At 72.6% G+C, this 227128-nt stretch carries 198 protein-coding genes, 6 pseudogenes and 2 riboswitches (2 of these 206 cut by a window edge); of the genes and pseudogenes, 110 read left to right on the forward strand and 94 right to left on the reverse strand.

Features of this window, described 5'->3' with window-relative positions; translation table 11 throughout:
• Positions 1-239 carry the 5' end (the start) of a hypothetical protein gene (locus FBY22_RS46045; protein ID WP_399211820.1) on the reverse strand. It extends 1150 nt beyond the left edge of the window, so 239 of the gene's 1389 nt are visible here — the first part of the coding sequence; its start codon is at positions 237-239; the stop codon falls past the left edge of the window.
• 177 nt (positions 240-416) lie between these two features.
• A complete protein-coding gene (locus tag FBY22_RS25665) occupies positions 417-1679 on the reverse strand; it encodes a PHB depolymerase family esterase (RefSeq protein ID WP_260845321.1) in 1263 nt (420 codons plus the stop codon).
• Positions 1680-2116: 437 nt separating this feature from the next.
• On the opposite strand from FBY22_RS25665, the gene FBY22_RS25670 reads away from it, so the two are divergent.
• Together FBY22_RS25670 and FBY22_RS25675 are read left to right on the forward strand one after the other, a co-directional pair.
• Positions 2117-3094, forward strand: coding sequence for a polysaccharide lyase family 1 protein (locus FBY22_RS25670; RefSeq protein WP_142149741.1), 978 nt, complete (start codon positions 2117-2119; stop codon positions 3092-3094).
• A 32-nt stretch (positions 3095-3126) separates the two neighbouring features.
• A complete protein-coding gene (locus tag FBY22_RS25675; RefSeq protein ID WP_142149743.1) occupies positions 3127-3930 on the forward strand; it encodes a pectate lyase in 804 nt (267 codons plus the stop codon).
• 66 nt (positions 3931-3996) lie between these two features.
• On the opposite strand, the gene FBY22_RS25680 is transcribed toward FBY22_RS25675, so the two are convergent.
• Positions 3997-4743, reverse strand: a complete 747-nt coding sequence (locus FBY22_RS25680; protein ID WP_142149745.1) for a PaaX family transcriptional regulator C-terminal domain-containing protein — start codon at positions 4741-4743, stop codon at positions 3997-3999.
• 71 nt (positions 4744-4814) lie between these two features.
• On the opposite strand from FBY22_RS25680, the gene FBY22_RS25685 reads away from it, so the two are divergent.
• Both FBY22_RS25685 and FBY22_RS25690 read left to right on the forward strand, forming a co-directional pair.
• Entirely contained in the window at positions 4815-6494 is a 1680-nt protein-coding gene (locus FBY22_RS25685; protein ID WP_142149747.1) for a DNA alkylation response protein, read from the forward strand.
• A 97-nt stretch (positions 6495-6591) separates the two neighbouring features.
• Positions 6592-8604, forward strand: coding sequence for a HEAT repeat domain-containing protein (locus FBY22_RS25690; protein WP_142149749.1), 2013 nt, complete (start codon positions 6592-6594; stop codon positions 8602-8604).
• 73 nt (positions 8605-8677) lie between these two features.
• Here FBY22_RS25690 and FBY22_RS25695 read toward each other — a convergent pair whose 3' ends face one another.
• A complete protein-coding gene (locus tag FBY22_RS25695; RefSeq protein ID WP_142149751.1) occupies positions 8678-9262 on the reverse strand; it encodes a hypothetical protein in 585 nt (194 codons plus the stop codon).
• 270 nt (positions 9263-9532) lie between these two features.
• Between FBY22_RS25695 and FBY22_RS25700 the strand changes: the two genes are divergently transcribed.
• The 4 genes from FBY22_RS25700 to FBY22_RS25715 all read left to right on the forward strand — a co-directional run bounded on the left by FBY22_RS25700 (position 9533) and on the right by FBY22_RS25715 (position 13467).
• Positions 9533-10615 carry a sialidase family protein gene (locus FBY22_RS25700; protein WP_174267267.1) on the forward strand — a complete coding sequence of 361 codons (1083 nt, stop codon included), beginning with the start codon at positions 9533-9535 and terminating at the stop codon, positions 10613-10615.
• Positions 10616-10691: 76 nt separating this feature from the next.
• Positions 10692-11369, forward strand: a complete 678-nt coding sequence (locus FBY22_RS25705) for a uracil-DNA glycosylase (protein WP_142149755.1) — start codon at positions 10692-10694, stop codon at positions 11367-11369.
• Positions 11366-12382: an N-acetylglucosamine kinase gene (locus FBY22_RS25710; RefSeq protein WP_142149757.1), complete on the forward strand. Its 1017-nt coding sequence runs from the start codon at positions 11366-11368 to the stop codon at positions 12380-12382. Before FBY22_RS25705 ends, FBY22_RS25710 begins: the two co-directional genes overlap by 4 nt.
• Before the next feature lie 161 nt (positions 12383-12543).
• On the forward strand, positions 12544-13467 hold the full coding sequence (locus tag FBY22_RS25715) for a sirohydrochlorin chelatase (protein ID WP_142149759.1): 924 nt from the start codon (positions 12544-12546) through the stop codon (positions 13465-13467).
• Positions 13468-13555: 88 nt separating this feature from the next.
• On the opposite strand, the gene FBY22_RS25720 is transcribed toward FBY22_RS25715, so the two are convergent.
• The gene (locus tag FBY22_RS25720) at positions 13556-14587 is read right to left on the reverse strand and encodes a lactonase family protein (RefSeq protein WP_142149761.1); all 1032 of its coding nucleotides are present in this window, start codon (positions 14585-14587) and stop codon (positions 13556-13558) included.
• 88 nt (positions 14588-14675) lie between these two features.
• The gene (locus FBY22_RS25725) at positions 14676-16172 is read right to left on the reverse strand and encodes an FUSC family protein (RefSeq protein ID WP_142149763.1); all 1497 of its coding nucleotides are present in this window, start codon (positions 16170-16172) and stop codon (positions 14676-14678) included.
• 193 nt (positions 16173-16365) lie between these two features.
• Between FBY22_RS25725 and FBY22_RS25730 the strand changes: the two genes are divergently transcribed.
• From FBY22_RS25730 to FBY22_RS25735, 3 genes are all read left to right on the forward strand, one after another.
• Positions 16366-16842 (forward strand): Lrp/AsnC family transcriptional regulator, encoded by a 477-nt coding sequence (locus tag FBY22_RS25730; protein ID WP_142149765.1) that lies wholly within the window; start codon positions 16366-16368, stop codon positions 16840-16842.
• A gap of 83 nt (positions 16843-16925) precedes the next feature.
• Complete coding sequence (locus FBY22_RS45375) at positions 16926-17351, forward strand: biotin carboxylase N-terminal domain-containing protein (RefSeq protein ID WP_260845130.1); 426 nt, start codon at positions 16926-16928, stop codon at positions 17349-17351.
• Entirely contained in the window at positions 17330-20026 is a 2697-nt protein-coding gene (locus tag FBY22_RS25735) for a carboxyl transferase domain-containing protein (RefSeq protein ID WP_260845131.1), read from the forward strand. Before FBY22_RS45375 ends, FBY22_RS25735 begins: the two co-directional genes overlap by 22 nt.
• 73 nt (positions 20027-20099) lie before the next feature.
• Here FBY22_RS25735 and FBY22_RS25740 read toward each other — a convergent pair whose 3' ends face one another.
• The 3 genes from FBY22_RS25740 to FBY22_RS25750 form a co-directional block, all read right to left on the reverse strand.
• Positions 20100-21488, reverse strand: a complete 1389-nt coding sequence (locus tag FBY22_RS25740) for an FAD-binding oxidoreductase (protein ID WP_142149767.1) — start codon at positions 21486-21488, stop codon at positions 20100-20102.
• Between the two features lie 106 nt (positions 21489-21594).
• Entirely contained in the window at positions 21595-24195 is a 2601-nt protein-coding gene (locus FBY22_RS25745; protein ID WP_142149769.1) for an AAA family ATPase, read from the reverse strand.
• A gap of 355 nt (positions 24196-24550) precedes the next feature.
• The gene (locus FBY22_RS25750) at positions 24551-25297 is read right to left on the reverse strand and encodes a LysR family substrate-binding domain-containing protein (protein ID WP_142149771.1); all 747 of its coding nucleotides are present in this window, start codon (positions 25295-25297) and stop codon (positions 24551-24553) included.
• 58 nt (positions 25298-25355) lie between these two features.
• Between FBY22_RS25750 and FBY22_RS25755 the strand changes: the two genes are divergently transcribed.
• The 3 genes from FBY22_RS25755 (at position 25356) to FBY22_RS25770 (ending at position 28672) form a co-directional block, all read left to right on the forward strand.
• Positions 25356-25763 carry a DUF5997 family protein gene (locus FBY22_RS25755; protein ID WP_142149773.1) on the forward strand — a complete coding sequence of 136 codons (408 nt, stop codon included), beginning with the start codon at positions 25356-25358 and terminating at the stop codon, positions 25761-25763.
• Between the two features lie 204 nt (positions 25764-25967).
• Positions 25968-26142, forward strand: a riboswitch (cyclic di-AMP (ydaO/yuaA leader).
• Between the two features lie 8 nt (positions 26143-26150).
• The gene (locus tag FBY22_RS45380) at positions 26151-28049 is read left to right on the forward strand and encodes a C40 family peptidase (RefSeq protein WP_260845133.1); all 1899 of its coding nucleotides are present in this window, start codon (positions 26151-26153) and stop codon (positions 28047-28049) included.
• 197 nt (positions 28050-28246) lie between these two features.
• Positions 28247-28672 (forward strand): VOC family protein, encoded by a 426-nt coding sequence (locus FBY22_RS25770; protein ID WP_142149775.1) that lies wholly within the window; start codon positions 28247-28249, stop codon positions 28670-28672.
• A 7-nt stretch (positions 28673-28679) separates the two neighbouring features.
• On the opposite strand, the gene FBY22_RS25775 is transcribed toward FBY22_RS25770, so the two are convergent.
• The 6 genes from FBY22_RS25775 to FBY22_RS25800 all read right to left on the reverse strand — a co-directional run bounded on the left by FBY22_RS25775 (position 28680) and on the right by FBY22_RS25800 (position 34686).
• Positions 28680-29615, reverse strand: coding sequence for an RNA polymerase sigma-70 factor (locus FBY22_RS25775; RefSeq protein ID WP_142149777.1), 936 nt, complete (start codon positions 29613-29615; stop codon positions 28680-28682).
• Complete coding sequence (locus tag FBY22_RS25780; RefSeq protein ID WP_222127837.1) at positions 29612-30553, reverse strand: NAD(P)-dependent oxidoreductase; 942 nt, start codon at positions 30551-30553, stop codon at positions 29612-29614. Before FBY22_RS25780 ends, FBY22_RS25775 begins: the two co-directional genes overlap by 4 nt.
• A gap of 97 nt (positions 30554-30650) precedes the next feature.
• Positions 30651-31391 (reverse strand): VOC family protein, encoded by a 741-nt coding sequence (locus FBY22_RS25785; RefSeq protein ID WP_142149779.1) that lies wholly within the window; start codon positions 31389-31391, stop codon positions 30651-30653.
• Between the two features lie 31 nt (positions 31392-31422).
• On the reverse strand, positions 31423-32976 hold the full coding sequence (locus FBY22_RS25790) for an MFS transporter (protein ID WP_260845134.1): 1554 nt from the start codon (positions 32974-32976) through the stop codon (positions 31423-31425).
• Between the two features lie 88 nt (positions 32977-33064).
• The gene (locus FBY22_RS25795; protein ID WP_142149781.1) at positions 33065-34003 is read right to left on the reverse strand and encodes a carbohydrate kinase family protein; all 939 of its coding nucleotides are present in this window, start codon (positions 34001-34003) and stop codon (positions 33065-33067) included.
• Entirely contained in the window at positions 34000-34686 is a 687-nt protein-coding gene (locus FBY22_RS25800) for a class II aldolase/adducin family protein (RefSeq protein WP_142149783.1), read from the reverse strand. The genes FBY22_RS25795 and FBY22_RS25800 overlap by 4 nt, the downstream gene beginning before the upstream one ends.
• A 58-nt stretch (positions 34687-34744) precedes the next feature.
• Between FBY22_RS25800 and FBY22_RS25805 the strand changes: the two genes are divergently transcribed.
• The 4 genes and pseudogenes from FBY22_RS25805 (at position 34745) to FBY22_RS46055 (ending at position 36736) form a co-directional block, all read left to right on the forward strand.
• Positions 34745-35392, forward strand: a complete 648-nt coding sequence (locus FBY22_RS25805; protein WP_142149785.1) for a TetR family transcriptional regulator — start codon at positions 34745-34747, stop codon at positions 35390-35392.
• A 75-nt stretch (positions 35393-35467) separates the two neighbouring features.
• Positions 35468-36001 (forward strand): annotated as a pseudogene (locus FBY22_RS25810) (alpha/beta hydrolase); the annotation flags it as partial.
• A gap of 17 nt (positions 36002-36018) precedes the next feature.
• A pseudogene (locus tag FBY22_RS46050) lies at positions 36019-36315 on the forward strand (alpha/beta fold hydrolase); the annotation flags it as partial.
• 172 nt (positions 36316-36487) lie between these two features.
• Complete coding sequence (locus FBY22_RS46055) at positions 36488-36736, forward strand: alpha/beta fold hydrolase (RefSeq protein WP_399212548.1); 249 nt, start codon at positions 36488-36490, stop codon at positions 36734-36736.
• Between the two features lie 55 nt (positions 36737-36791).
• Here FBY22_RS46055 and FBY22_RS25820 read toward each other — a convergent pair whose 3' ends face one another.
• Complete coding sequence (locus tag FBY22_RS25820; protein WP_142149787.1) at positions 36792-37649, reverse strand: LysR family transcriptional regulator; 858 nt, start codon at positions 37647-37649, stop codon at positions 36792-36794.
• Between the two features lie 68 nt (positions 37650-37717).
• Between FBY22_RS25820 and FBY22_RS25825 the strand changes: the two genes are divergently transcribed.
• Positions 37718-38653 (forward strand): EamA family transporter, encoded by a 936-nt coding sequence (locus FBY22_RS25825; RefSeq protein ID WP_142149789.1) that lies wholly within the window; start codon positions 37718-37720, stop codon positions 38651-38653.
• Here the strand turns inward: FBY22_RS25825 and helR are convergent.
• Both helR and FBY22_RS25835 read right to left on the reverse strand, forming a co-directional pair.
• The gene (gene helR, locus FBY22_RS25830; protein WP_142149791.1) at positions 38640-40814 is read right to left on the reverse strand and encodes an RNA polymerase recycling motor ATPase HelR; all 2175 of its coding nucleotides are present in this window, start codon (positions 40812-40814) and stop codon (positions 38640-38642) included. The two genes, FBY22_RS25825 and helR, sit on opposite strands and share 14 nt — an antisense overlap.
• Before the next feature lie 738 nt (positions 40815-41552).
• A complete protein-coding gene (locus FBY22_RS25835; protein WP_142149793.1) occupies positions 41553-42521 on the reverse strand; it encodes a helix-turn-helix domain-containing protein in 969 nt (322 codons plus the stop codon).
• A 137-nt stretch (positions 42522-42658) separates the two neighbouring features.
• Between FBY22_RS25835 and FBY22_RS25840 the strand changes: the two genes are divergently transcribed.
• The 3 genes from FBY22_RS25840 (at position 42659) to FBY22_RS25850 (ending at position 46603) form a co-directional block, all read left to right on the forward strand.
• Positions 42659-44014 (forward strand): hypothetical protein, encoded by a 1356-nt coding sequence (locus FBY22_RS25840; RefSeq protein WP_142149795.1) that lies wholly within the window; start codon positions 42659-42661, stop codon positions 44012-44014.
• Positions 44015-44129: 115 nt separating this feature from the next.
• Entirely contained in the window at positions 44130-45365 is a 1236-nt protein-coding gene (locus FBY22_RS25845; RefSeq protein ID WP_142149797.1) for an AAA family ATPase, read from the forward strand.
• Entirely contained in the window at positions 45362-46603 is a 1242-nt protein-coding gene (locus FBY22_RS25850) for a DUF2201 family putative metallopeptidase (protein ID WP_142149799.1), read from the forward strand. Before FBY22_RS25845 ends, FBY22_RS25850 begins: the two co-directional genes overlap by 4 nt.
• A 308-nt stretch (positions 46604-46911) precedes the next feature.
• Here FBY22_RS25850 and FBY22_RS25855 read toward each other — a convergent pair whose 3' ends face one another.
• Positions 46912-50103 carry an amidohydrolase family protein gene (locus tag FBY22_RS25855; RefSeq protein WP_142149801.1) on the reverse strand — a complete coding sequence of 1064 codons (3192 nt, stop codon included), beginning with the start codon at positions 50101-50103 and terminating at the stop codon, positions 46912-46914.
• 155 nt (positions 50104-50258) lie between these two features.
• Between FBY22_RS25855 and FBY22_RS25860 the strand changes: the two genes are divergently transcribed.
• Entirely contained in the window at positions 50259-50867 is a 609-nt protein-coding gene (locus FBY22_RS25860; protein WP_142149804.1) for a nucleoside deaminase, read from the forward strand.
• Positions 50868-50874: 7 nt separating this feature from the next.
• Here the strand turns inward: FBY22_RS25860 and FBY22_RS25865 are convergent, their stop codons facing one another.
• The 3 genes from FBY22_RS25865 to FBY22_RS25875 form a co-directional block, all read right to left on the reverse strand.
• Positions 50875-52098, reverse strand: coding sequence for a cysteine desulfurase-like protein (locus FBY22_RS25865; RefSeq protein ID WP_142149806.1), 1224 nt, complete (start codon positions 52096-52098; stop codon positions 50875-50877).
• Between the two features lie 72 nt (positions 52099-52170).
• Positions 52171-53373: a cytochrome P450 gene (locus FBY22_RS25870; RefSeq protein WP_142149808.1), complete on the reverse strand. Its 1203-nt coding sequence runs from the start codon at positions 53371-53373 to the stop codon at positions 52171-52173.
• A 26-nt stretch (positions 53374-53399) separates the two neighbouring features.
• A complete protein-coding gene (locus FBY22_RS25875) occupies positions 53400-54662 on the reverse strand; it encodes an MFS transporter (RefSeq protein WP_142149810.1) in 1263 nt (420 codons plus the stop codon).
• Between the two features lie 418 nt (positions 54663-55080).
• Between FBY22_RS25875 and FBY22_RS25880 the strand changes: the two genes are divergently transcribed.
• Entirely contained in the window at positions 55081-55869 is a 789-nt protein-coding gene (locus tag FBY22_RS25880; protein WP_260845137.1) for an IclR family transcriptional regulator, read from the forward strand.
• A gap of 601 nt (positions 55870-56470) precedes the next feature.
• Positions 56471-58984, forward strand: a complete 2514-nt coding sequence (locus FBY22_RS25890) for a SpoIIE family protein phosphatase (RefSeq protein WP_260845140.1) — start codon at positions 56471-56473, stop codon at positions 58982-58984.
• Between the two features lie 19 nt (positions 58985-59003).
• Here FBY22_RS25890 and FBY22_RS25895 read toward each other — a convergent pair whose 3' ends face one another.
• From FBY22_RS25895 to FBY22_RS25920, 6 genes are all read right to left on the reverse strand, one after another.
• Positions 59004-60164 (reverse strand): substrate-binding domain-containing protein, encoded by a 1161-nt coding sequence (locus tag FBY22_RS25895; RefSeq protein ID WP_142149814.1) that lies wholly within the window; start codon positions 60162-60164, stop codon positions 59004-59006.
• A gap of 56 nt (positions 60165-60220) precedes the next feature.
• Positions 60221-61327: an ABC transporter permease gene (locus tag FBY22_RS25900; RefSeq protein WP_142149816.1), complete on the reverse strand. Its 1107-nt coding sequence runs from the start codon at positions 61325-61327 to the stop codon at positions 60221-60223.
• The gene (locus FBY22_RS25905) at positions 61324-62871 is read right to left on the reverse strand and encodes a sugar ABC transporter ATP-binding protein (RefSeq protein WP_142152522.1); all 1548 of its coding nucleotides are present in this window, start codon (positions 62869-62871) and stop codon (positions 61324-61326) included. Before FBY22_RS25905 ends, FBY22_RS25900 begins: the two co-directional genes overlap by 4 nt.
• A 136-nt stretch (positions 62872-63007) precedes the next feature.
• The gene (locus FBY22_RS25910; protein WP_142149818.1) at positions 63008-65884 is read right to left on the reverse strand and encodes a SpoIIE family protein phosphatase; all 2877 of its coding nucleotides are present in this window, start codon (positions 65882-65884) and stop codon (positions 63008-63010) included.
• A gap of 130 nt (positions 65885-66014) precedes the next feature.
• Positions 66015-66977, reverse strand: a complete 963-nt coding sequence (locus tag FBY22_RS25915) for a cyclase family protein (RefSeq protein WP_142149820.1) — start codon at positions 66975-66977, stop codon at positions 66015-66017.
• Positions 66978-67149: 172 nt separating this feature from the next.
• Positions 67150-67578, reverse strand: a complete 429-nt coding sequence (locus tag FBY22_RS25920) for a YjbQ family protein (RefSeq protein ID WP_142149822.1) — start codon at positions 67576-67578, stop codon at positions 67150-67152.
• An 85-nt stretch (positions 67579-67663) separates the two neighbouring features.
• Here FBY22_RS25920 and FBY22_RS25925 point away from each other — a divergent pair, with 85 nt between their 5' ends.
• A complete protein-coding gene (locus FBY22_RS25925; RefSeq protein WP_142149824.1) occupies positions 67664-68740 on the forward strand; it encodes an NAD(P)-binding domain-containing protein in 1077 nt (358 codons plus the stop codon).
• Between the two features lie 13 nt (positions 68741-68753).
• Here FBY22_RS25925 and mltG read toward each other — a convergent pair whose 3' ends face one another.
• Both mltG and FBY22_RS25935 read right to left on the reverse strand, forming a co-directional pair.
• Entirely contained in the window at positions 68754-69605 is an 852-nt protein-coding gene (gene mltG / locus FBY22_RS25930) for an endolytic transglycosylase MltG (protein WP_142149826.1), read from the reverse strand.
• Positions 69606-69648: 43 nt separating this feature from the next.
• Positions 69649-71451 (reverse strand): ABC transporter ATP-binding protein, encoded by a 1803-nt coding sequence (locus FBY22_RS25935; protein ID WP_142149828.1) that lies wholly within the window; start codon positions 71449-71451, stop codon positions 69649-69651.
• A 104-nt stretch (positions 71452-71555) separates the two neighbouring features.
• Here FBY22_RS25935 and FBY22_RS25940 point away from each other — a divergent pair, with 104 nt between their 5' ends.
• Positions 71556-72014, forward strand: coding sequence for a MarR family winged helix-turn-helix transcriptional regulator (locus tag FBY22_RS25940; protein ID WP_142149830.1), 459 nt, complete (start codon positions 71556-71558; stop codon positions 72012-72014).
• A gap of 147 nt (positions 72015-72161) precedes the next feature.
• Here FBY22_RS25940 and FBY22_RS25945 read toward each other — a convergent pair whose 3' ends face one another.
• Together FBY22_RS25945 and FBY22_RS25950 are read right to left on the reverse strand one after the other, a co-directional pair.
• Positions 72162-73754: a peptide-N4-asparagine amidase gene (locus tag FBY22_RS25945; protein WP_142149832.1), complete on the reverse strand. Its 1593-nt coding sequence runs from the start codon at positions 73752-73754 to the stop codon at positions 72162-72164.
• Between the two features lie 57 nt (positions 73755-73811).
• Positions 73812-74549, reverse strand: a complete 738-nt coding sequence (locus tag FBY22_RS25950; RefSeq protein ID WP_142149834.1) for a L,D-transpeptidase family protein — start codon at positions 74547-74549, stop codon at positions 73812-73814.
• Between the two features lie 132 nt (positions 74550-74681).
• Between FBY22_RS25950 and FBY22_RS25955 the strand changes: the two genes are divergently transcribed.
• The 4 genes from FBY22_RS25955 to FBY22_RS25970 all read left to right on the forward strand — a co-directional run bounded on the left by FBY22_RS25955 (position 74682) and on the right by FBY22_RS25970 (position 79883).
• Complete coding sequence (locus FBY22_RS25955) at positions 74682-76478, forward strand: ABC transporter ATP-binding protein (protein ID WP_142149836.1); 1797 nt, start codon at positions 74682-74684, stop codon at positions 76476-76478.
• On the forward strand, positions 76475-78256 hold the full coding sequence (locus FBY22_RS25960; protein ID WP_142149838.1) for an ABC transporter ATP-binding protein: 1782 nt from the start codon (positions 76475-76477) through the stop codon (positions 78254-78256). Before FBY22_RS25955 ends, FBY22_RS25960 begins: the two co-directional genes overlap by 4 nt.
• 847 nt (positions 78257-79103) lie before the next feature.
• The gene (locus FBY22_RS25965) at positions 79104-79574 is read left to right on the forward strand and encodes a DUF5709 domain-containing protein (protein WP_142149840.1); all 471 of its coding nucleotides are present in this window, start codon (positions 79104-79106) and stop codon (positions 79572-79574) included.
• Positions 79575-79610: 36 nt separating this feature from the next.
• A complete protein-coding gene (locus FBY22_RS25970; protein ID WP_142149843.1) occupies positions 79611-79883 on the forward strand; it encodes a type B 50S ribosomal protein L31 in 273 nt (90 codons plus the stop codon).
• Positions 79884-79936: 53 nt separating this feature from the next.
• On the opposite strand, the gene FBY22_RS25975 is transcribed toward FBY22_RS25970, so the two are convergent.
• Positions 79937-80731 carry a metal-dependent hydrolase gene (locus tag FBY22_RS25975; RefSeq protein WP_142149845.1) on the reverse strand — a complete coding sequence of 265 codons (795 nt, stop codon included), beginning with the start codon at positions 80729-80731 and terminating at the stop codon, positions 79937-79939.
• 145 nt (positions 80732-80876) lie between these two features.
• Between FBY22_RS25975 and FBY22_RS25980 the strand changes: the two genes are divergently transcribed.
• Both FBY22_RS25980 and FBY22_RS25985 read left to right on the forward strand, forming a co-directional pair.
• Complete coding sequence (locus tag FBY22_RS25980) at positions 80877-83390, forward strand: RNA helicase (protein ID WP_142149847.1); 2514 nt, start codon at positions 80877-80879, stop codon at positions 83388-83390.
• A 19-nt stretch (positions 83391-83409) separates the two neighbouring features.
• Complete coding sequence (locus FBY22_RS25985; RefSeq protein ID WP_142149850.1) at positions 83410-84276, forward strand: acyl-CoA thioesterase II; 867 nt, start codon at positions 83410-83412, stop codon at positions 84274-84276.
• Position 84277: 1 nt separating this feature from the next.
• Here the strand turns inward: FBY22_RS25985 and FBY22_RS25990 are convergent, their stop codons facing one another.
• A complete protein-coding gene (locus tag FBY22_RS25990; RefSeq protein WP_142149852.1) occupies positions 84278-85192 on the reverse strand; it encodes a DUF6397 family protein in 915 nt (304 codons plus the stop codon).
• A gap of 125 nt (positions 85193-85317) precedes the next feature.
• The gene (locus FBY22_RS25995; RefSeq protein WP_142149854.1) at positions 85318-85731 is read right to left on the reverse strand and encodes a roadblock/LC7 domain-containing protein; all 414 of its coding nucleotides are present in this window, start codon (positions 85729-85731) and stop codon (positions 85318-85320) included.
• Positions 85732-85825: 94 nt separating this feature from the next.
• Between FBY22_RS25995 and FBY22_RS26000 the strand changes: the two genes are divergently transcribed.
• Complete coding sequence (locus tag FBY22_RS26000) at positions 85826-86254, forward strand: PPOX class F420-dependent oxidoreductase (RefSeq protein ID WP_142149856.1); 429 nt, start codon at positions 85826-85828, stop codon at positions 86252-86254.
• Between the two features lie 25 nt (positions 86255-86279).
• On the opposite strand, the gene FBY22_RS26005 is transcribed toward FBY22_RS26000, so the two are convergent.
• From FBY22_RS26005 to FBY22_RS26025, 5 genes are read right to left on the reverse strand one after another with little or no spacing between them, the layout of a single operon-like run.
• Positions 86280-86903, reverse strand: a complete 624-nt coding sequence (locus FBY22_RS26005) for an ATP/GTP-binding protein (protein ID WP_142149858.1) — start codon at positions 86901-86903, stop codon at positions 86280-86282.
• Between the two features lie 50 nt (positions 86904-86953).
• The gene (locus FBY22_RS26010; RefSeq protein ID WP_142149860.1) at positions 86954-87367 is read right to left on the reverse strand and encodes a DUF742 domain-containing protein; all 414 of its coding nucleotides are present in this window, start codon (positions 87365-87367) and stop codon (positions 86954-86956) included.
• A 22-nt stretch (positions 87368-87389) separates the two neighbouring features.
• Positions 87390-87827: a roadblock/LC7 domain-containing protein gene (locus FBY22_RS26015; protein ID WP_142149862.1), complete on the reverse strand. Its 438-nt coding sequence runs from the start codon at positions 87825-87827 to the stop codon at positions 87390-87392.
• The gene (locus FBY22_RS26020; protein WP_142149864.1) at positions 87824-90346 is read right to left on the reverse strand and encodes a nitrate- and nitrite sensing domain-containing protein; all 2523 of its coding nucleotides are present in this window, start codon (positions 90344-90346) and stop codon (positions 87824-87826) included. Before FBY22_RS26020 ends, FBY22_RS26015 begins: the two co-directional genes overlap by 4 nt.
• A gap of 49 nt (positions 90347-90395) precedes the next feature.
• Positions 90396-91169, reverse strand: a complete 774-nt coding sequence (locus FBY22_RS26025; RefSeq protein WP_142149866.1) for an MHYT domain-containing protein — start codon at positions 91167-91169, stop codon at positions 90396-90398.
• Positions 91170-91321: 152 nt separating this feature from the next.
• On the opposite strand from FBY22_RS26025, the gene FBY22_RS26030 reads away from it, so the two are divergent.
• Positions 91322-91921 (forward strand): class I SAM-dependent methyltransferase, encoded by a 600-nt coding sequence (locus tag FBY22_RS26030; protein ID WP_142149868.1) that lies wholly within the window; start codon positions 91322-91324, stop codon positions 91919-91921.
• Positions 91922-91927: 6 nt separating this feature from the next.
• Here the strand turns inward: FBY22_RS26030 and FBY22_RS26035 are convergent, their stop codons facing one another.
• Positions 91928-92824 (reverse strand): oxygenase MpaB family protein, encoded by an 897-nt coding sequence (locus FBY22_RS26035; RefSeq protein ID WP_174267268.1) that lies wholly within the window; start codon positions 92822-92824, stop codon positions 91928-91930.
• Positions 92825-92923: 99 nt separating this feature from the next.
• Between FBY22_RS26035 and FBY22_RS26040 the strand changes: the two genes are divergently transcribed.
• The 3 genes from FBY22_RS26040 (at position 92924) to FBY22_RS26050 (ending at position 95830) form a co-directional block, all read left to right on the forward strand.
• Entirely contained in the window at positions 92924-93220 is a 297-nt protein-coding gene (locus FBY22_RS26040; RefSeq protein ID WP_142152524.1) for a hypothetical protein, read from the forward strand.
• A 135-nt stretch (positions 93221-93355) separates the two neighbouring features.
• Entirely contained in the window at positions 93356-94276 is a 921-nt protein-coding gene (locus tag FBY22_RS26045; protein ID WP_142149870.1) for a hypothetical protein, read from the forward strand.
• 162 nt (positions 94277-94438) lie between these two features.
• A complete protein-coding gene (locus FBY22_RS26050) occupies positions 94439-95830 on the forward strand; it encodes a tannase/feruloyl esterase family alpha/beta hydrolase (protein WP_142149872.1) in 1392 nt (463 codons plus the stop codon).
• A gap of 4 nt (positions 95831-95834) precedes the next feature.
• Here FBY22_RS26050 and FBY22_RS26055 read toward each other — a convergent pair whose 3' ends face one another.
• Positions 95835-96017 (reverse strand): hypothetical protein, encoded by a 183-nt coding sequence (locus tag FBY22_RS26055; RefSeq protein WP_142149874.1) that lies wholly within the window; start codon positions 96015-96017, stop codon positions 95835-95837.
• A gap of 126 nt (positions 96018-96143) precedes the next feature.
• Positions 96144-97205 (reverse strand): acyl-CoA desaturase, encoded by a 1062-nt coding sequence (locus FBY22_RS26060; protein WP_142149876.1) that lies wholly within the window; start codon positions 97203-97205, stop codon positions 96144-96146.
• A 277-nt stretch (positions 97206-97482) separates the two neighbouring features.
• On the opposite strand from FBY22_RS26060, the pseudogene FBY22_RS26065 reads away from it, so the two are divergent.
• Together FBY22_RS26065 and FBY22_RS26070 are read left to right on the forward strand one after the other, a co-directional pair.
• A pseudogene (locus FBY22_RS26065) lies at positions 97483-100313 on the forward strand (DEAD/DEAH box helicase).
• A complete protein-coding gene (locus FBY22_RS26070) occupies positions 100310-101611 on the forward strand; it encodes an SWF or SNF family helicase (RefSeq protein ID WP_142149878.1) in 1302 nt (433 codons plus the stop codon). The pseudogene FBY22_RS26065 and the gene FBY22_RS26070 overlap by 4 nt, the downstream one beginning before the upstream one ends.
• Positions 101612-101655: 44 nt before the next feature.
• Here the strand turns inward: FBY22_RS26070 and FBY22_RS44290 are convergent, their stop codons facing one another.
• Complete coding sequence (locus tag FBY22_RS44290) at positions 101656-101913, reverse strand: hypothetical protein (RefSeq protein ID WP_260845157.1); 258 nt, start codon at positions 101911-101913, stop codon at positions 101656-101658.
• Between the two features lie 361 nt (positions 101914-102274).
• Positions 102275-103441, reverse strand: a complete 1167-nt coding sequence (gene xylA, locus FBY22_RS26080) for a xylose isomerase (protein ID WP_142149882.1) — start codon at positions 103439-103441, stop codon at positions 102275-102277.
• Between the two features lie 153 nt (positions 103442-103594).
• Between xylA and xylB the strand changes: the two genes are divergently transcribed.
• From xylB to FBY22_RS26110, 7 genes and pseudogenes are all read left to right on the forward strand, one after another.
• On the forward strand, positions 103595-105037 hold the full coding sequence (gene xylB, locus FBY22_RS26085) for a xylulokinase (RefSeq protein WP_142149884.1): 1443 nt from the start codon (positions 103595-103597) through the stop codon (positions 105035-105037).
• Positions 105038-105047: 10 nt separating this feature from the next.
• The gene (locus FBY22_RS26090; RefSeq protein ID WP_142149886.1) at positions 105048-106256 is read left to right on the forward strand and encodes an ROK family transcriptional regulator; all 1209 of its coding nucleotides are present in this window, start codon (positions 105048-105050) and stop codon (positions 106254-106256) included.
• A 282-nt stretch (positions 106257-106538) separates the two neighbouring features.
• Positions 106539-106706, forward strand: a complete 168-nt coding sequence (locus FBY22_RS44015; protein WP_160159936.1) for a hypothetical protein — start codon at positions 106539-106541, stop codon at positions 106704-106706.
• Positions 106703-107715, forward strand: a pseudogene (locus FBY22_RS26095) (acetamidase/formamidase family protein). Before FBY22_RS44015 ends, FBY22_RS26095 begins: the two are co-directional and overlap by 4 nt.
• 39 nt (positions 107716-107754) lie before the next feature.
• Positions 107755-108354: an N-acetylmuramoyl-L-alanine amidase gene (locus FBY22_RS26100; RefSeq protein ID WP_142149888.1), complete on the forward strand. Its 600-nt coding sequence runs from the start codon at positions 107755-107757 to the stop codon at positions 108352-108354.
• Between the two features lie 168 nt (positions 108355-108522).
• Positions 108523-109843 (forward strand): annotated as a pseudogene (locus FBY22_RS26105) (GAF domain-containing protein).
• A 160-nt stretch (positions 109844-110003) separates the two neighbouring features.
• Positions 110004-111527: an aldehyde dehydrogenase family protein gene (locus FBY22_RS26110; protein ID WP_142149890.1), complete on the forward strand. Its 1524-nt coding sequence runs from the start codon at positions 110004-110006 to the stop codon at positions 111525-111527.
• Positions 111528-111638: 111 nt separating this feature from the next.
• Here FBY22_RS26110 and FBY22_RS26115 read toward each other — a convergent pair whose 3' ends face one another.
• Positions 111639-112325 (reverse strand): TetR/AcrR family transcriptional regulator, encoded by a 687-nt coding sequence (locus tag FBY22_RS26115; RefSeq protein WP_142149892.1) that lies wholly within the window; start codon positions 112323-112325, stop codon positions 111639-111641.
• 57 nt (positions 112326-112382) lie between these two features.
• On the opposite strand from FBY22_RS26115, the gene FBY22_RS26120 reads away from it, so the two are divergent.
• Complete coding sequence (locus FBY22_RS26120; protein ID WP_142149894.1) at positions 112383-113501, forward strand: NAD(P)/FAD-dependent oxidoreductase; 1119 nt, start codon at positions 112383-112385, stop codon at positions 113499-113501.
• Between the two features lie 36 nt (positions 113502-113537).
• Here FBY22_RS26120 and FBY22_RS26125 read toward each other — a convergent pair whose 3' ends face one another.
• The 4 genes from FBY22_RS26125 to FBY22_RS26140 form a co-directional block, all read right to left on the reverse strand.
• Positions 113538-114026 carry a DUF1360 domain-containing protein gene (locus FBY22_RS26125; RefSeq protein WP_142149896.1) on the reverse strand — a complete coding sequence of 163 codons (489 nt, stop codon included), beginning with the start codon at positions 114024-114026 and terminating at the stop codon, positions 113538-113540.
• A 121-nt stretch (positions 114027-114147) separates the two neighbouring features.
• Positions 114148-117522, reverse strand: coding sequence for a pyruvate carboxylase (locus tag FBY22_RS26130; RefSeq protein WP_142152525.1), 3375 nt, complete (start codon positions 117520-117522; stop codon positions 114148-114150).
• Positions 117523-117601: 79 nt separating this feature from the next.
• On the reverse strand, positions 117602-118063 hold the full coding sequence (locus FBY22_RS26135) for a (2Fe-2S)-binding protein (RefSeq protein WP_142149898.1): 462 nt from the start codon (positions 118061-118063) through the stop codon (positions 117602-117604).
• Positions 118064-118101: 38 nt separating this feature from the next.
• On the reverse strand, positions 118102-120177 hold the full coding sequence (locus tag FBY22_RS26140) for a xanthine dehydrogenase family protein molybdopterin-binding subunit (protein WP_142152526.1): 2076 nt from the start codon (positions 120175-120177) through the stop codon (positions 118102-118104).
• Between the two features lie 181 nt (positions 120178-120358).
• On the opposite strand from FBY22_RS26140, the gene FBY22_RS26145 reads away from it, so the two are divergent.
• The 3 genes from FBY22_RS26145 (at position 120359) to FBY22_RS26155 (ending at position 122601) form a co-directional block, all read left to right on the forward strand.
• Positions 120359-120874 carry a GNAT family N-acetyltransferase gene (locus FBY22_RS26145; protein WP_142149900.1) on the forward strand — a complete coding sequence of 172 codons (516 nt, stop codon included), beginning with the start codon at positions 120359-120361 and terminating at the stop codon, positions 120872-120874.
• 53 nt (positions 120875-120927) lie between these two features.
• Entirely contained in the window at positions 120928-121287 is a 360-nt protein-coding gene (locus tag FBY22_RS26150) for a DUF779 domain-containing protein (protein ID WP_142149902.1), read from the forward strand.
• 75 nt (positions 121288-121362) lie between these two features.
• The gene (locus FBY22_RS26155) at positions 121363-122601 is read left to right on the forward strand and encodes a phosphodiester glycosidase family protein (protein ID WP_260845163.1); all 1239 of its coding nucleotides are present in this window, start codon (positions 121363-121365) and stop codon (positions 122599-122601) included.
• A gap of 16 nt (positions 122602-122617) precedes the next feature.
• Here FBY22_RS26155 and FBY22_RS26160 read toward each other — a convergent pair whose 3' ends face one another.
• The 6 genes from FBY22_RS26160 to FBY22_RS26185 all read right to left on the reverse strand — a co-directional run bounded on the left by FBY22_RS26160 (position 122618) and on the right by FBY22_RS26185 (position 128038).
• On the reverse strand, positions 122618-122812 hold the full coding sequence (locus FBY22_RS26160; RefSeq protein ID WP_142149904.1) for a hypothetical protein: 195 nt from the start codon (positions 122810-122812) through the stop codon (positions 122618-122620).
• Between the two features lie 102 nt (positions 122813-122914).
• On the reverse strand, positions 122915-123778 hold the full coding sequence (locus FBY22_RS26165) for a phosphatidylinositol-specific phospholipase C/glycerophosphodiester phosphodiesterase family protein (protein ID WP_142149906.1): 864 nt from the start codon (positions 123776-123778) through the stop codon (positions 122915-122917).
• Between the two features lie 170 nt (positions 123779-123948).
• Positions 123949-125022: an acyl-CoA dehydrogenase family protein gene (locus tag FBY22_RS26170; RefSeq protein WP_142149908.1), complete on the reverse strand. Its 1074-nt coding sequence runs from the start codon at positions 125020-125022 to the stop codon at positions 123949-123951.
• Positions 125019-126203 (reverse strand): acyl-CoA dehydrogenase family protein, encoded by a 1185-nt coding sequence (locus FBY22_RS26175; RefSeq protein WP_142149910.1) that lies wholly within the window; start codon positions 126201-126203, stop codon positions 125019-125021. The genes FBY22_RS26170 and FBY22_RS26175 overlap by 4 nt, the downstream gene beginning before the upstream one ends.
• Positions 126200-127177: an NADPH:quinone oxidoreductase family protein gene (locus FBY22_RS26180; RefSeq protein WP_142149911.1), complete on the reverse strand. Its 978-nt coding sequence runs from the start codon at positions 127175-127177 to the stop codon at positions 126200-126202. Before FBY22_RS26180 ends, FBY22_RS26175 begins: the two co-directional genes overlap by 4 nt.
• A gap of 114 nt (positions 127178-127291) precedes the next feature.
• Positions 127292-128038 (reverse strand): ANTAR domain-containing protein, encoded by a 747-nt coding sequence (locus tag FBY22_RS26185; protein ID WP_142149913.1) that lies wholly within the window; start codon positions 128036-128038, stop codon positions 127292-127294.
• Between the two features lie 132 nt (positions 128039-128170).
• On the opposite strand from FBY22_RS26185, the gene FBY22_RS26190 reads away from it, so the two are divergent.
• Positions 128171-128512 carry a helix-turn-helix domain-containing protein gene (locus FBY22_RS26190; protein WP_142149914.1) on the forward strand — a complete coding sequence of 114 codons (342 nt, stop codon included), beginning with the start codon at positions 128171-128173 and terminating at the stop codon, positions 128510-128512.
• A gap of 31 nt (positions 128513-128543) precedes the next feature.
• Here FBY22_RS26190 and FBY22_RS26195 read toward each other — a convergent pair whose 3' ends face one another.
• Entirely contained in the window at positions 128544-129131 is a 588-nt protein-coding gene (locus FBY22_RS26195; RefSeq protein WP_142149916.1) for a helix-turn-helix domain-containing protein, read from the reverse strand.
• Positions 129132-129209: 78 nt separating this feature from the next.
• Here FBY22_RS26195 and FBY22_RS26200 point away from each other — a divergent pair, with 78 nt between their 5' ends.
• The 5 genes from FBY22_RS26200 to FBY22_RS26220 all read left to right on the forward strand — a co-directional run bounded on the left by FBY22_RS26200 (position 129210) and on the right by FBY22_RS26220 (position 133987).
• Complete coding sequence (locus FBY22_RS26200) at positions 129210-130142, forward strand: NAD(P)/FAD-dependent oxidoreductase (protein ID WP_142149918.1); 933 nt, start codon at positions 129210-129212, stop codon at positions 130140-130142.
• Between the two features lie 103 nt (positions 130143-130245).
• Positions 130246-131784: an ATP-dependent DNA ligase gene (locus FBY22_RS26205; protein ID WP_142149920.1), complete on the forward strand. Its 1539-nt coding sequence runs from the start codon at positions 130246-130248 to the stop codon at positions 131782-131784.
• A complete protein-coding gene (locus FBY22_RS26210) occupies positions 131781-132266 on the forward strand; it encodes an NUDIX domain-containing protein (protein WP_142149922.1) in 486 nt (161 codons plus the stop codon). Before FBY22_RS26205 ends, FBY22_RS26210 begins: the two co-directional genes overlap by 4 nt.
• Before the next feature lie 73 nt (positions 132267-132339).
• Positions 132340-133725 (forward strand): NADP-dependent succinic semialdehyde dehydrogenase, encoded by a 1386-nt coding sequence (locus FBY22_RS26215; RefSeq protein WP_142149924.1) that lies wholly within the window; start codon positions 132340-132342, stop codon positions 133723-133725.
• Positions 133726-133750: 25 nt separating this feature from the next.
• Complete coding sequence (locus FBY22_RS26220; RefSeq protein ID WP_067428106.1) at positions 133751-133987, forward strand: DUF6213 family protein; 237 nt, start codon at positions 133751-133753, stop codon at positions 133985-133987.
• A gap of 69 nt (positions 133988-134056) precedes the next feature.
• On the opposite strand, the gene FBY22_RS26225 is transcribed toward FBY22_RS26220, so the two are convergent.
• From FBY22_RS26225 to FBY22_RS26235, 3 genes are all read right to left on the reverse strand, one after another.
• Positions 134057-134728, reverse strand: coding sequence for a transcriptional regulator (locus FBY22_RS26225; RefSeq protein WP_142149926.1), 672 nt, complete (start codon positions 134726-134728; stop codon positions 134057-134059).
• 131 nt (positions 134729-134859) lie between these two features.
• The gene (locus FBY22_RS26230) at positions 134860-137424 is read right to left on the reverse strand and encodes an FtsX-like permease family protein (protein WP_142149928.1); all 2565 of its coding nucleotides are present in this window, start codon (positions 137422-137424) and stop codon (positions 134860-134862) included.
• A complete protein-coding gene (locus FBY22_RS26235; RefSeq protein ID WP_142149930.1) occupies positions 137424-138164 on the reverse strand; it encodes an ABC transporter ATP-binding protein in 741 nt (246 codons plus the stop codon). The genes FBY22_RS26230 and FBY22_RS26235 overlap by 1 nt, the downstream gene beginning before the upstream one ends.
• A 217-nt stretch (positions 138165-138381) precedes the next feature.
• On the opposite strand from FBY22_RS26235, the gene FBY22_RS26240 reads away from it, so the two are divergent.
• The gene (locus FBY22_RS26240) at positions 138382-139650 is read left to right on the forward strand and encodes a sensor histidine kinase (protein ID WP_142149932.1); all 1269 of its coding nucleotides are present in this window, start codon (positions 138382-138384) and stop codon (positions 139648-139650) included.
• On the forward strand, positions 139647-140318 hold the full coding sequence (locus FBY22_RS26245) for a response regulator transcription factor (protein WP_142149934.1): 672 nt from the start codon (positions 139647-139649) through the stop codon (positions 140316-140318). Before FBY22_RS26240 ends, FBY22_RS26245 begins: the two co-directional genes overlap by 4 nt.
• A gap of 132 nt (positions 140319-140450) precedes the next feature.
• Here FBY22_RS26245 and FBY22_RS26250 read toward each other — a convergent pair whose 3' ends face one another.
• A complete protein-coding gene (locus FBY22_RS26250) occupies positions 140451-141677 on the reverse strand; it encodes an acyl-CoA dehydrogenase family protein (RefSeq protein WP_142149936.1) in 1227 nt (408 codons plus the stop codon).
• Positions 141678-141848: 171 nt separating this feature from the next.
• Between FBY22_RS26250 and FBY22_RS26255 the strand changes: the two genes are divergently transcribed.
• Positions 141849-142493, forward strand: a complete 645-nt coding sequence (locus FBY22_RS26255; protein WP_058926763.1) for a TetR family transcriptional regulator — start codon at positions 141849-141851, stop codon at positions 142491-142493.
• Here the strand turns inward: FBY22_RS26255 and def are convergent.
• Positions 142490-143062: a peptide deformylase gene (gene def / locus FBY22_RS26260; protein ID WP_142149938.1), complete on the reverse strand. Its 573-nt coding sequence runs from the start codon at positions 143060-143062 to the stop codon at positions 142490-142492. The two genes, FBY22_RS26255 and def, sit on opposite strands and share 4 nt — an antisense overlap.
• Before the next feature lie 137 nt (positions 143063-143199).
• Between def and FBY22_RS26265 the strand changes: the two genes are divergently transcribed.
• The 8 genes from FBY22_RS26265 to FBY22_RS26300 all read left to right on the forward strand — a co-directional run bounded on the left by FBY22_RS26265 (position 143200) and on the right by FBY22_RS26300 (position 151657).
• Positions 143200-144438: a MurT ligase domain-containing protein gene (locus FBY22_RS26265; RefSeq protein ID WP_142149940.1), complete on the forward strand. Its 1239-nt coding sequence runs from the start codon at positions 143200-143202 to the stop codon at positions 144436-144438.
• A gap of 17 nt (positions 144439-144455) precedes the next feature.
• Positions 144456-145184 (forward strand): type 1 glutamine amidotransferase, encoded by a 729-nt coding sequence (locus tag FBY22_RS26270; RefSeq protein WP_142149942.1) that lies wholly within the window; start codon positions 144456-144458, stop codon positions 145182-145184.
• A 179-nt stretch (positions 145185-145363) separates the two neighbouring features.
• Positions 145364-146389, forward strand: a complete 1026-nt coding sequence (locus FBY22_RS26275; RefSeq protein ID WP_142149943.1) for a 6-phosphofructokinase — start codon at positions 145364-145366, stop codon at positions 146387-146389.
• A gap of 2 nt (positions 146390-146391) precedes the next feature.
• Positions 146392-147171 (forward strand): inositol monophosphatase family protein, encoded by a 780-nt coding sequence (locus tag FBY22_RS26280; protein ID WP_142149945.1) that lies wholly within the window; start codon positions 146392-146394, stop codon positions 147169-147171.
• A 90-nt stretch (positions 147172-147261) separates the two neighbouring features.
• Positions 147262-148212, forward strand: a complete 951-nt coding sequence (locus FBY22_RS26285) for a cytochrome c oxidase assembly protein (protein ID WP_142149947.1) — start codon at positions 147262-147264, stop codon at positions 148210-148212.
• 86 nt (positions 148213-148298) lie between these two features.
• Entirely contained in the window at positions 148299-149600 is a 1302-nt protein-coding gene (locus tag FBY22_RS26290) for a PASTA domain-containing protein (protein ID WP_260845324.1), read from the forward strand.
• A gap of 28 nt (positions 149601-149628) precedes the next feature.
• Positions 149629-151470: a serine/threonine-protein kinase gene (locus tag FBY22_RS26295; protein WP_142149951.1), complete on the forward strand. Its 1842-nt coding sequence runs from the start codon at positions 149629-149631 to the stop codon at positions 151468-151470.
• A 13-nt stretch (positions 151471-151483) separates the two neighbouring features.
• A complete protein-coding gene (locus tag FBY22_RS26300) occupies positions 151484-151657 on the forward strand; it encodes a hypothetical protein (protein WP_142149953.1) in 174 nt (57 codons plus the stop codon).
• A gap of 3 nt (positions 151658-151660) precedes the next feature.
• Here the strand turns inward: FBY22_RS26300 and FBY22_RS26305 are convergent, their stop codons facing one another.
• From FBY22_RS26305 to FBY22_RS26320, 4 genes are read right to left on the reverse strand one after another with little or no spacing between them, the layout of a single operon-like run.
• The gene (locus FBY22_RS26305; protein WP_142149955.1) at positions 151661-152911 is read right to left on the reverse strand and encodes a sensor histidine kinase; all 1251 of its coding nucleotides are present in this window, start codon (positions 152909-152911) and stop codon (positions 151661-151663) included.
• On the reverse strand, positions 152908-154620 hold the full coding sequence (locus FBY22_RS26310) for a cation acetate symporter (RefSeq protein ID WP_142149957.1): 1713 nt from the start codon (positions 154618-154620) through the stop codon (positions 152908-152910). The genes FBY22_RS26305 and FBY22_RS26310 overlap by 4 nt, the downstream gene beginning before the upstream one ends.
• Positions 154617-154976: a hypothetical protein gene (locus FBY22_RS26315; protein WP_142149959.1), complete on the reverse strand. Its 360-nt coding sequence runs from the start codon at positions 154974-154976 to the stop codon at positions 154617-154619. The genes FBY22_RS26310 and FBY22_RS26315 overlap by 4 nt, the downstream gene beginning before the upstream one ends.
• 3 nt (positions 154977-154979) lie before the next feature.
• The gene (locus tag FBY22_RS26320) at positions 154980-155729 is read right to left on the reverse strand and encodes a LytTR family DNA-binding domain-containing protein (RefSeq protein ID WP_142149961.1); all 750 of its coding nucleotides are present in this window, start codon (positions 155727-155729) and stop codon (positions 154980-154982) included.
• Positions 155730-155807: 78 nt separating this feature from the next.
• Here FBY22_RS26320 and FBY22_RS26325 point away from each other — a divergent pair, with 78 nt between their 5' ends.
• The 5 genes from FBY22_RS26325 (at position 155808) to FBY22_RS26345 (ending at position 162390) form a co-directional block, all read left to right on the forward strand.
• Positions 155808-156293, forward strand: a complete 486-nt coding sequence (locus FBY22_RS26325; RefSeq protein WP_142149963.1) for an Lrp/AsnC family transcriptional regulator — start codon at positions 155808-155810, stop codon at positions 156291-156293.
• 154 nt (positions 156294-156447) lie between these two features.
• Complete coding sequence (gene ddaH, locus FBY22_RS26330) at positions 156448-157260, forward strand: dimethylargininase (RefSeq protein ID WP_142149965.1); 813 nt, start codon at positions 156448-156450, stop codon at positions 157258-157260.
• Positions 157257-158483, forward strand: a complete 1227-nt coding sequence (gene rocD / locus FBY22_RS26335; RefSeq protein ID WP_142149967.1) for an ornithine--oxo-acid transaminase — start codon at positions 157257-157259, stop codon at positions 158481-158483. The genes ddaH and rocD overlap by 4 nt, the downstream gene beginning before the upstream one ends.
• Before the next feature lie 142 nt (positions 158484-158625).
• Positions 158626-161091 (forward strand): SpoIIE family protein phosphatase, encoded by a 2466-nt coding sequence (locus tag FBY22_RS26340; RefSeq protein ID WP_142149969.1) that lies wholly within the window; start codon positions 158626-158628, stop codon positions 161089-161091.
• Positions 161092-161160: 69 nt separating this feature from the next.
• On the forward strand, positions 161161-162390 hold the full coding sequence (locus tag FBY22_RS26345) for a PP2C family protein-serine/threonine phosphatase (RefSeq protein ID WP_142149971.1): 1230 nt from the start codon (positions 161161-161163) through the stop codon (positions 162388-162390).
• A 10-nt stretch (positions 162391-162400) separates the two neighbouring features.
• Here FBY22_RS26345 and FBY22_RS26350 read toward each other — a convergent pair whose 3' ends face one another.
• Positions 162401-163141 (reverse strand): class I SAM-dependent methyltransferase, encoded by a 741-nt coding sequence (locus FBY22_RS26350; RefSeq protein WP_142149973.1) that lies wholly within the window; start codon positions 163139-163141, stop codon positions 162401-162403.
• Positions 163142-163402: 261 nt separating this feature from the next.
• Between FBY22_RS26350 and FBY22_RS26355 the strand changes: the two genes are divergently transcribed.
• On the forward strand, positions 163403-164128 hold the full coding sequence (locus FBY22_RS26355) for a 1-acyl-sn-glycerol-3-phosphate acyltransferase (RefSeq protein WP_142149975.1): 726 nt from the start codon (positions 163403-163405) through the stop codon (positions 164126-164128).
• A gap of 67 nt (positions 164129-164195) precedes the next feature.
• Here the strand turns inward: FBY22_RS26355 and FBY22_RS26360 are convergent, their stop codons facing one another.
• The 8 genes from FBY22_RS26360 to FBY22_RS26395 form a co-directional block, all read right to left on the reverse strand.
• Positions 164196-165794: an alpha/beta hydrolase gene (locus FBY22_RS26360; RefSeq protein ID WP_142149977.1), complete on the reverse strand. Its 1599-nt coding sequence runs from the start codon at positions 165792-165794 to the stop codon at positions 164196-164198.
• Between the two features lie 130 nt (positions 165795-165924).
• Positions 165925-166680 (reverse strand): urease accessory protein UreD, encoded by a 756-nt coding sequence (locus tag FBY22_RS26365; protein ID WP_174267377.1) that lies wholly within the window; start codon positions 166678-166680, stop codon positions 165925-165927.
• Between the two features lie 2 nt (positions 166681-166682).
• Entirely contained in the window at positions 166683-167360 is a 678-nt protein-coding gene (ureG, locus tag FBY22_RS26370; protein WP_142149981.1) for an urease accessory protein UreG, read from the reverse strand.
• A gap of 34 nt (positions 167361-167394) precedes the next feature.
• The gene (locus tag FBY22_RS26375) at positions 167395-168069 is read right to left on the reverse strand and encodes an urease accessory protein UreF (RefSeq protein ID WP_142149983.1); all 675 of its coding nucleotides are present in this window, start codon (positions 168067-168069) and stop codon (positions 167395-167397) included.
• Positions 168069-169790, reverse strand: a complete 1722-nt coding sequence (locus FBY22_RS26380) for an urease subunit alpha (RefSeq protein WP_142149984.1) — start codon at positions 169788-169790, stop codon at positions 168069-168071. The genes FBY22_RS26375 and FBY22_RS26380 overlap by 1 nt, the downstream gene beginning before the upstream one ends.
• Positions 169783-170094 (reverse strand): urease subunit beta, encoded by a 312-nt coding sequence (locus FBY22_RS26385; RefSeq protein ID WP_142149986.1) that lies wholly within the window; start codon positions 170092-170094, stop codon positions 169783-169785. The genes FBY22_RS26380 and FBY22_RS26385 overlap by 8 nt, the downstream gene beginning before the upstream one ends.
• 13 nt (positions 170095-170107) lie before the next feature.
• The gene (locus FBY22_RS26390) at positions 170108-170410 is read right to left on the reverse strand and encodes an urease subunit gamma (RefSeq protein ID WP_142149988.1); all 303 of its coding nucleotides are present in this window, start codon (positions 170408-170410) and stop codon (positions 170108-170110) included.
• A gap of 156 nt (positions 170411-170566) precedes the next feature.
• Positions 170567-170845 (reverse strand): type II toxin-antitoxin system Phd/YefM family antitoxin, encoded by a 279-nt coding sequence (locus tag FBY22_RS26395; protein ID WP_142149990.1) that lies wholly within the window; start codon positions 170843-170845, stop codon positions 170567-170569.
• An 88-nt stretch (positions 170846-170933) separates the two neighbouring features.
• Here FBY22_RS26395 and FBY22_RS26400 point away from each other — a divergent pair, with 88 nt between their 5' ends.
• The 3 genes from FBY22_RS26400 (at position 170934) to FBY22_RS26410 (ending at position 172875) form a co-directional block, all read left to right on the forward strand.
• The gene (locus FBY22_RS26400; RefSeq protein ID WP_142149992.1) at positions 170934-171569 is read left to right on the forward strand and encodes an ATP-dependent Clp protease proteolytic subunit; all 636 of its coding nucleotides are present in this window, start codon (positions 170934-170936) and stop codon (positions 171567-171569) included.
• A 7-nt stretch (positions 171570-171576) separates the two neighbouring features.
• A complete protein-coding gene (locus tag FBY22_RS26405; RefSeq protein ID WP_142149994.1) occupies positions 171577-171885 on the forward strand; it encodes a hypothetical protein in 309 nt (102 codons plus the stop codon).
• A 301-nt stretch (positions 171886-172186) separates the two neighbouring features.
• Positions 172187-172398, forward strand: a riboswitch (cyclic di-AMP (ydaO/yuaA leader).
• Positions 172399-172401: 3 nt separating this feature from the next.
• Positions 172402-172875 (forward strand): C40 family peptidase, encoded by a 474-nt coding sequence (locus FBY22_RS26410; protein WP_142149997.1) that lies wholly within the window; start codon positions 172402-172404, stop codon positions 172873-172875.
• 97 nt (positions 172876-172972) lie between these two features.
• On the opposite strand, the gene FBY22_RS26415 is transcribed toward FBY22_RS26410, so the two are convergent.
• Positions 172973-173428, reverse strand: coding sequence for an ATP-binding protein (locus FBY22_RS26415; protein ID WP_142149999.1), 456 nt, complete (start codon positions 173426-173428; stop codon positions 172973-172975).
• Positions 173429-173641: 213 nt separating this feature from the next.
• On the opposite strand from FBY22_RS26415, the gene FBY22_RS26420 reads away from it, so the two are divergent.
• Positions 173642-174493 (forward strand): helix-turn-helix transcriptional regulator, encoded by an 852-nt coding sequence (locus tag FBY22_RS26420; RefSeq protein ID WP_142150001.1) that lies wholly within the window; start codon positions 173642-173644, stop codon positions 174491-174493.
• A gap of 19 nt (positions 174494-174512) precedes the next feature.
• A complete protein-coding gene (locus tag FBY22_RS26425) occupies positions 174513-174740 on the forward strand; it encodes a DUF397 domain-containing protein (protein ID WP_142150003.1) in 228 nt (75 codons plus the stop codon).
• 41 nt (positions 174741-174781) lie between these two features.
• On the opposite strand, the gene FBY22_RS26430 is transcribed toward FBY22_RS26425, so the two are convergent.
• Positions 174782-175909, reverse strand: coding sequence for an 8-amino-7-oxononanoate synthase (locus FBY22_RS26430; RefSeq protein WP_142150005.1), 1128 nt, complete (start codon positions 175907-175909; stop codon positions 174782-174784).
• A 207-nt stretch (positions 175910-176116) separates the two neighbouring features.
• Here FBY22_RS26430 and bioB point away from each other — a divergent pair, with 207 nt between their 5' ends.
• The 3 genes from bioB to bioD are packed head-to-tail and all read left to right on the forward strand — an operon-like array spanning position 176117 to position 179316.
• Positions 176117-177313 (forward strand): biotin synthase BioB, encoded by a 1197-nt coding sequence (bioB, locus tag FBY22_RS26435; RefSeq protein ID WP_142150007.1) that lies wholly within the window; start codon positions 176117-176119, stop codon positions 177311-177313.
• Positions 177306-178586, forward strand: a complete 1281-nt coding sequence (locus FBY22_RS26440; protein ID WP_142150008.1) for an adenosylmethionine--8-amino-7-oxononanoate transaminase — start codon at positions 177306-177308, stop codon at positions 178584-178586. The genes bioB and FBY22_RS26440 overlap by 8 nt, the downstream gene beginning before the upstream one ends.
• A 1-nt stretch (position 178587) precedes the next feature.
• A complete protein-coding gene (gene bioD / locus FBY22_RS26445) occupies positions 178588-179316 on the forward strand; it encodes a dethiobiotin synthase (RefSeq protein ID WP_142150010.1) in 729 nt (242 codons plus the stop codon).
• On the opposite strand, the gene FBY22_RS26450 is transcribed toward bioD, so the two are convergent.
• On the reverse strand, positions 179313-181622 hold the full coding sequence (locus FBY22_RS26450; RefSeq protein WP_260845325.1) for a LuxR family transcriptional regulator: 2310 nt from the start codon (positions 181620-181622) through the stop codon (positions 179313-179315). The two genes, bioD and FBY22_RS26450, sit on opposite strands and share 4 nt — an antisense overlap.
• 117 nt (positions 181623-181739) lie before the next feature.
• On the opposite strand from FBY22_RS26450, the gene FBY22_RS26455 reads away from it, so the two are divergent.
• The gene (locus tag FBY22_RS26455) at positions 181740-182426 is read left to right on the forward strand and encodes a triacylglycerol lipase (RefSeq protein ID WP_142150014.1); all 687 of its coding nucleotides are present in this window, start codon (positions 181740-181742) and stop codon (positions 182424-182426) included.
• Between the two features lie 90 nt (positions 182427-182516).
• Positions 182517-183212 (forward strand): class I SAM-dependent methyltransferase, encoded by a 696-nt coding sequence (locus FBY22_RS26460; protein ID WP_142152528.1) that lies wholly within the window; start codon positions 182517-182519, stop codon positions 183210-183212.
• 1 nt (position 183213) lies between these two features.
• Here the strand turns inward: FBY22_RS26460 and FBY22_RS26465 are convergent, their stop codons facing one another.
• Positions 183214-183588, reverse strand: coding sequence for a fic family toxin-antitoxin system, toxin component (locus tag FBY22_RS26465; protein WP_142150016.1), 375 nt, complete (start codon positions 183586-183588; stop codon positions 183214-183216).
• 4 nt (positions 183589-183592) lie between these two features.
• On the reverse strand, positions 183593-183832 hold the full coding sequence (locus tag FBY22_RS26470; protein ID WP_142150018.1) for a toxin-antitoxin system HicB family antitoxin: 240 nt from the start codon (positions 183830-183832) through the stop codon (positions 183593-183595).
• Between the two features lie 195 nt (positions 183833-184027).
• Here FBY22_RS26470 and FBY22_RS26475 point away from each other — a divergent pair, with 195 nt between their 5' ends.
• The 9 genes from FBY22_RS26475 to mug all read left to right on the forward strand — a co-directional run bounded on the left by FBY22_RS26475 (position 184028) and on the right by mug (position 193725).
• Positions 184028-184834, forward strand: coding sequence for an ABC transporter ATP-binding protein (locus FBY22_RS26475; protein WP_142150020.1), 807 nt, complete (start codon positions 184028-184030; stop codon positions 184832-184834).
• 4 nt (positions 184835-184838) lie between these two features.
• Complete coding sequence (locus FBY22_RS26480) at positions 184839-187406, forward strand: FtsX-like permease family protein (protein WP_142150022.1); 2568 nt, start codon at positions 184839-184841, stop codon at positions 187404-187406.
• Positions 187407-187500: 94 nt separating this feature from the next.
• Positions 187501-187926, forward strand: coding sequence for a GNAT family N-acetyltransferase (locus FBY22_RS26485; protein WP_142150024.1), 426 nt, complete (start codon positions 187501-187503; stop codon positions 187924-187926).
• 186 nt (positions 187927-188112) lie between these two features.
• Complete coding sequence (locus FBY22_RS26490) at positions 188113-189459, forward strand: hemolysin family protein (RefSeq protein WP_142150026.1); 1347 nt, start codon at positions 188113-188115, stop codon at positions 189457-189459.
• Positions 189456-190469, forward strand: a complete 1014-nt coding sequence (locus FBY22_RS26495; RefSeq protein WP_142150028.1) for a hemolysin family protein — start codon at positions 189456-189458, stop codon at positions 190467-190469. The genes FBY22_RS26490 and FBY22_RS26495 overlap by 4 nt, the downstream gene beginning before the upstream one ends.
• Positions 190470-190536: 67 nt before the next feature.
• Positions 190537-191310: an SGNH/GDSL hydrolase family protein gene (locus tag FBY22_RS26500; protein ID WP_142150030.1), complete on the forward strand. Its 774-nt coding sequence runs from the start codon at positions 190537-190539 to the stop codon at positions 191308-191310.
• Between the two features lie 6 nt (positions 191311-191316).
• Complete coding sequence (locus tag FBY22_RS26505) at positions 191317-191661, forward strand: DUF4326 domain-containing protein (protein ID WP_142150032.1); 345 nt, start codon at positions 191317-191319, stop codon at positions 191659-191661.
• 73 nt (positions 191662-191734) lie between these two features.
• Positions 191735-193177 carry an adenylosuccinate lyase gene (gene purB, locus FBY22_RS26510; RefSeq protein WP_142150034.1) on the forward strand — a complete coding sequence of 481 codons (1443 nt, stop codon included), beginning with the start codon at positions 191735-191737 and terminating at the stop codon, positions 193175-193177.
• 53 nt (positions 193178-193230) lie between these two features.
• The gene (gene mug, locus FBY22_RS26515) at positions 193231-193725 is read left to right on the forward strand and encodes a G/U mismatch-specific DNA glycosylase (RefSeq protein ID WP_260845170.1); all 495 of its coding nucleotides are present in this window, start codon (positions 193231-193233) and stop codon (positions 193723-193725) included.
• 99 nt (positions 193726-193824) lie between these two features.
• Here mug and FBY22_RS26520 read toward each other — a convergent pair whose 3' ends face one another.
• Genes FBY22_RS26520 through FBY22_RS26530 form a run of 3 tightly spaced genes read right to left on the reverse strand, consistent with a single transcriptional unit; the run spans position 193825 to position 195919 of the window.
• Positions 193825-194235, reverse strand: a complete 411-nt coding sequence (locus FBY22_RS26520) for a hypothetical protein (RefSeq protein WP_142150038.1) — start codon at positions 194233-194235, stop codon at positions 193825-193827.
• 41 nt (positions 194236-194276) lie between these two features.
• On the reverse strand, positions 194277-194996 hold the full coding sequence (locus FBY22_RS26525; RefSeq protein ID WP_142150040.1) for an ABC transporter permease subunit: 720 nt from the start codon (positions 194994-194996) through the stop codon (positions 194277-194279).
• 2 nt (positions 194997-194998) lie between these two features.
• A complete protein-coding gene (locus tag FBY22_RS26530; protein ID WP_142150042.1) occupies positions 194999-195919 on the reverse strand; it encodes an ABC transporter ATP-binding protein in 921 nt (306 codons plus the stop codon).
• Positions 195920-196027: 108 nt separating this feature from the next.
• Between FBY22_RS26530 and FBY22_RS26535 the strand changes: the two genes are divergently transcribed.
• From FBY22_RS26535 to FBY22_RS26545, 3 genes are all read left to right on the forward strand, one after another.
• Positions 196028-197182, forward strand: coding sequence for a sensor histidine kinase (locus FBY22_RS26535; RefSeq protein WP_142150044.1), 1155 nt, complete (start codon positions 196028-196030; stop codon positions 197180-197182).
• A gap of 14 nt (positions 197183-197196) precedes the next feature.
• Positions 197197-197859: a response regulator transcription factor gene (locus tag FBY22_RS26540; protein WP_142150046.1), complete on the forward strand. Its 663-nt coding sequence runs from the start codon at positions 197197-197199 to the stop codon at positions 197857-197859.
• 88 nt (positions 197860-197947) lie between these two features.
• Positions 197948-199105 (forward strand): ROK family transcriptional regulator, encoded by a 1158-nt coding sequence (locus FBY22_RS26545; RefSeq protein ID WP_142150048.1) that lies wholly within the window; start codon positions 197948-197950, stop codon positions 199103-199105.
• 75 nt (positions 199106-199180) lie between these two features.
• Here FBY22_RS26545 and FBY22_RS26550 read toward each other — a convergent pair whose 3' ends face one another.
• Both FBY22_RS26550 and FBY22_RS26555 read right to left on the reverse strand, forming a co-directional pair.
• Positions 199181-199942, reverse strand: a complete 762-nt coding sequence (locus FBY22_RS26550) for a GntR family transcriptional regulator (RefSeq protein ID WP_142150050.1) — start codon at positions 199940-199942, stop codon at positions 199181-199183.
• 168 nt (positions 199943-200110) lie between these two features.
• Positions 200111-200995 (reverse strand): RNA polymerase sigma-70 factor, encoded by an 885-nt coding sequence (locus tag FBY22_RS26555; protein ID WP_142150052.1) that lies wholly within the window; start codon positions 200993-200995, stop codon positions 200111-200113.
• A 113-nt stretch (positions 200996-201108) separates the two neighbouring features.
• Between FBY22_RS26555 and FBY22_RS26560 the strand changes: the two genes are divergently transcribed.
• Both FBY22_RS26560 and FBY22_RS26565 read left to right on the forward strand, forming a co-directional pair.
• A complete protein-coding gene (locus FBY22_RS26560; RefSeq protein ID WP_142150054.1) occupies positions 201109-201762 on the forward strand; it encodes an NADPH-dependent F420 reductase in 654 nt (217 codons plus the stop codon).
• Positions 201763-201883: 121 nt separating this feature from the next.
• Positions 201884-202714: an alpha/beta fold hydrolase gene (locus tag FBY22_RS26565; RefSeq protein ID WP_142150056.1), complete on the forward strand. Its 831-nt coding sequence runs from the start codon at positions 201884-201886 to the stop codon at positions 202712-202714.
• A gap of 93 nt (positions 202715-202807) precedes the next feature.
• Here FBY22_RS26565 and FBY22_RS26570 read toward each other — a convergent pair.
• Positions 202808-203653: pseudogene (locus tag FBY22_RS26570) on the reverse strand (DMT family transporter); the annotation flags it as partial.
• On the opposite strand from FBY22_RS26570, the gene FBY22_RS26575 reads away from it, so the two are divergent.
• From FBY22_RS26575 to FBY22_RS26595, 5 genes are all read left to right on the forward strand, one after another.
• Complete coding sequence (locus FBY22_RS26575; RefSeq protein WP_142150058.1) at positions 203644-205119, forward strand: PLP-dependent aminotransferase family protein; 1476 nt, start codon at positions 203644-203646, stop codon at positions 205117-205119. The pseudogene FBY22_RS26570 and the gene FBY22_RS26575 overlap by 10 nt on opposite strands.
• A gap of 296 nt (positions 205120-205415) precedes the next feature.
• On the forward strand, positions 205416-206999 hold the full coding sequence (locus tag FBY22_RS26580) for an alkaline phosphatase (RefSeq protein ID WP_142150060.1): 1584 nt from the start codon (positions 205416-205418) through the stop codon (positions 206997-206999).
• Between the two features lie 141 nt (positions 207000-207140).
• Positions 207141-208544: an SWIM zinc finger family protein gene (locus tag FBY22_RS26585; protein ID WP_142150062.1), complete on the forward strand. Its 1404-nt coding sequence runs from the start codon at positions 207141-207143 to the stop codon at positions 208542-208544.
• Positions 208541-211195 (forward strand): DUF6493 family protein, encoded by a 2655-nt coding sequence (locus FBY22_RS26590; RefSeq protein WP_142150064.1) that lies wholly within the window; start codon positions 208541-208543, stop codon positions 211193-211195. The genes FBY22_RS26585 and FBY22_RS26590 overlap by 4 nt, the downstream gene beginning before the upstream one ends.
• A gap of 128 nt (positions 211196-211323) precedes the next feature.
• Positions 211324-212586, forward strand: a complete 1263-nt coding sequence (locus FBY22_RS26595) for a GNAT family N-acetyltransferase (RefSeq protein WP_399211866.1) — start codon at positions 211324-211326, stop codon at positions 212584-212586.
• On the opposite strand, the gene FBY22_RS26600 is transcribed toward FBY22_RS26595, so the two are convergent.
• Positions 212564-213781, reverse strand: a complete 1218-nt coding sequence (locus FBY22_RS26600) for a PLP-dependent aspartate aminotransferase family protein (RefSeq protein ID WP_142150067.1) — start codon at positions 213779-213781, stop codon at positions 212564-212566. The two genes, FBY22_RS26595 and FBY22_RS26600, sit on opposite strands and share 23 nt — an antisense overlap.
• A 59-nt stretch (positions 213782-213840) precedes the next feature.
• Between FBY22_RS26600 and FBY22_RS26605 the strand changes: the two genes are divergently transcribed.
• Both FBY22_RS26605 and FBY22_RS26610 read left to right on the forward strand, forming a co-directional pair.
• Positions 213841-214332, forward strand: a complete 492-nt coding sequence (locus FBY22_RS26605; RefSeq protein WP_142150069.1) for an Lrp/AsnC family transcriptional regulator — start codon at positions 213841-213843, stop codon at positions 214330-214332.
• Positions 214333-214364: 32 nt separating this feature from the next.
• Positions 214365-216056, forward strand: coding sequence for a DUF885 domain-containing protein (locus FBY22_RS26610; RefSeq protein WP_142150071.1), 1692 nt, complete (start codon positions 214365-214367; stop codon positions 216054-216056).
• Between the two features lie 134 nt (positions 216057-216190).
• Here FBY22_RS26610 and FBY22_RS26615 read toward each other — a convergent pair whose 3' ends face one another.
• Positions 216191-216703: an immunity 21 family protein gene (locus FBY22_RS26615; protein ID WP_142150073.1), complete on the reverse strand. Its 513-nt coding sequence runs from the start codon at positions 216701-216703 to the stop codon at positions 216191-216193.
• 97 nt (positions 216704-216800) lie between these two features.
• Entirely contained in the window at positions 216801-217283 is a 483-nt protein-coding gene (locus tag FBY22_RS26620) for a rhodanese-like domain-containing protein (RefSeq protein ID WP_142150075.1), read from the reverse strand.
• Between FBY22_RS26620 and FBY22_RS46060 the strand changes: the two genes are divergently transcribed.
• Positions 217209-217454, forward strand: coding sequence for a pentapeptide repeat-containing protein (locus tag FBY22_RS46060; RefSeq protein ID WP_160159937.1), 246 nt, complete (start codon positions 217209-217211; stop codon positions 217452-217454). The two genes, FBY22_RS26620 and FBY22_RS46060, sit on opposite strands and share 75 nt — an antisense overlap.
• Before the next feature lie 59 nt (positions 217455-217513).
• Complete coding sequence (locus tag FBY22_RS26630) at positions 217514-217960, forward strand: Lrp/AsnC family transcriptional regulator (RefSeq protein WP_142150079.1); 447 nt, start codon at positions 217514-217516, stop codon at positions 217958-217960.
• Here the strand turns inward: FBY22_RS26630 and FBY22_RS26635 are convergent.
• The 5 genes from FBY22_RS26635 to FBY22_RS26655 form a co-directional block, all read right to left on the reverse strand.
• The gene (locus FBY22_RS26635; RefSeq protein WP_142150081.1) at positions 217954-221007 is read right to left on the reverse strand and encodes an AAA family ATPase; all 3054 of its coding nucleotides are present in this window, start codon (positions 221005-221007) and stop codon (positions 217954-217956) included. The two genes, FBY22_RS26630 and FBY22_RS26635, sit on opposite strands and share 7 nt — an antisense overlap.
• Positions 221004-222167 carry an exonuclease SbcCD subunit D gene (locus FBY22_RS26640; protein ID WP_142150083.1) on the reverse strand — a complete coding sequence of 388 codons (1164 nt, stop codon included), beginning with the start codon at positions 222165-222167 and terminating at the stop codon, positions 221004-221006. The genes FBY22_RS26635 and FBY22_RS26640 overlap by 4 nt, the downstream gene beginning before the upstream one ends.
• A gap of 151 nt (positions 222168-222318) precedes the next feature.
• Complete coding sequence (locus FBY22_RS26645; RefSeq protein ID WP_142150085.1) at positions 222319-222945, reverse strand: YigZ family protein; 627 nt, start codon at positions 222943-222945, stop codon at positions 222319-222321.
• A gap of 211 nt (positions 222946-223156) precedes the next feature.
• Positions 223157-223717, reverse strand: coding sequence for a histidine phosphatase family protein (locus FBY22_RS26650; RefSeq protein WP_142150087.1), 561 nt, complete (start codon positions 223715-223717; stop codon positions 223157-223159).
• Positions 223714-224427 carry a hypothetical protein gene (locus tag FBY22_RS26655; protein ID WP_142150089.1) on the reverse strand — a complete coding sequence of 238 codons (714 nt, stop codon included), beginning with the start codon at positions 224425-224427 and terminating at the stop codon, positions 223714-223716. Before FBY22_RS26655 ends, FBY22_RS26650 begins: the two co-directional genes overlap by 4 nt.
• A 411-nt stretch (positions 224428-224838) precedes the next feature.
• On the opposite strand from FBY22_RS26655, the gene FBY22_RS26660 reads away from it, so the two are divergent.
• The 3 genes from FBY22_RS26660 to FBY22_RS26670 all read left to right on the forward strand — a co-directional run.
• Positions 224839-226179, forward strand: coding sequence for a jacalin-like lectin (locus tag FBY22_RS26660; protein WP_142150091.1), 1341 nt, complete (start codon positions 224839-224841; stop codon positions 226177-226179).
• 124 nt (positions 226180-226303) lie between these two features.
• Positions 226304-226711, forward strand: coding sequence for a CoA-binding protein (locus FBY22_RS26665; protein ID WP_142150093.1), 408 nt, complete (start codon positions 226304-226306; stop codon positions 226709-226711).
• A 56-nt stretch (positions 226712-226767) separates the two neighbouring features.
• Positions 226768-227128, forward strand: the 5' portion of a protein-coding gene (locus tag FBY22_RS26670) for a 4-hydroxybenzoate 3-monooxygenase (RefSeq protein WP_142150095.1). Its footprint extends 860 nt past the window's final position; only the first 361 of its 1221 coding nucleotides appear in the window; the start codon lies at positions 226768-226770; the stop codon falls past the right edge of the window.

A 227128-nucleotide genomic window follows, 5' to 3' on the forward strand; every position in this document is an offset into this window, starting at 1 on the left:
ACCGCCGCGCCCGTGAGGGCGACGGGCCACTCCACGACACCCGCGACACCGAGCACCCCGGCCCCCGTGTACACCGCCAGGCGCCGCCCCCGCGGTGACACGGCCCCGACCTTGTCCAGCGCTCCCCCGGCCACCCTGCTCACCATCCCGGCGCCGGGCACGTGCCGCAGCGCCGAGGCCGCGGTCCGCAGCGGCTCCGGAAGGGTCGTCGACGACGACCGTTGCTCCTGCCGAGCCATGACTCTCCTCGATCCGTATGAGTTCGCTTTGCCGGATTGGCCGGGTTCCCGCTCTGCGCCACGTCATCCGGACACGAAGGAGAGAGAGCGCCGCGAGGAAGCGGCGCCCGGAAGCGGTTGCGAACGCCGCGATGGCCGGAGATCGCCGCCTCCGGCCACCGCGACACTCGGGACGAGTCAACTCGACGAACAGGCGGTCCCGTTGAGCGTGAAGGCGGCGGGCGCCGCACTGTTGCCGCTGTGGTTGGCCTGATAGCCGATGCTCACGCTCGCGTTCGGGGCGATCGTCCCGTCGTACGACGCGTTGGTGGCCGTCACCGCACCGCTGCTCGGCGCGTACGTGGCGCCCCAGCCGTTGGTGATGGTCTGCCCGGCGGGCAGGGTGAAGCCGAGCTGCCAGCCGTTGATCGTCGTGGTGCCGGTGTTGGTGACGGTCATCGAGCCGGTCAGGCCCGTGCTCCAGGCGCTGGTGGTGGCGGTCACCCTGCAGGCGCCGGGCTGCGGCTGGGGTGCGGGACCCGAGGTGCCGAGGCCGAAGAAGGTCAGCGCCCTTGATGCCATGCCGTAGGTGTAGAGGTTGTGGCCGACGCCCTGGAGACTGATCGCCTCGACGGGCGCCTGGTCACCGGTGGAGCCGTAGCGGGTGCGGGTCCAGCCGGAGGCGGGCGTGTCGGTGGCGGCCGGGGTCTGGCCGACGCCGAGGACGTCGGTCCACTGCTTGATCTCCTCCCCGAAGTTGGGGTAGCGCAGCGTCGCGTCGTCGGTGCCGTGCCACAGCTGCATGCGCGGTCGGCGCCCGGTGTAGCCGGGGTATGCGCCGCGCACCAGGTCGCCCCACTCCCGCGGGGTGTGGGTGACGGTGCCGTTCGCGCAGGCGCTGTTCCACTCGGAGCCGTCGGTGGTGGCGAAGCAGCCGAAGGGCACGCCGGAGAAGGCCGCGCCGGCCGCGAACACGTCCGGGTAGTCGCCGAGCAGGACGTTCGTCATCATCGCTCCGGAGGAGATGCCGGTGGCGAAGATCTTGCCGGGGTCCGCGCTGTAGGTCCGGGTGACCCAGTCGATCATGGACTTGATGCCGACGGGGTCGCTGCCGCCGCCGCGCTTGAGGGCCTGGGGCGAGGAGACGTCGAAGCACTTGCTGGCCCGGGTGACCGAGGGGTAGATCACGACGAAGCCGTAGGTGTCGGCGAGTTGCGCCCACTCGGTGCCGTTGTACATGGCCGGCCCGGAGCCGGTGCAGTAGTGCACGGCCACGACGACCGCGGGGTGCGCGGTGACGCCGGCGGGCACGTAGAGGTACATCCGCAGGTTGCTGGGGTTGGTCCCGAAGTTCGTGACCTCGGTGAGGGTGGCGGTGGGGACGGCGGCGCGCGTGGCGGCGGCGGCCGGCGGCGCGGTGAGGGTCACCGCGGCGAGTAACGGCAGCAGTACGGCGACCAGCGCCGACAGGATCGTCCGCAACGGTCTGCTCACGGTCGCGCGGGGGCGGGTGCGGGTGGACACGTCCTTGTGCTCCCTTCTGGGCGTTCCGGAAATACGGGCCACCCCTTCCGGAAGACACTCGGGAACTCCCGGGAATCTCCCGGAAAAGAGGAGGCGTGCGTCCCGCATGGTGACATGGACACAACCGTCATGGAAGCGCTCCCACGCGACTTCCGCACCCAGATCCGGACAAGCCCTTGCACCGCACCGACCGGACCGAATTCTTTTGCGCAAAGCGTTGACCAGAAAGCGCTTTCCCCCTACGGTCCGTTCAGCGATGTGACTTGCAGGCGCCCTCCGGGGGTCAAAGGGTCACAATGCCCCCGCGTCACGCTCAACATGGCGAACATCGTTCACATATACGATCACGCACGCTGTCGAAGGGACGCACCCGCATGCGTACTCGCCCCCCACGTACACACGCGCAAAGATCCACAGCGGTGACGGCCACGGCGGCCGCCCTCGCCGCCGTCACCGTCCTCGCTCTCCCCCAGTCCGCCTCGGCGGCGGAGTCCTCGCCGGTCGGGTTCGGTGCCGGCACCACCGGCGGCGCCGGCGCCACGACGACGACCGTCTCTACGCTGTCGGCGTTCAAGTCGGCCGTCACCGGAAGCACCGCGAAGGTCGTCAGGGTCAGTGGCCTGATCCCACTGAGCGGCCAGGTGGACGTCGGCTCCAACACCACGGTGCTCGGCGTCGGTTCGTCGTCCGGGTTCACCGGCGGCGGACTGCGGCTGAAGAACGCCACCAACGTGATCATCCGCAACCTGAACATCAGCAGGGCGGTCGGCACGGACGCCATCACGGTCCAGAAGTCGACCAAGGTCTGGATCGACCACAACTCCCTGTCGTCCGACCGTACCCACGGCAAGGATTACTACGACGGCCTGGTCGACATCACCCACGCGTCCGACTACGTGACCGTCTCCTGGAACACCTTCAAGGACCACTACAAGGGTTCCCTTGTCGGCCACAGCGACAACAACGCGAGCGAGGACACCGGGCACCTGCGGGTGACGTACCACCACAACTGGTTCGACAACGTGAACTCCCGCATCCCCAGCCTGCGTTTCGGCACCGGGCACTTCTACGACAACTATGTGGTCGGCGCCGAGACGGCCGTGCACTCCCGCATGGGCGCGCAGATGCTCGTCGAGAACAACGTGTTCCGCTCCACCCAGGTCGCCGTCACCACCAACCGCGACAGCGACGTGGACGGCTACGCCAACCTCAAGGGCAACGACCTGGGCGGCGCCACGACCGAGATCTCACAGGTCGGGACCTTCACCAGCCCGCCCTACGGCTACACGGCCGAGCCGGCCTCCTCCGTCGTCGCCTCGGTGACCGGCGGCGCGGGCACCGGAAAGCTCTGACCCCACCCCCCTCAAAAAGAAGGCATCGGGACATGACTTCATCAACTTCCTTACGCGCCCGCAGGCGCGCACTGGCCGGCGCCCTGGCCGCGCTCGGCCTCACGTCTGTCATGATCATGACGGAAGGAGCCGCTCCGGCGAGTGCCGCCACCTGGCCCACCGCCAACGGCAGCCAGGCCGTCACCGCCACCATCTCGATCTCCGGTACCAAGGACTACGGGATGAAGCGCCTCTACGGCAGCGGCGACCTCGGCACCGGCGGGCAGAACGAGGACCAGGACCCGATCCTGGATCTGGCGGCCGGCGCCGTCCTGAAGAACGTCATCATCGGCGCGCCCGCCGCGGACGGCATCCACTGCGAGGGCAGCTGCACGCTGCAGAACGTGTGGTGGGAGGACGTCGGCGAGGACGCGGCGACGTTCCGGGGCTCCTCGTCCTCCAACGTGTACACCGTCTCCGGCGGTGGTGCGAAGGAGGCCAGCGACAAGGTGTTCCAGTTCAACGGCGCCGGCACGCTCAACGTCTCGAACTTCGCCGTGCAGAACTTCGGCAAGCTGGTGCGCAGCTGCGGCAACTGCAAGACGCAGTACAAGCGGACGATCAACCTCAACACCATCGAGGCGACCTACAAGGGCACCGCGCTCGTCGGCATCAACACCAACTACGGCGACAGCGCGACCCTGAAGAAGATCACCATCATCGGTGACAGCAGCAAGAAGATCGTGCCCTGCCAGAAGTACATCGGCAACAACACGGGCGCGGAGCCGCCGAAGAACGGTTCGGGTCCGGACGGGACGTACTGCAAGTACGCGAGTTCGGACATCACCTACAAGTAGCCCTCCCCCCACGGTGGATCAGGCCGTACGAAGCACACCCGCACGGTGCTTCGTACGGCCGCCGTGTCAGGTGCCCATGTCCCTGGTGATCTGCTGCTGGTAGTCCGCGTACGCGGCGCGCAGGGCCGGACCCGGCCAGTCGGCGGGGAGGAGCCCGGCGGGCAGCACGGGGTCCGTCAGCAGATGGCGTACGACCGCGGCGAAGGCGGCGAAGACTTCCGCGGGCCGGTCGGCCCGAGCGATGTGGGCCAGCAGGGCGCGGGCGGTGGCGGCCCACGCGTCCAACGGCCACAGCCCTTCGGCCAGTTCGCGCGCCGGGCGGTCGGGGCGGGCGGTGCAGGTCTCGGCCACCGCCGACAGGTCGCCCGGCAGGGGGCGGCTGAGGTTGGCGGGACGCAGCCACACCCCCTCACGCAGTTCGGCCAGTCGCAGGGCGGTGAGACGGGCGCGCAGCTCGGCGCGTTCGGCGGGGCCGCGGCCGGTCGCCGTGACCACCACCATCTCCCAGTCACCGCTCCACGCGCGCGTGCGTGCCTCGACCGCCTCGTCCTGTCGGCGCTGGCGCGCCAGCAGACGGTCGCTGAGCCGGTAGACGGAGTCGTCCGAGCGCCGCAGGTCCCCGGCGGTGACCATCCGGCTGAGCGCGGCACGCAGCGTGGAGCCGCCGACGCCGAAGGGCTCCACCGCCCGGACGAGATCCTTCACGGCGAGTTCCGGCGGGTGCGTGCCCAGCAGCAGGCTCAGCACGACCGACCTCGCGGACAGCGGCCGCAGGTCGACCTGGCCGGACCGCTCCGAGACGTTCATGCGCATGGGCACGTACTCTACGGGCGCCTCCTTGTTGCATCATTGCTGCGAGCGCAGAAAAGATGCAACATGTCGGCATGGTCTCGACACCCGTTCCCGCGCGGCCGCAGCCGCAGTACGCCACGCACGACGTCACCAACCAACCGCCTCCCCTGACCCCGTACGACGCCTCCGAGGACACCGCTCTGCTGGAAGGTCTGCGGCGCGAGGGCGCCGGATGGGCCGAGGAGGGCGTCCGCCGGCTGGGGCTGCGGGCCGGCAGCGCCGAGGCGCAGGAGTGGGCGGAACTCGCCAATGTCCACGAGCCGGTGCTGCGCACGCACGACCGGTACGGCAACCGGATCGACGAGGTCGACTTCCACCCCGCCTGGCACCACCTGATGCGGGCCGCGGTCGCCGAGGGACTGGCCGGGGCGCCGTGGGCGGACGCCCGGCCCGGCGCCCACGTCGCCAGGACCGCCGGCGGGCTGGTGTGGGGGCACACCGACGCGGGGCACGGCTGCCCGACGTCGATGACGTACGCGGCGGTCCCCGCGCTGCGCGCGCAGCCGGACCTGGCCAAGGTCTACGAACCCCTGCTGACCGGCCGCGAGTACGACCCCACGCTGAGGGTGCCGACCGAGAAGCCCGGGCTGCTCGCGGGCATGGGGATGACCGAGAAGCAGGGCGGCTCCGACGTCCGTACGAACACGACCACGGCGTGGCCGACCGCCGAGCCCGGCGTGTACCGGCTGCGCGGGCACAAGTGGTTCACGTCGGCGCCGATGTGCGACGTGTTCCTGGTCCTGGCACAGGCCCCGGAGGGGCTCTCCTGCTTCCTGGTGCCGCGGATCCTGCCCGACGGGACCCGCAACACCTTCCGCATCCAGCGACTGAAGGACAAGCTGGGCAACCGCTCCAACGCCTCCTCCGAGCCGGAGTTCGACGGGACGGTGGCCTGGCTGGTCGGGCCCGAGGGCCGGGGCGTGAAGACGATCATCGAGATGGTCAACTGCACGCGTCTGGACTGCGTGATGATGTCGGCCACGCTGATGCGCAAGACGCTCGTCGAGGCGGGCCACCACGCGCGCCACCGCAGCGCGTTCGGGGCGCGGCTGGTCGACCAGCCGCTGATGCGCAACGTTCCGGCCGATCTCGCGCTGGAGTCGGAGGCCGCCACCACACTCACCCTACGGCTGGCCGGCGCGGCCGACCGGGCGGTCCGCGGGGACGCCGGTGAGACGGCCTTCCGGCGGATCGCCACGGCCGTGGGCAAGTACTGGGTGACCAAGCGGGGCCCGGCCTTCACCGCCGAGGCCCTGGAGTGCCTGGGCGGCAACGGCTACGTCGAGGAGTCGGGCATGCCCCGCCACTACCGCGAGGCCCCGCTGCTGTCGATCTGGGAGGGCTCGGGCAACGTCAACGCCCTGGACGTGCTGCGGGCGCTGCGCCGGGAGCCCGGCACCGCGCAGGCCCTCTTCGACGAACTGGCCCTGGCGCGGGGCGCGGACGCCCGGCTGGATGCCGCCGTGGTCCGCCTGGAAGGGCTGCTCACCACCGGTTCCGAGGCCGGCGCGCGCCGCCTGGTGGAGTCGATGGCGCTGGCCCTGCAGGCGTCCCTCCTGGTCCGGCACGCCCCGCCCGCAGTGGCCGACGCCTTCTGCGCGACCCGGCTGGGCGGCGACTGGGGACACGCCTTCGGCACGCTGCCCGACGGCGCCGACCTGGACGCGATCCTGGAGCGGTCCCTGCCGGACGGCGGGTCGCCCTTGCCATAGGCGAGATCTGCGCACAGTGACCTCCCGATCCCGCTGCGTTGTCAGTGGCGTGGTGCAGACTCACGGACAGTTGGCGCTTCGCCTGGGGGAGGACAACGTGTTCACGGGGATCGACGAGGTCGACTGGGCCTCGCTGAGGCACGCGTACGGAAGCGCGGAGGACGTGCCCGGACTGCTGAGGGGCCTGGCCTCCGCGGACCCGGCCGAGCGGGAGACCGCGCTGGACGGCATGTACGGAGCGGTGCATCACCAGGGAGACGTGTACGACTCGACGCTTGCGTGTCTGCCGTTCCTGCTCGCCCTGGTGGCGAACGAAGCGGTGCCCGAGCGGGGCGGCATCGTCGAACTGCTGGTCAGCATCGGGCAGGACGGCGAGGAGCGGGTCGGCGACGACACCCGCGCCATGGCCCGCGCGGCGGTCCGGGCGGGCGCCGAGGTCTTCGTACGGCTGAACCAGGACCCCGACCCCGAGGTACGGCGGGCGGCGGCGGGCGCGCTGGTGAGGTTCCTCGACGCACCCGCGCGCGTGCTGGGTCTGGTGCGGGAGCGGCTCACCGTGGAGCGGGACGACCGGGTCCTGCTCGCCCTCGCCGAGGCCCTCGGGGTGTTCGCGCGCCGGCACCCCGGGCCGGCGGCCGAGGCGGTGGAGCTGCTGGCGGCCCAGAGCGCGCCGCCGTTCGGGCCCGGACTGCGGCTGGCGGCGCTCGGACAGCTCGCGGGCTGCGCCCCCGACTGGCTTCCCGAGGAACTGGTGCCCACCGTGGTAAGGCTGCTCAGGGAGCGCTCGACGCTGCGGCCGTGCCGCCCCGGGGAGCCGGACCGGCCGGAGACGGACACGCTCATCGGCCGGCTGCGGCGGCTGCGCCCCTCGGACGAGGAGGGCTCACAGCTGCTGCGGACCCTGCACAGCGCGCTCGACGACCGGGTGGAGGAGCGGATCGCTCTGCTGGTCGGGCAGTTGAGCAGCCCGGACGCGACCGACAGGTGCAACGCGGTGTGGATGTCCATGGGGCTGTTCCGCGAGTGGCGTGCCGACTACGGCGAACCGGTCGCGCTGATCGGCGCCCAACTGGGCGCCGAGGAGGACCGGTTGCGCGACGCGGCGCTGGCCGTCCTGGAAGGCCTCCTCGACCTGGCCGCCCCGGCCGCGGACCACCTCCACACGCTGGTCGCCTCCCGTCCGGAGCTGTGGGTACGGCACTGGGAACACGGGTCGCCGAGCCTGGGCACCGGACTCAAGGCCCTGGCCCTGTGCGGAGATCCGCGGGCGACGCCCCTGCTGGCCGAGGTGCTGGCCGGACCCGTCGTGCCGAATGAGCTCGGGCGCGTGGTGGTCCATCTGGGGCCCGCGGCGCGCCCCTTGGCACCGGCCCTGCGACAAAGGCTCGGCGAGGTCCCGCTCGACTCCCCCGACACCTACGACCGGGCGGCACCGCTGCTGTGGGCACTGGGGGCCCTCGGGGACGTCGAGTCGGTACCTCAGGTGCTGCGCCTGCTGCTGGGCATGCCGGACGGGCTGCGGTCCCGGGACACGGTGGTGGAGTCGGCGGCCCGCGCCCTGGGGGCTTTCGGGCCGGCGGCCGGTGAGGCGGCACCCGTGCTGCGGGGCCTGCTGGACTCCGGGGCGGCGGTCGCCGCCGCAGCGGCGCTGTGGGCGGTGGAGGAGGACACGGCGGCGGTACTGCCGGTGCTGCTGCGGGAGTTGAGGGGCGAGCGGCGCGGACGGACGGCGGCGGCCGACGCGCTGGCGCGGCTGGGTCCCGCGGGCCGTCCCGCACTGGCCGACCTGCGGCGCATGGCCGCGGCCGACGACCTGTGGCAACGGACGTCGGCGGCGTGCGCCCTGTGGCGGATCGGCGGGGCCGGGCACACGGACGTCGCCGCTCCCGTCCTGCGGGCGGCCTGGGCGGCGAACCCGCACACCCGTCCCCCGGTCGCCGAGTGCGTCACCGCACTGGGCCCCGTCGCCGAGCCCCTCCACGATCTGCTGCGCGCCGAACTCGCCTCCCCACGGCGCCACCAGGCGTCCCTGGGCGGCTACGGCAGCCACGACATCGCCGACGACCTGCGACTGCTACGGGTGTGCCGGGAAGGGATGAGCGCCGCCTAGGGAACTCTCGCACCGGGTGGCCGGGCACAGCCGGTGCGACGGCAGGGCGTGCCGCCGCCCCAGCCAGCCGCTGTCACCTCGTCTTGCGTCCCCACAGGGGGCCGAAGCGGGCCCACTCGGTGTCCCACATGTCCAGGCGTCGGCGCTCCAGGCGGCCGCACAGCATCCGGCCGCCGACGAAGGGGACCGCCGCGGCGCTGATGCCGACCAGGACACCGATGAGGGCGGCCCGGACATGGGCCTGGGCGACGCCGGCGGGCCGGGTGACCAGGTGGCCCTGCCGGTCGGACCAGATCGGGACCGTGCTGCCGGCCGGGCTGCCGGGACCCACCCGGACCTGGCCGGTGTGCCGGCTGCCGTCCGGCGCGGTCCAGCTCACGTTGCCCCACACCTGGTCGCCGCTCGCCGTCCGGGAGTTGGCGGTGGCCTTTCCCGGGGCCTTCGCGGTCAGCCGCGCGTCGACGCGGTGCCATTCGGCCCGCTCGCGGGCCAACCCGTTCTCCACGGACTGGGTGGCCGCCAGAGCGGCCAGCACCCCGGCGATCACGGTGACCACCCAGGCGCCGAGCACGACCCAGGCCTCCACCGCGTCGGTGCGGCGTTTCAACGGGTTGCGTCGCCAGCGCCACAGCCACACCCTCGGACCACGGAACGCCATAGAAGGCAGCCTCCTCATGAGCACATGACCATCCCCGATCTCCCTCCCTTACGGGCCGAGATCCCCGGATGCTCAGGCGGGTACCCCGACTCGACGGTCGCACGGCTTCCCGAATCGCGCGGGCCACTTCGCGAAAGAGTCCGAAAGATCGCGGTCCGGGGCTGCCAGGGCCGCGCTGAGCTGCGGCGATGCCGTACCCAGAGGTGACTGTCAGTGGCTGGGTGCAGACTGGCCGATGTCTGGGATAAAGACGTCGCGGAGGTGATCGGCATGACCGAGGTACTGCTGGCCGTGGGCACGCGCAAAGGCCTCTTCATCGGGCGGAGGCGGGGTGGCACCTGGGAGTTCGACGAGAGTCCGTACTTCAACGCGCAGGCCGTGTACTCGGTCGCGATCGACACCCGGGGCGGGCGTCCCCGGCTGCTGGCCGGCGGCGACAGCGCCCACTGGGGCCCGTCCGTGTTCCACTCCGACGACCTCGGCCGCAGCTGGACCGAACCGGCCCGGCCGGCCGTCAAGTTCCCCAAGGACACGGGGGCGTCGCTGGAGCGGGTGTGGCAGCTGCACCCGGCGGCCGCGGAGGACGACGTGGTGTACGCGGGCACCGAGCCGGCCGCGCTGTACCGCTCGGAGGACCGAGGGGAGACCTTCGAACTGGTCCGCCCGCTGTGGGAGCACCCGACCCGGTCCAAGTGGGTTCCGGGCGGCGGCGGCGAGGGGCTGCACACCGTGCTCACCGACAAACGCGACCCACGGGCCGTGACGGTCGCCGTGTCGACGGCGGGAGTGTTCCGGACCACGGACGGCGGCGCTAGCTGGACGCCCTCCAACTCCGGTGTCTCCGCTGTGTTCCTGCCCGACCCCAACCCGGAGTTCGGTCAGTGCGTGCACAAGGTCGCCCGGGACGCGGCCGACCCGGACCGGCTGTACCTGCAGAACCACTGGGGTGTGTACCGGAGCGACGACGCGGGCGCGCACTGGACCGACATCGGCGAAGGCCTTCCGTCCACCTTCGGCTTCGCGGCAGCGGCCCACCCCCACCGCGGCGACACGGCGTACGTGTTTCCGATCAACGCCGACGCCGACCGCGTGCCGGCCGACCACCGCTGCCGGGTGTTCCGCACGGCGGACGCGGGCAAGAGCTGGGAGCCGCTGTCGGCGGGCCTGCCCGCGGAGGACCACTACGGCACGGTGCTGCGGGACGCCCTGTGCACGGACGACGCCGACCCGGCGGGCGTGTACTTCGGCAACCGCAACGGCGAGGTGTTCGCGTCGGCCGACGACGGCGACAGCTGGCGGCAGTTGGCGTCGCATCTGCCGGACGTGCTGTGCGTGCGGGCCGCGGTGGTCTGATGAGTCGAGTGGGGGGATCGCACGGCCTTGGCCACCGGTTGATCTCCGCTGCCCGTACGGCAGTAGGGTGACGCCCGTGGCACCACGACCGTTGCATGAAATCGTCGAAGCGGGCTGGGCGAAGGCCCTGGAACCCGTCGCCGGACGGATCGCCGAGATGGGGGACTTCCTGCGCGGGGAGATCGCCGCGGGGCGCACCTACCTCCCCGCCGGAGCGAACGTCCTGCGGGCCTTCCAGCAGCCCTTCGACGAGGTACGCGTCCTGATCGTCGGGCAGGATCCGTACCCGACCCCCGGACACGCGGTGGGACTGTCCTTCTCGGTGGCACCGGAGGTGCGGCCGCTGCCGGGCAGTCTCATCAACATCTTCCGGGAGCTCAACACCGATCTGGGGCTCCCCCAGCCGTCCAACGGCGATCTGACGCCGTGGACCCGGCAGGGGGTGCTGTTGCTCAACAGGGCGCTGACCACCTCCCCGCGCAAGCCCGGCGCGCACCGGGGCAAGGGCTGGGAGGAGGTCACCGAGCAGGCGATACGGGCCCTGACCGCCCGTGGAAAACCGCTGGTGTCCATCCTGTGGGGCCGCGACGCGCGCAATCTGCGGCCGCTTCTCGGCCGCCTGCCGTCCGTCGAGTCCGCCCATCCCTCCCCCATGTCGGCCGACCGCGGCTTCTTCGGGTCCCGTCCCTTCAGCCGCGCCAACGACCTGCTGATCGGACAGGGCGGACAGCCGGTGGACTGGCGCCTGCCGTGACCGACGGCGACCCGGACACACGGGACACGGACTCCGCCGGGCGGGGCGGGGGTTCCGTCGGCGTCCTCGCCGTCGACTCCGGGGGCTCCGGGCTGCGTGCCGCCGTCGCGAGCCTGCGGCGGGCCACCCTCGCGGAGGCGTCGTCGTCGCTGCCGGTGCGCACGGGGCCGCGGGGCATCGACCCCGGGCATCTGATGGAGCAACTGGTGCCCATGGTGCGGGCGTTGCTGAGCGAGAGCGGTGTGACCCGGCTGCGGGCGGCGGTCGTCGGGGCCGCCGGGCTCGCCACTCTGGGGGACGGGCTGAGGGCCGAGCTTCCGGGCGCGCTGCGCCGGGAGTTCGGGGTGCGGCGAGTGGCCCTGGCGGCCGACGCGGTCACCGCGTACGTCGGCGCGCTCGGTCCGCGCGCCGGTGCCGTCGTCGCGGCCGGCACGGGGCTGATCGCCATCGGCACCGACCTGACCGGCTGGCGTCGTGCGGACGGCTGGGGCCATCTGCTCGGTGACTGCGGCGGCGGCGCCTGGATCGGACGGGCCGGGCTGGAGGCCGCGCTGCGCGCGTACGACGGACGGGCCGGTGGGTCCGCGGCCCTGCGGGCGCGCGCCGAGGGGCTGTTCGGGCCCCTGCCGGGCCTGCCGGGGCGGCTCTACCCCCGCCCGGACCGCCCCGCCGTCCTCGCCTCCTTCGCACCGGAGGTCGCCGCCTGCGCCGAGAGCGATCCGGTGGCGGCGGGCATCCTGCGCGCGGCCGCGCGGCACATGGCCGAGTCCGCCGCGGCGGTGTGCCCGGCCGGGGGCGAGCCCGTGGTCGCCTTCACGGGTGGTCTGTTCAAGATGGGCGAGCCCCTCCTCGTACCGCTGGAGGAGGAACTGGCCGAAAAGCTGTCCTGGGCGCGGCGGGAGACGGCCGCCGGTGACCCGCTCACCGGCGCCGCGCGCATCGCCGCCGATCTGGCGGCCGACGGTCTCACTCTGCCGGGTGACGCGGCGCTGTTGTCCGTGGTGACCACATAAGCGACCATCCCCGGGCTTCTCCCCATGCTTGGCGATGCGCCCGGTTCGTACTCCGATCACTTCTGATCCGTACGTTACTCATCAGACAAAACCGGACGGATACCGCTCACCTGCACCCTCCCCGAACAGGGAAGCCCAGGAAGCCAGTAACATGCGTCGCCATGAGCTCCCCCACTGGACCCGCGTCCGGCCTGCCAGTACGAATGCCGCGACCTCGCCAGCCCGGGCGGCACCGCCGACCCGAGCCGCTGGCGGCTCCCGAGGGCGCGCCCGCGCTCGTCCTCGCGGTGCCGGGCACTCCCGCCGCTCCCACGCGCAGTCTCGCCGAGGAGGTCGTGAGCATCGCCCGCTCCGAGCTCCCCGGCCTCGACGCGCGGATCGGCTACCTGGACGGGGACGACGCGGAGTTCCCCACGCTCCAGTCCGTGCTCGCGCACGCCGCCGAGGAGCGCTCGGCCCGCTATGAGCAGGCCAAGGCCGCCGGTCACGACGTCAAGGAGCCGGACGGCCCCGTGGCCGTCGTCGTGCCGCTGCTGGCCGGCCCGGACAGCGCGCTGCTGCGTGTCATCCGCCAGGCCGTCATGGACAGTCGGGTCGCGGCGGACCTGACCGATGTGCTGGGCCCGCACCCGCTGCTCGCCGAGGCGCTGCACGTGCGGCTGTCGGAGGCCGGTCTGGCCCGCGCCGACCGGGCCCGCCTGTTCACGGTGGCGACCGCGGCGGACGGCATCATCCTGGCCTCGGTCGGCGGTGACGAGGCGGTGCAGGCGGCGGGGATCACCGGCATGCTGCTCGCCGCGCGCCTGGCCGTGCCGGTGATGGCGGCGGCGCTGGACCAGGAGGGCGCGATCGCATCCGTGGCCGAGCAGCTGCGTTCCTCGGGCTCGCAGCAGCTGGCGCTGGCGCCGTACCTGATAGGGCCGGAGATCGACCCGGGTCTCATCGAGGAGGCGGCCAGGGAGGCGGGCTGCTCCGCCGCCGAGGCGCTCGGCCCGTACCCGGCGATCGGCAAGCTCGCGCTGGCCAAGTACACGACGGCGCTGGGCATCGCCCCGCAGCAGCCGCAGGGTGCGCCGGTCCGCTGACGCACCGCGCACGGCATCGCCGCAGGCAAGCCGCAGGGCCCGCTCCGGACTTCGGGAGCGGGCTCTGCGGCTTTGTGTCGCTCCGGGCTCAGGCGAAGACCACGCACGAGGCGGCGGGCACCTCGACCGAGCCCTCGTAGCGGGGCAGTCCCGTGGCCGGGTCGACGGCGAACCAGGTCACCTCGCCGGAGCGCTCGTTCGCGGCGTACAGGAAGCCGTGGGACTCGGTGAGGGCCCGGGGCCAGTCGCCGCCGCACGGGACGGTGCCGGCCAGACGCAGCCCGTCGCCCTCCACGACGAAGGTGGACAGGACGTCCTCACCCCGGGTGGCCGTCCACACGAAACGGCCGTCGGGCGAGACCACGATCCCCGAGGGATAGGCGTCGCCCGCCGGGGCGGCGGGCAGCACCTGCACCTCGGTGAGCGGCTTGAGGGTGCCCGCGTCGGCGTCCCAGTGGCAGACGGTGACGGTCGGGGTGAGCTCGTTGACCACGTACGCGCGCGTGCCGTCCGGGTGGAAGGCGAGGTGACGCGGGCCCGAGCCGGGGCGCAGGGGACACTCCCGGTGCAGGTCCAGGGCGCCGCCGTCGAGGGCGCACACGCGGACCGAGTCCGTGCCGAGGTCCACGCTGACGGCCCAGCGGCCGCTGGGGTCGGGCTGCACCTGGTGGGCGTGCGGGCCCTGCTGGCGACGGGCGTGGGGGCCGGATCCGGTGTGCTGGAGGATGCCGGAGACGGTGTCGCCGAGGGTGCCGTCCGGGCGGACGGGGACGGCGGAGACGCTGCCGGAGCCGTAGTTGGCGGTCAGGACGTGTCCGTCGAGGACGCTCAGGTGTGTCGGCTCCTGACCGCCGACCGGCACGGGAGCGCCGGCCCGTTCCAGCCGGTCCCCCCGTACCCGGTACGCGGCCACCGCGCCCTCGGCCGTCTCGCTGACCGCGTAGAGGGTGCCCGCGTCGGGCGCCAGGGCCAGGTAGGACGGGTCGGGCGTGCCGTCGACGCTGCCGAGCAGGTTCAGGCCGCCGTCTCCCGTCACGGCCGCCGTCACGATGCCGGGGCCTCCGGCCGCCGTGAACGATCCGATGAAGGCCCGCCGTAGCCGCCTGCCGCCGTCTGTCACCGCAGTCCCCTCTCGGTCTGTGCCGTCGGAGGCGACCGTAGCAGTCGATCAACCGAGGTCTAGACCAAAGGGGTGGAAAGTTCGGGGGTCACGCTCCCACCAGGCGGGAGCCCGAGGGCGTCCGCAGCGGTGTCGCGAGTTCCGCGAGGGCCCGTTCCAGGCCGTGCAGGTGGGTGAGGGCGGGTTCGGCCACGGGCGGCTCGCCGACGAGGGCGGCGGGCTGCCGTCGTCCGTCGCCGGTCAGCGCCTCGACGGCGGCCTCGACGCGCCAGCAGGCGGCGGCGAGCCGGGCGTCGTGGGAGGCCTCCGGGTCGGCGGCGACCGTGACCAGGCCGCGGATCTCGCGGGCGCAGTCGTCGAGCAGGTCCAGCACCCGGCGGGCGCGCCGCTTGCGGCCCAGCATCGGGTTGAGCGGGTGAACGAGGGGCGCCACGGACAGCCGTACGCGGCCCAGCAGCTGTTCCAGTTCGGCCACCTTGGGTGCCGGGTCGGCTTCGGGGACGCCCGCCAGCCGTGCGGCGGCCTCCGCGGTGCAGGCGTGCACGCAGCGCAGGGCGCGCTGGATCCAGGCGTCGGTGGTGGTGTGGGTGGTGACCGGGAGGACGAGGAGCACGGCCAGCGCGGCGCCCAGCGCGCCGACGGCGGTCTCGGCCAGGCGCAGCACCAGCAGGCCGGGGGTGAGCACGCCCAGCAGCCCGTAGAGAAGCTCGGCGAGGAGGGTCACGCAGAGCATCATCCAGGTGTACGAGACCGCGGCCGAGTAGAAGATCCCGAAGACACAGGCGGCGAGGAGTACGGCGGTGGGGAGGGCCGCTCCGTCCACCGGGACGGCGATCAGGACGCCCAGGCCGATGCCGATCACGGTGCCCAGGACCCGGCGGAAGCCGCGGACCAGGGTCTCTCCGCGCGAGGTGGTGTTGACGAAGACCCACCAGGTGGCGCCGACGGCCCAGTACCAGCGCTGTCCGGACACCAGGTGGCCCACGAGGAGCGCGAAGCCCGCCCCGGCGGTGGCCTGGACGGCCTGGCGGGTGGTCACTCGGGCCAGGCCGGTACCCGGCGGCGGGGCGGGAGCGGGCGCCGGGGGCAGGTGAGCCTCGTAGCACCACAGGCCGAAGCGCACGGCCGCGGCGGTGAGCACGGACAGGACGACGGCGACGTACAGCTCGGGCAGCTGCCCGGTCGTCGCGTGCAGGAACTGCGCCATGAAGAACGTCATGAACGCGAACACGCCGAGGCTGTGTCCGCGCGGGCCGAAGCGGCGGGCGTACACGCCGGCGCCGACGACGGCGAGGAAGACGAGGTCGCGGGCGACCGGGTGGGCGTGCAGCTCGGCCGCGGCGGCGAGCACCGGCAGGCCGACGGCGGGCAGCAGCGCGGTGGTGACCGCCTGTCCGCGGACGGTGGCGTCGGAGACGGTGAACAGCGCCAGCAGCGCGGCCAGGCCGCCGGTGACCGTACCGGGGAGGGAGAGTCCGGCCAGAGCGCACAGGACCACGGCCGCTCCGATCCCGGCGACGGCGCGGGCGGCGAACCGCAGCCGCAGCCGCCCCGGGTCCGGAGCCACGAACACCCTCTTCAGCACGCTTACCCGCCCCCTTGGACACCGGCATGAAAAAGGCGCCGCGGGGTCCGCAGCGCCATCGACGTCCTCATTGCAGCATCCGACGTCCTGCTGGCTCAAGCGGCGCCGATTATGCTGGGCCGTTGGCACAGCGACACCGGTCCGGGGGCGGCCACGGGCGGGCCAACGGACCATGCACGAGGGGAATCCGCACATGGCGGTCGACGAACTCGACACCCGCATCCTGCGGCTGCTGCTGGAGCAGCCCCGTACGAGCGTGCGCGAGTACGCCCGCATCCTGGGGGTCGCCCGCGGCACCCTGCAGGCCCGTCTGGACCGGCTGGAACGGGACGGCGTGATCACGGGCACGGGCCCCACGCTCTCCCCCGCCGCGCTCGGTCACCCCGTCCTCGCGTTCGTGCACATCGAGGTCACCCAGGGACACCTCGACGACGCGGGGGACGCGCTGGCGGCCGTGCCGGAGATCGTGGAGGCCTTCTCCATCACGGGCGGCGGCGATCTGCTGACGCGGGTCGTGGCGCGCGACAACGCCCACCTCGAGGACGTCATCCAGAAGTTGATCAGCATGCCCGGCGTGGTCCGCACCCGCACCGAGGTGGCCCTGCGCGAACGGGTCCCGCAGCGGCTGCTGCCGTTGGTCGAGTCGATCGGCCGGGCGGCACGGAAGTGACCTCGCACCCGAGGGCAGCTCGGCCGGTGCGCCTGAGATCATGACCGGGCCGGTCGATGTGGTCCGTGTCCAGGAGGGCTCCCATGGGTGCTGCCGCCGTGCTCGTCGCCAACCGCGGGGAGATCGCCGTACGCGTCCTGCGCGCCGCGGCGGAGGCCGGGCTGCGTACGGTCGCGGTGTACGAAGAGGGCGACACCGCGCACACGCGATCGGCCGACGAGGCGGTGCCGCTGAGCGGCTACCTGGACGGTGCCGCGCTGCTCGCCGCCGCCCGCGCCACCGGATGCGGCTTCCTGCACCCCGGCTACGGCTTCCTGAGCGAGGACGCCGGGTTCGCGCGCCGGTGCGGGGAGGCCGGGATCGTCTTCGTCGGGCCCTCCCCCGAGGTTCTGGACGTCTTCGGGGACAAGCGACGGGCCCGGGAGCTCGCCGCCGGGCTCGGCGTTCCCTGCTCGCCGGGGCCGTCGGGCCCGACGGGGCGAGGGAGTTGCTGGCGGACGGGCCCGTGATGGTGAAGGCGGCCGGCGGGGGCGGCGGTCGCGGGATGCGGGTCGTGCGCCGGGCGGAGGAGCTTGAGGAGGCGTGGGAGCGGTGCCGTTCGGAGGCGCAACAGGGCTTCGGGCGGGGCGAGTTGTACGCGGAGCGGCTGCTGGAGGGCGCTCGGCACATCGAGGTGCAGATCGTCGGTGACGCGACCGGCGCCGTCACGCACCTGTGGGACCGGGACTGCAGCGCCCAGCGACGCCACCAGAAGCTGGTCGAGATCGCGCCCGCTCCCGAACTCGGCGACGGCGTACGGGAGAAGATCCTCGGCGCGGCCCTGCGGCTGGCCCGTGCCACCCGCTGCTCCAGCCTGGTCACCTTCGAGTTCCTGGTGCGCGGCGAGGAGTTCTCCTTCATCGAGGCCAATCCCCGTCTCCAGGTGGAGCACACGGTCACCGAAGAGGTGACCGGCCTCGACCTGGTCGCCCTGCAACTGCGGATCGCCGCCGGGGCGACACTCGAGGAGCTGGGGCTCCCGGGGCCGCCCGCCGCGCCGCGCGGGTTCGCCGTGCAGGCGCGGGTCACCGCCGAGGAGGCCGGACGGATCACGCGTTTCGACCTGCCGACCGGGCCGGGCATCCGGGTGGAAACGGCCGTCCGGGCGGGGGCCGAGGTCGGCATGCGGTACGACCCCCTGCTGGCGAAGGTGGTCGCGCACGTTCCGTCCGGCGGCGTGGAGGCGGCCTGTGCGCGGGCGCGGCGGGCGCTGGGCGAGTTCGGGGTGGAGGGGGTGCGAACCGGGATTCCGCTGCTGCGGGAGGTGCTCGCCGAGCCGCGCTTCTGGGCGCACACGGGCGTGGTGGCCGAGCTCGCGGACGCCTTCGCCGAACCCGGGGCGCCGGCCGAGGAAGGCGCGGTCCTCGCGCCCCTCGGCGGAACCGTCGTCTCCGTCGACGTCGCCCCCGGTGAACGGGTGCGTTCCGGACAGCAGTTGCTGGTGCTGGAGGCCATGAAGATGGAGCACGTGGTACGGGCCCCCGGCTCCGGAGCGGTACGGCTGCTGCACGCGCGCGTGGGCGAAACGGTCGGCGCGGGAACCTTGTTGGCCACCCTCGACGAGATCACCGGCGGTCAGGAGGGCACGGGTACCGCCGAACGGGCGGACCCCGACGCGATCCGCCCGGATCTCGCCGAGGTCGTCCACCGGCACTCCTTCGGCCTGGACGAGAACCGTCCCGAGGCGGTGGCCAAGCGGCACTCCCTCGGGCGGCGCACCGCCCGCGAGAACATCGCCGACCTGTGCGACCCGGGCACCTTCACCGAGTTCGGCGCCCTGGCGATCGCCGCCCAGCGCCGGCGCCGTTCCCTGGACGACCTGATCCGCTCGACGCCGGCCGACGGCATGGTGACCGGCACGGGGAGCGTCGACGGCCGACCGTGCGTCGTGATGTCGTACGACTACACGGTCCTGGCCGGCACCCAGGGGCTGCAGAACCACCGCAAGACCGACCGGATGCTGGAGCTCGCCGAGCAACGGCGGCTGCCCGTGGTGCTGTTCGCGGAGGGCGGCGGCGGCAGGCCCGGGGACACGGACACCACCGCCGTCGCGGGACTGGACGTGACGACCTTCGGGCGGATGGGGCGGCTGAGCGGCACGGTTCCGCTGGTCGGTGTCGTCTCGGGCCGGTGCTTCGCGGGCAACGCCGCCCTGCTGGGCTGCTGCGACGTCGTGATCGCCACGCCCGACGCGACCATCGGGATGGGCGGGCCCGCGATGATCGAGGGCGGCGGGCTCGGCGTGTACCGGCCGGAGGAGGTGGGCCCGCTGTCGGTGCAGGTGCCCAACGGCGTCGTGGACGTCGCGGTCGCCGACGAGGCGGAGGCCGTGCGGGTGGCCCGCCGCTACCTGTCGTACTTCCAAGGTGCGCGGGCGAGTTGGGAGGCGCCGGACCAGCGGCTCCTGCGCCACGTCGTGCCGGAGAACCGGCGGCGGGCGTACGACATGCGGACGGCGGTCGCGGGCCTCGCGGACACCGACTCGGTGCTGGAGCTGCGGGCTGGGTTCGGGGTCGGGGTGCTGACCTGTCTGGTGCGGATCGAGGGGCGGCCGTTGGGGCTGATCGCCAGCAATCCGGCGCATCTGGGCGGAGCGATCGACCGGGACGCGGCCGACAAGGCGGCGCGCTTCCTGCAGTTGTGCGACGCGTTCGGGCTGCCGGTGGTCTCGCTGTGCGACACCCCGGGGTTCATGGTCGGCCCGGACGCCGAATGCACCGCGACCGTACGGCACTTCGCGCGGCTGTTCGTGACGGGCGCCAACCTGCGGGTTCCGCTGGTGAGTCTGGTGCTGCGCAAGGCGTACGGGCTCGGGGCGATGGCCATGATGGGCGGCTCCACCCGGGCTCCGGTGGCCACGGCCGCCTGGCCGAGCGGGGAGTTCGGCGGGATGGGCCTGGAAGGCGCGGTCCGCCTCGGCTACCGCAAGGAGCTGGCGGCGATCGCCGACCCGGCCGAGCGAACCCGCGCCTTCGAGGAGCGCGTCGCCGAGCTGTACGAACGCGGGAAGGCGGTCAACGCGGCGGCCGCGCTGGAGATCGACGCGGTCATCGACCCGGCCGGGTCGCGGGAGTGGGTCCTGGCGGCGCTGGATGGTCACCCCGTTCCGGAGCCGGGTCACCGGCCTTTCGTGGACACGTGGTGAGCGGGGGCAATCCCCGCGTGACCGGACGGTGCCCCGTCCCCCGCCCGGGGCACCGTCCGGTCCTCGGATGCGGTCAGGCGGGCCGGATGTTCTGGTTGAGGCGGAAGACGTTGTCCGGGTCGAGGTCGGCCTTGACGCGGGCCAGCCGTTCGTAGTTGCCGCCGTAACTGGCGCGGATCCGCTCCTGGCCCTCGTCCATCATCATGTTCACGTAGGCGCCGCCCGCCGAGTACGGGTGCAGGGCGTCGGAGTAGTCGACGGCCCAGCGCTTGATCAGCTCGGCGTTGGCGGGGTCGGGGTCGACGCCCGCGTAGACGGTGGACCACCGGGCGCTCCGGTAGCCCCACGGTGTCTCGTCGGGGCCGACGTCATGGGCGGCGCCGTCGATCGGGTAGAGGTGCATCGTCGACTGCACGGTGGGCACCTCGGCACCGAACTTGGCGTGCAGTTCCACGGCCTCGTCCGGGATCTCCTCGACGAAGTCTGCGCGCCAGTACCACTGGTGGCCGGGCGGGTAGAGCCCGTCGAACATGGCCTGCAGGTCGGGGTGGGGCATCGGTCCGACGGCGTGCAGCATCGGCTCCGGCAGGGCGTCGAGGAGCGGCGCCATCTCGCGCGCGGCGGCCTCGGGGTCGCCGCCGGTGTGGCACCAGACGACGCCGGCGGTCTTGCGGAGCCGGATCTCCTCGGGGAACGGCGGCGCCGGTGGCACGGTGCCGTACAGGAAGAAGGCGTTGACGTCGCGGGGCGCGTTCGGGAGGAAGTCCCGGTAGGCGGCGAGGACGTCGGCGCTGATCTCGACGGGCCAGAAGGTCGGGCCGGCCACCACCGTGTCGATCTCGTGCAGCCGGAGCCGGAAGGAGGTGACGACGCCGAAGTTGCCGCCGCCTCCGCGCAGCGCCCAGAACAGGTCGCTGTTCTCGTCGGCGCTCGCGCGCACCTGGCGACCGTCGGCCAGGACGACGTCGGCGGCGAGGATGTTGTCGATGGTGAGGCCGCACCTGCGGGTGAGGTGGCCCAGGCCGCCGCCGGTGGCGAGGCCGCCCACGCCGGTGGTGGAGACGATGCCGCTGGGGGTGGCGAGGCCGTGGACGTGGGTGGCGCGGTCCACCTCGCCCCAGACGCATCCGCCGCCGACGGTGACCGTACGGGCCCCGGGGTCGACGTGGATGTCCTTCATGAGGGACAGGTCGGCGACCACTCCCCCGTCGACGGTGCCCATCCCGGCACCGTGGTGGCCGCCGCCGCGGACCGCGAGGGGCAGGTCGTGGGCGCGGGCGAAGCCGATCGCCCGGGCGACGGCGTCCGCGTCGGCGCAGCGTGCGACGAGGGCGGGACGCCGGTCGATCATCGCGTTGTAGACGGTGCGGGCCTGCTCGTAGCCGGAGTCCTCGGGGCCGATCAGCTCTCCCGTGAAGTCCGCGAGTTCCCGTCGTGCCGCCTGGGCCGGAGTGGTGGTCATGCGATATCCCCCGTTTCCTCGTGAGTCGGGTTGATACGCACGTTCTACTCGGGTTGCGCGGGTGCGGGCATCGGTGGGCATCACCTACCTCGGCCGCCCGCGATACCTACGTTTCGCGCTCGGGCAGCAGTCCCAGCTCCGTGGCGCGGCCGGCGACGTGCCGGCGGGTGGGCGCGTCCAGTTTGCCGAGGACGGCGCGGACGTGGTTGTCGACGGTACGGACGGACACGACGAGGCGCTCGGCGATCTCCGCGTTGGTCAGGCCCTGGGCGAGCAGACGCACGACCTGGAGCTGGCGTTCGGTGAGCCGGCCGGGGTTGCCCCGGGTGGCGGCGAGCGGGCCGCGCGGGATGTGCCGCACGCCGAGCCGGCGCAGTTCGGCGCGGACGAGGCCGGCCAGCGGTTCGGCGCCCAGGGCGTCGAGTTCCGCGAGGGCTTCGAGCTTGTCGGCGGGGTGCGGGCTCTCCGCGAAGGCGGCGGCGTGCTCGTAGGGGCAGCCGGCGGCCTTCCAGACGGCCGCGGCCTCCCGCCAGTGGCCGCGCGCCTGGAGGGCGTAGGGGTGGTCGGAGTCGTGGGCCGGTACCGGATGACCGGCCTTGGTGAGCCAGTAGCCGAGTTCGGCGCCGTAGGGGATGCCGGGCAGGTGACGGGCCTGGGCGTGGACCGGGGCCGCGGCCGCCACCACGGCGTCCGTGTCGCCGCGCAGCCAGGCCGCCTCCGCCTGGGCGGCCGCCACCGGGCCGGTGCGCTGGAGCTCCCTGGTCCGTACGGCGATGTCCCGGGCCTCGGCGAGGAGCTCGCCGGCTCCGGGCCTGCCGGACCGGACGCGTACCCGCGCCAGTACGGTCAGGGCGGGGCAGCGGGCCGGCGGGAAGTCGTGGATGCCGAACTCGGCGTGCCGTTCGGCGTCCTCCCAGTCGGCGGCGGCCAGGCGGCGCAGGGCCAGTTCGACGTGGAGGTAGGTGAGGAAGCCGAGGTGCTCGGCGCGGTCGGCCAGGTCCAGGGCCGGCGGCAGGAAGCGGTCGGCGTCCGCGTACTGCAGGTTGTCCAGGAGGGTCCAGATCAGGTTGGCGTAGGCGCGGCAGGCGTGCTCGACCTCGCCGGCACCGAGGGCGACCTCCAGGCTCTCCTCGAGCTGCTTGCGCCCTTCGGGGTCGCCGCCCCGCCAGCGGGCCGTGCCGAGGTTGTTGAGGGCGTGCGAGAGGATCGCCGAGTCGTCGGCCTTGCGGGCCAGGACGATGGCGCGTTCGGCGTGTTCGACGGCCTCGGGGTAGCGGTCGGACAGCATGCGCAGCTGGGCGATGTTGCTGACGGCCAGGGCGAGCAGCCGGTCGTCGCCCGCGTGTTCCAGGACGGTGACGGCCTCACGGGCGGCGGCCTGGGCCTGGTCGGCGTCGCCGGCCCACCAGTGGATGCGGGAGAGCCAGCGCAGGTCGGAGCCGAGGGCGAGGATGTCGCCGAGTGAGCGGCGCAGGGCGACCGCCTCGCGCTCGGCGGTGACGGCGGCGGCCGTGTCGGCGACGGTGTAGCTCTCCACGGCGTGGCGTTCGAGCAGGTCGGCGAGTTCGGCCGGGCCGTAGCGGTGGCGCTGGCGCAGGACGAGCCCGAGCTGGGCCGCGGCCTCGCGGTGGGCGCCGGCGTCGGCGGCGTCCCGGGCGGCGTCGGGGCCGTGGCGGGCGATGGCGTCCAGGTCGCCGGCCCGCGCCGCGTGGTGGACGATGCGGGCGGCGTCGGCGCCGGGCCGGGCGACGAGCGCGGCGAGGACGTGGCGGTCGAGCTCGATGCGCCGGGCGGCGGGCACGGAGTCGGCGACGGCCCGCCGGATCAGCTCGTGCCGGAAGGCGATCCGTTCCGGGGTGACGGTGAGCAGCCCGCGCTGCTCGGCCTCGGCGAGGACCGCCATGCCGTCGGCGACCAGCGCGTCGACCAGTCGGCGTTCGACGGCCGAGGGGACGACGGCGAGCTGTTCCAGGGCGTCCACGGTGGCCGGCGGCAGCCCGCGCAGCCGCGCGAGCACGGCGTCGACGACCGTGGGCGGCACTCCCCCGGTGCCGCCGGCCGCCAGGACCTCGGTGACGAAGAAGGGGTTGCCGGAGGTCACCTGGTACACCTGCTCCGGGTCGAGCCGGCCGGCCGCGCTGAGCTCGGTCACGGCGCCCAGGGAGAGCCGGGCCAGGGGCAGGCGGTGCACGCGGGGGGCGCGGGAGACCTGGCCGAGGAGGTGACGCAGGGGGTGGCCGCTGTGCAGTTCGTCGTCGCGGTAGGTCAGGACGAGCAGGGCGGGCAGCCGGTCCATGCGCCGGACGAGGAAGCGCAGGGCGTCCAGGGAGGCCTCGTCGGCCCAGTGCACGTCCTCGACGACGAGTACCGCAGGATGCGGAGTCACGGCGAGCTCGGCGTGCAGGGACTCGTAGACGCGGTGCCGATCGGCGCCGTCCGTGACGGCTCGGGCGAGCTCGGCGCCGACGCTGCCGACCAGGTCGCGGAAGGGCCCGAGCGGGCGCCGGGTGGTGAGGTCGTCGCACTGGCCGACCAGTACCCGCGCCTGCCCGGACAACCGCTCGGGCAGGGCTCCGACCAGGCTCGACTTGCCGATTCCCGCCTCGCCGAAGACAAGCGCCACCGAACCGGCGCCGTCCGCCGCCTGTCGTGCGGCCGAGGCCAGCAGCTCCAGCTCGGGCTCACGCTCGAGGATCCCCCGGTCCACTCACCGATTGTGCCACCGGGGAGGGTGCCAGGTCTTGGCGAGCGGTCGGGCGGTCCTGCCCGGGCCGGGCGACGGACGGCAGCTCGTGAACACGGTCGAGGGGGCGCACTTCGCCGCCCGAGCGGGGGAGGCACCCGGCCGAGCCGTCCGGCGGTGTGCCGGTCTTCCGGGCCGCTCCCGTCCGCGGGCGCCGGGCCGCGGCTCGGGCGCGGGCGCCGGGCCGCGGCTCGGGCGCGGGCGCCGGGCCGCGGCTCGGGCGCGGGGCCGGAGCGGCGTGCCGCGCGGGCGGCGACGCCGCGGCCGTGGTCCGAGCCGCGGCTCAGCCACCGCTCATGCCGGCCGCGTGCCGCGCGGCCTAGGAGCGGCGGCGGGGCTTTCCCCGCTTGGGGGTCTTCGACGTGCCCGCCCTCGGGCTGCGGGTCTGCGTCTTCGCCGCCGCGGGCTTGCGGCGGGGCGCCGGCTTGTCCACGGGCTTCTGCTCCGGCTGCGGCTTGCGGCCGCGGGAGCTGTTGACCGTACGGCCGCGGACGATGCCGATGAAGTCCTCCACCAGCTCGGTGGTGGCGTCCTCCGGCCAGGACAGGGCCACACTCGACTGCGGCGCGTCGGTCACCGGACGGTAGGTGAGGTCCTTGCGGTGGTGGAGACGGGCCAGGGACTGGGGCACCACCAGCAGGCCGACCCCCGCCGCGACCAGCTCCACGGCGTCCTCGGTCGTCGCCGGGCGCTCGAAGGCGGGCTCGCCGGGCGGGGCGTCCCAGTCGAGGACGTCGTCGAGGGGGTGGAAGACCACCTCGTCGGCCAGGTCGGCGAGGGTGATCTCCTCCGCGGCCGTGATCACGTGGTCCTTGGGCACGACGGCCACGGTCGTCTCGGTGTAGAGGGGGATGGCGCTGAAGTGCGTCCGGTCCACCGGGAGCCGCACCAGCCCCGCGTCGGCCTCGCCGGCCCGCAGCACGTCCGGGGCCTCGGCGGCCGCCACGGGCCGGAGGGCCAGCGGGATGCCGGGCAGGCGCTCGTTCCAGATCCGCACCCACTTGGCGGGCGTCGTCCCCGGGACGTACGCGAGCCGGAACGTCTGGGATGCCTCCGTGCCTGTCACCCCGCCAGGTTACCGGCCGTGGTCGGAGGCGTCGTACGCGCTCGATACCCTGGACCTCATGAGTTCGCACCAGACCGCCCAGACGATGAAGCCCGCCACCGCTGCGAAGAAGCTGGGTGTGTACCTCGAGGCCACCCCCGCAGAGTTCCGTGAGGGTGTCGTCTCGCGCGCCCAGCTCGACGAGCTCCAGGCGAATCCGCCCGAGTGGCTGCGCGAGCTGCGGGCCAACGGCCCGCACCCCCGTCCGGTGGTCGCGGCGAAGCTGGGCGTCTCCATCTCGGGTCTCGCGCGCGGCGGGGTCACCGAGGCCCTCACCACCGAGGAGATCGAGGCCCTGAAGCAGGAGCAGCCCGAGTGGCTGGTCAAGGAGCGCGCGACGCAGTCGGAGGTCCGCAAGGAGGGCGCGCGGATCAAGAAGCGCGACGCCGAGCGGGCGGCGGGCGAGGATCAGGCTCCGCGTTCCTGACGCCCTGCGGACGGAGGAGCGTTCGGTGACTTTCCGTCACCGGATGCGCGCCCTCCGTCCATCGTCGAGGTATCTGACGGTGTGTCACGACGAAGGTCACAAAAGCGTATCGGACATTCCGGCCGTCAACCTTCACACGAGCCGCACAAGTTGGCTAGCTTGGCCTCAGGCCGCTCGTGTCACTCCGGCGAACCCCGCCGGGAAGAGCGGCCTCCGCCGAATCCGGTGCGCCCTCGTGGCGGCCGGAACCGGGGACCCAACCGATTCATGGGGTGAATCGGCCCAACTGCGCTTCGGGGCAAGGGCCGTAGGGCATGCCTTCCGGAATTGACCGCCCGAACCCGACAGCTAACTCGGTAGGCGGAGTACGGAAGGAGTACGGCCCCCATGGCGCCGGAACGATCGTCGCGTGCCGGAGGCTTCGGCCTCCCCGGTGTGCGCAACTCCGCCCTCGCGACGGCCGCCCTCACCTCGGTGGCCCTGTTCTCGCAGACGGCCGACGCCTCGCCCCAGCCGGGCGACGAAGCACCCAGCCGGGAAGACGTCCAGCAGCGCGTGAGCAGCCTGTACGACCGTGCCGAGGACGACACCGGGCAGATCAACCTGACCCGCGTGCAGAACGCGCGCGGCACCGGCGAGCGTGGCGGTCAGCCGCGCAGGGGCTCGGACCCCGACCTGGACAACGTCACCCGGCAGTGGTTCGACATGGCACGGGCGTCCATCGGGCCGACCGTCCCGGCGATCCTCCCGTCCGACCGCACCCCGGCCAGGCGGCCCGCCGCCGGCCGGCCCGCGCGTCCGGTGGAGGCTCGTGCGCCTCGTGAGCTGCAGGCCCCCGCCCGGGCCGTACCCGAGCTGCCCGCCGCCGGGCCGCGGCGCCCGGTGGCCGAACTGCCCGCCGGCCCGACGGCGGCGCTCCCCGCGGTGCCCCAGCCCCGCCAGGAAGCGGCCGCCCCGGCTCCGGCGGAGTCGAGGCAGACCTCGCTGCGCAGGTCAAAGCAGGAGAGCCAGCGCAAGGTCGCTGCGGCCAGCGACCTGCTGTACCGGCACGTGGCCCGACAGACCTCCGCCCCGCGTCCCGCCGTCGCCCCGCAGCCGGACCGGAGCACCTGGCAGGCGGCCCCGCAGGGCGCCGCCCCCGCGGTGATCGAGGCCACGCCCGCGCAGCCCAGCTGGGCGGCCCAGGTCCAGCAGGCGGACACGGCACGCACGATGAACGACTCCGCACCGGCCCAGCCCGACTGGACGCCCCAACCCCAGCAGCCCGCCACCACAGGCACGAGCACCGCGGCCGCTCCGGCACAGCCGGGTTGGGACACGGGCGCACAGCAACTCGTCGCCCAGACGATGACCCCGTCCGCCCCCGCGCAACCCGGCTGGGACACCGGCGCACAGCAACTCATCGCGCAGACCATGACCCCGTCCGCCCCCGCGCAACCCGGCTGGGACACCGGCGCACAGCAACTCATCGCCCAGACGATGACCCCGTCCGCCCCCGCGCAACCCGGCTGGGACACCGGCGCACAGCAACTCATCGCCCAGACGATGTCCCCCTCCGCGCCGGCCCAGCCGAGCTGGGCGATGCCCGCCCAGCAGACGGCCACCGCGGGCACGAGCGCTGCAGCAGCCCCGGCACAGCCGGGCTGGGACACGGGCGCACAGCAACTCGTCGCCCAGACGATGACGCCGGCCGCTCCGGCACAGCCCGGCTGGGACACCGGCGCACAGCAGATCATCGCTGCGGCGGCGCCGCAGGCGGACTGGCGGGATCCGGTTGCGCAGGAGCAGGCTCGGCGGAGGGCCGACGAGGCTCGGCGGCTGCGGGAGCCGTCGGTTCTGGACACCGGCGTGCCGGTGGTCGAGGACTGGCGGGCACCGCAACCGACCGTCCTGGAGACGGGCGTACCGGCCGTCGAGACGTCCACCGGCACGAAGGCCGACCGCGCCGTGGAGTTCGCCCGCGCGCAGATCGGCAGGCCGTGCCTGTGGGGTGCCGTCGGCCCGGAGTCGTACGACAACGCGGGGCTCACCCAGGCCGCCTGGAAGGCCGCCGGTGTCGCGCTGCCTCGCAGCACGCACGAGCAGTCGAGCGCCGGCACGGTGATCCCCCTCGCCGAGAGCCGCCCCGGTGACCTGATCTTCTTCCACGACAACTTCAGCCATGTGGGTCTCTACACGGGCAACGGTCTGATGATCCACGCCCCCGGTCCGGGCTCCGTCATCCGCGAGGAGTCGATCCACAACGCCGGGGAGGCGGCGATCCGTATCGCGGTGCGACCGGCCTGACGCGACGACACCGGTGAGCCGGGGGCGGGCCGCCGGCTCGCGTCCCTGACGTACGGTCCGCAAGCGCATCGAGAAGACCTACCGCAAACTGGGCACACGCGACCGAGTCAGCACGGTCCTGCGTGCCCGGCGTCTCGGCCCGGTGCCCGCACCGTCCGCACGGCGGTAGGGGTGCCGTCAGACCTCCGGAGCCCGTCATGAAGCCGAACCGTTCCATCCCCGCCGCGACGGTCATCCCCGTCCTGATCTACCCGGACGTGCGCGCGGCGGTCGACTGGCTGGGCGCGGCCTTCGGCTTCGTCGAGCGGGTACGCATCGGCGAGGACCACCGTGCCCAACTCGCCTACGGCGACGGGGCGGTGATCGTCGGCGACGTCCGCAAGGACCGTCGGCCGCCCCGCCCCGGCGAGGTCACCCACTCGGTCACCGTCCGTGTGGCCGACGCCCGGGGCCACTGCGAGCGGGCCCGGGAGCACGGCGCGCGCATCCTCATGGAGCCGACCGACTTCGAGTACGGCGAGCGCCAGTACACGGCCGAGGATCCCGCCGGTCACCAGTGGACGTTCTCGCAGACGCTCGCGGACGTCGCTCCGGAGGAGTGGGGCGGGACGTCGGTCGGCTGACCCGCGCTCAGCCGGCCCGGCCGGTCGCGAGCCGGCGCGCCCGCTCCGCCTCCCGCCTGAGCGCCCACGCGTCCGCGACCGTTCCCAGGTGCCCCAGCTTGTCGGGGTTGATCACCGAGCGGATCGTCCGGACCCGTCCGTCGAGGACGTCGAGCGCCATGACGCTGACCACCCTGCCGTCCCGGTCCCGGAAGAGCGCGCCCGGCCGGCCGTTGACCTGCCGCCGCTCCAGTACCACACCGACGCTGCCGATCTGCGGCGCGAACTCGGCGAGGACGCGGGCCACGTGCTCGGCGCCGATGACCGCGTTGGCCAGCTGCGGCGCCTTGCCGCCGCCGTCGCCCGCCATGTGCACGTCGGCGGCGAGGAGTTCGCGCAGCGCGTCGACGTCGCCCTCGCGGAAGGCGTCGAAGAACCGCCCGGCGAGCTCCTCGCGCTCCTTGCGGCCGGCCTCGAACCGGGGCAGTCCGGCGTCCATGTGCCGACGGGCCCGTACGGCGAGCTGGCGGCACGCCGCCTGGGAGCGGCCCACGGCCGAGGCGATGTCCGGGAAGCCGAACCCGAAGACCTCCCGCAGCACGAAGACGGCCCGCTCCAGCGGCGTCAGCCGTTCCAGCAGCAACAGGGCGGCCATGGACAGCGAGTCGGACAGTTCGGCGGAGCGCTCCGGGTCCTCGTAGGGGTCGGCGAGCAGCGGCTCGGGGAACCAGGCGCCGGCGTACTCCTCCCGCCGTACCCGGGCCGAACGCAGGACGTCGACGCAGATCCGGGTGACCACGGCCGAGAGGTAGGCCTTGATGGAGGTGGGCCGGGTCGGGGCGGCCTGCCAGCGCAGCCAGGCCTCCTGGAGCGCGTCCTCCGCCTCGCTCACGCTGCCGAGCATGCGGTAGGCGATCGAGAACAGCAGCGGCCGCAGCTCCTCGAACTCCTCGGTGCGGGTCACACCAGCTCCTCCTTGAAGCCCTGGCGCCAGGACGGGTGGCGCAGCTGCCAGCCCAGCTCCCGTTTGGCCTTGGAGTTGGAGAAGCCGCGCCCCTGCGTCATCATGATCACCGCCTGGTCGCCGGCCAGCAGCCGGGCCAGCCACACGGGCACCCGGCGCGGCGGCTTGGCTCCGGCGCACTCGGCGAGGTGGGGCAGCCAGTCGTTCGCCGGGGCCGGCTCGTCGTCGACGATGTTGAACACGCCGGCCGCCTTCTGCTCCACGGCCAGCACCGTGGCGCTCGCGGCGTCGTCGAGGTGGATCCAGGAGCTGTGTCCCGCGGCATCGCCGACCAGCGGATACTGCCGCTTGCGCACCAGCACGACCTGGTCGTCGATGGCACCGGGCCCGTAGAAGGCGCCGTAGCGCAGCACCGCGCCGCCGTACGCGAGGACCGCCTCCTCGGCGTGCCGCATCGCCTCCATGCCGGTCTGGGCGGCGGTGCCCTCCAGCAGGTCCAGCGGGTCCTCCTCGGTCTTCACCCAGCCGTCACGCCGGATGCCGTTCCAGCTCGCGTAGCCCTGCGCGACGACGTGCGGGACGCCGGTCGCCTGGGCCGCGGCCAGCAGGTGGTCCGTGCCCTCGGTGCGCAGCCGGTTGGTCTTGGCGAACCAGCGGTCGGGGTGCTTCAGATCCGGCTTGCCCGCGTGCGCCACGGAGATCGCGGTCATCTGGTGCACGATCACGTCCGGCCGCGCCTGGGCGACCGCCTCGCCGACCGAGGCCGCGTCGAGCCCGTCCATCACGACACCCTGCGCGCCCAGCCGCTGCAGCAGCCCCAGCTTGGCCGCGCCGGTCGTCGTGGCCGTCACCTGATGTCCCCTGGCCACGAGCTGCGGCACCAGCCGCCGCCCGAGCACCCCGGATCCGCCTGCCACGAACACCCGCACGATGATCACCTTCCCGGTCCCCGAATCAGTTCTCACCGTCAGGACGAGACAGACACCCGCGTCTGTGACATGGGAGGGAGATCGGCGCGAGTACGGGTGGCGTGCGTCAGGACGGGGCCAGCACGCAGAACTCGTGGTCCTCCGGATCGGCCAGGCAGGTCCAGGGGACGTCGCCCTGGCCGAGGTCGAGGTCGGTGGCTCCGAGGGCCCGCAGCCGGCCCACCTCGGCCTCCTTGTCGTCACCGGGGCGGGGCAGCAGGTCGAGATGGACGCGGTCCGGCACGGTCTTCGCGTCCGGGGTGCGCAGGAATTCGAGATACGGGCCGGTGCCCTCGGCGGAGCGCCAGACCGCGCGGTCGTCGGCCACCTCGTGCAGGGTCCAGTCCAGCGCCTCGCCCCAGAACCGGGCCATGGCCCGGGGGTCGGCGCAGTCGACCACGATCGCGGCGATCGGGCCGGTGTCCCGGTAGACGTCCCGGGGCTCCAGCACACAGAACTCGTTGCCCTCGACGTCCGCGAGGACCGTCCACGGCACCCTGCCCTGGCCCACGTCGACGGGCGTCGCCCCCAGGGCCTTCACGCGCTCGACCAGCTCCGCCCGGTGGGCCTCGGAGGTGGTGGCGAGATCGAGGTGCACACGGTTCTTCGCCGTCGTCCCGGGGTAGGGGACGGGAACCGCGTCGATGCCCACGTAGACGGGGTCGGGCCAGATCAGCCCTCCGGCGGGGCCGACGTAGGTGGTCACACCGGGGTGGTACGCGCTCCAGCCGAGCGCCTGCGCCCAGAACCGGCCCACGGCCACGGGGTCGAGAGCCTTGATGTTCACCTGAACGGGTTGCACTGCCATGCCGGTGATCCTATGCACCGGCCACGTGGGCTCAGACCGCTCCGGGGCCCATGCCGCCCTTGAGGCGTTCCAGGTCGGACGGGCGGACCTGGATGGCGAGGACGGCGACCAGGGCGGCGACGACGGTGAAGATCGCCGCCGTGACGAAGGCGGCGGAGATGCCGGCCGTGAGGACCTCGTCGGACCAGGGGGGCGGGAGTTTGCCGGTGTTCCGGAAACGGAGGCGCTCGGCGGGGGTGGCCTGCGCCAGGAAGCCGGCGACCTGCTTGTGGGCCTCGTTGGTGCTGGCCGTGCCGAACATGGTGACCAGGATGGACAGGCCGAGCGAACCGCCCACCTGCTGGGTGGCGTTGAGGAGCCCTGAGGCCGCACCGGTCTCCCGGACGGAGACGTCGGAGAGCGCCATGAGGGTGAGCGAGACGAACTCCATGCCCATGCCCAGACCGAAGACACAGATCGGGCCGAGGATGCTGCCGGCGTACGTCGAGTCGACGTCGGTCAGGGTCAGCCAGGCCAGCCCCGCTGCCGCGAGCACGGCCCCCACCACCATGAACGGCTTGGGGCCGAACCTCGGCAGGAACCGGGAGGCGAGCGCCGCGCCGACCGCGATCACCGCGCTGACCGGCAGGAAGGCGAGCCCGGCCTGCAACGGGCTGAAGCCCAGCACGTCCTGGACGAAGAGCGTCAGGAAGAAGAACATGCCGAAGATCGCGGCCGCGAGGCTCAGCATGATGCCGTAGGTGCCGGCGCGGTTGCGGTCGGCGAACATGTGCAGCGGGGTGATCGGCTGGTCGGAGCGCCGCTCGATCAGGACGAACGCCGCCAGGACGACGACGGCGGCACCGAACGAGGCCAGCGTGAACGCGTCCCGCCAGCCCTCCTGCGCGGCCCTGATGAAGCCGTACACCAGCAGCACCATGCCGAGCGTGGAGGTCAGCGCGCCGGCGATGTCGAAGTGGCCGGGGTGGCGTTCGGACTCCCTGATCCAGCGGGGTGCGGCGAGGGCTATCAGCACTCCGATGGGCACGTTGACGAAGAGCACCCACCGCCAGTTGAGCCACTCGACGATCATCCCGCCCGCCAGCAGTCCGATCGCGCCGCCGCCGGAGGAGACCGCCGCGAAGACGCCGAAGGCACGGTTGCGTTCGGGGCCCTCGCGGAAGGTCGTGCTGATCAGGGCGAGCGAGGTCGGGGAGGCGATGGCCCCGCCGACGCCCTGCAGGGCGCGTGCGGCGAGGAGTTCACCGGAGTTCTGGGCGAGTCCGCCGAGCAGGGAGGCGAGCGCGAACAGCAGCACCCCGAAGATGAACATGCGGCGCCTGCCGAGGATGTCGCCGGTGCGCCCGCCGAGCAGCAACAGCCCGCCGAAGGTGAGCGTGTAGGCGTTGACCACCCAGGACAGGCTGGTGGTGGAGAAGTCCAGGGCGCTCTGGATGTGCGGCAGCGCGATGTTCACGATGGTGATGTCGAGCACCACCATGAGCTGGCAGGACGCGATGACCAGCAGCGCCATGCCGTTTCCGCCGCCGCCCGATTCCCGGGTGGTGGCCTGTGCTGCGGAGGTCGGCTGGGGGCTGCTGCTCATGGTGCGCTTGCTCTCGGTGAACGACGGCGTTCAATGTCCGACCGTACGCCCCCGCCGTACGCCTCACCACTCGGTCACGTGCCGGCCGTCAGTCCCGGGTTTTGCCGGTCATGGCGAACTCGTCGGCCTCGGGGAGGTCGAAGTCCCCGTGGTCGCTGCCGAGCCCCTGGGCGACCAGTGCCGCCGCGGCGCTGCCGAGAACAGCGGCCTCTCGGGGGGTGCGGCCCAGGCCGACTCCGCGCAGGAAGCCGGCCGAGAACGCGTCGCCGCAGCCGGTGGTGTCCACGACGTCCACCTCGAAGGCCGGGACCGGTTCGGTGCCGTCGGCGGTCACCAGGAGCGCGCCGTCGCCGCCGCGGGTGACGGCGACGAGCCCGGCCCCGGCGGCCAGGAACTTCTTCGCGCCGGTCACCAGGTCCTCCTCCTCGCTGAAGCCGAGGACCTGGTCGTCGTTGGGGAGCAGGTAGTCGACGTACTTGAGGAGCGGCTCGATCTGGTCGTAGGTGCCCAGTGCGCCGGGGGCCAGGAGGTCGACGGAGGTGACCACGTCGTGTTCCCGGGCGAAGTGCAGGATGCGCGCCGCGACGTCGGCACCGATCAGTTCGGGGCCGCCCAGGTGCAGATGGGTGGCTTCGGCGACGGCGTCCCAGGGGACGTCGTCGAGGCCGTAGGTGACGTTGGCGCCGAGCAGGTGGAGGGAGGGCCGGTCGCCGTTGGGGCGGATCGGCAGGACGGTGGCGGAGGTGGAGGTGTCGATACGGCGGACCAGCAACTCCGTGTCGATTCCCGCCCCGTTCAGCAGCTGGACGAGCATGTCGCCGGTCGGATCGGTGCCGATCGCCCCGGTGGTGCGGACTCCGGCGCCGAGTTTGGCGAGGGTGAGCGCGGTGCCGGCGGCCGTACCGGCGGCGGTCATCCGGATGTCGTCGACGAGGGTGGCGCCCTGGCCCTCGGGTATCTCCTCCACCGGACGTACCAGCACGTCCAGCACGTGCACACCCATCGTCACGACCTGCTGTGCCTTCATCGGGTTCCCTCCTGCGCGGGTGGTACGGGGTGGGTGGTGCCGTAGTCGCGGGCGATCGCTGCCTCGATGACCGCGAGTTGCCGCTGTTCGTCGAGGACGCGCGGGGTGCCGAGCGCGGCGGCGCGCTGGTAGACGCCGCACGCCCACTCCAGCAGCAGGGCGTGCTCGACGGCCTTGTCGAGGGTGGGCGCGTGGGTGAGTGCGCCGTGGTTGGCCATGAGGGCGGCGCTGCGGCCCTCCAGCGCGGCGAGGACCGACTCGGCGAGTTCCGGGGTGCCGAAGGTGGCGTACGGTGCGACCCGTACGGTGCCGCCGAGGCTGAGCAACTGATAGTGCACGCAGGGCAGTTCGTCGAGGACGAGGGAGAGTGCGGTGGCCATGGGCGCGTGGGTGTGGACGACCGCGCCGGTGCCGTAGCGCCGGTAGACGCCGAGGTGCAGGTCCAGTTCGGAGGTCGGCCGGAGGGTACCGGCCACGACCTTGCCGTCGAGGTCGACCACGGTGACCTGGTCCGGGGTGAGTTCGGCGAGCACGGCTCCGGTCGCGGTGACGGCGACCCGGTCCCCCACGCGCACGCTGACGTTCCCGGCGGTGCCGATGAGCAGCCCCTCGGCGCCCAGGCGGCGGCAGGCGTCCGCGACGGCGCTCCGCTCCGGCTGAAGTGCCGAGCTTGAGTCGGTCATGGGCGCGACCGTAACCTAAACATGAAACAAAGTCACGTTCAGGTTCGGAGGTTGTTCCGTGGGTGAGCCGACCACGCGTCCGGGTGGGGCCGCTCCCCTGCGGCGCACCCCTCAACAGGCGCGCAGCAGGGCCCGGTTGGCGCGGGTGCTGGAGACGGCGGAGCAGATCCTGATCAGGGACGGGGTGGAGGCCCTGACGACGACCCGGGTGGCCGCGGCGGCGCGGGTCTCGGTCGGCTCGCTGTACCAGTACCTGCCCGATCGTGACGCGATCATCGACGCGCTCGCGGCCGGTTACTTCGCCAAGCTGGAGGCCGCCATGGACGGTCTCGTCGATGCCGCGGCGGCCGAGCGCTGGGAGGATCCGGTCGGCATGCTCGTCGACGCCTTCGCCGGGATCTACCGCAGCGAACACGGTTTCAGGGCGCTGTGGTTCGGCAGCGGTCTGACCGAGCGGACCCGGACCGCCGACCGCGACCACAAGCGCCGGATGGCCGACGGGATCCGCCGTGTCCTGCTGGCCCTCGGTCTCGCCCGGGACGACGAGGCCCTGGCTCGCGCCTGCCACTGCGCGGTCCTGGCGGCCGACGCCCTCGCCCAGGAGGCCTTCCGCCGCGAGCCGCTCGGGGACGCGGAGCTACTGGAGGAGGCCAAGGTGATGCTGCGCGGCTACCTCGCCGCGGTCACGGCCCGCTATCGCGGCTAGGGCTGTCGCTTGGGATCAGGTCGGCTGCGGGGGACGGTGCCTTGCGGCCGAGCCGAGCGGGGAGGCCGGCCAAGGAAGGGCGCCGACAAGAACCTGGACGCCGCACGGCTGGCCGTGGCGGGCGACTCCGTCGGCGGCAACATGAGCGCCGCGCTGACCCTGATGGCCAAGCAGCGCGGGGACGTCCCGCTGGTGCAGCAGGTGCTGTTCTACCCGGTCACCGACGCGAGCTTCGACACCGCCTCCTACCACCAGTTCGCCACCGGCTACTTCCTGCGCCGGGACGCCATGCAGTGGTTCTGGGACCAGTACACCACCGACGCGGCGGAACGGGCACAGATCACCGCCTCCCCGCTGCGCGCCTCCACCGAGCAACTGGCCGGACTGCCCCCGGCGCTGGTCATCACCGGCGAGGCCGACGTACTGCGCGACGAGGGCGAGGCCTACGCGAACAAGCTGCGCCAGGCCGGCGTCCCCGTCACCGCCGTGCGCTACCAGGGCATCATCCACGACTTCGTGATGCTCAACGCCCTGCGCGAGACACACGCCGCCGAAGCCGCCATCAACCAGGCCGTCGCCACCCTGCGCACGGCCCTGCACACCAACTGAACCGGGAGACAGCGGACATGACCACCACCCCCACCGCCCTTCTCGTGCACGGCGCCTTCGCCGACGCCGGCAGCTGGGCCGGTGTCGTCGCGGAGCTGCAGAACCACGGCATCCCCGTGATCCCCCCGCCGAACCCGCTGCGCGGGCTGGCCTCCGACGCCGCGTACATCGCCTCGCTCGCCGCACAGATCGACGGTCCCGTCGTCCTCGTCGGGCACTCCTACGGCGGCGCGGTCATCACGGTGGCCGGTGCCGCCGAGAACGTCGTCGGCCTGGTCTACATCGCGGGCCTACGTTCCCGAACAGGGCGAGAGCCTCGGCGAGTCGCAGGGGCGCTTCCCGCTCTCGCCGCTGGTGAGCAACCTCAAGGAGTGGACGTACCCGGTCGAGGGCGGGCGGACGGCCGTCGAGGTCACCATCCAGGCCGAGGCGTTCCCCGGCATCTTCGCCGCCGACGTGCCCGCTCCGGTGACCAAGACCCTGGCGGTGTCCCAACGGCCCCTAGCCACCTCGGTGTTCGACGAGCCGGCGGCGGCCGCCGCATGGCAGACCAAGCCGTCGTGGGCGCTCGTCGCGGGGGCGGACGAGGCGATCAACCCGGAGGTGGAGCGCTTCGGCGCGAAGCGGGCGGGCGCGACGACTCGCGAGCTGGAGGGCGCCTCACACGCCGTCGCCGTCTCCCGGCCCAAGGAGGTCGCCGACCTGATCCGCGACGCGGTACGCGCGACGAGCTGACGCGGCCCGGCGTTGAGCCCCCGCGGCGGATCCGAAGCGGCCCGGGCCCGGGCCGTCAGGGCTCGCGGTACAGCGTGGTGAGGAGTTCGATCGCCGCGGGGGTGGCCGGGTGCGGGTCGTCGCGCCACCAGGCGAGGCGTACGGCGACGGGCTCGGCGTCGCGGACGGGGCGGTAGACCACGCCGGGCCGTGGGTACTGGTGGGCGGTCGACTCCGCCGTCATGCCGACCCGGCGGCCGCCGGCGATGACGTTGAGCCAGTCGTCGACGTCGTGGGTCTCCTCGGTGGCCGGGCGGGCGTCGGGCGGCCACAGGTCGGGGGTCGTGGTACCGGTCCGCCGGTCGACGAGAAGGGTGCGGTCGGCGAGGTCCGCGAGGCGCACCGAGCGGCGCCTGGCCAGCGGGTCGTCGGAGGACAGGGCGCACAGCCGGCGTTCCAGGCCGACGATGGCACTGTCGAAGCGCCGGTCCTCCCCCAGCGGCCTGCGCACCACCGCGAGGTCGCAGACGCCCTCCGCGAGACCGGCGGTGGCGGAGTTGACGCGGATCAGCTGCAGGCCGGTCTCCGGGTGGGCCCGGGCCCACTGCCGCTGGAAGACGGGGGTGTGCCGGCCGAGTGCCGACCAGGCGTAGCCGACCCGCAGTTCGGCACGGTCCGAGGTCGCCGCGTGGACCATGTCCGACACCTCCGCGAGGACCCGACGGGCGTGCCGGAGCACGCGCTGCCCGGCCACGGTCGGCGTGACCGTTCGGGAGGTCCGCCGCAACAGCCTTACGCCCAGCACCCGTTCGAGCGAGGCCAGGGTCCGGGACACGGCCGCCTGGGAGACGCCGAGGGCGATGGCCGCGTCGGTGAAGGTGCCCTCGTCGACGATGGCCACGAGGCAGCGCAGCTGTCGTATCTCCACATCCATGACTCAAGCGTATAGATCGACGGCCAGACGCATTTTGCGCATGGGCGGCAGGGTCCGACGATCGGGGCATGCGTCTGGTCCGTACGCCCGCTCCCGCGCCCGTGCCCCCGGTAGCCGCGCCCGTTGCCCCGGCCGCGCGATCCGCCGGGCCGAGTCCGGCAGGCGTGGTCGCGATGGTCGGCAGTGGCCTGTCCAACCAGACCGGCGCCGCGATCGGTTCCCTCGCCTTTCCCGTGCTCGGGCCCGTCGGGGTCGTGGCGGTACGCCAGTACGTCGCCGCGATCGTGCTGCTGGCGGTGGGCCGGCCCCGGCTGCGGACGTTCACCTGGCGGCAGTGGCGGCCCGTGCTGGCGCTGGCCGTGGTCTTCGGCACGATGAATCTCTCCCTGTACAGCGCCGTCGGCCGAATCGGCCTCGGCCTCGCGGTGACCCTGGAGTTCCTCGGCCCCCTCACCATCGCCCTGGCCGCCGCCCGGCGCCGGGCGGACGCCTGCTGCGCGGCGATCGCCGCCGCGGGTGTCGTCACGCTGATGCGGCCGCGGCCCTCCACGGACTACGTCGGCATGGGCCTGGGTCTGCTGGCGGCCGCCTGCTGGGCCTCGTACATCCTCCTCAACCGCACCGTCGGCCGGCGGCTGCCCGGCGCCCAGGGCTCGGCCGCCGCGGCCGGTGTCTCGGCCCTGCTGTTCCTGCCGGTCGGCGTGGCCGTCGTGCTCCGGCATCCGCCGGCCGCCACTGCGCTGGCCTGCGCCGTGGCGGCCGGTGTGCTCTCCTCGGCGGTGCCCTTTCTGGCCGACCTGTTCACCCTGCGCCGGGTCCCCGCACCCGCGTTCGGCCTGTTCATGAGCGTCAATCCGGTCCTCGCGGCGGCCGTGGGCCGGGTGGGGCTCGGCCAGCGCCTGGGCTGGGCCGAGTGGGCGGGCATCGGCGCGGTCGTCGTCGCCAACGCCCTGAGCATCCTCGGCGCGGGGCGTTCCGGAAGCGGTGGCGTCAGGCGCCGGTGAGGACGACGAGTTGCCGGGTGGCCCGGGTCATCGCGACGTAGTGGTCGACCGCTCCTTCGATGCCGTCGCCGAAGTCCTGCGGGTCGACGAGGACGACCAGGTCGAATTCCAGGCCCTTCGACAGCTCCGGTGTCAGGGACCGGACACGGGCCGTCGCCCGGAACCCGGGGTGGCCGATGACGCAGGCGATGCCTTCGGCGTGCGCGGCGAGCCAGCCGTCGAGGACCGGGTCGAGGTCTGCGAGGGAGCCGTGGACGACCGGGATGCCGGCGCTGCGGATGGAGGTCGGCACGTTGGCGTCCGGGAGCACTGCCCGGATGACCGGCTCGGCCTCGGCCATCACCTCCCCGGGAGTGCGGTAGTTGATGTTCAGCGACGCCAGTTCGATCCGGTCGAGCCCGATCCTCTCCAGCCGTTCCCGCCACGACTCGGCGAAGCCGTGCCGGGCCTGGGCGCGGTCCCCGACGATGGTGAAGCTGCGCGAGGGACAGCGCAGCAGCAGCATCTGCCACTCCGCGTCGGTCAACTCCTGGGCCTCGTCCACGACGATGTGCGCGAACGGACCGGCGATGAGATCCGGTTCGGCGGTGGGCAGTTCGGCCTCGTCGACCAGGCTGACCCGGGCGTCCTCGCCGCGCAGCATCCGCACCAGGCCCTCACCGTCGTCGCCGTCGGAACCGGAGTCCGCCGCGGCCTGGATCAGGTTGTCGACGACCTGCTCCATGCGCTCGCGCTGGGCGGCCAGGATCGCCTCGCCGCGGTGCTCGCGGCGTGCCGACTCCGGGTCGCCGAGGCGCTGCCGCGCCGCGTCCAGGAAGGGCAGGTCGGACACCGTCCAGGCCTGCGGGGACTCCTTCCGCTGCAGCCTGCGGACCTCCTCGGGGCCGAGCCAGGGGGCGCACCGGCGCAGGTAGGCGGGGACCGACCAGAGGTCCGCGACGAGGTCCGCCGCCTCGACCAGCGGCCAGGCTCGGTCGAACGCTGCACGCAGTTCCCGGTTCTGCCGCAACGACCGGTGCAGCAGGTCGGGCGGGACATCCTCGCCGTCATGCTTGTCCGCCAGGATCGTCAGCAGTTCGCGCCAGACCTGCTCGCGGGCCTCGTTGTGCGGGGTGCCGGGCTCCGCCGCCTCGAACGCCTCCGCCCAGTCGTCGGGGCTCAGCCGGACGTCGGACCAGTGGGTCTCGACGGTCATTCCCCGGGTCGGGAGCTCCTCGTAGAAGCGGACGGCCGCCTCGACCGCGCCCACCAGTTCCGCGGACGCCTTGAGGCGGGCCACCTCGGGGTCGTTCTCCACGGCCGCCGTCGCGCCCTCGGCGACGAGGTCCCGCAGGACACAGGTCCGCACGCCCTCCTCGCCGAGGCTGGGCAGGACGTCGGAGACGTAGGCCAGGTAGGGCCGGTGCGGGCCGACGAACAGGACGCCGCCCCTGCGGTGGGAAAGGCGGGGGTCGGAGTACAGCAGGTAGGCGGAGCGGTGCAGGGCGACCACGGTCTTCCCGGTGCCGGGCCCGCCGTCCACGACGAGGGCGCCGCGGGAGCCCGCCCGGATGATGGCGTCCTGGTCGGCCTGGATGGAGCCGAGGACGTCCCGCATCCGGTCCGATCGGTTGGTGCCGAGGCTGGCGATGAAGGCGGACTGGTCGTCGAGCGCGGCGTGCCCGGCGAACGCGTCGGGGGTGAACACCTCGTCCCAGTAGTCGCTGATCCGGCCGCCGGTCCAGCGATACCTGCGGCGGCTGGCCAGCCCCATCGGCCGGGCGTGGGTGGCGCCGAAGAACGGTTCGGCGGCGGGCGAGCGCCAGTCCACCAGCAGCCGGCGCCCGGTGCTGTCCGTGAGGCCGAGCCGTCCGACGTAGACGGGCTCGGTGTCGTCCGCGCCGACCATGCGGCCGAGGCACAGGTCGAGGCCGAAGCGGCGCAGGGCGCGCAGCCGGGCGGTCAGCCGGTGGATCTCGGCGTCCCGGTCCATCGCCTGCCGGCCCAGGCCGCCGGGCGCCCTGCGTTCGGCGTCGAGGCGGTCGGACAGTTCGGCGATGGTCTCGTCGAGGCACGCGGCGATCGCCGCGAAGTGCTGCTCGTCATCGGCGATCAGCGCTGGGTCGGCTTTCGCGACCAGACGGTCGGACAGGGCGAACGCACTGGCGGTCGCGGGGTTCACGGCAAGGGCTCCGATCTGGAGGGTTACGGCGATGGACGCGCGGGATGGGACCGGGAGCGCCGCGTGAGGTGGCCCCCCGGGGGCGTCACCGGCCTGGTCGCCGGGGTGTGCGGTTGTCGAGTGCCGGGCTCCGGACCGGCCGTCGCCTGGTGTGCCAGGCCCCAGTCCGGCGATCACGCGAGGTGCCGTTCCGCTCAGCCGAACGAGTCGGCCAGCAGCTTTGTGGCGGTGGCCGCTCCCTCGGTGCGGACAGTGCCGGCCACGGTGGCCGCTCGTTCGCGGCCTCCGGGGTCAAGGCCGTCTTGAGGACGGCCGAGAGGCGCGTGCCTACGGGCCGAACGGCACCGCCGCCATCGGCTGGGCGACCCCGCGCGATCCATACGTCGACCACACCACACGCACTACGCGACTCCCCCTTTCCGCAGGTCCTGGCCTCAGGCCGACGATTGTGCGGCATGACGGGGGCCTTGCCGCAAGCCCCCCGGTGCGCTATAAGTTGAGAGTGGCAAGGAGTGGACGAACTCCTTGCCTTCGTCGTTTCCGCGGGTCCTTCGGGGTCCGCGTCGAGGGCGGCACCTCAGCCCGTCGCGCGTCGTTCCAGCCCCTCGCCCGCAATGAGGCGGGGCCAGGACTCCCCACGCGGTCCTGGCTCCGGCCCTCGTCCGCCCCGTACGTCCGGCGCGCTGATCACAGGATGCGCGGACGCCCACCGGTCTGTCGTTGGCACACGGTCCACACCTACTTGGCGCACGGTCCACGGCGCAGTTCGCTCGGCGGGACGCCGTACGCCGTGCGGAAGGTCCGGGTGAACTCCGCGGCCCGGGGAAAGCCCCAGCGGGCGGCGACGGCGTGGATCGGCAGGGCCCGCAGCGCCGGATCGCTGAGGTCCCGGCGGGCGTTCGCCAGCCGCTGGTCGCGGATGTACGCGGCGACGGTGGTGCCCTCGGCCTGGAAGAGCCGGTACAGGTAGCTGCGCGAGATGTGGTGGGCCGCAGCGACGCGGGCGGGGGTCAGTTCGTGGTCGGCGAGGTGGCGGCGGATGAACGCCTTGATGCGCAGGGTCAGCGTCCGCGCGTGCGTCTCGGGCGGCACCCGGCGCTCGGCGTCGAGGGCGTGGGCGAAGACGGCGGTGATGAGGTCGGCGACGACGGTGCCGAGCCGCGGCGCGTCGGACGGCCCGTAGGAGGCGGTGTCCGAGACCAACTGGACGAGGAACTGCGCCAGTAGTGCTCCGATGCCCTCGCGGCTGGAGATGCGGCTGCCGATGATCCGGTCCGCCCGGTCCCCGGGCAGCGCCACGAGGGCCCGCGGTATCTCGACGCCGATCATGCTGACCGGTTCGCTCCCGGTGTGGATCTCGTACGACCGTGAGGAGCTGTTGGCGTGGATGTCGTCGCTGCGGTAGGCGAGCTGCTCCCGGCCCCAACTGGCCGCTCCCTCGCCCCGTCTGAGGAGGGAGAGGTGGAAGACCTCGGGGTCGGAGCACCGTATGAGCTTCGGTGTGCGGCGGAACACGAGGTGGTCGAAGGTCGCCGGCCACACGGTCACGTCGCCCAGGCTGATCACGCGCTGCGTTCCGCGGTAGTCCGCCGCACGGTCGCTGGCCAGATCCATGGGCGCGTGGGTGCGGCCGAGACGCTCGGTCCAGGCCTCGAAACGGTCGGCCGCCGGAAGGTCCAGAGTCCGCAGAACCGATTCGTCCAACACGGCCGTAGTCAACCACAGGCGCACCGGCCCGGAAAAAATGCGGCTGACAGTCCGGGGCGGATGACGCTACGCTCGCCCGCGATGACGACTTCCTCCGTTCACAGATTGGGGGCCCCGTCCGCGCAAGGTGAGTGCTGATGGCCACTCACATCGCGAACGGCGATTCCCGCCTCTCCCTCTGGCTGCGCGTGCGCGAGTACGCCGTGCCGCCCTCCATGATCGAGACCGCGACCGCCCGGCGCCTCGCCGGGGACTGGGCGGGCGCCTGCGCCGCCGCACGGGTCGACGTCGACCTCGATCCGCGTTCCGTGACGCGTGGCCACGGCCGTGAGCTGGCGGCCCGAGTACGGGACGACCTACGGCATCTGGCCCCAGATCTGCTGCGCTGGCACATGCCGCGGATCGCCCCCGACGGACTGCTGAGGCCCGGGCTGACCGTCGGTCTGGCCCGGTACACCGCCGAGGGCCGTGACGGCCCCTACCCGGTGCACCTGGTCGCCCGGACCCCGCCCGCCTGGGCCGATGCCGGCCAGCGGATCGCTCTGGCGGTGTGGGACGGGTCGCGGTCCGCGACGGTCGCCTGCCCGCATCCACACCCCCATCCGCGCTTCCGAATGGACCTGCACCGGCACCTGTGGGACGCGCGCAGGGCGGGTGAGCTGCGGGTCCGTTCGGGGGCCGACCGGCCGGCGGGCACAGCTGACTGTGCGCTGCCGCGGTCGGCGCCGAACGGGCACCGGTGTGCCATGGACCGTTGGGCGGCCGAGGCGCGGCTCGTGCTGCGGGCCGACGAGCGGGCCACCGCACCCGGTGTCGTGGTGCGGCTGGGCCGACGCTACCGGCTGCTCGTCGACCCGCTCGGCGGCACTCCGGTACAACTCCGCACGGATGGAGACGGGTTGCCGGTCCTGCCCGACGCCGCGACCTGGGTTCCGCCCGACCTGGAACTGCTGCGCGCCGGTGCGATCGACGCCGGCCGGCTGCACCCGCTGGTCGCGGCCGCGCTGGCACCCGCTCGCGCCTCGGCCGGGCCCCCTCGGGCCCCCGAGCGGGCGGACCGGCCCCACCTCGTCGACTGCCGGGGAGAGGTCCACCGGATCGGCCAGGTCGACGGGGTGCTCACCGCACTCGACCACCGAGCGGACGAGATCCGGCGCGAGGAACTGCTGGCCGCCCTGACCGGCACCCCGCTGCCCTGTCTGCAGGCCATCGACCGGGCGCACCGTCGGCCCGACTGCCTCACCGGGGTCCGCGAACGCCTTGACCACGGCGACACCGCCGGCGCGCTGGCCGTCGTGGAAGGGCTGCTGGGGCCGGGAGCGGTGCTGCGGGACGGGCCGTTGCGGGAGGAATTGGAGGCGGCCGCCCAACGGCGCATCGCCTACGGCCTGTTCCGGAACGGACTGGCCGGCCCGGCCCCGGGCCGAGTCCTGCCGGGCACACCCCGACCACCCTCCTGGCGCGGACGCCCCCGCCACGGCGCCGTCCGCTGACCCGACGCCCAGCCACCGGCACGTCCGCCGAACCCACGCCACGGCAGCACCGTCCGCCGAACCCCCACCCCGCCACCGCCCCTTTCCACCCACACAACCCCCAAGGTGATCACCCATGCCCATGCGCTCCTCGTCCGTCCTGCCCCGCATGTCCGCCGACGACCCCCAACTCGACGTCGCCGACGCGCTGTTGACGCTTCTGCGTGACGCCTCCACCGAACCCCGCCCCGACATCCAGCTGGAGGCGCTCACCCTTGCCGTGGCCGCGGATCTGCCCGTGCTGCTGTGGGGCGAGCCGGGTATCGGGAAGACCGCCGCGCTGACTCAGCTGGCCGCGGCCCTCGACCTTCCGCTGACCACGGTGATCGCCAGCGTGCACGAGCCGTCGGACTTCTCCGGGCTGCCCATCGTCGGCGACGACCCGGCCGAGCAGGGCGTCCCGATGGCCCCGCCGGACTGGGCGGTGCGCCTGGTGCGGGCCGGCCGCGGGCTGCTGTTCCTGGACGAGCTGTCCACCGCGCCGCCGGCCGTCCAGGCCGCCCTGCTCCGGCTGGTGCTGGAGCGGCGTATCGGGGCCCTGCGGCTGCCGCCCGGCGTGCGGATCGTGGCCGCAGCCAACCCGCGCTCCTCGGCGGCCGACGGCTGGGAGTTGAGCCCGCCGCTGGCCAACCGGTTCGTGCACCTGCAGTGGACCCACGACCACGAGGTCGTCGTACGCGGCCTGGGCGGGACCTGGCCCCGGGCCACCCTGCCGCGGCTCGACCCGCACGGGCTGCCGGAGGCCGTGGACTTCGCGCGTCGGGCGGTCTGCGGGCTGCTGACCGCCCGTCCGGCCCTGGTGCACCGGCTGCCCAGCAGTGAGACCCGCCGGGGCGGCCCCTGGCCCTCACCACGGAGCTGGGAGATGACGCTGCGTCTGATCGCCTTCGCGACCGCGGCCGGCTCCTCCCGAGACGTGCTGTCGCTGCTGGTCAGAGGGACGGTGGGAGACGGTCCGGGGCTGGAACTGCTGGCGAGCGTGGACCGGATGGACCTCCCGGACCCCGAGGACCTGCTCGCCGATCCGGCCGCCGCCGTCCTGCCCGAGCGGGGGGATCTGCGCCAGGCCGCCCTGGACGGTGTGGTGGCCGCGGTCCGCGCCCGCCCGGACAAGTCCCGCTGGGACGCGGCCTGGGAGCTGCTCGTGCGGGCGGTGCGGACCGGTGCCCCTGACCTGGTGGTCGTACCCGCGAGCACGCTGGCCTCGCTGCGTCGGGAGGACTGGGACGTACCGGCGTCCATCGAGGAACTCGCCGGAGTGGTGTCCCTGTCCCGGCGCGCGGACGAGGCGGCCGCCAGGGTGGCCCGATGAGCGGGGAAGCGCCGGGGGCCCTGGACGAGGCCAAGCTCTTCACCGCCCGCCTGCAGGCCGCCCGCGCCCGCCCCTATCTGGCCACGGCCCTGTTCGCCCTGCACACCGTCGCGTCCCGGACGGTGCCGACGATGGCCGTCGACCGGCACTGGCGCTGCTACGTCTCACCCGGGTTCGTGGACCGCACGCCGGTCGAGGAGTTGGCCGGAGTGTGGGTGCACGAGGTGTCCCACCTGCTGCGCGAGCACCACCGGCGCAGCGACCGGGTCGCGAGGGAGCGCGGGCTCACCGGTCCGGCCGAACGGCTGCGGATGAACATCGCCGCGGACTTCGAGATCAACGACGACGTGTACGGCGACGGGCTGCCCCGGCCCGAGGGCGCCGTCCATCCCGGGATCCTCCAACTGCCCACGGGGCAGCTGATGGAGGACTATCTGCGTCAGTTCCGGCTCGGCCCGCACACCGACGGCCTGGCCTGGCTGGACTGCGGCAGCGGCGTCGACGGGCGGGAGCGGGAGTGGGACCTGGGCCCGGAAGGCGCGCACGGACTGAGCGAGCAGGAGCGGGACGCCGTCCGCTTCCGGGTGGCGCAGGGCATCAAGGGCCGCCCCGGCCACGCCCCAGAGCAGTGGCGGCGGTGGGCGGAGGAGGCGTTCCACCCGCCGCAGCCGTGGCGGGAGTTGCTGGGGGCGGCGGTGCGCTCGGCGGCGACCGCACCGGGTGCGGGCGAGGACTACTCCTACGGTCGTCCGGCGCGGCGCTCGGCGGGACTGTCCGGCGTGGTGCTGCCCGCTCTGCGGCGCCGGCCGCCCCGCGTGTGCGTGGTCATCGACACCTCCGGCTCGGTCAGCGACGCCGAACTGGGCAGCGCGCTGCTGGAGGTCGCCGCGATCTCCCGTGCCGTGGGCGGCCGTCGGGACCTGGTCACCGTCGTGCCGTGCGATGCGGCGGCGCGGGTCGCGCACCCCCTGTGCCGCGCGGAGGGCATCCCGCTGCTCGGCGGCGGTGGTACGGATCTGCGCACCGGCTTCGCCAAGGCGCTGCGGACGCGTCCGGGCCCCGATGTAGTCGTGGTCCTGACCGACGGGCAGACCCCCTGGCCCGAGGAGCGGCCGGCCTGCCGGACGGTGGTGGGCCTGTTCCCCCGTCCGGACGACTCCTGGGACGAGGACGATCCGGAGTACGTGCCGGACACCCCGCCGACGTGGGCCCGCGTGGTCCACATCGGTCCCGGGTGAGGCCGCCGCGGCGCCGCACGGACCTCAGGCCGGCGACCGTGCGATACGCACAGATGCCCTGTGCGGATCTCACGGTCGGCCGGTGACAGACGATCGATGACCGCGACCGGGGGCTCTGCCATCGTGAGGGGTGAGAGGCGCCGAGAGGGCCGAAGCGTACGCCGCCGGCCCGTCAGGAGGCTGCCGTGGACAAGCGGTACGAGGTGTACTGCCTCACCGACCCGCACTTCTGCGACGCGCCGCACCACGGCCGCTCCGGGCGGCCGCTTTCGACGGGCCGACCGCCCTCTCCGTCGGACGCCGCCCGGTCAGTCGTCGTACGGCCCGTGGCCGTCGCAGCAGCCGTCTCTTCGCATCAGCCGTCCCAGTCCGAGCCAGTCGTCCTCGGCGGCCGCCGTCCGCCGGGCCGTGGGTTCGAACGCGGCGACCAACTCCTCGGTGGTGCAGGGCACCCCGCCGCGGAGCACGGCGACGGTGCGCACGAGGGTGGCGAAGTCCGTGAACGGGTCGCCGTCGACGACGGTGAGGTCGGCGAGCCTGCCCTCCTCGACGGTGCCGAGCTCGTCGTCCAGGCCGAAGAGACGGGCGGGCAGGACGGTGGCCGTGCGCAGGGTCTGGGCCGGGGACAGCCCGCCCCGGTGCAGGGCGCGCAGGCCGAGGTGCAGGGCGAGGCCGACGGGGACGAGCGGCTGGTCGGTGCCGAGGGCGACGAGTCCGCCGGCGGCGAGGATGCGCCGGTAGATGTCCGTCTCGGTGCGCACGGTGGCCAGCTGGGCCGCGGTGGGCGGGACGCCGGCCGACTGCTTGACGGCCGCGGTGTCCCACGGGGGCATCACCACGGTGACCCGAGGGTCGTCGGCGAGGCCGGGGTCGGCGCCGAGGAGGGGAGCGGCGCTGAAGGGGGTGGCGATCAACGAGAAGTCCACGCCCCGCTGGGTGTAGATCTCCACGACGTCCTGATAGGCGCGCCCGGAGGCGGTGACGGCGTGCCCGAACTCAGCTCGCTGTGTGGCCTGCAGATGGGTCGTCAGGTCCTGTCCGAGCTGGACGCCGGGCGAGAGCAGATGCCCTCCGGTGCGCACGCCGAGCTGTTCGTGGGCGAAGCGGGCCGCCTCCCGCATCACCCAACCCGGAGCGCGGACGTACGTCTTGACGAAGTCCCAGTCCAGCGCGGCACCTCGCGCCAGCGAGCGGCGCAGTCCCGCGCGGGTGCGGTGGGCGCGGCCCATGCTGTAGGCGACGCGGGCTCCGTCGAGGAGTTCGCCGGTGGCCAGCAGGCGGGGCCCGGCGAGCTGTCCCGCGGCCACCGCCTCGCGGATGCGGGCCTGTTCGTAGGCGAATCCGCCGAGGGAGACGGCGGTGGTGATGCCGTAGGTGAGCTGGCCGACGGTCTGGCGGCCGCCGTAGGTGCTCTGCCAGGGGTGGGTGTGGGTGTCCCAGAGGCCGGGCAGGACGGTGCGGTCGGAGGCGTCGACGCGGCGGAGGGCGGCCCGGCGTCCGGAGCGGTGCGGCTCGACCGCCGTGATCCGTCCGCCGCTGACCACGATGTCGACGTCGTCGCGGGTCGTCTCGCCGGTGCCGTCCCACAGCCGTCCGGCGTGCACGACCAGGTCCGGCGGAGTGGGTCTGTGGGCGTCGAGGGGCACGCGGACGGTGTGCGCCGGCCCGCCGTCGACGCCGATGAGGCGCAGCCGGTCACCGGAGAGGTAGAGCAGGGTGGCGGAGTCGGCGGACCAGGAGGGGTGGTCGGCGGGTTCGTCGGTAAGCGTGCGCAAGTCGCCGCGTGGGGTGCCGTCGGGGTCGACGGGCAGCAGGCACAGCGCGGACTCGACGATCACCGCCAGCATGCGGCCGTCGGGCGACCAGACGGGCCCGGAGTCGTACCGGTCGGCGATCGAGGTGTGGGGTGCCACGGCGTGCAGGCGGGCGGCGCCGGTGGTGGTGTCGACGATCCGGACCAGGTTGTAGCCCTCCCGGAAGCGGGCGTTGAGCCGGTTGCGGTCGCACAGGGCGAGGTGGCGGCCGTCCGGCGACCAGCTGGGGCGGCCGGGCAGCCCGCCGCCGCCGAGCGGCGCGGCCAGGGCGCGCTCCTCGCCGGACGCCAGGTCGCGGACGAGCAGCTTGCCGGTCATGTCGAGGCAGGCGAGCCGCCGTCCGTCGGGCGACAGCGCCGGATGCACCCGCCCGCCGGTGGCCAGCGCGGTCTCCTCGCCGGTGGCGAGGTCGTGGCGGTAGACGCCGAGGAGTCCGTCCCGGTCGTCGGCGTAGACGAGCGAGTGCCCGTCGGGGGCCCAGGAGGGACCGAGCAGATAGCGGGTGACGTCCGCCTTGTGCAGTCGCCGGGGCGGACGACCGCCCGAACTGTCGGCCAGCCACAGCGAGTTGAGGGCGGCGAAGGCGATCCGGCGGCCGTCGGGAGAGAGGGCGGGCAGGTGGATGCCGCGCACCGGCCGGGTGCGGGCCTGCCCGAGGTCGTACTTCTTGACCCGGTAGCGCGGCCGGCGCACGGGCAGCACGCCCTCGAACGGCACGGTCCGCGGTTGTCCGGGGCTGTCCGGTCGTACGAGGGTGAAGGCGCCGTCGAGGGTCATGAGCAGTTCGCCCTCGCTCGTCCAGCGCGGGGGCACCGGGGCGATGTCACCGGTGACGGGGACCGCGCGGCCCTCGACGACGAGGGTGCAGGAGCCGTTCGGGGCGGCGGTGGTCCGCAGGTGGGCCAGGCGGCCGTCGGCGGCGACGGCCGGCGTCATGACCTGGACGGCCTCCGTCTCGGTGTACCGGACGGTGACGGCGCCGGTGCCGTCGGCGGGCACGGCGGCGATGGTGCGGGCCTCCACGGTCAGGCCGAGGGAGGTGGTGACGGTCCTCGCGCGGACGAACAGGATGTGGGCGCCGTCCGGTGTCCAGGTGGGGTCGAAGTCCTCCCACGGGGTGTCCTGCAGCGGGCCCTGCTGTCCGGGCAGGCCCGTGACGCGTGTGATGCGGCCGGTGCGCAGGTCGAGGACGTGGATGCGGTACGGGCCGCCGTCGACGGGGTCGCCGCCGCGTTCGGAGGCGAAGACGAGGCGGGTGCCGTCGGGCGACCAGGCGGGGCCGCGGTCGTCCCAGGGCCCGTCGGTGCGCCGGCGCAGCTCGGAGCCGTCGGGGCGTACGGTCCACAGGTGGAAGCCGCCGTCCCGGTAGGCGCACAGGGCGATGGTCCGGCCGTCCGGGGAGTGGGTCGGCCGGCCCGGTTCCAGGTCGGGCGGCGTCAGGGGGCGGGCGGTGCCGCCGGCGCGGGGCATTGACCACAGGGTGCCCTGCACCTCGGCGACCAGGTGGTCGCCGGCGGGGGCGAGGGTGGCCGCGCCGTTGGTGGCACGGGTGAAGGTCAGGGAGGCGACGTCGGTGCGCTGTCGTGCCGCGACCGCCGGGGCCGCCCCCATGAGGGGCAACGTGCCTGCGGCGGCGAGGAGTTGACGGCGGGTCGGACGGAAGGTGGGGCTCCAGTCACGGTCCATGGGACCCCACACTGGTGCATCGCCCGCCCCGGATTCAATCGACGGCACACGTCAGGACACCGAAAGTGAAGGATCGATCTTGCTACAAAGGAGGTTGCGGTGACCTGTTCCGACCGGAATCCGCCGTACGACAGCCACCGCGCGGAAGGCCGAACATGATCGACATCGCCAAGGAGTACCGCGTCGGGCTGCCGGCGTGGATCGACGAGGAGCTGGCCGACGTACCGGCCGTCGTCCCGGGCCGTGAGGAGCGTATGCGGCTGGTGCACCGGCTTGCCGACCGCAACTGGCGTGCGGGCGACGGCGGTCCGTTCGCGGCGCTCGTCGCCGAGCGGGACACCGGCCGGATCGTCTCGGTCGGCGTCAACGTCGTCCTCGCCTCCGGTGTCTCAAGCGCGCACGCCGAGGTCCTCGCGCTCGGTCTGGCCCAGCGGGCGACGGGCAGCTGGGACCTCGGCGGCGAAGGGCTCCCGGCGCACGAACTGGTCGTCAACTGGCGCCCCTGCGTGCAGTGTTACGGAGCCGCCCTGTGGTCCGGCGTGCGGGGTCTGGTGATCGCCGGCGCCGGACCGGAGCTGGAGGAGCTCACCACGTTCGACGAGGGACCGCTGCGCACGGACTGGGCCGAGCAGTTCGAGGAGCGGGGTATCGAGGTCGTGGGTGACGTGCTGCGCGAGGAGGCCCTGACGGTGTTCCGCGCCTACCGGGAGGCCGTCGACGCCGGGGACATCGTCGTCTACAACGCGCGCGGGGGCTCCAAGTAGGCGTGGGTCAGCGGGCGTCGGTGGCGGGGAGGGCCAGGAACTCGGACAGTCCGGTCAGCAGCCGGTCGACGTCCTCGGTGTCGTTGTAGGGCGCGAGTCCGACGCGCAGCCCGCCGGTGTCGCCGAGGCCGAGCCGACGGGAGGCCTCGATCGCGTAGAAGGAGCCCGAAGGGGCGTGGACCGCGCGTTCGGCGAGGAAGCGGTAGGCGTCGGCGGTGCTGTGGTGCGCGAAGGTCAGCAGCAGGGTGGGGGTGCGGTCGGTGGCCCGGGAGTGAACGGTGACGCCCTCCAGCGCCGACAGGCCCTTGTCGAGCCGCTCGCGCAGGACTCGCTCGTGCTCTTCGAGCGCCGCGAAGGAGGTGGCCAGGCGTTCGCGGCGGCTTCCCGTGGCACTGCTGTCGAGTTCGGCGAGGAAGTCGACGGCCGCGCGGGTTCCGGCGAGGAACTCGTAGGGCAGGGTGCCCAGTTCGAAGCGCTCCGGGACGGTGTCGGTGGACGGCAGCAGCTTGTCCGGGTGCAGGGTCTCGAGCAACTCCGGCCGGGCGGCGAGCACTCCGAGGTGCGGGCCGAGGAACTTGTACGGCGAGCAGACGTAGAAGTCGGCACCGAGCCGCTCCAGGTCGACGCGCGCGTGGGCGGTGTGGTGGACGCCGTCGACGTAGGTCAGTGCGCCCGTCTCGCGCGCCAGCCGGGCGATGTCGGCCACGGCGGGGCGCGTTCCGATGAGGTTGGAGGCGGCGGTGACGGCGACCAGCCGGGTGCGCTCGGACAGTACGGCCCGGACGTGGTCCACGGTCAGCTCCCCGGTCGCGGGGTCGAAGTCGGCCCAGCGCACGGTGGCCCCGGCCCGGGCGGCGGCCTGCGCCCAGGGGCGGATGTTGGCGTCGTGGTCGAGCCGGGTGACGACCACCTCGTCGCCGGGCTGCCAGGTGCTGGCGAGGGTGCGGGAGAAGTCGTACGTGAGCTGGGTGGCGCTGCGCCCGAAGACGATCCCGGACTCGTGTGCGCCGAGCAGGTCGGCCATGGCCTGCCGGGCCCCGGTGACGATGGCGTCGGCGTTGCGCTCCCCCACCGTCACCTGTCCCCGGTTCGACAGGGGATTCGCCAGGGCGTCCGCGATGGCCCGGATGACGGGTTCGGGCGTCTGGGTGCCGCCGGGGCCGTCGAAGTGGGCGGTTCCCGCGGCCAGGGCCGGGAACCGGGAGCGCAGTGCGCTGATGTCGTAGGTCACGTGGTGCTCCTGTGGGTGCCGAGGGCCGTCTGTCCGACACCTCAGCCTGTCATGGGCACCCGCGCGTGATCACTACGGCGTCGTGGGTCGGCTCCGACAGTCCGCCGGGCCGGACGGGACGTCCCATCGCAGGTGCAGGGTGTCCGGCTTGCGGAAGACCAGGCCGTACGGCGAGGCGGGCCGCCCGGGGTCGAGGCGCAGGCCGGGGAGTCGTTCGAGCAGGCGCTGAAGGGCGATGCGGGTCTCCAGGCGGGCGAGGTGGGCGGCGAGGCAGTGGTGCGGACCGTGGGCGAAGGCCAGTTGCAGGCGGGCGTTGTCGCGGCGGACGTCGAAACGGTCCGGGTCGGGGAAGACGGCCGGGTCGCGGTTGGCGCCTGCCAGGGAGACGGTGACGAGGTCGCCGCGGCGGACGGTGGCCGGTCCGAGCCGTGTGTCGCGGGTGGCGTAGCGGTCGACGACGGCCGCGCCCGGTTCGAGGCGCAGGGACTCCTCGATCGCGCCGTCCAACAGCGCGGGGTCGGTCCGCACGAGGGCGAGCTGGTCGGGGTGGCTCAGCAGGTGCAGCAGCGCGTTGGTGATCATCGCCTCGGTGGTCTCGATGCCGCCGAACATCAGCACCGCCGCGTTGGACGCCACCTCGGCCGGTGCCAGCCGGTCGGCGGCGGAGACGAGCAGCGAGGACGCCCGCCGGTCCGCGACGGTGGCCTCCACGGCGTCCTTCAGCCGCGCGTACGCGGTGGCGCCGGCGGGTCCGGCCGCCGCACCGGCGGTGAGGTCCGAGACCGCTCGCACGATGGCCTCGTACCACGAGAGCACGGTGTCCGTGGTGGTGCCGGCCAGGCCGAGGGCCTCGGTGACGACGGCGACGGCGAGGGGGCCCGCGAAGGCGCGGCGCAGTTCGGCGGCGCCGGTCGTCTCGATTTCGGTGATCAGTCGGTCGGTCTCCCGCTCGATGAAGGAGCCGAACCCCTCCCGGACCGCCCGGGGCCGGAAGGGGGCGGCGAAGGGCTCGCGGTGGCGGGTGTGCTCGGCGCCGTCCAGGGACAGCATGCTCGGCCCGACCACCTGCGCGGTGGTGAACCGGGGGTCGTCGACGGTGAAGGCGGCCGCGTCCCGCATCACGTCGAGCGCCAGATCACGGCGGGTCACCAACCAGCCGTTCAGCTCGGGCAGCCACGACACCGGCTCGTGCGCGCGCAGGAGTGCCAGCCGCGGGTGCGGATCGCGGGCGAGTTCGGCGAGCGTGGTCGAGGCGCCGAGGGGGAATCCGATCACACCCAAGGCTAAACGCGGGTCGGTGGCTACACGCTGTCGGTCGCCGCGGTGGTCGGCGCCCGGGTGCCGGTGCTGCCGAACCGGATGCCCTTGGCCTCCTTGCCGACGGCGCTGAGCACGATCACCGCGGTCAGGGCCGGCACCACGGTCCAGGTCATCGCCGCGGGATAGCCGTGCCGTTCGGCGACAGCCTCCTGGATGGGCAGGTTGAGGGCGGCGATCAGGTTGCCGAGCTGGTAGGTGACACCCGGATAGAAGCCGCGGATTGCGTCTGGGCTCATCTCGGTCAGATGCGCGGGGATGACGCCCCAGGCCCCCTGCACGCACACCTGCATCAGGAAGGAGGAGAGCATCAGCCGGCCCGCGGTGGTGGACAGCACGAAGAAGGGCACCACGACCAGGCCCGCGGCGGCCGCGACCATGATCGTGCGGCGGCGGCCCAGCCGCTCGGAGTAGGCCCCGAGCAGGGATCCGCCGATCATCGCGCCGACGTTGTAGACCACGGCGATGGCGATCGCGGTGTCCGGCGACAGGCCCAGGCCCTTCTTGACGAAGGTCGGGTAGACGTCCTGGGTGCCGTGCGACATCCAGTTGAAGGCGGTCATCAACGCCACCAGGTACACGAAGCGCCGCAGCACCGCCGGGTTCCTGAACACCTGGTGGGCGGGGGTGCGGTTGACGGCCACGCTCTTCTCCCACACCTCGCTCTCCTCGACCCGCGTCCGCACCCACAGGGCGACGAGGGCGGGCACCAGGCTGAAGGCGAACAACCCGCGCCAGCCGAAGGCGGGTTCGATGCCGAGGAACGCGACGGCGGCGAGCAGGTAACCCAGCGAGTAGCCGCTCTGCAGCAGCCCCGACCAGAAACCGCGCCGCTCGGCGGGGATCTTCTCCATGGCCAGTGCCGCGCCGAGGCCCCACTCGCCGCCCATCCCGATGCCGTACAGCAGCCGCAGCACCAGCAGCACGGTGTAGTTGGGCGCGAAGGCGCAGGCGAAGCCGACGAGCGAGTAGAAGACGACATCGGCCATGAGCGGCACGCGCCGGCCCTTGCGGTCCGCCCACATGCCGAAGATCAGGGCACCGACCGGCCGCATCACGAGGGTGACGGTGGTGAGGAAGGCCATGTCGGTGAGCGAGACACCGAAGTCGTCGGCGATCTCGCTGTAGACGAGTACGACGAGGAAGTAGTCGAAGGCGTCCATCGCCCACCCCAAGTAGGCGGCGACGAAGGCGTTGCGCTGGTCCTTGGTGAGTCCCGATGCCTGTTCCCGAACGGTCTTCAGCATGCCAGCCCTCCCGTGGTTCCGCGGGTGAGGCTAGGTGGGACCGGCGGAGGGGACAACGCGCTACGCGGCAAAGATCACACAAAGGGGTGACGGTGTGTTCACGGCGGTCACTTCCGCGACCGTCACCCGCACCTGGCCCACAGCCCCGCCGCAGAGCGCGGCGAGGGCGGTCAGGCCGGCGTCGGGTCCGGGGTGCGGCACGGGCCTGCCGGCGTCCACCGCCAACGCGGCGGGAGGGGAACGGCGTTGGGGCGGCCCCAGATGCGCAGGGCGACAAGCTTTCGGCAAACTCTCGACCCATCCCCTAACCCCACCCTCGTTCGAGCGACGCCGCTCCGGACGACGGCGCGGCGCACGCGCGACCACGCACCACACCGTCATCACACGGGGCTCACACGTGAACACGGGGGTAAGACACGTGCATCGATCGACTACGGCGACCGCGACCGCCGCGGCGCCCCCACGGACCGGACCGCTCGCCCCGGCGCGCTCGCCCGGCCTGGCCGGACCGCTGTCCGCGACATCCGGACGCGGCGTGCTGGAAGGCGCCTTCGCCCTGCTCGACGCCCTGCGTCACCGGGAGGACGCCGGAGTGACCATGCTGGCCGCTGCGTGCGGTCTGCCCAAGACGACCGCGTACCGGCTGCTCGACCAACTCGTGGAGCTGGGGGCCGTCGAACGCAGTGCCGGCCGCTATCGCATCGGACCCGGCATGTTCCGTCTGGGCCAGGGCTGGCAGCCGCACCCGGGTCTGCGCGCGGCCGCGCAGCGGCCACTGCGGCGGCTGGCGGCCGCCACCGGCACGACCGCCACCCTCGCCGTGCTGTACGAGGGGCAGACGCTGATCCTCGACCGGACCGCCACCGACCTCTCCCGGCCGGTCCCCGACGACCGGCGGATCTGGCCCTGGTACACGGCGACCGGCAAGATCCTGGCCGCCTGGGCGGGACCCGACCTGGCGCTCGGACCGCTGCCCCGGTCCTGGCCGGACGAGGCCGCCCTCATCCGGGAGTCCGGCGTCGCCTACGACCGCGAGGAGGTGCTGGAGGGCGTCTGCTGCGCCGCCGTACCGGTGTTCGTCGCCGGTGGGGTACCGGTGCCGGCGCTGGGTGTCCTGACCGGGCCGGACCACCGCCTGCAACGCCTCGCCGGGACGGCCCGCCGGGCGGCGTCGGCCATCACGGCGGCCCTCGGACGGCAACGCTGACCGGCCCGGTGCAACCCTGGCCGCCGGGGCGGCTCACGGACGCCACGCCCCGCCCGTTCCGCTCAGCGGCACAGCGGGCGAAGTTCGACCCGGACCGTTTCCTCCCCGGCGCCCCGCACGGACCGGCGGACCGCACGAGTTACGTGCCGTTCGGCTGGGCGCCGAAGAAGTGCGTCGGCGCCAACATCGGGACGTTCCAGCTGATGGCCCTGTCACCTGCTGTGCACGCGCTACCGTCTGACGGCGCGGAGGCCGCACGAGATCACGATGGCGCTGCGGTTCGCACCGGTGCCGGAGAACTTCCGCGGCCGGCTGACCCGCCGCTGACGGCGCGGCCGGCCCGCGACCGGCGCGGTCGGCCCCTCAGGAACCCGCCAGGAAGGTGAGGCGCACCCTCCGGCCGGTGCTGTCCTTGCTGGTGTCCGCCAAACTCCGTCAGGGCAACCCGACCCCCGAGGCGCCGGAACCGTCCCAACGGCGCGAGCACGCCTACATCCGTGGTGAGAGGAGCGGCTCACCCATACCGGCCCGACAATCATCCACGGGGAGGTGCGAATGACCCTAAAATGGGAAAAGCACTCCATGGATGATCGAGGGCAGCGTGTCGGCCAACGGTATGGCGTCGAGTTCATACCCGCTCAGCGCCGCGGGTGTCGGCGCAGCGCCCGAGCGCGACGACGCGTTGGTGAGGGCCGTGGTCCATGCCGTGGAGGTCACCGGAGCACATACCGGAAGCGTGTTCCTGCTCTCCGGTGACCGTCGCTCGCTCGTCGTGGCCGCGTCCTGCGGGACACCGCCCTCCCTGCTCAGCGGGTGGCGTCGGATCCCGGTCAGCAGCCGTATGCCGGTGGCGGAGGCGTGCCGCTCCGGGCGCATGGTCCACCTGGCCGGCGCGGAGGAGACGATGCGGCGCTTCCCCCAGCTCTCCATCGCCCTGCCCTACCCGTTCGGCTCTGCATCGGTCCCCGTACGGGCGGGCGAGCGGACCTTCGGCGCCATCGCCGTGGTGTGGACGGCAAGGCCTGACGGGACAGGACTGTCGAGGGCGCAGCGCGGGCAGCTGCGCTCCGCCGCCGACCGGCTGGGCACCGCCCTCGCCGGACTGCGGGCCCGCGGCACGCTCGGTGAGTACGACGAGCGGACGGCTCCGGTACTGGTCCCGCTGCCGTCCTCTCCGATGATCCGCGTGGGCCTGTTCGACTGGAACCTCGACACCGGAGCCCTCACCGCCGACGACGAGCTGTGCGCGATCTTCGGGATTCCGCCCCGGGAGTTCGACGGACAGGCGGCCACGCTGGCGGCCTGCATCGAGCCCGCGGATCTGCCCGGGTTCCGGTCCGCCGCACGTGCCGCGGTCGAGGAGGGGCACGTACTGGCGCACGGCCTGCGCATCCTGGACGGCCGAGGCGGGCACCGCCTCGTGGAGCTGTGGGGCCGGGTGCCGGAGAGCCCCGACGACTCGGGGGCCTCGTGCCACCTGGTCGGCGCCGTGCTCGACTCGGGGAGCGGCATGGCGGCCGTGGCGGCCATCGAACGGCTCGCGGACGGTTTCTTCGCGCTCTCTCCCGACGGACGGCTCACCTACGCCAACCACAGCCTGGAGGATCTGCTGCGGGTCCGCCAGGACGAACTACTCGGCCGGCGCCCCTGGGACGTCCTGCCGTGGCTGGCCGATCCGGTGTACGAGGACCGCTACCGGGCCGCCCTCATCTCCCAGCAACCGGTCTCCTTCCTGGTCCGCCGCCCACCGGACGAGTGGCTGGTCTTCTCCCTCCACCCGGGCGCGCAGGGCATGACGGGCTGGGCCTCACGCGTGCGACAGCCCGTACCGGCCGGCACCGGACCCGGTACACAGGTCGCCGAGGAGGCACGGCCCATCTCCTTGGCGCCGCCGCCCGCCGTCCCCCGCGTGGGTTCCCTCTACCGGGTGCTCTCGCTGGGCAGTGCCCTCACCGAGGCGGTCACCGCGCACGAGGTGTTCGACGCCGTCGCCGATCAGTTGCTGCCCGCTTTCGGCGGCCAGAAACTGGCGATCGCCGTGGTGGAGGAGCGGCGCCTGCACCTGCTCGCGCAGCGCGGCTACTCGAAGCGCTTTCTCGCCCGGTTCGAAGGCACCCCGCTGCACGCCCGGCTGCCCGTGACGGACGCGCTGACCTCCGGGGCCCCGCTCTTCGTCGAGTCCCGGAAGCAGCTGCGTGAGAGCTATCCCGGGCTCATGGTGGGTCACACCAACTCCTGGGCGTTCCTGCCGTTGATCGCCTCGAACCACCCGGTCGGCGCCTGCATGCTCGGCTTCGACGACATCCACCGGTTCCCGGACGAGGAGCGCGGGGTGCTCACCGCGCTGGGCGGCCTGATCGGCCAGGCCCTGGAGCGCGCCAGACTCTACGACGCCGAATTCGCCCTCGCCCGCGGCCTGCAGAACGCGCTGCTGCCGCACCGGCTGCCCACTCTGCCGGGGCTGAACATCACCGGACGTTATCTTCCGGGCACCCGGGGGATGGACATCGGCGGCGACTGGTACGACGTCATCCCCACCGGCGACGAAGTCGCACTGATCGTCGGGGACGTCGAGGGGCACAACGTCCCCGCCGCGGCCGCCATGGGCCAGCTGCGCAGCGCCATGCGGGCCTTCGTCGCCGCCGGCCAACGACCGAGCGACGTCGTCGCCGGCACCAACCGGCTGCACATGGACCTCGACCCGGTGCTCCTCGCCAGCTGCTGCTACGCCCAGTTCCATCCCCGCTCGGGGATCGTGCGCATCGTCCGGGCGGGCCATCTCCCGCCCCTGTTGCGCCTGCCCGACGGGAACACCAAGATCCTGGATGTGCCCGGCGGCCCCCTGCTCGGCATCGACGCGACGGCACACTTTCCGGAGTCGGAGCTGCGTCTCGCTCCCGGAGCGGTCCTGGCCCTCTATACGGACGGGTTGATCGAGAGGCGCGACTCGGACATCGGCTCCGACGTCGAGCGACTCCGGGGGTCGCTGGCCCGGCTTGGCGGGGGTGGCCTGGACGATCTGGCCGACGGGCTGCTGCGGGATGCCTGCCACGCCTCCCCCGACAGGGCGGACGACATCGCGCTCCTGCTCACCGAGTACGCCCCACCACGTTGACCAGTCCCCGCCGCCACCGTCACGTGCCCCAGATCTTCCGGTACGCCTCCCGGTATCCCACCGGATCCCAGGTCGTGGCGCCGTGACTGTTGTCGGCCGTGCTGATGTGGACGGGGGCCACATACCCGCTGGCCGGCCGGCCGGAGAAGGCCCGGTTGAACTCGTCGACGATCTGCCAGCCCTGCAGGGACAGCGGCTCCGGCACGGTGGCCGCCTGGTACTGCCTGCTGTTGATCCGCTGGAAGGCGGAGGGGTCGCCGTCGCCGGCGCCGATGTTGAAGGGCGGGCCGGAACCCTTCTTGCCGGCCGCGCGGAACGCCGGGGCGGCATCGGCGAAGTACAGGTCGTTGATGGCGACGGAGTGGGTCCATCTCCCCTGGAAGCGGGAGAGCAGTGAGGAGATCTCCCGGGGCGTGCGGCTGCTGGCATCCGGGATCGGGATGTTCTCGTACGCGAGCAGCTTCACCCCCGCGCAGGTGGCCAGCTCCTTCCTGATCAGGTCGGACTTGTACTTGGCGAAGGGGATCGAGGCATCGGTGAAGACCACGGCCCCGGCCGTGCCGCCGGAGCTCGAGATGACCCACTGCGCACTGGCTCTGGCCACGTCCTCGACCTTGGTGGTGACATTGGTGAAGAGCCTGGGGCGCCGGCTGGGGCCGGGGGAGGCGACCGCGTGCCAGCCGATGAGCGGGATGCCCGCCGCGTTCGCACGCGCCACCTGCTGCGAGGTCGAGCCCGGGTCGAAGCCCCCGATGACGATCCCCGAGGGTCTGACGTCCACGGCCTCGCTCATCGCCGCCTGGATGCCGGCGGGCGTGCCGCCACCGTCGATCACCCGCACGTCCCAGCCGATGACGCCCGCGGCTTTCCGCACGCTGTCCGCGGCGCCCGCGACTCCGGGATTGGTCATGGTCTGGGCGACGTAGACGATGGTCTTGCCGGCCACCGCGGTGGGACCGCTTGTCGGCCCGTTCCAGGGGACGTCGGTCCGCTCCGCCCGGCTGACGGCGGCCTGGGCCCTGGTCTGGGCCGCGGGGCAGCCGCTCGGACCCGAGGTGGAGTGCGCCGGACCGCTCGACGAGCCGCGTTCACAGCCGGCCAGCACGACGACCGCGACCACCAGGGCGGTGGCAGTGGATCGCGCGTCGCGGACGGTGGGGGTGTTGCGGTTGCGGTGCACGGAAGCTCCTTGCGGAGGATGCCGCCCGGGCACTCTGGCGGTGCCCGCGGCGTAGGTCATGGAGGGCTGGCCCGCGTGCCGTCGTCCTGTGTCGCGGTGGGCGAACCGCGGGCGACGACCGCACCGGTGCGCAGTCGGCGACGAGCGGAGTAGCCGGCCAGTCCGACGGCGATGAGCAGGGTGCCGCCGTAGAACAACGGCACCGTCCAGAAGTCGCCGCCCATCTGGGCGATGCCGGTGAGGCCGACGGCCAGGACGGCGACGGCGACGAGGGTGCCCAGGGCGTTGGGGCGCCCGGGTTTGATGGCGGTGGAGCCGAGGAGGGCCCCGACGAATGCGGGCAGCAGGTAGTCGAGGCCGACGCTGGGATTGCCGATCTGCTGCTGGGCCGCGAGCAGCACTCCGTCGAAGCCGACGATCAGTCCCGACGCGGCGAAGGCGTAGACGGTGTACTTGCGGGTCGGGATGCCGACCAGGTCGGCGGCGCGTGGGTTCGAGCCGATGACGTACAGGTACCTGCCGAGCGGCAGCCGCTCCAGCACCACCCAGAGGGCGACCGCGAGCGCGAGCACGTAAAAGGCGGGAACCGGCAGGCCGAGGAACGTCGAGTCGTAGATGTCGGTGAAGGCGGCCGGGAGGCCTTGCGGGCCGGCGACGATCCGGCCGCCGCCGGTGACCCATCCGGTCACCGCGTACATCATGCTGCCGGTCCCGAGCGTGGCGATGAACGAATCGATCCGTCCGAATTCGACGACGACACCGTTGAGGACGCCCACGACACCCCCTCCGGCGATCACCGTGAGGCAGGCGAGCGGCCAAGGCCAGCCGGCGCCCACGACGAGCTGCATCACCATGACGTGCGCCAGGCCGAGACCGTAGCCGATGGAGAGGTCGAACGCGCCGGTCACGATGGGGACCATCGCGGCGAGTGCCAGGATGGCCGGGATCGACTGGTTGGACAGGATCGAGTCGACGGTGTCCCGGGTGGGAAAGGTACGCGGCAGGGTGAGGGAGAAGATCAGGAAGAGCAGGGCGGTGAGGGTCAGGAGGCCGTAGGCGCCGATGAGTTGCCCGCTGCGGCCGTGCAGTCGGGCGAGTCGCCTCGGTGGTCCCGAGCGACGCGGCCGTGGTGGGGGCGCAGCCGGAGAGGGGGAGCCGGTCACGGATTCGCCGCGGTTCCGGAGGAGGGCAGGGCCGAAGCCGCCCGCGTGAGCTCGGTGACCGTGAGGGCCGGGCCGGTCAGCTCGGTCGTCACGGATCCGCGGACGAAGACCAGGGCGCGCCGACACACGGCCACGACCTCCTCGAAGTCGCTGGAGATGAGGAGGACCGCGAGGCCGGCGGCAAGGGCCTCGTCGAGCAGGCGGTGGATCGCGGCTTTGGCACCGATGTCCACGCTCGCCGTCGGTTCCTCGAGGATCAGCAGGCGCAGGGCCAGCCGCAGCCACCGGCCGATCATGACCTTCTGCTGGTTGCCCCCGGACAGGGTGGCGATGGCAGCCTCGCCGTCGTCGGGACGCACCGAGAACCGTTCGATCAGGGTGCCGGCCTCGGCGCGTTCGCGGCGGGGGCTGATCCAGCGCAGCGCCGACATGCCTCCCGCCCGGGGGTTGGCCAGGAGGTTCTCCCGTACGGTCAGCTCGGCGAGGCAACCTTCCCGCTGTCTGTCACCGGGGACGAGGGCGATACCCCGTCCGACGGCGTCCACGACCGTACGGGGGTGGTACGGGCGACCGCCGAGAAATGCCCGTCCGCCGAGGAGGGGCCGGGCGCCCGCGAGGGCTCGGGCGAGGTCCATGTGTCCGGCGCCCGTGAGGCCGACCAGGCCGAGGACTTCCCCCCGCCTGAGCTCCAGACTGACCGGTCCCGCGTCGGGGGTGCGCACCCCCTCCAGGGTCAGGATGGCCGGGCCGCCGGGCGGGGTGGTGGCGGGGCGGTGATCGGTCGGCCCCTCACCGGTGATGGCGCGCACCAGGCGGGCAGGAGTGTGGCTCGCCGGCGAGCCGTGGCTGACCAGGCGTCCGTCGCGCAGCACGGCGAAGGTGTCGGCGACCTCGTACACCTCGTCCAGGCGATGGCTGACGTAGAGGATGCCGTGCCCCCGGTCGCGCAGGGTGTGCAGCACCCGGAACAGCCGGGTGCAGTCCGCGGCGGGCAGGCGGGCGGTCGGCTCGTCGAGGACGATGAGTCTCGCCCGTGCCGCCAGGGCTCGTGCGACGGCGACAAGCGAACGCTCGGCCGGGGCGAGGCGGGAGATCGGCGTGTCGGGGTCGAGATGTCCGGCGACGACCCGCAGGGCCTCGGTGCAGTGTTCTCGGGTGAGCCGCCAGGAGATCAGTCCGGCGCGGCGCGGATACCCGGTGCTCAGAGCGATGTTCTCGGCTACCGTCATCCACTCCACCAGGCCGAGGTCCTGATGGATGAAGGACATGTGCCGGGAAGCGGCGGGACTCCCGAGCGGGTGCCCGGCCACGGTGACCTGCCCCGAGTCGGCGTGGTGGACGCCGGCGAGCACCTTGATGAGCGTGGACTTCCCCGCTCCGTTGGGACCGAGGAGGGCGAGGACGCTGCCGGCGTGGACATCGAGGTCGATCCCGGCGAGCGCGAGGGTTCCCCCGAAGCGCTTGGCAAGTCCGCGGACACGGACCAGAGGTTCCGCCCCGAAGGGCGGGACCGGATGCGCAGAGGTGTCGTGGGCCTCGTGCACGGACCTCTCCGGGGTTGGACCTGTCATGTTCTTCCCGATGCGCATCAGTGACATTAGCGGCACGTGCCACACATTTTGGGACATCTGGCCGCTCTCTGTGACCCCAACGGAGCAGAGAATCGCCGGGGCCGGCGCCTCAGGCCCCCTCGAGCCCGCATTCGGCCCAGATGACCTTGCCCTGCTGGGTGTAGCGCGTGCCCCAGCTCTGCGTCAGCTGCGCGACGAGGAACAGGCCGCGGCCGCCTTCGTCGGTGCCGGCCGCTCGGCGCAGATGCGGGGCGGTGTTGCTGGTGTCGGAGACCTCGCAGATCAGGACGCGGTCGTAAAGCAGCCGTACCCGGATGGGCCCTGCGCCGTGGCGGATGGCGTTCGTGACCAGCTCGCTGAGCACCAGTTCGACGGCGAACGCGGCCTCGTCGATTCCCCAGTCGGTCAGTTGCCGGGTGGCGGAGGCGCGCACCTCGCTGACCAGGGCCGGGTCCGCGGGCAGGTCCCAGGTGGCGATCCGCTCGGGGTCCAGGGCGTGGGTGCGGGCGACGAGCAGGGCTATGTCGTCGCAGGGGTGAGCGGGGGCCACCGTGTCGAATACCGCCTCGCAGGTCTCGTCGGGCGTGCCGTGGGCTTGGGTCAGCGTGGCGCTCAGCTGATCGAGGACCACGTCGACGTCGCGGTGACGGTCCTCGATGAGCCCGTCGGTGTAGAGGACCAGCTGGCTGTTCTCAGGGAGGTCGAGCTCGGCGGCTTCGAACGGCAGACCGCCGAGGCCGAGCGGCGGTCCGGCGGGCAGGTCGGGGAACCACACGGTGCCGTCGGGGCGGACCAGGGCGGGCGGGGGATGGCCGGCGCGGGCCATGGTGCACTGCTGCGTGGTCGGGTCGTAGATGGCGTAGAGACAGGTCGCGCCGACGATGCCCGCGTCCACGGCGCCGGGGTCCTCCCGGTCCAGGCGTCCCACGAGTTTGTCGAGGTGGGTGAGGACCTCGTCCGGGGGGAAGTCGAGTTCGGCGAAACTGCGGGCGGCCGTGCGCAGCCGCCCCATGGTGGCGGCGGAGAGCATGCCGTGGCCGACGACGTCGCCGACGAAGAGCCCGATGCGGCTGCCGGACAGGGGTATGACGTCGTACCAGTCCCCGCCCACCTCGGATTCGGCGGGCAGGTAGCGATGGGCGACCTCGACGGCGTCCTGGTCCGGCACACCGTGCGGGAGCAGGCTGCGCTGCAGGGCCAGGACCATGGCGCGTTCGCGCGTGTAGCGCCGGGCGTTGTCGATGGACAGTGCGGCACGGGCGGCCAGTTCCTGGGCCAGCGACCGGTCGTCGTCCCCGAACGGTGGCGAGCCCTGCGCGCGGTAGAAGCCGGCCACGCCCAGGACCGCGCCGCGGGCGACCAGGGGCACCGCGATGAGGGAGTGGACGTGGCTGAGCAGCTGTGCGGAGTGCTCAGGGTCCTGCGCGAACCAGCCCGCGGCAGTCTTCAGGTCCGGTTCCAGCACTGCCTGGCCACTCGTCAGACACCGCGACTGCGGCATCGTCGGACCGTAGTCGATCTGCTTGCCGACCGGATGGAAGGGACAGTCGTCATGGATGCCGTGGACCACCGTACGGCGTAGGTCACTGCGGGGATCGGCGGACTCCTCGCCGCGGAGCACGGCTTCCGGCAGGTCGATGGTGACGAAGTCGGCCAGTTGCGGCACCGCCGACTCGGCGAGCTCCCGGGCGGTAGTGCGCACATCAAGGGTGGTGCCTATGCGGACGCCGGCCTCCGACAACAATTCCAGGCGGCGGCGCGCGGCCAGGGCGTAGGTCCCCACGTGGGGCTCCCCCACCATCATGAGCCCTCGCGCCGGGGGCGGGGAGTCGGAAGTCTCGTCCGTCGCGCCGTCGCCGGCCGTGACGTGCTGGACGCCCACGGCGACGGGGCCGTGCTCCGTGCCGGGAAGATGCTCCGACGGCGGGGTGACGTGGAGCTGCCGGGGCGCCACGTCGGGGACAGCCCCGGAGAACGTGAGGGAGGTGGCGACGGCGAGCTCGGGAGGGAGGCCCAGCGGCTCGTGGAGCTGACGCGGGAAGGCGAGGGGCTCGCGCGGTGAGGGACCGGGGACAACGGCCTCGATGGCGAAGCCCTGCACTCCGGAGGCACTCGTCATTGGCCGGCTCACGAGCGCGACCCGACGGCCGTCGGACAGGGGCACGTCGACACGGGCCCGCTGCGCGCAGGCGATCAGCTCGGCGGCCTTCTCCATGAGGATCGCCCGGTCGCGGGGGCTCATCTCCACGGCCAGTTCCCGCACCCCCATGCGGTGCCGCGAACTCGCGGCGGCCTCGGCTCCGCTGTCCAGGTACGCCCGCAGCAGAGCGCGCTCACGCGAGGAACTCTGCTCCAGCAGTCGCCGCTCGATGGTCTCGGCCGCCTTGTGTATCACGGTGTCCAGCGCCGGATCCTCGGCGCTGCGCGGATAGCCGAAGCACAGGACGCCCTCGATGCGGCCGCTGAGCGGGTCGCGGACGGGAAGCGCGCGGCAGGCACTGCCCTGAGAGCGCTCGGCGAAGTGCTCGGCACCGTAGACCCGGATGGGTTGGCGCTCGGCCAGGGCGAGACCGATGCCGTTGGTACCCGCGACCTTCTCGGCGAACACGAACCCGGGGACACTCTGGATGGCCGGGAGGGCTCTGGCCAGCGACGCTTCTCCGAAACGGCGCAGGAGAACCGTCCCGCTCGCGTCGGCGACGGAGATGTTCATCGCGGTGCCGGCGAACGTGGCCTGCAGCCGGTCGAGCACCGGAACCGCCGCGCGGACGATCCGTCCGTCCGGTTCGAAGTCCTCCCGGAAGGGAAGGTCGGACTGGTCCGGCGACAGCCCCAGGGTGCGGCAGCGCCGCCAGGAATTCAGGATCGACGCGCGCACGCCCGTCTCGATCGGCTCACCCTGCAGGAACCGCTCACGGAAGCCGGCGGGCCCCGTGCCGCCTGGCCCACGCCCCGCCGGTATCGGATCTTCGCTGGCCCGAACCACGCTCCGCCTCACTCGCGCCTTCGACAGTCAACCCTTCCGAAATGCCCGATATGGACGAGGATACGGGTATTGGAGGCGGGAGTCACCGTTCGCAAGGCCTCTCACACACGGTGACCGGACCGGATCGGCGTCACAGGACCGCGACCGGGTTGACCGGCGAGCCCGTCCCGCCCGGGACGTTCAGCGGCGCCACGACGAGCATGAAGTCGTAGCGCCCCGCCGTCGCGGTCGCGGCGGACAGCGCTTCCAGGTCGAGGTTGTCCAGCAGCGGCATCCCCATCGCGGCCACAGCCAGGGCGTGGACCGGCGAGTGCACGCCGTCGACCGGGGAGGGCCGTACGTCACTGTCGCCGTCTCCGCCGAGCAGCGCGATGCCACGCTCGGCCAGCAGCGGCAGGGCGTCCACATGAAAGCCCGCGCCGGCCGTGTCGGGGTCCCAGGCGCCGAGTTCCTCGCGGCGCCGGACGTGTCCCGAGCGCAGCAGTACCGCGTCGCCATCGCCGATCGTCACATCGAGCGCCTTCTCCGCAACGACGATGTCCCTCGCGTGCACCGCTCGCCCCGGCTCCAACCACCCGAGGACGGCGGGCAGGTCGAGGAGCACTCCCCTCGTGACGAGGGGCCCGAGCGTCGACACCGCGCCGAAGCGGGCGCCCGCGGCATCGACGACCTCGTGTGCCGTGCGACCGTCGTAGAGCTGCCCCCGATAGGCGATGTGGCACAGCGCGTCGAGATGGGTGATGCCCTTGCCGTGGTAGTCGGCGGCGATGAAGTCCTTGTGGGTGGAGGGTTCCGGCGCCTGAACGTCACCGAGGTCGGTCATGTGGTGCAAGGCAGGCTTGCGGTTGCCGGGGCCGGGCCGGGTGTTCCACGGCAGCGCCAGCGGGACGACCGTCCCGGTCCGCACGCGCGCCGCGGCCCGCCGCACCTGGTCCGCGGTGACCCGGTTCCAGGCACCGCGGTCGGCCGGTGACCAGCGACCCCACGTGCGAACCGCCTCGAAGAGTGCGTCGAACTCCCGACGGGAGACGGCGGGCCCGTTGCCGACACCGGTCGGGGCGGGATGCGCGGCATCGGCGGAACTCGGACTCATCCGTACTCACCGCTTCCAGGCTGGAACGGCTCCGACGGCAGGACGTCACCGGACGCGACACGGATCGGTGGGCGAGTACGCGTGAAGTGCCTGTCGCGAGACACCGTGCGGTCCGGCACATACAGGGGCTCCGGTACGGAGGAAATGAGCCGCCCAGAGACCGAGGTTGCAGTCAGGAGCCCGCAAGAAACGAGAAACGCACCTTCCGCTCCGCATTATCCCTGTTCGTATCCACCAGGCACACCGACTGCCAGGTCCCCAGCTCCAGTCCGCCGTCCACCACGGGCAGCGTCGCGTGGGGCGGCACGAAGGCCGGCAGGACGTGGTCGCGTCCGTGGCCGGGGCTGCCGTGGCGGTGCTGCCAGCGGTCGTCGGCCGGGAGGATGGTGTGCAGGGCGGCGAGCAGGTCGTCGTCGCTGCCGGCGCCCGTCTCGATGATCGCGATGCCGGCGGTCGCGTGGGGCACGAAGATGTTGAGCAGACCGTCGCGCCCGGCTGCCACCTCGCGCAGGAAGGCCTCGCAGTCTCGGGTCAGGTCTGCCACCCTCTCCGCGGAGCCGGTGGTGATGTTCAGGACTCGGGTGGTGAAGGCATCTGACATGCCCCCATCCTGGCCCATACGGCGTCCCGCGCGCCTGAGAGCGATCGGGGGGAAGATCCTCGACGCCCCGAGGGTTAGTAGAAATGTGAACAACACGCGCGAGGTCGAGGTCGTCGTCACAGGTGCCGGCCAGGCCGGTCTGTCCAGCGCCTATCACCTGCGCCGCACCGGTTTCGAACCGGAGCGGGACTTCGTCGTCCTCGACCACTCCCCCGGCCCGGGCGGAGCCTGGCAGTTCCGCTGGCCGTCGCTGACGTACGGCAAGGTCCACGGGATGCACTCGCTGCCCGGCATGGAGCTGACGGACGCCGATCCCGCGCGCCCGTCCGCCGAGGTGATCACCGAGTACTTCGCGGCGTACGAGCGCCGCTTCGACCTGCGCGTGCGCCGGCCCGTCGACGTGCGGGCGGTGCGCGAGGGCGAGGGCGGGCGGCTGCTCGTCGAGACCTCGGACGGCACCTGGTCGACCCGGGCGCTGATCAACGCCACCGGCACCTGGGACCGGCCGTTCTGGCCGCGCTATCCGGGCCAGGAGACGTTTCTGGGACGGCAGTTGCACACCGCGCAGTACTCCGGCCCCGAGTGGTTCGCGGGCAGGCGGGTGGTCGTGGTGGGCGGCGGGGCCTCGGGCACCCAGCATCTGCTGGAGATCGCCGGCCACGCGGCCGCCACCACCTGGGTGACCCGACGTCCGCCCGTCTTCCGGGAGGGCCCCTTCACCGAGGAGGTGGGCCGCGCGGCGGTCGCGCTGGTGGAGGAGCGGGTGCGCCAGGGACTGCCGCCCCGCAGTGTGGTCTCGGTGACCGGGCTGCCGCTCAACGACGCGATCCGGCAGGGCATCGCGGACGGGGTCCTCGACCGCCGGCCCATGTTCGACCGGATCACGCCGGACGGCGTGGCGTGGGCCGACGGACGGCACGTCGAGGCGGACGTCATCCTGTGGGCCACCGGCTTCCGGGCCGCCATCGACCACCTGACGCCGCTGCGGCTGCGCGAGCCCGGCGGCGGAATCCGCGTCGACGGCACACGCGCGGTGACCGACCCCCGTGTCCATCTCGTCGGCTACGGCCCGTCGGCCAGCACCATCGGAGCCAACCGGGCCGGGCGCGCGGCCGTACGGGACATCAGGCGGCTGCTGGCGAGCGAGTCGATGGCCGCCTGACACCCCGCCGGACTCACCTGGCCGGACTCGCGCCCTTCTTCTGAAGGGCGTTGAACTCGGCCACGTTGCGCTGGTGTTGGGCGAAGTCGGCGGTGAAACGGGTGTCGCCGGGCTTGACCGTCACGAAGTACAGCCAGTCCCCCGGGGCCGGGTTGATCGCGGCGCGCATCGCGTCCTCGCCCGGGTTGTCGATGGGCGTGGGCGGCAGGCCCATGCGCTGGTAGGAGTTGTACGGGCTGTCGATCCGGGTGACGTTGGTGTTGGTCCTGAGCGTGGAGCGGTTCAGCGCGTAGTTGAGGGTGGAGTCCATCTGCAGTGGCATCCCGCGCTCGAGCCGGTTGAAGATGACCCGCGCCACCTTGGCCATGTCCGCCTTGGAGGCGGCCTCGGCCTGCACGATGCTGGCGATGGTGACCGCCTGGTAGACGTTCATCGCGTTGCGCTGAGCACCGGCCGCGACCGGGGCGCCGTTGAACTTCTTGTCGGCGGTGTCGACCATGGACGACAGCAGAGCCTCGGGCGTCGCCTTCTTCCCGCTCAGCCGCAGCGGGTACGTCGCCGGGAAGAGGTAGCCCTCCGGGTTGCCCTCGGCATCGTTCGGGAGCTTCAGCCTGGCCTTGGCCAGGGAGTTCCTGGTGCTGCCGGGCGGCAGGGCGAGTGCCTTGTCCACGGCGTCGTAGACCTGCCCCGCACGCCAGCCCTCCGGGATCACCAAGGTCGTCGGCTTGGCGTCCTTCTCGCTCTCCACGCTCAGCAGCGGCACCGCCACGGCGGTGCCGGCCACGACGGCTCCGGTCGCGATGAGGGCGAGCCGGCCCCTGCGCGTCAGTCGAATCGTTCTCCGTGGCGGAGTGTTCAGGTACATGCGGGCACGTTAACCCGCATATCGTCACAATCTCGGCATATTTTCAGCTTGTCGGTTCCAGTTGGGCATCCCGGCGTACGAGCGCCGCGTACCGGCCGTCGCGGTCGAGCAGTTGCTCGTGCGTGCCCCGCTCGGCCACCCGCCCGGAGTCGAGGACCACGATCTGGTCGGCGGCGCGGACGGTGGACAGGCGGTGGGCGATGGTCAGCGTGGTGCGGTTGGCGGACAGGGCGTCGATCGCCTCCTGGACGGCCGCCTCGGTGCGGGTGTCGAGGGCGCTGGTCGCCTCGTCGAGGATGAGCACCGGCGGATCGCGCAGGATGGTGCGGGCGATGGCCAGGCGCTGTTTCTCGCCGCCGGAGAAGCGGTGGCCGCGCTCGCCCACGACCGTGTCGTAGCCGTCGGGCAGTGCCGCGATGTGGTCGTGGATCTGGGCCGCCTTCGCCGCCGCGTGCAGTTCCTCGTCGGTGGCGTCGGGCTTGGCGAAGCGCAGGTTGTCCGCGACGGAGGCGTGGAAGAGGTACGTCTCCTGGGAGACGACGCCGACCGCGCGGGCCAGGGTGTCGAAGTCGAGGTCGCGCACGTCCACGCCGTCCAGGGTGACCCGGCCGCCGGTGACGTCGTACAGGCGCGGGACGAGATAGCCGAGCGTCGACTTCCCGGCGCCGGTGGGACCGACGACCGCGAGGCTGCTGCCGGCGGGTACGGAGATGTCGATGCCGTCGAGGATGGGGGCACCCTCGTCGTCGTAGCGGAACTCGACGTCCTCGAAGCGGACCTCGCCCTTGATTTGGTCGAGGTGGACCGGCTCGTCCCGCTCGGTGATGTCGATGGGCAGGTCCAGGTACTCGAAGATGCGCTGGAAGAGCGCTAGCGAGCTCTGGATCTGCACGCCGGTCGACAACAGGCTCACGGACGGCCGGAACAGGCCCTGCTGGAGCGAGACGAAGGCGACGATCGTGCCGATGGAGATGTCGGGGCCGCCGGCCTGGAGCGCGATGCCCGCGGTCCAGTAGATGACGGCCGGCATGGCGGCCATGACGATGGTGATGACGGCCATGCGCCAGCGCCCGGCCATGTTCGACCGTACTTCGAGGTCGACCAGGCCCTCGGACTCCTCGGCGAAGGACTGCGTCAGCGAGTCGGAGCGGCCCATGGTGCGGCCGAGCAGGATGCCGCTGACGGACAGCGACTCCGTCACCGTGGCGGCCATCGCGGCCATCTGCTTCTGGCGCTGCGTGGTGATCTTCTTGCGTTCGTTGCCGACGCGGCGGCTGATCCAGACGAAGACCGGGAGCAGCAGCAGGGAGACGAGGGTCAGGCGCCAGTCGAGGGCGACCATCGCCACGATCGTGGCGACCACGCTGGTCACGTTGGAGACCAGGGAGGTGGCGGTCGAGGTGACGGTCGCCTGCATGCCGCCGATGTCGTTGGCGATGCGGGACTGCACCTCGCCGGTGCGGGTGCGGGTGAAGAAGGCCAGCGACATGCGCTGCAGACGGCCGTAGACCGAGGTGCGCAGGTCGTGCATGACGCGCTGGCCGACGGTCGTCGAGATCAGCGTCTGCAGCACGCCGAAGACGCTGGTCAGCACGGCGCTGACGATCATGCCGAGCGCGAGCAGGCTGAGCAGACCGGTGCGGCCCTGCGGGATGGCGACGTCGAGGGTTGCCTTCAGCAGGAAGGGCGTGGCCACGGAGACGAGGGACGCGGCGCCGACCAGGAGGCCGACGACCGCCAGGCGTCCCCGGTAGGGACGGAAGAGGTTCAGGATGCGGCGCACCTGCCGGGGTTGCTCCTTGGCGTCGGCCGGCGGTGTCCAGCGGGGTTCTCGATCGGGATGCATGGGCTCCTGCGTGAGGTGAGGGAACGGTGAGGGTGAAGACTGGCGGAGCTTAGCTCATTGTTACCTATACTCACAATGAACTGCATCCTGATATTGTTCCCTCCATGACCACCCCCGATCCCGACGGCCTGCTCGCCGAGCAGCTGCTGCGCTTCACCCGCCGGGTCCACCGCATCCAGAAGCGGCACATCGAGCAGTGCGGCATGGGCGTCACCCCGGCCCAGTCCCGGCTGCTGCGCACCCTGGCGCACTACAGCGCACCACCGCGCATGGCCGACCTCGCCGAGCGCCTGGAGGTGGTCCCGCGCGCGGTGACATCCCTGGTCGACGGCCTCGAGGCGAGCGGCAAGGTGCGCCGGGTGCCGGACCCCACGAATCGCCGGGTGATCCGGATCGAGCTCACGGACGACGGCCGCAAGGCGCTGCGCGAACTGCGGGGCGCGCGGAGGTCGGCCGCGCAGGAGATCCTCGCGCCCCTGACGGAGGAGCAGCGCGAGGTGCTGGGCGAGTTGCTGAACATGCTGGTGGACGGGGCGGCGGAGGGGGGCGGGCACTGCGGGTAGCGGGCGGCTGCGGGTCGCCTCGTGGCTGGTCGCGCGGTTCCCCGCGCCCCTTTCAGGGACATGCAGTGGTCCCACCTCTAGGGGCGCGGGGAACCGCGCGATCAACCCCCACGCACCCGCAGCCGACGCTCCCGCCCCGCACTGGCCTCAACAGTCGTTCCGGTCCTCCGTCAGCACCCCCTGGACGGCCGTGAGGGTGCGGTCGTAGCAGCCGCCGACCCCGTACAGCCGATACCGCTCGCTCGTCGTGCCGACGGCATGGCGCTGGTCGCGCGGCACGTTCAGTGTCCAGGCGGCGTCGCCGGACACGGTGTCGTCGAGACGCGACCAGATGGTCCGCCGGCCGCCGACCGCCCCCGCGACCACGGCCCGGTCACCGAGCGACAGCACGGTACGCAGCCGGTCGTTGGCGCCGATCGTGATCGAGCCGTCCATGGTGTACGTCCGGTGCGTGGCCGTCGTGCGGGCCGGGCCCCGGCCGTCGACGGTGACCGACTCGTCGTCCGTCCATGTGGCGTCGAGCGAGTCCGTGTTCTCGCCGTCGGTCCACACGTGCTCGGAGGTGTTCGCGAGCGAGCGGCTGACGGTCGTCGTCACCCGGCCGTGAGAGGTGTCCAGATAGCCGGCCACGGTCAGCCGGTGACCGGCGTCGGTGTCCACTCGCTCCGGCGAACCGGCCGTATAAGTGGAGGAGTTGGCGAGGTCGCCGACCTTGTGCACGGTCAACTTGCCGGTCACGTGGGAGCTTTTCGCGTCCTGCCACACCAACACGTCGACCGGCGCGCTCCAGCCGCTCTGCCCCTCGGGCACGCCGACGACCCAGACGTCGACGCGGTGCGGCCGGCCGTCGTTCAGGAGCCCGGCGAAGGGCGTGAGGTCGTACTCGATCGGCTTGACGTCGAAGGCACGTGGGCCCGGAACGACGTACCAGAGGAAGGGATTCGACCAGCCGCCGGTCCACACGTGCGGGAACGGCGCGGCGATTCCGGCCAGTTGCCCGTCCACCTTGATCTGGACCTCACGGTAGGGCCCGCCGTCGGCCTGGCAGGAGTACGGCGCCTTGTCCGGCACCGCCAGATACCAGAACTCCTCGCAGCCGCCGCCCGATCCGGTGGCGTACACCTCGGCGACGATGCGTTCGCTGTTGCGCGGGGTGGTGAGGGTGTTGTCCTGCCCGAGGGTGAGGACGCGGTCCGGGACGGCGGCCGGTTTCCCGGCGTAGAAGGTCAGGGTGACGTTGACATCGATCACGCCGGTGTAGGTGTCGTCGACGACGTTCCCGATGAGCATCTCGACGTCCTGCGGGCGGCGGAAGGTGTCGCTGTAGCGCGTGACGTCCTTCTCGACGGACCAGGCGATGCCGTCGGGTGAGGGCTCGGGCGTCGAGGTGCGCAGGATCTCTACCCCGCCGACGTGCAGATAGCCGAGCCGGTCGTACTGCCGGCCCTTGACCTTGCCGTCGAGGCGCAGCACCACCTTGCTCCAGCGGTCGCCGCAGCCCTTCGGCGGGGAGTACGTGCCCCGGTACGGGGTGAAGTCCCGGAACTGCGTCTCGGCCAGGGTGACTTGGCAGGACGTGCCGGACGGCTTCCCGACGGGCGGCGCCGCGGTCACCGGGTCGTGCCAGTCGGTGCCGAACTCGGCGGGGACGTCGGCGGACTGCGCCGGAGCGGCCCCGAGGACGGTGCTCGCCAGGAGGATCGCTCCGGCAAGCATGGACATGACGATCCGTCTCTTCATGGCCGGTGTTCTACGGCGAGTCGGCACCGCGTGGCAATGACGCCTCCGGCGCGGAGACTAGCTTTCCAGGTCGGCTCTGTCCCCCATCACCACCACCGGGTGCCGGTCCGGGTCCAGCGTGCGCAGCAGGTACTCCATCGCCGGCCTGGACAGGCTGACGCAGGCGGAGGTGCCGCTGCCGTGGTCCATGTGCAGCCAGATGCCGCCGCCCTTGGACTCGCCCTCGGGCCGGGCCGGGTCGTTGGGCGGGGTGCCCTTGACTCGGTTGTAGTCGATGGCGATGACGTAGTCGAAGTCGTGCCAGTGCGACTCGGCCCACCAGCGCGGGGCCGCGAAGGACGCGTCCCGCGTGTACGGCAGCCGGGCCCCGGGGTCCGGCAGGACGCCGCCGGCGTCGGTGAGGGTGAACACGCCGACGGGGCTGCGCCGGTCGCCCTCGTGGTGGTCGGCCGTCCAGCCCTTCTTGCCGTTGTGCGCCGGCCAACTGCGCGTCTCCTGCCAGGCCGAGCCGCGTTTCGTGTACAGGACGACCTTCGAGTCGGGCGCGTCCCTGCCCTCGCCGTAGACGGCGACGACCTGTCCGGTGTCGGCGGGAATGCGCCGTCCCAGCCGCTCGCCGACGCCCGGGATGCCGCGGTGCGCGGGGGTGTCGGCCGCTTTTCCGGCGGCGCCGGTCCGTCCGGTCCGTTGCGGGGGCCGGCCGTGGCGGGCGTCGCCGCATGCCGCCAGTGCGGCGAGAAGTGTCCCCGTGGCCACCAACGCGATCGCCGCGCGCGGCGCACCGTTCATTCGCATCGCCCCATTTTGTACGGCGGCGGGGAAAACCGTTTGCCATTGACCACGCTGCGAGGCGAACCTGTCACGGTTTGCTGCCGCCGAACGCGGTTTCCACCCACCCTTGACACGAGCCACTGGGACGCAGTCGTCATGCAGATCCAAGACCTTCCGTATCCCGATCCGGGTGTGCCGGACACGCGCTCGGGTCCCCGGTTCCTGTGGTGGCTGGGCCGCAACCAACTGGGCGGCCAGTTCAAGTCCCTGGCCTGGGGGCTGCTGCACTTCGTGGCCGTCTCCGCGCTGCCGTTCTGCGTGGGCCTCGCCGTACAGGCCGTGGTCGACCGCTCCGGCCGCCGACTGGCCCTGACCGGCGCTCTGTTGCTGCTCGTCGGCGTGTGCGTCGCGGTGGGCGACACCTTCCTGCACCGCGCCGCCGTCACCAACTGGATCACGGCCGCCGCCCGCGTCCAGCAGCTGCTCGCCCGCAAGGCCGCCGTGCTCGGCTCGGCCCTGACCCGGCGGGTGGCGGCCGGTGAGGTCGTGGCCGTGTCCACCGGTGACGTCGAGAAGATCGGCTGGTTCGTGGAGGCCGTCTCCCGGTTCACCGCGGCGGCCACGACCGTTGTCCTCGTCTGCGTGGCCCTGCTGGTCTACCAGCCCACCCTCGGCGCGGTGGTCGCCCTCGGCCTGCCCCTGCTGGCGGTGGCGGTGCTGCCGCTGCTGCCCCGCGCCACCCGTCGGGCCGACGTCCAGCGCGAGAAGGCCGGACGGGCCACGGAACTCGCCTCGGACACCGTCGCAGGCCTGCGCGTGCTGCGCGGCATCGGCGGCGAGGAACTCTTCCTCGACCGCTACCGCCGTGCCTCCCAGGAAGTCCGCCACGCCGCCGTGCGCAGCGCCCGCATGTGGTCCCTGATCTCCGCGATCCAGGTCCTGCTGCCGGGTCTGCTGCTGATCGCCGTCGTCTGGTACGGCGTCCATCTGGCCCGGCAGGGCCGGATCACCATCGGCGAACTGGTCACCGTCTACAGCTCGGTGATGGTCCTGACCTATCCGCTGCGCCACTTCGAGGAGATCGCGATGGCGTACTCCTTCTCCCGGCCGTCGGCCAAGCGGGCGGCACGTGTGCTGTCGCTCGAGCGGGCCACGGACACGGGGGGCGCACGGCAGGGCGACGCACCGGCAGGCGACCTGTACGACCCCGCGACCGGTCTGCTGGCCCCGGCCGGCCGGCTCACCGCGGTGGTGTGCGGCGACCCGGACGCGGCGGGACTGCTCGCCGAACGGCTGGGCGGACACCCCGCCGAGCCGGGCACGTCGGTGCTGCTGGACGGGGTGCCCCTCGACGAACTGCCCCTGGACACCGCCCGCGCGACCGTGCTGGTCCAGGACAAGGACCCGGTACTGCTGTCCGGTTCGCTGCGCGAGCTGCTGGACGTGCCCGCCTCCGGTGCCGTCAGCGCGCGGGACGCGCTGGCGGCCGCCCAGTGCGCGGACGTGCTGGAGGCCCTGGCGCAGGGGTCGTTGAACGCCGAGGACCCGATGGACATCCGGATCACCGAACGCGGACGATCCCTGTCCGGCGGGCAGCGCCAGCGGCTCGCCCTGGCCCGTTCGCTGGTCACGGACCCCGAGGTGCTGGTCCTGGACGAGCCGACCTCGGCCGTGGACTCGCACACCGAGGCGCGGATCGCGGAGGGACTGCGCGCCCTGCGGCAGGGGCGTACGACGGTGGTCTTCACCTCCTCCCCGCTGCTGCTGGACCGCACGGAACGGGTCGTGCTCGTGCACGAGGGCGAGGTCGCGGCGATCGGCCTGCACCGCGAACTGGTGCACACCGAACCCCGGTACCGGGCCGTCGTGACCCGCGAGACCGAGGAAGAGGCCGCCCTGAACGGCGCGCTCGAGGAACTGAACGCACTGGAAGAGATCGAGGAGACAGCATGATCGGCGTGGCGCCACCGGCCTACGATCCGGCGGCCCCGACCACCGCGAACACCCTGCCCGTCGGCGCCCCGGCGACCGTACGCGCCTACGTGGCCGAGCTGTTCCGCCGGCACCGCCGTGCCTTCCTTGTCCTGATCGCCGTCAACACGGCGTCCGTCCTCGCTTCGCTGGCGGGCCCGTGGCTGCTCGGCGACCTCGTCGAGCGGGTGTCGGACGGCGCCCGGGAACTCCATCTCCCCCTCACCGTCTCGCTGTTCGTGCTGTCGCTCGCCGTGCAGGCCGTCTTCGTGCGGCAGGTGCGGCTGCGGGGGGCGATGCTCGGTGAGCGGATGCTGGCCGACCTGCGCGAGGACTTCCTGGTGCGGTCCGTCGGGCTGCCGCCGGGTGTCCTGGAACGGGCCGGCACGGGCGACCTGCTCTCCCGCATCACCACCGACATCGACCGGCTGGCCAACGCGATGCGCGAGGCCGTGCCGCAGTTGGCGATCGGCGTGGTGTGGGCGGTGCTGCTGCTCGGCGGTCTCGTCGTCACCGTGCCTCCGTTGGCGCCCGCCGTACTGGTCGCCGTCCCGCTGCTGGTGATCGGCTGCCGCTGGTACTACAAGCGGGCTCCCCACGGCTACCGCTCGGAGGCCGCCGGCTACGCCGCGGTGGCCGCCGCCCTCACCGAGACGGTCGACGCCGGCCGCACGGTCGAGGCCCATCGCCTGGGCGACCGCCGGATCGAGCTGTCGGACCGGCGGGTGCGCGAGTGGACCGCCTGGGAGCGCTACACCCTGTGGCTGCGGTCGGTGCTCTTCCCAGTCATCAACCTCACCCATGTGACGGTCCTCGCCTCGGTCCTGATGATCGGCGGCTGGTTCGTCCTACGGGGCTGGATCGGCGTCGGCCAGCTGACCACGGGCGCGCTGATCGCGCAGATGCTCGTCGACCCGGTGAACCTCATCCTGCGCTGGTACGACGAACTCCAGGTCGCCCAGGTCTCGCTGGCCCGCCTCGTCGGGGTCCGGGACATCGAACCGGACGCCGGGGAGGACGCGCTCTCCCCGGACGGGCGTGACCTCCACGCCGACCGGGTGCACTTCGGCTACCGCGAGGGCGTGGACGTGCTGCGCCAGGTGTCCCTGGACGTCGCTCCCGGCACCCGGCTGGCGCTGGTCGGCCCCTCGGGCGCCGGCAAGTCCACCCTGGGCAGGCTGCTCGCCGGGATCTACGCCCCGCGGACCGGCCAGGTCGCCCTCGGCGGCGCGGAACTGTCCCGGATGCCCGCCGAACGCGTCCGCTCCCACGTGGCCCTCGTCAACCAGGAGCACCACGTCTTCGTGGGCTCCCTGCGCGACAACCTCCTGCTCGCCCGGACCGACGCCGACGACGCCGAGCTGTGGGCGGCGCTGGGCGCGGTCGACGCGGACGGCTGGGCCGGGGCGCTGGACGACGGTCTGGACACCGAGGTCGGCTCCGGCGGCCTCGCGCTCACCCCGGCCCAGGCCCAGCAGATCGCGCTGGCCCGCCTCGTACTGGCGGACCCGCACACGCTGGTCCTGGACGAGGCGACGTCCCTGCTGGACCCGCGTGCGGCCCGGCATCTGGAGCGCTCCCTCGCCCGCGTCCTGGACGGGCGCACGGTGGTCGCCATCGCCCACCGCCTGCACACCGCGCACGACGCGGACGTGATCGCCGTGGTCGAGAACGGCCGGATCAGCGAGCTCGGCAGCCACGACGAGCTGGTCGCCGCCGAGGGCGCCTACGCGGCGCTGTGGCGGTCCTGGCACGGGTGAGACCCGGGCGGGGGGCTGCTGGGCGGAGCGTCGCGGGGCGGGGGCCCGCCGGGCGGAGCGTCGTGGGATGGGGGGCGGGCCCGCCGGGCGGAGCGTCGTGGGATGGGGGGCGGGCCCGCCGGGCGGAGCGTCGTGGGATGGGGGCCCGCCGGGCGGGATGCGGCCACGGGGTGGGAGCCCGCGGGGCGGGGGCTCGCCGGGCGGGGGCTCGCCGGGCGGAGCGTCGCGGGATGGGGGCCCACCGGGCGGGATGCGGCCACGGGGTGGGAGCCCGCGGGGCGGGGGCTCGCCGGGCGGAGCGTCGCGGGATGGGGGCCCGCCGGGCGGGATGCGGTCACGGGGTGGGAGCCCGCGGGGCGGGGGTCGCGGAGCGGGAGTCCGCCGGGCTGGGGTCGCGGAGCGGGAGTCCGCCGGGCTGGGGTCGCGGAGCGGGAGTCCGCCGGGCTGGGGTCGCGGAGCGGGAGTCCGCCGGACGGAAGACCGAGGGACGGGAGGTGCGGGGGCGGGAGACCGCCAGACGGTAGCCGCCGGACGGAGGGTCGCGGGGTGGGAGCCCGCCGGGCGGGGGCCACCGGACGGGGGGCGCGGGGCGGGGGCCGTTGGGGGGTGGGGCCGCCGCGAGGGCGCTGGAGGTGCCGAGCCGGCCCGGTGCCCGTGGTCCACGGCCCGCTCGGGCCGTGGCGTTGCGCGGTGCCGAGCGACAGTGGAAGTCTGGATACCGGCACCGGCTCGGGGAACGCCCCGAGGACCTTGCGGTCCGCACGGGCACGGCCTGTGCTCCGCGCACCGGCGGCCCGACGCCGGGCCTGACCGGAACGGGCCCGTCCCCAGCACCTGGAGGTACCCCGTGAACAGCGCCGAGGGATGGGGAGACGACGTCTACCAGCCCGACGGATCCGACCAGCGGGAGGACACCGGGCTGCTCGACTCCGAGGACACCCTGGAGTACGACGGTGTCGACGACCCCCTCGACCGGGGCTGGTCGCCGCCGGACCGCCCCTGGGCGGTGGAGCGTGCCGACGTGACGGCGGCGGAGCGGCACCATGGGGAGACGCTGGAGGAGCGTCTCGCCGAGGAGCTCCCGGACTTCGTCGCGCCCGACGGAGACGGACTCGGCGATGTCGACGGCACCGACGGGGAGCTGCTGGACAACGAGGTCGGTGCGGTGCGCTCCGGCCGGCTTGTGGCTCCCGACGAGGGGGCGCACGAGGACGAGGAGAGCGCCCTGATCGCCACCGACGTGGGCATCGACGGCGCCGCGGCCTCCGCAGAGGAGGCGGCCATGCACATCGTCGACGAGGATTCCCTCTACGGCTGACCTGTCCGCCGCCCCCACTGCGCACGAGGAGCACGTATGCAGCAGGACAAGCACCCCGACTACCACTCGGTCGTCTTCCGGGACCGCGCCGCGGGCTACGCCTTCCTCACCCGGTCCACCGCCACCAGCGAACAGACCATCGACTGGGACGACGGCGAGACCTACCCGGTGGTGGACGTCGAGATCTCCTCGGAGAGCCACCCCTTCTACACCGGCAAGGCGCGAACCGTGGACTCGGAGGGCCGCATCGCCCAGTTCGAGCGGCGCTACGGCGGCGGGCCGGGCCAAGGCCAGGGCGGCGACGGCTGAGGCCCGCGACTCCGTCCGCCCCGTCGGCCCCTCACGGTGAGGGGCCGGCTGCCTCAGATGAAGTTCAGGGCGGCCGCGCAGCCCACCCCGCCCAGCAGCATGAACACCGGCATCAGCACCCTCAGCTCGACCCAGCTGCCCGCCCGGAACCGCATGAACTTCGGCGGGCCGATCGGGTACCAGCGCTTGCGGCCGATCGGGATCGGCCACAGGATCGGGCAGCCGGACACCGTCAGCGCGTCCCCGATGTCGTGCACTATCGAGCCCAGCACGATCGGCAGCCCCAGCCACAGGTAGGCCTGGCCGGGCTCGGTGAACAGCCAGTGGGAGCCGTTGCCCGGCTTGTCCAGGACCCCGGCGAGGATCCAGGCGCTGGTCGCGGCCAGCAGCCAGACCAGGACGTCGCTGCTGGAGCCGCGCGCCGCCCGCCACAGCAGTCCCTCGATGGCCAGCACCATGTGCACGAAGAGGATGGCCAGCACCGCCCAGCGGCCACCGCTGACGGCCAGGGCGGACGCACCCGCACCGACAAGCACCGCCCACAGCCAGGTGTGGGTGAGCGTGCGGTGGCCGCCGGAGCGGCGCGGGTCGCCCTGCTTCCTTGTCGACTTGTAGACCGCATAGGACAGCTTGTCGACGATCTCGCACAGCCAGCGGGACAGGGGCCCGAAGGAGCGGGAGATGGTGGCCGCCTTGTGGTCCAGGTCCGGGGCGAGGGCCGCTCCGGCGCAGATCAGGGCACCGACCAGGAGGACCGGCCAGGGCATCGAGTGCCCGGTCGCGGCGGCCGCCGCACCGACGCCGAGCCAGGCCGCGGCCCCCGACAGTGAGTGTGCTGGTCCCATCATGGCCGTTGCCCGCCCCATTCTTAGTGTGCCGCTGTCCAGTTGACCGGGTGCGCTGACGCTCCGTCGGCGTCACAGCGTACTGCTCGTGATCTTCGCGGCAGCATCCGATTCCCCGATGCGGGAGGAGGCCAGGCAAGATGGGTCCGTGACACTCATCGATCAGCTGCCGCCGACCGCCGACCCCGACGCTCTCTACGAGGCCTTCGAGTCGTGGGCCCAGGAGCGCGGTCTGACGCTCTACCCCCACCAGGAGGAGGCGCTGATCGAGGTGGTCTCCGGCGCGAACGTGATCGTTTCGACGCCCACCGGTTCCGGCAAGAGCATGATCGCGGCGGGCGCCCACTTCGCGGCCCTGGCCCGCGACGAGGTCACCTTCTACACGGCGCCGATCAAGGCGCTGGTCTCGGAGAAGTTCTTCGAGCTGTGCAAACTCTTCGGCACCGAGAACGTGGGCATGCTGACCGGTGACGCCTCCGTCAACGCCGACGCCCCCGTCATCTGCTGCACCGCGGAGGTGCTGGCGTCGATCGCGCTGCGCGACGGCAAGGACGCCGACGTCGGCCAGGTCGTCATGGACGAGTTCCACTTCTACGCCGAGGGCGACCGGGGCTGGGCCTGGCAGATCCCGATCCTGGAGCTGCCGCAGGCGCAGTTCATCCTGATGTCGGCGACGCTGGGCGACGTCTCCTTCTTCGAGAAGGACCTCACCCGCCGTACCGGCCGCCCCACCTCCGTGGTCCGCTCGGTGACTCGCCCGGTGCCCCTCTCCTACGAGTACCGGCTCACGCCGCTCACCGAGACCCTCACCGACCTGCTGCAGACCAGGCAGGCACCGGTCTACATCGTGCACTTCACCCAGGCGCAGGCGGTGGAGCGGGCGCAGGCGCTGATGAGCATCAACATGTGCTCGAAGGAGGAGAAGGAGCAGATCGCCGAGCTGATCGGCAACTTCCGCTTCACCACCAAGTTCGGCCGCAACCTCTCCCGTTACGTCCGGCACGGCATCGGCGTCCATCACGCCGGCATGCTGCCCAAGTACCGGCGTCTGGTGGAGAAGCTCGCCCAGGCCGGTCTGCTGAAGGTCATCTGCGGCACGGACACGCTGGGCGTCGGCGTCAATGTCCCCATCCGCACGGTGCTGTTCACGGCGCTGACCAAGTACGACGGCAGCCGCGTGCGTACCCTGCGCGCCCGTGAGTTCCACCAGATCGCCGGCCGGGCCGGGCGGGCGGGCTTCGACACGGCGGGCTTCGTCGTCGCGCAGGGGCCCGAGCACGTCATCGAGAACGAGAAGGCCCTCGCCAAGGCCGGTGACGACCCGAAGAAGCGGCGGAAGGTCGTCCGCAAGAAGGCGCCGGAGGGCTTCGTCGGGTGGACGGAGAACACCTTCGAGAAGCTCATCGCCTCCGAGCCGGAGCCGCTGACCTCGCGTTTCCGCGTGACGCACACGATGCTGCTGTCGGTCATCGCCCGCCCGGGCAACGCCTTCGACGCCATGCGGCACCTGCTGGAGGACAATCACGAGCCGCGCAAGCAGCAGCTGCGGCACATCCGGCGGGCGATCGCCATCTACCGCTCGCTGCTGGACGGCGGGATCGTCGAGAAGCTCGAGAAGCCGGACCCCACCGGCCGCATCGTCCGCCTCACCGTCGACCTGCAGCAGGACTTCGCGCTCAACCAGCCGCTGTCCACGTTCGCGCTCGCCGCGTTCGAGCTCCTCGACCCGGACTCCCCTTCCTACGCCCTGGACATGGTGTCGGTCGTCGAGTCGACGCTGGACGACCCGCGGCAGATCCTCGTGGCCCAGCTGAACAAGGCCAAGGGCGAGGCCGTGGCGGCGATGAAGGCGGACGGCGTCGAGTACGAGGAGCGCATGGAGCGCCTCCAGGACATCTCCTACCCCAAGCCGCTGGAGGAGCTGCTCTTCCACGCCTACAACACGTACCGCAAGAGCCATCCCTGGGTGGGCGACCACCCGCTGTCGCCGAAGTCCGTCATCCGCGACATGTACGAACGGGCCATGTCCTTCACGGAGTTGGTGTCCTTCTACGAGCTGGCCCGCACCGAGGGCATCGTGCTGCGCTACCTGGCCAGCGCCTACAAGGCCCTCGACCACAACATCCCGGACGACCTGAAGTCCGAGGACCTGCAGGACCTGATCGAGTGGCTGGGTGAGATGGTCCGCCAGGTCGACTCCAGTCTGCTGGACGAGTGGGAGCAGCTGGCCAACCCGGAGGAGATGACGGCCGAGGAGGCCCAGGAGAAGGCCGACGAGGTCAAGCCGGTCACCGCCAACGCGCGCGCCTTCCGGGTCCTGGTCCGCAACGCCCTCTTCCGCCGTGTCGAACTCGCCGCGCTCGACCAGGTCGAGGAACTGGGCGAGATGGACGGCGAGAACGGCTGGGACGCCGATGCGTGGGGCGAGGCGATGGACAAGTACTGGGACGAGTACGACGACCTCGGTACCGGTCCGGACGCCCGCGGCCCCAAGCTGCTGGTGATCGAGGAGGCGCCCAAGGACGGCGTCTGGCGCGTCCGGCAGATCTTCGACGACCCGAACGACGACCACGACTGGGGCATCAGCGCGGAGGTCGACCTCGCGGCCTCCGACGCCGAGGGCCGAGCGATCGTCCGTGTCACCGATGTCGGTCAGCTGTGAGCCAAGGAGCGACCCACACATGACGAACCCGGCCGAGAGACTCGTCGATCTGCTCGACCTTGAGCAGATCGAGGTCAACATCTTCCGTGGCCTCAGCCCGAACGAGTCCCTGCAACGGGTCTTCGGCGGCCAGGTCGCCGGCCAGGCCCTGGTCGCCGCCGCCCGCACCACCGACGGCGAGCGCCCGGTGCACTCGCTGCACGCGTACTTCCTGCGTCCGGGCCGGCCGGGTGTGCCGATCGTGTACCAGGTCGAACGAGTGCGGGACGGCAGGTCGTTCACCACGCGCCGGGTCACCGCCGTGCAGCAGGGCCGTACGATCTTCAATCTCACCGCCTCCTTTCACAAACCTGAGGAAGGGCCCTTCGAGCACCAGCTGCCGCCGGCCCGCAAGGTCCCGGACCCGGAGTCCCTGCCGACGGTCACCCAGGAGATCCGTGAGCATCACGGCACGCTGCCCGAGCAGTTGGAGCGGATGTCCCGCCGCCAGCCCTTCGACATCCGCTATGTGGACCGGTTGCGCTGGACACCCGAGGAGGTCGAGGACGCCGAGCCGCGCAGTGCCGTGTGGATGCGCGCGGTCGGGCCGCTCGGCGACGACCCGGTCGTGCACACCTGCGCACTCACCTACGCCAGCGACATGACCCTCCTGGACGCCGTCCGCATCCCGGTCCAGCCCCTGTGGGGGCCGCGCAGCTTCGACATCGCGTCGCTGGACCACGCCATGTGGTTCCACCGGCCGTTCCGCGCGGACGAGTGGTTCCTGTACGACCAGGAGTCGCCGGTCGCGGTCGGCGGCAGGGGCCTGGCCCGCGGACGGATCTACGACGTGGAGGGCCGGCTGCTGGTGTCCGTGGTCCAAGAGGGTCTGTTCCGCCGGCTGTAGTTCACGCGTTCCTGCGGCACAGCCGGCCGAGCAGGCCGCGGGACCGTCGCTTCTCCGCGGCCGGCGGATGCTGGTGCGGTGCGGCGGGCGGGACGGGCGGCCGCTGTGGTCGGGCCGGCCTGTGGGCCGGAGCCGGACGGGGTGCGGGCTGGGCGGCCCGGGCCTCGCCGACCGCCTGTTCCAGATCGGCGCGGTACCAGGCGATCTCGTCGGGGTCCGTGGCTCGCAGGATTCGCTCGGCCACCTGTGCGGTGGGCGATTCGGGGGCGCCGTACGCCATGGGCCTGGGCAGGAACCGGTTCAGGTGAGCGCGCTCATAGGGGTCCGGCACGATCTCCGCGAGCTGGGCCGGATCGAGCAGCGAGGCGACGGCGGCCGCCTGTGCCCAGGGATGGGCCGCGCTCTGCCGCCGCAGGAAGCCCAGTTGCCGTACCCGCCAGTTGCGCGCCCGGACGTCCAGGCCCTCCTTCAGCTGTTCGCGCAGTCCCGGTGGTGTGCGCCCGCTCAGCAGGGACGCGTTGTTCTCGTCTGCCGCGAACTGCTCGAGTTCCTCGGCGAGATAGAGCCAGACCACGGCTCGATAGCGATTCAGATAGAACGTGACCGGCACGACGACACCGAGCCGGGCCAGTCGCGTGAACCGCCCGAGAGGCACGTCGAGCAGGCCGGCGCCTTCCTTGGTACCCACGGTCTCGACGCGTTTGCGCAGGGTCTCTGGAAAGCCCTCCCCGGCACGCAGCCGGTCGACCTCGTCGCGTGGGACGCGCCGTCCGCCACCGCCTTCGTCGGGGACGGTCCGGATGTGTCCGAGATGAACGGCGAGGTCGAACTCGCCTCGTTTCAGGCCCAGTTCCCGAGCCGCGCGGCTGGGCGTGCAGGTCGTGCGGGTAGCTGTCGTGACGATGGTGCCTGACATCGCTGGTCTCCCCCGTGGAGTCGGTGGTCCGCGCCGTCCGCGCGGCCTCGGAAAAAACCGTAGCCGTTTCGGCGGATCTTGTGGCGGCCTGTGGATAACTCCACGGGAGAGGGAGAACCTGCAGGTCAGAAGTCCTTTGCCGAGGTCGGGTCGAGCTGGCGCGCTTCGATGTCGAGGTGCTCGCCGACCCGGTTGACGAGCAGGGTCATCTCGTAGGCGATCTGCCCGATGTCGGCCTCCGCCGCGCTGAGCACGCACAGACAACTGCCGGAGCCGGCCGCGGTGACGAACAGCACGGCGTCGTCGAACTCCACCATCGTCTGACGCACTCCGCCCGCGCCGAAGTGGCGTCCTGAGCCCTTGGCCAGGCTGTGCAGTCCGGACGAGACGGCGGCGAGGTGCTCGGCGTCCTCCCGCCTGAGGCCCGTGCTCGCGCCGGTGACCAATCCGTCGTTGGACAGGACCAGGGCATGCCGCACCTGCTCCACCCGCTCGGTCAGATCGTCCAGCAGCCAGCCGAGTGTCTGGTTCTGCACCATGGTCGAAAACTCCCCGTGTGACGACTCCCCCTGGCCGGAGGATCTGCCCGTCAGCCTTCCCCACACCAGGCCCACGAGCAAGGAGGATGGGGGCATGGCACAGAAGATGACCGATGAGGAATGGCGGGCATTCGTCTCGTACGGCACCCGCACCGCGAAACTCTCGACCGTCCGGGCCGATGGGAGCCCGCATGTGACGCCGATCTGGTTCGTGCTGGACGGGGACGACGTCGTGTTCAACACCGCGAAGACCAGCGTGAAGGGGCGGAATCTGGCCCGCGACGGGCGTGCCGCGCTGTGTGTGGACGACGACCGGCCGCCGTACGACTACGTCGTGCTGCGGGGCCGGGCCCGGATCTCGGAGGACCCGGAGGAACTGCGGTTCTGGGCCACCCGCATCGCGGCCCGGTACATGGGCGAGGAGCGGGCGGAGGAGTTCGGGGCCCGCAACGGCGTACCCGGCGAACTCCTCGTGCGGATGGCGATCGACAAGGTGCTGGCGGAGAAGGCCGTCTCCGGCTGACCGTCCACCGGGCCCCGAGGGGGCGTCAGCCGACCGAGTCGAGCAGCCGGGCGGTGTGCATCCGCCCGGCGTACTCGACGAGCCGGATCAGCACCTCCTTCCCCGATTCGCGGTCCCGGGCGTCGCAGAGCACTACGGGCGTGCCCCGGTCCAGGTCGAGGGCGCGTGAGACCTCCTGGGCCGAGTACGTGCGGGCGCCCGTGAAGCAGTTGACGGCCACCACGAACGGGATGTGCCGGTGCTCGAAGTAGTCGACCGCCGGGAAGCAGTCGTCGAGCCTGCGGGTGTCGGCGAGGACCACGGCGCCCAAGGCCCCTTGCGCCAACTCGTCCCAGAGGAACCAGAAGCGGTCCTGACCCGGTGTGCCGAAGAGGTAGAGGGACAGGCCGGAGCGGATGGTGATGCGGCCGAAGTCCATGGCGACGGTCGTCGTGACCTTCTGGTCCACGCCACCGGTGTCGTCCACCGACTGACCGGCCTCGCTGAGCAGTTCCTCGGTGCGCAGCGGCTTGATCTCGCTGACCGCGCCCACCAGGGTGGTCTTGCCCACGCCGAACCCGCCGGCGACCAGTATCTTCAGCGCGAGCGCGGCCGTGTCGCCGCCCTGGGCGTCGGAGTGCCCGGACTGCTCGGGGTGTTCGGAGATCATCGCTCACTTCTCTCGGGTGTACAGCTTGGGGGGTGGTTGCCGACGGTCCTCTACAGCGCCCGCAACCCTTCGATCACTTCGCGCAGAATCCGTTCGTCGGGCAGTTGGGCGGGTGGCACGGGTCGACTGACGGTGACGCGGCCGAACTCCAGCAGGTCACCGAGGAGTACACGGATCACGCCCACGGGAAGGTCGGCACCGGCGGCGAGTTCGGCCACCGACTGCGTCTCCGTGCGGCACAGGGCGATCAGGGTCCGGTGTTCCGGGCCGAGCGCGGCGTCGTCCGCCACGCCCGGCGCGCCGGGGTCCAGGGTGACCAGGGCGATCAGGTCGAAGCGGACGCCGGTCGGGCCCGGCCGGGTTCGCCCGCCCGTCATGGCGTACGGCCGCACGAGCGGCCCGGCCTCGCCGTCGTACCACTGGCTCCCCGGCTGCGTCGGGACGCCGGTCCTGTCGGTGTTCATGTGCGCGGACCGCCCTCGCGTCTCATCGGGCGGCGGGCGGCCGCGCGGCGGCGCGCGGCGCCGTGTACAGGTGCTCGCCGACGCGTTTGACCAGACGCGCCATCTCGTAGGCGACCAGGCCGATGTCGGCGGTCACGGCGGTCAGCACGGCCAGGCAGGAGCCGTCGCCCGCGGCGGCCACGAACAGGAAGGCGTCGTCCATCTCCACCATGGTCTGGCGCACGCCACCGGCCCCGAAGTGGCGGCCCGCGCCCTTGGCCAGGCTGTGAAAGCCGGAGGCGACGGCGGCGAGGTGCTCCGCGTCCTCACGGCGCAGATCGGTGGACGCGCCCACGGCGAGTCCGTCGTTGGACAGCACCACGGCGTGCCGCACCTCGGCCACGCGCAGCACCAAGTCGTCCAGCAGCCAGTCGAGTTCACCACCCCGCTGGGCAGCCCTCGTGCTCGGATCCTGGATCATGCGCGATCTCCTTCGCTGCTGTCGCTGCCCGTTGTGTGATCCGGGCCGCCACCGCGACCCGGTTGCCTGCCACCGCCGCGCGCCCAGCCGTCCCGGTAGGCCGCCATGCGTTCCCGTACGACCTCCGGGGTGCGCTGCTCGTCGGCGCGGGGACCGGAGGGCCGGTGAGCCGGTTCCTCGGCGCGGTGTCCGCGCAGTTGGGGGGCCAGATTCGCCTGGCGCACCCGGCGGGGCAGTTCGTCCGATGCTTCGACGTCGTCCTCGGGACGGTGCAGGCGCAAGGTGGTCACTCCCGGGGGTGGCGGGTCGGACGCCGGTTCCGCCGTTTCCGCTGCCGGTGCCGACAGCGCCGGCCGGTCGGCGAGGGCGTGCACGGGCTCCATGGGCGGGGCCGCGCCGGGCACGCGCGCGTACTCGCGTTCCACGGGCCGTTGCGGGTCGGCGGCCTTGGCGGGGGAACGTTCCGCCGCGTCGGCGTGCAGGAGGGCGGTCGGCAGCAGGACGACCGCGGTGGTGCCGCCGTAGGGGGAGGTGCTCAGTTGCACCTTGACGCCGTGGCGGACCGCGAGCCTGCTGACCACGAAGAGGCCGAGCCGGTCGCTGTCGAAGAGGTCGAGCGCCTCGGACTGGGCGATGCGCCGGTTGGCCTCGGCCAGGGTTTCCTTGCCCATCCCCAGGCCGCGGTCCTCGACCTCAAGGGCGTAGCCGTTGCCGACGGGTTCTCCCGTGATGCGCACACGGGTGTGCGGAGGCGAGAACTGGGCGGCGTTCTCGACGAGTTCGGCCAGCAGGTGGGTGACGTCGGCGACGGCCGCGCCCACCACGGACGCCTCGGGAAGCTGTCGTACCTCCACGCGCGCGTAGTCCTCGACCTCGGACACGGCCGCGCGCACCACGTTGGTCAGCGACACCGGCATGCGCCAGGCACGGCCGGGGGCCGCCCCGGAGAGGATGATGAGGCTTTCGGCGTGCCGTCGCATCCGGGTGGTGAGGTGGTCGAGGCGGAAGAGGTCGCTGAGTTCGTTCGGGTCGTCGGAGCGGCGTTCCATGCTGTCGAGCAGGGTCAGCTGGCGGTGGACGAGGACCTGGCTGCGGCGGGCGAGGTTGACGAAGACGCCCGAGATGCCGCTGGCGAGTTCGGCGCGCTCGACGGCGGCCCGCAGGGCGGCACGGTGCACGATGCCCAGGGCCTCGGCGACCTGTCCGGCCTCGTCCTCGGCGGGCGGCCCGTGCGGGGCCTCGGAGCGGATGTCGATCTCCTCGCCGGCGCGCAGCTTCCGCATCGCCTCGGGGAGGCTGCGCCGGGCGATCTCCAGGGCGCTGTTGCGCAGGCTCACCAGCTCGACGACGAGACCGCGGCCGATGCGCACGGAGATGACGAGCGAGGCGGCCACGGCGGCGAGGCCCAGGAGGACGGCGGCGCCGGCCGGGGTGAGCAGGCCGCGGGTGAACGGATCGGCCCGGCCGGCGACCTCACGCCTGGCGTCGGCCTCGATGGCGCGCATGCCTGCCTGCACGCGTGCGTGCGCGCTCTTCCAGGTGTCTTGTGACGCCGTGGCCCTCAGCGGGCCCGGAGTGCCGGCCAGGACGCGGTCCTCGGCGGCGCCCACGGCCCTGTAGGCGCTGGTGCGGGCAAGGTCGTGCCAAGTGTCGCGCTCGGTGCCGTTCAGGTCGGCGACGGCGATCACGGTGAGGGTCCGGCGGGTGTCCACCGCGCCCGTGAACAGTCTCAGCCCCTCGCCGCCGAGACCGTCGACGCGGTCCGCGCCGGCCAGTACCGCGTCCTCCTGGGCGAGCGCTTCGCCCGCGCGGGAGAACTCGAGCAGCACGCGTGCGTCGGTGCCGAGGTCGGCGTCCCGGATGCCGCCGAGCGCGCCGTCCGCTCCGAATGCGGTGGCGATGGTCCCCGTGTAACCCCCGTACGCCCGGGTCCAGTTGGTGTCGTGGTCCAGTACGGCGGTGCGCAGGGAAGTCAGCTGTCCGGCGCCGGTGACGAATGCCTTCAGGCGTCGGGCCACGTCTGCGGGGAGTTCCGATCCGTCGGCGACGGTGCTGTCGTCGCCGAGCCGCAGTCTGGCCACGGCCCGGTCGGTGCGGTCCGCCAGCCGCTTGTACTCGTCCCTGTGCCGGGGCGAGGGGTCGGCGGCGCAGCGCACCGCGGCGGTGCGTTCGGCCTGCAGGGCGGCGACGGCCTCGGCGACGGGCGTGCGGATCTCCTCGTCGACGCGCTGCAACTGGCGCAGCCCGGACACGTCCTGGGCGGTGGTGACGGTGGCGTACGCCCACAGGGCCAGCAGCGAGACGACCGGCACCATCAGCAGGCAGACGATCCTGGCCCGGATGGTGCGCGGGCGTATTCGTCGCCGCGTCGCGCGCGTGGGCTGCTCCGGCGGCGCCGTGCCGTCGTACTCCTGCTCGCGCTCGTCGGCCGGCGGACCGGCGTGGGCGCGCCGCCCGCGCGGGAAAGACCCGGAGGGCCTCTCGGCGCCGGTGGTGGACGTCCTACGGGGTGTGCGCATGGACTCCTCGCTCGGGAGTGGTTCGGGATGCGTGCGACCGGACCCGCGCCTAGGGGACGGCGCTCTCGACCGGCCGCTGGGCGGAGGCGGACGCCTCGCGCTCCCCGGTCGTCGGCGACAGCGCGACGAAGGCGGAGGTCAGGAAGAGGTAGGACCCGAGGCCGACGGCGAGGGGGAAGATGAACTGCATCGCCGTGGCCCCGGGCAGCGCCTGGCCGGAGGGCACGACGTGGACCCGCACCGCGAACATCGCGGTGTAGTGCATGCTGGTGACCGCGGCGCCCATGATCAGCGAGGCGACGGTGACGGCGACCGGCGATTTGATGTTGAGCCCCGCCCACAGGGCCGCCGTGGCCGCCACGACGGCGATCAGCACGGAGAGGGCGACGAGGGGCGGGTCGTAGCCGACGTGGCCGTGCAGCCGTACCGCCGCCATGCCCAGGTAGTGCATGCTCGCCACGCCGACGCCGGTGGCGAGTCCGCCCAGGAGCAGTGCCCGGGTGCGGTCCTTGCTGTAGCCGACGGCGAAGACCCCGCCGCAGACGACGAGCATGGCGACGAGCAGGCTCAGGATGGTCAGCGGCACGTCGTAGCGGATGTCGGTGCCGCCGACACCGAAACCGAGCATGGCGACGAAGTGCATGGTCCAGATGCCGGTGCCGATGGCGGAGGCGGCGGTGAGGAGCCAGTTGCGGCGCGAGCGTCCGGTGGCGCCGAGGGCGCGGACCGTGCAGCGCAGCCCGAGGGCGGCGCCTATGCAGGCCATCACGTACGACAGTACGGGGGTCAGCCAGCCGAAGGTGGCGTGGTCCAGGTGTCCCATGACCCCGGGACGCTAGTGGGAGCACAGGCGCACAAAGGGGGCGCATTTCGAAAGGTGTTGCAATATGACGCAGGGGTGCGCCTGAAAGACCGCGTCACGCCCGAACATGCGCACCAGGGCGTCATCCGTGTCGGTGAGGGATCATGCGGAACATGAGCGACGACCACACACATGTGCAGGAGTTCTTCGGCGCCCGCGCCGCCGACTGGGACAGCCGGTTCCCCGACGACGGCCCCGCCTACGCCTCCGCGGTGGCCGACCTCGGGCTGCGCGAGGGCGACCGGGTGCTCGACGCGGGCTGCGGCACCGGGCGGGCCCTGACGCCCCTGCGGGCGGCCGTGGGGGCCACGGGAGTGGTCGTCGGTATCGATCTGACCCCGGCCATGCTGCAGGCCGCCGTGCGGGCGGGCAGGGACCGTGACGGGAAGCTGCTGCTGGCCGACGTGGCCGCGCTGCCGCTGCGGTCGCGGTCACTGGACGCGGTGTTCGCCGCCGGACTGATCGCGCACCTGCCCCGGCCGGCCGACGATCTGCGGGAGTTGGCCCGGGTCGTGCGTCCCGGCGGCGTGCTCGCCCTGTTCCATCCCATCGGCCGGGCGGCGCTCGCCGCACGCCAGGGTCGCCAAATCACCCCGGACGACCTGCGCGCGGAGCCCAACCTCCGGCCGCTGCTGGCCGTTTCGGGGTGGCGGATGACATCGTACGTCGACGAGGACGCCCGGTTCCTCGCGCTGGCCGTGCGGGAGGGGTAGACCGGCTCACTCGCCGGCCGGCACGTCCAGGTGCCGCACGGGGCAACCCCGCACGCCCGGAGCCGGCCAGGTGCCCAGTCGCTCCAGCCTGTAGCCGTCCGGGTAGCCCTTGACCTCCCGGTTCTGCCGCGCGTGGTGCGGTGTGCGTCGCGGCGGCATCAGGCGGACGAGCCGTCCACGCGCGCGTACCCCGCGGCGCACCAACGCGCGCGTGGCGGGGCTCGGCGGTGAGTAGCGGAAGGCCCGCAGGAGGCGGTCGTCGAGCAGGGCGAGAGTCGAGGTGCGCAGGACGGAGGCCAGCGGTCGCGGATACCAGGAGGCCATCAGGTCGAGAGTGGCGTCGGAGACCCGCCGCGCGCCCGCGTCCCACGCGAAGTGGGCCTCCTCGTAGTCGTCGAGAAAGGCTTCGAACTCCTCGTAGGACCCGGGGATGTCCTGGATGCCCATGTGGCGGCCGAGGGTGCGGTAGTGCTCGGCCGTGGCGACGATCTCGTGCCGGGAGAGCCTGCGCCAGCCGTAGGTGTCGATCCACCGCTTGGGCGTCACCACGAACGTGCACAGGACGTAGCGCATGTCGTCGTTGCCGATGTCGTAACTGCGATGCATCTGGTTGATCCGGCGGACCGCCGTGCGGCCCTCGGCGCTGCGGAAGCCGTGCTCCACGACGGCGTCGAGAAGCAGCGTGGTGTCGTCGTACCGCTTCTGCGCCCGCCCGGTCAGCTCCGCGGTCTCGGCGAGCAGCCGGCCGATGGACGGCACCGCGTACGTCCGGTACAGGGCCAGTTCGAGCGCGCGGGTGTAGTCCCACGGGAACTCGTGGGCCGAGCTGAGGCGGTAGATCTCGGATGCGTCCCGGTACGGGTCCATCCGCCGGATCTCCTCGAGCCACGCGAAGCGCTTCACCGCGTCCTCCCCCTTCTGCCGCCGGGACTCCAACTCTACGTTGAGTAGCAGGAGATGGACGATGTGTCAGGGCAACGACGCAGGGGGAAGGCGATCAGCATGTGGGGCAGGCTGCGCAAGTCCGGTACCAGATTCCTCAACGCCGCGCGCGCGGGGATGAGCGAGGGCCGGGACAAACGTACACACAATCTTTTCGAAGCCGCTGCCGCGTACGTCTCGGCGTGCGCCGAGGACGACCAGGAGCGGATCGACGAGGCGGCCGGCTGGGTGTCCCCGGAGGCGCTGTCCTTCGGGGTCAACGAGCTGGCCTGCCGTGCGGTGATCGCGCTGGCGCGGGAGCGTGACGAGTCCCCGCGGGCCGTGGCCCGCACTCTGCTCGGGCTTCCGGCGGCCTGACAGGCGGACCGGTCGAAGGTCGATTCGCCCCGTCCACCCGGAAAACTGCAGCTCCGGGTGTGCTTGCGAGTCGTGACAAGCGCCTTCCGCGCGCATTAGGGTGCGCGCCGTTGGACGAATGATGGGGAGGCTGGGATGGCCGGGACGGACGAGGGCGCCGTCGCCGCCGCGGACGACGCGCTCTATGTGCTCACGGCGGTGCTGCTGACGCCGGCGAAGTTTCCGAGCGTGCTTGGCGACGACTATCCGGAGGCCTGCGCGGCACTCGGCCTCGCGCCGCTCGCCGACGGATACGGCCTGGTGATCGGCCAGGACGGGGACGGCGCGCGGTGGACCGTCGTGGTCGACGACGTGTCGCTGGTCGCCGTCGCCATCGCGTCGTGGGACTGCGGCATGGAGTACGACCTGTCGCCCGACGAGCGTTCGGTCGTGGCCGCTCTGCCGGGCTGGCCGCTCGCGGTAGCCGTCGCGGCGCCGGGCGTGCCCGAGCCGCACGACCCCGATCCCGAGGTCGCGGAGCGTGCTCCGCTGGCGCCCCCGGACACGACCACTTGGGGTCCGGCCCAGCGGCGGCTGGGCGCCGACGAGATCGCGCTCCAGTGGGCCCTGTGGCGGGAGCAGATCGACGACGGCGCCTTCGCGGACCCGGCCGGTGCCTCGGCGACCGGTGACGCCTCGCAGGACGCCGAGAAGGCCGAACAGACCGACTCGGACGGGTCCGGTGAGCCCGCTGGGTCTGGTGAATCCGGTGAGTCGGGTGCCGACGGTCGGCCGGTGAAGGCCAAGGGGCACAACGGGATTCGGCGTGTGCTCGCCGAGGCGCGCGCGTACGTCGAGTCGCCGCCGCCGCTCGGCCGCGTCCGCTCCTCGTTCGCCCCGGGCGACGCGCGCACCCTGCGCGCCGACGGTCCCGGCTGGTCGCTGGTGGCCCGGACCGACGACATCGCGTTCGTGCTGCTCGACGCGGAACCCGGCGAGGTGCTGCCGGTGGGCCGGGGGCCGGAGCTGCCGGGGCTGCTGGAGGCCCTGGACAAGATGGCCGTACGTCCGAGCTGAGCCGACGACCTCGCGCCGCCTGTACTGCTCCCCCATATGGCGGCCGCTTTCCATGGGGTCCCGACCCATGGATGCTCGGAACGCCGGACCGCACCATGAGGCAGCTCTCGGCGCCCGTCTCTCTCGGGCGCCGTTCGTTCAGCGCTGCCTCAGGAGGCCGTCATGCGTACCGTCCGCGGTGTTCCACTCGCTGTCGCAACATTGCTCGCGGCGGCTCTGGCCTGGCCGGTCCATGCGTCGGCCGCGGCAGTGGGCGGGGAGCACTGCACCGGGCAGGAGCGGGTGCGCGTACCGGGCGCGGCCCTGCAGCGCGGCGCGTGTCTGCCCGATCTGACCACGGCCGCGCTGGCGGGGACGCCGTACACCGACTCGGCCGATCAGACGGGGCTCACGGCGACCGGCACGCGCACCCCGTCGGGGGTGCCCGGGCTGCAGATCGACGGGTACTTCCCGGACTCCTCCCACTTCAACAACACCCATGGCTGGGCGCACGACGCCCAGTTCGTGATCCGGCTGCCGGACCACTGGAACGGCGGCCTGGTGGTCACCGGCGCGCCCGGCACGCGCCGGCAGTACGCGACGGACAAGGCGATCTCCGACCGGGTGCTGGCCGAGGGCTACGCCTACGCGGCGACCGACAAGGGCAACAGCGGCGCGGACTTCTACCGGGACGGCACCCGTCCCGGTGACGCGATCGCCGAATGGAACGCGCGCACCACGCAGCTCACGCGGGCGGCCAAGCGAGCGGTGGTCCAGCGGTACGGGCACGCCCCGCGGCGCACTTACATGACCGGCATCTCCAACGGCGGTTATCTCACCCGGTGGCAGCTGGAGAACCGTCCGGAGCTGTACGACGGCGGCGTGGACTGGGAGGGCGCGCTGTGGACCCCGGACGGACCCAACCTGCTCACCTCCCTGCCCACCGCGGTGGCCCGGACACTGGGCTCGGCGCGGGACGAGGACATGTACGCGGTCGGTTTCGCGCGCGGCTCCGAGTTCCTGTGGCCGTACCACGAGAAGGCCTACTGGGGGGTCACGCAGAAGATCTACCGCGCCGAGTTCGACCCTGATGACGATTCCGGCTGCCCCGGCCCCTCCGCCGGAAGCACCGCGGACCAGATCCTGGCACCCTGCGCCTCCGACGCCACGTACGACTACGCGGCACGCCCCGCCGCCGTGCACCGGGCGGTGGCCCGTGTGTCGCTGACCGGTCGGATCGGCAGGCCGCTGATCACGCTGCACGGCGACCTCGACGCCCTGCTGCCGAAGGCGGCCGACTCGGACGTGTATGCCCGCATGGTCGGCGCGAGCGGGCGTGGCTCGCTGCACCGCTACTACACGATCCAGGGCGGCACGCACGTCGACGGCCTGTACGACACCTATCCGGACCGGCTGCGGCCCATCCTGCCCTGCTATCGGTCGGCCTTCGACGCGCTGGTCTCCTGGGTGGAGAGGGGCACGCGACCGCCCGCCGACCACACCGTCGCACGTCCTTCGGGCGGCGATGTGGTCGACTCGTGCGCGCTGGCCGATCCGGGACCCTCGTCGCTGTAGCGCCTCAGCGGCCCAGCTCCTTGCGGCTGATGCGGCGCAGCCTGCGCCGCTGTGAGGGGTCCAGCGTGAGGTATGCGGCCGTCGGGACTCCGATGACTATCAGGACCACCGCCCAGAAGGGCAGCCAGATCCACAGGAAGAGCCCGAGCGCCACACCTCCTATGGCGATCTTCGCGTTCCTCGACATGTACGTCGCCTCCTTCGCGGCCACTGCCGCTCTCTGTCCTGAGAACGGGCCCGGGCTCCCCACGGTTCCGGGACGCGACCCTGAGACGACCCTGAGTCGTGACCCCGACTCGTCCCTGAGAGCCCCTTATGACCGTGCCGGCCGGAGGGGCTCCCCCACCTCGTGCAGATGGAGCAGGGCCTGCCGGTAGGAGTCGACGAGCCCGGTCTCCGCGTAGGGGATACCCAACTCCTCGCAGTGGGCGCGCACCAGGGGCTGGGCGAGTCGGAGATGGGGGCGGGGCATGCTGGGGAAGAGGTGGTGCTCGATCTGGTAGTTGAGGCCGCCGAGAAACCAGTCGGTCAGCACTCCGCCGCGGATGTTGCGCGAGGTGAGGACCTGCCGGCGCAGATGTCCCCACCGATCACCGGCCGGGTCCGGCATCTCCATGCCCTTGTGGTTCGGGGCGAACGCCAGTCCCAGGTGCAGGCCGAACAGCGCATGGTGCAAGGCGGCGAACGCGAGCGCCTTGCCGGGCGACAGCGAGGTGAGCAGCAGCGTCGCGTACGCGGCGACGTGCGTCACCAGGAGGCCGCCTTCGACCACACGCTCCCGCGGGGGCTGTCGGCGCAGGTCCTTGAAGCCGTGGACCTTCAGGGCGACGCCTTCGAGGACAGTGAGCGGGAAGAAGAGCCAGGCCTGGTTGCGGGTGAGCCAACGGCGGAAGCCCGAACGGTGTGCCGCCTGTGCGGCGGTGAAGACCAGGACGTCGGCGACGACGTCCGGGTCCTTGTCGATGTGGTTGGGGTTGGAGTGGTGGCGGTTGTGCTTGTCGTTCCACCAGGCGTAGCTCATCCCCAGGAGCAGGTTGCCGTGGATCAGGCCGATGATCCGGGAGCGGGTCCTGTCGCCGGTGATCTGGGAGTGTCCGGCGTCGTGGCCTATGAACGCGGTGCGTGCGGAGAAGATCGCCAGCGGCGGGGCCAGGAGCAGGGACCACCAGGAGTCGCCGATGAGGGCGACTCCGGTGACCACGCACGCGAGGGCGAGGGCGTTGGCGGCGATGCCCAGCGCGTACCAGGTGTGGCGCCGCTCCAGGAGGCCCTGGCCCTTGACCGTGCGCAGGAGATGCGTGAACTCGCTTGCGGAGGGCGGGGCGGCGCGCGCGGCGGGGATCGGTTCGACGACGGCTGTGACGGGCTCGGGCATGTCCGGTCTCCGGCTCTTCGGGCAACGGTCTGACCTCAGGAAACGTACGGACCGGCGACGCTCGGCGACCATGGCGCCACCACCCGTGTACGGCCTGGTGCCAGCCCGCGGCAGGCACGGGGGTTGACAGCACCCGTGGGGTGAGGAATTCCTGCGGGCGGCGACCGCGGCGGATCTTCTGCCGCATTGCTGTACCCTCGACCCCCCGACCCCGGTAGTCAAATTTGAGGAGTGCGGTATCGCCGTGCAGAGGATCCCTCTGGCCACCCTGTCCGAGATGCATGAACTGGCCCGCTGCCGCGCTGTCTTCCTGCCCGGCGACCCGGCGCGTGACGGCGGCGTCGCCTTCTGGCGGCCCGACGGCACCGTCCCTCCCTCCGTGACGGCCGGAACCGCCCGGGAGGTGGGCCTCGTGCTGCCCGGCGAGAACGGCCCCGAACGGGTCGACGTGCCCGCCGCCGTGCTGCCGGTGCGGGCGGCACTGCCGGTCCTCACGCGCGCGGGTGCCGAGGCGAACGGCCCCGGGCGACGGTGTTCTGGGGCGCCGCGGCCCTGCTCGCGCTGCATCTGGTGGCACGTGGACTGCTGCTGCCCGGTCTGTCGCCCGGCGACCACGACGCCTGGCGCGTCGGTCCGCTGTCGCCGGAGCATGCCGAGCGCGTGCGCCGACTGGCCGCCGCGATGCCGCCGGAGGCGCACGCCATACCGTTGAACGCCACCGCGCCCTGGCGTCTGCCGGACCCGGAACGGTTGCTGCGCGCCTTCCTGGACGCCGTCGCCGACACCTTGCCGCGCTCCCCCGCGGCACCCCTGGTGACCGGCGGACCCGCCTACGCGGCGCGCGAAGCGCGGCGCATGCCGGAACTGCGGGACTGGGCCACCGATGTCGCCTCGGGGCACGATGCCGGGGTACGGCTGTCGTTGCGGATCGAGGTGACCGGCCTCGCGGACCCGGCAGAGGACGACGCGGCGGTGACCTTCCGGGCGGTGCCCCAGGTGCACGGCGTGAACGATCCGGGGCTCGTGGCGGATGCTGCGGACATGTGGGACGCCGCCGCGGACACCGCCAGGGGATTCGGCCCCCGCGCGCGTCTCGACACTCTGTTGGCGTTGCGGCGCGCGGCCCGGGCCTGGCCGCCGCTCGCGCCGCTGCTGGCGGCGGGCGTGCCGGACGCGGTCGAGCTCGCCGACGAGGAGATCACCGATCTCCTCTCCGAGGGCGCCCGGGCGCTCGCCGCGGCCGGAGTCGACGTGCACTGGCCGAAGGAGCCGGCCCGCGGGCTGACCGTCGGCGCGGCGATCGGTCCGCCGGAGGGCGAAGCGACGGCCCACGGGAGCGACTCCGACGCGTCTCCGTGGCTGTCCGTCGACGCGCTGCTCGCCTTCGACTGGCGTTTCGCGCTGGGCGACCGGCGGCTGACCCGGGAGGAGCTGGATCTGCTGGCCGAGGCCAAGCGCCCCGTCGTGCGGCTGCACGACCAGTGGGTCCTGGTCGACCCCGGGGAGGTCCAGCGGGCCCGCGCCCGGCAGGCTCGCCGGATCGCGCCAGTCGAAGCCCTCGGCGCCGCCCTGACGGGCTCCACCGAGGTCGACGGCCACCTGGTCGCCGTACACCCCACGGGCTGGCTCGAAGCCCTGCGCGAGCGGCTCGCGGATCCCGAGGCGCACGAGCCCGTCGGACAGCCCGCCGCGCTCGCAGCGACGCTGCGGGACTACCAGCTGCGGGGCCTGACTTGGCTTGCGCGGACGACGTCCCTGGGCCTGGGCTGCTGTCTTGCCGACGACATGGGGCTCGGCAAGACGATCACGCTGATCGCCCTGCATCTGCACCGGCAGACCGAGACAGTGACGGCCGGTCCCACCCTCGTGGTGTGTCCGACGTCGCTGATGGGCAACTGGCAGCGGGAGACAGAGCGGTTCGCACCCGGCACGCGCGTGCGCCGTTTCCACGGACCCGGCCGGGGCCTGGAGGGCGTAGCCGAGGGCGAGTTGGTGCTGACCACGTACGGCACGCTGCGCCTGGACGCCGGCCGACTCGGGGAGGTGCCCTGGGGGATGGTCGTGGCGGACGAGGCGCAGCATGTGAAGAACCCGTACTCGGCGACCGCGCGACAGCTGCGTTCCATCGGCGCACGCGCGCGCGTGGCGCTCACCGGCACTCCGGTGGAGAACAACCTGTCGGAGCTGTGGGCGATTCTCGACTGGACGACCCCGGGGCTGCTGGGCCGGCTCGGCACCTTCCGCAGCCGGTATGCGCGGGCGGTGGAGAACGGCGGGGACCCGGCCGCCGCCGAGCGGCTCTCCCGGCTGGTACGGCCGTTCCTGCTGCGGCGGCGCAAGTCGGACCCGGGAATCGCGCCCGAGTTGCCGCCGAAGACCGAGACGGACCGCGCCGTGGCGCTCACCGAGGAACAGGCCGCGCTCTACGAGGCGGTGGTGCGCGAGACTCTGGCGGAGATCTCCGGGGCCGACAGCATGGCGCGGCGCGGACTGATCGTGAAGCTGCTGACGGGGCTGAAGCAGATCTGCAACCATCCGGCGCAGTTCCTCAAGGAGGAGCTGCCGAGGACCGAGGGGCGATCCGGGAAGCTGGAACTGCTGGACGAACTGCTCGACACCATCCTCTCCGAGGGGGCGAGCGTTCTGGTCTTCACCCAGTACGTGCGCATGGCACGCCTGTTGGAACGGCATCTGACGGCACGTGGAGTGCCGTCTCAGCTCTTGCACGGCGGCACGCCCGTCGCCGGCCGGGAGGCGATGGTGCGGCAGTTCCAGGACGGCGAGGTGCCCGTTTTCCTGCTGTCGTTGAAGGCCGCGGGCACGGGCCTGAACCTCACGCGCGCCGAACACGTCGTGCACTACGACCGCTGGTGGAACCCGGCCGTCGAGGCCCAGGCCACCGACCGGGCCCACCGGATCGGCCAGAGCCGGCACGTGCAGGTGCACCGGCTGATCGCGGAGGGAACCGTCGAGGACCGCATCGCCGAGATGCTGGCCCGCAAGCAGAGGCTCGCGGAGGCGGTACTGGGCTCCGGCGAGGCCGCTCTCACCGAGCTGACGGATTCCGAACTGGCCGATCTGGTCGAGCTGCGAGGGGGCACACGATGAACCGGCACGACGCAGACACCGAGCGCACGTTCGCGCCGCTGCCGCCCGCGCACGGGCGGGCCTTCGCGCACACGTGGTGGGGCCGGGCCTGGCTGAAGGCGCTGGAGGACGCGGCACTGGACTCGGCCCAGCTCAAGGCCGGGCGCAGGCTCGCGCGCGCGGGAGCCGTGGGCGCTGTGTCCGTCCGGCCGGGGCGCATCACCGCCGTGGTCCAGGACCGCGACCACAGCGCGTGCCGGGCCGACGTGCTGTTGGCGGAGCTGGACGGCGAGCAGTGGAACCGCCTGCTGGACATGACGGTCGAGCGGGCCGGACACGTCGCGGCCCTCCTGGACCGCGACATGCCGCCGCACCTGGTGGAGGACGCTGCGGCAGCCGGTGTGGAACTGCTGCCGGGCATGGGCGACCTGGAGGCGCAGTGCGACTGCGGCGCCTGGGACCACTGCGGGCACACGGCGGCACTGTGCTACCAGGTGGCACGGCTGCTGGACGAGGACCCCCTGGTCCTGCTGCTGATGCGCGGACGGGGTGAACGGACGCTGCTGGCCGACCTCCAGGCCCGCAGTGCCTCACCCGCCACGGAGGCATCCTCAGAAGCGGGCACGGACGCCGCGGAGGCATCCGTGGACGAGGGCGTGGACGCCGTGGAGGCGTATGCGATCGGCGGCATCCTGCCGCCGCTGCCGGCCCTGCCGGAGCTGCCCGCGGAGCCCGGCACGCCGCCCGCGCTCGACACCGACACCCCGCCTCCTGCGGGCGTCGATCCGGACGCGCTCCGGCACCTGGCCGCCCGGACGGCCGCGGAGGCACACCGGCTGCTCGCGGAAGCGCTGCACACCGGGACGGAACAACCAGGTTCCGCCGAGGAGTTGACGACCGCCCAGGACGCGGTGCGGCTGGCTCTCGGCGGGCCTGTGGAGGCAGTGGCGGATCGGCTGGCCCAGGGCTCGGGGCGTGATCGGGAGGGGCTGGCGTCGGCCACGCGCGCGTGGGAGTTCGGAGGTGCGGCCGCCCTTGCCGTACTGGAGGAGGAATGGGCCGTCTCGGGCGAAACGCTCACTCGGGCGCGTGACGCCCTTGAGAGGGCGTGGGAAGACGAAGAACGGCCGTCGTTGCGGTCGGTCGGCAACCGGTGGACGGTCGTGGGCGCGCCGGTCCAGTTGCGGCTGGGGCGGAATGGGCGTTGGTGGCCGTATCGCGAGGAGCGCGGGCGCTGGGTACCCGCCGGCGGGGCGTCCCGGGATCCGGCGACAGCGCTTGCCTCGCTGAAGGCGGCTACCGAGGACGATGACGGCTGACGCCAGTCAGCGCGGCGCGGCTCCCTCCGACGTCGGATCGCGAGTCACGGCAGGTCGAGGCCGCCCAAGGACGGGATCAGCGACTCGATGCCGCTCGGGATCTCGCTCGGCAGTCGGCTGGGCAGCTTCGACGGCAGTTCGCTGGGCAACTTTGTCGGAAGGCCGGAGGTGGGGGACGGTGAGCCGCCGGTACCCGTGCTGCTGCGGTCCGGCGACTTCTTGTCGGGTGAACCGTCGTGCCGGGAGGTCGCCATGAGCACGACGACAGCGACGGCCGCCATCGCGGCGAGCGCCACCAGCACGACGAAGAGCGGGCTTCGCCGCCTCCCGGGCCCCGGCGGCCGGTCCGGGCCCTCCGGCGGCCGGGGGCCCGGCGGCCAGTCGTCGTAGGAGGGCGGTCCGAAGCCACCCGGAGGCGGCGTGTCACCCGGCGGTCCGGGCGGGCGAGGCGGTACCGGCGGCATGGCCATACCGTCCAGAGTCGCCTCGGACCGGACGACGCGCGAGCCCCGCACGGAACTTGATACGGCCCCATTCCATGGACTGCACGATTCCGGCGTATTCCGTGCGGAGCCCGTTCACGGACGCACGCATTCCGTCCGCTCACGCGCGCGTGAGCGCCGTTCGGCGAGCGCGCGCGAGGACGTGCGTGCGCGTGAGTGCTCAGCCGCGCGCCCCCAGCAGGTGGTCCATCGCCAGCTGGTCGAGCCTCTCGAAGGCCATCCCGCGGGCGGCGACCGCCTCGACGTCGAAGTCCTCGAAGGCGCTGCGGTCGGCCAGGAGTGCCTCCAGGCCGTCCTCCGCGGTCTGCTGGGCGAGCTGGTCCAGTCGCGAGGCGCGCAGGGCCTCCTGCACCTCCGGGTCGGCACGGAAGGCGACGGCGCGCTCCTTGAGGATCAGGTAGTTGCGCATGCAGCCCGCCGCCGACGCCCACACGCCGTCGAGGTCCTCGGTCCGCGGCGGCTTGAAGTCGAAGTGCTTCGGGCCCGCGTAGCCGGCGCTCTCCAGGAGGTCGACCAGCCAGAACGCGGCACGCAGGTCGCCGGCGCCGAAGCGCAGGTCCTGGTCGTACTTGATGCCGGACTGGCCGTTGAGGTCGATGTGGAAGAGCTTGCCCGCCCACAGGGCCTGCGCGATGCCGTGCGGGAAGTTCAGCCCGGCCATCTGCTCGTGGCCGACCTCGGGGTTGACGCCGTACATCTCGGGGCGCTCCAGGCGCTCGATGAACGCCAGGGCGTGACCCACGGTGGGCAGCAGGATGTCGCCGCGCGGCTCGTTCGGCTTCGGCTCGATGGCGAACTTCAGGTCGTAGCCCTGGGAGGTGACGTACTCGCCGAGCAGGTCGAAGGCCTCCTTCATGCGGTCCAGGGCGACCCGTACGTCCTTGGCGGCGCCGGACTCGGCGCCCTCGCGTCCGCCCCAGGCGACATAGGTCTTCGCGCCCAGCTCGACCGCGAGGTCGATGTTGCGGATGGTCTTGCGCAGGGCGTAGCGGCGCACCTCGCGGTCGTTGGCGGTGAACGCGCCGTCCTTGAAGACCGGATGGGTGAAGAGGTTCGTGGTGGCCATCGGCACGGTCATGCCGGTCGTGTCGAGGGCCTGGCGGAAGCGCTTGATGTGCGACTCGCGCTCGCTGTCGGAGGATCCGAAGGGGATCAGGTCGTCGTCGTGGAAAGTGACGCCGTAGGCGCCGAGCTCGCTCAGGCGCTGCACCGTCTCGACCGGGTCGAGGGCACGCCGCGTGGCGTCGCCGAACGGGTCCCTTCCCTGCCAGCCGACGGTCCACAGGCCGAAGGTGAACCTGTCCTCGGGGGTGGGCTGGTAGCTCATGCCGCGGCTCCTTGCTTCGCAGACTGTCGTGCGGACTATGGCGAACTATTTCGTCATGGCCGTTTACAAATTAGTATGCGGACGCAGCCCTGGGAAGAGTCCAGGGGGTCTGTCACAGAACATCCCGCTGAGCCGCGGAAGAGGGAGAGCCCGATGTCAGCAGCCGAGGGACCGCTCGTCGTCGGCGTGGACACGTCCACCCAGTCCACCAAGGCGCTCGTCGTCGACGCGGCCACCGGCCAGGTCGTCGCGAGCGGTCAGGCGCCCCACACCGTCTCCTCCGGGGCCGGCCGCGAGAGCGACCCGCGCCAGTGGTGGGACGCCCTGTGCGAGGCCCTGCGCCAGTGCGGCGACGCGGCGCACGAGGCGGCCGCCGTGTCGATCGGCGGTCAGCAGCACGGCCTGGTCACGCTGGACGAGCGGGGTGAGCCGGTGCGCCCGGCCCTGCTGTGGAACGACGTGCGCTCGGCGCCGCAGGCCCGCCGCCTGATCGAGGAGCTGGGCGGACCGAAAGCCTGGGCGGAGCGAACCGGCAGCGTCCCCGGGCCGTCCTTCACGGTCACCAAGTGGGCATGGCTGGCCGAGAACGAGCCGGAGGCGGTCCGCGCGACCCGGGCGGTGCGCCTGCCCCACGACTACCTCACCGAACGCCTGACGGGGCAGGGCACCACCGACCGCGGCGACGCCTCGGGCACCGGCTGGTGGGCGTCCGGGACGGAGGCGTACGACGAGGAGACCCTCGCGCACGTGGGCCTTGACCCCGCCATGCTGCCCCGCGTGGTGCGGCCGGGCGAGGTGGCGGGCACCGTGCGCGACAGCCATGACCTGCCGTTCTCCAAGGGCACCCTGGTCGCGCCGGGGACGGGCGACAACGCGGCCGCCGCGCTGGGCCTCGGGCTGCGGCCCGGCGCCCCCGTGCTCAGCCTCGGCACCTCGGGCACCGTGTACGCGGTCTCCAAGCGCCGCCCGGCCGACCCCACCGGCACCGTCGCGGGCTTCGCCGACGCCCACGGCGACTGGCTGCCGCTGGCCTGCACCTTGAACTGCACCCTCGCCGTCGACCGTGTCGCCACCCTGCTGGGCCTCGACCGGGAGGCCGTGGAACCCACCGGCGTCACCCTGCTGCCCTACCTGGACGGCGAGCGCACGCCGAACCTGCCCGGAGCGTCGGGACTGCTGCACGGCCTGCGCCACGACACGACCGCCGGTCAGCTCCTGCAGGCCGCCTACGACGGCGCCGTGCACTCCCTGCTCGGCGCGCTCGACCTCGTCCTCGACGCGGACGCGGACCGCTCCGTGCCGCTGCTGCTGATCGGCGGCGGCGCCCGCGGCCGGGCCTGGCAGGAGACCGTACGACGGCTCTCCGGCCGCGCGGTACAGGTCCCCGAGGCCAAGGAACTGGTCGCGCTCGGCGCCGCGGCGCAGGCGGCGGGACTACTGACCGGCGAGGATCCGGCCTCGGTCGCCCGGCGCTGGAACACGGCCGCGGGGCCGGTGCTGGATGCCGTGGAGCGGGACGACGAGACGCTGGAAAGGATCGCCGGGGTACTCTCCGACGCGGCCCCGCTGCTGGAGCGGAGCACCGAGAACCGCTGAGGACGGGGGCATGACCGCACCGCTGCACGAGGCACACCCGGCCGGGCCCGGGCGGGCGCTGCCGGACACCCAGCAGGGCATGCGCCGCCGCAACCTGGCACGGGTGATGCACACCGTCAGCGCCGAGGGCCCGCTCTCCCGTGCCGCCGTCGCCTCCCGCATCGGACTGACCCGGGCGGCGGTGTCCAGCCTCGTCGACGAGCTCATACGCTCCGGCCTGCTCGACGAACTGGGTCCCGAGCGGCCCGGACGAGTGGGCCGCCCCGGCTCCGCACTCGCCGTCAGCGGGCACGGCCCCGCCGGCATCGGCGCCGAGGTCGGCGTCGACCACCTCGCGGTGTGCGCGGTCGATCTGCGCGGACAGGTGCGGGCGAAGGCCGTCCGGCACGGCGCGAACCGCGGCCGCTCCCCCGAGCCCGTGATCGGGGAACTCACCGAACTGGTGCACCGGGTCGTCGCCGAGGCGCAGGACGAAGGACTGTGGCCCGCGGGGCTCGCGGTTGCCGTGCCCGGCCTGGTGGCCCGCGACGCCCGCACCGTCGTCCGCGCCCCGAACCTGGACTGGCACGACACCGACCTCGGCGCCCTGCTGCCGGCCGACTGGCCCCTGACCGTCGGCAACGAGGCCAACTTCGGGGCCCTCGCCGAACTCTGGCTCGGCGAGGGCACACCGCGCGACTTCCTGCACGTGTCCGCGGAGATCGGCATCGGCGCCGCGGTCGTCGTGGCCGGTGGGCTGCTGCGCGGGACACGTGGGTTCGCGGGCGAGCTGGGACACGTGCCCGTGCGTCCGGAAGGGCTCTCCTGCCCCTGCGGCGGCCGGGGATGTCTGGAGCAGTACGCCGGTGAGGAGGCGGTGCTGCGGGCGGCGGGACTGGAGCCGGGCGAGGACCGCGTCGGCCTGCTGGCGAACCGGGCCGCCAACGGTGACGCCGACGTACGGCGAGCCCTTCTCGACGCCGGTGAGGCGCTCGGCATAGCGCTGACCGGGGCGGTGAACCTGCTGGATCCCGAGGGCGTGGTGCTGGGCGGCGCGCTGGCCGGGCTCGCGCCGTGGCTGCTGCCCTCTCTGGAGGCCGAGTTGGCCCGGCGCACCGCCGGCCCCGCCTGCCCGGTGACGGTGTCGGGTCTCGGTTCCGAGGGACCACTGCTGGGCGCGGCGCACTCGGTGGTACGGGCGGTCCTCGACGATCCGGCGGCGGTCGCGGAGCGGGGCTGACCCGGATCGCGCTGAACGGTCGGCAGGGCTGACCGGTCGGCAGGGCTGACCTCGGCCCCACCCTGTGCGGTCCGTGAGCCCGGGCCGCCGTGCTCGGAAAGCCGTGGATCACGCTCGCTTCACCCGTCCGAGTGGCCGAGTTGTCCACATCCGCGCCTTCGTCCACCGAAGCACGTCGTGCCCTTCTGCCCATCCCGCGAGCGCCGTACCGTGAATCACGCGAGGCGCAGCCGTCGGTGTCGAGGGCACCGGCCAAGTCGGCGTGGATTGAGGGGTATTCACATGTCGGGGGAAGCGGAAGCGGGGCTCAGGCGCGACGCGGTCGCACTGCGCGAGGTGCTGTTCCAGGGCATAACGGCCATGGCTCCGGCCGCGGCGGTCGCCGCGTCCATCTACCTCGACGAACCCGCCCCCACCCATCCCGCGCAGAACGGAGCGACACACCGATGAGCGACCCCCGGATCCTGATCGTCCGACCCGAACCGGGCGAGTACGCCTGGACGTTCGGCGGCGCACCGCCCGTGGCACGCGTCACGCCCGGCACGGTCCTCGACCTGTACACGGAGGACTGCTTCGCCGGACGGGTGCGGTCCGAGGAGGACCTGGTGTCCGAAGTGTGCGAGTTCCCCTTCCTCAATCCGCAGACCGGCCCGTTCCACGTCGAGGGCGGGGAGCCGGGCGACACCGTCGCCGTGCACTTCGTGTCGATCGAACCGGCGCGGGACTGGGCCGCGTCGACCACGGTCCCCCTGTTCGGCGCGCTCACCTCCACGCACGCCACGGCAACGCTGCAACCGCCGCTGCCGGAAACCGTGTGGATCTGGCAGCTCGACCTCACCCGGCGCACCGCGCTGTTCCGGGCGCACGACAGTGACATCGAGGCCGAGCTGCCCCTCGATCCGTGCACGGCACGGTGGGCGTGGCGCCGGCCAACCTGGAGGTCCGCTCCGCGCTGGTGCCCGACGCGCACGGCGGCAACATGGACACGCCCGAGATGCGGGCCGGCGTCACCTGCTATCTCGGAGTCAACGTGGAAGGGGCGCTGCTCAGCCTCGGCGACGGGCACGCCCGGCAGGGCGAGGGCGAGACCTGCGAGGTCGCCGTCGAGTGCGCCATGAACACCGTTGTGATCGTCGAGCTGCTCAAGGGAGTGGCCACGCCCTGGCCGCGCATCGAGTCGGACACGCACATCATCTCGACGGGCTCGGCCCGTCCGCTCGAGGACGCGTTCCGCATCTCCCAGCTCGACCTGGTGCAGTGGCTGGTGCGCGACTACGGCTTCGGGGAGCTGGACGCGTACCAGTTCGCGACGCAGGCGGTGGAATCGCCGTTGGCCAACGTGTGCGACACCAACTACACGTGCGTGGCGAAGATCCGCAAGCAGTGGCTGCCCGAGCGCGAGACTTACCGCGGCATGCACGCCCGGCTCCGGGAGACCGCCGCCGCGCTGCCGCGCTGAGCAGGCCCACCTCCTCCCCCACACGAAAGGCACGGCTCGATGGAGCGAGCAAGACCAGGCACCTCCAGAAGACGGTTCCTCAAGGGGGCCGCCCTGGCCGCAGTTCCGTACGCCCTGCTGCCCGACGCGCGGGCCGACGCCAAGGCCCAGGCCGTCGACTACCCGTCCGCGGAGTGGCAGCCGGCGACGTCCTCCAACTACACGGCGTCCAGCCGGCCCACGTCCTATCCGCTCGACTTCGTGGTCATCCACGTCACCCAGGAGACCTACGCGGACACCCTCGCCGTCTTCCAGAACTCCAAGAAGGCGGTGTCCGCGCACTACCTGGTGCGCTCGGCCGACGGGCACGTGGCGCAGTGCGTCCGGGAGAAGGACGTCGCCTGGCACGCCGGGAACTGGGACTACAACACGCGCAGCATCGGCATCGAGCACGAGGGCTGGGTGGACCGGCCCGCATACTTCACCGACGCCCTCTACGAGCAGTCGGCCAAGCTGACGGCGGCGGTCTGCACCAAGTACGGCATCCCGAAGGACCGCGCGCACATCATCGGCCACTACCAGGTGCCGGGGACGGACCACACCGATCCCGGGCCCAACTGGGACTGGACGCGGTTCATAAGGATGGTCAACTTCGCCTGAAGCAAGGGGGTCGGTGCCAGGGCCGGTGCCGTGGCAGCTGCCCAGTGCGGTCGGCTCGACGCGAGGGGCCGACGCCTCGTCCGGGTGATCGTGGTCGAAACGGTTGTCGGGGCGCGTACCGGGAGTGACGATGTCCTTCAGCCGCACAGCTTTTCCGGGGAGGCCGAGTTGACCGATCCGTGGGTGGCCCTGGAGCCGGGGGCCGATCTCGCCGAACGCACACGGGTGCTGCGTCGCGCGCACGAGACGTTCACCGAGGCGGGCACCGTGACCCGCCCGGTGCGTACGGTGGTCGCCGAGTCGTGGCGGCGTTCGGCCCGGGCAGGCGTGGGGCCCGACGGGCAGCTGGTCCTCACACGTCTGCAGGCCATGCCCGAGGTGCTGAGCACCCGCGCAGCTGGCGGACGTGGACCTGATGGACGACGACCTCGGCGCCTACCGGGCCGAGCATCCGCTGGCACGGGTGATGCCGCTGTTTCGGGAGCTGATGGGGACGTTCGCCGCCGACGGCGAGCATCTGCTGGCGGTGTGCGACGCGCACGGCAGGCTGCTGTGGGTCGAGGGTCATCCGACGACCCGGCGGCACGCGGGACGGATGAACTTCGTACCGGGTGCCCGGTGGGCGGAGACCGCGATGGGGACGAACGCACCGGGGACCGCGGTCGCCGTGGACCGGCCGGTGCAGGTGTTCGCGGCCGAGCACTTCATCCGGCGGGTGCAGCCCTGGACCTGCGCGGCGGCCCCGGTGCACGATCCGCGGACCGGGCGGGTGCTCGGCGCCGTGGACATCACCGGCGGGGACGGGCTGGCGCATCCGCACAGCCTGGGTTTCGTGCAGGCGGTGGCGCGGGCCGCCGAATCGCAGCTGGCGCTGCTCGTGCCGGAGCGGCCCGGCACCGACACACCCGAACTGACCGTGCTGGGCCGCGACGAGGCCCAGTTGCGCATCGACGGGCGCCGGATCCGGCTCAGCCGCCGGCACAGCGAGATCCTCGTGCTGCTGGCGCGGCGCCCGGAGGGGCTGACCGGCGACGAGTTGCTGTGCGCGCTGTACGAGGACGAGTCGGTGACGCCGGTGACGTTGCGTGCCGAACTGGCCCGGCTGCGCAGGCTGCTGGGCCCGGGGCTGCTGGCCTCGCGGCCCTACCGGCTGACGGTGCCGGTGGAGTGCGACGTCGCCGTGGTCGAGCGGCGGCTGGAGACCGGCGCGGTCACGGCGGCCGCGAGGACGTACGCGGGACCGCTGCTGCCCGGTTCGTACGCCCCGGCGGTGGTGCGGCTCAGGCACCGCCTGGCCGACGGACTGCGCACGGCGTTGATCGCCCGCCGTGACCCCGACCTCCTCGCGGACTGGGCGCACGCCCCCTGGGGCGAGGACGACCTCGACGTGTGGCGGGCGCTCGCCGCGGTCCGCCCGACGCCGGCGGTGCGGTCGCGCCTCGTCGCACTTGAGGCGGAACTGGCGGCACCGACGGCCCGCCCGCGCTGACCCGCCGACCGGATCCCACCACCCCAGAGCCCACCACCCCGTCCGGCCGACCGCCCGGCCGACGGCGCCGCCGACCGGCAACGTGGTTGCAACGTCCCCGTCCCTAGCCTCCGCAGGAAAGCTGCCCAACGGCGGGCAGCGCTTCTGAAGGAGCACCAGCATGACCCGTTACGCGGCGCCCGGCACCGAGGGCGCGATCGTCTCCTACCAGGCGCGCTACGACCACTTCATCGGGGGCGAGTACGTGCCGCCGGCCCGGGGGCAGTACTTCGAGAACTCCACCCCGGTGAACGGGCAGCCGTTCACCGAGATCGCGCGCGGCACCGCGGAGGACGTGGAACGGGCTCTCGACGCGGCGCACGCGGCGGCTCCGGCGTGGGGCCGTACGTCGATGACCCAGCGCTCCGACGTCCTGCTGAAGATCGCCGACCGCATGGAGGCCAACCTCGACAAGCTGGCGGTCGCCGAGAGCTGGGAGAACGGCAAGCCGGTCCGGGAGACGCTGGCCGCCGACATCCCCCTCGCCATCGACCACTTCCGTTACTTCGCGGGCGCGATCCGGGCGCAGGAGGGTTCGCTCGGCGAGGTCGACGAGGACACGGTGGCGTACCACTTCCACGAGCCGCTCGGGGTGGTCGCGCAGATCATCCCGTGGAACTTCCCGATCCTGATGGCGACCTGGAAGCTGGCGCCCGCGCTGGCCGCGGGCAACGCGGTCGTGCTGAAGCCGGCCGAACAGACCCCGGCGTCCATCCACTACTGGCTGAGCCTGGTCGCCGATCTGATCCCGCCGGGTGTGCTCAACATCGTCAACGGCTTCGGCGTGGAGGCGGGCAAGCCGCTGGCGTCCAGCCCGCGGGTGGCGAAAGTGGCGTTCACCGGGGAGACCACGACCGGCCGGCTGATCATGCAGTACGCGTCGGAGAACATCACCCCGGTCACCCTCGAACTCGGCGGCAAGTCCCCGAACATCTTCTTCGAGGACGTCACGGCGGTCGACGACGTTTTCCGGGACAAGGCGCTCGAGGGCTTCACGATGTTCGCGCTCAACCAGGGCGAGGTGTGCACCTGCCCGTCCCGGGCGCTGGTGCAGCGCGGCCACTACGCCGAGTTCATGGAGGCGGCGGTCGCCCGGACCGAGCAGATCAAGACGGGCCACCCGCTGGACACGGACACGATGATCGGCGCGCAGGCCTCCAACGACCAGTTGGAGAAGATCCTCTCCTACCTGGACATCGGCCGTCAGGAGGGCGCGAAGATCCTCACCGGTGGCGAACGCATCGAGTACGACGGCGAGTTGAAGGGCGGCTACTACGTCCAGCCGACGATCTTCGAGGGCGACAACCGGATGCGGATCTTCCAGGAGGAGATCTTCGGACCGGTCGTCTCCGTGACGTCGTTCGACGACTTCGACGACGCCATCAAGATCGCCAACGACACGCTGTACGGGCTCGGCGCGGGTGTGTGGACCCGTGACATCAACACGGCGTACCGGGCGGGCCGCGCGATCCAGGCGGGCCGCGTCTGGACGAACTGCTACCACGCCTACCCGGCGCACGCGGCGTTCGGCGGCTACAAGGGTTCGGGCATCGGCCGCGAGACACACAAGATGATGCTGGAGCACTACCAGCAGACGAAGAACCTCCTGGTGTCGTACTCGCCGAAGAAGCTCGGCTTCTTCTAGACCCACCCCCACCCCCCTTCTGGCCTCACCCGCAAGGCGCCTGCCCCGTCCGATCAAGGATCACCGATCACGAATCACCGATCACCGATCACTGATCACCGATCACCGAGGTCAGGCGCCTTGCAGCTTGACCGCGACGGCGTCGAGGACCCAGTCCAGTCCGGTGGCGAAGGACGTTTCGGCGTCCACGTCCGTGCCGTCGTAGACCGCCCTGCTCAGCGCCGGGAAGCGGCCCGTGGCCAGCATCTTCGTCACATGGGGGCCGGAGGCGCGCTGCCATTCGCGCTTCGACAGGCCGGTGGCGCGCTCGGCGCGCACGCTCGCGATCTCGCGCCTGATCGCGCCGGTGAAGTAGGCGCTGACGGTCTCGACGGCGCGCATGACCGTGTCGATGTCGGCGAGGCCGTCGAGGGCGGCCAGCGTGGCCTCGGTCACGGCGAGGCCGTTCGGGCCCAGCGTCGGGCGGCCGCCGAGCAGGTCGGCCAGCCACTCGTGGCGGAGTGCGGTCTGCCTGGTGCGGTGGGCGAGAGTGCTCAGCGCCTCCCGCCAGTCACCGGGGCGCTCCTCGGGGAGGATCTCGCCCTGGACCTCGTCCACCATGAGGTCGAACAGTTCCTGCTTGGTGGAGATGTAGCCGTAGAGCCGCATCGGGCCGGCGTTGAGCCGGGCGGCGACCTTGCGCAGCGACACCGCCTCCAGCCCGCCCTCGTCGGCCAGCGCGATGGCGGCGGCGACGATCCGCTCCCGATCGAGCGGCACCGGGCGAGCCGGCGGCTCGGGCCGGTCCCAGACAGTCATGATCACACCGTTCTGTTGCTTGCGGTGCATCGTAAGCGAGAAATACAGTGTATCGACATGAGACATCGTATCGCCGTGGTCGGAAGCGGCCCCGCCGGACTCACCTTCGCCCGTGTGCTACACCGCCACGGCCACCCCGTCACGGTCTTCGAACGCGACCCCTCCCCCGACGCCCGCCCTCCGGGCGGCACGCTGGACCTGCACGAGGGACTGGGCCAGCTCGCGATGGAAAAGGCGGGACTGCTGGCGGAGTTCGAGGCGCTGTCCCGTCCCGAGGGGCAGGCCATGCGCATCCTCGACACGGACGGGACGGTCCTGCGCGACTGGCGACCGCGTCCGGACGACCGGGCCAATCCCGAGATCGACCGGGGGCAACTCCGTGCCCTGCTGCTCGGCCCTCTCGACGTCCAGTGGGGACGCGGCGTGGAGGAGGTGACGCCGGGGACCGGGGACGGCGCACTGGTCCGTTTCGCGGACGGGCGGCAGGAGACGTTCGACCTCGTCGTCGGCGCGGACGGCGCCTGGTCCCGGGTCCGTCCCGCCGTGTCACCGGTGACGCCGCACTACACCGGCGTCACCTCGGTGGAGACCTCGCTGGACGACGTCGACATCCGCCATCCCGAGCTCGCCCGGCTGATCGGCGACGGCTCCGTGGCCGTGTACGGCGTGAACCGAAAGCTCGTCGCCCAGCGCAACAGCGGCGGCCACGTCAAGGTGTACGCCCAGTTCCGCGCACCGCTGGACTGGCACGCGGAACTGGACCTCACCGACGCCGAGGCGGTGCGAGCGAGTCTGCTGGCCCTGTTCGACGGCTGGGCCGCTCCCGTTCTCGAACTCCTGCGCCACGGCGCCGCGTTCACCCACCGCCCCGTGCACGTCCTGCCCGTCTCCCACACCTGGGCCCACACCCCGGGGGTGACGCTCCTGGGCGACGCCGCGCATCTCATGCCCCCGCTGGGAGCGGGCGCGAACCTCGCCATGCTGGAGGGCGCCGAACTCGCCGAGGCCATCGCCACGGGCACCCAGGACCTCGACGAGACCGTCCGCGCCTTCGAGGAACGGATGTGGGCCCGGGCCGAGCGGTGGGCGAAGATCACGACGGCGGGTCTGGAGCGCCTGGTGAGCGCGAACCCCGCCGAGGCCCTCGCCCTCTTCGAAGAAGTCCAGCCCTCCTGACCGTCCCGCGACTCCTCCGCGTGGCAGAGAACCCGCTCAGTCCTCGGCGGTCCGCTGGGTCCAGGTCCAGGCGTACTGCAGCCAGTCCGCCATGGTGACCGCCCCGAGCCCCGCGCAGATCAGCCGGGTGGCGTGGGGGACGACGGTGTATCCGCACACCAGCACGCCGGCCGCCCAGACGGAGGTGCAGAACGGGCAGGTCACCAGGTCGCCTACGGCGCGGTGCACGCCGTGCCCGCGCGGTTCGTCCATGACCTCGGGGCCCTCGCCCTCGCCGCTGCGGCGGGCGAACGGCGCCCGGACGAAGCTGGTGATCTCGTCCTTGGTCAGCAGCCTGGACGCCTTGTAGGTCGCCGCGCCCAGGAGAGCGACGTCCCAGGGCGGAACCTCGCGGGGCGGCCGGATCCCGCGCCGCCGTACGAACGCGGCGAACCCGGTGACGCCGGCCGTGAAGGCGGCGGCGAGGGTGGCGTAACCCGCGAGAGGGGTGCCCCCGTCGTCGTACTGCGCGGTCTGCCCGGTCATGGAACCTCCCTGAACGGCCCGTGCTCCCTGCGTCGGGCGCGCCCCGGGTTCCCACCGCGGTACAGGTCACACGCGGCGGCGGGGCGGCGCCCGCTCTCGCGCGCACCGCCCCGCCGTCGGTTCAGCCGATCTCGACCAGCAGGTCGCCGCCCTCCACCTGCTGGATCCGGTTGATCGCCAGCCGGTTCACCCGTCCCGCGCGGGACGCGGTGATCGCGGCCTCCATCTTCATCGCCTCGATCGTGGCCACGGTCGCCCCCGCGTCCACCTCGTCGCCCTCGGCGACCGCGAGCGTGACCACACCGGCGAACGGCGCCGCCACATGGCCGGGGTTGGACCGGTCGGCCTTCTCGGTGACCGGGACGTCCGAGGCGGCGGCCTTGTCGCGCACCTGGATCGGCCGCAGCTGGCCGTTCAGGGTGGACATCACGGTGCGCATGCCGCGCTCGTCGGCCTCGCCGACGGCCTCCAGCTCGATGAGCAGCCGGACGCCGGGTTCGAGGTCGACGGCGTACTCCTTGCCCGGGCGCAGACCGTAGAAGAAGTCCTTGCTGTCCAGGACGCTGGTGTCGCCGTAGGCCTGGCGGTGGGTGTCGAACTCGCCCGTCGGGCCGGGGAACAGCAACCGGTTGAGCGTCGCGCCGGGCTCCTTGGCAAGGCCCTCGCGGTCCTCCGGCGTCAGCTCCTGCACCGGTCGCGGCTCCGCACGGCCCTCCAGCGCCCGGCTGCGGAACGGCTCCGGCCAGCCGCCGGGCGGGGTGCCCAGCTCGCCGCGCAGGAAACCGATCACCGAGTCGGGGATGTCGAACCTGTTCGGCGTCGCCTCGAAGTCCTCCGGGGTGACGTCGGCCCCGACGAGGTGCAGGGCGAGGTCGCCGACCACCTTGGACGACGGGGTGACCTTGACCAGCCGGCCCAGCATGCGGTCGGCGGCCGCGTACATCGACTCGATCTCCTCGAAGCGGTCGCCGAGGCCGAGGGCGACGGCCTGGGTGCGCAGGTTGGAGAGCTGACCGCCGGGGATCTCGTGGTGGTAGACGCGCCCGGTCGGGGAGGCGAGGCCCGCCTCGAAGGGGGCGTAGATCTTGCGGACGCTCTCCCAGTACGGCTCCAGGTCGCCGACGGCCTGGAGGTCGAGGCCGGTGGGCCGCTCGGAGTGGTCGGTGGCCGCGACGATCGCCGACAGCGACGGCTGGGAGGTCGTGCCGGCCATCGAGGCGACCGCGCCGTCCACCGCGTCGGCGCCCGCCTGGATCGCGGCGAGGTAGGTGGCGAGCTGGCCGCCCGCCGTGTCGTGGGTGTGCAGGTGGACCGGCAGGTCGAACTCGCGGCGCAACGCCGAGACGAGCTTCGCCGCGGCCGGGGCACGCAGCAGCCCGGCCATGTCCTTGATCGCGAGGATGTGCGCGCCGGCCGCGACGATCTGCTCGGCCAGCCGCAGGTAGTAGTCCAGCGTGTACAGGCGCTCGTTCGGGTCGGACAGGTCCGAGGTGTAGCAGAGGGCGACCTCGGCGACCGCGGCGCCCGTCTCGCGTACGGCGTCGATGGCGGGACGCATCTGGCCGACGTCGTTGAGGGCGTCGAAGATGCGGAAGATGTCGATGCCGGTGGCGGCGGCCTCGTGCACGAAGGCGTCGGTGACCTCCGTCGGGTACGGGGTGTAGCCGACGGTGTTGCGGCCGCGCAGCAGCATCTGCAGGCAGAGGTTGGGGACGGCCTCGCGCAGGGCGGCCAGCCGCTCCCAGGGGTCCTCGGCGAGGAAGCGCAGGGCGACGTCGTACGTCGCTCCGCCCCAGCACTCCAGGGAGAGCAGCTCGGGCAGCGTGCGGGCGACCACCGGTGCCACGGCCAGCAGGTCCTTGGTGCGCACGCGGGTGGCGAGCAGCGACTGGTGGGCGTCGCGGAAGGTGGTGTCGGTGATGCCGATGGTCGGCGACTCGCGCAGGGCGCGGGCGAAGCCCTCGGGGCCGAGTTCGACGAGCCTCTGGCGGGAGCCCGCGGGGGGCTCACCCGCCGGCAGCGGGGGCAGCTTGGTGACCGGGTCGATCAGCTCGGGCCGTTCGCCGTGCGGCTTGTTGACCGTGACGTCGGCGAGATAGGTGAGCAGCTTGGTGCCGCGGTCGGCCGAGGAGCGGGCGGTCAGCAGGTGCGGGCGCTCCTCGATGAACGACGTCGTCACCCGACCGGCCTGGAAGTCCGGGTCGTCCAAGACGGCTTGCAGGAAAGGGATGTTGGTGGCCACGCCGCGGATGCGGAACTCGGCGACCGCGCGCCGGGCCCGGCCGATCGCGGCCTTGAAGTCCCGTCCCCGGCAGGTGAGTTTGACCAGCATCGAGTCGAAGTGCGCGCTGATCTCCGTACCCGCGTGGGTGGTTCCGCCGTCGAGGCGGATGCCGGAGCCACCGGGCGAGCGGTAGGCGCTGATGCGGCCGGTGTCCGGACGGAAGCCGTTGGCGGGGTCCTCGGTGGTGATACGGCACTGCAGGGCGGCGCCGTGCAGCTTGACCGTGTCCTGGGAGAGGCCGAGGTCGGCGAGGGTCTGGCCGGAGGCGATGCGCAGCTGGGCCTGGACGAGGTCGACGTCGGTGACCTCCTCGGTGACCGTGTGCTCGACCTGGATGCGTGGGTTCATCTCGATGAAGACGTGGTTGCCGTCGCGGTCGAGGAGGAACTCGACGGTGCCGGCGTTTCGGTAGCCGATCTCGCGCGCGAAGCGGACGGCGTCGGCGCAGATCCGGTCGCGCAGCTCCGGGGCGAGGTTGGGCGCGGGCGCCATCTCGATGACCTTCTGGTGGCGGCGCTGGAGGGAGCAGTCGCGTTCGAAGAGATGGATGACGTTGCCCTCGCCGTCGGCGAGGATCTGCACCTCGATGTGGCGGGGGTCGACGACGGCCTTCTCCAGGAAGACGGTGGGGTCGCCGAAGGCGGAGGCGGCCTCGCGGGACGCGGCCTCGATGGACTCGCGGAGCTGGGCCGGGTCCTCGACACGGCGCATGCCGCGCCCGCCGCCGCCCGCGACCGCCTTCACGAACACCGGGAAGCCGATCTCCTCGGCGGCGCGGACGAGTTCGTCGACGTCGTTGGAGGGCGCGGAGGAGCCGAGGACCGGCACGCCGGCCGCGCGGGCGGCGGCCACGGCACGGGCCTTGTTACCGGTGAGCTCCAGCGTCTGGGCGCTCGGCCCGACGAAAGTGATGCCGGCTTCCTCGCAGGCCTTGGCCAGCTCGGGGTTCTCCGACAGGAAGCCGTAGCCCGGGTAGACGGCGTCCGCGCCGGCCCTGCGCGCCGCGCGGACGATCTCCTCGACCGACAGGTAGGCCCGCACGGGGTGGCCGGGCTGGCCGATCTCGTAGGCCTCGTCGGCCTTGAGCCGGTGCAACGAGTTGCGGTCCTCGTGCGGGAAGACGGCGACCGTCCGCGCGCCCAGCTCATAGCCGGCGCGGAACGCCCTGATCGCGATCTCACCACGGTTGGCGACCAGCACCTTGCGGAACATCACCGCTCCCTTCAGCCTGCCGACGAACGTCCCCCATGGTGTCGGTGACATGCGCCCGTGGCCATGTGACCCGGGCCACTCAGGGAGTGATTTTTGTGGCCGCCTTGTTGATCGCCTCCCGGATGCGGGCATAGGTGCCGCAGCGGCAGACGTTCTCGATGCCGTCGATGTCGGCGTCGGTGGGGTGGCGCGTCTTCTTCAGCAGGGCGACGGCTGCCATGATCTGCCCGGGCTGGCAGAAGCCGCACTGGGAGACGTCGCAGTCGAGCCAGGCCTGCTGCACGGGGTGCAGGGTGTCGCCGTCGGCCAGGCCCTCGATGGTGGTGATCTTCCGGTCCGCGCAGTCCTTGACCTTGACGACGCAGGGCTGGATCTCCTCGCCGTCGAGATGGCTGGTGCAGGCCCGGCAGACGCCGACGCCGCAGCCGTACTTGGGGCCGGTGACATGCAGCAGGTCACGCAGCACCCACAGCAGCGGCATGTCGGGCGGGGCCTCGACGGTGACCTTCTCGCCGTTGAGGACGAAGGAGTAGGACGGCATCGGCACCTTCTCGAAGAGGGTCAGAAGTTCGCGGCGGTTCAGAAGTTCAGCGGGAAGCGGCGGGGCCTGGTGCCGGTCGCCCGGGCGTAGGCGTTGGCGACGGCTCCGGAGGCGGCGGGCACGCCGAGTTCGCCCGCGCCGCCGGGCTCGGCCGTCGACGGCATGATGTGCGCCTCGAAATGCAGCGGGGCGTGCCGTTGGCGGGCCCAGTGGAAGTCGGCGAAGCTGCCCTCGCGCACGGCACCCCGGTCGATGTGCAGCCCGGCGCTGAGCACCGTGGAGATCCCGTCGACGGCGGTTCCCATGAGCTGGGCCTGAAGGCCGCGCGGGTTGACGGCGGTGCCGACGTCGGCGGCCATCACCACCTTGACGACCCTCGGCTTCTTCGGGTCGGTGGCGTCGATCTCGGCGAGGCAGGCCACGCAGGACCCGTACTCCTCGTGGACGGCGACGCCCTGCCCGTGTCCGGCGGGCAGCGGCGCGTTCCAACTGCCCGCTTCGGCGACCTTGTCCAGTACGGCCCGCACGGCCTTGCTCCGCAGGGTCGTACGGCGGAAGGCGACCGGGTCGACGCCCAGGCTGGCGGCGATCTCGTCGACGATGATCTCCTCCGCCGTGCGCATCGTCCCGGAGTCCACCGAGCGCCAGGCGCCGACCGGCATCGCGAGTTCGACGCCGCCCGAATCCCCGGACAGGCGGCCGAAGTTGTACAGCCCGGAGTCGCTGGGGGCGGGGCGGGCCGCCGGCCGGACGAAGAGCGCCTGCTCGGCGCCGCCCTTCCTGCCGTACGACTCGTTCACCGAGGCCATGGCGTGGGCGAAGGCGATGACGCGGCCGTCCTTGTGGCTGGCGCGGACGCGGTGGTGGGTGGCGGGGCGCATCCGGCCGTGGCGGGTGTCGTCGTTGCGGCTCCACATGAGCTTGACCGGCCGGCCGGCGGCCTTGGAGATCAGGGCGGCCTCGACGGCGGCCTCATGGGTCAGCCGCCGTCCGAAGGAGCCGCCGCCGCGTGTGACGTGGACCGTCACCTTGGAGGCGGGCAGGCCGACCGCGGAGGCGATGTCGTCGCGGGCTCCCATGGGGCCCTGGGCGGAGAACCACATCTCGGCCCGGTGGGCGCGCACGTCCGCGATCGCGGTCAGCACCTCCATCGGGGCGTGGCTGACGAAGGCGAACTCGAACTCGCCCTCGACCTGGTTCGACCCGCGCGGCGGCGATGCGAGCGCGGGGACGGCGGCCTTGAGCCGGGAGCGGATGCCCGCGTCGGACAGGGAGCCCAGCGGACCGGGCGCCCACTTGACCTTCAGGGCGTCGCGGGCCTGGAAGGCGTGGTGGAAGGTCTCGGCGACGACGGCGATCCCGCCGGGAACCCGTACGACCGCGTGGACGCCCGGCATGGCGCGGGCGGCCCGGTCGTCGACCGAGACGAGCCTGCCGCCGAGCGTCGGCGGCCTGGCCACCACCGTCGGCTGCGCCCCGGCCACGTGCAGGTCGCCGGCGTAGGTGGCCCTGCCGGTGACGATGTCGCGGCCGTCGACGCGGTTCGTGGGCCGGCCGATCAGCCGGTGCCGGGAGGCCGGCTTGGGCCGGTCGGACACGGAGGTGCGGCGCACATTGGCTGCGCTCGCGCTGAGCGAGCCGAAGGTGGCGGTACGGCCGTCGGGGGCGATGACCTCGGTGTCCTTGGTGCGCAAACTCCAGGCGGGGACGCGCCAGCGCCGGGCGGCCGCGGTCACCAGGCGCGCGCGTGCCGTGGCCGCCAGCCGGCGGGCCGGGTCGTACAGCGAGCGGACGGAGTCCGAGCCACCCGTGTTCTGATTGCCCTTGGACCGGGCGTCGGCGAGGGGGATGTGGACGTCGGCCAGGCGGGCGTCCAGTTCCTCGGCGATCATCATGGCGACGGCGGTCGTGATGCCCTGGCCGACCTCGACCCGGGGCAGCCGTACGACCACCTTGTTGTCCCGGGTGACCTCCAGGACCAGCATCTCGTCGTCGGTGCCGGTCACCACTGTGTCGGCGGGCGCGCGGGCGGGCTCGGACCCCTGGGCCGTCGAGGTGTCGCAGCCGAGCGGGGCGGCCACGGTGAGGGTGGCCGTGGACAGGGAGTACACCATGAACCGGCGGCGGGAAACCGTGCGCGGTCCGGCGGTGGAGGCTTCGATGCCGTCCAACAGACACTCCTCGATCGTGTCGGCCACTACGTCAACCGATAGGAGGGGCCGGCCGCCCTGTGGGTTCCCTCTGAACCACCGGCGACTCGGCGGCGTCCGTCGGCCCACGGAATACTGGCCGATCATGACGACCGACGAATCCCGTGTCCGGCAGCGCACCGACCACGATCTCGATGCCTGTGTGGCGGCTCTCGCCGCCGTGCACCGGCACAGCGGCTATCCGGTCAACTGGCCTGCTCACCCGGCCCGCTGGCTCACCCCGGGCTCGATGGAGGCCGCCTGGGTGGCCGAACTCGACGGCCGTGTCGTCGGGCACGTGGAGCTGTCGCGGCCCGACGGCGGGGACGTGGCTCCCGGGCTGTGGAGCGCCCGCGCCGGGGTCGGTGTGGAGGACACCGCCGTGCTGGGCCGCCTGTTCGTGTCGCCCACCGCGCACGGACACGGACTGGGTGCCGCCCTGATGGCCCGGGCCGTCGCGGAGGCCCGGGCGCGCGGTCTGCATCCGGTGCTCGACGTCGTCGTCTCCAACACGGCGGCGACGGCCCTGTACGAGCGGCTCGGCTGGGAGCTGCTGGCCGTGGTGGAGCAGCGCTGGGCGCCGGACCAGCTGGTGTCCCTGGGGTGTTGGGCCGCTCCCTAGACATCGCGGTTGCGCAACCCTCTCGCAACCTTGGCCGTGGTGCCCTGGACGGCATGGACGAGGAGATCCCGCGCGTCGAAGTCACCCCGGCCGCCGCCGACCTGCTGCGCGCCCTGCGGGCCACGCACGGCCCGCTGATGTTCCATCAGTCCGGCGGCTGCTGCGACGGCAGCGCGCCCATGTGCTACCCGGAAGGCGAGTTCCGCACCGGTGACTCCGATGTCCTGCTGGCGGAGCTGGAGGTGGAGGGGGTGCCGGAGCCGGTGACGTTCTGGATGTCGCGCGGCCAGTACGCGGCCTGGAGCCACACCCGGCTGATCGTGGACGTCGTAACCGGTCGCGGCAGCGGTTTCTCGCTGGAGGCACCCGAGGGGGTGCGTTTTCTCACCCGTTCTCGCGTAGTCGACGCGTAGTCGCTGCGCGGACCACCGCGGTCTGCTGCACTTCCCCTGAGCGTTCGGAGAGTTGACGAGACCTCAGGGGGCAGCGTGACGCGCCGTCAGAAGCGTTCCACGGCAGGCAGATCCATACTCTCTTTCGTCACGGTACTGGGCGCGCTGGCCGGTGCCGCCCTGGTGGGGGCGGCACCGGCCGGCGCCGTACCCACGGCCACCGCGATCGCGCGGGGTGTCACCTACCGGCAGTTCGACGTCCAGGGAAGCAAGGGGCCGGCCCACGCGCACCTGCTCACCGTCGACCTGCGCGATCCGCACGTACGGCTCGGCCTGCTGTATCCGGGGGCGGTCGCCGCCCGGGCCACGGTCTCCCGGCTGGCCGACGCGCAGGGCGCCGTCGCGGGCGTCAACGGCGACTTCTTCGACATCTCGGAGACCCAGCACCCGGGCGTCGAGGCCACCGGTTCCACCGACGGGCCCGCGATCGCCGCCGAGCACGTCCTGAAGGCGGCGGTGCCCGACGGGCAGCGCTTCGGCCCGGCACTGCCACCCGGCACCAGCACCCGGGACGTGTTCGGCGTGGGCGTCGACCGCAGGGCGCGGCTGGACGGCCTGGCCCTCAAGGGCGCGATCCGTACACCGGCCGGACGCCTGCCGCTGGGCGGCCTCAACCAGTTCGCGCTGCCCGAGAACACGATCGGCGCGTTCACCTCGGACTGGGGTGCGGTCTCCCGGGCCCGCGCGACCTGCGGCACCGACACCGACCGGGGCGCCGCGTGCAGCACGGACACCTACGAGGTCACCGTCCGGCGTGGCCGGGTCGTGGCGGTGGCCGACGCCCCGGGCCGCGGCCCCATCGCCGCGGGCACCACGGTGCTCGTCGGCCGGGAGGAGGGTGCCCGGCAGCTGCGGAAGTTCACCGAGGGCGAGCCGGTGAAGGTGACGCACCGCCTGGTCGCGGCCCACTCCAAGGTCGCCTACCGCTTCGCTCTCGGCGGCTATCCCGTCCTCAGGCGGGGACAGCCGCTGCCCGGACTGGACGGCACCACCGCGGCCGTCCGCACGGCCGTCGGCATCGCGGACGGCGGCAGGCGGCTGCTGCTGTTCGCGCTGGACGGCGCGCCCGACTACCGCAAGGGTCTGACGATCGCGGAAGTGGCTTCGGAAATGCGGGAGTTGGGGGCGGTCGACGCGTTCAGCCTGGACGGCGGCGGCTCCACCACGCTGGTCGCGCGCGCTCCGGGCTCGAGCACGGTGACCGTGCGCAACCATCCCTCCGGCGACGCGGAACGCCCGGTGCCGAACGGCATCGGCGTGTTCACGACTCCCTGACCGCGGCCGGCCGGGCTCAGGGGCGCAGGCTGCCGACGATGTCGGCGGTCGCCGTGATGCCGCTGTGGATGGTGGGCGCCATGCTCGTGCCGGCGAGGAAGAACCCCAACAGCGCGCAGACCAGGGCATGGGAGAACTTCAGCCCGCCGCTGCGCAGGAAGATCACCGCCAGGATCAGGAGCAGCAGCACCACAGAGATGGAAATCGCCATCGTCAACCTCCTCCGCCACGCCCGTTTCGCGGCGTTCGGCCGCAAGTGTGGCGTAGCGGAGGGCCGGTCGGCACGGCTGACCTGTCCGCCGAACGTGTGGTTCTACGGCTTCCTGCGGGCGTCGAGGAAGGCTTCGAGGCCGGCGAGGTCGTCGGTGTTGAAGTAGTCGACGCCCGCGTCCAGCAGTTCGGTCCACAGCGCGTCCCGGGCGGGGCCGGCCAGGTCCGGGGTGTTCCAGAAGCGGACCTTCTGCCCGGCCGCGTGCGCCTGGGCGAGGATCGCGCGCAGCTTCTGCCGCTCGGCGTCGGGGAAGGCCCCCTCGCCGAGCCAGGTGAAGTTGACCTGCCAGTTGTCGCTGATCAGCGGGATGAAGGAGGCGGGCGCCGAGGTGCCGAGGTCGGTGAGCCGGCCGTCGTAGAAGGCACGGCGCACGCTCTGCGCCTCCATGGGCGTGCGGGCCGCCCGGTCCCCGGAGATGACGTTGGTGACCGCGCCGGGGTACAACCGGCCGTGGGCGTAGGTCGTGAACAGGTGCCTGTAGCGGGCGAGGTGGCGGTCGAGTTCGAGGTAGGTCGAGGATCCCTCGGTCTTGATGTCGATGAGCAGTTGCAGCGGCTTGCGGTAACCGCGGTACACGGAGCCGTGGTTGGTCTTGACGAGGGTGGCCAGCGGGTCGAGGTAGAGCGATTCCAGCGTGCGGGTCGGGTCGAGGTCGCTCTCGGTGTGGCCGATCAGGAGCTGGTCGCCGACGAGGAAGATGTCGGCCTCGACGCTGCCGAAGCGGTGGTCCAGGGCGTCGAAGAGGGGGCGGGGGTGCTCGTAGTCGTTGTGGGCGTGGGCGCGCCACAACGGGGCTCTGCGATGCCCGTGTTCGGCGGCGAACGCGCTGCCCGCGGGCGGGGCGAGGACGGCTGCGAGTGTGGCACCCAAGGCGGTGAGGGCTCTGCGACGGGTGACGAGGGCCATGTTCTGCCTCCCTGTGGGGCGGGTCGGAACCACAGGGAGTATGGGGCCGCCGAGGCCTCAAAGTATCTGCACATGCCAGGAGTTGGCCGGACCGCCGTCGTCCGTTCACTCCTTCCGCCGAGCGCGCGAAGAAGCCCGCCCCAGGTGGGGCGGGCTTCACCGGAGGATGCTCAGGGGGTCGGCAGGTCGACGAGTTCGGCCACCGCGGACCGGTGCGCACCGGCCGTGCCGTACGCGATCGAGTCGGCCTTGGCGCGCTTGAGATACAGATGGATCGGATGCTCCCAGGTCATGCCGATGCCGGCGTGCAGTTGCAGCGCCTCCTCGGCGGCGTGCACGGCGACGGGCGCCGCGTAGGCCTGGGCGACGGCGACGGCCAGGTCGACGTCCTCGCCGTTCGCGAGCGCGTCGGCGGCGTTGCGGGCGGCGGCGCGGAGGTTGACGACCTCCAGCCACAGCTGGGCGAGCCGGTGCTTGAGCGCCTGGAACCCGCCGACGGGCCGGTTGAACTGCTTGCGCTCCTTGAGGTAGCGCACCGTCTCGGTCAACGCCCACTCGGCGAGGCCGAGTTGCTCGGAGGCGAGCAGTCCGGCGCCGGCGCGCAGGGCCCGTCGTACGGCGGGCTCGGCGTCACCGAGGCGGCGGCCAGGAGCGCCGGTGAGGACGACGGCGGCCAGCGGCCGGGTGAGGTCGAGGGAGACCTGCGGGGTGACGGTCGCGTCGGACGCCGCCACCGCGTACAGCCCGCCGTCCTCGGCCGGCACGAGCAGGACGTCGGCCGCCGCCGCGTCCGCGATGCCGGTCAGTTCCCCGTGCAGGGTGCCGTTCTCCAGCCGTGCGGCGGCGAAGGCGGTGCCCGGGGCCCGGTGCAGCCCGACCGCGAGGGCCGCGACGGCCCGCCCGGAGGCCAGCCGGCCGAGCAACTCCTCGTCACCGCACTCCAGCAGGGCCTCGGTGGCGACGACCGCGCTGCTGAGGTACGGCACGGGGGCGACGGCCCGCCCCAGCTCCTCCAGGACGACCGCCACTTCGCGGTGGCCGGCGCCCTGCCCGCCCAGTGCCTCGGGCACCAGCAGGCCCGCGAGGCCCATTCCGTCGGCGAGGGCCTTCCAGGCGGCGGGGTCGTGCGGGGTGTCGGACTCGGTGCGCGCGATGACGCCGGGCGCGTCGCAGTGGTCGGCGAGCAGATCCCGTACGGCGGACCGGAGCGCCTCTTCCTCCTCGGAGTACAGCAGGTCGGTCATCGGGCCAGGTCCTTCCAGGCGACGTCCTTGTCGGTGCGCGGCTCGGCGGGCAGGCCCAGGACGCGCTCGGCGACGATGTTCAGCAGGACCTCGCTGGTCCCGCCCTCGATGCTGTTGCCCTTGGAGCGGAGGTAGCGGTAGCCGGCGTCACGGCCGGTGAAGTCCACCAGCTCGGGCCGCCGCATGGTCCAGTCGTCGTACAACAGGCCCTCTTCGCCGCGGAGTTCGACCTCCAGGCCGCTGATCTCCTGGTTGAGGCGGGCGAAGGCGAGCTTCATTCCGGCACCCTCCGGACCGGGCTGGCCGGCCACGAGCTGCTGGCGCAGCCGCTCGGCGGTGAGGCGGGCGACCTCGGACTCGACCCACAGCTTCAGCAGCCGCTGGTGCAGGTCGTGGGTACGCAGTTCGGGCCGCTCGCGCCAGGTCTTGGCGGCCGGGGCGATCATGCCTCCCTCGCGGGGCAGGCGCATGCCGCCGATGGCGACGCGCTCGTTGTTGAGCGTGGTCTGCGCGACCCGCCAGCCGTCGCCGATCTCGCCGAGGCGGCGGGAGTCGGGGATGCGGACGTCGGTGAGGAAGACCTCGTTGAACTCGGCCTCTCCGGTGATCTGCCGCAGCGGGCGGACGTCGACGCCGGGGTCGGTCATGTCGCACAGGAAGTAGGTGATGCCCGCGTGCTTGGGCACGGCCGGGTCGGTGCGGGCGATGAGGATGGCCCAGCGGGCGAGGTGGGCGCTGGAGGTCCACACCTTCTGCCCGTTGACGACCCAGTTCTCCCCCTCCCGGACGGCCCGCGTGCCGAGCGCGGCCAGGTCGGAGCCGGCGCCGGGCTCGCTGAAGAGCTGGCACCAGACCTCCTCGCCGGTCCACAGGGGACGCAGATACCGCTGCTTCTGCTCCTCGGTGCCGTACTTGAGGATGGTCGGCGCGGCCATGCCCAGGCCGATGCCGATCCGGCGGGGGTCGTTGTCGGGGGCGCCTGCGGCCTCCAGCTCGGCATCCACGACGACCTGCAGGGAGCGGGGCGCGCCGAGGCCGCCGAGGCCCTGCGGGTAGTGCACCCAGGCCAGTCCCGCGTCGAAGCGGGCGCGCAGGAAGTCGAGCCGGTCGGTGGTGGCCGGCGGGTGTGCCGCCAGCAACTCGGTGGTGCGGCGCCGGAGTTCGGCTGCGTCGACGGTCATGCGGCGGCTCCGTTCGCGAGGGACGGGACGACGACGACCCGGCCGGTGGTGACGCCGTCGCCGACGCGCTGCACGGCGGCGGCCGCCTCGCCGAGCGGTACGCGCTCGCTCACCAGCGGCTTGACGGCGCCCCGGGCAGCCAGTTCGGTGAGCTGCTCGTGGCAGTGCAGGACCAGCTTCGGGTTCTTGGTGTTGTACAGACCCCAGTGCAGGCCGAGGATCGAGTAGTTCTTCACCAGGGCGTGGTTGAGCCCCGGGCTGGGAATGGAGCCACTGGCGAAGCCCACGACCACGATCCGGCCCTCGAAGGCGACGACCTTGGTGGACTGGGTGTAGGCCTCGCCGCCGACCGGGTCGTAGATCACGTCGGCGCCCCGGCCGCCCGTCGCCTCCTTGACCGCGGCGACGACGTCATCGCTCTTGCGGTCGACGACCACGTCACAGCCCAGCTCGCGGGCCACGGCGGCCTTTTCGGCGCCGCCGACGACACCGATGACCGTCGCACCGGCCGCCTTGCCGAGCTGCACGGCCGCGCTGCCCACCCCGCCCGCGGCGGCGTGGACGAGCAGCGTCTCGCCGGCCTCCAGGCGGGCGCGGCGGTGCAGGCCGAACCAGCCGGTCTGGTAGCCGATGTGCAGCGCGGCGGCCTCGGCGTCGTCCAGCGAGTCCGGTGCGGGCAGTACGGCGGCGGCGTCCGCGACGGCGTACTCGGCGAAACCGCCGTACGGCAGTGCGGGGTTGGCCAGCACCCGGCGGCCGTCCTCCGTCTCGCCGCAGATCTCCACGCCCGGCGTGAACGGCAGCGGCGGGCGCACCTGGTAGTGGCCGCGGGCCATCAGCACGTCCGGGAAGTTGATGTTGGCGGCCCGCACCTTCAGCAGCACCTGGCCGTCGCCGGGGGTGGGCGCCTGGACGTCCTGGAGCCGCATCACCTCACTCGGCTCGCCGAGCTCGTGCACTTGCCATGCCTGCATGCGGTGCCTCCACGGGACAGCGTCGTCGGACCGGGGTCTTGACCGGGATCCACCGCATACTAAGCGGTCGCTTGCCGCGGAGGGAACAGCACTGCCGGGAACGTCACACCACGGCTACCGCGCCGGGGGCCGAGTGCCGTCCGATCGCTCCCGCACCTTGGCGACGGCCGCCGCCATCTGCTGCTGCACCGCTCCGGACAGCTGGGCTCCGTCGACGGCCCCCACCAGGTCCTGGGCGAGTTGATGGAGCTTGGTGTTGCTGTTCTGGGAGGCGGTGACGAGTACGGCCCAGGCGGCATCCGCGCTCAGACCGAAGGTCGCCATCAGGATGCCGCGGGCCACGTCGATGGCGGGCCGGGTCCGCATGGCCCGGCGCAGCTGGTCAACCTCCGTGCGCAGCTCCTGATCGACGTTCGCGCGCCGGACCGGGGCCTCGGCGACGGGCTCGTCGCGCCGCCGGCCGGGGGCGGAGGACGCGAACAGCTCGCGGGTGCCGGTCAGTTCGAACAGCCGGGTCACCGCCGGGCTGCAGGCCCGTACACCGATGGTCTTGCCCTGGGCGAGGGCTTGTCGCCGCAGGTCGAGAAGGAGGTTCAGGCCGCCGCAGTCGCAGAAGCCGACCGCGGTCAGGTCCAGGTCGAGACCGGCGGCCGAGCGGTCGAGGACGTCACCGAGCGCGGTCCGGAGCCCGGTGCCGCCGACGTCGAGCTCGCCGTGCACGGTGACGAGCACGCGGTCGCCGTCGGCGACGGACTCGATCGTGGCCAGACAGGGCACACCGCTTCGTGGGCCGTCGTCGGACACCTGGTCTGGGGACTCCTCTGCGGTGAGGGGCTGCGCCGAGTCCGCGGATTCCGGCATGGCCCTTCTCCCTCGTGTACGTGTCTGCATGGCACCCTCAGATTCCCTCGGCTGCCCCAAGCACGTCAACCAATACACGAAATCGAGTTCGGGTTTTTGAATACGTGAATGTCCGCTCGCTAGAGTGGGGGCATGGATGGAGTGCCCGAGCCACACACCGGATGGACGTTTCTGACGAATCACGCACGCGTGCTGGCCGCGATCGCCGACAACCAGAGCGCCAGGATCCGTGACATCGCCGCACACTGCCGGCTGACCGAACGCGCAGTTCAGAAGATCATTTCCGATCTGGAACGGGACGGCTACCTCTCCCATGTCCGGGAGGGCCGCACCAACACCTACCGCATCGAACCGAGCATGGTGCTGCGCCACCCGGCCGAGGCCGGGCTGACCGTGGCGTCCCTGCTGTCCGTGCTGGCCCGGGCCGAGGCCGACCGCACCACTCCCGGCAACCGGCCGCACGCCCCGGCCTGACCCGCCGGCGCGACCGCGCACTCCGGGCCGCTCACGCCCGCTTCGGCCGCGCCCGCACGTGCATCCGCTCGCCCTGCGGCCCGAACAGGCTCAGGAACTCCACCGGCCCCTCCCCGGTCGAGCCGAACCAGTGCGGCACCCGGGTGTCGAACTCGGCCGCCTCCCCGGCCGCCAGCACCACGTCGTGCTCGCCGAGCACCACCCGCAGCCGCCCGGACAGCACGTACATCCACTCGTAGCCCTCGTGGGTGCGCGGCTCGGGTTCCTCCGTGCTGCGGGGCACCAGCACCTTGAAGGCCTGCAGTCCGCCGGGCTGCCGGGTGAGCGGCCAGAAGGTGCGGCCGTGCCGCACGACCGGCTTGCCGTGGACGCGCGGATCCTCCGTGCGCGGCTCGCCCACCAGTTCGTCGAGCGGCACCTGGTGCGCCCGCGCGATCGGCAGCAGCAGCTCAAGACTGGGTTTGCGCAGCCCCGACTCCAGCCGGGACAGCGTGCTCACCGAGATGCCGGTCGCCGCCGACAGGCCGGCGAGCGTGGCGCCCCGCTCCTTGCGGATGCGGCGCAGCCGGGGACCGACCTCCGCGAGCACACCGTCCGTGTCGTCCGTGTCGTCCGTCATGACGCCATTGCAGTTTCGGCAAACATATTTGTCAATCCCGCACCGTGCGGCGACCGTCGGGCGTGGAGGTGGTCACCCATGACCGAGTCACCCACGACCGAGCAGTACGAAGTGATCGTCATCGGCGGCGGTGCGGCGGGGCTCTCCGCCGCGCTGGTGCTGGGCCGGGCCCGGCGCCGCACCCTGGTCGTCGACGCGGGCGAGCCCCGCAACGCGCCCGCCGCCCATATGCACGGCTATCTGACCCGGGACGGCATGCCGCCCGCCGACTTCCTGGCGACCGGCCGGGAGGAGATCGCCCGGTACGGCGTCGAGCTGGTCCGGGACCGGGCCGTGGACGTCGCCCCCGGCTTCACCGTCTCGCTCGCCGGCGGCCGGACCGTACGGGCCCGCCGCCTCGTCGTGGCCACCGGCCTGAAGGACGAGCCGCCGGAGGTCCCCGGGGTCGCCGAGCGGTTCGGCCGCGATGTGCTGCACTGCCCGTACTGCCACGGCTGGGAGGTGCGCGAGAGGGCCTTCGGTGTGCTCGCCACCACCCCGATGAGCGTGCACCAGGCGCTGATGGTGTCCCAGTGGTCGAAGGACGTGACGTTCTTCCTGCACACCGTGGATGAGCGGCAGCTGACGGACGACGACCTGCGCAGGCTGGCCGCGGCCGGCGTGAAGGTGGTGCCGGGCGAGGTCGCGGAGCTGGTCGTCGAGGACGACCGGCTGACCGGCGTCCGTCTGGCGGACGGGACGACGCACGCCCGCGAGGTCGTCTTCGTCGCGCCCCGGGCGGTACCGCGGACGGATCTGCTGGAGCGGCTCGGCGCCGAACTGCGCGAGACGCCGTTCGGCGCGTATCCCGTGGTCGACGAGACCGGGCTGACGACTGTGCCCGGCGTCTGGGCGGCCGGCAACGCGATGGGCTTCGCCGAGCAGGTCGTCAACGCGGCGGCGGGCGGCTACCGCGCGGGCGCGACCATCAACGGGGAACTGCTGATGACAGACCTGGACGCGACGCGGTAGAAGGACCGCCGTGTCGAGGTGCGGCCCCGCCGCACGGACGCGGTCGGCAGCCGGACCCGCTCGTCCAGGTGTAACCCGGGCGAGCGCGTTGCACCATGGCAGCATGCTGCTTGCCCGGCTGGCCCATGTGTCCCAGGAGGTCGCCGCCACCTCGGCGCGGTCCCGGAAGATCGCCCTGCTCGCCGAACTCTTCGGGGACGCGGAGGCGGACGACGTACCGATCGTGATCCCGTACCTGGCGGGACGGCTGCCCCAGGGGCGGCTCGGCGTCGGCTGGAAGGTGCTGAGCCGGCCGGTCGCCCCCGCCGCCGAGCCCACCCTGACCGTGCGCGAGGTGGACGCCCTGCTCACCGACCTCGGCAAGGTCGCGGGCCCCGGCTCGCAGGCCGAACGGGGGCGACTGGTCGGCGAGTTGATGGGCGCCGCCACCAAGGAGGAGCAGCGCTTCCTGTTCGGCCTGCTCACCGGCGAGGTACGGCAGGGCGCCCTGGACGCCGTCGCCGTCGAGGGACTGGCGCAGGCGACCGGGGCGCCGCCGGGGGACGTCCGCCGGGCGGTGATGCTGGCGGGCTCCCTGCAGGCCGTGGCGCAGGCCCTGCTCACCGAAGGCACCGCGGCCCTGGACCGCTTCCGCCTCACCGTCGGCCGCCCGGTCCTGCCGATGCTGGCGCACACCGCGTCCTCGGTGACCGAGGCGATCGACAAGCTAGGCGCCTGCGCGGTCGAGGAGAAGCTGGACGGCATCCGCGTCCAGGTCCACCGCGACGGCGACGCCGTACGGGTCTACACCCGCACCCTCGACGACATCACCGACCGCCTCCCGGAGGTGACCGGCGCCGCGCTGCGGCTGCGGGGCCGGCGGTTCGTGCTGGACGGCGAGGTCATCTCCTTCGGCGACGACGGGCGGCCCCGCTCCTTCCAGGAGACGGCCGGCCGCGTCGGCTCGCGGGTGGACGTGGCCACGGCCGCCAAGTCGATCCCCGTCTCCCCCGTCTTCTTCGACGCCCTGTCCGTCGGCGACCGCGACCTGCTCGATCTGCCGTTCTCGGAACGCCACGCCGAGCTGGCCGCACTGGTACCGGAGCCGATGCGGGTGCGGCGCGCACTGGTGACCGGACCCGAGGACACCGACATGGCCGAGGCCTTCATGGCCGCGACCCTCGCCCGCGGCCACGAAGGAGTCGTGGTCAAGGCCCTCGACGCCGTCTACAGCGCGGGCCGGCGCGGCGCGTCCTGGCTGAAGGTCAAGCCGGTGCACACCCTCGACCTGGTCGTCCTGGCCGCCGAGTGGGGCCACGGCCGGCGCACCGGCAAGCTCTCCAACCTCCACCTCGGCGCCCGCACCACGGACGGCGGCTTCGCGATGCTCGGCAAGACCTTCAAGGGCATGACGGACGCGATGCTGGAGTGGCAGACCGAGCGGCTGCGGGACCTGGCCGTCGACAGCAGCGGCCACGTGGTGACCGTACGCCCCGAACTCGTCGTCGAGATCGCCTACGACGGCCTGCAGCGCTCCACCCGCTACCCGGCCGGCGTCACCCTGCGCTTCGCCCGCGTGCTGCGCTACCGCGAGGACAAGCGCCCCGAGGACGCCGACACCGTTGAGACCCTGCTCGCCGCCCACCCGGAGGTGGCGGTGTGACCGCACGGCGCAGCGCGGGCCTGCTGTTGTACCGGCACACCGAAGTCGGCCTGGAGGTGTTGCTGGGCCATATGGGTGGGCCGTTCTTCGCCAAGCGTGACGCCGGAGCGTGGACCGTTCCGAAGGGCGAGTACGAGCCCGACGAGCCCGCCTGGGAGGCGGCCCGCCGGGAGTTCCGCGAGGAACTGGGGCTGGAGCCGCCCGACGGGGAGGCCATGGCGCTGGGCGAGGTGCGCCAGACCAACGGCAAGACCGTCACGGCCTGGGCGATCGAGGCCGACCTGGACCCGGCGGCGATCACTCCCGGCACGTTCGTGATGGAGTGGCCGCCGAAGTCGGGGCGGACCCAGGAGTTCCCCGAGCTGGACCGCGTGGCGTGGTTCGGCCTCGACCGGGGGCGCGAGGTGATCGTCAAGGCGCAGTCCGCGTTTCTCGACCGGCTGGCGGAGCACTCGGCCCGACGGGGTTCCGCGGAGCCCTGAGCAGACGCACACGCGTTGCGGTCGCCCGCGCCGCGCGGGAAGGTCGTAACACCAAGCCGCAGGGAGGTCGGCCATGCCCATCGCGACGGTGAACCCGGCGAACGGCGAGACGCTCAAGACGTACGAGGCCATGGGCGAGGAGGAGCTCGAGCGCCGGCTCCAGCTCGCGGAGGCGACGTTCCGCACGTACCGGACGACGTCGTTCGCCGAGCGCGCCCGCCTGCTGAACCGGGCCGCCGAACTGCTCGACGGGATGCAGCAGGACATCGGCCGGGTGATGACCACCGAGATGGGCAAGCCGGTCAAGCAGGCCCGCGCGGAGGCCGCCAAGTGCGCCAAGGCGATGCGCTGGTACGCCGAGCACGCCGAGGAACTCCTCGCCGACGAGGAGCCGTCCGACTCCGACGTCAAGGACTCGGGCGCGTCACGCGTTCGGGTGCGGTACCGGCCGCTGGGCCCGGTGCTCGCGGTGATGCCGTGGAACTTCCCGCTGTGGCAGGTGGTCCGGTTCGCGGCGCCCGCGCTGATGGCGGGGAACGTGGGCCTGCTCAAGCACGCCTCCAACGTCCCCCAGACGGCCCTGTTCCTGGAGGACCTCTTCCACCAGGCGGGCTACCCCGAGGGCTGCTTCCAGACGCTGCTCGTCGGCTCCGGCGCGGTCGACGACATCCTGCGCGACGACCGGGTCAAGGCGGCCACGCTGACGGGCAGCGAACCGGCCGGGCGGGCGGTGGCGTCCACCTCCGGAGAGATGATCAAGAAGACGGTGCTGGAGCTGGGCGGCAGCGACCCGTACGTCGTCATGCCCTCCGCCGACATCGACCGGGCGGCCAAGGTCGCGGTCACCGCGCGGGTGCAGAACAACGGGCAGTCGTGCATCGCCGCCAAGCGGTTCATCGTGCACACGGACGTGTACGACCGGTTCGCCGAGCGGTTCGTCGAGGGCATGAAGGCGCTCAGGGTCGGCGACCCGCTGGAGGAGGACACCGAGGTCGGGCCGCTCTCCAGCGAGCAGGGACGGACCGATCTGGAGGAACTGGTCGACGACGCGCGGCGCAGCGGCGCCGAGGTGCTGTGCGGCGGGCAGCGGCCGGACGGACCCGGCTGGTTCTACCCGCCGACCGTGCTCGCCGGGATCACCCGGGAGATGCGCATCCACCGCGAGGAGGCGTTCGGGCCGGTCGCCACGCTGTACCGGGCGGCGGACCTGGACGAGGCCGTGCTCATCGCCAACGACTCGCCGTTCGGACTCAGTTCGAACGTGTGGACCCGGGACGAGGCGGAGGTGGACCGGTTCGTACGGGACCTGGAGGCCGGCGGCGTGTTCTTCAACGGGATGACCGCCTCCCATCCGGCGTTCCCGTTCGGCGGGGTCAAGCGGTCCGGGTACGGGCGTGAGCTGGCCGGGCACGGAATCCGCGAGTTCTGCAACATCACGACGGTTTGGCACGGGGCGTGAGTGTTGCGCGGCTAACATCCCGGTTGTGAACCGCGAAGTGACTCTGCCTCTGATCGTCGACGACCGCGGGACCCTGCAGGTGGCCGCCGCCGACGTGAGCAAGTTGTTGCGGACCGTGGGCGGTCGGTGGCTGCACCTCGTGGAGGCCGGTGAGGAGGGCCTCGACGAGGACACGGTGGCCGCGTTGACCATCGAGCTGGCCAAGCTCGCCGACCGGATCGACGTGGCGTGCATCGCCCACAGCAGCGGGGGCGCACCGTAGGCCCTGTCGTCATATTCCCGTCGTCCGCCCGCCGGGCAGGCGGGAATTTGACGACAGGGCCTAGGGGGTTCAGGGCAGCGAGGGCAGAGTCGACAGGGTGCTCCAGAACATCGCCTCGTAGCTCTGCAGCAGGCGGCCGTAGGCGTGTGCGCGTTCCTCGCTCAGGGTTCCCGCGTCCAGGCCCGCCTGCACCGCCGCTCTCGCCGTCCGGTCCAGTTCGGGGGCCGGCTGCGCGAAGAGGTCGAAGAACGCGCAGGCCTCGTCCTTGAAGCCGTAGTGGACCCGCAGGGCCCTGGCGATCTGCGCGCAGTAGCCTCCCCACGCCGAAAAGTTGGCGGTGATCGCCAGGACCATGTCCGCCGGGGAGGCGTTGAGCGCGAGCCAGGCGACGTAGGCCGGGTAGGCCTGGCAGCCGGGCAGGGGCGCGTAGGCGCGGGAGCGGGCCTCGTCGATGCCGCAGGCCGACGCGAACGGCCCCAGCCGCTCCTGCGCCAGCGACTCCCCCTCGGCGAGCATCTCGAAGAACGCCGCCGCCTCCGGCTCCTCGGTCGCGCGCCGCGCCAGATGCAGGAACGCCGCCCGGTCCGCGGGGATCACCCACTGCTGTTCCAGGGCCAGGGTGGCGAGCGTGTCCCGCGGGGCCTCGCCGCGGGCGATCAGCGGGACGAGGGGGTTGGCGTGGGGGTCCGGGGCCAGCTCTGCGGTGGTGTTCTCCAGCAGTTCCGCGGCTGCCTGCGCCATCGCGTCCTCCGTCGGTGAGATGTGGGGCTCTCCTGCTCCGACCTTCGCACGGATCCCGGACACGGAGCAGCCCACCGCGAGGTCGTCGCCCTGTCGGGTGACCGGAGGCGCGCCGGAGACCGGGATCCGGTTCACTCCCGGACGCCGATGGCCTCGACCGGACGGATCCGCAGCAGCAGTCGTGTCGGCACCATCACGCCCACCGTGGCCAGGACCGCCAGGGCGCCGGCGATCACCGCGTAGCCGAGCGGTGGCACGGCGGGCCACGGTGTTCCACCCAGCGCCAGCGCGACCAGGAGGAGCGGGAAGACGGACAGCAGCGTGCCGGTCCCCACGCCGGCCAGGACGACGACGGCGCTCTCCCTGCGCATCATGCCGACGACCTGACGGCGGGCCGTACCGGACAGCCGTAGCAGCGCGAACTCGCGGCGGCGGGCGGCCGTCGTCATCGCGAGGGAGTTGACCACGGTGATCGCGGTGTAGGCGATGATCACGCCGACGACGAGGTAGTTGACCCAGGCGTTCGCGCGCTGTTCCGCCAGCTGGTCGTCGGCGGTCAGGTCGCTGCGCACCGTCGTGCCGGGGTAGGCCGCGGCGAGCCCGGCCAGGGCGCGGGAGAGGCCGTGCGCCCGGGGCGCGCCGCGGACGAGGACCGAGGCGTCGGCCTTCCGGGTGGTGTGGGCGAGCAGGAGGTCGTGGTCGAGGGTGACGTCGGCGAAGCCGAGACCCCGGCCGTAGACGGCGATCACCCGGCCCCGGAACGGTGTGCCGTCGCCGAGGTGGAGCCGTGCGGTGTCGCCCACGGCGAGGCCGAGCCAGGAGGCCGCGGTGGTGCTGAGCGCCACCGTGTCGCGCGCGAGGGAGGTCGGGTCGCCCTCGCGGGTGCGCAGGTCGAGGGTGGCGGTGAGGGCGCGGGGGTCCACGCCCTGCGCGCTCAGCGACACGGCTTCCTGCGCGCCCATGAGTTCGCCCGCGGCCACGACCTTGGACTTCACCAGGCCGGTGGCGGCGGCGACCTGCCCGAGGTCCCGTGCTTTCGCCGCGAGGTCGGGCGACACACCGGCCGGCGCGGTGAGCACGTGGTCGGCGAGAAGACCGGAGTGGATCTGGTCGGAGGACTCCCGCAGGGCGGTGGTCTGGGTGAAGACGACGGTCGAGGCGAAGGACACGGCCAGGATCAGCGGGGTGATGGCGCCCGCCAGCCGTCCGGCGTTGGCGCGGGAGTTGGCCGCCGCGAGATGGCCGGTGACGCCGGTCCGCTCCAGCGGCGGGGCCAACAGGCGTACGGCGGTGCGGGCGAGCAGCGGGCCGAGGACGGCGCCGGCGATCACCAGGAGGAGTACGAGGGAGTTGGCGAGGCCGACCAGGGTGAGGAAGTCGGCGTGCTGCACCAGGCCGGTGACGAAGACCCCGGCCGAGAGCACCAGCAGCACCCCGCCGGTGATCCGGCGCCCGCGGCTCAGGCCGGCGGGCTCCACGGCCGCCTCGCCGAGGGCCTCGGTCGGCCGGATACGGCCCGTGCGCAGGGCGGCGATCAGGACGGCGGCCACCGCGGTCAGCACGGTCACCAGGACCGCGGCCAGGAACGGCAGCGGGCTGAGGGCGAGCGCGAAGTCGGGCGGCACGATGCCGTGTCCGGCGAACCGGTCGCGCAGCCAGTGCACCAGCAGCAGTCCGAGCGGGCAGCCCAGCAGCCCCGCGACGAGCCCGGTGACGGCAGCCTCCGCGGCCAGCATCCGCCTCAGCTGGCCGGGCGTGGTGCCGACGGCGCGCAGCAGGGCGATCTCCCGGCGGCGGTGGCGGACGGACAGCGCGCTGGTGGCGTACAGGACGAAGACGGCGATGAGCAGGACGTTCCCGCCGACGGCACCGGCCAGGACCGTGAGGTCGGAGCCGCTGACGGCGACGTCGAGGAACTCCGCCCGGCCGCGTTCGTCCCCGGTGTGCACGGCGAGGCCGTCGTCGTCGAGCGCGGACCGCAGGGCGTCGGCGAGCCGGCCGGCTGAGGTGCCCGGGGCGGTCTTGACGCCGAACGCGTAAGTGGTGGGCCCGAGTTGGCGCAGACCCGGACCGGTCAGGAACAGCACCGACTGGCGGGGCGCCCGGCCGTCGTCGAGGGCTACGAGTCCGGTCACGGTGTAGGCGCGGGGCTCGGAGGCGGTCATCAGCCGGACGGTGTCGCCGGGACGGATGCCGGCCCGGCCGGCGAGTTCGGTGTCCAGAACGGCCTCCCGCGCGGTGCGCGGCGCGTGGCCCCGGGTGAGCCGGAAGTCGCCGAGTCCCAGGCCCGACCAGTTGTGGGCCTGGGGTGCGGTGCCGTGCCGGCCCGGCAGGGGCCGCCCCGCGGCCGTGGTCAGGCGTACGGTCGCGCCGTCGTCCTCGGTCACCGCGCGGACCCCGGGCACCTTCCCGATCCGCTCCGTCAGGGATGCCCGCAGCGGTACGCGCTCGGGCAGCGGCTGGGACTGCCTCATCGTCGAGCCGTCCACGTCCTTCAGGGTCAGTTCGAGGTCCTGCCGGCCGGTGACGAGGACGTCGGCGGCCGCGTACCGCTCGGGCGGGGAGCCCGCCCGGATGCCGGACTCCAGGAGGATGCCGCAGGCACTGAGCACGGCGGCGCCCAGCAGCAGGGCGACGAAGGTGCCGGCGAACCCGGCGGCACGGGACTTCAGGGTCTGCAGGGCGAGCGTGAGCATCACACCGCCCTCCGCAGGCCGGTCATGACCTCGGCGACCCGGTCGGCGCTGGGGGTGACCATGCCGTCGACGACGCGTCCGGCGCCGAGGAAGAGGACCTGGTCGGTGTGGGCGGCGGCGACCGGGTCGTGGGTGACCATCACCACCGTCTGGTGCAGATCGGTGACGGCCTGGCGCAGCAGGAGCAGGATGTCGCGGGCGGTCTCCGGGTCGAGAGCGCCGGTGGGCTCGTCGGCGAAGATCACCTCGGGCCGGGCGACCAGGGCACGGGCGATCGCGACGCGCTGCTGCTGGCCGCCGGAGAGCTGCGCCGGGTAGCGGGTCAGCCGTCCGCCGAGGTCGACGGCGCCGACGATGTGGCGCAGCCAGTCCGGCTCGGGCCGGCGCCCGGCCAGGCGCAGCGGCAGCAGGATGTTCTGCTCGACGGTCAGCGACGGCAGCAGGTTGAAGGCCTGGAAGACGAACCCGACCCGGGTGCGCCGCAGTTCCGTCAGCCTCCGTTCCCTGAGCACCGACAGGTCCTGGTCGCCGAGGCGTACCTCGCCCGCCGTGGGCCGGTCCAGGCCGGCCGCGCAGTGCAGGAAGGTGCTCTTGCCGGACCCCGAGGGGCCCATCACCGCCGTGAAGGTGCCGGACTCGATGCCCGCGCTGACCTTGTCGAGGGCGAGGACGGCGTCCGGGCCCTCCCCGTACCGCTTGGTGACGTCCGTGAGTTGGACCGCGTACCGGCTTGCGAGCACCGTGACTCCCCTGGCGACTGTCCTTCAGTGGTGTCTCAAGTGCATCGTGGGCGGCGGGACTTGGCCTCGGCCGAGCAGTCGAACCGGTGTCTCGGCCGGGTGGGCGAGGCGGGTGGGGGTCTCCTCCTCGCGGAGGAGACTCGACGGAGGAGAGCGGTGCCGGCTTTCCACCTCAGGGGAGATCACGGGGGTTCGCGGTCCGTCTACGGTAAGGGGCATGAACCGGATGGAGTCGCTGGCGGGACGCCCCTGGCCGCGGGCCGTCACCGACGCGGCTCTCGCCGTGCTGCTGACCGTCGGCTGTCTGGCGCTGCCCCTGGCGATGCCGCACGGCGGCCCCGATCTGCGCGCGCCGGACGCCCCGTGGGTCGTCCTGGTCCTGTTGACCACGCTGCCTCTGGCGGTGCACCGGCTGTGTCCGCTGCCCGCCCTGCTGGTGATGTCGGCGGCCGCGGGAGTGCTCCAGGCCCGGCACTACGTCCCTGACCTGTCCGGGCCCGACGGCACCTCCATCGGGCCCACCTACCTCGCCGTCGCCACGGCCGTCTTCCTCACCGCCACCCGCACCACACCGCGGGTCGCCACCCTGGTCGGCTCGGTGCTCATCCCGGCGGCCGCCGTGACGGAGGCGGTGCTCGCCCCGTCCGGGCACCGCGTCGCCGCGCTGCTGACCGAGGCGGTGCTGCTGGTCGCCGCGTGGGCGCTGGGGCGGCTGGCCAGGGCGCGGGCGGCGATCCGGGACCAGGCGCTGGAGCGGGCCGCCGCGCTCGAACGGGAGCAGGCCGCCGACGCGCGGGCGGCGGTCATGGCGGAGCGGGCCCGGATCGCGCGCGAGCTGCACGACATCGTGGCGCACAACGTGAGCCTCATGGTGGTGCAGACGATCGCCGCCGACCGCGTCCAGGACCGCGACCGGGACAAGGCGCACGAACTGCACGGCGCCATCGAGGAGACCGGGCGGGCCACCGTCACGGAGCTGCGCCACCTCCTCGACGTGCTGCGCACCGACGAGGAGGGGCCGGGCGACCCGAGCCGGGAACCTCCGCAGCCCACCGTCGAGGCGCTGCCCGCGCTGGTGGACTCGGTGCGCGCGGCCGGGCTGCGGGTCGACTTCAGCACCAGCGGTGAGCCGGTCGAACTGCCCGCCGGTTCCCACCTGGCGGTGTACCGGATCGCGCAAGAAGCGCTCACCAACACGCTCAAGCACGCCGGCCGTACCAGGACCGCGCTCACCCTGGCCTGGGAGCCGGAGCGGGAACGGCTCACCGTGCGGCTGTGCGACGACGGACCGGCGTCCGACGGCGAGCCGGTGCGGCCGCCCGTCGCGGCGCACGGCACCGGGCACGGTCTGGTCGGCATGCGCGAGCGGGTCGGCGCGGTGGGCGGCTCCCTGCACACCGGCTCCAGGCCGGGCGGCGGCTACTGCGTGCACGCCGTCATCCCGCTCCCGGTCCCCGAACCCCGGCACGAAGGGCACAGCGCATGAACGTCATCCGGGTCCTGCTGGTCGACGACCAGCCCATGATCCGCACGGGATTCCGGCTCATCCTGGAAGCGGAGCCCGACATCACGGTCGTGGGCGAGGCGGCGGACGGCACGGAGGCCGTCGAGCTGACCGGCACCCTGTGCCCCGACGTCGTCCTGATGGACATCCGCATGCCGCGCACGGACGGCGTGGAGGCCACGCGGCGCATCGTGGAGACCGGTTCGGCCAGCAGGATCGTCATCCTGACGACCTTCGACCTGGACGCCCATGTCGTGGACGCCCTGCGCGCCGGGGCCAGCGGGTTCCTGGTCAAGGACGGCCCCGCCGACTCCCTGGTGGGCGCGATCCGCACGGTCGCCGACGGCGAAGCCGTGCTCTCGCCCCGTGTCACCCACCGGCTGCTGGACCGCTTCGCGCACCTGGGCGCGCCGGCCGAGGCGCCCGTGCCGGCCCGGCTCGACGCCCTCACCGGGCGTGAACTGGATGTGCTGCGGTCGCTCAGCCGCGGTCTGTCGAACGCGGAGATCGCGCTCGAACTCGGTGTGGGCGAGACGACGGTGAAGACGCACATCGCCCACATCCTGGAGAAGTACGGCCTGCGCGACCGGGTCCAGGCCGTGATCCTGGCCTACGACAGCGGTCTGGTCGTGCCGCGCGCGGGCCGCTGAGCCGCGCTGAGCGGACCCGGTGAAGTCCGCCGCGGGTCCGCAACGCCCCCGAAGGGGCGCGGGGAAGTGCGCGACCGGACACGACGGCGCCGCGGACGACCGACCGCAGATCGCGGCACTTCAGCGGAGCGCTCAGCGGATCGGCATGCCCGACAGGGTGCGGGCGATCACCAGGCGCTGGATCTCGCTCGTGCCCTCGAAGATGGTGTAGATCGCGGCGTCCCGGTGCATCCGCTCCACCGGGTACTCCCGCGTGTAGCCGTTGCCGCCGAGGATCTGGATCGCCTGCGCCGTGACCTTCTTCGCCGTCTCGCTGGCGAACAGCTTGGACATCGACCCCTCGGCCGCGGTGAACGGCCTGCCGTTGATCGCCATCCACGAGGCCCGCCAGACCAGCAGCCGCGCCGCGTCGACGGACGTGCGCATGTCGGCGAGCTGGAAGGCGACGCCCTGGTTGTCGATGATGGGCCGCCCGAACTGCTCGCGGGTCTTGGCGTAGTCGAGGGCGACCTCGTAGGCGGCACGGGCGGTGCCGACCGCCATCGCGCCGACGGCCGGACGGGACGCCTCGAACGTGGCCATGGCGGCGTTCTTCACGCGCTCACCGCCCTGCTTGGCCCGCTCGCGGGCACGGGCCAGGCGCTCGTCGAGCTTCTCCTTGCCGCCCAGCAGGCAGGAGCCGGGGACGCGGACGTTCTCCAGGACGACCTCGGCGGTGTGCGAGGCGCGGATGCCGTGCTTCTTGAACTTCTGCCCCTGCGACAGGCCCGGCGTGTTCGGCGGGATGATGAAGGAGGCGTGGCCCTTGGAGCCGAGCTCGGGGTCGACGACCGCGACGACGACGTGAACGTTGGCGATACCGCCGTTGGTCGCCCAGGTCTTCGTGCCGTTGATCACCCACTCGTCCTTGGCCTCGTCGTAGACGGCACGCGTGCGCATGGAGGCCACGTCGGAGCCGGCGTCGGGCTCGGAGGAGCAGAAGGCGGCGACCTTGACGTCGTTGGCGTCGCCGTACATCTGCGGGATCCAGGTGCCGATCTGTTCCTCGGTTCCGTTGGCAAGAACGCCCACGGCGGCCAGACCCGTGCCTACGATCGACAGGGCGATGCCCGCGTCGCCCCAGAACAGCTCCTCCATGGCCATCGGGATGCCCAGCCCGGTGGGGTCGAAGTACTGCTGGGCGTAGAAGTCGAGGGAGTAGATGCCAACCTTCGCGGCCTCCTGGATGACCGGCCAGGGAGTCTCCTCACGCTCGTCCCATTCGGCGGCCGCGGGGCGGATGACGTCGGCGGCGAAGCCGTGCAGCCAGTCCCGGACCTCCTTCTGTTCGTCGTTGAGCTCCATGGTGAACTCGGCCATGTCCCCTCCAGCGGCGACGTGCAAATGTGTTACTAGCGGTAACCCGAGTCTGTTACCCACGGGTAGGAAAAGTCAACTCCGACGACGTCTCGGCAGCCTGTTCGATGCAGTGGGCATGTTGGGTGTTAGTTTGCGCAGGCGTTACCGATTCAGCACGGGTGGGGAGAGCTCATGGACACCACACAGCGGACCGAGCAGCAGCGGTCCGCCGACCGCCGTCGGCGCGAGCTGCTGGAGGCCGCGGACAGGGTGGTGCTGCGGGATGGCCCACAGGCCTCGATGAACGCCATAGCGGCGGAGGCGGGCATCACGAAGCCGATTCTCTACCGCCACTTCGGTGACAAGGGCGGCCTGTACGCCGCGCTGGCCAAGCGGCACACCGACGCCCTGCTGGATTCCCTGCGCGCGGCGCTCGACGCGCCCGCGGAGCGCCGGGAGCGCGTCGAGGCCACGCTGGACACCTACCTCGCGGCGATCGAGGCACGGCCCCAGGTGTACCGGTTCCTGATGCACCCGGCGGAGGGCGGTACGGCGGCCGAGCAGGGCTTCGACGTCGGCAAGCACTCGGCGCCGCTGCTGCGCAGGATGGGCGAGGAACTGGCCCAGGTCATCGAGGACCGGCTGGACCTGGGCCCCGAGAGCCAGCGGCTGGCCCGGGTCTGGGGGCACGGGATAGTCGGGATGATGCACGCGGCCGGCGACTGGTGGCTGGGGGAACGACCGTGCTCGCGCGCGGAGTTGGTACGGAGCCTGGCCGACCTGCTGTGGGGGCGGCTGGCCGCGGCCGGCGACCGGATCGGCGGCCCGGGCTTCTAGAGGCCGCTCTCCCGCAAAGATCCGCCGGAAGGGCGGTGCCAGGACGCCTTCGCCACCTGGCGCAGCAGCTTCCGTCTGCGCCGTCCGGTGAGGTGATCGGCGTAGATCCGGCCCTCGAGATGGTCGCACTCGTGCTGCAGGCACCGCGCGAAGAAACCCGTTCCGTGCACGGTGACCGGCTCCCCGGTCACCGTGAACCCCTCCACCACCGCGTGGTCGTGGCGCTCGGTCCCCGCCTCCAGGCCCGGCAGCGACAGGCAGCCCTCCGGGCCGCGGACCACCACCCCGTCGGCCTCCACCAGACGCGGGTTGACCATGTGGCCGAGATGGCGGACGTCCTCGTCGTCCGGGCAGTCGTAGACGAAGACCCGCCACGGCTCCCCCACCTGGTTGGCCGCCAGGCCCACGCCTTGGGCCGCGTACATCGTGGCGAACAAGTCCTCCACGAGTGCCGCCAGTTCGGGGCCGAAGTCGGTGACTTCCGCGCAGGGAGCGTGCAGTGCCGCGTCCCCGAGCAGGGTGAGGGGTCTCACTCGCCCGTGGACGCCCGGAATGGAGCCGTTTCGCATGGCCGCAAGCGTACGGTCGCGCGCGTCTTGGCCATGCCGTGGTTCGGGACTGCGAGTGGATCTCGATAGGCTGAGGTCCACACCACGTTGCCGTCAGGCTTGAGGCGCGGCGCGTACGCAAGGAGGATCGAGAACTGATGTCAGGCAACTCGGACCCGCTCACGCCGCGGGCCAAGCTGGCCGTGACCGCGGGCAAGGCGGTCGCAGCGGCATCGCGAGCCGCGGGGCGCGGCAGCGGTTCGGTGATCGGCGGCCGGGTGGCGCTCAAACTCGACCCCGACCTTCTCGCCCGGCTCGCCCAGAACCTGGACGTGGTCCTGGTCTCCGCGACGAACGGCAAGACGACCACGACCCGGCTCATCGCCGAGGCGCTGCGGGCCGCCGGACCCGTCGTCTCCAACGCCCTCGGCGCCAACATGCCCGCCGGTATCACCTCGGCGCTGGCCGGCAGCTCCGACGCGCGCTACGGCGTCATCGAGGTCGACGAGAAGTACCTTGCGGGCGTGGCCCGGGACACCGCCCCGAAGTGCATCGCCCTGCTCAACCTCTCCCGCGACCAGCTCGACCGCGCCGCCGAGACCCGCATGCTGGCGGAGAACTGGCGTGAGGGGCTCGCGGGTTCGAAGGCCGTCGTCGTCGCCAACTGCGACGACCCGCTGGTCGTGTGGGCGGCCTCCTCCTCCCCCAACGTCGTCTGGGTCGCCGCCGGGCAGATGTGGAAGGACGACGCCTGGTCCTGCCCGTCCTGCGGTGGCGTGATGCAGCGGCCCGGCGACGACTGGTTCTGCGGTGAGTGCGGCTTCCGGCGGCCCACGCCGAGCTGGGCGCTCTCCGGTGACCACGTGCTCGACCCGCACGGCTCGGCGTGGCCGATCCATCTGCAGCTGCCGGGCCGCGCCAACAAGGCCAACGCCGCCTCCTCGGCCGCCGTCGCCGCCGTCTTCGGGGTGCCCCCGCAGGTCGCCCTGGAGCGCATGTGGCAGGTGCAGGCCGTCGCGGGCCGTTACGACGTGGTGCAGTTCCAGGGGCGTGACCTGCGGCTGCTGCTGGCGAAGAACCCGGCGGGCTGGCTCGAAACGTTCAGCCTGATCGATCCGCCGCCGACCCCGGTGATCCTCTCGGTGAACGCGCGCGGCGCCGACGGCACCGACACCTCCTGGCTGTGGGACGTCGACTACACGCGCCTGTCCGGTCACCCGATCTGCGTGATCGGCGACCGCAAGCTGGACCTGGCGGTGCGTCTGGAGGTCGCGAACCAGAACTTCCAGGTGTGCGACAACCTCGACCAGGCGGTCCAGGCGAGCCCGCCGGGCCGGATCGAGGTCATCGCCAACTACACCGCCTTCCAGGACCTGCGCCGCCGCGTCGGCAACTGAGACATCAGGGGACTTTTGTGAGCGACAACCAACTGCGGATCGTCTGGATCTACCCCGACCTGCTCAGCACCTACGGCGACCAGGGCAACGCCCTCGTCGTGGAGCGCCGGGCCCGGCAGCGCGGCCTGGACGTGGCCCGGCTCGACGTGCGCAGCGACCAGCCGATCCCGACGTCGGGTGACATCTACCTCATCGGCGGCGGCGAGGACCGGCCCCAGCGGCTGGCGGCCGAGCGGCTGCGCCGCGACGGTGGCCTGCACCGGGCCGTCGGGAACGGCGCGATCGTCTTCTCCGTCTGCGCCGGCTACCAGATCCTGGGCCACGAGTTCATCAACGACCTCGGCCAGCGCGAGCCGGGCCTCGGCCTGCTCGACGTGGTCTCGGTCCGCGGAGAGGGCCAGCGGTGCGTCGGCGACGTGCTCGCCGACATCGACCCGCGCCTCGGCCTGCCCCCGCTGACCGGCTTCGAGAACCACCAGGGCGTCACCCACCTCGGCCCGTCGGCCCGCCCCCTCGCCCAGGTCAAACTCGGCAACGGCAACGGCACGGGAGACGGCACGGAGGGCGCGTACAACGACACGGTCTTCGGTACGTACATGCACGGGCCGGTGCTGGCCCGCAACCCGCTGATCGCCGACCTGCTGCTGAAGCTGGCGCTCGACGTGAACGCGCTCCCCCCGACCGACGACCGGTGGTACGAGGCGCTGCGCAACGAGCGCATCGCGTCGGCTCAGCAGCCCGCCTGACACCTCCAGTCCCACCCCTCGTAACCAGCCCGTCTGACGCGAAGTACGCACAGGTGAGCGGGGTCGTCCAGCAGTCGGACGCACGGTGCGGCCCCGCCCCCTCCTGGCGCTAGGGTGGCGGGGTTCGAGCCGGACAGCGCGGTCCGGTGCCGACCACGTTGAGAAGGTTCTCTCGGGCTATGCGCATTGGTGTCCTCACGTCCGGCGGCGACTGCCCCGGCCTGAACGCCGTCATCCGGTCCGTCGTCCACCGTGCCGTCGTCGACCACGGTGACGAGGTCATCGGCTTCCGGGACGGCTGGAAGGGCCTCCTCGAGTGCGACTACCTCAAGCTCGACCTCGACGCGGTGGGCGGCATCCTGGCCCGCGGCGGCACCATCCTCGGCTCCTCCCGGGTCCAGCCCTCGCACCTGCGCGACGGCGTGGCACGGGCCAGGGAGCACGTCCAGGAACTCGGTCTGGACGCGATCATCCCGATCGGCGGCGAGGGCACGCTGAAGGCGGCCCGGCTGATGTCCGACAACGGTCTGCCGATCGTCGGGGTCCCCAAGACGATCGACAACGACATCGCCGTCACGGACGTCACCTTCGGCTTCGACACGGCCGTGGGCGTGGCGACCGAGGCACTGGACCGGCTGAAGACCACCGCCGAGTCCCACCAGCGGGTGCTGGTCGTGGAGGTCATGGGCCGGCACACCGGCTGGATCGCCCTGCACTCCGGCATGGCGGCCGGCGCGCACGCCATCGTCGTCCCCGAGCGGCCCTTCGACATCGAGGAGCTGGCCGCCCGCGTGGGCGCCCGCTTCGACCAGGGCAAGCGGTTCGCCATCGTGGTCGCCGCGGAGGGCGCCAAGCCGAGGGCCGGGACCATGGACTTCGACGAGGGCGGCAAGGACATCTACGGGCACGAACGGTTCGCCGGCATCGCCCGTCAGCTGTCGATCGAGCTGGAGGAGCGCCTCGGCAAGGAGGCCCGGCCCGTGATCCTCGGTCACGTCCAGCGCGGCGGCACACCGACGGCGTACGACCGGGTGCTGGCCACGCGGTTCGGCTGGCACGCGGTGGAGGCCGTGCACCGCGGCGAGTTCGGCCACATGACGGCGCTGCGCGGCACCGACATCGTGATGGTGTCGCTGGCGGAGGCCGTCGAGACCCTGAAGACGGTGCCGGCCCAGCGCTACGACGAAGCGGAGTGCGTCCTCTAGGCATGGAGCGGGAACTCGCGATCGCCACGGAACTCGCGCAGTGGGCCGCGGACCGCATCCGCCGGCCCCGCGCCACGGACGAGGTGCGAGAGAAGGCCTCCCCGGCCGACATCGTGACGGACACGGACGAGGCGGTGGAGACCCACGTCCGTGCCGTGCTGCGCCGGGAGTTCCCGCAGTACGGCATCGAGGGCGAGGAGTACGGCGTCCACGAGGGCGCGCCCGGCGCCCCGCACTGGGTGATCGACCCCGTGGACGGTACGACGAACTACGCGCACGGCATCGGCTGGTGCTCGTTCTCCCTCGGCCTGGCCACGGCACAGGGCGAGCCGCTGCTGGGCGTGGTGGCCGACCCGTGGCGCGGTGAGATCTTCTCGGCGGTCAAGGGTGGCGGCGCCCGCCTCAACGGCCGGCCGGTGCACGCGGCCGCCCACGACACCCTGACCGGCCACGCGTTCCTGACGGAATGGGCCGCCCACGCCCACTGGCCCGGCATGGACGACCTGCTGCGGGAGCTCGCGGCCCGCCACTGCACGGTGCGGATCATGGGGTCGACGGCCCTGTCGCTGGTACAGGTCGCGGCCGGCCGGGCCGTCGCGGCGGCCATCGGCGAGTTCCATCCCGTGGACGCCCTGCCACCGCTGCTGATCGCGACGGAGGCGGGCGCAGTGGCGGTGCCGGAGCTTCCGGCGTACGGCACCCCGTTGCTGCTCGTCGCCCCGCGGGCGGCGGCCGAGGCCACGGCCCTGTGGGAGAAGTCGGTGCCGCGCCGGGGCGAGTGAGGGGCGGCCCCGGTCGCGGGGGCGTGCGCGGACAGTTCTAGTCTGTGTGCGGACACACTTGCACAACCCCCACGAATCAGGAGCCGGCCGATGGATCACAGCGGGCACGGCATGACCATGGACCTGCCGCCGTTCACGCTGGGACGGGGTCTGGAATGGTCCGCGGACCCGTTCTTCCTCGTCGCCTGCCTGCTGGGGCTGGCGCTGTACGGCTGGGGTGTCGTGCGGCTGCGGCGGCGCGGGGACACATGGCCGGTGGGCCGGACCATCTCCTTCGTCACCGGCGTGCTGACCATCGGGCTGGTGATGTGCACCGCCCTCAACGACTACGGCATGGTCATGTTCAGCGTGCACATGGTGCAGCACATGATCATCAGCATGCTGTCGCCGATCCTGATCCTGCTCGGCGCCCCCGTGACCCTCGCCCTGCGCGCGCTGCCGACCGCGGGCAAGGGCCGCAAGGGGCCGCGCGAGCTGCTGCTGATGCTGCTGCACAGCCGCTACATGCGGATCATCACGCACCCGGCGTTCACCATTCCGATGTTCATCGCGAGCCTGTACGCGCTGTACTTCACCCCGCTGTTCGACTTCCTGATGGGGTCGAAGACGGGACACGTCGCGATGATGGTGCACTTCCTCGCCGTCGGTGTCGTGTTCTTCTGGCCGATCATCGGCGTGGACCCGGGCCCGCAGCGGCCGGGCCACCTGATGCGGATGCTGGAGCTGTTCGCGGGCATGCCGTTCCATGCGTTCTTCGGCATCGCGCTGATGATGGCGTCGACGCCGATGGTCGAGACGTTCAAGAACCCCCCGGCCTCCCTGGGCATCGACGCCCTGTCCGACCAGACCGCGGCCGGCGGCATCGCCTGGGCGTTCAGCGAGGTCCCGTCCGTACTGGTGCTCCTCGCCCTGCTGTTCCAGTGGTACAGCTCCGAACAGCGCCAGGCCAAACGCAAGGACCGGGCCGCCGACCGGGACGGCGACAAGGAACTCGAGGCCTACAACGCCTATTTGGCCTCATTGAACGCGCGCGGACACTGAAAGGCTTCGCCATTCGGCCGCTTTCAGTAGCATGAGGCGTCAGGGGGAAACCGCCGGGGGGAGCGGTGATGACGTTTCGCGCATTTATGCAAAGGACCGGGAAATCGGCGATTCGCAGGATCGCCGTGCTGCTCGTCCTCGTACTGGCGGTCGGCGGATGTGATCGCAGCCCGCCACTGACCCTGGTACGGGCGGTCGCCGCGGGCGTTCCCGCCCTCTCGCCGTTCTTCGACGAACACCGCGGCCTGGGCCACGACCAGGCATTACGCCCGTCGATCGGGCGCGGCAGCCTGCAACAGGGGGACACTCCCGGCCTGTACGGGGGCACGCGTGAGACGAGTGTCTGTGACGTCCGAGAACTCAAGGCTTTTCTCACGGACCCCGCCCATCACCAAAAGGCACAGGCGTGGGCGGCGGCACTCGACATCACCACCGACCGCATTCCGGGATATCTGGACCGGCTCACTCCCGTTCTCCTGCGTCACGACACTCTCGTTCGGAATCACGACTACAAAAAGGGAAGGGCGACTCCGTTCGACTCCCTGCTGCAGGCCGGAATCGCCGTTCTCGTCGACGAACAGGGACTTCCGGCCGTGAAGTGTTCGTGCGGAAATCCCCTGCGGCCTTTCGCGGGTGACACGAAGCGCGTTTCGGTCACGTTCGGAAACGGCAACCGGAAGTGGCGGGGATATGAGCGATCCTCCGTGGTGGCGGTGCGTCCGGCGCCCCGGCGGCTGGACCGGCTCGCTCTGGTCGACGTCACCGACCCCGCCCGCGGCATCGCCCGGCCGGTGGGCACGACAGGCGGCCACGACACGTCCTTCGACGCGGGCAGGCCTCGCACGGTGCCCGATCTGATCGGGACGACGTTCGCCGAGGCGAGCCGGCTGCTGACCGGGCAGGGGCTGGCCGTCGGCTATGCCGGAAAGACGCGGCCCGCCGACGATGCGCAGGTCACGGTCGCTGATCCGCCGGCGGGTACGCGACTGCGATTCGGGCAGTACGTGACCTTGAGCACGACCGAGGGGACCTCGTCGGGCCCGGGCACGTCCGGGACGCCGACCGCTCCCCCGGCCGCCTCGCCGTCCCCGCAGCCTTCGTCGCCGTCCAGGACGTCCAAGGCCCCGCCTTCGTCGCCCTCGTCCCCTTCACCCCCTTCATCCTCGTCGTCCTCGTCGTCCTCGTCGTCCTCGTCGTCGTCCGCGCCGAAGACCGGCTCGCCCGGGACCGGCGCTCCGGCGACGAGCAGCGCACCACCGCCGCCGCCCAGCAGCGCCCCGGTGGTCACCACCAGCGCGCCGCCCCCGTCGAGCGCGCCCGTCACCACCAGTGCCCCCGCCGAGAGCGAGCCCGTTTCCTCCGGGCCCGCGTCGAGCGCGATCACTTAGTGCCCCAGCACAACCCGGGAGTCACCGGATGCATCCAGGATCACCGACGTCGGGAGTGGGCCGGGTCATCGCCGGCCGTTATCTGCTGCTCAACCGCCTCGGCAGCGGCGGCATGGGCCATGTGTGGCTCGCCCACGACCAGAGACTCGCGTGCGAGGTGGCGCTGAAGGAGATCGTGTTCCGCGACCCCGACCCGGCGGGCGAGGAGCGGGAGGCCCGGGTCGCGCGGGCGCGCGCGGAGGCCCGGTACGCGGCGGGGCTGCGCGGTCACCCGCACGTGGTCACGGTGCACGACGTGCTGGAGCACGAGGGGCTGCCGTGGATCGTCATGGAGTACGTGGCGGGCGCCACGGATCTGCGCGACCTGGTCGAGCGGCGCGGCCCGCTCGCGCCGGCGGAGTGCGCCCGCGTCGGCCTCGCCGTCCTCGACGCACTGAACTCCGGACACGAGAGGGGAGTGATGCACCGGGACGTGAAGCCGGCCAACATCCTGCTGGCGCCGGACCGCACCGGGGCGCCGTACGGCCGTGTCCTGCTCACCGACTACGGCATCTCGGTGCGGCCGGACGCCGGGGAGACCCGGTACACGCTGGCGTCGGTGCTGGTGGGGACGTCCGGCTATCTGGCGCCGGAGCGGGCCACGGGCGGTCCGCCGACCCCGGCCGCCGACCTGTTCTCGCTGGGCTGCACCCTGTACTGCGCCGTCGAGGGCCACGGTCCCTTCGAGCGGGAGTCCAACCTGGCCGAGGTCACGGCGGTGGTGATGGAGGAGCCGCGTCCGGCGGTGCGGGCCGGCGCGCTGGGCCCCGTACTGCGGAGTCTGCTGGAGAAGGATCCCGGGCGGCGGCCGTCGGCATCGCAGGCGGAGGCAGCGCTGTCGGAGATCGTGACGCCGCGGGCCGAACCGTACGCCCGGACCAGGACCGATCTCGGCTCGCAGCCGCCATGGGCGGGTGTGGCCCCCGCGCCGCCCCCGCCGGCCCCCGCACCGGACGGTTTCGGACCCGTCGGCGCGCCCCCGTCCGCTCCCCGGCACCGCCGGGAGGTTCCCCGCGTGCTGCGCGCCGTCCTCGCCGCCTCGCTCGGCCTGCTGCTGGCGCTGGGCGGCGTCTGGTACGCCATGGCCCGCCAGGGCGGCGGAGGCGGTACGGGGAAGGCGCCGCCGTACGGCTCGGCGGTCGGGCTGGTCCGGCCGTTGAAGGACGGTGACTGCGTGCTCGCGGACTGGCCCGGAGCGGGCCGCTTCGCCGGCACGCCCCGGCTGACGTTAGATCCCTCGTGCGGCGCCCGGGCGCCGGACGGGCAGGTGATGGCGTTCGCGGCGGCGACCTCGGCGGACGAGGCCCGCAAGGAGGGGCCGGCGCGGTGCGAGGAACGGACCCAGGAGATCCGGGAGCGGCTGGCGGACGTCCGTAGCCTCGCCGTCGTGCCGACCGGGGCCGGTTTCGAGGCGGCGGGGCGGCGGACGGCCTGTCTGGTGCTGGGCGCGCACGGACCCGTGTACGGCCCGCTGGGCGCTCACCGCAGGCTGGGCTCGTCCTTCACCGACACGGCGAACATGCAGCGCCGGGACTGTCTGCGGACCACGTCCGATCGGAACGCCGGCCTGGTCTCGTGCTCCGGCCCGCACGACGAGCAGGTGCTCGGTTTCACCCGGCTGGGCAGCGACGTCACGCTCACCGAGGCCCGGACGCGGTCGGACGCGGCCTGCGCGAAGGACGTGCCGCCGCGCGACTACGGCTTCGACCCGTCGGTCTACACGTCCGGGTCCTGGACCAGCCAGGGCCCCTGGAAGTCGGGCACGCATTTCGTCGTGTGCACCGTCAGGAAGCAGAACGGGGGCACCATGGAGGAGGGGGACGAATCCTGAGGAGGGTGTCGCGATGCCCGGTTCCACGGACGGTTCTACCAAGGCGATGGGGGTGCTCACCGTCGGCGGTCTCGTCGCGGTGACCGCCTACACGGTGGCGCTCGGCAGCAACGGCTGGCTGTGGTTCGGCTGGGTCGTGCTGGGGTTGCTCACCCTGGGGATGATCGCCACCCACAGCAGCGCGTGAGGCTCACTCCCCGGCGAGGTCACCGGAGAACCCCCCGAGCTCCTGGGTGATCCGCCCCGCGGAGTGCACGCCCGGCTGGTACTTGGGCAGCCGGGCGGTGACCTTCATGCCCGCGCCCACGGCGGTCTCGATGACGAGCCCGTAGTCGTCGCCGTAGACCTGCCGGAGCCGGTCGTCGACGTTGGACAGGCCGATGCCGCCGGAGGGACTGACCTCGCCGGCGAGGATGCGGCGCAGCACGACCGGGTCCATGCCCACGCCGTCGTCCTCGATGACGACCAGCGCCTCGGCGCCGGCGTCCTGCGCGGTGATGGAGATGCGGCACTTGCCCCCGGCGGAGACGGCCCCGCCCTCCAGTCCGTGCTTGACGGCGTTCTCGACGAGCGGCTGCAGGCACAGGAAGGGCAGGGTGACCGGCAGCACCTCGGGGGCGATCTGCAGGGTGACGGAGAGCCGGTCGCCGAAGCGGGCCCTGACGAGCGCCAAGTAGTGGTCGATGGCGTGGAGTTCGTCGGCGAGGGTGGTGAAGTCGCCGTGCCGGCGGAACGAGTAGCGGGTGAAGTCGGCGAACTCCAGGAGCAGTTCACGGGCGCGTTCGGGGTCGGTGCGGACGAACGAGGCGATCACCGCGAGCGAGTTGAAGATGAAGTGCGGGGAGATCTGGGCGCGCAGCGCCTTGATCTCGGCCTCGATCAGGCGGGTTCGGGACTGGTCGAGGTCGGCGAGTTCGAGCTGGACGCTGACCCAGCGGGCCACTTCCCCGGCCGCGCGGACCAGCACGGCGGACTCGCGCGGCGCGCAGGCCACCAGGGCCCCGTGCACCCGGTCGTCGACGGTGAGCGGGGCGACCACCGCCCAGCGCACCGGGCAGTCGGGGTGCTCGCAGTGCAGGCGGAAGGCCTCGCCGCGGCCGGTCTCCAGCGGGCCGGCGAGCCGTTCCATGATCTGCGTGCGGTGATGGCCGCCCACACCGTCCCAGACCAGGACGTCCTTCTGGTCGGTCAGGCACAGCGCGTCGGTGCCCAGCAGCGAGCGCAGTCTGCGGGCCGACTTGCGGGCGGTCTCCTCCGTCAGGCCCGCGCGCAGCGGGGGCGCGGCGAGGGAGGCGGTGTGCAGGGTCTGGAAGGTGGCGTGCTCGACCGGGGTGCCGAGGCCGCCGAGGCTCTCGGGGCGGGCCGTGCGCCGGCCCAGCCAGAACCCGGCCGCCAGCAGCGGGAGCGCGGCCACGCACAGGCCGGCCAGGAAACCGCTCACGCCTTCACCTCCGCCCGCAGTTCCTCCGGCAGGTGGAACCGCGCCAGGATCGCCTCCGTGCCCGTCGGCACCCGCCCGGGCGTCGCCAGGGACACCAGCACCATGGTGAGGAAGCCCAGCGGCACCGACCAGAGCGCCGGCCAGGCCAGCAGGGCGTGCAGCGGGCCCGAGCCGGGGAAGCCGGCCATCGTCGCGGCCACCGCCACGAACGCCGAGCCGCCCCCGACCAGCATGCCGGCCGCCGCGCCGGGCGGGGTCAGCCGCCGCCACCAGATGCCGAGCACGAGCAGCGGGCAGAACGAGGACGCGGACACGGCGAAGGCCAGGCCGACCGCGTCGGCCACGGGCAGGCCGCCGACCAGCAGACTGGCGGCGAGCGGCACGGCCATGGCGAGCACGGTGCCGAGCCTGAAGTGCCGTACGCCGCGGGTCGGCAGGACGTCCTGGGTGAGGACGCCGGCGACGGCCATGGTCAGTCCGGACGCCGTGGACAGGAACGCGGCGAAGGCCCCGCCCGCCAGCAGGGCGCCGAGCAGGTCGCCGCCGACGCCGCCGATCATGCGGTCCGGCAGGAGCAGGACGGCGGCGTCCGCGTCGCCGCTGAGGGCGAGTTCGGGGGTGTAGAGGCGGCCGAGGGCGCCGTAGAGGGGCGGCAGCAGGTAGAAGGCGCCGATCAGGCCGAGGACGGCGACCGTGGTGCGGCGGGCGGCGACGCCGTGCGGGCTGGTGTAGAAGCGGACGACGACGTGCGGCAGGCCCATGGTGCCGAGGAAGGTGGCGAGGATCAGTCCGTACGTGGCGTACAGCGGGCGTTCCTCGCGGCCCGAGGCGAGGGAGGTGGACATGCCGCCGTTGGTGCCGGGGTCGGCGGAGGGGACGGCGGTGCCCTTGGCGAAGGTGAGCCGAGTGCCCTGCGCGATGTGGTGGGTGCCGGCCGCGAGCCGCACGTGCCCGCCGTCGTGCGGGGAACCGTCGACCGTGCCGGTCACGGTGACGGTCAGGGGTCGTTCGAGCCGGAGGTCGAGGCTGTCGGCGACGCGTACGGAGCGCTGTTCGCGGAAGGTCGCCGGTTCGGCGAAGGCGTGGTGGGGCGCTCCGTCGCTCTGCCAGGCCAGGGCCAGGAAGAGGGCGGGGACGAGCAGGGCGGTGAGCTTGAGCCAGTACTGGAAGGCCTGCACGAAGGTGATGCTGCGCATGCCGCCGGCCGCGACGGTGGCCACTACGACGAACGCGACGATGACCCCGCCGAGCCCGTCGGGGGCGCCGGTGAGGACCGTGAGGGTCAGCCCCGCGCCCTGGAGCTGGGGCAGCAGGTAGAGCCATCCGACGCCGACGACGAAGGCCCCGGCCAGCCGCCGTACGCCGTAGGAGGCGAGCCGGGCCTCGGCGAAGTCGGGCAGCGTGTATGCGCCGGAGCGGCGCAGCGGGGCGGCGACGAACAGCAGCAGCACCAGGTAGCCGGCGGTGTAGCCGACCGGGTACCAGAGCATGTCGGGGCCCTGGATCAGGACCAGTCCGGCGATGCCGAGGAAGGAGGCGGCGGAGAGGTACTCGCCGCTGATGGCGGCGGCGTTGAGGCGGGGGCCGACGGTGCGGGAGGCGACGTAGAAGTCGGAGGTGGTGCGCGAGACGCGCAGGCCGAAGGCGCCGACGAGGACGGTCGCCACGACCACCAGGGCCACCGCCGGGACGGCGTAGCCGGAGTTCACCGGTCCTCGACGAGCCGTACGAAGTCCCGCTCGTTGCGCTCGGCACGGCGGACGTACCACAGGGCGAGCAGCACGAGGGGGGCGTAGAGGCAGAAGCCGAGGATGCCCCACTGCAGACGGTGCGCGTCGGGCATGGCGGCGAACACCAGCGGCAGCGGGCCCATGAGCAGGCCGAGTACCGCGAACACGGCGAGGGCGGCGCGCAGTTGGCTGCGCATGAGGGAGCGGACGTAGGTGTGGCCGAGGGTGGTCTGTTCGTCGATCTCGGTGCGCGGCCGGTAGTAGCCGGAGGCGCGCCGGGTGCGGCGGGGCGGGCCGGTGACGACGCGGCGTTCGCCGGGGTCCTGGTGGGGCACGTGCTACGGCCTCCTCATCAGCAGGTCCCGCAGCTCGCGCGCGTGCCGGCGGCTGACCTGGAGTTCCTCGCCGCCGACGAGCACGCTCACGGTGCCCGCGTCCAGGCGGAGTTCGCCTATGTGGCGCAGGGCCACCAGGTGGCGGCGGTGGATGCGGACGAACCCGCGGGCCCGCCAGCGGTCCTCCAGAGTGGACAGCGGTATGCGGACGAGGTGGCTGCCCTTGTCGGTGTGCAGGCGAGCGTAGTCGCCCTGGGCCTCGACGTGGGTGATGTCGTCGACGGCGACGAAGCGGGTGACGCCGCCGAGTTCGACGGGGAGGTGGTCGGGGTCGGGTTCGTGGACGGGGATGCGCGGGGTGTTGCCGGTGAGTTCGGCGGCCCGGCGGATCGCCTCGGCGAGGCGTTCCTTGCGGACCGGCTTGAGGACGTAGTCGACGGCCTTGAGGTCGAAGGCCTGCACGGCGAAGTCCTCGTGGGCGGTGACGAAGACGACCAGCGGCGGCTGGGCGAAACCGGTCAGCAGCCGGGCCAGGTCCAGGCCGTCGAGGCCGGGCATCTGGATGTCGAGGAAGACGACGTCGATCGCCTCGGGGCCGCCGGGGCCGGACTGCAGCGCCCGGTTGATGCGGCGCAGCGCCTCGGTCGCGTCGCCGGCGCCCTCGGCGCTGCCGATGCGGGGGTCGGCGTTCAGCAGGTAGAGCAGTTCCTCCAGCGAGGGACGTTCGTCGTCGACGGCGAGGGCGCGCAGCATGAACCCGGAGTGTAGGAGGAATCCGCACGGGTGGACATGTGCCGGGGCGTGGACGTTCGCGCTGGATACAGTGCCGACATGAACAGCAGGCCCGCCCCGTTCGACGAACTCGACCGGAAGATCGTCACCGCCTTGATGGCGAACGCGCGCACCAGTTTCGCCGAGATCGGCTCGGCCGTCGGGTTGTCGGCGACGGCGGTGAAGCGACGGGTGGACCGGCTGCGCGAGACCGGTGTGATCACCGGGTTCACGGCGACGGTCCGGCCGTCGGCGCTGGGCTGGCGCACGGAGGCGTACGTCGAGGTGTACTGCGAGGGGGCGGCACCGCCGCGGCGGCTGGCGGAGGTGGTGCGCAACCATCCGGAGATCACCGCGGCGATGACGGTGACCGGCGGGGCGGACGCGCTGCTGCACGTGCGGGCGCGGGACGTGGAGCACTTCGAGGAGGTGCTGGAGCGCATCCGGGTGGAGCCGTTCATCCGGAAGACGATCAGCGTGATGGTGCTGTCCCATCTGCTCCCCGAAAGCCCGGAAGCGGGCGCGACCCAGCCCGCGCCCGAATAAACATTCGTCTACGCAGCAGCCCTGCTTCTCACCGGCCAAAGACGCAGCATTCCTGCGCGGACACGCAATTGTCGTCGCTTGTCGCCCGTCTCGGTCACTTCCTACCTTGGTGTCAACCCTCAGTCGACACCCCAGGAAGCGGAGGAACCCCTCTGTGTCCGACTCCCGTGTGCCGCGCCGGCGGCGGTACCTCGTCTGCGAACCCAGACACTTCGCCGTGCAGTACGCGATCAATCACTGGATGCAACCCGATGTCCGCGTAGACGTGGACCTGGCCCACGAGCAGTGGCAGGCGCTGATCGGCGCCTACCGGGCCCACGGCCACGACGTCGACACCGTCGAGCCGGCCCCCGGCCTGCCGGACATGGTCTTCGCCGCGAACTCGGCGGTGGTCGTGGACGGCCGGGTCTTCGGCTCCCTCTTCCACGCGCCCGAGCGACGTCCGGAGTCCACGCACTACGACACCTGGTTCAAGACGGCCGGCTTCGACGTGCACCGCCCCGAGTCCGTCTGCGAGGGCGAGGGCGACCTGGTGTGGACGGGCCGGTACGTGCTGGCCGGCCACGGCTTCCGCACCACCCGGGAGGCGCACCGCGAGGTGCAGGAGTTCTTCGGCCACCCGGTGATCAGCCTGACGCTGGTGGACCCGCGTTTCTACCATCTGGACACGGCGCTTTTCGTCCTGGACGACGACAATGTCTCCTACTACCCGGAGGCTTTCTCGCCGGGCAGTCGTGAAGTGCTGGCGCGGCTGTTCCCGAACGCCGTGCTCGCCACCCTGGACGACGCGCTGGCCTTCGGCCTCAACTCCGTGTCCGACGGCCGCCACGTCTTCATCGCGCCCCAGGCCGAGGCGCTCACCACCGCCCTCGCCGACCGCGGCTATGTCCCCGTGCCCGTCGACCTGTCCGAGTTCCGCAAGGCAGGCGGCGGCATCAAGTGCTGCACCCAGGAGATCCGTTCATGACCGCTGCTGTCGACATGCGTTCGTCCGCCGAGCTGATCCGCGCCGAGGAGCCGGTCCTTGCGCACAACTACCACCCGCTGCCCGTGGTCGTCTCGCGCGCCGAGGGCACCTGGGTGGAGGACGTGGAGGGCCGCCGCTACCTGGACATGCTGGCCGGCTATTCGGCCCTGAACTTCGGCCACCGCCACCCGGCGCTGATCGAGGCCGCCCACCGCCAGCTGGACCGGCTGACCCTGACCTCGCGCGCCTTCCACAACGACCGGCTGGCCGAGTTCGCCGAGCGGCTGGCGGCGCTGACCGGCCTGGACATGGTGCTGCCGATGAACACGGGCGCCGAGGCGGTCGAGTCCGGCATCAAGGTGGCCCGCAAGTGGGCCTACGAGGTCAAGGGCGTCCCCGCCGACCGGGCCACGATCGTCGTCACCGCGGAGAACTTCCACGGCCGTACGACGACGATCGTCGGGTTCTCCACGGACGAGACCGCCCGCGCCGGCTTCGGCCCCTTCACGCCGGGCTTCAAGATCGTGCCGTACAACGACCTGGCCGCGCTGGAGGCGGCGGTCGACGACACGACGGCCGCGGTGCTGATCGAGCCCATCCAGGGCGAGGCGGGCGTCATCATCCCCGACGAGGGCTATCTGACCGGCGTACGGGAGCTGACCCGGCGCAAGGGCTGCCTCTTCGTCGCCGACGAGATCCAGTCCGGTCTCGGCCGCACCGGCCGCACCCTGGCCGTCGAGCACGAGTCGGTCGTCCCCGACCTCGTGCTGCTGGGCAAGGCGCTGGGCGGCGGCATCGTGCCGGTCTCCGCGGTGGTCGGCCGCCGGGACGTGGTCGGGGTGCTGCAGCCGGGCCAGCACGGGTCGACGTTCGGCGGGAACCCGCTGGCCGCGGCCATCGGCACCGCCGTGATCGACCTGCTGGAGACGGGCGAGTTCCAGCGCCGCGCCACCGAACTGGGCGTGGTCCTGCGCGGCGGGCTGTCGGGGCTGCTGGGCAAGGGCGTCGTCGGCTTCCGCGCGCGGGGACTGTGGGCGGGCGTCGACATCGACCCCGCCATCGGCACCGGCCGCGAGGTCAGCGCCCGGCTCATGCGCAAGGGCGTCCTGGTCAAGGACACGCACGGCTCGACGATCCGGCTGGCGCCGCCGCTGACGATCACCGGCGAGGAGCTGGAAGGCGCGCTCGGCACGCTGGCGGAGGTGCTGACCGAGGGCTCCTGACCTGCGCTCGGCGGTGGGGACGGCCGGTCCCGGACACCTCATCGGGGTCCGGGGCCGCGCCGTCCGCACGGCCGGTTTCGCACGAAGGGTGAAGACTGGGTCAAGAGGTGGTAGACCACTCTCAGCGACAGAGAGGTCGGCCGTGGGCACTCAAGAGGAGCAGGACGCTGCCGGGCAGCGGTTCGACGTGGCCGATGCCGCGCCCCTGCTGCTCGACGCCCAGGGCGTGGTGCGCAGCTGGACCCGGGACGCCGAGCGGCTGCTGGCATACACGCCCGTCGAGGTGGTGGGCAGTCCGGTGTCCGGTCTGCTGGTCCCCGACGACGCCGCCCGGGTGCCGGAGCTGGTCGAGCGGTGCCGCAGAGAGGGCGGCTGGGCGGGGCTGCTGACCGCCCGGCGCAAGGGCGGGCGGGCGGTGCGAGTGATGGCGCGCATCACGCCGGCGATGGAGCCCGGCGGTGCGCCGCGCTGGCTGGTGCTGCTCTCCGACATGACGGCCGGGGCCCGCGGCTGGGACATGAGCCGCACCGTGCTGGAGCAGATGGTGACCGGCTCGCCCGTCGGCATAGCGATCGTGGACTCCGATCTGCGGTGCGTCTGGTCCAACGCGGCCCTGGAGCAGTTCGGCGGGGGCTCGGCCGCCCGGCGGCTGGGGCGACGGCTGGCGGAGATCCAGCCGGGCATCGACTCGGAGAGCATCGAGACCCAGATGCGCCACGTGCTGGAGACCGGACGGCCGGTCGTCGGGTACGAGCACGTGGGGCATGTGCGCTCGGCGCCGCACCGGGAGACCGCGCACATGATGTCGTTCACCCGTCTCGAGGACGAGCACGGCCACCCGATGGGGGTCTACTACACGGTCGTCGACATCACCGACAAGCACCGCGCCCGCCGGCGCCTCGCCCTGCTCGACCGGGCGGGCGAGCAGATCGGCCGCACCCTGGACATCACACGGACCGCGCAGGAGCTGGCCGACGTGGCCGTGGAGGGGTTCGTGGACTACGTGTGCGTGGACCTGCTGGAGTCGGTGCTGCGGGGCGCGGAGCCGGCGACGGGGCCGCCCGTCGACACCGACCGGGTGCCGCTGCGCCGGGCAGGCCACCAGTCGGTGAACGCCGGGGTGCCGGAGGCCGTGGTGGAGATCGGCGAGGTGGCCACGTACCTCGCGGGCTCGCCGCCGATCCGCTGCCTGACCACGGGCCGGTCCTGGCGCGAGGAGCGGCTGGACCCGCTCGCCAAGGAGTGGGCGACCGACATACCGGGCGGGCGGGAGGCGACCTTCCTGGAGCTGGGCCTGCACAGCGTGATGATCGTTCCGGTGCGCGCGCGGGGCGTCACCCTGGGCGTCACCACCTTCTTCCGGCGCGGGCGGCAGGAGCCCTTCGACGCGGACGACCTGGCCCTGGCCGAGGACCTGGTGTCCCGGGCGGCCGTCTGCGTGGACAACGCCCGCCGCTACACCCGTGAACGGAACGCGGCCCTGGCACTGCAGCGCAGTCTGCTGCCGCACCGGCTGCCGGAACAGGACGCGGTGGAGGTCGCCGCCTGCTACCGGCCGGCCGACGAACTGACCGGCCTCGGCGGCGACTGGTACGACCTCATCCCGCTGTCCGGCGCGCGCGTCGCCCTGGTCGTCGGCGAGGTGCCCGGTCACGGCATCGACGCCGCCGCGGCCATGGGACGGCTGCGCACCGCCGTGCGCACCCTCGCCGCTCTCGACCTGCCGCCGGCCGAGGTCCTCGCGCACCTCGACGACCAGGTGGCCCGGACGGCCCGGGAGGAGGGCGTCGCCCCGGACGCGCCCGACGGCGTCGGCATCCAGGTCGCCGGATCCGGCTGTCTCTACGTCGTCTACGACCCCGTCGACGGACAGTGCACGATGGCGGCCGCCGGCCATCCCGCGCCCGCCGTCGTGCTGCCCGACGGCTCCGTCGCCTTCGTCGACCTGCCGCAGGGGTCGACGCTCGGTTCGGGCGGGCCGCCCTTCGAGGCGGTCGAGCTGGTTCTCGCCGAGGGCAGCACGCTCGCCCTGCACACCGACGGACTGCTCGCCCGCGACGGCGTGGAGTGGTCCCTCGACGGCGACCGCGACCGGTTGCGCCGGGCGCTGGAGCGGGCCGCGCCCTCGCTGGATCTGCGCTGCCGCACGGTGGTCGACGCGCTGATGCCGGCCCGGCCGCACGACGACGTGGCGCTGCTGATGGCCCGCACCCTGCTGCTGGGCGCCGACCAGGTCGCCGACTGGGACCTGCCCACCGATCCGGCGGTCGTCGCCGAGGCCCGCAAGGAGGCCGCCCGGCAGCTGACCGAGTGGGGCCTGGAGGACCTGGTGTTCACCACGGAACTGGTGGTGAGCGAGCTGGTCACCAACGCCATCCGGCACGCGCAGGGCCCCATCCGCCTCCGGCTGATCAGGGAGCGGGCGCTGGTCTGCGAGGTCTGCGACGGCGGTGCCACCGCCCCTCATCTGCGTCATCCGCGCACCACCGACGAGGGCGGCCGCGGCCTGCTGCTGGTCTCCCAGTTCACCGATCGCTGGGGGACCCGCTTCGTCCCCGAGGGCAAGGTGATCTGGGCCGAGCAGTCGCTGACCGGTCCCCCCACCTGATCGACGGAATCCGGACGCGGTTCGCTCGACGTGTAAAAATAGTGCAAATCCGGCGGTGAGGCGGAAGCCATGAACGATGCGGCTATCGACTATGCGGGGGTGTTCCAGTGCCTGCCGGGGATGGTGGCCCTGCTGACGCCCGACCTGGTGTACGCGGACGCCAACGAGGAGTTCCTGCGGGTGTCCGGGCGCCGGCGCGACCAGGTGGTCGGGCGTTACCTCTTCGACGTCTTCCCGGACAACCCCAACGACGGCGCCGCGTCCGGCATGCGGAACCTGGCGGCCTCACTGCAGCGGGTACTGGACACCGGCGAACGCGACGCGATGGCCCTGCAGCGCTACGACGTGGAGGACCCCGAACGTCCCGGGCAGTGGCAGGAGCGCTTCTGGAGCCCGGTCAACGCGCCGGTGCTCGACGAGGACGGCAAGGTGGTGCTGCTGGTGCACCGCGTGGAGGAGGTCACCGAGCTGATCAAGGCCCGCGGGGGCCCCACCGGCAGCCGAGCGCGGGTGCTGGAGGCCGAGCTCTACACCCGCGCACGCGAACTGCAGGAGCTCAACGAGCGACTGCGCCAGTCCCACGCCCGTGAGAGGGAGGTCGCCCTCGCCCTGCAGGAGGCGATGCTGCCCGCGTCCCGGCAGGTCGGCGACCGCCGGGCCGCCGTGCGCTACCGGCCGGCGATCGGCGCGCTGAACGTGTGCGGGGACTGGTACGACATCGTCGACCTGGTCGGCGGCAACCGCATAGGCGTGTCGGTGGGCGACGTGGTGGGCCACGGGCTGGCCGCCGCCGGGGTCATGGGCCAGCTGCGCAGCGCGCTGAGCGCCGCCTCACGCGTCGCGGCGGACCCGGCCGAGGCACTGAACGTCCTGGGCCGGTACGCGCACGTCGTCGACGGCGCCGAATCGGCCACCGCCGTCACCACGTTCATCGACTTCGACGAGCACACCATCACCTACAGCAGCGCCGGCCACCCCCCGCCCGTCCTCGTGCACGCCGACGGCCGGGTGGAGTTCCTCGACCAGGCCACCGACCCGCCGCTCGACGCCCACCCCGATCCGATGCCCAGACCGCAGGCGGCCACGACCTACTCCGCGGGCGCCACCCTCGCCCTCTACACCGACGGTCTGGTCGAGCGCCGCCGCGAGGACATCGGCACCGGGCTGGACCGCCTCGCCGAGGCTCTGGCCCGCCACCGCGCCCTGGACGCCGAGTCCCTGGCGGACGAGGTCCTGCTGGAGCTGCTGCCGCCGGGGGGCGCGACCGACGACACGGCGCTGGTGATCGTACGGCTGTGAGGCGCGACGGTCAGACGGCGGGCTTCTCCCACACCGAGACGTGCCTCGGGCTGTCGCCGGTGAAGGGGGTGCGCGCCCAGTCCTCCCAGCGGTCGCGCAGCCGCAGTCCGGCCAGCCGGGCCATCAGGTCCAGCTCGGCCGGCCACACGTAGCGGAACGGGATGGACCAGTGCTCGGCGCGTCCGTCGACGACGGTGACGTAGTTCGAGCTCATGGCCTGGGTGGCCAGATCGTAGGTGTCGAAGGCACACTTGGTCTCGCCGATGTGGAACGGCACGGCGTTCTGCCCGGGCGGCAGCTTGCGCAGTTCGGGCACCATCACCTCCACCACGAAGCAGGCGCCCGGCCCGAGATGCCGGGCGACGTTGCGGAAGCACTCCACCTGGGCGTCCTGCGTGGTCAAGTTCATGATCGTGTTGAAGACCAGGTAGGCGACGGAGAACTCGCCGTCCACCCGGGTCGTGGCGAAGTCCCCGATCGTCACCCCGATGTCCGCGCCGCCCTCCTTGGCCCGCAGCCGGTCCACCATCGCGCGGGACAGGTCGATGCCGTGCACCGGCACGCCGCGGCGGGCGAGCGGCAGCGCGATCCGGCCGGTGCCGATGCCGAGTTCGAGCGCCCTGCCGTCGCCGGCGAGCCCGGCCAGCACGTCGACCACCGGGCCGACGGTCTCGGGGCGGAACATGTCGGCCGCCGAGTCGTCGTAGCCGGCCGCGATCTCTTCTCCGAAGTAGCCGTCCTCATCGAGCATTTGGGGACCGTACCGCCGCCGGCCCGGTCGGCGCGCGGAGTTTTCTGCCGGGAAGATCACGCCAAACAGGTGCGATCGACTTGCCTCGTGTCGATCAGTGACAGGAGGCTGGTCGGGCAGGCGTTCCCCGCGCATGCGACACGGCGTCCGCCGTGTTCCGGCGAACTGCGCCTGCACATACACTGGCAGCCCCACGACACGCCGGTTGACCTGCTGGAACGCGGCGGCCGAGGCGATCCGCCGGAGTGAGGAGCGTCCCCTTTGTTCTACTACGTGCTCAAATACGTGTTGCTGGGACCCCTGCTGAGACTGTTCTTCCGGCCTCGTATCGAAGGCCTCGAACACGTCCCGGACGAAGGCCCCGCCATCATCGCGGGCAACCACCTGTCCTTCTCCGACCACTTCCTGATGCCGGCCATGCTCAAGCGCCGCATCACCTTCCTGGCGAAGAAGGAGTACTTCACCGGTCCCGGCGTCAAGGGCCGGCTCACCGCGGCCTTCTTCCGCAGCGCCGGGCAGATCCCGGTCGACCGCACGGGCAAGGAGGCGGGTCAGGCCGCCATCCGCGAGGGCCTGGGCGTACTGCGCAAGAACGAACTGCTCGGCATCTACCCCGAGGGCACCCGCTCGCACGACGGCCGCCTGTACAAGGGCAAGGTCGGCGTGGCGGTGATGGCGCTCAAGGCACAGGTTCCGGTCATCCCCTGCGCGATGATCGGCACCTTCGAGGCGCAGCCGCCGGGGAAGGTCATCCCCAATCTCCACCCGGTCGTCATCCGCTTCGGCAAGCCCCTCGACTTCTCCCGCTATGCCGGCATGGAGAACGAGAAGGCGATCCTGCGCGCCGTCACCGACGAGATCATGTACGCGATCCTGTCGCTGTCGGAGCAGGAGTACGTCGACGAGTACGCGGCCGTCGCGAAGGCGCAGCAGGCGGAGGCGAAGCGCGCGAGGGAGCGCAAGTTCCCACGTGCTCCGCTGAGTTGACCACGCAGGTATGAAGGAGGGGCGGCCGGAGGAGTTCCGGCCGCCCCTTGCTTCGCCGAACCGGTGGCTACGGCTTGGGCGTGGCGTGCGGGGTGCAGGTCACGTCGGCGCCGTCCAGCTTGCCGGTGAGCAGGTAGGTGTCCACCCGCTGGTTGATGCACGGGTTGAGCAGACCGGTCACACCGTGCGAGCCCGCGTCCTTCTCGGTGATCAGGCGGGAGCCCTTGAAGCGGTGGTGCAGTTCGACGGCGCCGTCGTAGGGGGTGGCGGCGTCATGGGTGGACTGCACGATCATGACCGGCGGCAGGCCCTTGTGGGTCTTGACGTTCACGGGCGTCTGCTGCTTGACCGGCCAGGTGGCGCACGGCAGGTTCATCCATGCGTTGGCCCAGGTCATGAACGGGTAGTTCTTGTTGAGCTCGGTGTTGTCCTTGTCCCACTTCTTCCAGCTGGTGGGCCACTTGGCGTCGGTGCACTCGACGGCCGTGTAGACGGCGTTGCCGTTCTCCGCGGATATGTTGCCCGCGGTGTCCGACATGTCGGGGGCGGCGGCATCGACCAGCGCCTGGGTGTCACCGGCGACGACCTTGCTGAAGACGGTCGCGATCGGCACCCACGAGGAGTCGTAGTACGGGGCGCTCTGGAAGAAGGAGATCAGCTCGGCCGGGCCGACCACCCCGCCGATGGGGCTCTTCTTGGCGGTGGCGCGCAGCTGGAGCCACTTGGCCTGGACGGCGTCGCGGGTGGTGCCGAGGTGGAAGGCGGCGTCGTTGGCGGCGACCCAGTCCTCCCAGTCCTTCCAGCGGCCCTCGAAGGCGACGTCCTGGTCCAGGTTGGCCTGGTACCAGATCTTCTCGCGGGAGGGGTTGACGACGCTGTCCACGATCATGCGGCGCAGGTGGCCCGGGAACATCGTGCCGTAGACGGCGCCGATGTAGGTGCCGTAGGAGACGCCCAGGTAGTTGAGCTTCTTCTCGCCGAGCGCGGCACGGATGACGTCCAGGTCGCGCACGGTGTTGGGCGTGGTCATCTGCTGGAGCATCGCCTTGCCGCTGCGCTCGGCGCAGCCCTCGGCGTACTCGCGGGCCAGCTTGCGCTGGGCCGCCTTGTCGGCCTCGCTGTCCGGCACCGGGTCCATCTTGGGCGCCTTGACGAACTCCTGCGGGTCGATGCAGGAGATGGGCGCCGAGTGGCCGACGCCGCGCGGGTCGAAGCCCACGAAGTCATAGGCCTTGGCCGCGTTGGCCCAGATCGGGTTCTTGTTGGTGACGCGGGTCGGGAAGCGCATGCCGGACCCGCCGGGACCGCCCGGGTTGTAGACGAGGGCGCCCTGGCGCTCCTCCTTGGTCCCCGTGTTGCCGATGCGGTCGACGGCGAGCTTGAGCTGCTTGCCGTACGGGTGCGCGTAGTCGAGCGGGACGCTGACCCAGCCGCACTGGATGGGCTTGGCGAAGCCCCAGTCGGCCGGGCAGTCCTGCCAGTCGATGCCGGCCTTCGCGGCCCGGTCGGCGGCGATGGCGGCGCCCCGTGCCTCGCGGTCCCGCCCGTGCCCCGCGCTCGCGCTGGCGGTGGGCGCCGCGACGGCCCCGGCCATCAGCGTCGCCGTCACGAGCACTCCGGCCGAACCGAGCGCCGTGGTACGCCTCTTGGCTCTGTTGCCCCTCAAGTGGGACCTCCCCCTCCATCTGTTCGATTGACAGAGGGATCCTCGCGGCTGTGTGCTGCCTGAGAACAGAGGCTGTTGACCTTCTTTACCATTCCGATAAACGGTGAGGCGTGTCCCGCTCAGCGGAACGTCACGCGTTCAGCCCGGCCAACGTCTCGTCCAGCACGCGGCGCAGGCGCAGCGCGTCCTCCGCCACGGCGCTCACGAGCACGGCGGGCCCGGCCAGCGGCACGAGCACAGCCCCCTCCCCCAGCACCCGGGCCGGCACCGCTTCCTTGCCGAACTCCGGTCGCACGACCACCAGTTGACCCACGGCCCGGTACCCGCCCAGCACGGCGGGCCCGTCCCAGCCACCGGGCGCCCCCGGCCCGCACCCGAGCTCCTGGTCGAGCACGGTACGACCGGCAACCCGAACGGTGAGACGGCTGCCGAGCCGTCCGGGTTGCTCCCCCACCCGTCCGAGTACCTGCTCCTCGCGCAGGACGAGACGCGCGCCGGCGCCGGCGTCCACCCGGGTGGCGACCCGCAGATCACTTCCGCCGGCACAGATCAACTGCTCGGGCAGCCAGACCAGTTCGGCGCCGTCGGCCACCTCCAGCCGGACGTCGTACCGCGCCTCCTGCTTCGCCTGCCCGGGCAGGGCGATGGTGGCGGCGGCGGACCCGACCCGCAGCCGGGCCCCGTCCTCCACACCGCACTCGACCCGGAAGCGGTCTCCGCCGAGCGGCCCGCTCATCGCCCCGACGAGCATCACGCGGGCCTCACGGCCGCTCCCCCTGGTCCGCCGCAGGGCGAGCGGCCCCTCCCCCTCCAGCACGGGCAGCGAGGTGCCGCCCCGCCCGTCCGCCGTCGCCCGGATGCGTGCGGTGGCCCGCACTCCGCCCATGGTCACGCCGTCCAGGCGGCGAGCCGGGCCCGCACCCACGCGGCCACGTCCCGCACGCCGCTCTCGCTCCTGAGCGACTGGAAGACGACGGGCAGTTCGGCACGCTGCGCCTTCGCGTCGGCGGCCATCCGTGCGAGGTCGGAGCCGACGTGGGGCGCGAGGTCCGTCTTGTTGACGACGAGCAGATCGGCGGTGGTCACGCCCGGTCCGCCCTTGCGCGGGATGTCGTCGCCGCCCGCCACGTCGATGACGAAGATCTGCGCGTCCACGAGCCCCTTGGAGAAGGTCGCGGTGAGGTTGTCGCCGCCGGACTCGACCAGGATCAGGTCCAACGGCCCGACCTCGTCCTCCAGATCCTCCACGGCCTCCAGGTTCGCGGAGATGTCGTCCCGGATGGCGGTGTGCGGACAGGCCCCCGTCTCCACGGCGGCGATCCGCTCGGGCGGCAGCACGGCCTCCCGCAACAGGAAGTCGGCATCCTCCCGCGTGTAGATGTCGTTGGTCACGACGGCGAGGGACAACTCCTCGCGCAGCGCCCGGCACAGGGCGGCGACGGTCGCGGTCTTCCCGGAGCCGACGGGACCGCCGAGCCCGATCCGCAGGGCCCGCCGCGATCCGTCGGGACGACGGGCGTCGGCACTGACTGCGGAGGGGCCGTCGTGGGAGTGGTCGAGGTGCATGGGGTGACTCCTACGGTCATTCGGACGTGAGGGACTAGGAGGCGAACAGCCGCATGGGCCAGGCGGCGTGGAACTCCGCGCCGATCTCCAGCAGCGGCGCGGACCCCGCGGGCAACGCGTCGACTCCCTCGTCGAGCACCTGCCGGGCCGCCTCGACCGCCCGGTCCGCCACCCGGTCGACCTCCGGGGCCAGCCGGGCCAGCACTCCGGTGGCGTCGAACGGGTCGAGGCTCAGCAGCCGCACCGTGGCACTCGCCGGCCCGCTCACGCTCTCGTACGCCGCGCAGTGGGCGGCGTCGACGGGCTCGAGGCCGGCCGCCCTGGCCACCAGCCCCAGCACCACCGGCTGGTGGGCGCCCTTCGGGAACTGCCGTGCCATGGCGTCGAGTTCGTCCGAGGGCCAGGTGGCCCGGGCGGCCCGCGTGAGCTGCCGGCCGAGCCTGCGCGCGGCGACGCGGAGTGCGGGGGACGGTGTTCGGGCATCGGCGGCCGCGTCCAACTCCCCCGCATCCGCGCCGAGTACGGCGGCCGCGGCCAGCGAGGCGGCGACCAGGCCGGCCGTGTGCAGCCGGCCCCGGCAGAAACCCTCAAGGCTCGCGGCTCCGGTGATCCGTCCCGCCTTCACCGCGGCCTCGGCCCCGCCGGAGTGCGCGTGCCCTCCGGCGGGAAACCGGCCGTCGGCCAGCACGAGCAGCGCCGTCCTGGACATCAGAAGAGGAAGTAACGCTGGGCCATGGGCAGTTCGGCCGCGGGCGTGGCCTCGACCAGCTCTCCGTCGATGCGCACCGCGAAACTGTCGGGATCGACCTCCACGCGCGGCCGCGCGTCGTTCTCCCGCATGTCGGCCTTGGTGACCCCGCGGGTCGACTCGATGGCCACGAACCGCTTCCCGAGCTGCAACCGCTCCGGCAGCCCGTCCTCGATGGCCAACGGCGCAAAGAAGTTGAAGGAGTTGGCGGCCGGGGCCCGCCCGATCGCCCCGTACATCGGCCGGGGCAGGATCGGCTGCGGGGTCGGGATGGAGGCGTTGGCGTCGCCCATCTGCGCGTAGGCGATCTGGCCGCCCTTGATCACGAGGTGTGGCTTGACGCCGAAGAACGCCGGTTCCCACAGCACCAGGTCGGCGAGCTTCCCGGTCTCCACCGAGCCGATCTCACGGGCCAGGCCCTGCGCGAGCGCGGGGTTGATCGTGTACTTGGCGACATAGCGGCGTACCCGGCGGTTGTCGGCCCGTCCGTCGCCTGGCAGCGTCCCCCGCCTGCGCTTCATCACGTGCGCCGTCTGCCAGGTGCGCAGGACGACCTCGCCGACCCGGCCCATGGCCTGAGAGTCGGACGAGATGATCGAGATGGCGCCGAGATCGTGCAGGATGTCCTCCGCCCCGATCGTCGAGGGGCGGATGCGCGACTCGGCGAACGCGAGGTCCTCCGGCACCGCCGGGTTGAGGTGGTGGCAGACCATCAGCATGTCGAGGTGTTCCTCGGCGGTGTTGACGGTGAAGGGCCGCGTCGGGTTCGTCGAGCTCGGCAGCACGTGCGGCTCCGAGACGACGGTCATGATGTCGGGCGCGTGCCCGCCGCCCGCGCCCTCGGTGTGGTACGCGTGGATGCCGCGGCCGTTGATCGCGGCGAGCGTGTCGCCGACGAACCCGGCCTCGTTCAGGGTGTCGGTGTGGATGGCGACCTGGATGCCCGTCCGGTCGGCCACCGTCAGCGAGGCGTCGATGACGGCCGGCGTCGAGCCCCAGTCCTCGTGCAGCTTCAGTCCCACCGCGCCGCCGCGGATCTGCGAGAGCATCGCCTCGTGCGAGACGGTGTTGCCCTTGCCGAGGAAGCCGATGTTGAGCGGGTACTGCTCCATCGCCTCCAGCATGCGCGCCAGGTGCCAGGGGCCCGGCGTGACCGTCGTGGCCTTGGAGCCCTCGGCCGGGCCCGTGCCGCCGCCCACGAGCGTCGTGACACCGGCGGACAGTGCCTCGTCGGCGATCTGCGGGCAGATGAAGTGCACGTGGGCGTCGACCGCGCCCGCGGTCAGGATGCGCCCGTTGCCGGCGATGACCTCGGTCTCCGGGCCGATCACCAGGTCCGGGTGGACCCCGTCCATGGTGTCGGGGTTGCCCGCCTTGCCGATGCCGGTGATCCGGCCGTCCCGGATGCCGACGTCGGCCTTGACGACGCCCCAGTGGTCGATGATCACCGCACCGGTGACGACCGTGTCCGGGGTGCCCTCCGCGCGTGTGGCACGTGACTGGCCCATGGACTCGCGGATGACCTTGCCGCCGCCGAACACCGCCTCCTCACCGGCGCGCCCGGGCCCGCCGCAGCGGTCCTCCTCGATCTCTACGATCAGGTCGGTGTCGGCGAGCCGGATGCGGTCGCCGGTGGTCGGGCCGAACAGGTCGGCGTAAGCGGCGCGGGAGATCTCAGGCATCGAGGGCACCTCCGGTCTCCCCGCGCAGGCCGGGCACGACACGGGCGCCGCCAAGGGGGACGAGTTCGACGTCGACGGGGATGCCGGGCTCGAAACGCACCGCCGTACCGGCAGCGATGTTGAGCCGCTTGCCGCGGGCGGCGGCGCGGTCGAAGTCCAGGCCGGGGTTGGCCTCGGCGAAGTGGTAGTGGGAGCCGACCTGGACCGGCCGGTCGGCGGCGTTCAGGACGGTGAGGCGGGTGACCTCGCGGCCCGCGTTGTAGACGATCGGGTCCTCGGCGAAGAGAGTCTCTCCGGGAATCACGGCGGCCTCCCCGTCAGACGATCGGGTCGTGGACGGTGACGAGCTTGGTGCCGTCGGGGAAGGTGGCCTCGACCTGGACGTCGTGGATCATTTCGGGCACGCCTTCCATGACGTCGTCCCGGGTGAGCAGCCCGCGTCCGGAGGCCATGAGCTCGGCGACGCCGCGGCCGTCCCGGGCGCCCTCCAGGATGTGCGACGTGATGAGGGCGACCGCCTCGGGATGGTTGAGCTTGAGCCCCCGGGCCCGGCGCTTCTCCGCCACGTCGGCCGCCACGTGGATCAGCAGCCTCTCTTGCTCGTGCGGGGTCAGTTGCACGTCCCACCTCACAGTCTCGCTCCGGACCGTACGGGTCCGGTTGCCGCGGCCACGGGCCAAAGTGCCTGGTGGCGTGGAGGGGCAGGCTAGTTGGGTGGGGTTTCAAACAAGTTAACCGTATACGCGCGGGCCTCGCCGGAGTGCGGACCCGGTGGGCTACGAGGGCCCGGTGCCCCGGTGGTGCGCCGCGATGCCGAAGCGCTGCTGTTCGCGGGGAGCGGACGCGACGTCGCGCGCGTTCGACACCGAGCTGATCACCTGCTCGTCGTCGGACTCCTGGAGCTTTTCGAGCCGTTCCAGGTCGGCGGCGGAGACAAGGGCGACGAGGGGCTTGCCGTGCCGTGTCACGACGACACGCTCACCGCCGTACACCACCCGGTTGATCAGATCGGCGAGCTCAGCCCTGGCTTGGGTCACCGGAATCTCGTAGGCCATACCCCCATCATAACGTCACGTACATCCTGTACATTTTTTACAGAGACAGCCGCGTGAGAGATCGCACTGCCGCGAGAAGGGGCACGCCATGACCCGACCGTCCGCCCGTTACGTCCTGCCCGAGTTCACCGAGCGCACGAGCTTCGGGCTCAAGACGATGGATCCGTACTCGAAGCTGCTGGAGGAACGGATCGTGTTCCTCGGGACGCAGATCGACGACACCTCGGCCAACGACGTGATGGCGCAGTTCATGCACCTCGAGTACCAGGACCCGGACCGCGACATCTCGCTGTACATCAACTCCCCGGGCGGCTCGTTCACCGCCATGTCGGCGATCTACGACACGATCCAGTACGTCGGCTGCGACGTGGAGACGATCTGCCTGGGGCAGGCGGGCTCCTCGGCGGCGGTGCTGCTGGCGGCCGGCACACCGGGCAAGCGGTCCGCGCTGCCGGGCGCGCGCATGGTCATCCGTCAGCCCGCCCTGTACGAACCGGTGCAGGGGCAGGCCAGCGACCTGGCCATCCAGGCCGACGAGCTGTCACGGCTGCGGACCCGCCTGGAGGAGATGCTTGTACGGCACACCGGGCGGTCCCGGGAGCAGGTGACCGAGGACATCGAGCGCGACAAGATCCTCGACGCCCAGGAGGCGGTGGAGTACGGGCTGGTGGACCGGATCGTCCCCAGCCGCAGGTCCACCCTCGCGCCGCCCACGGGGAGGTGAGCGGCCGGTGCTGCCACCCGAGCTCCCGCCGCTGCCCGCCCTCACGCGGGCCGAGGGCGAGTTGATCGACCGTTATCTCGACGTCGTCGACCTGCTCGGCCGTATCAATCCCGCGCACCACGGAGACACCTATCGCGGGCTGCGCGCCGCTCAGGCGCTGGTGACCAAGGCGGCCGAACTGCGCGACGCCCTGGTGCTCATGCACCAGCGGGGCGAGACCGAACTGCACGCCCCCACGCTGGGTCGGGCCATGCGGGTGCTGGACGGTGAGCGGCGGACGGCACGGGTCACCGTGCCGCCGCGGTCCGACAGTTGACGCGAGCGTCCGGACCGGTCTTGAAACGGACCAAACGGCGTACCCCCTTTTGGAGTAGACGCGGCTGCAGTTTCGGGACCGTTCCAGTTGCGCAACACGCGTAGGCAAGGGGCGGAATGGGACGTTCCGCCCCTGGTCCGGGGCTCCTCGGTGCCGCGACGGCTGTTCGAAAAACAGGGTGTCCACCCGAACGGGTGAGTGGTGAGTAACGCCACAAATCCCCGATTCCATTGGGATTTTCGGACATCCGTGAGTCAAGATCCCTGTCTGACGACAAGCCCCCGCCGCAGCGGCGGGGCGATCCGGGCGGACGCCGAGTCCTGCCGCCGCCCGGATGACCGGTCGACAGGAGTGGATCGGCAGGAGTGGAGGACCCAAGCACGACGGGTCGCCGACACGGTCACGCCATGGCCGGGCCGAGCAGCCCTTGGGGTGAAGCCGCGCATGCGGCCGGGCAACTTCGCCAGCCCGAATCCGACAGGTCATCCTTCACAGGCGGCTGACGAAGGGTTGCGCATGACTGCGCTCAATCGTGTCCCGTCGCTGATGGTCCGGGCCGGCACGGCCTCGGCTCTCACCCTCGCCGCCGTGGGCGGCTCCGTCGTGATCCCGGGCATCGCCACCGACGCCTCGGCCGCGACGACGGCGACGAAGGCGCTTCAGGTAGCGGCGTCCAAAAAGGGATCCCCGTACAAGTGGGGCGCCACCGGACCGCGCCGCTTCGACTGCTCGGGGCTCACGCTGTACTCGTTCAAGAAGGCCGGCAAGAAACTGCCTCGTACGGCCGCCCAGCAGTACAACAAGACCCACCACATCTCCGCGAGCCACCGCAAGGCCGGAGACCTGGTGTTCTTCCACTCGGGCTCGAACGTCTACCACGTGGGCATCTACGCCGGGAAGGGGAAGATCTGGCACGCCCCGAAGACCGGGGACGTCGTGAAGCTCCAGAAGATCTGGACCAGGAGCGTCTGGTACGGCCGGGTCAGCTGACTCTCCCGTGGGGGTGGCGGCATCCTGACCTGCCGTCACCCCCACGGGGCTCGACACTTCCCTCGCACCCGGGCGTATCGCGCCCGGGCGTCTTGGTTCACGGCTCCTGCTGCCCCGCCGTGACGGGCTGGGCCGGAACGGTCCACGGCAGTTCGATGGAGACCGTCTTGCCGCCCTCTCTCGTGGGCCGCACCCGCAGCTTGCCGCCGCACTCGGCCGCCAGCCAGCGGATGATCACCATGCCCCGCCCGTTGTCCTGCTGGACCGCGGCCGGCAGCCGCTTGGGGAAGCGCGGGTGGCTGTCGGTGACGCCGACGCGCAGTTGCTCGTCACGGTCGAGCCGAAGGTCCACCGTGAAGGTGGGAGACTGCCCGAAGGTGTGCTGTACCGCGTTGGTGGCCAGTTCGGAGACAATGAGGCGGATCGTCTCGGCCGCTTCGGTGTGGGCGGGCAGACCCCATTCCGCCAGTGTGGTGACCACGTAGCCGCGGGCGGCGGAGACCGAGGCCGGCTCGCTCGGCAGAGTGACGGATGCTTCCAGATGGTCTGCCATGGCGACGTCGTCCCTTTCCCGCGGGACCGGAGTCCGACATGGAGCGGATGGTTCGAGTACGGTCCCGGACTGGTGCTTCTTCGCCAGACTGCCATTACCGCGACGGTCACGGGTGGCGATCCACCAAGATATGCATATATCTGTCGCCCAAAACGGTGAACTCTACGACCTGAGACCGTATTTGGGCGGCCCGGAAGGAGTAAGGAGTACCGCATGCAGAACGGTCCCGCGGTGCGCCGCCGCAAGCTGGGCACCGAACTGCGCGCCCTGCGCACGGCGGCGGGTCTCACCAGCGGTGAGGCGGCCCGGCTCGTGGGCTGGCACCAGTCCAAGGTGAGCCGGATCGAGACCGGCGCCAGCGGGGTGAAACCGGCCGATGTGCGGTTGCTTCTCGACGCCTACCGTGTCGCGGACTCCCAACTGCGCGAGCTGCTTTTGGTGTTGGCGGGCTCCGACGAGGGCGCGGGGCGGCACCACTGGTGGCACGCCTATCGCGGAATTCTCCCGCCCACCTATCGCGACTTCATCAGCCTCGAGTCGCAGGCGAGCGCGATGCGCACGCTGGAGACGTCCGTCGTGCCCGGTCTGCTGCAAACGCCCGAATACGCGCGTGCGGTCACCCGCGCGGCGGTCGACGGACTGGACGACGAACGGCTGGACGCTCTGGTCGAGGTGCGGCTGGCCCGCCAGGACGTACTGCGTTCGGATCCGCCGTTGGAGCTGGCGGCGGTCCTGGACGAGGCGGTTCTGCACCGGGAGATCGGCGGTCCGGACGTCATGGCACGGCAACGCGAACGGCTTGTGGAAGCGGCTCGTCTGCCCCAAGTCAGTCTTCAGGTACTGCCGTTCGCCGCCGGGGCACATGTCGGTGTCACAGGCCCTTTCGTAATCTTCTCATTTTCGAGCACTTCTGATCTGGACGTGGTTGTTCTCGACCACTTGACGAGTAGCCTCTACCTCGAACGGAAAGAAGACCTGGAGGCCTATACACAGGCCTTCAACGCCCTTCGCATTCACGCCCTTTCACCCGAGGACTCGTTGGATTACATCGCCGCGACAGTTTGACGGCGCGTAAGGAGGCACCATGTCCGCACTGCCTCGGAACGTACCTTCCAGCACCGGACTGCACGGCGTGCGGTGGCTGCGCAGCAGCTACAGCACGGGAGCGAACAACTGCGTCGAGACGGCACTGCCGCACTCCGGCCCATGGTCCGGACTGCTCGCCGTGCGCGACTCGAAGGACACCGCCGGACCCGCGCTGCTCTTCTCCCCCGAGAGCTGGGCGGGCTTCCTCGTGGTCGTCAAGTCCTGATCAGTCCGTGATCGCGCGGCACACGGCCGTGTCACGCCGACTCATGGTCGCGTCTCGCCGATCACCTTCACCGCGTGTTCGATCTGCGCCCCGGAGAGGTCCGCGCGGGCGGTCAGCCTGAGCCGTGAGATGCCGTCGGGAACGGAGGGAGGACGGAAGCAGCCCACGGCGAGGCCTGCCGTACGGCAGTCGGCCGCCCAGCGCACGGCCCCCTCCGGGGACGGCGCGCGCACCGAGACGACCGCGGCGTCCGGACGCACCGCCTCGTGGCCCGCGGCGGTCAGCCGCGCGTGCAGTTCCGCCGCCACCGCGCGCGCCCGCGCCGCCCGCTCGGGCTCGCGGCGCAGCAGCCGCAGCGCGGCCAGCGCCGCCCCCGCCGCCGCCGGCGCAAGACCCGTGTCGAAGATGAACGTCCGGGCCGCGTTGACCAGGTGTTCGATCACCTTGGCCGGGCCCAGCACCACTCCGCCCTGACTGCCCAGCGACTTGGACAGCGTGGCCGTCACGACCACGTCGCCGTCGCCCGCGAGGCCCGCCGCCCATGCGGCGCCCCGGCCCCCGTCGCCCAGGACGCCGAGCCCGTGCGCGTCGTCGACCAGCAGTCCCGCGCCCCGCTCCCGGCAGGCGGCGGCGAAGGCGGCCAGCGGGGCCGCGTCCCCGTCGACCGAGAAGACCGTGTCCGAAACGACCACGGCAGGGCCGTCGTGCGTCCGCAGCGCCTTGCGCACCGCCTCCGGGTCGGCGTGCGGCACGACCTGCGTGGCGCCCCGGGCGAGCCGACAGCCGTCGATCAGCGAGGCGTGGTTGCCCGCGTCGGAGACGATCAGCGAGCCGTGCGGGGCCAGCGCGGTGACGGCGGCGAGGTTGGCCGCGTAGCCGGAGGAGAAGACCAGCGCCGCCTCGAAGCCGCAGAAGTCGGCCAGTTCCCGCTCCAGCTCGGTGTGCAGTTCCGTCGTACCGGTGACCAGGCGGGAGCCGGTGGAGCCGCCGCCCCAGGTCCGGGCGGCCTCGGCCGCGCCCTCGGCGACCTCGGGATGGTGGGTCAGCCCCAGGTAGTCGTTGCTCGCGAGGTCCAGGAGCGGCGAGTCGGCCGGGCGGGGACGGAGCCGCCGTACGAGTCCGGCGCGGCGGCGCAGTTCCGCCTGCTCGTCGATCCAGCCGAACGCCATGACTCCTCCGGGTGCTTTCGTGGGCACGGGTGCTTTCGTGGGCACAGGTGCTTTTGTATGCACGGCACGGGTGCTTTTGTAGGCAGTGGACAGACACTAGCCGGACCGGCCGCACCCCATGATGTGGCAATACCCACACGTCGAAGCGCACGTCTTGTTCATTCTCTCCTTGGCCCGGGGCGGGTCCGTAGGACAGGATCGGCTCTCATGGAACTGCTGAACACGCTGGTGGACAAGGGGCTTCGGCGCGAGCTGCCGACCCGCGAGGAAGCTCTGGCCGTCCTCGCCACTTCCGACGACGACGTGCTCGATGTGGTGGCCGCGGCAGGGAAGGTGCGCCGGCACTGGTTCGGGCGACGGGTGAAACTCAACTACCTCGTCAACCTCAAGTCCGGGCTGTGTCCGGAGGACTGCTCCTACTGCTCCCAGCGGCTCGGCTCCAGCACCGGCATCCTCAAGTACACCTGGCTCAAGCCGGAGCAGGCCTCCCAGGCCGCCGCGGCCGGCCTGGCGGGCGGCGCCAAGCGGGTGTGCCTGGTGGCGTCCGGGCGCGGCCCGACCGACCGTGACGTGGACCGGGTCGCGGGCACCATCAAGGCGATCAAGGAGCAGAACGAGGGCGTCGAGGTGTGCGCCTGCCTCGGTCTGCTCTCCGACGGCCAGGCCGAGCGGCTGCGCGAGGCGGGCGCGGACGCCTACAACCACAATCTCAACACGTCGGAGTCGACGTACGGGGAGATCACGACCACGCACACCTACGCCGACCGCGTGGACACCGTGAACAAGGCGCACGCGGCGGGCCTGTCCGCCTGCTCCGGCCTGATCGCGGGCATGGGCGAGAGCGACGAGGACCTGGTCGACGTGGTCTTCTCGCTGCGGGCGCTGGACCCGGACTCGGTGCCGGTCAACTTCCTCATCCCGGTCGAGGGCACCCCGCTGGCCGCGGAGTGGAACCTCACCCCGCAGCGCTGTCTGCGCATCCTCGCGATGGTCCGCTTCGTCTGCCCCGACATCGAGGTGCGCATCGCCGGCGGCCGCGAGGTCCATCTGCGCTCGATGCAGCCGGTCGCGCTGCACCTGGCCAACTCGATCTTCCTGGGCGACTACCTCACCACCGAGGGCCAGGCGGGCAAGGCCGACCTGGAGATGATCGCGGACGCCGGTTTCGAGGTGGAGGGCGCCGATCAGGTGACCCTGCCCGAGCACCGGGTGCACGCGGGCGGGGGCTGCGGTTCGCACGCCGAAGCGGGCTGCGGGTCGCACGAGGACGCCGGGTGCGGATCGCACGAGGACGGTGGGGTGTGCGGTACGGCCGCTGCCGCGCCGGCCGCGAACGAGCCCCGTACCGACCTGGTCGCCGTACGCCGGCGTGGTGCCGGAACGGACCTCGCGCCCAATGCCTGACCTGCCCGTCCCCGAGCTGCTGGAGCTCGACCGGCGGCATGTGTGGCACCCCTACGGGCCGATGCCCGGGCGGGTCGAACCCCTCGTCGTCGAGGCGGCGAGCGGGGTGCGGCTGCGCCTGGCCGACGGTTCGGGCGAGCTGGTCGACGGCATGTCGTCCTGGTGGTCGGCGATCCACGGCTACAACCACCCGGTGCTCAACGAGGCCGCGCGCGAGCAGCTCGGGCGGATGAGCCACGTGATGTTCGGGGGGCTCACCCATGAGCCCGCTGTGCGCCTCGCGAAGCTCCTTGTCGACATGTCGCCCGACGGCCTGGAGCACGTCTTCCTCGCCGACTCCGGTTCGGTGTCGGTCGAGGTCGCGGTGAAGATGTGCCTGCAGTACTGGCGGTCGCTGGGCCGGACCGGCAAGCAGCGCCTGCTGACCTGGCGCGGCGGCTACCACGGCGACACCTGGCATCCGATGTCGGTGTGCGACCCCGAGGGCGGGATGCACGAGCTGTGGGCCGGGGTGCTGCCCCGGCAGGTGTTCGTCGACGCGCCTCCGGCGGAGTACGAGGAGGCGTACGCCGAGTCGCTGCGCTCGGCGATCGCCGAGCACGCCGACGAGCTGGCCGCGGTCATCGTCGAGCCGGTGGTGCAGGGCGCGGGCGGGATGCGGTTCCACTCCCCCGCCTATCTGCGGGTGCTGCGCGAGGCGTGCGACGAGCACGACGTGCTGCTCGTGTTCGACGAGATCGCCACCGGTTTCGGCCGCACGGGCGCGCTGTTCGCCGCGGAGCACGCGGCGGTGACGCCGGACGTGATGTGCGTCGGCAAGGCGCTGACCGGTGGCTACCTCACGATGGCGGCGACGCTGTGCACCGCGCGCGTGGCCGACGGCATCTCCCGGGGCGAGGTCCCGGTGCTCGCCCACGGCCCGACATTCATGGGCAACCCTCTCGCGGCGTCCGTCGCCTGCGCCTCGATCGAGCTGCTGCTGGGCCAGGACTGGCTCGCTGAGGTCAAGCGGATCGAGGCGGGCCTGCGGGAGGGTCTGGCACCGGCGCGCGAGCTGCCCGGGGTGAAGGACGTCCGGGTCCTCGGTGCCATCGGCGTCGTCCAGCTCGACCACGACGTCGACATGAAGGCGGCCACGGACGCGGCCGTGCGCGAGGGCGTGTGGCTGCGGCCCTTCCGCGACCTGGTCTACACGATGCCGCCGTACGTCACCGGGGACGGGGACGTTGCACGGATCGCGCGCGCGGTGTGCGCCGCGGCGCGGGAGGGATGACATGCCGGTACTGGTGATCACGGGCACGGGCACGGAGGTCGGCAAGACCGTCACGACTGCCGCCGTGGCAGCGGCGGCCGTCGCTGCCGGACGTTCCGTGGCCGTGCTCAAGGCCGCGCAGACGGGCGTACGACCGGACGAGCGCGGGGACGCCGACGAGGTCGCGCGGCTCGCGGGAGCCGTGACGACGGCGGAACTGGCCCGCTACCCCGAGCCGTTGGCTCCGGCGACGGCGGCCCGGCGGGCCGGTATGACTCCCGTGCGCCCGCAGGACGTCGCCGAGGCCGCCGGCAAATTCGCCGCCGAACACGACCTGGTGCTCGTGGAGGGCGCCGGCGGGCTGCTCGTCCGCTTCGACGAGGCCGGCGGCACCCTGGCGGACGCGGCCCAGCTGCTGCGCGCGCCGGTGCTGGTGGTGGCGACGGCGGGACTGGGCACGCTGAACACGACGGAACTGACGGCCCGTGAACTCCGCGCCCGCGACGTGGAGTTGCTGGGCGTCGTCATCGGCGGCTGGCCCGACTCCCCCGACCTGGCCATGCGCTGCAACATCACGGACCTCCCGGACGTCGCCGCAGCGCCGCTGCTGGGCGCCCTGCCGATGGGCGCCGGAGCCCTGCCCCCCGCCGACTTCCGCGCCGCGGCCCCGGCTTGGCTGGCACCGCGACTGAACGGGACGTGGGACGCGGAGGCGTTCCGGGGGCGCGAAGCCGCCCCCGACAGGGCCTAGGGGCCGCCGCTCGCCAGCAGCCTCACCAGCTCGATCCGTGAGCGGATTCCCAAGCGTTCGAAGACGCCCCGCAGATGGTGGTCGATCGTGCGTGGGCTGAGGGCGAGGCGGGTGGCGATCTCCCGGTTGGTGGCGCCGTCGGCGGCCATGCGGGCGATCAGCAACTGCTGCGCGGTCAGGCGGCCGCCGGGGCCTTCGTCGGTCCGTGCCGGGGCGGCCGGGGCGCCGAGGGCGCGCAGTTCCGCCCGGGCCTGGACCGCGCAGTGCGGGGCGCCGAAGTGCTCGAACGCCTCCAGGGCGCTGTGCAGCCGGTCGCGGGCCTCCGTACGGCGGCGCAGTCGGCGCAGCGCGGCGCCGAACAGCAGCTCGGTGCGGGCGCGTTCGAAGTCGCGGGTTCCGCGGGCGTGCAGGTCGAGGGCCTCGTGGTAGAGGTCGACCGCCTCGGCGCCGGGTGCGAGCAGGGCGCGGCAGCGGGCGCTGAGGGCCAGCTCGTCGGGGCTGCGCACGGCCGTAGCCCAGCGGTGGTAGTCGGTGTGCGCGGCCCGGGCGACGCGGGTGTCGCCGGTCCGGACGGCGGCCTCCACGTAGTGCGGGGTGGCCAGGTGCCGGATGGCGCGGTGACCGTGGCCGGGGCCGAATCCCGCGAGGGCGCGCAACCGGGCCGCGGCACCGGCGAAGCGTCCCTCCGCGAGGTCGAGGAAGGCGAGCGCCCACTGGGCGAGCGCCGCGGGCAGACCGAGGCCCCGGGCGAGGGCGTACGAGCGTACGGCCGCCGCCCGTTCGCGGCAGACGTCCGCAGCGCCGGTGACCGCGGCGAACATGGCGAGCGCGGCCTGCAGATGGCAGGCGCCGTTGTCGTGGCCGGAGGCGTACGCCTGCCGGAGGGCGTCCGTCGCGGCGGCCGCGCCGGCGTCCGGACGGCCGGTCCAGAAGTCGGCGTAGGCGCGGAACTCCAGGGCCTGCGCCACGGTGGCGGTCGCACCGCGCGCCCGGGCGGAGGCGGCCGCCCGCACGGTGGCGGTGGCGGCTCGGGCGTGGTCGCCGAGCATGAGCGCGGCGATGCCCGCGTGGAGGAGCAGGGTGGGGTCGCCGCCCGGCCCGCACCGGCTGGCCGCCGCCTCCAGCAGGTCTCGCGCGTCCTCGTAGCGCCCCTCCACGGCGGCGGCGAGTCCGCCCAGCGCCCCGGGCGCTTCGATTCCGAGCCGGCCCGCGACCCGAGCGGCGTCCCGACATCGACGCAGGTCACCGGTGTAGATGACGGCCTCGGTGGCGCGGGCCAGGAGGTGGGCGGCGGCTTGAGGTGGGCCGAAGGAGCCGAAGGGGTGAGCGGGGGCGTCCGCGCGGGCGGAGGACTGGGCTGCCCGAGCGCCGCCGGCTGCGGGAGCGGGACCGTCCGTGCCGGCGGAACCGTCGCGGCCCTGGATCCGCGTTCCCCGCGGCCCTGTGGCGTCCCCCGCCCGGACCGCCGCTGTCAGCAGCGCGTCGAAGGCCTCCGTCGCGTTCTCCGCGCGTAGCGCGAACAGGCCGGTGAGTGCGTCGTCGGCCGCGCCGGCGCGGAACAGCCCGCGGGCGTGGTCGGCGTCGCCGGCCTGCCAGGCGTCGGCGGCGGCGCGGGCACGGAGGTGTGCCTGCCGGGCCGGGTCGGGGCAGAGTGCCGCGGCGCGCTCGGTGAGGGCACGGGCGAGCGTGAGGTGGCCGGTCGTGCGGGCCCGTCCGGCGGCCGCGTCCAGCTCCGCGACGAGCCGGCCGCTGGGTCCGAGGGCGCCCGCCGCCCGGTGCCAGGAGCGGCGCGGTGTCTCGCCCTCGCCGTTCAGGACGCGGGCGAGCAGTCGGTGGGCCTCGCGCCGGTCCGACGGTGCCCCGGACTCGTAGGCGGCGATCCTGGTCCAGGCGTCGCGGAAGACGACGCCGCCCGCACCGGCGTGCGCGATGCCGGCGGTCTCGGCGGCTTCCAGGGGGCGGGTGTCGAGGCGGGCGGCGGCGACGGCGCGCAGGAAGGCGTGGGTGGCGAGCGGGTACTGGTCGGCCGCGGCGAGGAGCAGCAGCAGGCGGGTGTCGTCCGGGAGTGCGCGGAGCTCGGCGCGCAGCACCCACAACAACCGGGGTGCCTGCAGGGCGGGTTGGGTGGGAAGCGGATCGAGGCCGGACCGCTGCCGGTCGGTGAGACGGGTCACGAGTTCGGCGGCGGCGCGCGCGTCGCCGTACACGGCGTGCAGGACCCGTAGGCGGACGCCCTCGGGGAGTTCGGGCGCCGTGTGCCGCGGTGGCGAAGTGCGGGGAAGAGGCGGGGGGTTCACCGGAGTCACCACACAATTGACGTTACTGGCGGGTTACTTGAATCGTAAAGACCGGCGATCTCACCGATGCGGCGCGCGTAGACCCGCCCCGACACTCCTGACGAACCCCACCTGTCAGGAGGCATCATGCAGCGCCACACGCGTCGTATCGCCACGGCACTGTCGGCCGTGGCCGCATCGCTCCTTCTGTCCCTCCCCCTCACCGCCGCCCCCGCTCGGGCGGCGACCCACAACCCCGTCGTCTTCGTGCACGGCCTGAGCAGTGACGCGAGCAGCTGGGAGGACTGGATCGCGGACTTCGAGGCGGACGGCTACTCGTCCTCCGAGCTGGACGCGTTCTCGTACGACTGGTCCAAGTCGAACGCCACCACGGCCCAGCAGCTGGCCACCGAGGTCAAGAACGTGCTCGCGAAAACCGGCGCCTCGAAGGTGGACCTGATCGTCCACTCCATGGGAGCGATGTCCTCCCGCTACTACCTGAAGGACCTGGGCGGCACCGCGTACGTCGACGACTTCGCCTCGGTCGCCGGCGTCAACCACGGCACGTCCGTGGCCTCGTGGTGCGCCTGGCTGTACACGTCCTGCAAGGAGATGCAGACCGGCAGCTCCTTCCTGACCGCGCTGAACTCGGGCGACGAGACACCGGGCGCCGTGTCCTACGCGAGCTACTGGTCCGACTGCGACAGCGCGGTCGTCCCCAACAGCTCGGCACTCCTGAGCGGCGCGACCAATGTCGACGCCGGCTGCATCTCGCACACCGACATGAACAACGACCCTGGTGTGTACCAGCAGGTGCGGAACTTCATCGCGTGACCTGCGGCGGGGGTGCGCGGGCCCCGATCGGGGGACAATCGCGGTAAGGCCCGTCCGGTGGAGGAGGTCCCCATGCCGCTACGGTCGCCCATGCCGCTCCGGTCGTCCGGTTCGGCGAGGCCGCTCCGGGATCCCGTGCACCACCCGCTGTTCGCCCGCTACTACGCCCGGGCCAGCGTCGCCGCCGAGACCCGGCTGGGGATGCGCGCCATCCGTGACCGCCTGCTGTCCGGGCTGTCGGGGCGGGTGATCGAGATCGGCGCGGGCAACGGGCTGAACTTCGCCCGCTATCCGCCTACGGTCTCGGAGGTCGTCGCCATCGAACCGGAGCGCCGGCTGAGGAGGTTGGCCGTCGAGAACGCGCTGCGCGCCGACGTCCCGGTGGACGTGGTGCCGGGTGCCGCGGAGGCGCTGCCCGTCAAGAGCGAGGCGTTCGACGCGGTGGTGGTCTCGCTGGTGCTGTGCAGCGTGCGGGACGTGCCGCGGGCCCTGGCGGAGATACGGCGGGTGCTGCGGCCCGGCGGTGTCGTGCGGTTCTTCGAGCACGGCCGGGGCGGCGGAGCGGCGATGCAATTCGCCCAGCGCGCCCTGGACCGCACACTGTGGCCGCCGCTCAGTGGCGGCTGTCATCTGGCCCGCGACCCGGTCGCCGCCCTGCGCGAGGCCGGTTTCGAACTCGGCCCCTACCGGCGGCTGTTGCTGCCGGAGGCCGGTCCCACGCTGCCCACCTCCTTCTGCGTGCTGGGTACCGCGTGGCGGCCGGAGGACGGGGAGAGGGCCGCCTGACTCACATCGTCCAGCCGCGCAGTTCGGCCGCGATGTCGTAGACCGTGGCATTGCCGCGCTTGACCATGCGGGCGAGATCCCGGACCCGCGTGGGCGAGGTGGAGACGCGCAGGCCGCTGGCGATCAGGTAGGCGTAGGCCACCGCCGAGGCGAAGAGGGCGTTCGAGCGCTCCAACGCCGGGATGTGAATGAGGAGTTGGAGGAGGGCGGCGGCCCGTGCGTGCGGGTTGTCGTAGACGGGGACGTCGAATATCTCGGCCTCGTGGCGGGCCACGGCGGCGACGAGGGCGCCCCAGTCGATGACCTGGGGGTCCCCGGGCGTCCGCTGCTCGGCGAGCATGAGCAGCCAGGCGAGGTCGATGCTGAGGTTGTTCAAGGGATCAGTGGCGACCTTCGCGCGTGGTGTCGTTCTCGGAGCCGAACTCCTCCGCGAAGACGGACTCGTACTGCTTCATGAAGTCGGCCGCGGCCTCGACGAACGTCTGTCCGACCTCTCCGGTGTCCTGTCTCACCAGTTCCTCGATGTAGCGGTTGACACTCATGCCCCGGGCCAGGGCACGCTCACGGGCGGCTCGGGCCGTGCCCTCGTCCACTCTCACGTTCAGCTGGGTCTTCGCCATACGTCGAAGCTAGCGCCGAACCGCTAGCACGGCAAGGTCCTCCCACGGGTGGAGCGTGGCCCTTACATCCGTATCAGGGACACGACCTGCGGTGGAGACCACCCGGGACCTTCGGCGGATGTCCGGCGCGAGTGGCTCACACTAACCTCGGCCACGACGAGGAGTCGGCACGTCCACGTGAGCGAGGAGGCAGCCTTGTCCACAACTGCTGCGGAGCACGCCCCGGGCCAGGCGCCGGCCGACGGGATCGCGGCCCGCGCCCGCGGTCTGACCAAGGCGTACGGCTCCGGCGAGACGACCGTTCTGGCCCTGGACTCGGTGGACGTGGACATCGCGCGCGGCCGCTTCACGGCGGTCATGGGGCCGTCGGGCTCCGGGAAGTCCACCCTGATGCACTGCCTGGCCGGGCTCGACACCGTCTCGGCCGGCCAGGTCTGGCTCGGCGACACCGAGATCACCGGGCTCAAGGAGCGCGAACTGACCCGGCTCAGGCGGGACCGGATCGGGTTCATGTTCCAGTCGTTCAACCTGATCCCGACGCTGAACGCGGCCGAGAACATCACCCTGCCCATGGACATCGCCGGCAAGAAGCCCGACGAGAAGTGGCTGGACCAGGTCGTCGACACACTGGGGCTGCGGGACCGCCTCAAGCACCGGCCCGCCGAACTCTCCGGCGGCCAGCAGCAGCGCGTCGCCTGCGCGCGGGCGCTGGTCTCCCGCCCCGAGCTGATCTTCGCGGACGAGCCGACGGGCAACCTGGACTCGCGGGCCGGCCTGGAGGTGCTCGCGTTCTTGCGCCAGGCCGTCGACGAACTGGGGCAGACCGTCGTCATGGTCACCCACGACCCCGGCGCCGCCGCCCACTCCGATCTGGTGCTGTTTCTCGGGGACGGGCGGATCGTGGACGAGATGGAACGGCCGACGGCGGAGGCGGTGCTGGAGCGCATGAAGCGTTTCGACGTCATCCGCGGCCAGGTCGAGGACACGGACGGACGGGAGTAGGCCGGTGCTGAAGGCGACGCTCCGGAGCTTCCTCGCCCACAAGGGCCGGCTGCTGCTGTCGGCCCTCGCGATCCTCCTGTCCGTGGCGTTCGTCGCGGGCAGCCTGATCTTCTCCGACACGGTCACCCGCACCTTCGACCGTCTCTTCGCCCACACCTCCGCCGACGTCACCGTCCAGCCCAAGAAGGACCTGAAGTCGTCGGTGCCCACCGGCGAGACCCGAACCGTGCCCGCCGCGCTCGCGAAACGGCTGGCGACGGTCCAGGGCGTGAAGTCCGCGCACGCCGACGTCGGCGTCGAGAACATCACCATCGTCGACCGGAGCAACAAATCGGTGGGGCCGACCAGCGGCGCCCCCACCGTCGCCACGGACTGGTACCTCACCTCCCGCAGCCCCGTGAAGCTGACCTCCGGCCACGCCCCGCACGGCCCCGGCGAGGCCCTGCTGGACGCGGACACCGCCGACAAGAAGCACGTGCGCATCGGCGACACGCTCACGGTGATGGCCCAGCCCGGCACATTCCGGATCCGGGTCACCGGCATCGCCACCTTCACCACCACCAACCCCGGTGCCGCCCTGGTCTACCTGGACCCCGACATCGCCGCCGTCAAACTGCTCGGCTCGGCGGAGCGGGCGACGAGCATCTCCGTGGACGCGGCGAAGGGCGTCAGCGACGCGCAGCTCAAGTCCCGCGTCCTCGCCGTGACCGGCACGGGCGCCTACGACGTGAAGACGGCCGACGAGCAGGCCAAGTCATCGGCCGACCAGCTCGGCAGCTTCCTCGACGTCATCAAGTACGTGATGCTCGGCTTCGCGGGGATCGCGGTGCTCGTCGGGATCTTCCTGATCGTCAACACCTTCTCGATGCTGATCGCCCAGCGCACCCGCGAACTGGGCCTGCTGCGGGCACTCGGCGCCGACCGGCGGCAGGTGCGGCGCTCGGTGCTCACCGAGGCGGTCCTGCTCGGCCTGGTCGGTTCCACGCTCGGCCTCGCGGCCGGCATCGGACTGGCCGCCGGACTGACCAAGCTCATGGGCGCGTTCGGGATGAACCTCAAGGCCACCGAGATGGTGGTGGGCTGGGGCACACCCGTGGCGGCCTACGTCGTGGGCGTCGGCGTCACCTTCGTGGCCGCCTACCTGCCGGCCCGGCGGGCGGCGGGCGTCTCCCCGATGGCCGCGCTCGCGGACGCCGAGAGCGCCGGGATCGGTCGTCCGCTGCGGACCCGGGCGATCGTCGGCTCGGTCGTCGGAGCGCTCGGCGCGGCCGCCCTGGCGGGCTGCGCCGCCTCCTCGAAGACGGCGTCGGCGGCCTCCCTGCTGGGGCTCGGGGTGGTCCTGACGCTGATCGCGACGGTGGTCGCGGGTCCGCTGCTGGTGCGGCCGGTGATCCGGGTACTCGGCGGCGCCTTCCCTGCACTGTTCGGCTCGGTCGGCCGCATGAGCCAGCGCAACGCCCTGCGCAACCCCCGCCGTACCGGCGCCACCGCGGCCGCTCTCATGGTCGGCCTGGCCCTGGTGGGCGGGATGTCGGTGGCGAGCGCCTCGATGTCCAAGTCCTTCGACCGGCAGATCGACAAGACGCTGGGTGCCGACTTCATGGTGCAGAACAGCAATTTCATGCCGTTCTCCCAAGAGGTCACCGACAGGGTACGGGCCACGGACGGCGTCGGTCTCGTCGTGCGGGAGCGGTTCACGGGGATCGCGGTACGGCTGCCCGACGGCAAGCGCGTCGAGACCACGGCGGCCGGTTTCGACCCGCGGCTCGACGACGTCGCCCATATCGCCTACGCGCAGGGCGACTCGGCGGCCGCGCTGGCGGACGGCAACATCGCCATGGACCGCAAGTACGCCGAGGACCATCACGTACGGCTGGGCAGCGTGCTCCCCGCGGAGTTCCCCGGCGGACACACCGCACAGGTGAAGGTGGCGGCCCTCACCGACCAGGAGGGCTCCAGCGGCTTCGGCAGCGAGGGCGGGCTGTTCTTCGGCATCGCCACGGTGGAGAAGTACGTGCCGGACGGCCAGGACACGGTCCTGTTCGTCAACCGGGCCGCCGGCACCGGCGCAGACCAGCTGCGCAAGGACCTGGAGACGACCCTCAAGTCGTACCCGCAGGTCCAGGTCCGCGACCAGGCGGACTACAAGAAGCTCATCCACGACCAGATCGCCGTGCTGCTCTACCTCGTCTACGCCCTCCTCGGCCTCGCGATCGTCATCGCGGTGCTCGGCGTGGTCAACACCCTCGCCCTGTCGGTCGTCGAGCGCACCCGCGAGATCGGCCTGCTGCGGGCGATCGGGCTCGCGCGGCGGCAATTGCGCCGGATGATCCGGCTGGAGTCCGTGGTGATCGCGGTCTTCGGCGCGGTCCTGGGACTGGCGCTCGGCCTGGTGTGGGGCGTGTGCACCCAGCAGGTGCTGGCGCTGCAGGGCATGAAGGCACTGGCCGTCCCGTGGGGCACGATCGTCGCGGTGGTGATCGGCTCGGCGGTGGTCGGCATCGTGGCGGCCCTGCTGCCCGCGCTGCGCGCGTCCCGGATGAACGTGCTGGCGGCGATCGCGCACGAGTGACGGGCCACGGCCGCGATCCGGGGCGCCCGCCCCCGCGACCGTCCGGATGCTGGAATTCCGGGTCGGCCGCGGCCGTGGCTGGTGGGATCGGTCCATGACCGAACTGCGGACACGACCCGCCACCCCCGCCGACCTCGACACGGTCCTGGCCTTCTGGAAGACGGCCGCCGAGGGTACGAGCATCAGCGACGACCGCGCGGGCGTGGAACGGCTGGTCGAGCGGGACCCCGAGGCGCTGATCCTGGCCGAGCGGGACGGCGAGCTCGTCGGCACGGTGATCGCCGGCTTCGACGGCTGGCGCTGCCATCTCTACCGGCTCGCCGTGCACCCCGAGCGGCGCCGTCAGGGGATCGGCTCCGCCCTGCTGACCGCGGCCGAGGAGCGGTTCGTACGACTGGGCGGGCGGCGCGGGGACGCGATGGTTCTGGTGCGCAACGAGACCGCGCAGCACGCGTGGCGGGCGGCCGGATACGCGCCCGAGGAGCACTGGCGGCGCTGGGTGAAGCCGTTCACCGACTGACCCCGGCCCACTGCTTTGCCCATCCTTTACCATTGGGGGAACATTCGGCCCTCCCTTTGAGGACCACCCGTCCCTCCATGAAAGGTGTGAGCGTCCGTCCATGGGCGAGCCCCCCGGTAGCACGCGCGGTACCCGACATCGCGCGGTCCTCCCCGCCCTGTCCGACGATGGGACGGAGGTGACCCGATGACCGAAGCGCTCCTCCTGCTGGTGGCGATCCTGCTCTCGCTCGCCTGTGGCGCCTTCGTCGCGGCCGAGTTCTCGCTGACGACCGTCGATCGGGGCGAGTTGGAGCGGGCCGTGGAGCGCGGCGAGCGGGGCGCGGCGGGCGCCCTGAAGGCCGTACGCAACCTGACGTTCCAGCTCTCCGGCGCCCAGCTCGGCATCACCGTCACCAACCTGGTCGTCGGCATGCTCGCCGAACCGTCGATCGCGAAGCTGATCGCGGGCCCGCTGCAGGCGCTCGGCCTGTCCCGGTCCACCGCGAGCTCCCTCGCGCTGGTGCTCGGTACGGCGCTGTCGACCGTGTTCCTGATGGTGGTCGGCGAGCTGGTGCCGAAGAACTGGGCGATCTCCTCGCCGCTGGCCCTGGCCAGGCGGGTGGGCAACCCGCAGCGCTGGTTCAGCGCGGCCTTCCGGCCCTTCATCACCCACCTCAACAACACCGCGAACCGCGCGGTGCGCCGGCTCGGCCTGGAGCCCGCCGAGGAACTCGCCTCGGCCCGCAGCCCCAAGGAGCTGGCGGCGCTGGCCCGGCACTCCGCCAGGGAGGGCGCGCTGGAGGCGGACACCGCCGAGCTGTTCGTACGGACCCTGAACCTCGCCGACCTGACCGCGGAGAACGTGATGACCCCGCGTGTGCAGGTCATCGCTCTCGAAGCCCAGGCCACCTGCGAGGACGTGGCGAACGCGACGCGGGCGACCGGCCTGTCCCGCTTCCCCGTCTACCGTTCGAGCCTGGACTCGGTCGTCGGCACCGCCCATATCAAGGACGTGCTCGCGATATCGGCCGATCGGCGCATGCGCGTGCCGGTCTCCGAGGTGATGCGCGACCCCCTGCTGGTCCCCGAGTCCCTCACCGTGGACCGGCTCCTGGACCGGCTCTCCGGCAAGCGCACCATGGCCGTCGTCATCGACGAGTACGGCGGCACCGCGGGCGTCGCCACCCTGGAGGACATCGTCGAGGAGGTCGTCGGCGAGGTGCGCGACGAGCACGACCCGCACGAGACGCCCGACCTGGCGCCGGCCGGCACCGACGACGAGGGCCACGCCCTGTACTCCGCCGACGGCTCGGCACGCATCGACCAGCTCGCCCGCGTCGGACTGCGGGCACCCGACGGGCCGTACGAGACGCTGGCCGGCCTGGTCGCGGCCGAGCTCGGCCGGATCCCGGCCGTCGGCGACAGCGTGCGGGTCACCGGCTGGCGGCTGGACGTGGTGGACGCCTCCGGGCGCCGGGCCGCGCGGGTGCTGCTGCACGCCCCGTTCGACGACCACGCGGATGCCACGCGGCACGAGGAGGGGGCGCGATGACCGCCGTACAGCTGCTGATCGGTTTCGCGACCCTGGTCGTCAACGCCTTCTTCGTCGGCGCCGAGTTCGCGCTGATCTCCGTACGCCGGTCGCAGATCGAGCCGTACGCCGAGGAGGGCGACCGGCGGGCCAAGAGCGTGCTGTGGGGTCTTGAGCACGTGTCCGCCCTGATGGCGGCGGCACAGCTCGGCATCACGCTGTGCACGCTGGTCCTCGGCGTGGTCGCGGAACCGGCGATCGCCCATCTGCTGGAGCCGTTCTTCCACGCCGTGGGCGTGCCGCAGGGCGCCGGACAGGCGGTGTCCTTCGTGATCGCGCTGACCCTGGCCACCTATCTGCACATGCTGCTCGGCGAGATGGTGCCGAAGAACATCGCACTCGCCGAACCGGTGCGCAGCGCCCTGCTGCTCGGGCCGCCGCTGGTCGCCCTCTCCCGGGCCCTGCGGCCGGTGATCTTCGCGATCAACGCCTTCGCCAACGTCCTGCTGAAGCTGCTGCGGGTGGAGACCAAGGACGAGGTGGCGGCCACCTTCTCCGACGCCGAACTGATCCGTATCGTGCGGGACTCCGGTGAGGCGGGCCTGCTCGACGACCGGGCGCAGGAGCGGCTGCGGGACGCCCTGGAGCTCGGCCGCCGGCCCGTGCGCGATGTCGTCCTGCCGCTGGAACGCGTCGTCTACGCGCGCGTGGGCGTCACGCCCGAGGAACTGGAGCGGCTGTCGGCCGAGAGCGGCTTCTCCCGGTTCCCCGTGGTGGAGGAGAACCGCCGGATCGTCGGCTACCTGCACGTGAAGGACGCGCTGGACGCCTCGCCGCGGGACGTGCCGTTCCGCGTGCGGGACATGCGGGCCATCGCGCGCGTACGGGCGGGCACGCCGCTGGACGACGTGCTCACCGCGATGCGCCGCAGCCGCACGCACCTGGCGGCCGTCCTCGGCGACGACGGACGGCTGGCGGGCCTGGTGACGATGGAGGACGTGCTGAGGGAGCTGTTCGGGCAGCCGGCCTGAGGCCGCGGGGGTGACGGGGAGGCCGACCGACCGACGGGTATGGAGGCGGGTTACCATTTTCGCCGCCATGCAGACGAACCCCACTCACACCAGCCTGGTCGCGGTCGGCGACTCCTTCACCGAGGGCATGTCGGACCTGCTGCCCGACGGCTCCTACCGCGGCTGGGCCGACCTGCTCGCGGGCCGAATGGCCGCCGTCACGCCCGGTTTCCGGTACGCCAACCTCGCGGTGCGCGGCAAGCTGATCGGGCAGATCGTCGAGGAGCAGGTCGACGTGGCCGCGGCGATGCGGCCCGACGTGATCACGCTGGTGGGCGGGCTGAACGACACCCTGCGGCCCAAGTGCGACATGGGGCGGGTGCGGGGCCTGCTCACCGAGGCCGTGGAGCGGCTGGCGCCCTCCTGCAAGCAGTTGGTGCTGATGCGCAGCCCGGGCCGCCAGGGACCGGTCCTGGAGCGGTTCCGGCCGCGGATGGAGGAGCTGTTCGCCACGGTCGAGAAGCTGGCCGCACGGCACGACGCGCTCGTCGTCGACCTGTACGGGGCGCCCTCGCTCTCCGACCCCCGCCTGTGGGACGTCGACCGGCTGCACCTGACCGCCGAGGGACACCGCAGGGTCGCGGAGGCGGTCTGGCAGGGCCTCGGCTACGACCCCGAGGACACCGACTGGCGCACGCCGATGCCGGCCACCGTGCCGCCCGGCTGGGTCGCCCGGCGCATCGCGGACGCCCGGTTCGCCCGGCAGCACCTGCTGCCCTGGATCGGCCGGCGGCTGACCGGCCGCTCCTCGGGCGACGGGCGGCCGGCGAAGCGCCCCGACCTCCTGCCCTACGAGGAGTAGGCCGCGGTGCGCACGCGCGTGGTCAACGTCAGGGGCCGCCTCCACGAGTACGGCCCCCGGCTCGAGCACGCGCCCGCCGACCTCGTCTATGTCGGCCGCCGCTGGACCATGGGTGGCTGGGACCTGCCGAAGCACCCGCTGTACAACCCCTTCGCCTACGACACTCCGAGGCGCCGCCGGGACGGGACGCGGGCGGAGGTCATGGCCATGTACCGGGCGTATCTGCTGGAGCGCCCCGAACTGCTGGAGCTGGTGCCGCCGTTGCGCGGCCGGGCGCTGGCCTGCTGGTGCGCGCCCGAGCTCTGCCACGCGGACGTCCTGGCCGAGCTCGCCGACACACAGGCGCCGTGACGGGCGTCTCGTAGCATCCGACGAACAGGGCCCTGGCGCTGGCCTGCACGAATCGCCAGTAGAATCCGTCTACGTGACTTCCGCTCCCGCCAAGCCCCGCATCCCGAACGTCCTCGCCGGACGCTACGCCTCCGCCGAGCTCGCCACGCTCTGGTCGCCCGAGCAGAAGGTGAAGCTGGAGCGGCAGCTCTGGCTCGCCGTGCTGCGGGCCCAGAAGGACCTCGGGATCGAGGTGCCGGACGCGGCGATCGCCGACTACGAGCGTGTCCTCGACACCGTCGACCTGGCCTCGATCGCGGAGCGCGAGAAGGTCACCCGGCACGACGTGAAGGCCCGGATCGAGGAGTTCAACGACCTCGCCGGCCATGAACACGTGCACAAGGGCATGACCTCCCGCGACCTGACGGAGAACGTCGAGCAGCTGCAGATCCGGCTGTCGCTGGAGCTGATGCGCGACCGCACGGTGGCCGTCCTCGCCCGCCTGGGCAAGCTGGCCGGCGAGTACGGCGAGCTGGTCATGGCCGGCCGCTCCCACAACGTGGCCGCGCAGGCCACAACGCTGGGCAAGCGGTTCGCGACGGCCGCCGACGAGCTGCTGGTGGCCTACGGCCGGGTCGAGGAGCTCCTGGGCCGCTACCCGCTGCGCGGCATCAAGGGCCCGGTCGGCACGGCGCAGGACATGCTGGACCTGCTCGGCGGGGACGCGGCGAAGCTGGCGGACCTGGAGGGGCGGATCGCCGCGCACCTCGGCTTCGCGCAGGCCTTCACCTCGGTCGGCCAGGTCTACCCGCGCTCGCTGGACTACGAGGTCGTGACCGTGCTGGTGCAGCTCGCTGCGGCGCCGTCCTCGCTGGCGAAGACGATCCGGCTGATGGCCGGGCACGAATTGGTGACCGAGGGCTTCAAGCCGGGTCAGGTCGGCTCCTCGGCGATGCCGCACAAGATGAACACCCGCTCCTGCGAGCGCGTCAACGGCCTGATGGTGATCCTGCGCGGCTACGCGTCGATGACCGGCGAACTGGCGGGCGACCAGTGGAACGAGGGCGACGTCTCGTGTTCGGTGGTGCGCCGGGTGGCCCTCCCGGACGCGTTCTTCGCCCTGGACGGTCTGCTGGAGACCTTCCTCACCGTGCTCGACGAGTTCGGCGCCTTCCCGGCCGTCGTGGCCCGTGAGCTGGACCGCTACCTGCCGTTCCTCGCCACGACCAAGGTGCTGATGGGCGCCGTCCGCGCGGGCGTGGGCCGTGAGCTCGCGCACGAGGCCATCAAGGAGAACGCCGTCGCCTCCGCGCTGGCGATGCGCGAGCAGGGTGCCGAGCGCAACGAACTGCTGGACAAGCTGGCCGCCGACGAGCGCATCCCGCTCGACCGCGCCCAGCTGGACGCGCTGATGGCCGACAAGCTGTCCTTCACCGGCGCCGCCGCCGACCAGGTCGCCGCGGTGGTCGCCCGCGTCGAGGAGATCGTCAAGCAGCACCCGGAGGCCGCGGGCTACACGCCGGGGGCGATCCTCTGACCCGCTTCACCCCGGCGGAACTGGAGGCCGCCCGCGACCGTCTCGTCCCGGACGTGGTCGCGGACGGCCTCTCCGTGCTCTTCTGCGGCATCAACCCGGGGCTGATGTCGGCGGCGAGCGGTCACCACTTCGCCCGGCCCGGCAACCGCTTCTGGCCGGTGCTGCATCTGTCCGGGTTCACCCCGCGTCTGCTGAAGCCGTCGGAGCAGCGGGAGTTGCTGTCCTACGGGCTCGGCATCACGAACGTCGTGGCACGGGCCACCGCCCGGGCCGACGAGCTCGGTGCTGAGGAGTACCAGGAGGGCGGGCGGCAGCTGGCGCTCAAGGTGGCGCGGCTCAAGCCCCGGTGGCTGGCCGTGGTGGGGGTCACCGCCTACCGGGCCGCCTTCGACGACCGCAAGGCCAGGGTGGGCCCGCAGGAGCGGGTGATCGGGGAGACCCGGGTGTGGGTGCTGCCCAACCCGAGCGGTCTGAACGCGCATTGGACGGCGCAGACGATGGCGGAGGAGTTCGCACGGCTCAGGTCGGCGGCGGTCGAGGGCTCGTAACGGCTGAGGTCGACGGCGGTCGAAGGCTCGCATCGGCTGAGGTCGGCGGCGACCGGGGCCCGTGGCCGTTGAGGCCGGCGGCTCATGGTTCTCGGCGGGTCAGGGTGGCGCGACCTCGGTGACCACTGCCACGAGCTGGATCTCGTCCGTGACGTCCCGGTCGGTTACGGCGACAGCGACCCAGCGGGCGGTGCCCGGCACCTCCCAGAGGTAGGCCACGTCGGCGCGTGCGCCGAAGGAGGCCCACGGCTCGGGTATCTCCTCCTCCGCCGTGCGCAACAGGACCGTCTGCAGGCTGAAGGGCTCTCCCTCGCCCCAGCGCGACGCCAGCCGGTCGTACATGGCGTCCCGGTACTTCCGGTACTGCTCCGCCGTCACCGCCCGCTCCGCGAGGTCGCCGCCCCGAAGGCCGTGGCTGACCTCCAACTCGGCCTCGTGATGGCCGCGTCCCGCCGGAAAAGGGCGGAAGCACAGCTCCTCGACGAGAGCGACGTAGCGCGCGATGTTCATACGGTCCAGTAAAGCGGGCGCCACTGACAATTGGTGAGGTGTCAGGCGTCCCGCCGGCGCACGCTCCACACCCCCGCCGCCAGCGCGGCCGCGGCCCACAGCGCCGTCACGGCGAGGCCGGTCCACGGGCCGAACGAGCCGTCCCAGGTCCGGTGGAGGACCACTTGGCCCGCCCGGTCCGGCAGCAGGTCGGCGAGGGAGTCGGACATGTCGCCGATGACGAAGGAGACGATGAGCAGGAACGGGATCAACAGGCTCAACGTGGCGACGCCACTGCGCAGCACGGCGGTCAGTCCGGCCGCGAGCAGGGCCATCAGCGTCAGATAGAGCCCGCAGCCGACGACACCCCTTACCTCCTCGCCCCAGGTCAGATCCGCCTTCTCCCCCACAACGGCCTTGCCCACGGCCAGGCTCACACCGCCCGTCAGCAGGCCCACCACCAGGACGGGTGCGCCCACTGCCACCGCCTTCGCCGCGAACCACCGCCCCCGGCGCGGCACCGCGGTGAGGGTCGCCCGCAGCGCGCCGCCCCGGAACTCGGCGGCAACGGCCGTCGTGCCGAACGCGATCGCCGCGATCTGCCCGAAGGCGACCCCGAAGAAGACGGTGAAGAGCGGGTCGAAGTCCGGGCCGCCGCTGTCGGCGCCGGCCAGGGCGGAGAACAGGACGGTCGAGAGCAGCACCGCGCACAGGCCGCCGACGAGGGACCGCAGTGTGCGGATCTTGAGCAGTTCCGAGCGCAGAACGGGCGTGAATTCCATGGTCAGGCCTCCTGGGACGGTGCGGTGAACTCGGCCTCGCCACTGGTCAGATCGAGATAGGCCTGCTCCAGGGTGCCCTCCTCCGTGGCGAGTTCGAGGAGGGGGACGCCGGCGGCGGAGGCGAGGCGCCCGATGTCGTCCACGCGCGCGTGGTCGACGGTCCAGTGGCCGGCCTCGTGCCGTACGGCCTCGTGACCGTGCCGGGCGAGCACCCCCGTGAGCGCGGTGGCGTCGGTCGTTCTGATCCGCACCCGTGGGCGCACACGCGTGTCGATGAACTCCCGCATCGGCGTGTCGGCCAGCAGGCGGCCGCGGCCCAGGACGACGAGGTGGTCGGCGAAGGAGGCGGTCTCGTTCATGAGGTGGCTGGAGACCAGTACCGTGCGGCCCTGAGCCGCGAGCCGGCGCAGCAGCGACCGGATCCAGACGATGCCTTCGGGGTCGAGGCCGTTGGAGGGCTCGTCGAGCATGACCACCTCGGGGTCACCGAGCAGGGCGGCGGCGATGCCGAGCCGCTGCCGCATCCCGAGCGAGTACGTCCGCACCCGGCGCCGCGCGACGGCGGCGATGCCCGTCTCCTCCAGCACCTCCTCGACCCGCCGGCCGGGGATGCGGTTGCTCGTCGCCAGGGTGCGCAGATGGTCCCGTCCGGTGCGGGAGCCGTGCGCGGCCTGGGCGTCTAGGAGGGCGCCGACGTGGCGCAGGGGTTCGCGCAGGCCTGTGTAGGGGCGGCCGCCGATGGCGGCGGTGCCGGATGTGGGCCGGTCCAGGCCGAGCACGAGCCGCATGGTGGTGGACTTGCCGGCGCCGTTGGGGCCGAGGAAGCCGGTGACACGGCCGGGACGGACGCTGAAGGTGAGGTCGTCCACGGCCCGCCGGGTGCCGTATTCCTTGGTGAGGTTCTGGACGTCGATGCTGGTCATGGCAGCAGCGTGGCCGGTGGGGCGGGGTGGCGGCCTCCCCCGCCGGTGGAGATCGTCTCCCCCGCGCGGGGGAGGTCCGTTGTCGGTGGCGGCTGGCACGATGACGAAATGGCCCGCTTTCTGCGCCCGTTGCTCCGGGGGACGACGTACACACGGCTGCTGCACCTGTGGGTGCCGGTGCTGTTCGTCAGCGTGTGGATGTTCATCGGCCCCTCGTGGCCGTGGGTGCCGGCGCTGCTGCTGGCTCCGGTCGGGCTGATCCCGGCCGTGCGCACGGGTGAGGGGGTGCAGGCCCGCTGGATGCTGACGCCCGGGGAACCGGACGCGGGTTTCTCGATGGCGCCGTCGACGACCTGGCGCCACCGGCTGCGTACCACGGTGTGGCTCGAAGTGCGCCTTGGGCTGGGCATATTGGCGGCGTTCGCCTGTGTCTGGCTGCCCGTCACGTGCTACGGGCTGGTGCGGGCCGCGCTCGGCAGTCCCGGCGGCGAGGTGCCATTCCTGCGGGACATACCGGGGCACTGGGCCTGGGCGCTCGCCGCTCCGCTGCCCCTGCTCGCGCTGTACGGCGTCGTCGTCGGCCTCGGCGGGCTGGCGACGGCCGTCGCCCGTGCGCTCCTCGGGCCGTCCGCCGCCGAGCGTCTCGCCGCTCTGGAGGAGCGTACCGACCAGCTTCTGGAACGCACCCGGATCGCCCGTGAGCTGCACGACTCCATCGGTCACGCGCTGACCGTGGCCGTGGTGCAGGCGGGCGCCGCCCGTGCGGCCGGTGATCCTGCCTTCACGGACCGGGCGCTGGCCGCCATCGAGGAGACCGGCCGGGCCGCCCTGGAGGACCTGGAGCGCGTGCTCGGCGTGTTGCGCGAGTCCGGGCGCCCGGTCGGCAGTCGGCCCACGCTCACCGACGCCGATCGTCTGCTGGAGTCCGCTCGCGCCTCCGGAGCCAAGATCGACGCGGAGGTCTCCGGCGCGCTGGAGTCGGTTCCCGGCCCGGTCTCCCGCGAGGGCTACCGCATCCTTCAGGAGGCCCTGACGAACGTCCTGCGGCACGCGGGAGCCGTCCCGGTGCGCGTCGGTGTCGACGTCGCGGACGGGCGACTGGTGCTGGAGGTGCGCAACCCGCTGACCGGCGACACGGCGGGGGCCGGCGGCGGTAGCGGACTGCGCGGCATACGCGAGCGCGCGGCCCTGCTGGGCGGTCGCGCGCGGACCGGCCCCGCCGACGGCCAGTGGCAGGTACATGTGGAGCTGCCGGTGAGTTGATCTACGCTGGCCGGATGCCGGTGACCGTTCTCCTCGTCGACGACGAGCCGCTCGTACGCGCGGGATTGCGTGCCGTGCTGGAGGCTCAGCCGGACATCGAGGTCGTCGGGGAGGCGGCCGACGGCGCGGCGGTGATCCCGCTGGTGCGGCAGCTGCGTCCGGACGTCGTCGCGATGGACGTGCGCATGCCGCTCCTGGACGGCATCGAGGCCACGCGCGCGGTGCTGCGGACGGTCCAGGAGCCGCCGAAGATCCTGGTGGTGACGACGTTCGAGAACGACGAGTACGTCTACGAGGCGCTGCGGGCCGGAGCGGACGGTTTCCTGCTGAAGCGGGCACGGCCCGCCGAGATCGTGCAGGCGGTACGGCTGGTCGCCGAGGGCGAGTCGCTGCTGTTCCCGGCGTCGGTGCGGCGGCTGGCCGCCGAGTTCGGCGACGGGGGCGGGAACCGGGCGGCCCGGGAGGCGCTGGAGCGGGCCCGGCTGACGGAGCGGGAGGGCGAGGTGCTGCGGCTGATGGCCCGCGGGCTGTCGAACGCGGAGATCGCCGCCCGGCTGGTCGTCGGTACCGAAACGGTGAAGTCGCACGTCAGCTCCGTGCTGGCGAAGCTGGGCGCCCGGGACCGCACGCAGGCCGTGATCGCCGCGTACGAGTCGGGGTTCGTGACGCCGGGGTGATCCGCCGCCCGGGCGGCCCGGCACTCGCCGGTCTCCGCCGCTGCGAGTACGATCCGGCCAACACGCGCACGAGCTGGGAGGACGGACGTTGGGGCGGCTGACCGGCGGGGATCCCTCGCTGCTGCGAAGGATCAACTCCGCGGTGGTGCTGCACGCGTTGCGCGCCACGGACGCGGCGACGCTGACGGAGATCACCCGGGTGACCGGACTGTCCCGGCCGACGGTCGAGGGCGTCGTGGAAGGGCTCATCGAGGCGGGATACGTCGTCGAGAAGGCCCCGGACGAGAGTGTCGTACGGCGCCAGGGGCGGCCGGCGCGGCGCTTCAGGTTCCGGGCCGAGGCAGGGCATCTGCTGGGCCTGGACATCGGCTCGCACCGGGTCGCCGCGCTGCTCGCCGACCTGGACGGACGGGTGCTGGGCGCGGTCGCCAAGGACGTCGACGAGTCGGCGTCCGCCGACGAGCGGCTGGAGCGGCTGCGCACGGCGGTGGCCGAACTGCTGCGCCGGGCCGGGGTCGCCCGTGACTCGCTGCGCGCCGTGGGCGTGGCCTCGCCCGGCGTCGTCGAGGCCGACGGCACCGTACGGCTGTGCGCCGCGCTCCCCGAATGGACGGGGCTGCGTCTCGGCGAACGCCTGAGCCGGTCCTTCAAGTGCCCGGTGCTGGTCGAGAACGACGCCAATGCCGCGGCCGTCGCCGAGCACTGGAAGGGCGCGGCGACCGAGTCCGACGACGTCGTGTTCGTGCTCGCTGGACTGAGCCCGGGTGCCGGGTCGCTGATCGGCGGACGGCTGCACCGCGGGTACGGCGGGGCGGCGGGCGAGATCGGCGCGCTGCACCTGCTGGGCCGCGAGGTGACGCCGGAGACCCTGCTGTCCACCACGGACGAGCCCTTGCACCCCTTGGACGAACAGGCCGTCGCCGAGGTCTTCGCGCAGGCCCGGGAGGGCGACCAGCGGGCCCGCGCGGCCGTCGAGCGCTTCATCCAGCGTCTCGTCCACGACGTCGCCGCCCTGGCCCTCGCCCTGGACCCGGAACTCGTCGTCGTCGGGGGCTGGGCGACCGGCCTGGACGGCGTACTGGAGCCCCTGCGCCGCGAGTTGGCCCGCTACTGCCTGCGTCCGCCGAAGGTCACGTTGTCCCTCCTGGGCGAGGCCGCGGTGGCGACCGGCGCGCTTCGCCTGGCCCTCGACCACGTGGAGGAACAGCTCTTCGCGGTGGAGGGCACGGTGACGGCACGCCGCTGAGCGGACGGCCTGCCGGTGGAACGGCTGCGCCCCGGGTGAGTACCGGGGCGCACGGTCCGTGGGGCGGTGCGGGGGTCAGGAGGCCCGGCGTTCGGGGTCCTGGTGGATCTCCACGCCACCCGAGTCGCCGAAGGTCAGCCGGCAGGTGTCGGCGCGGTAGGTGGCGACGGACAGCGCCGCCGTGCGGCCACCAGCGAGGAAGCGGGTGGTGACGACCAGGACGGGAGCGCCGGGAAGGCGGTCCAGTTCCTTGGCGTCGTCCGCGCGGGCCGAGCCCAGTTCGACGGCGCTCTCCTGACCCTCCAGCTCCAGTCGCTGCAGCTCGCGCAGGACGGCACGCGCGCGTGCCGGTCCCGACGGGGCGTCTATGGCGGACAGCTCCGGCACCGAGGCGGCGGGGATGTAGAGCAGCTCCGCCGCGACGGGCTGGCCGTGCGACACCCGGGACCGCCGCACGGTGTACACGGCCTCCTCCCGGCCGGTCTCCAGCGCGGCGGCCACGGCGGCGGGCGGGGCGGCGACCGCGCAGTCCACGGCCTGCCAGACGTCGTTCCCCGCGCCCGGCCAGGCGTGCTGCTCGGTGCCGACGGCGACGCCCACGCGCGGGGGCGCGACGGTGGTGCCGACGCCGCGGCGGCGCTGCAGCCTGCCTTCCAGTTCGAGCTGCTCCAGCGCCTGGCGGAGCGTGGCACGGGCGACGCCGAAACGGGCGGCGAGATCGCGCTCGTTGGGCAGGATCTCGCCCACGGAGAACTCGGACTCCAGTGCCTCACTGAGCACGGTCTTGAGATGCCAGTACTTCGGTTCCGGCACCGTTTCCAGCTGCGTGGTCCCCACCCTGTCCTCCGCAATCGCCGTGGTCCGGCGGCGTTTTAGCGCCCTTGTTTATTAAAGGTTGTTGCACTTATCTGCGACCATAGGGCGGCCCCCACCCTTGGTCAAGACCAATCCCGATCCCGTGGCGAACGCAGAAGAAGGCTGCGGAGTACGGACAGAAAACGCTGTCTATGCGACCGGCAGCGACAGCAGCTTGTCGGGGTTGCGGATGATGTAGACCGACTGGATCCGGCCGTCGAAGACGTCCAGTTGGAAGACGCTGTCGGGCCTGCCCGCGGACAGGACGACGAGAGCCGGGCCGCCGTTGAGTTCCATGAAGCGGAAGGACGGGTCGGGCACGCCCTTTCCGGCGGCGCCGATGACGAAGCGGCCCACCTTGTCGGCGGTCTCCAGCACCCGCAGCGGTGCCCGCGACTTGCCGCCGCTGTCGCCCACGAGCCGTACGTCGGGCGCCAGCAACTCCATCAGGCCCTCCAGGTCGCCCTCCCCCGCCGCGGCCAGGAAGCGCTCGGTGAGCTCGCGGCGCCGGCCGGGATCGACCTCGTAGCGCGGCCGGCGCTCCTCGACGTGTCTGCGGGCCCGCCCGGCGAGCTGCCGCACCGCGGCCTCACCCCGGTCGAGCATGGAGGCAATCTCCGCGTACGGATAGCCGAAGGCCTCCCGCAGGACGAACACCGCCCGCTCCAGGGGTGACAGCGACTCCAGGACGACCAGGACGGCCAGGGACACGGAGTCGGCGAGGACGGCCTTCTCTGCGGTGTCGGGGACGGTGTCCCCGAAGTCGGTCACGTACGGCTCGGGCAGCCACGGGCCGACGTACGCCTCGTTGCGCGCCTTGACCTGGCGCAGCCGGTCGATGGCGAGGCGGGTGGTGACGCGCACCAGATAGGCGCGCGGTTCGCGGACCTCGCCGCGGTCCGCGCCGGACCAGCGCAGCCACGCCTCCTGGACGACGTCCTCCGCGTCGGCCACCCGCCCCAGCATGCGGTAGGCGACTCCCAGCAGGACGGGGCGGTGATCTTCGAAGACGTCGGTCGCGGTGTCGGTGCTCACGTTGTCCATCCCACGCGACGTGCGGGGCCATGTCCAGGAGAAATCCGCGTGCGCGGAGCAGAATGGCGTGGGGGCCGCCGGTGGTCGGCGGGCCGTCAGTGGCGGAGGTTGCGATGCGGTACGCGGTTCTGGGCACGGGCGAGGTGGGCCGGACGCTGGCCGGGAAGCTGGTCGACCTGGGCCACGAGGTGACGCTGGGCTCCCGCAGCAAGGACAATCCGGCCGCCCTGGAGTGGGCGCGGGGCGCCGGAGCGGGCGCTCGGTCGGGCACGTTCGAGGAGGCGGCCTCGTCGGCCGAGGTGGTCGTCGTCGCCGTGGGCGGACGGGTGGCGCTGTCGGCGCTGGAGGCGGCCGGGGCGGCGAACCTCGACGGCAAGGTCGTCGTCGACGTCAGCAATCCCCTGACCTTCGAGGACGGGCAGCTGCGGCTGGACCCCGTCGAGTCGGACAGCGTGGGTGAGCAGATCCAGCGGGCGTTCCCCCGCGCGCGCGTGGTGAAGTCCCTCAACACCGTCAACTGCAAGGTGATGGTGGAACCGACCCTGGTGCCGGGCGAACACCAGATCTTCGTGTGCGGGGAGGACGCGGCGGCCAAGGAGCAGGTCACCGCCCTGCTCGGGGAGTTCGGGTGGCCGCCGCACCGGGTGCTGGACCTGGGCGGCATCCGGTCGGCCCGCGCCGTGGAGATGGCGCTGCCGCTGTGGGTGGACCTGTTCCGGCACTTCGGGCACGGCGAGTTCAACATGGAGATCCGCAGCGCGCGTTGAGCCCGGGCGGGAAGCGGGGTGCGGCCGCGAGGTCGCGCGGATTGGGGGCTACCCGTCGGTAGCAATTGCTGACAAGCTGTCTACGGCGTCCGTCAGCGAGCCCCAGACGAGGAGCACCCCCATGTCCGCCACCGTCTCCTTCAAGGTCCCCTCACCACGCGGCCCGCAGCCCGTGACCGTCTCCTACGCGCGCGTGGGCAGCGGCGCACCGCTGCTCCTGCTGCACGGCATCGGCCACCACCGGCAGGCCTGGGACCCGGTGGTGGACATCCTCGCCACCGAGCGCGAGGTGATCACCGTGGATCTCCCCGGGTTCGGCGCCTCCCCGGGGCTCCCGGACGGCCTGGCCTACGACCTCGCCACCACCACCGCCGTGTTCGGCGCGTTCTGCGAGGCCCTGGAGCTCGACCGGCCACATGTGGCGGGCAACTCCCTCGGCGGGCTGCTGGCCCTGGAGCTGGCCCGCGAGAAACTCGTCCGGTCGGTCACCGCGCTGTCCCCGGCCGGCTTCTGGTCCGAGGCCGAGCGGCGTTACGCCTTCGGCGTGCTGCTCGCCATGCGCCGGATCTCGCAGCGCCTGCCGCTTCCGCTGGTGCAGCGGCTGTCCCGCTCGGCGGCCGGCCGGACGATGCTGACGAGCACCATCTACGCCCGCCCCGGCCGCCGTTCACCCGATGCCGTGGTCGCCGAGACGCTGGCCCTCGCCGGGGCCACGGGGTTCGACGCGACGCTCCGGGCCGGTACCGCCGTGCAGTTCACCGACGACATCCCCGATCTGCCCGTCACCGTGGCCTGGGGCACCAGGGACATGCTGCTCGTGCGCCGTCAGGGCGTGCGCGCCAAGCAGATCATTCCGCGGGCGCGTCTGGTGCGGCTGCCCGGCTGCGGGCACTGCCCGATGAACGACGACCCGGCGCTGGTGGCCCGCGTCATCCTCGACGGCAGCCGCTGATCCGGCGGACCGCCCGCTCAACGCGCCGGAGCCGAGGGCGACTCCGGCGCCCACCAGGGCGCTGCCGACGGCCTGGGCGGGCCCGTAGGACCCCGTTCCGACGAGCGGGGCGGTGCAGGCGGCGGCGACCGGGATGAGGCCGGAGAACAGCGTCGCGCGCTCGGCGCCGATCCGCTGCATGCCCACGTACCAGCACACGAAGCCGACGACGGTGACCACCGCCGCCTGCCACAGCAGCGCGGCGGCCTCGGTGCCGTCGGGGCGGCGCAGCCACGCCGTGCCGTCCAGAAGCAGGCCGGTGACGGCCGACTCGACGGCCGCGACGCCGCACACCGTGGCGGACAGCAGCCGTGGCCCCAGCGGCCGCAGCACCGGGACGGCGAGGACGGCGAAGCCCACCTCACCGGCCAGCGCGCAGGCGGAGAAGGCGATCCCGGTGCCGTCCGTACGGCCCCACCCCTGGACCGTGAACGCGCCGACCGCGACGAGCGACGCCCCGTACAGCACGGTGCGCCGGGGTTCGCGCCCCTCCAGGAGCGGTACCGCGACGGCCACGACCACCGGGGCGCAGCCCACGAAGACGCCGGGGACCGCCGGTTCCGCGGTGCGCTCGGCGGCGAGCACGGCCAGGTTGAAGCCGACCATGCCCACCGCGGCGAGGGCGGCGAGCCGGGCCCATTGGCGGAGCCCGAGCATGCGCAACCTGGCCGCCGAGCCATGGCCGGCGAGCGGGATCAGCAGCAGGCAGGCCAGTCCGTAGCGCAGGAACTGGCCTCCGGCGTACGGGTAGCGGCCCAGGACGCTGTTGGCGGTGAAGGAACCTCCGACGAGGACGGCGGCGAGCGCGGCGAGCAGTGCTCCACGGGCGGCGGTGGCGTTCATGCCGGCGACGCTAGGCACCGCGGCGGTCCGGTTTAAGGTCCATTCCCATGACGCCATCGGGGACCAATCCGGACGAGTCCGGTCACCAGAGGCCGGCCGGAGACGCGGGCACGGGCCACAGCGCCTCCCCCGCCTGGGAGCTGCTGCTGCCCGCCGTCTCCGCTCCGGCACGCACGCGTGGCCGTTCACTGCAGGCCGCGCTCCGGGAGGCGGTGCGCTCGGGGCGGCTGCCACCGGGTACGAGGCTGCCGTCGAGCCGGGATCTCGCCGCCGACCTCGGCGTGTCGCGCGGGCTGGTCACCGAGGCGTACGAGCAGCTGACGGCCGAGGGGTACCTGCGCAGCGGGCGGGGCGCCGGCACCTGGGTGGGCGGCGCCGTGCGGGCGGCACCGCCACGCGCGCGTGACCTCGCGCCGCGCTCCCCCGGCACCGAGGCCGACTTCGTGGCCGGCACGCCGGACCTGTCGCTGTTCCCGCGCGCCGCCTGGGCGACCGCGCAGCGCCATGTGCTGGCACGGCTGCCGCACGACGACCTCGGCTATCCCGACCCGCGCGGACTGCCCCGGTTGCGCACGGCGCTGGCCGAGCTGCTGACGCGGCGCCGGGGCGTGGTGGCCGACCCGGAACGCATCGTGGTGGTCTCCGGGGTGGCACAGGCGACGGCGCTGCTCGGATTCGTCCTGCACGCGCGCGGGGTGCGCGAGGTCGGCGTCGAGGACCCCGGCAGCCCCCAGCACGACGCGCTGTACGCCTCGGCGGGGGTCACCACCGTGCCGGTGCCGCTGGACGGGGAGGGGCTGCGCGTCGACGCGCTGCGGGAGTCGGGGCTGCGGGCCGTGGTGGCCACGCCGTCCCACCAGTTCCCCACCGGCATCGCCTACTCGGCGCGCCGCCGAGCCGAACTCCTCGACTGGGCGCGGTCCGTGGACGGGCTGGTCCTGGAGGACGACTACGACGGCGACTTCCGCTACGACCGCGCCCCCGTGGGCGCCCTCCAGGGGCTCGACCCGGAGCACGTGGCCTACGCGGGCTCGGTCAGCAAGTCCCTCGCCCCGGGCCTGCGGCTCGGCTGGCTCCTCGTGCCGCGATCACTGGCCGAGGAGGTCGTCGAACGCAAACGCACGCTGGATCTCGGCCATCCCGCCCTCGACCAGGCGCTGTTCGCCCGCTTCGTGGAACGCGGCGACTACGACCGCCAGCTGCGCCGCTGCCAGCGTGCCTACCGGGAGCGGCGCGACACTCTCGTCGCCGCGTTGGCGGAGGACTTTCCGGGGTCGGAGCTGACCGGCATCGCCGCGGGACTGCACGTCATCGCCGCCCTTCCCGCTCGGTACGGCCCCGAGGAGCGCTTCCTCGCGCGCGTGCGGGCCGCGGGGGTGGCCGTACGCCCGCTGAGCGCGTACACGCACGCGCGTGCCGAACCGGACGACGGCGACGGCGGCGTGCGCCTGGTCCTCGGTTACGCGCATCTGCCGCCCGGACGAATCCGGGCCGGTGTGCGTCTCATGGCGGCTGCCGTGTGAGCACGGGGTTGCCGGGCATCCCCGGGTGGGCACGGGGTTGCCGGGTACGTCCGGGTGAGCACGGGCTTGCCGGGCACGGCGATCGGCCGACGGCCCGCAGGTGCAGGTCGATCGGCCGGTGGCCCGCAGGTGCATGGCGGCGAATGCTCCACCCGGAGCCGGCGGTTCCTTCCTCGCGCGCGTCGGTTCACCCGCCCCCGCGGCCAGTTGTTCACTTGTGGTTTCCGTCCGCGCTGCGGCGCACCAGTAGTTGTGGCGTCGCACACCGGCCGGATCCCGTCCCTGGAGGCGCATCCATGTCACACCGTCCGTTCCCCGGCCGCCGCAGCGTGCTGCGCGGCTCCCTCGCCGCGTCCGCGGCCCTGGCCCTGCCCACCGCCGCGGCCGCGGCACCGGCGTTCGCGCTCTCCGGTCGTCCCCGGGCGGACTGGGGTGTGCAGGCGGGTGACGTGACACGGGACTCCGGTCTGGTGTGGGTGCGGTCGGACCGCCCCGCCCGGATGGTCGTCGAGACGTCGGCGACCGAGTCGTTCCGCCACCCGCGCAGATGGCACGGCCCGCTGCTCGGCGCGGACTCCGACTTCACCGGCACGACCCGGCTGCGCGGGCTCCCCGCGGGCGAGCAGATCCACTACCGCGTGCTGCTTTCCGACCCGGACGACCCGCGCCGCACCGGCGAGCCGGTCACCGGCACGTTCCGCACCGCGCCCGTGAAGCGGCGCCAGGGTGTGCGGTTCGTGTGGTCCGGGGACCTGGCCGGCCAGGGCTGGGGCATCAACGAGTCGATCGGCGGCTACCGCATCTTCGACGCCATGGCGAAGGTCGACCCGGACTTCTTCCTGTGCAGCGGCGACAACATCTACGCCGACGGCGTCATCCCGTCGACGCAGGCACTGCCCGACGGCGGCGTGTACCGCAACCTCACCACCGAGGAGAAGTCGCACGTCGCGGTCACGCTGGACGACTTCCGCGGCAACTTCCGCTACAACCTGCTGGATCAGGCGCTGCGCCGCTTCAACGCCCAGGTGCCGAGCATCGTCCAGTGGGACGACCACGAGGTCCGCAACAACTGGTACCCGGGCGAGGTCATCGGCACCGGCACCGCCTACCCGGCCGGCACCAGGCTCGACGACCTCGCCGTTCGCTCGCGCCGGGCCTTCTCCGAGTACTTCCCCGTCTCCACGCTCAGCGGCCGCCCGGACGGCCGGATCCACCGCGTGGTCAACCACGGCCCGTTGCTGGACGTGTTCGTCCTCGACATGCGGACCTACCGCAACGCCAACTCGCCCGATGACCAGACCACCGACCCGCAGGGCATCCTCGGCGCCGAACAACTGCGGTGGCTCAAGCGCGAGCTGTCCCTGTCGCGTGCCGTGTGGAAGGTGATCGCCGCGGACATGCCGCTCGGCCTGGTCGTGCCGGACGCGGTGGAGGGCAGGGCGAACTTCGAGGCCGTCGCGCAGGGCGACCCGGGCGCGCCGCTCGGCCGCGAGCTGCAGATCGCCGAACTGCTCCGCTACGTCAAGCACCAGCGGATCACCGGCACGGTGTGGCTGACCGCCGACGTCCACCACACCTCCGCCCAGCACTACGACCCCTCGCGGGCCGCGTTCAAGGACTTCGAGCCGTTCTGGGAGTTCGTCTCCGGCCCCCTGAACGCCGGCGCCTTCCCGGCCAGCGCACTCGACGGCACCTTCGGCCCGGACCGGGTGTTCGTGAAGGCCCCGACCGCCTCGAACGTCTCGCCGGCCGAGGGCTACCAGTTCTTCGGCGAGGTCGACATCGATGGCGACAGCGGTGAGCTGACGGTGCGGCTGCGCGAGTACGACGGCACCGTGCTGTTCACCAAGACCCTGCGGCCGGGGCTGGTCGGCCAGTAACTGCCGTACCCTCTCAACAGGGCCGCGCACCGGCGTCATCCCCCGGCGCGCGGCCCCGTCCCGTACCCGCCAACTCCCCTGCCGACAGGTCGTTTTCGCAGGTCAGGGCCGATTGTCAGTGGTCGCCTCTACGGTTTTTCCATGACGCGATCTTTGCAGGCCGTGGCCTATCGCCGACCCTCCGTGCTGGAGTCCTCGGCGGGTGGGCGACGCCTGGGACTCGAGACCTCACGGGGTGCTACGCCCACCGGCGCCGAGGACCATCCGCGCTTCTTCGCGGGCTTTCTGACGTCGCCCCAGGCGGCCTCGGCCGGGCTGCTGGCGGTGGCGGACGTGGCGGCCGCCCGGTACTACCAGCGGCAGCTGCCGGCCGCGCTGGACCCGGTGGTGACGGGCAACGGCGACCGGCTGCGCTTCGAGTCCTTCTCGGGCTGCGGCGGGGTCTACGCCCGCCTCGACGTGCTGGCCGCGGGCCTCGACGGCGACGAGGTCGGGCACGGCACGACGAACGTCGACGTCAACAACCCGCTGCGCGAGGCCCTTTCCCGCATCGGCTCCGACGACCCGCTCCATCTGCGGGTCGGCCCCGAGGAACTGGCCGTGACCACGCTGGACGGGCCGGTCGTGGAGAAGAAGGTGCCGCTGCCCGACCGCTGGCTGCGGGGTTTCGCCGAGGCCCAGGTCGTCGCGGCCGGCTTCGACCTGCGGGCCGAGCTCTCCGCCGCCGAGGCTGTCCGGTTCCTGCGCGCCCTGCCCCGCGGGGGTGGGCGGGGCGTTGCGACCGGGCCGCGGTGGGTGGTGCCGGCCGGCCGCGGACTGCGGCCGACCACCCGGGCGGTGCCGGGGGCGGTGTGCCTGCCCGGCCCGGAGCGGCTGGTCGCGCTGCAGCGCGTGCTGCGGCACGCGACGGCCCTGCGGGTCTACGGCCCCGCGGCCACCGGCAGCGCCTCCACGGCGTGTGCCTGGGAGGCCGTGCTGCCGGGGATGCGGCTCACGCTCACCCTGTCGCCCGACGCCTCGCGGGGCTTCTCGGGCGAGGGCGGCGTGCTGGACGCGCTGGCCACGGACGAGGCCGCCGAGGACGCGGAGCTGGTCTCCGTGCTGCTCGCCTGGGAGCCCCGCATCGACATCTCCGACCTCGCCGCCTCCTGCGGCCTGACGGCCGAGCGGGTGCGGGCGGCCCTGGTGCGCCTGGGCACCTCGGGCCGCGTCGGGTACGACACCGCGGAGGCGGCCTACTTCCACCGTGAGCTGCCCTACGACGCCGAGCGCGTGGAGCGCCACAACCCCCGGCTGCGCTCGGCCCGGGCGCTGGTGGCCGCGGGCGCCGTCGCCCTGGAGGGAGCCCTGGGGACGGTTACGGCCGAGGACGGCCATGTGCACCGGGTGCGCGACGAGGCGGGGGTGCTCAGCTGCAGCTGTCAGTGGTGGGCGAGGTACCGGGGCGGGCGCGGGCCGTGCAAGCACGCGCTGGCGGTGCGGATGGTGCGGCGGGGTGCGGCGGCACGGCAGGAAACGGTTCGAGTCGACGGGGGTGCGCGATGAGCGCGTTGATGGAAGCGGTACGGGCCGGCCGGACGGCCGAGGTGCTCGACCTGCTCGATGAGCTGACGGATACCGAACGGCGCGCGGCCTTCCCGGAGTTGAAGGCCCTGCGCAAGGAGCTCAGGGCTGCCCCCTGGGACGCGGCGTCCCGTCGCGCGTATCCGCCGCTGTATGCGGCCGGGGTGGCCTGTCAGACGGGCGCGGCAGCCGTCGCCGCGTGGATCGCCGCCGCCGACATGCGCTGGTCGGGGACGTCCGCGGCCCTGCTGCTGCGGCTGCTCGGCGACCGTTCCCCACAGTGGCTGGCCGATCTGACGCACCGGCTCGCCGAGCGCCCGGCCGCCTCCGGGGTGCCGTACGAGCTGATGTCGGGGCTGGTACGGCTGTCGGGCTGCCCGGTGCCGACCACGGACGCGTATGTGCGGGGCTGGATGGGGCACGTGGGCTGGGCCTGGCAGCGCGGGGGCACACTGCTCGACCGCATGCGCCAGGACCCCCACCTCCGAGAACTGGTGGCTGCGCTCTTCGAGACGAACGACATCGGCGGCCTGCTCGAATGGCCGCGGGGCGACGGGCCGGACAGCTGGACGGGGGCGCTGTCGGGGCTGGCCGCCGAGGGGCTCGTGGAGCGCGAGGTCATGGTCGACGCGTGCGTGGCCCGTCTGCTGAGGGGTGGTACCACCACCGAACAGCGCTTCTTCCTGCGGTTGTTGAAGGGCATGGACCTCGCCAAGGACGAGGAACGGCAGCGGAGGGCCGACTGGCTGGCGCTGGCCTGCGACGCGGTCTCCCCGGTGGCCGCGCACGCCCAGACCGTGCTGTCCACCCTGGCCCTCGCGGGCGAACTGAGCAGTTCCCGGCTGGCGGAGATGTCGTCCGCGGTGCTCTTCCGCACCGAGAAGAAGCTGGTGCGCGCCCAGCTCGTGCTGCTCGGAAAGATCCTCGCCCGGGACGCCGGCGCGGCCGAGGAGCTGCTGCCCGTGGTCGCCCGGGCCTTCGGCCACGAGGACTCGGACGTGCAGGAGCGGGCGCTGAAGCTGGTGGAGCGGCATCTGAAGAAGGCCGACAGCGGCCAGACGCGCGCGGAAATCGCGACGGAGGCCGAGAACCTGATCCCGGGTCTGCGCGTCCGCGCGGTCGGGCTCCTGGGCACCGCGGCCGCGTCGGCGGACCCCGTGCCGTACGAGGAGGTGCTTCCGCCCGTCCCGCTGCCCACGCGCCTCGAACCCGCTCCGGCGTCCGCGGCCGAGGTGGCCGAGGAGGTGGGGGCGGCCATGGAGACCGAGCCCGGTGTGGCCGGGTTCGAGCGGGCACTGGACGGTCTGGTGCGCCACGCCCACCACGACCGGGAGGCCCTGGTGGAGGCGCTCGGGCCGGTGCTCGCCCGCCGCTGGTGGTACGACGCGGAGAGTGGTCTGCGGTACCAGAGCCGGTTCAGCAGGAGCGACTTCTCCGTCTCGGACGCGGAGGACGGCCTCGACCTCCTCCTGGCAACCCTTCTCGGAAAGGTGGAACTCGGGACACTGCACAAGGTCGTCCAGCACGGTTCCACGGCCCGCGAGTGCGGACACGGCGCCCTGGGGCGGGCCTTCGCGGCCAGGCTTTGGGAGGTGGCGTACCGGCTGCGGACGGACCCGCTGCCCTTCCTGCTGTCGACCCCGACCTGGAGCACGGGCCTCCTGGAGCCGGAGGAGCTGGTGGAGCGGCTGGCCGAGTACCGGCGGCTGGGCGCGCGGGTGTCGGCGGCGGACTTCGCGCAGGCGCTGCTGCGGGTGCGGCGCTCGGACCGGCCGACGGCCGGGCGGGCCGCCGAGCGCGCCGCGGCTCTGGGCACGAGGGAGGGCGCACGGCTCGCCGACTGGCTGGGCGCACCGGAGGACGCGCGGCCGGCGACCCGGCGCCGGATCTCGGGCAGCCGCATCCTGCTGGAGTGCGGTGAACTGCCGGAGCTGCAGTTGGACTTCCCGGAGGAGTACCGCCACCTGGGCCGGCCGGCGGGGGTCTTCCCCGACCGTTGGTACTGCCACCACTGGAACGACGACGCACGTCCGCACTGGCTGGCCGTGCTGCCCGAGCGGCGCGAGCTCGTCGCCGTACGCCTGCTGCGGGACCTGTCGGCCCTGGCCGTGGACGACGACCGGGGTGCCGCCGTCCTGCCGCAGCTCGCCGAGTCCGGTGGCGAGGCCGGCGAGGCCGTGCACCTGGGCCTGGCCTACGGGCTCGGCGCCCGGCACGCGGAGGACCGGCTCGCCGCCGTGGACGCGCTGTTGACGCTGGCGGCCCGCGGCCAGCTCGACCCGGCCCGGCTCGGCGCGGATCTCGGGCAGCTCGTGCGGCGCGGCGCGGTCAAGCCGCTGCGGCTCGCGGAGTCGGCCCGGACCGCGGCGGCCACGGGCGCCGACGCCACCGTCTGGGAGATGCTCCGCCACACGCTGCCCCTTCTGCTCGCCGAGTTGGCGACGGGCGGCGTGGGAGCGTCGGCCCGGGGGCTGGGGGAACTGCTCGCCGTGGCCGCGGAGTCCGCCGAGCGGTGCGGGGCCCGGGGTGAGATACCGCACCTCGCGCAGACCGCGGAGCGGCGCGGCTCGTCCCGGATCGTGGCGCAGGCGCGGCGGTTGTACAGCGCGCTGACATGGGAGATGGCCGCATGAGCGGAAAGCCGCACGTATCAATCGTAGAGAAATCAACAAAAGGAACATAAGCACGCTTTACCGATCAGTCACAAACCGTTCGTGATCACGCAACACGTTTCCTTCACAGTGGTTCCATGACTCGAGACATGTCTGACGTGACAACAGAGGAACAGGGCCGTGGCGGGCACCGTCGACGGGGCGGCGCGGCCGGCCTCGCCTCGGTGTTCCAGACGTGGTGGTCACGCCGCCACGGGCACGCGCCGCCGGCGGGCGATACCGGCGCCCGGCCGCTGCCGACCGAGCGGCAGGCCGGGCCGGACGAGAGCGTGTTGTGGCGGATGCGGACGACCGTGAAGGACGAGCCGGGGTCGCTGGCGGCCCTGTGCATGGCGCTCGCCGGGCAACGCGTCGACATCCTGAGCCTGCAGACGCATCCGCTGGCCGAGGGGACCGTCGACGAGTTCCTGCTGCGGGCTCCCGGCGGTCTCATGGCCTCCGAGCTCACTCAGGTGGTCGCGAGGGCCGGAGGCGCCGACACCTGGATGGAGCGGGCCGACGCCCATGACCTGGTGGACGCGCCGACCCGGGTGCTCGGTCTGGCGGCCCGTACCGCCCTGGACGCGGCGGAACTGCCGCTGGCGCTGCGGCAGTTGCTGGGCCGGTGCACCATCCGGCAGCTTCCGGCCACGCCGGTCGGGGGTGGCCGCGGCCCGGAAGCCGTGCCGTTGGACGGGGTGCTGGAGGACACGGTGATGCGGCTGCGGGCACCGGAAGGCGGCGTGATCACCGTGGAGCGGCCGTATCTGCCGTTCACCCCGACCGAGTTCGCCCGGGCGCGGGCGCTGGTGGAGCTGGACGCGCGGCTCGGGCCGCGGGTGCCGCGCGGCCGGGACGTACTGACGCTGCCCGAGGGCAACGAGATCACGGTGCGCCGGGCCGGCCCGGGTGACCTGGAGGCGGCGCGGGAGATGCACGAACGGTGCTCCTCGCGGACGCTCTCCATGCGCTACCACGGGCCGGTAGGGGACGCGGACCGCTATCTGAACCACCTGCTCAGCCCGCGTTTCGGCCGGACGCTCGCCGTGCAGACCGCGTCGGGCCGCGTCGTCGGCCTCGGGCATCTGCTGTGGGACGGGGACGAGACCGAGGTCGCGCTGCTCGTCGAGGACAAGTGGCAGCGGCGGGGCATCGGCGCGGAGCTCCTGGAGCGGCTGGTGGCGATGGCCGCCGAGGCCGGCTGTGAGAGTGTGTACGCCGTGACGCAGGCCTCCAACACCGGGATGGTCGCGGCCATGCGGGGCCTGGGGCTCCCCCTCGACTACCAGATCGAGGAGGGCACCCTGGTCATCACGGCTCGTCTGGGGGTGGACGCCGGGCTGGTGAGGGTCACCAACGCGGAAGCGCCGTAGAGGCCGGGGCCGCGTCGGCGGGGACGGCGGAGTCGTGCCCGCTCGCGCGGTTTCCCGTGCCCGCCACGGGACGTTCCCCCAGCGCGTGGTCCAGGTCGGCCCACAGGTCGTCCACGTCCTCGAGGCCCACCGACATCCGCAGCAGCCGGTCGCCGACCCCCGCCCCGCGGCGGTCGTCGGCGTCCACGATGCGGTGGCTGATCGACGCCGGGTGCTGAATGAGGCTGTCGACGCTGCCCAGGCTGACCGCGGGAGTGATCAGCCGGACCGCGGCGATGACCTCGTGCGGGTCGCCGGCCGTCTCGAAGGCGATCATCGCGCCGCCGATGCGCGGATAGTGGACGCGGGTGACGCGCGGGTCGGCGGACAGGCGGCGGACGAGTTCGGCGGCGTTGGCGGAGGCGGCGCGGACGCGGACCGGCAGGGTCGACAGACCGCGCAGGAGCAGGTAGCCGGCGAGCGGGTGCAGGACGCCGCCGGTGGCGAAGCGGACCTGGCGCAGCCGGCCGGCGAACTCCTCGTCGCAGGCGATCACGCCCGCCATCACGTCGCCGTGTCCCCCGAGGTACTTGGTGGCGCTGTGCAGTACCAGCCGCGCCCCGAGTCCGGCGGGGCGCTGGAGGACGGGCGTGGCGAAGGTGTTGTCCGCCAGGAGCGGGACCGAGCCGCACGCGTGGGCGACCGCGCGCAGGTCGACCTCGGCGAGGGTCGGGTTGGCCGGGGACTCCACCATCACCAGCCCGGTGTCCGGGCGCAGGGCGTCGGCGATGCCGGCCGGGTCGGTCCAGGTCACCTCGGAGCCGAGCAGTCCCGCGGTGAGCAGGTGGTCGCTGCAGCCGTACAGGGGGCGTACGGCGACGACGTGCCGCAGGCCCAGCGAGGCGCGTACGAGCAGGACCGCGCTCAGCGCGGCCATTCCGCTGGCGAAGGCGACCGCGGACTCGGTGCCCTCCAGGCGGGCGAGCGCGGTCTCGAAGCGGGCGACCGTCGGGTTGCCGAGCCGACCGTAGACGGGCGGGCCGTCGGGCTCGGCGCCGGTGGTGGCGAACGCGTCGATGCGGGCCGCCTCGCCCCGGCTGTCGTACGAGGGGTAGGTGGTCGACAGGTCGATGGGCGGGGCGTGCAGCCCCTGCCGGGCGAGGTCGTCGCGGCCGGCGTGCACGGCCTCGGTGGCCAGAGCTCTCGTGGACTCCATGCCGGAAGCGTGAACAACGGCCGGGTCACATGGGCCGGACACCGTGCTACGTTCGGCCGATGGCCGAATCTGTCGTACTGGATCCGGTGGACCTCCATCTTCTGCGCCTGCTGCAGAACGACGCCCGGACCACCTACCGTGACCTCGCCGCGCAGGTGGGTGTCGCGGCCTCGACGTGCCTGGACCGCGTGACGCGGCTGCGTCGCTGCGGGGTGATCCTCGGACACCAGCTGCGGCTCGATCCGGCCAAGCTCGGCCGAGGACTTGAGGCCCTGCTGTCGGTGCAGGTCAGGCCGCATCGACGGGAACTGGTGGGACCGTTCGTGGAGCGCATCCGGGCGCTGCCGGAGTCCCGTACCGTCTTCCATCTGACCGGACCGGACGACTATCTCGTCCATGTGGCCGTCGCCGACATGACGGATCTGCAGCGTCTGGTGCTGGACGAGTTCACGTCCCGGCGGGAAGTGGCCCGTGTGGAGACGCGGCTGATCTTCCAGCAGTGGGACTGCGGGCCGCTGCTGCCGCCTTCGCCCTCGGCACAATCGGGGTGACGTGGTGCGGCCCGTCTACCAGGATGGACCGCATGTCGCAGACCACGAACATGCTGCCCCGACAGGTCGCCGACGCGTACGTCGACGAGGTCATCGCCCTCGACCCGGTGACGGGTACGTACCTCGGTGTGAAGGAGAGCTCCAGCAGGCTGCCCGATCTCTCGCCCGGCGGCCAGGAGGCGCTGGCGCAGTTGGCCCGCCGTACCCTGGCCCGGCTCGACGAGGCAGAACGGCAGCCCGGCGCGGACAGTGACGTCGAGCGCCGGTGCGGCCGGCTGCTGCGCGAGCGACTCACCGCGGAAGTCGCCGTGCACGAGGCCGAGGAGGACCTGCGCCGGGTCGGCAACCTCGGCACACCGGTGCACTCGGTGCGCGAGGTGTTCACCGTGACGCCGAACCGGACCGACGAGGACTGGGCGGCCATCACCGAACGGCTGCGCGGCGTGCCGGTCGCGCTGGCCGGCTACCGGGAGTCCCTGGAGCTCGGCCTCGAGCGCAAGCTGTACGCGGCGCCGCGGCCGACCGCCACGTTCGTCGGACAGCTCACCGAGTGGTCGGACACCGACGGCAAGGGCCGCGGCTGGTTCGAGGAGTTCGCCTCGGACGGACCTGATTCGCTGCGCGCGGAGCTGGACGAGGCCGCCCGTGGGGCGACCGCGGCGGTCGTGGAGCTGCGGGACTGGATGCGCGACGTGTACGCGCCGGCGATCGAGGGCGCCCCGGACACGGTCGGCCGCGAGCGCTACGCCCGCTGGGCCCGCTACTTCAACGGCACCGACCTCGACCTGGACGAGGCGTACGCGTACGGCTGGTCGGAGTTCCACCGGCTGCTCGGCGAGATGAAGCGGGAGGCCGAGAAGATCCTGCCCGGCGCCGAGACCCCCTGGGTGGCGCTCGCGCACCTCGATGAGCACGGCAAGCACATCGACGGCGTCGACGAGGTCCGCGACTGGCTGCAGGGCCTGATGGACCAGGCGATCGCGGACCTCGACGGCACGCACTTCGAACTCGCCGAGCGGGTACGGAAGGTGGAGTCGTGCATCGCCCCGCCCGGAGGCGCGGCGGCGCCGTACTACACGCCGCCCTCCGAGGACTTCTCCCGTCCGGGACGCACCTGGCTGCCGACGATGGGCCAGACCCGCTTCCCGGTCTACGACCTGGTGTCCACCTGGTACCACGAGGGCGTGCCGGGGCATCATCTGCAGCTGGCGCAGTGGGCGCACGTCGCCGGGAATCTCTCCCGCTACCAGGCCACGCTCGGCGGGGTCAGCGCCAACGCCGAGGGCTGGGCGCTGTACGCGGAGAGGCTGATGGACGAGCTCGGCTATCTCAAGGACGCGGAGCAGCGGCTCGGCTACCTGGACGCGCAGATGATGCGGGCCGCCCGGGTCATCGTCGACATCGGCATGCACCTGGAGCTGGAGATCCCGGCGGACTCCCCGTTCCACCCGGGTGAGCGCTGGACGCCCGAGCTGGCGCAGGAGTTCTTCGGCGCCCACAGCAGCCGCCCGGCGGACTTCGTGGAGAGCGAGCTGACCCGCTACCTGACCATCCCGGGCCAGGCGATCGGCTACAAGCTCGGCGAACGGGCCTGGCTGCTGGGCCGGGAGAAGGCCCGCGAGCGGCACGGCGAGTCCTTCGACCTCAAGGCCTGGCACATGGCCGCGCTCTCGCAGGGCTCGCTGGGCCTGGACGACCTGGTGGACGAGCTGGCCCAACTGTGATCAGCGCCGCGATCCGCCTACGGAGTTGACCCTCCGGTGATCCGGTCCGTCTCGTCGACGGCGATCCACGCGCGACGAGGCGGACCGGGTGGTTGAGCACCTCTCCAACGACCCGCCGACAGCGGGGACTTGCTTCAGTCGAGCCGCCGAAGCTGTACGAGGCCGAGCCACGTCTCGGGGCCGGGCTGGACGTTGGCCGCGCGAACCGCGTAACTGCCCGGCTCGAGAGGGACCTTGAGGCAGTCCGTCCGACCGGTCTCGTTCCCGGGCCAGGCCGAGTCGAACAGGACGACCGGGCCCGGCACTTCCCAGCGCACCTCGTTCTCCCAGTCGGCCGTGGCGAGGGCGGCCGGGACGCCGGACAGCAGCTCGTCCTCGGAGTTCGCGGCGCACCACCGTACGAAGGCGCCGTGTTCCGGAAGGTAAGCGGTGGAGGCGGGTTCGTCGCCGAGGACCAGGGCCGCCGAGTCACCGACCGGGAGCAGGCCGACGACCCCGTCGACCTCGCAGGCGCGGTCGTAGTCGGAGGCGGTCTCCTCGCCGTCCGCGCCCGCCCAGAACGGCAGGACCGTCTCCGGCACCGCTATGAGCGGGCCGCCGCCCGACTCCACCCACTCCAACGCCCCGGGATCCGCGTATCGCACCATGGCGCAAGAACCTACACGCACGGACGTCCCACGTTTTCGGTGTCCCCCAACCCTCCATAGGGGCCACCCATCGTGACCGGTCATACCGGGCGAATCGTCAGCAGCCGCAGTCCTCCGTGCCCACCGGCGCCGTCAGCGGGTCGGCGGCGCGGCGGCCGGCGCCCTCCCAGCTCTCGTATGCGAAGCCCTCGCGTGCCCAGTACTCGAATCCGCCGAGCATCTCCTTGACGCGGTAGCCGAGTTCCGCGAGGGCCAGCGCGGCCCGGGTCGCGCCGTTGCAGCCGGGACCCCAGCAGTAGGTGACGACCGGCACCGACTTGTCGAGGAGGGCTTCCGCCTGTTCGGGGATGAGCGCGGTCGGCAGGTGGACGGCGCCGGGGATGTGGCCCTGGTCCCAGGACTCGGTGGAACGGGAGTCCAGGACGACGAAGCCGGGATCGCCGCCGGCCGCGAGCGCGGCGGCCACGTCGGAGACGTCGGCGTGGAAGGCGAGGCTCGCCCGGAAGTGGGCGGCGGCCTCGGCCGGGGCCGCCGGGGCGACACGCAGGACGGGGTTCACGGCGGTGGTGGTACTGGTCATGATCTGGCCTTTCGCCGACGTTCCTCGCTACGAGGTTCTTCGCTACGAGGTTCTTCGTTACGGGGTTCTTCGCTACGGCGTTCTTCGCTACGGCGTTCTTCGCTGGGACGTTCTTCGCTGGGACGTTCTTCGCTACGCCAGAAAATCTACGGTCGTCGACCGGCACCCTGAAGGCTCGTTCCACGGCCCTCTCCTTGCACGGCCGGGGATTCCCCTGCTATTCCTCGGGCATGACCGCGTTTTCCCCGGACGCCACCGACTGGCGCATCCTCGACGTCCTGCAACGTGAGGGACGGGCCAGTTTCGCCGAGCTGGCGCGTGCCGTGTCCATGTCGCCGAGCGCGGTCACCGAACGGGTGCGGCGGCTGGAGGAGGCGGGGGTCATCCAGGGGTACGCCGCCGTCGTGGACCCCGAACGGCTGGGACTGCCGATCCTCGCATTCGTCCGGCTGCGCTACCCGAACGGCAACTACAAGCCCTTCCACGACCTGGTCGCCGTGACGCCCGAGATCCTGGAGGCGCACCATGTGACGGGCGACGACTGCTTCGTCATCAAGGTCGCCGCCCGCTCGATGCGGCACCTGGAGGAGGTGTCGGGGAAGATCGGGTCGCTCGGTTCGGTGACCACGAGCGTCGTGTACTCCTCACCGCTGCCCCGGCGCCCACTGGGTCACTGACCGCGCTGCCGGACCACCGATCCCGATCTGCCCTTCACGACCTCCAACTGGGCGTGGATGCGCCGTCTCAGGTCGGCGACGTGACTGACGATGCCGACGCTGCGGTCGCGCTCGCGCAGCGAGTCGAGCACGTCCAGGACCTCGTCGAGGGTCTGGTCGTCGAGGCTGCCGAAGCCCTCGTCGATGAAGAGGGTGTCCAGGCGGACCCCGCCCGCCTCGTCCGTGACGACGTCCGCCAGGCCGAGGGCGAGGGCGAGGGAGGCGAAGAAGGTCTCCCCGCCGGACAGGGTCGCCGTGTCCCGCTCGCGTCCGGTCCACGCGTCGACGACGTGCAGTCCGAGACCGCTGCGGCCGCGTCCGGCGCGGTCGTCGGAGTGGACCAGCGTGTAGCGGCCGGAGGACATGCGCTGCAGTCGGACGGTCGCCGCGGCGGCCACCTGTTCCAGGCGGGCGGCCAGTACGTACGACTCCAGGCGCATCTTGCGCTCGTTCTCCGCGGAGGTGCCGGCCGTGAGGGCGGCCAGGCGGGCGACGCGGTCGTACTCCTCGCGCAGCGGTGCCAGTGCGCGGACGCCGTCGGCCGAGCGGGCGGAGAGCCGGTCGAGTTCGGCGCAGCGGCGGGCCGCCGCGTCGCGGGCCGAGGCGGCCTCGCGCAGGCGCTGGGCCGCGGCGGCGGCCGTCCGCTGGGCGCCGGCGAGGTCGGCCGGGGATCGCCGGGCGGCGGCCGCGGTGTCGTCCTCCGCGAGCACGGCACGGACCGCCGACTCCTCGGACTGCCAGGCGTCCAGGCGGTGTTGCAGCTCGCGGTGGGCGGCCGCGTCGAGGAGCGCGGCGGCCGCGGCCTGCGGGGTGTCGAAGCCGGCGCGGAAGGCGGCGTCGGCCAGCCGGGCGTCGGCGTCCTTGAGTCGCTGCGCGGTGTCCTCGGCGGCGCGCGCGGTGTCGGCGGCGTCGGTGAGCAGGGCGACCCGGCGCTCCAGCTGGGTGGCGCGGATCGAGACGCTCGCGGCGGTGCCGCGCGCGTGGGTGAGCTGCTGTTCCAGGGTCGTGCGTTCCCGGTCGAGGGCGTCGCGGCGGGCGACCCGGGAGGCGGTCCGTACGGCGGCCTGCTGCCGGGCGGCGACTCGCCGCTCGTGTTCCTGCTCGGCCTGGCGCAGCCGCTCGCTCGCGGTGTGCAGCGCGGACGCCGCGTTTCGCGCCTCGGCGTACAGCCTCTCCAACTCCTGCGCCTGGGAGGCCAGTTGTTCGGTGGGAGTGTCGCCGGCCTCACCCTCGGCGGCGGCCAGTGCCCGTTGTACGACGCCGAGGCGGCGCTCGGCCTCGACGCGCTGTTCGTCGGCCTCCTGGGAGACGGCGAGCGCGCGCTCCTCGGTCTCCCGGTCGACGTGTCCCGCGTCCTTACGGGCCGGTGCCGGGTGTTCGGTGGCTCCGCAGACCGCGCAGGGCTCGCCGTCGGTGAGCTGGGCGGCCAGCTCGGCGGCGATGCCGTTCAGCCGCTGTTCCTTGACGTCCAGCCACTCGGCGCGGGCCTTCAGGGCGCGTTCCGTGGCGGCGGTCACCTGCCGCTGGGCGTCGTCGGTGTCCCGCGCGAACTGGTCGCGCTGCCGGGCCGCGGCGAGCCTCCTGCGGGCGGGGTCCCGCTGCACGGCCAGCTGCTCGGCCCGGGTGGCCGCCTCCTGGGCGGACTCGACGGCGCTCTGGAGGCCGGTGCGGATCTCCTCCCAGCCGGCGAGCCAGGCCTCGGCCTCCTGAAGGACCTCCGCGTCGGCCCGCTCCTCCCGGTCCAGCCCGGCGCGCTCCGTGAGGAGTTCGCTCAGCCGCTGCTCGGCACGGCGGGCCGACTCCAGCCCGCCCAGCTCCTCGGCCGCCCGCCGCGCGGCGACCGCGAGCCCGGAGGCCCCGGCGTGGGCCGACGCGTCCACGTCGTCAGCAGGGGCCGCACCCGAGCGCGGGCCGCCGGCTCCTTCCGCCTCGAGGGCGTCCCGCAGCAGCGCACGGGCCCCTGCCTCCGCCTGGGCCGCCCTGCGGTGTTCCGCGTCGGCCGCGTCCCGCAGTTCCAGGGCGGGCGCCACCGCCTCGGCCTTGCGGGCCCGGTCCATGCGTTCCTGCGCCGCCCGGTGGGCTTCGGCGTGCTCCTGCAGCCGTGCGGCACGCTCCCGGGCCTCGGTGAACCGCTGCTGTAGCCGGGCCAGTTCGCGCGCCTCGCCGAGTTCCCGCTCGGCCGCCGCCTGCCCGGACTCCGCGGCCGTCAGCCGGCAGTGGGCGATCGTCAGCTGCTCGCGGGCGGTCGTGCGGGCGACGGCGGCGGCGGTCAGCACCGCTTCGGCCAGCCCCGGCTCGCCCGGCTGCAGTTCCGGCAGAGTCATCGCGCCGCCGGCCGCCTGCTGCATGCGGTGGGCGTCGGCCAGCAGGGTCGCGTCTCCCTCGCGGACCCGGGCCTCGGCGGCACGCCGGCGCTCGGCGAGGCGTTTTTCGACCTCGGCGAAGCGGTGGGTGTCGAAGAGACGGCCCAGCAGCCTGCCGCGGGACTCCGCGTCGGCACGCAGGAAGCGGGCGAAGTCGCCCTGGGGCAACAGCACGACCTGGCAGAACTGCTCGCGGCTCATGCCGAGCAGCTGGGTGATCTCCTCGCCGATCTCCTGGTGGGAGCGGCTGAGGTCCTTCCAGGCGCCGGCGGTCGCGTCGTACTCGCGCAGCCAGCTCTGCGCCTTTTCGAGGGTGGTGCCCGAGCCGCGCTTCTTGGGCCGCTCCCAGGGGGGCTGCCGGGTGACCTCCAACCGGCGTCCGGCGACGGTCAGTTCGAGGGTCACCGCGGTGCGGGTGCCGGTCGCCGCGTGGTCGCTGCGCAGGGTGAGGCCCTGGCCGCTCTGGCGGGCGCCCGGGACGGTGCCGTACAGCGCGTAGCACACGGCGTCCAGAACGGATGTCTTGCCGGCGCCGGTCGGTCCGTGCAGGAGGAACAGCCCGGCCGCGGACAGGGTGTCGAAGTCGACGGACTGGGAGCCGCCGAAGGGCCCGAAGGCGGTGATGTCCAGCCGGTGCAGCCTCACCGCGCCACCTCCCGCAGGGCCTCGTCCGCGCGCACCGCGTCGAAGGCGTCCCGCAGCACGATCCGTTCCCGCTCGTCGGGTCCCGCGCCGCGCACATGGGCGACGAAGTCCTCGGCGATCTCGTGGTCGCTGCGGCCCGCGAGCCGCCGGGCGTACGACACGTCGGGATCGTCCGGAGCCCGGTCGGGGTCGAAGAGCAGGCTGAGGGTGTGCGGGAAGCGCTCGGTGAGGCGGGCCATGGGGTCGGCCGGGCGGACGGCGTCGGTGAGGGTGACCTCGACCCACGCCTCCTCGTGCGGCGTGAGACGGGGGTCGGCGAGCAGGTCCTCCAGGGTGCCCCGGACGCGGGCCAGCGCGCGCGGGACCGGGCAGTCGACGCGTTCGGCGGTGACGGCGCCCTCGGCGTCGAGGTCGACCAGCCACATGGTCTTGCGGTGGTCGGCCTCCGAGAAGGAGTACGGCAGCGGGGAGCCGGAGTAGCGGACCCGGTCGGTGATGGTCTGGCAGCCGTGCAGGTGGCCCAGCGCCGTGTAGTCGACGCCCTCGAAGACGCCGGCGGGTACGGAGGCGACCCCGCCGACGGTGATGTCCCGTTCGCTGTCGCTGGCCTCGCCTCCGGTGACGAAGGCGTGGGCGAGGACGACGGAGCGGGTGCCCGGCGCGCGCGTGGCGAGGTCGGCGCGGACGCGGTCCATGGCGGCGGCGAGCACCGTCTCGTGGCCGACCTTCTCCACCCCGAACTCGTCCTTGACGAGGGCCGGTTCGAGGTACGGCAGTCCGTAGAAGGCCACGTCCCCGTGGGAGTCGGTGAGCACCACCGGGGTCCCGCACGCGGCCGGTTCGGTGCGCAGGTGGATGCCCGCGCGCCCGATGAGGCCGGCGCCGACGCCGAGCCGGCGGGCCGAGTCGTGGTTCCCGGAGATCATCACCGTCGGGACGCCGAGGTCGGCGAGGCGGTGCAGGGCGTCGTCGAACAGCTCGACCGCGGCCAGCGGGGGCACCGCACGGTCGTACACGTCTCCCGACACGACCACCGCGTCCACGCCGTGCTCGCGCACGGTCGCGACCAGGTGGCCGATGAACTCGGCCTGGGCCCCGAGCATGTTCACCCGGTGGAACGCCCGGCCGAGATGCCAGTCGGAAGTGTGCAACAGCCTCATGATCCCCGACCCTAACGGCCGGGTCTGACATCACGGGCGGTTACTCCCGTATCGGCCCGTCATGAGCCGCCTCGCGCCGGTCCGTTACGACCGTTTCGCGAAGAACGTCATGCCCTCCCGCGGGGAACGCCACGCGCCCTCGCGGCCGACATCACGCGTCCCCGTAAGCTTCCCCACCCAGTTCGAACCCCGCCGTCCCGGCCGTCGCGTCGGCCAGCCAGGCCCGGAAGGCGTCGACGTCGGCGTCGGGCAGGGCGATCTCCATGGCGACGGCCTCGCTGTAACGGACGTCACGTACGTCTCGGCCGGTGGAGCGCAGGTCGTTCTGCACCTTGCCGGCGCGCTGGTGGTCGACGGTCACCGTGGCGAGCCGGAAGCGGCGGCGGGTGAGGGTGCCGAGGGCGTCGAGCGCCTCGCCGACCGCACCGCCGTAGGCCCTGATGAGGCCGCCCGCGCCGAGTTTGACGCCGCCGTAGTAGCGGGTGACGACGGCGACGACGTAGCGCATCTCGCGGCGCAGCAGCATCTGCAGCATGGGGACGCCGGCCGTGCCGCCCGGTTCGCCGTCGTCGCTCGCCTTCTGCACGGAGGCATCGGCGCCGATGACGTAGGCCCAGCAGTTGTGGGTGGCGTCCGCGTGCTCCTTGCGGACGGCGGCGACGAAGTCCTGGGCCTCCCGCTCGGTGGCGGCCGGGGCGAGGGCGCACAGGAAACGGGAACGGTTGACCTCGGTCTCGTGCACGCCCGCGCGGGCCACTGTGCGGTACTCGTCCTGCATCCGCCCAGCCTATGCGGCCCGCGGACCCCGGGGCCCCGCCGCAGGTGGTTCCTGGCGTTCGGGGACGGCGAGGTCGCTCCCGTCACCCATGAGGTGCAGGCGGTCGCTCCCGTCACCCATGAGGTGCAGGCGGTCGCTCCCGTCACCCATGAGGCGTTCAGGCGCGCCGGGCCGATCCGCGGCGTCGGCCACACGTGCGCGTGGGCCGGCCTCAGCGCTCGGCGCCGCCGCCCTTCTTCCTCCCCCGGGGCACGATCATGCTCGTCAGCAGCGCCATGCCCGGGGCGAGGGTCCGCCAGGTGGTGCCGCGCCAGGCCAGGACCGCGATCGCCGAGGTCGGGAAATTCGTGCGCACCTCGTCCAAGGTGTCGTCGAGGCCGTCCCCGGCGAGCGTCAGGACGAGTTCCTCCAGTCCGGGGTTGTGCCCGATCAGCAGCAGCGTCTCGACCTCCGGAGACACCTCGTGCACGGCTTCCAGCAGGTCAACCGGTTCGGCGGCGTACAGCCGGGCGTCCCGCCGTACCGGCGGGGGCGTGCCCCACTGGGCCGAGGCCAGTTCCCAGGTCTGAAGGGCGCGTACGGCGGTGGAGCACAGGGCGAGATCGGGCAGGCAGTCGGCCTCGGCGAGGGCGCGCCCCGCGGCCGGGGCGTCCCGGCGGCCGCGCGGTGCGAGGGGCCGCTCGTGGTCCGGGACGCCCACCGGCCAGGCGGACTTGGCGTGCCGCAGCACGACCAACCGGCGCAGCGGCCCCGCGCCCGTGCGCGCGATCATGCCGGGGTTCCCAGGTCGCGCGTGAGCTCGAGCCCGAGGAGCCGGTCGGCGTAGGCGTACGTCTCGAAGCGGGCGCCGTCCGGCAGGTCGGGCGAAGTCTCCACCCAGGTCAGGGTGTCGAGCACGGCGGGCACGTCCAGGTCGTCCTCCCACGCGGTGCGCAGCCGGGTCCGGGCCTGGTCCGGGATGGGCCGGGACGGCTGCCGTGCCCAGGCGGCGACGCGGCCGCGCCACCGGGCGAGGGTGGCGCGGGCCTCGTCGAGGACGGCCGGGTCGAGGGCGGCCGGTGCGGCGCGGTCCCGGGCGAGCAGGGCGAGGCGCAGGGCGATCGGGTCGGCGCCCTCGGCCGTGCCGTGGACCGGGGCGACGGCGACCGTGGGCCCGTCGGGCGTCGCGGTTCCCTCCGTGACGACGTGGATGACCTGTGCCTCGCCGAGCCCGGAGCCCACGTCCCGGCTGTCCTCGAAGGGGCGGATGCCGAGCGCGGCGGCCCCGGCCTGCAACTCGGCCCGGTCTCGCTCGCAGGTCAGCACGGACCACACGGGGGTGCCGCCGAGTTCCAGGGCTCGCACGAGCAGGTCGGCGACGAGCAGCACGCGCAGGGCGCCGGTGCCGGCCCCCGCGGTGTGGGCCTCGACCCGGGTCAGGCCCCGGCGGGCGGGGGCGGCCTCGAGGGACTCGCCGGTTCGGGCGTCGGTGATGCGCAGCACGGGGTGAGCGTAGGCGGCGGAACGGCCGAGCGCAGTCTCCGGCGCGGATTCCGGACAAGGCGGTGGCAGACAACCGATCGCGGAGGCACGATTCGCGGCTTGCATCCGGTGATGCGTGGGGGCGATGGACGGCCCGCGCGCGGTCGCGTGCGGGGGCGATGGACGGCCCCCGCGTGCGGGGGCGACGGACGGCCTGCGCGCGGTCGTGTGCGGGGGGACCGACGGCCCACGCGCGTGGTGTGACGGTGCGCCCGGCCCGTGCGTCGTCGTCGGCTGTCGTCCGAACCGCCCGTGTATGGCGGGCAACTCCTGTGAAAGAGCGTCCAAACACTCGACAGACCTCGGGTAACCGGCGGTAACTTCTGTCACGCTCCTCACTGCAACCGCTTTCCCTCCACAGGAGACACACCCATGCGCAGACTCTTCGCCTGCCTGGCCGTGGCGGCCGCCACGCTCGGCGGGCTCACCGCGACCGCTCCCTCCGCGGCCGCCGCGGACTCCGGTTCCTTCAGCGTCCTCAGCTACAACGTGGCGGGCCTGCCCGAGAGCCTCTCCAGCGCCTCCACGCCGCGCGACACCAGCACCACGGCCATCGGCCAGCGCATCGCCCCCTACGACATCGTCCACGTGGAGGAGGACTTCAACTACCACGCGTACCTCTACGCCGCCGACACCGCGCACGCCTACCGCACCCCCACCAGTGGCGGCGCCGGCATCGGCAGCGGTCTCAACACCCTGTCCAAGATCCCCTACGACACCGACGACTTCGAGCGCGTCCGCTGGAACTCCTGCCAGGTCGACTCGGGTGACTGCCTGACCCCCAAGGGCTTCACCTTCATGCGCGAGCGCCTGGCCGAGGGCGTCTACGTCGACTTCTACAACCTGCACACCAACGCGGGCACCAACGACGGCGACGAGGCCTCCCGCGCCGACAACCTCAACCAGCTCACCGCCTTCATCAAGGCGCACTCGGCGGGCAACGCCGTCGTGGTCATGGGCGACACCAACACCCGCTACACCCGTTCCGCCGACACCATCGGCGAGTTCGCCTCCGCCAACGGCCTCACGGACGCCTGGGTGCAGCTGATACGGGGCGGCACCCCGCCCGCCAAGGGCAGCGACGCGCTGGTCTGCGACCAGTCCGGGGCGACGGTGCCCAACACCTGCGAGGTCGTCGACAAGGTCCTCTACCGCGGCAGCAAGCTCGTCTCCCTGAACGCGACCACGTACAACAACGAGCACGCCAAGTTCCTCACCGACGCCGGGCTGATGCTCTCCGACCACGACCCGATCACCGCCGGCTTCACCTGGTCGCGCAACTCATCGTTCCAGCTCAGCGACCAGTACGGCGGCCCGCACGGCGACTACTACAACGACATCGACAGCGTGCCGGCCGGCGCCCGCGCCACCACCGTCGCGCTGCGCAGCGGCAGCCGCGTCGACCAGATGAGCCTCACCCTGACGAACGGCACCACGCTCGCCCACGGCGGGACCGGCGGCACCGCGGCCTCCCTCACCCTCGGCAGCGGCGAGTACGTCACCTCGGCCTACCTCTGCCAGGGCCAGTACAGCGGCCACACTCGGATCTTCTACGCCAAGTACACGACCAACCTCGGCCGCACCCTGGCCGGCGGCACCACGACCTCCGACTGCGTGACCCGTACCGCCCCGAGCGGCTGGCAGATCACGGGCTTCCACGGACGCTCCGGCGACGCGGTCGACAAGATCGGCTTCATCTACACCCAGCGCTAGGCGCCCGTCGGTGAGCGTGGCCCGTGCGCCGGGCCACGCTCTCGCCGCACGGCGGAGGAATCACCGCGCTCCCCGCTGTGTTGTGGGCTTCGCAAGCCTTCGCAGATCCATGAGGAGACCGAGCGTGTACGGCGACTCAGCAACAGTCCGCAAGATCCTCACCGAGCTCGGCGACACCTGGGCGATCGTGGGCCTGTCGACGAACGAGCGGCGGGCGGCCCACGGCGTCGCCGACGTCCTCCAGCGCTTCGGCAAGCGCATCGTGCCCGTTCACCCCAAGGCGGAGACGGTGCACGGCGAGCAGGGGTACGCCTCCCTCGCCGACATCCCCTTCGACGTCGACGTCGTCGATGTCTTCGTCAACAGCGACCTCGCCGGACCGATCGCCGACGAAGCGGCCGCCATCGGTGCCAAGGCCGTCTGGTTCCAGCTCGGCGTCGTCGACGAGGCCGCGTACGAGCGCACCCGCGCCGCCGGTCTCGACATGGTCATGGACCGCTGCCCCGCGATCGAGATCCCGCGGCTGGGCTGACGGGGGCCGGTCCGAACACCACTGCCCGGCTGACAGTCCACCGTCATAATGCTCGGGTGACCTCCCTCGCACCCCACTCCGAGTCCCCGCCCGCGCGCCGCTTCCCGGTCGTGATCGTGGGCGCGGGACCCGCCGGCCTCACCGTCGGCAACATCCTGCGGGCCGTCTCGGTCGACTGCCTGGTCCTGGAGACCGACACACGCGAGTTCATCGAACGGCGGCCCCGGGCCGGCGTGCTGGAGGAGTGGGCCGTCCGCGGTCTGGAACAACGGGGCCTGGCCGAGGGCCTGTTGGAGCGTGCGCAGCTGCACACCGAGTGCGAGTTCAGGTTCGGCGACGGGAGCCACCGGCTGGACTACCACGAACTGACGGGGCATCACCACTACGTCTATCCGCAGCCGTTGCTGGTGACCGACC

Source organism: Streptomyces sp. SLBN-31, assembly GCF_006715395.1.
GTDB lineage: Bacteria > Actinomycetota > Actinomycetes > Streptomycetales > Streptomycetaceae > Streptomyces.

What these genes read in the sequence shown, in the direction of transcription:
- FBY22_RS25670 (WP_142149741.1), top strand. Translation starts at nt 2,117, where the DNA reads ATGCGTACTCGCCCCCCACGTACACACGCGCAAAGATCCACAGCGGTG.
- FBY22_RS25675 (WP_142149743.1), top strand. Translation starts at nt 3,127, where the DNA reads ATGACTTCATCAACTTCCTTACGCGCCCGCAGGCGCGCACTGGCCGGC.
- FBY22_RS25680 (WP_142149745.1), bottom strand. Translation starts at nt 4,743, where the DNA reads ATGCGCATGAACGTCTCGGAGCGGTCCGGCCAGGTCGACCTGCGGCCG.
- FBY22_RS25685 (WP_142149747.1), top strand. Translation starts at nt 4,815, where the DNA reads ATGGTCTCGACACCCGTTCCCGCGCGGCCGCAGCCGCAGTACGCCACG.
- FBY22_RS25695 (WP_142149751.1), bottom strand. Translation starts at nt 9,262, where the DNA reads ATGGCGTTCCGTGGTCCGAGGGTGTGGCTGTGGCGCTGGCGACGCAAC.
- FBY22_RS25700 (WP_174267267.1), top strand. Translation starts at nt 9,533, where the DNA reads ATGACCGAGGTACTGCTGGCCGTGGGCACGCGCAAAGGCCTCTTCATC.
- FBY22_RS25715 (WP_142149759.1), top strand. Translation starts at nt 12,544, where the DNA reads ATGAGCTCCCCCACTGGACCCGCGTCCGGCCTGCCAGTACGAATGCCG.
- FBY22_RS25730 (WP_142149765.1), top strand. Translation starts at nt 16,366, where the DNA reads ATGGCGGTCGACGAACTCGACACCCGCATCCTGCGGCTGCTGCTGGAG.
- FBY22_RS45375 (WP_260845130.1), top strand. Translation starts at nt 16,926, where the DNA reads ATGGGTGCTGCCGCCGTGCTCGTCGCCAACCGCGGGGAGATCGCCGTA.
- FBY22_RS25740 (WP_142149767.1), bottom strand. Translation starts at nt 21,488, where the DNA reads ATGACCACCACTCCGGCCCAGGCGGCACGACGGGAACTCGCGGACTTC.
- FBY22_RS25755 (WP_142149773.1), top strand. Translation starts at nt 25,356, where the DNA reads ATGAGTTCGCACCAGACCGCCCAGACGATGAAGCCCGCCACCGCTGCG.
- FBY22_RS45380 (WP_260845133.1), top strand. Translation starts at nt 26,151, where the DNA reads ATGGCGCCGGAACGATCGTCGCGTGCCGGAGGCTTCGGCCTCCCCGGT.
- FBY22_RS25770 (WP_142149775.1), top strand. Translation starts at nt 28,247, where the DNA reads ATGAAGCCGAACCGTTCCATCCCCGCCGCGACGGTCATCCCCGTCCTG.
- FBY22_RS25785 (WP_142149779.1), bottom strand. Translation starts at nt 31,391, where the DNA reads ATGGCAGTGCAACCCGTTCAGGTGAACATCAAGGCTCTCGACCCCGTG.
- FBY22_RS25790 (WP_260845134.1), bottom strand. Translation starts at nt 32,976, where the DNA reads ATGAGCAGCAGCCCCCAGCCGACCTCCGCAGCACAGGCCACCACCCGG.
- FBY22_RS25795 (WP_142149781.1), bottom strand. Translation starts at nt 34,003, where the DNA reads ATGAAGGCACAGCAGGTCGTGACGATGGGTGTGCACGTGCTGGACGTG.
- FBY22_RS25800 (WP_142149783.1), bottom strand. Translation starts at nt 34,686, where the DNA reads ATGACCGACTCAAGCTCGGCACTTCAGCCGGAGCGGAGCGCCGTCGCG.
- FBY22_RS25820 (WP_142149787.1), bottom strand. Translation starts at nt 37,649, where the DNA reads ATGGATGTGGAGATACGACAGCTGCGCTGCCTCGTGGCCATCGTCGAC.
- FBY22_RS25825 (WP_142149789.1), top strand. Translation starts at nt 37,718, where the DNA reads ATGCGTCTGGTCCGTACGCCCGCTCCCGCGCCCGTGCCCCCGGTAGCC.
- FBY22_RS25840 (WP_142149795.1), top strand. Translation starts at nt 42,659, where the DNA reads ATGGCCACTCACATCGCGAACGGCGATTCCCGCCTCTCCCTCTGGCTG.
- FBY22_RS25845 (WP_142149797.1), top strand. Translation starts at nt 44,130, where the DNA reads ATGCCCATGCGCTCCTCGTCCGTCCTGCCCCGCATGTCCGCCGACGAC.
- FBY22_RS25850 (WP_142149799.1), top strand. Translation starts at nt 45,362, where the DNA reads ATGAGCGGGGAAGCGCCGGGGGCCCTGGACGAGGCCAAGCTCTTCACC.
- FBY22_RS25855 (WP_142149801.1), bottom strand. Translation starts at nt 50,103, where the DNA reads ATGGACCGTGACTGGAGCCCCACCTTCCGTCCGACCCGCCGTCAACTC.
- FBY22_RS25860 (WP_142149804.1), top strand. Translation starts at nt 50,259, where the DNA reads ATGATCGACATCGCCAAGGAGTACCGCGTCGGGCTGCCGGCGTGGATC.
- FBY22_RS25875 (WP_142149810.1), bottom strand. Translation starts at nt 54,662, where the DNA reads ATGCTGAAGACCGTTCGGGAACAGGCATCGGGACTCACCAAGGACCAG.
- FBY22_RS25915 (WP_142149820.1), bottom strand. Translation starts at nt 66,977, where the DNA reads ATGAGTCCGAGTTCCGCCGATGCCGCGCATCCCGCCCCGACCGGTGTC.
- FBY22_RS25920 (WP_142149822.1), bottom strand. Translation starts at nt 67,578, where the DNA reads ATGTCAGATGCCTTCACCACCCGAGTCCTGAACATCACCACCGGCTCC.
- mltG (WP_142149826.1), bottom strand. Translation starts at nt 69,605, where the DNA reads ATGTACCTGAACACTCCGCCACGGAGAACGATTCGACTGACGCGCAGG.
- FBY22_RS25935 (WP_142149828.1), bottom strand. Translation starts at nt 71,451, where the DNA reads ATGCATCCCGATCGAGAACCCCGCTGGACACCGCCGGCCGACGCCAAG.
- FBY22_RS25940 (WP_142149830.1), top strand. Translation starts at nt 71,556, where the DNA reads ATGACCACCCCCGATCCCGACGGCCTGCTCGCCGAGCAGCTGCTGCGC.
- FBY22_RS25945 (WP_142149832.1), bottom strand. Translation starts at nt 73,754, where the DNA reads ATGAAGAGACGGATCGTCATGTCCATGCTTGCCGGAGCGATCCTCCTG.
- FBY22_RS25950 (WP_142149834.1), bottom strand. Translation starts at nt 74,549, where the DNA reads ATGCGAATGAACGGTGCGCCGCGCGCGGCGATCGCGTTGGTGGCCACG.
- FBY22_RS25955 (WP_142149836.1), top strand. Translation starts at nt 74,682, where the DNA reads ATGCAGATCCAAGACCTTCCGTATCCCGATCCGGGTGTGCCGGACACG.
- FBY22_RS25960 (WP_142149838.1), top strand. Translation starts at nt 76,475, where the DNA reads ATGATCGGCGTGGCGCCACCGGCCTACGATCCGGCGGCCCCGACCACC.
- FBY22_RS25970 (WP_142149843.1), top strand. Translation starts at nt 79,611, where the DNA reads ATGCAGCAGGACAAGCACCCCGACTACCACTCGGTCGTCTTCCGGGAC.
- FBY22_RS25975 (WP_142149845.1), bottom strand. Translation starts at nt 80,731, where the DNA reads ATGATGGGACCAGCACACTCACTGTCGGGGGCCGCGGCCTGGCTCGGC.
- FBY22_RS25985 (WP_142149850.1), top strand. Translation starts at nt 83,410, where the DNA reads ATGACGAACCCGGCCGAGAGACTCGTCGATCTGCTCGACCTTGAGCAG.
- FBY22_RS25990 (WP_142149852.1), bottom strand. Translation starts at nt 85,192, where the DNA reads ATGTCAGGCACCATCGTCACGACAGCTACCCGCACGACCTGCACGCCC.
- FBY22_RS25995 (WP_142149854.1), bottom strand. Translation starts at nt 85,731, where the DNA reads ATGGTGCAGAACCAGACACTCGGCTGGCTGCTGGACGATCTGACCGAG.
- FBY22_RS26000 (WP_142149856.1), top strand. Translation starts at nt 85,826, where the DNA reads ATGGCACAGAAGATGACCGATGAGGAATGGCGGGCATTCGTCTCGTAC.
- FBY22_RS26005 (WP_142149858.1), bottom strand. Translation starts at nt 86,903, where the DNA reads ATGATCTCCGAACACCCCGAGCAGTCCGGGCACTCCGACGCCCAGGGC.
- FBY22_RS26010 (WP_142149860.1), bottom strand. Translation starts at nt 87,367, where the DNA reads ATGAACACCGACAGGACCGGCGTCCCGACGCAGCCGGGGAGCCAGTGG.
- FBY22_RS26015 (WP_142149862.1), bottom strand. Translation starts at nt 87,827, where the DNA reads ATGATCCAGGATCCGAGCACGAGGGCTGCCCAGCGGGGTGGTGAACTC.
- FBY22_RS26020 (WP_142149864.1), bottom strand. Translation starts at nt 90,346, where the DNA reads ATGCGCACACCCCGTAGGACGTCCACCACCGGCGCCGAGAGGCCCTCC.
- FBY22_RS26025 (WP_142149866.1), bottom strand. Translation starts at nt 91,169, where the DNA reads ATGGGACACCTGGACCACGCCACCTTCGGCTGGCTGACCCCCGTACTG.
- FBY22_RS26030 (WP_142149868.1), top strand. Translation starts at nt 91,322, where the DNA reads ATGAGCGACGACCACACACATGTGCAGGAGTTCTTCGGCGCCCGCGCC.
- FBY22_RS26040 (WP_142152524.1), top strand. Translation starts at nt 92,924, where the DNA reads ATGTGGGGCAGGCTGCGCAAGTCCGGTACCAGATTCCTCAACGCCGCG.
- FBY22_RS26045 (WP_142149870.1), top strand. Translation starts at nt 93,356, where the DNA reads ATGGCCGGGACGGACGAGGGCGCCGTCGCCGCCGCGGACGACGCGCTC.
- FBY22_RS26050 (WP_142149872.1), top strand. Translation starts at nt 94,439, where the DNA reads ATGCGTACCGTCCGCGGTGTTCCACTCGCTGTCGCAACATTGCTCGCG.
- FBY22_RS26055 (WP_142149874.1), bottom strand. Translation starts at nt 96,017, where the DNA reads ATGTCGAGGAACGCGAAGATCGCCATAGGAGGTGTGGCGCTCGGGCTC.
- FBY22_RS26060 (WP_142149876.1), bottom strand. Translation starts at nt 97,205, where the DNA reads ATGCCCGAGCCCGTCACAGCCGTCGTCGAACCGATCCCCGCCGCGCGC.
- FBY22_RS26070 (WP_142149878.1), top strand. Translation starts at nt 100,310, where the DNA reads ATGAACCGGCACGACGCAGACACCGAGCGCACGTTCGCGCCGCTGCCG.
- xylA (WP_142149882.1), bottom strand. Translation starts at nt 103,441, where the DNA reads ATGAGCTACCAGCCCACCCCCGAGGACAGGTTCACCTTCGGCCTGTGG.
- xylB (WP_142149884.1), top strand. Translation starts at nt 103,595, where the DNA reads ATGTCAGCAGCCGAGGGACCGCTCGTCGTCGGCGTGGACACGTCCACC.
- FBY22_RS26090 (WP_142149886.1), top strand. Translation starts at nt 105,048, where the DNA reads ATGACCGCACCGCTGCACGAGGCACACCCGGCCGGGCCCGGGCGGGCG.
- FBY22_RS44015 (WP_160159936.1), top strand. Translation starts at nt 106,539, where the DNA reads ATGTCGGGGGAAGCGGAAGCGGGGCTCAGGCGCGACGCGGTCGCACTG.
- FBY22_RS26100 (WP_142149888.1), top strand. Translation starts at nt 107,755, where the DNA reads ATGGAGCGAGCAAGACCAGGCACCTCCAGAAGACGGTTCCTCAAGGGG.
- FBY22_RS26110 (WP_142149890.1), top strand. Translation starts at nt 110,004, where the DNA reads ATGACCCGTTACGCGGCGCCCGGCACCGAGGGCGCGATCGTCTCCTAC.
- FBY22_RS26115 (WP_142149892.1), bottom strand. Translation starts at nt 112,325, where the DNA reads ATGACTGTCTGGGACCGGCCCGAGCCGCCGGCTCGCCCGGTGCCGCTC.
- FBY22_RS26120 (WP_142149894.1), top strand. Translation starts at nt 112,383, where the DNA reads ATGAGACATCGTATCGCCGTGGTCGGAAGCGGCCCCGCCGGACTCACC.
- FBY22_RS26125 (WP_142149896.1), bottom strand. Translation starts at nt 114,026, where the DNA reads ATGACCGGGCAGACCGCGCAGTACGACGACGGGGGCACCCCTCTCGCG.
- FBY22_RS26130 (WP_142152525.1), bottom strand. Translation starts at nt 117,522, where the DNA reads ATGTTCCGCAAGGTGCTGGTCGCCAACCGTGGTGAGATCGCGATCAGG.
- FBY22_RS26135 (WP_142149898.1), bottom strand. Translation starts at nt 118,063, where the DNA reads ATGCCGTCCTACTCCTTCGTCCTCAACGGCGAGAAGGTCACCGTCGAG.
- FBY22_RS26140 (WP_142152526.1), bottom strand. Translation starts at nt 120,177, where the DNA reads ATGGTGTACTCCCTGTCCACGGCCACCCTCACCGTGGCCGCCCCGCTC.
- FBY22_RS26145 (WP_142149900.1), top strand. Translation starts at nt 120,359, where the DNA reads ATGACGACCGACGAATCCCGTGTCCGGCAGCGCACCGACCACGATCTC.
- FBY22_RS26150 (WP_142149902.1), top strand. Translation starts at nt 120,928, where the DNA reads ATGGACGAGGAGATCCCGCGCGTCGAAGTCACCCCGGCCGCCGCCGAC.
- FBY22_RS26160 (WP_142149904.1), bottom strand. Translation starts at nt 122,812, where the DNA reads ATGGCGATTTCCATCTCTGTGGTGCTGCTGCTCCTGATCCTGGCGGTG.
- FBY22_RS26165 (WP_142149906.1), bottom strand. Translation starts at nt 123,778, where the DNA reads ATGGCCCTCGTCACCCGTCGCAGAGCCCTCACCGCCTTGGGTGCCACA.
- FBY22_RS26170 (WP_142149908.1), bottom strand. Translation starts at nt 125,022, where the DNA reads ATGACCGACCTGCTGTACTCCGAGGAGGAAGAGGCGCTCCGGTCCGCC.
- FBY22_RS26175 (WP_142149910.1), bottom strand. Translation starts at nt 126,203, where the DNA reads ATGACCGTCGACGCAGCCGAACTCCGGCGCCGCACCACCGAGTTGCTG.
- FBY22_RS26180 (WP_142149911.1), bottom strand. Translation starts at nt 127,177, where the DNA reads ATGCAGGCATGGCAAGTGCACGAGCTCGGCGAGCCGAGTGAGGTGATG.
- FBY22_RS26185 (WP_142149913.1), bottom strand. Translation starts at nt 128,038, where the DNA reads ATGCCGGAATCCGCGGACTCGGCGCAGCCCCTCACCGCAGAGGAGTCC.
- FBY22_RS26190 (WP_142149914.1), top strand. Translation starts at nt 128,171, where the DNA reads ATGGATGGAGTGCCCGAGCCACACACCGGATGGACGTTTCTGACGAAT.
- FBY22_RS26195 (WP_142149916.1), bottom strand. Translation starts at nt 129,131, where the DNA reads ATGACGGACGACACGGACGACACGGACGGTGTGCTCGCGGAGGTCGGT.
- FBY22_RS26200 (WP_142149918.1), top strand. Translation starts at nt 129,210, where the DNA reads ATGACCGAGTCACCCACGACCGAGCAGTACGAAGTGATCGTCATCGGC.
- FBY22_RS26205 (WP_142149920.1), top strand. Translation starts at nt 130,246, where the DNA reads ATGCTGCTTGCCCGGCTGGCCCATGTGTCCCAGGAGGTCGCCGCCACC.
- FBY22_RS26215 (WP_142149924.1), top strand. Translation starts at nt 132,340, where the DNA reads ATGCCCATCGCGACGGTGAACCCGGCGAACGGCGAGACGCTCAAGACG.
- FBY22_RS26225 (WP_142149926.1), bottom strand. Translation starts at nt 134,728, where the DNA reads ATGGCGCAGGCAGCCGCGGAACTGCTGGAGAACACCACCGCAGAGCTG.
- FBY22_RS26230 (WP_142149928.1), bottom strand. Translation starts at nt 137,424, where the DNA reads ATGCTCACGCTCGCCCTGCAGACCCTGAAGTCCCGTGCCGCCGGGTTC.
- FBY22_RS26240 (WP_142149932.1), top strand. Translation starts at nt 138,382, where the DNA reads ATGAACCGGATGGAGTCGCTGGCGGGACGCCCCTGGCCGCGGGCCGTC.
- FBY22_RS26245 (WP_142149934.1), top strand. Translation starts at nt 139,647, where the DNA reads ATGAACGTCATCCGGGTCCTGCTGGTCGACGACCAGCCCATGATCCGC.
- FBY22_RS26250 (WP_142149936.1), bottom strand. Translation starts at nt 141,677, where the DNA reads ATGGCCGAGTTCACCATGGAGCTCAACGACGAACAGAAGGAGGTCCGG.
- FBY22_RS26255 (WP_058926763.1), top strand. Translation starts at nt 141,849, where the DNA reads ATGGACACCACACAGCGGACCGAGCAGCAGCGGTCCGCCGACCGCCGT.
- def (WP_142149938.1), bottom strand. Translation starts at nt 143,062, where the DNA reads ATGCGAAACGGCTCCATTCCGGGCGTCCACGGGCGAGTGAGACCCCTC.
- FBY22_RS26265 (WP_142149940.1), top strand. Translation starts at nt 143,200, where the DNA reads ATGTCAGGCAACTCGGACCCGCTCACGCCGCGGGCCAAGCTGGCCGTG.
- FBY22_RS26275 (WP_142149943.1), top strand. Translation starts at nt 145,364, where the DNA reads ATGCGCATTGGTGTCCTCACGTCCGGCGGCGACTGCCCCGGCCTGAAC.
- FBY22_RS26280 (WP_142149945.1), top strand. Translation starts at nt 146,392, where the DNA reads ATGGAGCGGGAACTCGCGATCGCCACGGAACTCGCGCAGTGGGCCGCG.
- FBY22_RS26285 (WP_142149947.1), top strand. Translation starts at nt 147,262, where the DNA reads ATGGATCACAGCGGGCACGGCATGACCATGGACCTGCCGCCGTTCACG.
- FBY22_RS26290 (WP_260845324.1), top strand. Translation starts at nt 148,299, where the DNA reads ATGCAAAGGACCGGGAAATCGGCGATTCGCAGGATCGCCGTGCTGCTC.
- FBY22_RS26295 (WP_142149951.1), top strand. Translation starts at nt 149,629, where the DNA reads ATGCATCCAGGATCACCGACGTCGGGAGTGGGCCGGGTCATCGCCGGC.
- FBY22_RS26300 (WP_142149953.1), top strand. Translation starts at nt 151,484, where the DNA reads ATGCCCGGTTCCACGGACGGTTCTACCAAGGCGATGGGGGTGCTCACC.
- FBY22_RS26320 (WP_142149961.1), bottom strand. Translation starts at nt 155,729, where the DNA reads ATGCTGCGCGCCCTCGCCGTCGACGACGAACGTCCCTCGCTGGAGGAA.
- FBY22_RS26325 (WP_142149963.1), top strand. Translation starts at nt 155,808, where the DNA reads ATGAACAGCAGGCCCGCCCCGTTCGACGAACTCGACCGGAAGATCGTC.
- rocD (WP_142149967.1), top strand. Translation starts at nt 157,257, where the DNA reads ATGACCGCTGCTGTCGACATGCGTTCGTCCGCCGAGCTGATCCGCGCC.
- FBY22_RS26345 (WP_142149971.1), top strand. Translation starts at nt 161,161, where the DNA reads ATGAACGATGCGGCTATCGACTATGCGGGGGTGTTCCAGTGCCTGCCG.
- FBY22_RS26350 (WP_142149973.1), bottom strand. Translation starts at nt 163,141, where the DNA reads ATGCTCGATGAGGACGGCTACTTCGGAGAAGAGATCGCGGCCGGCTAC.
- FBY22_RS26365 (WP_174267377.1), bottom strand. Translation starts at nt 166,680, where the DNA reads ATGGGCGGAGTGCGGGCCACCGCACGCATCCGGGCGACGGCGGACGGG.
- ureG (WP_142149981.1), bottom strand. Translation starts at nt 167,360, where the DNA reads ATGCACCTCGACCACTCCCACGACGGCCCCTCCGCAGTCAGTGCCGAC.
- FBY22_RS26375 (WP_142149983.1), bottom strand. Translation starts at nt 168,069, where the DNA reads ATGTCCAGGACGGCGCTGCTCGTGCTGGCCGACGGCCGGTTTCCCGCC.
- FBY22_RS26380 (WP_142149984.1), bottom strand. Translation starts at nt 169,790, where the DNA reads ATGCCTGAGATCTCCCGCGCCGCTTACGCCGACCTGTTCGGCCCGACC.
- FBY22_RS26395 (WP_142149990.1), bottom strand. Translation starts at nt 170,845, where the DNA reads ATGGCCTACGAGATTCCGGTGACCCAAGCCAGGGCTGAGCTCGCCGAT.
- FBY22_RS26400 (WP_142149992.1), top strand. Translation starts at nt 170,934, where the DNA reads ATGACCCGACCGTCCGCCCGTTACGTCCTGCCCGAGTTCACCGAGCGC.
- FBY22_RS26410 (WP_142149997.1), top strand. Translation starts at nt 172,402, where the DNA reads ATGACTGCGCTCAATCGTGTCCCGTCGCTGATGGTCCGGGCCGGCACG.
- FBY22_RS26415 (WP_142149999.1), bottom strand. Translation starts at nt 173,428, where the DNA reads ATGGCAGACCATCTGGAAGCATCCGTCACTCTGCCGAGCGAGCCGGCC.
- FBY22_RS26420 (WP_142150001.1), top strand. Translation starts at nt 173,642, where the DNA reads ATGCAGAACGGTCCCGCGGTGCGCCGCCGCAAGCTGGGCACCGAACTG.
- FBY22_RS26425 (WP_142150003.1), top strand. Translation starts at nt 174,513, where the DNA reads ATGTCCGCACTGCCTCGGAACGTACCTTCCAGCACCGGACTGCACGGC.
- FBY22_RS26430 (WP_142150005.1), bottom strand. Translation starts at nt 175,909, where the DNA reads ATGGCGTTCGGCTGGATCGACGAGCAGGCGGAACTGCGCCGCCGCGCC.
- bioB (WP_142150007.1), top strand. Translation starts at nt 176,117, where the DNA reads ATGGAACTGCTGAACACGCTGGTGGACAAGGGGCTTCGGCGCGAGCTG.
- FBY22_RS26440 (WP_142150008.1), top strand. Translation starts at nt 177,306, where the DNA reads ATGCCTGACCTGCCCGTCCCCGAGCTGCTGGAGCTCGACCGGCGGCAT.
- bioD (WP_142150010.1), top strand. Translation starts at nt 178,588, where the DNA reads ATGCCGGTACTGGTGATCACGGGCACGGGCACGGAGGTCGGCAAGACC.
- FBY22_RS26455 (WP_142150014.1), top strand. Translation starts at nt 181,740, where the DNA reads ATGCAGCGCCACACGCGTCGTATCGCCACGGCACTGTCGGCCGTGGCC.
- FBY22_RS26460 (WP_142152528.1), top strand. Translation starts at nt 182,517, where the DNA reads ATGCCGCTCCGGTCGTCCGGTTCGGCGAGGCCGCTCCGGGATCCCGTG.
- FBY22_RS26470 (WP_142150018.1), bottom strand. Translation starts at nt 183,832, where the DNA reads ATGGCGAAGACCCAGCTGAACGTGAGAGTGGACGAGGGCACGGCCCGA.
- FBY22_RS26485 (WP_142150024.1), top strand. Translation starts at nt 187,501, where the DNA reads ATGACCGAACTGCGGACACGACCCGCCACCCCCGCCGACCTCGACACG.
- FBY22_RS26490 (WP_142150026.1), top strand. Translation starts at nt 188,113, where the DNA reads ATGACCGAAGCGCTCCTCCTGCTGGTGGCGATCCTGCTCTCGCTCGCC.
- FBY22_RS26495 (WP_142150028.1), top strand. Translation starts at nt 189,456, where the DNA reads ATGACCGCCGTACAGCTGCTGATCGGTTTCGCGACCCTGGTCGTCAAC.
- FBY22_RS26500 (WP_142150030.1), top strand. Translation starts at nt 190,537, where the DNA reads ATGCAGACGAACCCCACTCACACCAGCCTGGTCGCGGTCGGCGACTCC.
- FBY22_RS26520 (WP_142150038.1), bottom strand. Translation starts at nt 194,235, where the DNA reads ATGAACATCGCGCGCTACGTCGCTCTCGTCGAGGAGCTGTGCTTCCGC.
- FBY22_RS26525 (WP_142150040.1), bottom strand. Translation starts at nt 194,996, where the DNA reads ATGGAATTCACGCCCGTTCTGCGCTCGGAACTGCTCAAGATCCGCACA.
- FBY22_RS26530 (WP_142150042.1), bottom strand. Translation starts at nt 195,919, where the DNA reads ATGACCAGCATCGACGTCCAGAACCTCACCAAGGAATACGGCACCCGG.
- FBY22_RS26535 (WP_142150044.1), top strand. Translation starts at nt 196,028, where the DNA reads ATGGCCCGCTTTCTGCGCCCGTTGCTCCGGGGGACGACGTACACACGG.
- FBY22_RS26540 (WP_142150046.1), top strand. Translation starts at nt 197,197, where the DNA reads ATGCCGGTGACCGTTCTCCTCGTCGACGACGAGCCGCTCGTACGCGCG.
- FBY22_RS26560 (WP_142150054.1), top strand. Translation starts at nt 201,109, where the DNA reads ATGCGGTACGCGGTTCTGGGCACGGGCGAGGTGGGCCGGACGCTGGCC.
- FBY22_RS26565 (WP_142150056.1), top strand. Translation starts at nt 201,884, where the DNA reads ATGTCCGCCACCGTCTCCTTCAAGGTCCCCTCACCACGCGGCCCGCAG.
- FBY22_RS26575 (WP_142150058.1), top strand. Translation starts at nt 203,644, where the DNA reads ATGACGCCATCGGGGACCAATCCGGACGAGTCCGGTCACCAGAGGCCG.
- FBY22_RS26580 (WP_142150060.1), top strand. Translation starts at nt 205,416, where the DNA reads ATGTCACACCGTCCGTTCCCCGGCCGCCGCAGCGTGCTGCGCGGCTCC.
- FBY22_RS26585 (WP_142150062.1), top strand. Translation starts at nt 207,141, where the DNA reads ATGACGCGATCTTTGCAGGCCGTGGCCTATCGCCGACCCTCCGTGCTG.
- FBY22_RS26590 (WP_142150064.1), top strand. Translation starts at nt 208,541, where the DNA reads ATGAGCGCGTTGATGGAAGCGGTACGGGCCGGCCGGACGGCCGAGGTG.
- FBY22_RS26595 (WP_399211866.1), top strand. Translation starts at nt 211,324, where the DNA reads ATGTCTGACGTGACAACAGAGGAACAGGGCCGTGGCGGGCACCGTCGA.
- FBY22_RS26600 (WP_142150067.1), bottom strand. Translation starts at nt 213,781, where the DNA reads ATGGAGTCCACGAGAGCTCTGGCCACCGAGGCCGTGCACGCCGGCCGC.
- FBY22_RS26605 (WP_142150069.1), top strand. Translation starts at nt 213,841, where the DNA reads ATGGCCGAATCTGTCGTACTGGATCCGGTGGACCTCCATCTTCTGCGC.
- FBY22_RS26610 (WP_142150071.1), top strand. Translation starts at nt 214,365, where the DNA reads ATGTCGCAGACCACGAACATGCTGCCCCGACAGGTCGCCGACGCGTAC.
- FBY22_RS26615 (WP_142150073.1), bottom strand. Translation starts at nt 216,703, where the DNA reads ATGGTGCGATACGCGGATCCCGGGGCGTTGGAGTGGGTGGAGTCGGGC.
- FBY22_RS26620 (WP_142150075.1), bottom strand. Translation starts at nt 217,283, where the DNA reads ATGACCAGTACCACCACCGCCGTGAACCCCGTCCTGCGTGTCGCCCCG.
- FBY22_RS26630 (WP_142150079.1), top strand. Translation starts at nt 217,514, where the DNA reads ATGACCGCGTTTTCCCCGGACGCCACCGACTGGCGCATCCTCGACGTC.
- FBY22_RS26640 (WP_142150083.1), bottom strand. Translation starts at nt 222,167, where the DNA reads ATGAGGCTGTTGCACACTTCCGACTGGCATCTCGGCCGGGCGTTCCAC.
- FBY22_RS26645 (WP_142150085.1), bottom strand. Translation starts at nt 222,945, where the DNA reads ATGCAGGACGAGTACCGCACAGTGGCCCGCGCGGGCGTGCACGAGACC.
- FBY22_RS26650 (WP_142150087.1), bottom strand. Translation starts at nt 223,717, where the DNA reads ATGATCGCGCGCACGGGCGCGGGGCCGCTGCGCCGGTTGGTCGTGCTG.
- FBY22_RS26660 (WP_142150091.1), top strand. Translation starts at nt 224,839, where the DNA reads ATGCGCAGACTCTTCGCCTGCCTGGCCGTGGCGGCCGCCACGCTCGGC.